Origin of the sequence: Marinomonas ushuaiensis DSM 15871, assembly GCF_000521805.1 — a bacterium.
Classification (GTDB): Bacteria; Pseudomonadota; Gammaproteobacteria; order Pseudomonadales; family Marinomonadaceae; genus Marinomonas; species Marinomonas ushuaiensis.
Genome location: NZ_JAMB01000005.1, coordinates 1 through 205,043, shown reverse-complemented (window position 1 = coordinate 205,043; position 205,043 = coordinate 1). Strand labels below are relative to the sequence as shown.

190 protein-coding genes, 1 tRNA gene, 2 pseudogenes and 1 riboswitch are annotated in these 205,043 nt (G+C 40.7%); of the genes and pseudogenes, 87 read left to right on the top strand and 106 right to left on the bottom strand.

Going from position 1 to position 205,043, the window contains the following annotated elements:
* Positions 1 to 97: 97 nt before the first annotated feature.
* Positions 98 to 1,579 (bottom strand): glutamate--tRNA ligase, encoded by a 1,482-nt coding sequence (gltX, locus tag MUS1_RS07855; RefSeq protein WP_036160891.1) that lies wholly within the window; start codon positions 1,577 to 1,579, stop codon positions 98 to 100.
* 610 nt (positions 1,580 to 2,189) lie between these two features.
* Here gltX and MUS1_RS07850 point away from each other — a divergent pair.
* Positions 2,190 to 3,353 carry a methyl-accepting chemotaxis protein gene (locus MUS1_RS07850; RefSeq protein ID WP_036160888.1) on the top strand — a complete coding sequence of 388 codons (1,164 nt, stop codon included), beginning with the start codon at positions 2,190 to 2,192 and terminating at the stop codon, positions 3,351 to 3,353.
* Positions 3,350 to 4,174: a hypothetical protein gene (locus MUS1_RS07845; protein WP_036160886.1), complete on the top strand. Its 825-nt coding sequence runs from the start codon at positions 3,350 to 3,352 to the stop codon at positions 4,172 to 4,174. Before MUS1_RS07850 ends, MUS1_RS07845 begins: the two co-directional genes overlap by 4 nt.
* Here the strand turns inward: MUS1_RS07845 and xni are convergent.
* The gene (gene xni, locus MUS1_RS07840) at positions 4,171 to 4,974 is read right to left on the bottom strand and encodes a flap endonuclease Xni (protein ID WP_036160885.1); all 804 of its coding nucleotides are present in this window, start codon (positions 4,972 to 4,974) and stop codon (positions 4,171 to 4,173) included. The genes MUS1_RS07845 and xni overlap by 4 nt on opposite strands.
* 118 nt (positions 4,975 to 5,092) lie before the next feature.
* On the opposite strand from xni, the gene MUS1_RS07835 reads away from it, so the two are divergent.
* Together MUS1_RS07835 and MUS1_RS07830 are read left to right on the top strand one after the other, a co-directional pair.
* Positions 5,093 to 6,322 (top strand): hypothetical protein, encoded by a 1,230-nt coding sequence (locus MUS1_RS07835; protein ID WP_036160883.1) that lies wholly within the window; start codon positions 5,093 to 5,095, stop codon positions 6,320 to 6,322.
* Between the two features lie 232 nt (positions 6,323 to 6,554).
* Positions 6,555 to 7,877, top strand: coding sequence for a TolC family outer membrane protein (locus tag MUS1_RS07830; protein ID WP_036160882.1), 1,323 nt, complete (start codon positions 6,555 to 6,557; stop codon positions 7,875 to 7,877).
* A 274-nt stretch (positions 7,878 to 8,151) separates the two neighbouring features.
* Here MUS1_RS07830 and MUS1_RS07825 read toward each other — a convergent pair whose 3' ends face one another.
* From MUS1_RS07825 to MUS1_RS07800, 6 genes are all read right to left on the bottom strand, one after another.
* Complete coding sequence (locus MUS1_RS07825; RefSeq protein ID WP_036160880.1) at positions 8,152 to 9,864, bottom strand: dipeptide ABC transporter ATP-binding protein; 1,713 nt, start codon at positions 9,862 to 9,864, stop codon at positions 8,152 to 8,154.
* Positions 9,864 to 10,769 (bottom strand): ABC transporter permease, encoded by a 906-nt coding sequence (locus MUS1_RS07820; protein WP_036160878.1) that lies wholly within the window; start codon positions 10,767 to 10,769, stop codon positions 9,864 to 9,866. Before MUS1_RS07820 ends, MUS1_RS07825 begins: the two co-directional genes overlap by 1 nt.
* A 14-nt stretch (positions 10,770 to 10,783) precedes the next feature.
* Positions 10,784 to 11,746 (bottom strand): ABC transporter permease, encoded by a 963-nt coding sequence (locus MUS1_RS07815; RefSeq protein WP_036160876.1) that lies wholly within the window; start codon positions 11,744 to 11,746, stop codon positions 10,784 to 10,786.
* A gap of 190 nt (positions 11,747 to 11,936) precedes the next feature.
* Entirely contained in the window at positions 11,937 to 13,532 is a 1,596-nt protein-coding gene (locus MUS1_RS07810; protein WP_036160874.1) for an ABC transporter substrate-binding protein, read from the bottom strand.
* A gap of 155 nt (positions 13,533 to 13,687) precedes the next feature.
* Positions 13,688 to 14,002: a N(4)-acetylcytidine aminohydrolase gene (gene yqfB / locus MUS1_RS07805; protein ID WP_211236442.1), complete on the bottom strand. Its 315-nt coding sequence runs from the start codon at positions 14,000 to 14,002 to the stop codon at positions 13,688 to 13,690.
* Positions 14,003 to 14,035: 33 nt separating this feature from the next.
* On the bottom strand, positions 14,036 to 14,620 hold the full coding sequence (locus MUS1_RS07800; protein ID WP_036160871.1) for a 3'-5' exonuclease: 585 nt from the start codon (positions 14,618 to 14,620) through the stop codon (positions 14,036 to 14,038).
* A 101-nt stretch (positions 14,621 to 14,721) separates the two neighbouring features.
* Between MUS1_RS07800 and MUS1_RS07795 the strand changes: the two genes are divergently transcribed.
* The 6 genes from MUS1_RS07795 (at position 14,722) to MUS1_RS07770 (ending at position 20,369) form a co-directional block, all read left to right on the top strand.
* Positions 14,722 to 15,648 (top strand): pseudouridine synthase, encoded by a 927-nt coding sequence (locus MUS1_RS07795; protein WP_036160868.1) that lies wholly within the window; start codon positions 14,722 to 14,724, stop codon positions 15,646 to 15,648.
* Between the two features lie 121 nt (positions 15,649 to 15,769).
* Positions 15,770 to 16,693 (top strand): LysR family transcriptional regulator, encoded by a 924-nt coding sequence (locus MUS1_RS07790; protein ID WP_036160865.1) that lies wholly within the window; start codon positions 15,770 to 15,772, stop codon positions 16,691 to 16,693.
* A 122-nt stretch (positions 16,694 to 16,815) separates the two neighbouring features.
* Complete coding sequence (uraD, locus tag MUS1_RS07785) at positions 16,816 to 17,349, top strand: 2-oxo-4-hydroxy-4-carboxy-5-ureidoimidazoline decarboxylase (RefSeq protein WP_036160862.1); 534 nt, start codon at positions 16,816 to 16,818, stop codon at positions 17,347 to 17,349.
* 13 nt (positions 17,350 to 17,362) lie between these two features.
* Positions 17,363 to 17,857, top strand: a complete 495-nt coding sequence (locus MUS1_RS07780; protein WP_036160859.1) for a tripartite tricarboxylate transporter TctB family protein — start codon at positions 17,363 to 17,365, stop codon at positions 17,855 to 17,857.
* Between the two features lie 2 nt (positions 17,858 to 17,859).
* Positions 17,860 to 19,377, top strand: coding sequence for a tripartite tricarboxylate transporter permease (locus tag MUS1_RS07775; RefSeq protein ID WP_036160857.1), 1,518 nt, complete (start codon positions 17,860 to 17,862; stop codon positions 19,375 to 19,377).
* A gap of 14 nt (positions 19,378 to 19,391) precedes the next feature.
* Positions 19,392 to 20,369, top strand: a complete 978-nt coding sequence (locus MUS1_RS07770) for a Bug family tripartite tricarboxylate transporter substrate binding protein (protein WP_036160856.1) — start codon at positions 19,392 to 19,394, stop codon at positions 20,367 to 20,369.
* 83 nt (positions 20,370 to 20,452) lie between these two features.
* Here MUS1_RS07770 and MUS1_RS07765 read toward each other — a convergent pair whose 3' ends face one another.
* Positions 20,453 to 21,346 carry a DMT family transporter gene (locus MUS1_RS07765; RefSeq protein WP_036160855.1) on the bottom strand — a complete coding sequence of 298 codons (894 nt, stop codon included), beginning with the start codon at positions 21,344 to 21,346 and terminating at the stop codon, positions 20,453 to 20,455.
* Between the two features lie 144 nt (positions 21,347 to 21,490).
* On the opposite strand from MUS1_RS07765, the gene MUS1_RS07760 reads away from it, so the two are divergent.
* Entirely contained in the window at positions 21,491 to 22,384 is an 894-nt protein-coding gene (locus MUS1_RS07760) for a LysR family transcriptional regulator (RefSeq protein ID WP_036160854.1), read from the top strand.
* 325 nt (positions 22,385 to 22,709) lie between these two features.
* Here the strand turns inward: MUS1_RS07760 and MUS1_RS16380 are convergent, their stop codons facing one another.
* The 11 genes from MUS1_RS16380 to MUS1_RS07710 form a co-directional block, all read right to left on the bottom strand.
* On the bottom strand, positions 22,710 to 22,964 hold the full coding sequence (locus MUS1_RS16380) for a methyltransferase family protein (protein ID WP_084035587.1): 255 nt from the start codon (positions 22,962 to 22,964) through the stop codon (positions 22,710 to 22,712).
* 184 nt (positions 22,965 to 23,148) lie between these two features.
* Positions 23,149 to 23,613, bottom strand: coding sequence for a hypothetical protein (locus MUS1_RS07755; protein WP_036160852.1), 465 nt, complete (start codon positions 23,611 to 23,613; stop codon positions 23,149 to 23,151).
* Positions 23,614 to 23,721: 108 nt separating this feature from the next.
* Positions 23,722 to 24,213, bottom strand: coding sequence for a hypothetical protein (locus MUS1_RS07750; RefSeq protein ID WP_051436172.1), 492 nt, complete (start codon positions 24,211 to 24,213; stop codon positions 23,722 to 23,724).
* Positions 24,214 to 24,791: 578 nt separating this feature from the next.
* A complete protein-coding gene (locus tag MUS1_RS07745) occupies positions 24,792 to 25,322 on the bottom strand; it encodes a DinB family protein (RefSeq protein WP_036160850.1) in 531 nt (176 codons plus the stop codon).
* Positions 25,323 to 25,348: 26 nt separating this feature from the next.
* Complete coding sequence (locus tag MUS1_RS07740) at positions 25,349 to 26,170, bottom strand: SIR2 family protein (protein ID WP_245595776.1); 822 nt, start codon at positions 26,168 to 26,170, stop codon at positions 25,349 to 25,351.
* The gene (locus tag MUS1_RS07735) at positions 26,170 to 26,724 is read right to left on the bottom strand and encodes a non-canonical purine NTP pyrophosphatase (RefSeq protein ID WP_036160847.1); all 555 of its coding nucleotides are present in this window, start codon (positions 26,722 to 26,724) and stop codon (positions 26,170 to 26,172) included. Before MUS1_RS07735 ends, MUS1_RS07740 begins: the two co-directional genes overlap by 1 nt.
* 32 nt (positions 26,725 to 26,756) lie before the next feature.
* Positions 26,757 to 27,437: an ABC transporter ATP-binding protein gene (locus MUS1_RS07730; protein WP_036160844.1), complete on the bottom strand. Its 681-nt coding sequence runs from the start codon at positions 27,435 to 27,437 to the stop codon at positions 26,757 to 26,759.
* Complete coding sequence (locus MUS1_RS07725) at positions 27,434 to 28,636, bottom strand: ABC transporter permease (RefSeq protein ID WP_036160841.1); 1,203 nt, start codon at positions 28,634 to 28,636, stop codon at positions 27,434 to 27,436. The genes MUS1_RS07730 and MUS1_RS07725 overlap by 4 nt, the downstream gene beginning before the upstream one ends.
* Positions 28,636 to 29,718: an efflux RND transporter periplasmic adaptor subunit gene (locus MUS1_RS07720; RefSeq protein WP_084035586.1), complete on the bottom strand. Its 1,083-nt coding sequence runs from the start codon at positions 29,716 to 29,718 to the stop codon at positions 28,636 to 28,638. Before MUS1_RS07720 ends, MUS1_RS07725 begins: the two co-directional genes overlap by 1 nt.
* Before the next feature lie 303 nt (positions 29,719 to 30,021).
* Positions 30,022 to 30,441 carry a tetratricopeptide repeat protein gene (locus MUS1_RS07715; protein WP_211236441.1) on the bottom strand — a complete coding sequence of 140 codons (420 nt, stop codon included), beginning with the start codon at positions 30,439 to 30,441 and terminating at the stop codon, positions 30,022 to 30,024.
* Between the two features lie 174 nt (positions 30,442 to 30,615).
* Positions 30,616 to 31,260 carry a peroxiredoxin-like family protein gene (locus MUS1_RS07710; RefSeq protein ID WP_036160833.1) on the bottom strand — a complete coding sequence of 215 codons (645 nt, stop codon included), beginning with the start codon at positions 31,258 to 31,260 and terminating at the stop codon, positions 30,616 to 30,618.
* Positions 31,261 to 31,432: 172 nt separating this feature from the next.
* Between MUS1_RS07710 and MUS1_RS07705 the strand changes: the two genes are divergently transcribed.
* A complete protein-coding gene (locus MUS1_RS07705; protein WP_036160831.1) occupies positions 31,433 to 32,005 on the top strand; it encodes a TetR/AcrR family transcriptional regulator in 573 nt (190 codons plus the stop codon).
* A 53-nt stretch (positions 32,006 to 32,058) separates the two neighbouring features.
* On the opposite strand, the gene MUS1_RS07700 is transcribed toward MUS1_RS07705, so the two are convergent.
* Positions 32,059 to 32,709 (bottom strand): peroxiredoxin-like family protein, encoded by a 651-nt coding sequence (locus MUS1_RS07700; protein WP_036160829.1) that lies wholly within the window; start codon positions 32,707 to 32,709, stop codon positions 32,059 to 32,061.
* 121 nt (positions 32,710 to 32,830) lie between these two features.
* A complete protein-coding gene (locus MUS1_RS07695; RefSeq protein WP_036160827.1) occupies positions 32,831 to 34,033 on the bottom strand; it encodes an MFS transporter in 1,203 nt (400 codons plus the stop codon).
* Between the two features lie 113 nt (positions 34,034 to 34,146).
* Between MUS1_RS07695 and MUS1_RS07690 the strand changes: the two genes are divergently transcribed.
* Positions 34,147 to 35,025 (top strand): LysR family transcriptional regulator, encoded by an 879-nt coding sequence (locus MUS1_RS07690; RefSeq protein ID WP_036160826.1) that lies wholly within the window; start codon positions 34,147 to 34,149, stop codon positions 35,023 to 35,025.
* A gap of 90 nt (positions 35,026 to 35,115) precedes the next feature.
* Here the strand turns inward: MUS1_RS07690 and MUS1_RS07685 are convergent, their stop codons facing one another.
* Positions 35,116 to 35,787, bottom strand: coding sequence for an energy-coupling factor ABC transporter permease (locus MUS1_RS07685; RefSeq protein WP_036160824.1), 672 nt, complete (start codon positions 35,785 to 35,787; stop codon positions 35,116 to 35,118).
* Positions 35,788 to 35,867: 80 nt separating this feature from the next.
* Positions 35,868 to 36,078, bottom strand: a riboswitch (cobalamin riboswitch).
* 275 nt (positions 36,079 to 36,353) lie between these two features.
* On the opposite strand from MUS1_RS07685, the gene MUS1_RS07680 reads away from it, so the two are divergent.
* Positions 36,354 to 38,078: an OFA family MFS transporter gene (locus tag MUS1_RS07680; RefSeq protein WP_036160822.1), complete on the top strand. Its 1,725-nt coding sequence runs from the start codon at positions 36,354 to 36,356 to the stop codon at positions 38,076 to 38,078.
* Positions 38,079 to 39,025: 947 nt separating this feature from the next.
* Here MUS1_RS07680 and yegD read toward each other — a convergent pair.
* Positions 39,026 to 40,390: a molecular chaperone gene (gene yegD / locus MUS1_RS07675; protein ID WP_036160819.1), complete on the bottom strand. Its 1,365-nt coding sequence runs from the start codon at positions 40,388 to 40,390 to the stop codon at positions 39,026 to 39,028.
* A 352-nt stretch (positions 40,391 to 40,742) separates the two neighbouring features.
* Between yegD and MUS1_RS15910 the strand changes: the two genes are divergently transcribed.
* A complete protein-coding gene (locus MUS1_RS15910; protein ID WP_211236444.1) occupies positions 40,743 to 41,222 on the top strand; it encodes a Crp/Fnr family transcriptional regulator in 480 nt (159 codons plus the stop codon).
* A 49-nt stretch (positions 41,223 to 41,271) separates the two neighbouring features.
* Positions 41,272 to 41,499 (top strand): 3'-5' exonuclease family protein, encoded by a 228-nt coding sequence (locus tag MUS1_RS15670; protein ID WP_051436170.1) that lies wholly within the window; start codon positions 41,272 to 41,274, stop codon positions 41,497 to 41,499.
* Positions 41,500 to 41,574: 75 nt separating this feature from the next.
* Here the strand turns inward: MUS1_RS15670 and MUS1_RS07665 are convergent, their stop codons facing one another.
* From MUS1_RS07665 to MUS1_RS07655, 3 genes are all read right to left on the bottom strand, one after another.
* Entirely contained in the window at positions 41,575 to 41,910 is a 336-nt protein-coding gene (locus tag MUS1_RS07665; RefSeq protein WP_036160816.1) for a zinc ribbon domain-containing protein YjdM, read from the bottom strand.
* Positions 41,911 to 41,956: 46 nt separating this feature from the next.
* On the bottom strand, positions 41,957 to 42,535 hold the full coding sequence (locus tag MUS1_RS07660; protein ID WP_036160814.1) for an NnrU family protein: 579 nt from the start codon (positions 42,533 to 42,535) through the stop codon (positions 41,957 to 41,959).
* A 176-nt stretch (positions 42,536 to 42,711) separates the two neighbouring features.
* A complete protein-coding gene (locus tag MUS1_RS07655; protein WP_036160810.1) occupies positions 42,712 to 43,629 on the bottom strand; it encodes a LysR family transcriptional regulator in 918 nt (305 codons plus the stop codon).
* Between the two features lie 414 nt (positions 43,630 to 44,043).
* Here MUS1_RS07655 and MUS1_RS07650 point away from each other — a divergent pair, with 414 nt between their 5' ends.
* The 4 genes from MUS1_RS07650 to MUS1_RS07635 all read left to right on the top strand — a co-directional run bounded on the left by MUS1_RS07650 (position 44,044) and on the right by MUS1_RS07635 (position 47,820).
* Complete coding sequence (locus MUS1_RS07650) at positions 44,044 to 45,024, top strand: TRAP transporter substrate-binding protein (RefSeq protein ID WP_036160809.1); 981 nt, start codon at positions 44,044 to 44,046, stop codon at positions 45,022 to 45,024.
* Positions 45,025 to 45,104: 80 nt separating this feature from the next.
* The gene (locus MUS1_RS07645; RefSeq protein ID WP_036160807.1) at positions 45,105 to 45,602 is read left to right on the top strand and encodes a TRAP transporter small permease; all 498 of its coding nucleotides are present in this window, start codon (positions 45,105 to 45,107) and stop codon (positions 45,600 to 45,602) included.
* A 38-nt stretch (positions 45,603 to 45,640) separates the two neighbouring features.
* On the top strand, positions 45,641 to 46,915 hold the full coding sequence (locus MUS1_RS07640) for a TRAP transporter large permease (RefSeq protein ID WP_036160805.1): 1,275 nt from the start codon (positions 45,641 to 45,643) through the stop codon (positions 46,913 to 46,915).
* Between the two features lie 68 nt (positions 46,916 to 46,983).
* On the top strand, positions 46,984 to 47,820 hold the full coding sequence (locus tag MUS1_RS07635; protein WP_036160804.1) for an aspartate dehydrogenase: 837 nt from the start codon (positions 46,984 to 46,986) through the stop codon (positions 47,818 to 47,820).
* A 162-nt stretch (positions 47,821 to 47,982) separates the two neighbouring features.
* On the opposite strand, the gene rnk is transcribed toward MUS1_RS07635, so the two are convergent.
* The 4 genes from rnk to MUS1_RS07615 all read right to left on the bottom strand — a co-directional run bounded on the left by rnk (position 47,983) and on the right by MUS1_RS07615 (position 51,146).
* Positions 47,983 to 48,396, bottom strand: a complete 414-nt coding sequence (gene rnk / locus MUS1_RS07630; RefSeq protein ID WP_036160802.1) for a nucleoside diphosphate kinase regulator — start codon at positions 48,394 to 48,396, stop codon at positions 47,983 to 47,985.
* Between the two features lie 294 nt (positions 48,397 to 48,690).
* Positions 48,691 to 49,179 (bottom strand): GNAT family N-acetyltransferase, encoded by a 489-nt coding sequence (locus MUS1_RS07625; RefSeq protein ID WP_036160801.1) that lies wholly within the window; start codon positions 49,177 to 49,179, stop codon positions 48,691 to 48,693.
* Between the two features lie 62 nt (positions 49,180 to 49,241).
* Entirely contained in the window at positions 49,242 to 50,291 is a 1,050-nt protein-coding gene (locus MUS1_RS07620; RefSeq protein ID WP_036160799.1) for a DUF2333 family protein, read from the bottom strand.
* Positions 50,292 to 50,303: 12 nt separating this feature from the next.
* Positions 50,304 to 51,146 (bottom strand): hypothetical protein, encoded by an 843-nt coding sequence (locus MUS1_RS07615; RefSeq protein WP_036160798.1) that lies wholly within the window; start codon positions 51,144 to 51,146, stop codon positions 50,304 to 50,306.
* A 116-nt stretch (positions 51,147 to 51,262) separates the two neighbouring features.
* Between MUS1_RS07615 and dsbD the strand changes: the two genes are divergently transcribed.
* From dsbD to purD, 9 genes are all read left to right on the top strand, one after another.
* The gene (dsbD, locus tag MUS1_RS07610) at positions 51,263 to 53,128 is read left to right on the top strand and encodes a protein-disulfide reductase DsbD (RefSeq protein WP_036160795.1); all 1,866 of its coding nucleotides are present in this window, start codon (positions 51,263 to 51,265) and stop codon (positions 53,126 to 53,128) included.
* Positions 53,129 to 53,371: 243 nt separating this feature from the next.
* Complete coding sequence (gene accB, locus MUS1_RS07605) at positions 53,372 to 53,812, top strand: acetyl-CoA carboxylase biotin carboxyl carrier protein (protein ID WP_036160794.1); 441 nt, start codon at positions 53,372 to 53,374, stop codon at positions 53,810 to 53,812.
* A 21-nt stretch (positions 53,813 to 53,833) separates the two neighbouring features.
* Positions 53,834 to 55,174, top strand: a complete 1,341-nt coding sequence (gene accC / locus MUS1_RS07600) for an acetyl-CoA carboxylase biotin carboxylase subunit (RefSeq protein ID WP_036160790.1) — start codon at positions 53,834 to 53,836, stop codon at positions 55,172 to 55,174.
* 118 nt (positions 55,175 to 55,292) lie between these two features.
* Complete coding sequence (gene prmA / locus MUS1_RS07595; protein ID WP_036160789.1) at positions 55,293 to 56,183, top strand: 50S ribosomal protein L11 methyltransferase; 891 nt, start codon at positions 55,293 to 55,295, stop codon at positions 56,181 to 56,183.
* A gap of 58 nt (positions 56,184 to 56,241) precedes the next feature.
* The gene (locus MUS1_RS07590; protein WP_036160787.1) at positions 56,242 to 57,570 is read left to right on the top strand and encodes a zinc-ribbon and DUF3426 domain-containing protein; all 1,329 of its coding nucleotides are present in this window, start codon (positions 56,242 to 56,244) and stop codon (positions 57,568 to 57,570) included.
* Positions 57,571 to 57,725: 155 nt separating this feature from the next.
* Entirely contained in the window at positions 57,726 to 58,694 is a 969-nt protein-coding gene (dusB, locus tag MUS1_RS07585) for a tRNA dihydrouridine synthase DusB (protein ID WP_245595775.1), read from the top strand.
* A 119-nt stretch (positions 58,695 to 58,813) separates the two neighbouring features.
* Entirely contained in the window at positions 58,814 to 59,092 is a 279-nt protein-coding gene (gene fis / locus MUS1_RS07580) for a DNA-binding transcriptional regulator Fis (RefSeq protein WP_012070668.1), read from the top strand.
* Positions 59,093 to 59,177: 85 nt separating this feature from the next.
* Positions 59,178 to 60,755: a bifunctional phosphoribosylaminoimidazolecarboxamide formyltransferase/IMP cyclohydrolase gene (purH, locus tag MUS1_RS07575; protein ID WP_036160953.1), complete on the top strand. Its 1,578-nt coding sequence runs from the start codon at positions 59,178 to 59,180 to the stop codon at positions 60,753 to 60,755.
* A 29-nt stretch (positions 60,756 to 60,784) separates the two neighbouring features.
* Positions 60,785 to 62,071 carry a phosphoribosylamine--glycine ligase gene (gene purD, locus MUS1_RS07570; protein WP_036160782.1) on the top strand — a complete coding sequence of 429 codons (1,287 nt, stop codon included), beginning with the start codon at positions 60,785 to 60,787 and terminating at the stop codon, positions 62,069 to 62,071.
* 79 nt (positions 62,072 to 62,150) lie between these two features.
* Here the strand turns inward: purD and MUS1_RS07565 are convergent, their stop codons facing one another.
* Positions 62,151 to 62,417, bottom strand: a complete 267-nt coding sequence (locus tag MUS1_RS07565; protein WP_036160779.1) for a hypothetical protein — start codon at positions 62,415 to 62,417, stop codon at positions 62,151 to 62,153.
* A 58-nt stretch (positions 62,418 to 62,475) separates the two neighbouring features.
* Here MUS1_RS07565 and MUS1_RS07560 point away from each other — a divergent pair, with 58 nt between their 5' ends.
* The 4 genes from MUS1_RS07560 to pdxH are packed head-to-tail and all read left to right on the top strand — an operon-like array spanning position 62,476 to position 66,451.
* The gene (locus tag MUS1_RS07560; protein ID WP_036160777.1) at positions 62,476 to 64,773 is read left to right on the top strand and encodes a 7TMR-DISM family protein; all 2,298 of its coding nucleotides are present in this window, start codon (positions 62,476 to 62,478) and stop codon (positions 64,771 to 64,773) included.
* 44 nt (positions 64,774 to 64,817) lie between these two features.
* Positions 64,818 to 65,159 carry a histidine triad nucleotide-binding protein gene (locus tag MUS1_RS07555; RefSeq protein ID WP_036160775.1) on the top strand — a complete coding sequence of 114 codons (342 nt, stop codon included), beginning with the start codon at positions 64,818 to 64,820 and terminating at the stop codon, positions 65,157 to 65,159.
* Positions 65,160 to 65,174: 15 nt separating this feature from the next.
* Positions 65,175 to 65,807: a 2-polyprenyl-3-methyl-6-methoxy-1,4-benzoquinone monooxygenase gene (coq7, locus tag MUS1_RS07550; RefSeq protein WP_036160773.1), complete on the top strand. Its 633-nt coding sequence runs from the start codon at positions 65,175 to 65,177 to the stop codon at positions 65,805 to 65,807.
* Between the two features lie 2 nt (positions 65,808 to 65,809).
* Positions 65,810 to 66,451 (top strand): pyridoxamine 5'-phosphate oxidase, encoded by a 642-nt coding sequence (gene pdxH / locus MUS1_RS07545; protein ID WP_036160772.1) that lies wholly within the window; start codon positions 65,810 to 65,812, stop codon positions 66,449 to 66,451.
* A 36-nt stretch (positions 66,452 to 66,487) separates the two neighbouring features.
* Here pdxH and MUS1_RS07540 read toward each other — a convergent pair whose 3' ends face one another.
* Positions 66,488 to 67,045 carry an alpha-ketoglutarate-dependent dioxygenase AlkB family protein gene (locus MUS1_RS07540; RefSeq protein ID WP_036160770.1) on the bottom strand — a complete coding sequence of 186 codons (558 nt, stop codon included), beginning with the start codon at positions 67,043 to 67,045 and terminating at the stop codon, positions 66,488 to 66,490.
* A gap of 23 nt (positions 67,046 to 67,068) precedes the next feature.
* Here MUS1_RS07540 and MUS1_RS07535 point away from each other — a divergent pair, with 23 nt between their 5' ends.
* The 4 genes from MUS1_RS07535 (at position 67,069) to yfaE (ending at position 71,960) form a co-directional block, all read left to right on the top strand.
* Entirely contained in the window at positions 67,069 to 67,794 is a 726-nt protein-coding gene (locus MUS1_RS07535; RefSeq protein WP_036160768.1) for a heparan-alpha-glucosaminide N-acetyltransferase, read from the top strand.
* A 334-nt stretch (positions 67,795 to 68,128) separates the two neighbouring features.
* Complete coding sequence (gene nrdA / locus MUS1_RS07530) at positions 68,129 to 70,393, top strand: class 1a ribonucleoside-diphosphate reductase subunit alpha (RefSeq protein WP_036160767.1); 2,265 nt, start codon at positions 68,129 to 68,131, stop codon at positions 70,391 to 70,393.
* Positions 70,394 to 70,546: 153 nt separating this feature from the next.
* Complete coding sequence (gene nrdB, locus MUS1_RS07525) at positions 70,547 to 71,680, top strand: class Ia ribonucleoside-diphosphate reductase subunit beta (protein ID WP_036160764.1); 1,134 nt, start codon at positions 70,547 to 70,549, stop codon at positions 71,678 to 71,680.
* Positions 71,664 to 71,960 (top strand): class I ribonucleotide reductase maintenance protein YfaE, encoded by a 297-nt coding sequence (yfaE, locus tag MUS1_RS07520; protein ID WP_036160762.1) that lies wholly within the window; start codon positions 71,664 to 71,666, stop codon positions 71,958 to 71,960. Before nrdB ends, yfaE begins: the two co-directional genes overlap by 17 nt.
* Before the next feature lie 61 nt (positions 71,961 to 72,021).
* Here the strand turns inward: yfaE and MUS1_RS07515 are convergent, their stop codons facing one another.
* On the bottom strand, positions 72,022 to 72,627 hold the full coding sequence (locus MUS1_RS07515) for a CDP-alcohol phosphatidyltransferase family protein (protein WP_036160759.1): 606 nt from the start codon (positions 72,625 to 72,627) through the stop codon (positions 72,022 to 72,024).
* 85 nt (positions 72,628 to 72,712) lie between these two features.
* Between MUS1_RS07515 and MUS1_RS07510 the strand changes: the two genes are divergently transcribed.
* The gene (locus tag MUS1_RS07510; RefSeq protein WP_036160757.1) at positions 72,713 to 73,471 is read left to right on the top strand and encodes an alpha/beta fold hydrolase; all 759 of its coding nucleotides are present in this window, start codon (positions 72,713 to 72,715) and stop codon (positions 73,469 to 73,471) included.
* A gap of 27 nt (positions 73,472 to 73,498) precedes the next feature.
* On the opposite strand, the gene MUS1_RS07505 is transcribed toward MUS1_RS07510, so the two are convergent.
* Entirely contained in the window at positions 73,499 to 74,365 is an 867-nt protein-coding gene (locus MUS1_RS07505; RefSeq protein ID WP_036160756.1) for a prephenate dehydratase, read from the bottom strand.
* A gap of 125 nt (positions 74,366 to 74,490) precedes the next feature.
* On the opposite strand from MUS1_RS07505, the gene yidD reads away from it, so the two are divergent.
* A complete protein-coding gene (yidD, locus tag MUS1_RS07500; RefSeq protein WP_084035585.1) occupies positions 74,491 to 74,739 on the top strand; it encodes a membrane protein insertion efficiency factor YidD in 249 nt (82 codons plus the stop codon).
* Here yidD and MUS1_RS07495 read toward each other — a convergent pair whose 3' ends face one another.
* The 4 genes from MUS1_RS07495 to MUS1_RS07480 form a co-directional block, all read right to left on the bottom strand.
* Positions 74,740 to 75,384, bottom strand: coding sequence for a LuxR C-terminal-related transcriptional regulator (locus MUS1_RS07495; RefSeq protein WP_036160753.1), 645 nt, complete (start codon positions 75,382 to 75,384; stop codon positions 74,740 to 74,742).
* 27 nt (positions 75,385 to 75,411) lie between these two features.
* Positions 75,412 to 77,370 carry an acetate--CoA ligase gene (gene acs, locus MUS1_RS07490; RefSeq protein WP_036160750.1) on the bottom strand — a complete coding sequence of 653 codons (1,959 nt, stop codon included), beginning with the start codon at positions 77,368 to 77,370 and terminating at the stop codon, positions 75,412 to 75,414.
* A 102-nt stretch (positions 77,371 to 77,472) separates the two neighbouring features.
* The gene (locus MUS1_RS07485; protein WP_245595774.1) at positions 77,473 to 78,237 is read right to left on the bottom strand and encodes a class I SAM-dependent methyltransferase; all 765 of its coding nucleotides are present in this window, start codon (positions 78,235 to 78,237) and stop codon (positions 77,473 to 77,475) included.
* Between the two features lie 65 nt (positions 78,238 to 78,302).
* Entirely contained in the window at positions 78,303 to 78,929 is a 627-nt protein-coding gene (locus tag MUS1_RS07480) for an HAD family hydrolase (protein ID WP_036160745.1), read from the bottom strand.
* 278 nt (positions 78,930 to 79,207) lie between these two features.
* Between MUS1_RS07480 and MUS1_RS07475 the strand changes: the two genes are divergently transcribed.
* Entirely contained in the window at positions 79,208 to 80,236 is a 1,029-nt protein-coding gene (locus tag MUS1_RS07475) for a TAXI family TRAP transporter solute-binding subunit (RefSeq protein ID WP_036160742.1), read from the top strand.
* An 83-nt stretch (positions 80,237 to 80,319) separates the two neighbouring features.
* Complete coding sequence (locus tag MUS1_RS07470; protein WP_036160740.1) at positions 80,320 to 82,458, top strand: TRAP transporter permease; 2,139 nt, start codon at positions 80,320 to 80,322, stop codon at positions 82,456 to 82,458.
* A gap of 156 nt (positions 82,459 to 82,614) precedes the next feature.
* Here the strand turns inward: MUS1_RS07470 and MUS1_RS07465 are convergent, their stop codons facing one another.
* Positions 82,615 to 83,982, bottom strand: a complete 1,368-nt coding sequence (locus MUS1_RS07465) for a peptidoglycan DD-metalloendopeptidase family protein (protein ID WP_036160739.1) — start codon at positions 83,980 to 83,982, stop codon at positions 82,615 to 82,617.
* A gap of 426 nt (positions 83,983 to 84,408) precedes the next feature.
* Here MUS1_RS07465 and fdhD point away from each other — a divergent pair, with 426 nt between their 5' ends.
* The 3 genes from fdhD (at position 84,409) to MUS1_RS16320 (ending at position 87,888) form a co-directional block, all read left to right on the top strand.
* The gene (gene fdhD / locus MUS1_RS07460) at positions 84,409 to 85,305 is read left to right on the top strand and encodes a formate dehydrogenase accessory sulfurtransferase FdhD (protein ID WP_051436169.1); all 897 of its coding nucleotides are present in this window, start codon (positions 84,409 to 84,411) and stop codon (positions 85,303 to 85,305) included.
* Positions 85,298 to 87,646: an FdhF/YdeP family oxidoreductase gene (locus MUS1_RS07455; RefSeq protein WP_051436168.1), complete on the top strand. Its 2,349-nt coding sequence runs from the start codon at positions 85,298 to 85,300 to the stop codon at positions 87,644 to 87,646. The genes fdhD and MUS1_RS07455 overlap by 8 nt, the downstream gene beginning before the upstream one ends.
* 113 nt (positions 87,647 to 87,759) lie before the next feature.
* Complete coding sequence (locus tag MUS1_RS16320; RefSeq protein ID WP_281171186.1) at positions 87,760 to 87,888, top strand: hypothetical protein; 129 nt, start codon at positions 87,760 to 87,762, stop codon at positions 87,886 to 87,888.
* A gap of 92 nt (positions 87,889 to 87,980) precedes the next feature.
* On the opposite strand, the gene MUS1_RS07450 is transcribed toward MUS1_RS16320, so the two are convergent.
* Positions 87,981 to 89,300: a methyl-accepting chemotaxis protein gene (locus MUS1_RS07450; RefSeq protein WP_036160736.1), complete on the bottom strand. Its 1,320-nt coding sequence runs from the start codon at positions 89,298 to 89,300 to the stop codon at positions 87,981 to 87,983.
* A 125-nt stretch (positions 89,301 to 89,425) separates the two neighbouring features.
* On the bottom strand, positions 89,426 to 93,721 hold the full coding sequence (locus MUS1_RS07445) for a PAS domain-containing hybrid sensor histidine kinase/response regulator (RefSeq protein ID WP_051436174.1): 4,296 nt from the start codon (positions 93,719 to 93,721) through the stop codon (positions 89,426 to 89,428).
* A gap of 340 nt (positions 93,722 to 94,061) precedes the next feature.
* On the opposite strand from MUS1_RS07445, the gene MUS1_RS07440 reads away from it, so the two are divergent.
* Complete coding sequence (locus tag MUS1_RS07440) at positions 94,062 to 95,081, top strand: 2-hydroxyacid dehydrogenase (protein ID WP_036160734.1); 1,020 nt, start codon at positions 94,062 to 94,064, stop codon at positions 95,079 to 95,081.
* Between the two features lie 162 nt (positions 95,082 to 95,243).
* Positions 95,244 to 96,098 (top strand): inositol monophosphatase family protein, encoded by an 855-nt coding sequence (locus tag MUS1_RS07435; protein ID WP_036160732.1) that lies wholly within the window; start codon positions 95,244 to 95,246, stop codon positions 96,096 to 96,098.
* Between the two features lie 127 nt (positions 96,099 to 96,225).
* On the opposite strand, the gene MUS1_RS16240 is transcribed toward MUS1_RS07435, so the two are convergent.
* The 6 genes from MUS1_RS16240 to MUS1_RS07405 all read right to left on the bottom strand — a co-directional run bounded on the left by MUS1_RS16240 (position 96,226) and on the right by MUS1_RS07405 (position 102,075).
* Positions 96,226 to 96,420 (bottom strand): PhnE/PtxC family ABC transporter permease, encoded by a 195-nt coding sequence (locus MUS1_RS16240; protein WP_245595773.1) that lies wholly within the window; start codon positions 96,418 to 96,420, stop codon positions 96,226 to 96,228.
* 272 nt (positions 96,421 to 96,692) lie between these two features.
* A complete protein-coding gene (locus MUS1_RS07425) occupies positions 96,693 to 97,736 on the bottom strand; it encodes a lipid A deacylase LpxR family protein (protein WP_051436167.1) in 1,044 nt (347 codons plus the stop codon).
* Between the two features lie 200 nt (positions 97,737 to 97,936).
* Positions 97,937 to 99,313, bottom strand: coding sequence for a short-chain fatty acid transporter (locus MUS1_RS07420; protein WP_036160730.1), 1,377 nt, complete (start codon positions 99,311 to 99,313; stop codon positions 97,937 to 97,939).
* Between the two features lie 144 nt (positions 99,314 to 99,457).
* On the bottom strand, positions 99,458 to 100,633 hold the full coding sequence (locus MUS1_RS07415) for an acetyl-CoA C-acetyltransferase (RefSeq protein ID WP_036160727.1): 1,176 nt from the start codon (positions 100,631 to 100,633) through the stop codon (positions 99,458 to 99,460).
* Positions 100,634 to 100,694: 61 nt separating this feature from the next.
* The gene (locus tag MUS1_RS07410) at positions 100,695 to 101,354 is read right to left on the bottom strand and encodes a CoA transferase subunit B (RefSeq protein ID WP_036160726.1); all 660 of its coding nucleotides are present in this window, start codon (positions 101,352 to 101,354) and stop codon (positions 100,695 to 100,697) included.
* A gap of 16 nt (positions 101,355 to 101,370) precedes the next feature.
* Positions 101,371 to 102,075, bottom strand: coding sequence for a CoA transferase subunit A (locus MUS1_RS07405; protein ID WP_036160725.1), 705 nt, complete (start codon positions 102,073 to 102,075; stop codon positions 101,371 to 101,373).
* A gap of 98 nt (positions 102,076 to 102,173) precedes the next feature.
* Between MUS1_RS07405 and MUS1_RS07400 the strand changes: the two genes are divergently transcribed.
* Together MUS1_RS07400 and MUS1_RS07395 are read left to right on the top strand one after the other, a co-directional pair.
* Positions 102,174 to 103,055 (top strand): LysR family transcriptional regulator, encoded by an 882-nt coding sequence (locus MUS1_RS07400; protein WP_036160723.1) that lies wholly within the window; start codon positions 102,174 to 102,176, stop codon positions 103,053 to 103,055.
* A 128-nt stretch (positions 103,056 to 103,183) separates the two neighbouring features.
* The gene (locus MUS1_RS07395) at positions 103,184 to 104,386 is read left to right on the top strand and encodes a bifunctional alpha/beta hydrolase/OsmC family protein (protein ID WP_036160720.1); all 1,203 of its coding nucleotides are present in this window, start codon (positions 103,184 to 103,186) and stop codon (positions 104,384 to 104,386) included.
* Positions 104,387 to 104,697: 311 nt separating this feature from the next.
* On the opposite strand, the gene MUS1_RS07390 is transcribed toward MUS1_RS07395, so the two are convergent.
* On the bottom strand, positions 104,698 to 106,245 hold the full coding sequence (locus tag MUS1_RS07390; RefSeq protein WP_051436166.1) for an AbgT family transporter: 1,548 nt from the start codon (positions 106,243 to 106,245) through the stop codon (positions 104,698 to 104,700).
* Positions 106,242 to 107,408 carry a M20 metallopeptidase family protein gene (locus MUS1_RS07385; RefSeq protein ID WP_036160719.1) on the bottom strand — a complete coding sequence of 389 codons (1,167 nt, stop codon included), beginning with the start codon at positions 107,406 to 107,408 and terminating at the stop codon, positions 106,242 to 106,244. Before MUS1_RS07385 ends, MUS1_RS07390 begins: the two co-directional genes overlap by 4 nt.
* A gap of 483 nt (positions 107,409 to 107,891) precedes the next feature.
* Between MUS1_RS07385 and MUS1_RS07380 the strand changes: the two genes are divergently transcribed.
* On the top strand, positions 107,892 to 108,821 hold the full coding sequence (locus MUS1_RS07380; RefSeq protein WP_036160717.1) for a LysR family transcriptional regulator: 930 nt from the start codon (positions 107,892 to 107,894) through the stop codon (positions 108,819 to 108,821).
* A 21-nt stretch (positions 108,822 to 108,842) separates the two neighbouring features.
* Here the strand turns inward: MUS1_RS07380 and MUS1_RS07375 are convergent, their stop codons facing one another.
* Together MUS1_RS07375 and MUS1_RS07370 are read right to left on the bottom strand one after the other, a co-directional pair.
* On the bottom strand, positions 108,843 to 109,724 hold the full coding sequence (locus MUS1_RS07375) for a DMT family transporter (RefSeq protein ID WP_036160716.1): 882 nt from the start codon (positions 109,722 to 109,724) through the stop codon (positions 108,843 to 108,845).
* Positions 109,725 to 109,897: 173 nt separating this feature from the next.
* Positions 109,898 to 110,827, bottom strand: a complete 930-nt coding sequence (locus tag MUS1_RS07370) for a histone deacetylase family protein (RefSeq protein WP_036160714.1) — start codon at positions 110,825 to 110,827, stop codon at positions 109,898 to 109,900.
* Between the two features lie 124 nt (positions 110,828 to 110,951).
* Between MUS1_RS07370 and MUS1_RS07365 the strand changes: the two genes are divergently transcribed.
* Both MUS1_RS07365 and MUS1_RS15665 read left to right on the top strand, forming a co-directional pair.
* Positions 110,952 to 111,410 carry an EVE domain-containing protein gene (locus tag MUS1_RS07365; RefSeq protein ID WP_036160712.1) on the top strand — a complete coding sequence of 153 codons (459 nt, stop codon included), beginning with the start codon at positions 110,952 to 110,954 and terminating at the stop codon, positions 111,408 to 111,410.
* Positions 111,411 to 111,464: 54 nt separating this feature from the next.
* A complete protein-coding gene (locus tag MUS1_RS15665) occupies positions 111,465 to 112,487 on the top strand; it encodes an OmpA family protein (protein ID WP_051436165.1) in 1,023 nt (340 codons plus the stop codon).
* Here the strand turns inward: MUS1_RS15665 and MUS1_RS07355 are convergent.
* The gene (locus MUS1_RS07355; RefSeq protein WP_245595772.1) at positions 112,484 to 113,194 is read right to left on the bottom strand and encodes a hypothetical protein; all 711 of its coding nucleotides are present in this window, start codon (positions 113,192 to 113,194) and stop codon (positions 112,484 to 112,486) included. The genes MUS1_RS15665 and MUS1_RS07355 overlap by 4 nt on opposite strands.
* A 201-nt stretch (positions 113,195 to 113,395) precedes the next feature.
* Here MUS1_RS07355 and miaB point away from each other — a divergent pair, with 201 nt between their 5' ends.
* Genes miaB through lnt form a run of 5 tightly spaced genes read left to right on the top strand, consistent with a single transcriptional unit; the run spans position 113,396 to position 118,797 of the window.
* Positions 113,396 to 114,751: a tRNA (N6-isopentenyl adenosine(37)-C2)-methylthiotransferase MiaB gene (gene miaB / locus MUS1_RS07350; protein ID WP_036160710.1), complete on the top strand. Its 1,356-nt coding sequence runs from the start codon at positions 113,396 to 113,398 to the stop codon at positions 114,749 to 114,751.
* 47 nt (positions 114,752 to 114,798) lie between these two features.
* A complete protein-coding gene (locus MUS1_RS07345) occupies positions 114,799 to 115,878 on the top strand; it encodes a PhoH family protein (RefSeq protein WP_051436164.1) in 1,080 nt (359 codons plus the stop codon).
* A complete protein-coding gene (gene ybeY / locus MUS1_RS07340) occupies positions 115,878 to 116,342 on the top strand; it encodes an rRNA maturation RNase YbeY (RefSeq protein WP_036160709.1) in 465 nt (154 codons plus the stop codon). Before MUS1_RS07345 ends, ybeY begins: the two co-directional genes overlap by 1 nt.
* 12 nt (positions 116,343 to 116,354) lie before the next feature.
* Positions 116,355 to 117,221: a CorC family transporter gene (locus tag MUS1_RS07335; RefSeq protein WP_036160707.1), complete on the top strand. Its 867-nt coding sequence runs from the start codon at positions 116,355 to 116,357 to the stop codon at positions 117,219 to 117,221.
* 1 nt (position 117,222) lies between these two features.
* Positions 117,223 to 118,797 carry an apolipoprotein N-acyltransferase gene (gene lnt / locus MUS1_RS07330; protein ID WP_051436163.1) on the top strand — a complete coding sequence of 525 codons (1,575 nt, stop codon included), beginning with the start codon at positions 117,223 to 117,225 and terminating at the stop codon, positions 118,795 to 118,797.
* Positions 118,798 to 118,860: 63 nt separating this feature from the next.
* On the opposite strand, the gene MUS1_RS07325 is transcribed toward lnt, so the two are convergent.
* A complete protein-coding gene (locus tag MUS1_RS07325) occupies positions 118,861 to 119,280 on the bottom strand; it encodes a leucyl-tRNA synthetase (protein WP_036160926.1) in 420 nt (139 codons plus the stop codon).
* Positions 119,281 to 119,466: 186 nt separating this feature from the next.
* Between MUS1_RS07325 and leuS the strand changes: the two genes are divergently transcribed.
* From leuS to MUS1_RS07295, 6 genes are all read left to right on the top strand, one after another.
* Entirely contained in the window at positions 119,467 to 121,914 is a 2,448-nt protein-coding gene (leuS, locus tag MUS1_RS07320; RefSeq protein WP_036160923.1) for a leucine--tRNA ligase, read from the top strand.
* Between the two features lie 63 nt (positions 121,915 to 121,977).
* Positions 121,978 to 122,493, top strand: a complete 516-nt coding sequence (locus MUS1_RS07315; protein WP_036160706.1) for an LPS-assembly lipoprotein LptE — start codon at positions 121,978 to 121,980, stop codon at positions 122,491 to 122,493.
* 50 nt (positions 122,494 to 122,543) lie between these two features.
* The gene (holA, locus tag MUS1_RS07310) at positions 122,544 to 123,575 is read left to right on the top strand and encodes a DNA polymerase III subunit delta (RefSeq protein WP_036160703.1); all 1,032 of its coding nucleotides are present in this window, start codon (positions 122,544 to 122,546) and stop codon (positions 123,573 to 123,575) included.
* A gap of 44 nt (positions 123,576 to 123,619) precedes the next feature.
* Positions 123,620 to 124,276: a TIGR02466 family protein gene (locus tag MUS1_RS07305; RefSeq protein ID WP_036160700.1), complete on the top strand. Its 657-nt coding sequence runs from the start codon at positions 123,620 to 123,622 to the stop codon at positions 124,274 to 124,276.
* 129 nt (positions 124,277 to 124,405) lie between these two features.
* Positions 124,406 to 125,014, top strand: coding sequence for a flavin reductase family protein (locus MUS1_RS07300; RefSeq protein WP_036160699.1), 609 nt, complete (start codon positions 124,406 to 124,408; stop codon positions 125,012 to 125,014).
* A gap of 28 nt (positions 125,015 to 125,042) precedes the next feature.
* A complete protein-coding gene (locus tag MUS1_RS07295; protein WP_036160697.1) occupies positions 125,043 to 127,658 on the top strand; it encodes a cyclic nucleotide-binding domain-containing protein in 2,616 nt (871 codons plus the stop codon).
* Between the two features lie 130 nt (positions 127,659 to 127,788).
* On the opposite strand, the gene MUS1_RS07290 is transcribed toward MUS1_RS07295, so the two are convergent.
* A complete protein-coding gene (locus MUS1_RS07290) occupies positions 127,789 to 128,400 on the bottom strand; it encodes a LysE family translocator (RefSeq protein WP_036160696.1) in 612 nt (203 codons plus the stop codon).
* A gap of 403 nt (positions 128,401 to 128,803) precedes the next feature.
* On the opposite strand from MUS1_RS07290, the gene dapA reads away from it, so the two are divergent.
* A complete protein-coding gene (gene dapA, locus MUS1_RS07285) occupies positions 128,804 to 129,676 on the top strand; it encodes a 4-hydroxy-tetrahydrodipicolinate synthase (protein WP_036160693.1) in 873 nt (290 codons plus the stop codon).
* Between the two features lie 80 nt (positions 129,677 to 129,756).
* On the opposite strand, the gene MUS1_RS07280 is transcribed toward dapA, so the two are convergent.
* Complete coding sequence (locus MUS1_RS07280) at positions 129,757 to 130,620, bottom strand: isocitrate lyase/PEP mutase family protein (protein WP_036160691.1); 864 nt, start codon at positions 130,618 to 130,620, stop codon at positions 129,757 to 129,759.
* Positions 130,621 to 131,012: 392 nt separating this feature from the next.
* Here MUS1_RS07280 and MUS1_RS07275 point away from each other — a divergent pair, with 392 nt between their 5' ends.
* Positions 131,013 to 132,308: a cation:proton antiporter gene (locus MUS1_RS07275; protein WP_036160689.1), complete on the top strand. Its 1,296-nt coding sequence runs from the start codon at positions 131,013 to 131,015 to the stop codon at positions 132,306 to 132,308.
* Positions 132,309 to 132,404: 96 nt separating this feature from the next.
* On the opposite strand, the gene MUS1_RS07270 is transcribed toward MUS1_RS07275, so the two are convergent.
* The 8 genes from MUS1_RS07270 to MUS1_RS07235 all read right to left on the bottom strand — a co-directional run bounded on the left by MUS1_RS07270 (position 132,405) and on the right by MUS1_RS07235 (position 140,074).
* Positions 132,405 to 132,998 carry a PqiC family protein gene (locus tag MUS1_RS07270; protein ID WP_245595771.1) on the bottom strand — a complete coding sequence of 198 codons (594 nt, stop codon included), beginning with the start codon at positions 132,996 to 132,998 and terminating at the stop codon, positions 132,405 to 132,407.
* 19 nt (positions 132,999 to 133,017) lie between these two features.
* Positions 133,018 to 134,664 (bottom strand): intermembrane transport protein PqiB, encoded by a 1,647-nt coding sequence (gene pqiB / locus MUS1_RS07265; protein WP_051436162.1) that lies wholly within the window; start codon positions 134,662 to 134,664, stop codon positions 133,018 to 133,020.
* Positions 134,657 to 135,931 (bottom strand): paraquat-inducible protein A, encoded by a 1,275-nt coding sequence (locus tag MUS1_RS07260; protein ID WP_036160685.1) that lies wholly within the window; start codon positions 135,929 to 135,931, stop codon positions 134,657 to 134,659. The genes pqiB and MUS1_RS07260 overlap by 8 nt, the downstream gene beginning before the upstream one ends.
* 44 nt (positions 135,932 to 135,975) lie before the next feature.
* Positions 135,976 to 136,857, bottom strand: coding sequence for an LEA/WHy family protein (locus MUS1_RS07255; protein WP_036160683.1), 882 nt, complete (start codon positions 136,855 to 136,857; stop codon positions 135,976 to 135,978).
* A gap of 3 nt (positions 136,858 to 136,860) precedes the next feature.
* Positions 136,861 to 137,865: a hypothetical protein gene (locus MUS1_RS07250; protein ID WP_036160682.1), complete on the bottom strand. Its 1,005-nt coding sequence runs from the start codon at positions 137,863 to 137,865 to the stop codon at positions 136,861 to 136,863.
* 75 nt (positions 137,866 to 137,940) lie between these two features.
* On the bottom strand, positions 137,941 to 138,066 hold the full coding sequence (locus MUS1_RS16315) for a hypothetical protein (protein WP_281171184.1): 126 nt from the start codon (positions 138,064 to 138,066) through the stop codon (positions 137,941 to 137,943).
* A 153-nt stretch (positions 138,067 to 138,219) separates the two neighbouring features.
* The gene (rluF, locus tag MUS1_RS07240; protein ID WP_036160678.1) at positions 138,220 to 139,257 is read right to left on the bottom strand and encodes a 23S rRNA pseudouridine(2604) synthase RluF; all 1,038 of its coding nucleotides are present in this window, start codon (positions 139,255 to 139,257) and stop codon (positions 138,220 to 138,222) included.
* Positions 139,258 to 139,414: 157 nt separating this feature from the next.
* Complete coding sequence (locus tag MUS1_RS07235) at positions 139,415 to 140,074, bottom strand: NADPH-dependent FMN reductase (protein WP_036160676.1); 660 nt, start codon at positions 140,072 to 140,074, stop codon at positions 139,415 to 139,417.
* 256 nt (positions 140,075 to 140,330) lie between these two features.
* On the opposite strand from MUS1_RS07235, the gene MUS1_RS07230 reads away from it, so the two are divergent.
* A complete protein-coding gene (locus MUS1_RS07230; protein WP_036160674.1) occupies positions 140,331 to 140,702 on the top strand; it encodes a glutathione S-transferase N-terminal domain-containing protein in 372 nt (123 codons plus the stop codon).
* Positions 140,703 to 140,771: 69 nt separating this feature from the next.
* Here the strand turns inward: MUS1_RS07230 and MUS1_RS07225 are convergent, their stop codons facing one another.
* Positions 140,772 to 141,509: a pseudouridine synthase gene (locus MUS1_RS07225; RefSeq protein WP_245595770.1), complete on the bottom strand. Its 738-nt coding sequence runs from the start codon at positions 141,507 to 141,509 to the stop codon at positions 140,772 to 140,774.
* 184 nt (positions 141,510 to 141,693) lie between these two features.
* Here MUS1_RS07225 and MUS1_RS07220 point away from each other — a divergent pair, with 184 nt between their 5' ends.
* The 3 genes from MUS1_RS07220 (at position 141,694) to MUS1_RS15905 (ending at position 144,568) form a co-directional block, all read left to right on the top strand.
* Positions 141,694 to 142,890, top strand: a complete 1,197-nt coding sequence (locus MUS1_RS07220; RefSeq protein WP_036160671.1) for a DEAD/DEAH box helicase — start codon at positions 141,694 to 141,696, stop codon at positions 142,888 to 142,890.
* Between the two features lie 278 nt (positions 142,891 to 143,168).
* A complete protein-coding gene (locus tag MUS1_RS07215) occupies positions 143,169 to 144,119 on the top strand; it encodes a peptidoglycan DD-metalloendopeptidase family protein (protein ID WP_036160668.1) in 951 nt (316 codons plus the stop codon).
* Positions 144,023 to 144,568 carry a bactofilin family protein gene (locus MUS1_RS15905; protein WP_084035583.1) on the top strand — a complete coding sequence of 182 codons (546 nt, stop codon included), beginning with the start codon at positions 144,023 to 144,025 and terminating at the stop codon, positions 144,566 to 144,568. The genes MUS1_RS07215 and MUS1_RS15905 overlap by 97 nt, the downstream gene beginning before the upstream one ends.
* A 57-nt stretch (positions 144,569 to 144,625) precedes the next feature.
* Here the strand turns inward: MUS1_RS15905 and rho are convergent, their stop codons facing one another.
* Both rho and MUS1_RS07200 read right to left on the bottom strand, forming a co-directional pair.
* Complete coding sequence (rho, locus tag MUS1_RS07205) at positions 144,626 to 145,579, bottom strand: transcription termination factor Rho (RefSeq protein WP_051436161.1); 954 nt, start codon at positions 145,577 to 145,579, stop codon at positions 144,626 to 144,628.
* 88 nt (positions 145,580 to 145,667) lie between these two features.
* Entirely contained in the window at positions 145,668 to 147,167 is a 1,500-nt protein-coding gene (locus MUS1_RS07200; protein ID WP_245595769.1) for an FAD-dependent oxidoreductase, read from the bottom strand.
* 247 nt (positions 147,168 to 147,414) lie between these two features.
* Between MUS1_RS07200 and MUS1_RS07195 the strand changes: the two genes are divergently transcribed.
* Both MUS1_RS07195 and MUS1_RS07190 read left to right on the top strand, forming a co-directional pair.
* A complete protein-coding gene (locus tag MUS1_RS07195) occupies positions 147,415 to 148,368 on the top strand; it encodes a TAXI family TRAP transporter solute-binding subunit (protein WP_036160662.1) in 954 nt (317 codons plus the stop codon).
* Positions 148,369 to 148,511: 143 nt separating this feature from the next.
* Positions 148,512 to 150,272, top strand: coding sequence for a TRAP transporter permease (locus MUS1_RS07190; RefSeq protein WP_036160659.1), 1,761 nt, complete (start codon positions 148,512 to 148,514; stop codon positions 150,270 to 150,272).
* Between the two features lie 170 nt (positions 150,273 to 150,442).
* Here the strand turns inward: MUS1_RS07190 and MUS1_RS07185 are convergent, their stop codons facing one another.
* Positions 150,443 to 150,973 (bottom strand): hypothetical protein, encoded by a 531-nt coding sequence (locus MUS1_RS07185; protein WP_036160657.1) that lies wholly within the window; start codon positions 150,971 to 150,973, stop codon positions 150,443 to 150,445.
* A 47-nt stretch (positions 150,974 to 151,020) separates the two neighbouring features.
* Positions 151,021 to 153,165, bottom strand: coding sequence for a transporter substrate-binding domain-containing diguanylate cyclase (locus MUS1_RS07180; RefSeq protein ID WP_036160655.1), 2,145 nt, complete (start codon positions 153,163 to 153,165; stop codon positions 151,021 to 151,023).
* A gap of 244 nt (positions 153,166 to 153,409) precedes the next feature.
* Here MUS1_RS07180 and MUS1_RS07175 point away from each other — a divergent pair, with 244 nt between their 5' ends.
* Complete coding sequence (locus tag MUS1_RS07175) at positions 153,410 to 154,132, top strand: polyamine aminopropyltransferase (protein WP_036160653.1); 723 nt, start codon at positions 153,410 to 153,412, stop codon at positions 154,130 to 154,132.
* A 164-nt stretch (positions 154,133 to 154,296) separates the two neighbouring features.
* Here MUS1_RS07175 and MUS1_RS07170 read toward each other — a convergent pair whose 3' ends face one another.
* The 5 genes from MUS1_RS07170 to MUS1_RS07150 all read right to left on the bottom strand — a co-directional run bounded on the left by MUS1_RS07170 (position 154,297) and on the right by MUS1_RS07150 (position 158,492).
* Positions 154,297 to 154,602: a DUF1330 domain-containing protein gene (locus MUS1_RS07170; protein ID WP_036160652.1), complete on the bottom strand. Its 306-nt coding sequence runs from the start codon at positions 154,600 to 154,602 to the stop codon at positions 154,297 to 154,299.
* 56 nt (positions 154,603 to 154,658) lie between these two features.
* Positions 154,659 to 155,048, bottom strand: coding sequence for a GFA family protein (locus MUS1_RS07165; RefSeq protein ID WP_036160650.1), 390 nt, complete (start codon positions 155,046 to 155,048; stop codon positions 154,659 to 154,661).
* A gap of 121 nt (positions 155,049 to 155,169) precedes the next feature.
* Complete coding sequence (locus MUS1_RS07160; protein ID WP_036160649.1) at positions 155,170 to 155,601, bottom strand: hypothetical protein; 432 nt, start codon at positions 155,599 to 155,601, stop codon at positions 155,170 to 155,172.
* Between the two features lie 358 nt (positions 155,602 to 155,959).
* Positions 155,960 to 156,424 (bottom strand): hypothetical protein, encoded by a 465-nt coding sequence (locus MUS1_RS07155; RefSeq protein ID WP_036160647.1) that lies wholly within the window; start codon positions 156,422 to 156,424, stop codon positions 155,960 to 155,962.
* A 415-nt stretch (positions 156,425 to 156,839) separates the two neighbouring features.
* Positions 156,840 to 158,492 carry an NAD+ synthase gene (locus MUS1_RS07150; protein ID WP_036160644.1) on the bottom strand — a complete coding sequence of 551 codons (1,653 nt, stop codon included), beginning with the start codon at positions 158,490 to 158,492 and terminating at the stop codon, positions 156,840 to 156,842.
* Positions 158,493 to 158,565: 73 nt separating this feature from the next.
* On the opposite strand from MUS1_RS07150, the gene MUS1_RS07145 reads away from it, so the two are divergent.
* Positions 158,566 to 158,829, top strand: coding sequence for a PP0621 family protein (locus MUS1_RS07145; RefSeq protein WP_036160641.1), 264 nt, complete (start codon positions 158,566 to 158,568; stop codon positions 158,827 to 158,829).
* Between the two features lie 16 nt (positions 158,830 to 158,845).
* On the opposite strand, the gene MUS1_RS07140 is transcribed toward MUS1_RS07145, so the two are convergent.
* The 5 genes from MUS1_RS07140 to MUS1_RS07120 form a co-directional block, all read right to left on the bottom strand.
* Positions 158,846 to 159,310: a hypothetical protein gene (locus tag MUS1_RS07140; protein WP_036160638.1), complete on the bottom strand. Its 465-nt coding sequence runs from the start codon at positions 159,308 to 159,310 to the stop codon at positions 158,846 to 158,848.
* A 5-nt stretch (positions 159,311 to 159,315) separates the two neighbouring features.
* Positions 159,316 to 160,245 carry a hypothetical protein gene (locus tag MUS1_RS07135; protein ID WP_036160634.1) on the bottom strand — a complete coding sequence of 310 codons (930 nt, stop codon included), beginning with the start codon at positions 160,243 to 160,245 and terminating at the stop codon, positions 159,316 to 159,318.
* Positions 160,242 to 160,565, bottom strand: a complete 324-nt coding sequence (locus MUS1_RS07130; protein WP_156924873.1) for a hypothetical protein — start codon at positions 160,563 to 160,565, stop codon at positions 160,242 to 160,244. The genes MUS1_RS07135 and MUS1_RS07130 overlap by 4 nt, the downstream gene beginning before the upstream one ends.
* A complete protein-coding gene (locus tag MUS1_RS07125; protein WP_036160628.1) occupies positions 160,562 to 161,086 on the bottom strand; it encodes a GspH/FimT family pseudopilin in 525 nt (174 codons plus the stop codon). The genes MUS1_RS07130 and MUS1_RS07125 overlap by 4 nt, the downstream gene beginning before the upstream one ends.
* Positions 161,087 to 161,176: 90 nt before the next feature.
* Positions 161,177 to 162,043, bottom strand: a complete 867-nt coding sequence (locus MUS1_RS07120) for an alpha/beta fold hydrolase (RefSeq protein WP_036160625.1) — start codon at positions 162,041 to 162,043, stop codon at positions 161,177 to 161,179.
* Between the two features lie 78 nt (positions 162,044 to 162,121).
* Here MUS1_RS07120 and pabB point away from each other — a divergent pair, with 78 nt between their 5' ends.
* Together pabB and MUS1_RS07110 are read left to right on the top strand one after the other, a co-directional pair.
* The gene (gene pabB, locus MUS1_RS07115; RefSeq protein WP_036160623.1) at positions 162,122 to 163,546 is read left to right on the top strand and encodes an aminodeoxychorismate synthase component I; all 1,425 of its coding nucleotides are present in this window, start codon (positions 162,122 to 162,124) and stop codon (positions 163,544 to 163,546) included.
* A gap of 8 nt (positions 163,547 to 163,554) precedes the next feature.
* Complete coding sequence (locus tag MUS1_RS07110) at positions 163,555 to 164,205, top strand: NUDIX hydrolase (RefSeq protein WP_036160621.1); 651 nt, start codon at positions 163,555 to 163,557, stop codon at positions 164,203 to 164,205.
* Between the two features lie 41 nt (positions 164,206 to 164,246).
* On the opposite strand, the gene MUS1_RS07105 is transcribed toward MUS1_RS07110, so the two are convergent.
* Positions 164,247 to 164,546, bottom strand: a complete 300-nt coding sequence (locus MUS1_RS07105; protein WP_051436160.1) for a LysR family transcriptional regulator — start codon at positions 164,544 to 164,546, stop codon at positions 164,247 to 164,249.
* Positions 164,547 to 164,691: 145 nt separating this feature from the next.
* On the opposite strand from MUS1_RS07105, the gene MUS1_RS07100 reads away from it, so the two are divergent.
* The gene (locus MUS1_RS07100; RefSeq protein WP_084035582.1) at positions 164,692 to 166,041 is read left to right on the top strand and encodes an anti-phage deoxyguanosine triphosphatase; all 1,350 of its coding nucleotides are present in this window, start codon (positions 164,692 to 164,694) and stop codon (positions 166,039 to 166,041) included.
* A gap of 68 nt (positions 166,042 to 166,109) precedes the next feature.
* On the opposite strand, the gene MUS1_RS07095 is transcribed toward MUS1_RS07100, so the two are convergent.
* Complete coding sequence (locus tag MUS1_RS07095) at positions 166,110 to 166,730, bottom strand: phosphoadenosine phosphosulfate reductase domain-containing protein (RefSeq protein ID WP_036160905.1); 621 nt, start codon at positions 166,728 to 166,730, stop codon at positions 166,110 to 166,112.
* 421 nt (positions 166,731 to 167,151) lie between these two features.
* Between MUS1_RS07095 and MUS1_RS07090 the strand changes: the two genes are divergently transcribed.
* The 3 genes from MUS1_RS07090 (at position 167,152) to MUS1_RS07080 (ending at position 170,266) form a co-directional block, all read left to right on the top strand.
* The gene (locus MUS1_RS07090) at positions 167,152 to 168,144 is read left to right on the top strand and encodes a tripartite tricarboxylate transporter substrate binding protein (protein WP_036160618.1); all 993 of its coding nucleotides are present in this window, start codon (positions 167,152 to 167,154) and stop codon (positions 168,142 to 168,144) included.
* 87 nt (positions 168,145 to 168,231) lie between these two features.
* The gene (locus MUS1_RS07085; protein WP_036160616.1) at positions 168,232 to 168,747 is read left to right on the top strand and encodes a tripartite tricarboxylate transporter TctB family protein; all 516 of its coding nucleotides are present in this window, start codon (positions 168,232 to 168,234) and stop codon (positions 168,745 to 168,747) included.
* Positions 168,748 to 168,754: 7 nt separating this feature from the next.
* A complete protein-coding gene (locus tag MUS1_RS07080) occupies positions 168,755 to 170,266 on the top strand; it encodes a tripartite tricarboxylate transporter permease (protein WP_036160614.1) in 1,512 nt (503 codons plus the stop codon).
* 816 nt (positions 170,267 to 171,082) lie between these two features.
* Here the strand turns inward: MUS1_RS07080 and MUS1_RS07075 are convergent.
* The 3 genes and pseudogenes from MUS1_RS07075 to MUS1_RS07065 form a co-directional block, all read right to left on the bottom strand.
* A pseudogene (locus MUS1_RS07075) lies at positions 171,083 to 171,226 on the bottom strand (IS5/IS1182 family transposase); the annotation flags it as partial.
* Between the two features lie 65 nt (positions 171,227 to 171,291).
* Positions 171,292 to 172,101 carry a 2,5-didehydrogluconate reductase DkgB gene (gene dkgB / locus MUS1_RS07070; protein ID WP_036160612.1) on the bottom strand — a complete coding sequence of 270 codons (810 nt, stop codon included), beginning with the start codon at positions 172,099 to 172,101 and terminating at the stop codon, positions 171,292 to 171,294.
* Positions 172,102 to 172,114: 13 nt separating this feature from the next.
* Positions 172,115 to 173,302, bottom strand: a complete 1,188-nt coding sequence (locus tag MUS1_RS07065; RefSeq protein WP_036160610.1) for an MFS transporter — start codon at positions 173,300 to 173,302, stop codon at positions 172,115 to 172,117.
* Between the two features lie 168 nt (positions 173,303 to 173,470).
* Here MUS1_RS07065 and MUS1_RS07060 point away from each other — a divergent pair, with 168 nt between their 5' ends.
* Complete coding sequence (locus MUS1_RS07060; RefSeq protein ID WP_036160606.1) at positions 173,471 to 174,361, top strand: LysR substrate-binding domain-containing protein; 891 nt, start codon at positions 173,471 to 173,473, stop codon at positions 174,359 to 174,361.
* A 701-nt stretch (positions 174,362 to 175,062) separates the two neighbouring features.
* On the opposite strand, the gene MUS1_RS07055 is transcribed toward MUS1_RS07060, so the two are convergent.
* The 4 genes from MUS1_RS07055 to MUS1_RS07040 all read right to left on the bottom strand — a co-directional run bounded on the left by MUS1_RS07055 (position 175,063) and on the right by MUS1_RS07040 (position 179,343).
* Positions 175,063 to 175,905, bottom strand: a complete 843-nt coding sequence (locus MUS1_RS07055) for a fumarylacetoacetate hydrolase family protein (protein WP_036160604.1) — start codon at positions 175,903 to 175,905, stop codon at positions 175,063 to 175,065.
* Between the two features lie 40 nt (positions 175,906 to 175,945).
* On the bottom strand, positions 175,946 to 176,680 hold the full coding sequence (locus MUS1_RS07050) for an SDR family oxidoreductase (protein ID WP_211236440.1): 735 nt from the start codon (positions 176,678 to 176,680) through the stop codon (positions 175,946 to 175,948).
* Positions 176,681 to 176,685: 5 nt separating this feature from the next.
* Entirely contained in the window at positions 176,686 to 178,290 is a 1,605-nt protein-coding gene (locus MUS1_RS07045; RefSeq protein WP_036160601.1) for an aldehyde dehydrogenase (NADP(+)), read from the bottom strand.
* 84 nt (positions 178,291 to 178,374) lie between these two features.
* Positions 178,375 to 179,343, bottom strand: a complete 969-nt coding sequence (locus MUS1_RS07040; RefSeq protein WP_036160599.1) for a LysR family transcriptional regulator — start codon at positions 179,341 to 179,343, stop codon at positions 178,375 to 178,377.
* Positions 179,344 to 179,455: 112 nt separating this feature from the next.
* Here MUS1_RS07040 and MUS1_RS07035 point away from each other — a divergent pair, with 112 nt between their 5' ends.
* From MUS1_RS07035 to MUS1_RS07020, 4 genes are read left to right on the top strand one after another with little or no spacing between them, the layout of a single operon-like run.
* Positions 179,456 to 180,637, top strand: coding sequence for a fumarylacetoacetate hydrolase family protein (locus MUS1_RS07035; protein WP_036160596.1), 1,182 nt, complete (start codon positions 179,456 to 179,458; stop codon positions 180,635 to 180,637).
* A 48-nt stretch (positions 180,638 to 180,685) separates the two neighbouring features.
* On the top strand, positions 180,686 to 181,687 hold the full coding sequence (locus MUS1_RS07030) for a sialic acid TRAP transporter substrate-binding protein SiaP (RefSeq protein ID WP_036160593.1): 1,002 nt from the start codon (positions 180,686 to 180,688) through the stop codon (positions 181,685 to 181,687).
* A 21-nt stretch (positions 181,688 to 181,708) separates the two neighbouring features.
* Positions 181,709 to 182,293: a TRAP transporter small permease gene (locus MUS1_RS07025; protein WP_051436158.1), complete on the top strand. Its 585-nt coding sequence runs from the start codon at positions 181,709 to 181,711 to the stop codon at positions 182,291 to 182,293.
* 2 nt (positions 182,294 to 182,295) lie between these two features.
* On the top strand, positions 182,296 to 183,573 hold the full coding sequence (locus MUS1_RS07020) for a TRAP transporter large permease (RefSeq protein ID WP_036160592.1): 1,278 nt from the start codon (positions 182,296 to 182,298) through the stop codon (positions 183,571 to 183,573).
* Positions 183,574 to 184,078: 505 nt separating this feature from the next.
* Here MUS1_RS07020 and tnpC read toward each other — a convergent pair.
* The 8 genes and pseudogenes from tnpC to MUS1_RS16065 form a co-directional block, all read right to left on the bottom strand.
* A pseudogene (gene tnpC, locus MUS1_RS07010) lies at positions 184,079 to 185,631 on the bottom strand (IS66 family transposase).
* A 26-nt stretch (positions 185,632 to 185,657) separates the two neighbouring features.
* A complete protein-coding gene (gene tnpB, locus MUS1_RS07005) occupies positions 185,658 to 186,020 on the bottom strand; it encodes an IS66 family insertion sequence element accessory protein TnpB (RefSeq protein ID WP_036160582.1) in 363 nt (120 codons plus the stop codon).
* A 264-nt stretch (positions 186,021 to 186,284) separates the two neighbouring features.
* On the bottom strand, positions 186,285 to 187,178 hold the full coding sequence (locus MUS1_RS07000) for a copper resistance D family protein (RefSeq protein WP_036160580.1): 894 nt from the start codon (positions 187,176 to 187,178) through the stop codon (positions 186,285 to 186,287).
* A 46-nt stretch (positions 187,179 to 187,224) separates the two neighbouring features.
* On the bottom strand, positions 187,225 to 187,572 hold the full coding sequence (locus MUS1_RS06995; protein ID WP_036160579.1) for a copper resistance CopC family protein: 348 nt from the start codon (positions 187,570 to 187,572) through the stop codon (positions 187,225 to 187,227).
* 130 nt (positions 187,573 to 187,702) lie between these two features.
* Positions 187,703 to 190,822, bottom strand: a complete 3,120-nt coding sequence (locus tag MUS1_RS06990; RefSeq protein WP_036160578.1) for an efflux RND transporter permease subunit — start codon at positions 190,820 to 190,822, stop codon at positions 187,703 to 187,705.
* Between the two features lie 9 nt (positions 190,823 to 190,831).
* Positions 190,832 to 192,400 carry an efflux RND transporter periplasmic adaptor subunit gene (locus MUS1_RS06985; protein WP_036160575.1) on the bottom strand — a complete coding sequence of 523 codons (1,569 nt, stop codon included), beginning with the start codon at positions 192,398 to 192,400 and terminating at the stop codon, positions 190,832 to 190,834.
* The gene (locus MUS1_RS06980; protein ID WP_051436157.1) at positions 192,397 to 193,770 is read right to left on the bottom strand and encodes a TolC family protein; all 1,374 of its coding nucleotides are present in this window, start codon (positions 193,768 to 193,770) and stop codon (positions 192,397 to 192,399) included. Before MUS1_RS06980 ends, MUS1_RS06985 begins: the two co-directional genes overlap by 4 nt.
* A gap of 70 nt (positions 193,771 to 193,840) precedes the next feature.
* Positions 193,841 to 194,149, bottom strand: a complete 309-nt coding sequence (locus MUS1_RS16065) for a hypothetical protein (RefSeq protein ID WP_156924872.1) — start codon at positions 194,147 to 194,149, stop codon at positions 193,841 to 193,843.
* A gap of 437 nt (positions 194,150 to 194,586) precedes the next feature.
* Between MUS1_RS16065 and MUS1_RS06970 the strand changes: the two genes are divergently transcribed.
* The gene (locus tag MUS1_RS06970; RefSeq protein WP_036160572.1) at positions 194,587 to 194,940 is read left to right on the top strand and encodes a helix-turn-helix transcriptional regulator; all 354 of its coding nucleotides are present in this window, start codon (positions 194,587 to 194,589) and stop codon (positions 194,938 to 194,940) included.
* 192 nt (positions 194,941 to 195,132) lie between these two features.
* Positions 195,133 to 195,840 carry a type II toxin-antitoxin system HipA family toxin gene (locus tag MUS1_RS06965; RefSeq protein ID WP_342665490.1) on the top strand — a complete coding sequence of 236 codons (708 nt, stop codon included), beginning with the start codon at positions 195,133 to 195,135 and terminating at the stop codon, positions 195,838 to 195,840.
* 102 nt (positions 195,841 to 195,942) lie between these two features.
* Here the strand turns inward: MUS1_RS06965 and MUS1_RS06960 are convergent, their stop codons facing one another.
* The 4 genes from MUS1_RS06960 to uvrB form a co-directional block, all read right to left on the bottom strand.
* Positions 195,943 to 196,356, bottom strand: coding sequence for a hypothetical protein (locus MUS1_RS06960; RefSeq protein WP_156924871.1), 414 nt, complete (start codon positions 196,354 to 196,356; stop codon positions 195,943 to 195,945).
* Between the two features lie 205 nt (positions 196,357 to 196,561).
* Positions 196,562 to 196,638 (bottom strand) — tRNA-Val (locus tag MUS1_RS06955).
* 82 nt (positions 196,639 to 196,720) lie between these two features.
* Complete coding sequence (locus tag MUS1_RS06950; RefSeq protein ID WP_036160569.1) at positions 196,721 to 196,909, bottom strand: hypothetical protein; 189 nt, start codon at positions 196,907 to 196,909, stop codon at positions 196,721 to 196,723.
* Between the two features lie 23 nt (positions 196,910 to 196,932).
* Positions 196,933 to 198,960 carry an excinuclease ABC subunit UvrB gene (uvrB, locus tag MUS1_RS06945; protein ID WP_036160568.1) on the bottom strand — a complete coding sequence of 676 codons (2,028 nt, stop codon included), beginning with the start codon at positions 198,958 to 198,960 and terminating at the stop codon, positions 196,933 to 196,935.
* Between the two features lie 204 nt (positions 198,961 to 199,164).
* Between uvrB and MUS1_RS06940 the strand changes: the two genes are divergently transcribed.
* Positions 199,165 to 200,886, top strand: coding sequence for a SulP family inorganic anion transporter (locus MUS1_RS06940; protein ID WP_036160566.1), 1,722 nt, complete (start codon positions 199,165 to 199,167; stop codon positions 200,884 to 200,886).
* A 42-nt stretch (positions 200,887 to 200,928) separates the two neighbouring features.
* On the opposite strand, the gene MUS1_RS06935 is transcribed toward MUS1_RS06940, so the two are convergent.
* The 5 genes from MUS1_RS06935 to ihfB form a co-directional block, all read right to left on the bottom strand.
* Positions 200,929 to 201,240: a ComEA family DNA-binding protein gene (locus tag MUS1_RS06935; RefSeq protein WP_036160564.1), complete on the bottom strand. Its 312-nt coding sequence runs from the start codon at positions 201,238 to 201,240 to the stop codon at positions 200,929 to 200,931.
* A gap of 151 nt (positions 201,241 to 201,391) precedes the next feature.
* Positions 201,392 to 202,099, bottom strand: coding sequence for an orotidine-5'-phosphate decarboxylase (gene pyrF, locus MUS1_RS06930; RefSeq protein WP_036160562.1), 708 nt, complete (start codon positions 202,097 to 202,099; stop codon positions 201,392 to 201,394).
* Positions 202,100 to 202,178: 79 nt separating this feature from the next.
* Complete coding sequence (gene lapB / locus MUS1_RS06925; protein ID WP_036160559.1) at positions 202,179 to 203,357, bottom strand: lipopolysaccharide assembly protein LapB; 1,179 nt, start codon at positions 203,355 to 203,357, stop codon at positions 202,179 to 202,181.
* 5 nt (positions 203,358 to 203,362) lie between these two features.
* Positions 203,363 to 203,686 carry a LapA family protein gene (locus tag MUS1_RS06920; protein WP_036160557.1) on the bottom strand — a complete coding sequence of 108 codons (324 nt, stop codon included), beginning with the start codon at positions 203,684 to 203,686 and terminating at the stop codon, positions 203,363 to 203,365.
* A gap of 74 nt (positions 203,687 to 203,760) precedes the next feature.
* Positions 203,761 to 204,066, bottom strand: a complete 306-nt coding sequence (gene ihfB, locus MUS1_RS06915; protein ID WP_036160553.1) for an integration host factor subunit beta — start codon at positions 204,064 to 204,066, stop codon at positions 203,761 to 203,763.
* A gap of 207 nt (positions 204,067 to 204,273) precedes the next feature.
* On the opposite strand from ihfB, the gene ppa reads away from it, so the two are divergent.
* Complete coding sequence (gene ppa, locus MUS1_RS06910) at positions 204,274 to 204,804, top strand: inorganic diphosphatase (RefSeq protein ID WP_036160551.1); 531 nt, start codon at positions 204,274 to 204,276, stop codon at positions 204,802 to 204,804.
* 114 nt (positions 204,805 to 204,918) lie between these two features.
* Here the strand turns inward: ppa and MUS1_RS15895 are convergent.
* On the bottom strand, positions 204,919 to 205,043 hold a 125-nt coding region (locus MUS1_RS15895; RefSeq protein WP_156924870.1), incomplete at its 5' end, for an IS3 family transposase.

Below are 205,043 nucleotides of genomic sequence, written 5' to 3'. Positions count from 1 at the left end.
TCCAACTATTGGGGGTCACTTCACATTGAAGCCGGTTTTTTATTGCTTAATAACTCGCTAAGCTATTTGCTTACATACGATTATTGAAAAGACACACTTACAACGCAGCGAACTCTTTTTCCCAACGCTTAGCTTCTTTCTTAGATGGCCCACCCAATACATTCACCGCTGTACGCATACGTGCACGGGAAATATCAGAGCCTAGAATAGCCATAGAGTCGAATACGGATACCGACGCGGTTGTGCCTGAAATAGCAACGAACAGCGGCGCAAAAAAGTCTTTCGGCTTAATTTCAAGTGTTTGCGCAAGTGTTTTCATTTCATTGAATATCTCGTCTTTTTCCCATTTATTCAATATCTCTAAACGCCACAAGGCAAACTGCATCGCTTTACGAAGCGTTTCTTCTTCCATCTTAACGGAAGCGAAATCTTCTTTCGTAATAGGTAGCATGCCTTTTAAGAAAAAACCGGCAACATCAGCAACATCTGAGAAAGTTTCAACACGAGGAATAACCAATGGAAGTATCTTCATTAAGTATTCAGGATTCAACGCCCATTCAACGTATTTTTGAGCAAAGGTTTCTGGCGTCAAATTCTCGCGAATCCAAGTACCATTTAACCAACTCAATTTCTCGACATCAAAAATAGGTCCGCCAAGGGAAACACGTTGAATATCAAAGTTTTCAACCATGTCGTCTAATGAGAATTTTTCACGCTCATCAGGCATAGACCACCCCATACGACCAAGATAGTTAATCACAGCTTCCGCCATGTAACCCATACGTTGGTAATACAGAATGCTCGTTGGATTTTTACGTTTTGATAATTTTGATTTATCAGGGTTACGCAACAAAGGCATGTGACACAAGGTTGGCATATCCCAACCAAAATATTGATACAACAAGATATGCTTAGGCGCTGAGTTAATCCATTCCTCACCACGAATGACATGGGTGATTTTCATCAAGTGATCATCTACCACATTCGCTAGGTGGTAAGTCGGCATGCCATCAGCCTTCAGCAACACTTGCATGTCAACCTGAGTCCAGTCAATTTCAATTGTGCCACGCAACATATCCTGAACGACACACGTGCCCTCTTCAGGAATTTTCATGCGTATTACATATGGCACACCCTCGTCTAACTTTGCTTGAATTTCTTCTGGCGTTAACTTTAAAGCACGACCATCATACTTCTGCGGCAAGCCCTGCTCTTTTTGTTCAATACGCATTTGATCCAACTCTTCTGTTGTTTCAAACGCATAAAAAGCATGGCCTTTATTAACCAATTCCAAAGCATATTGACCGTAGATATCACCACGCTCACTTTGACGATAAGGGCCATATTCACCACCAACATCTGGACCTTCCGCCCAATCAAGTCCTAACCAACGCAAAGCATCTAGAATCATTTTTTCAGATTCTGGCGTACTACGAGTTTGATCGGTATCTTCAATACGTAAAATGAATTTACCACCCATTTTACGTGCAAACGCCATATTAAATAGCGCGATGTAAGCTGTACCAACGTGTGGATCACCCGTTGGTGATGGCGCAATGCGTGTTCTTACCTCTGACATAAATATCTCATTTATCTGTTGTCTTAAAATACCGACATTATAAGCCTCTCATCGCTTGTGAGTAAGAGGCTCAATAAATATATTCTCTCCTAGAGAAATATTTCTGTGCTCTTTATTTAAGAAGTGAACGCACCAAAAAGGAACGCACACGAAAAGCAGAACCATTTATGACCAAAAAAAGCCTATTTAAGCCCGTATTTGATATACAAAAAAAGGGGGAAATTACAGAAACAGATACAGAAGGGGATATTTTTGATTAAAGAAATTTCTTGGCGTTTTTTTTGCAATAAAAATTACAGCGTTAATATTTTAAACACTGATATTAACCACTTTGTTAGCCAATGCCGGTTAACCTCATTAATGGCAACGTCGCCCACTGCTGTATCGTTCAGTAGTATCTGATTAGGTTTCTTATTAATTAGGAAAGCCTCAGGGAACGCTTGTCTATCTGCCCCCTATTTCTAATACGATGACTTAATTCAGCTTCAATTGACGACTAGTGACGATTAATAAAAAACGGCAAGTATTATGAATTTCATCCTTATCAAAATCTAAGTTACAACAGAAAGAAGTAGATTCAAGTGCCCATTTTTCATTCAAAGGAATTGCTATGTTACTAACTCCAGGGGCTATTTTAATAGCTGCGCTGCCCTACTACGCACGTTTGTTGATTGTTTTATTATTGGGCGTAATCACAGTTTCGGCTATTTTGATTCCACACTTCTTCATAGAAGCGAACATTATTGTCGTCTTAACAACCTGCTTGCTAGTCTATTTTGCAATGTCTTCTAGCGAATTAACACGGTTACGTATTAAAGAACTCACCCAACATCTAACTAATTTTGAACATAGTGATGCCGTTAATTTGTCTTATAACGACACTGAATTTAATACGTTAGCTCATCATATCAACATCCTATTGCGCGCACTTAGCCGAAAAAATCACTTATTACAAAGTTGCTCACAAGAAACCCGTTATACCGCCACAGAACTTCAGAATTCATCTAATGTCGTTGCCAATGGAGCCCAAGAAGAACATCTTGCATTAAACGCTCTCGTTATCAGCAGTCAAGAAATGGCAATCACAATTGAAAATATTCTCGCCAGAATCAATTTGACATCAACAATGGCTAATCAAACTCGACAACAATCAGAACAAGGCCAAGTTGCATTGGAAGAGTTAAAACAACAAATTCATCTAATACAATCTACGGTTGCTCATAATCAGGCACAAATGACACAACTAATAAAGACGACACAAGATATTAGTGAATTTGTCACTACGATAGAACAAATCACCTCACAAATTAATTTACTTTCATTAAACGCTTCAATCGAAGCGGCAAGAGCGGGTGATGCAGGAAGAGGTTTTGCCGTTGTTGCAAACGAGGTCAGGCTATTGGCCGAGAACACAGAAAATGCGGCCCAGGATATTGGTCGTTTAGTCACCTCAATTGCCTCTGAAGTAAACACATCAGAACAAACCAGTTGGAAATTAATTGAGCTTGCCACCAGCGCAGCAACAGGTTCGGATACTGCAGCAGCATCTTTGATATCTATTCATGATGCGGCACAATCAACACAAAAAGAAATAACGCATTCAACCCAACTCATCACTGAATTTGGTGTTGCTAATACAAAAATGAGGGAACGATTACAGAACATCGCTGTGGTAAGTGAACAGCACAGCCAAGCCAGTAAAGACACAAAAGACATGGTCAAATACATGGAATGGCTTTCTTCTCGATTAGAGCAAAAGGAGACAGAAGTATGATGTTAACAAGCCTTTTTTTCCTTACCTGCCTAACTATTATATTAATGGCTATAGGTCGACAAATATGGTCCAAGAAAGCTTCTAAAGAACGTACATTAATGGGCGTTTCAGGAATTACTGTATTTATTGAATTGATTAAATTCACCCAACAACATAGAGGAATGCATTCAGGCTTTCTTAATGGAAAACTAGACTTTGAAGCTAAGCTCCCAATTTTGGAGGAAAATATCAATACCCTTTACTCTAACCTACTGTCCTTTGAAAAAACTCATAACTACCCAACATCACTCAGCGCACATTACCCATTTAAACAATGGCAACGCTTAATCAAAAACAATGAAATAACCAGCGCAGAAAGCTTCCAACTACACTCTGGCCTTATCACTCGTCAGCTTGACGCTGTCTGGGACATGGCCGATGAATTTTCATTAACATCCAATCATCATGAATACATACGAAATTCGGCACAACAGCTAGTCAAAACCTTACCTGAACTGGCTGAGGCATTAGGTCAAATTCGAGCACTTTCTGTACAAGTCTCAGCAAAGCAGGAGATGAGTGCTGACAAGAAATTACAACTTTTATTTACATTAGGAAAAATAGAAGAGCATCATAGAAACCTCACTTTGTCGCTTGCTAGATCAACAGACAGACGGCTTACTATGTTTATTGCAGAAATAAAGCAAAGCACCAAAGACTCAACCTTATGCCAACAAAATCCAGACACAATTTTTCAAGAAGCCACACACGTTATCAACGAAGTCTTCGTATTTATCTTGGCTGGATTTGATGATTTAAAAACAAAAATCAAAAGTCATTAAGGCTTTATTTTAACCGTATTAACCTTCAAATACGAAAGTTGAGAAAGGCGAATACCAATATCAACATCAGTTTTCAGAGCAACCAAAGCTCGCGACTTAATACACTGATCATAACCACCAGCTAAAAGCTTCTGGGTACGCTCGGGGAAAGAAGACAAATTATTATAGATGTCTTCTATGGTTGGAAAGGCATTAATAATGCTTAACGCTGTTTTAGGACCAACCCCCTTAACACCAGGGATTCGGTTCGTGGTATCGCCCACCAAAGCCCAATAATCCGTTAATTGATGAGGTTCAACGCCATATTTACCTGGCACCCAGATTTTATCGTAACCTAACCGGGCAAAATAATCGTATTGAAGAATATGGTCATCACTCAGTAACTGAGTGAAACCTTTATCAGTAGAAACAATGTAAGAAGTTATATTATGTTGAGCAGCCTTAACCGCAAGTGTCGCGATAAGATCGTCCGCTTCCCAACCATCTAATCGTAAACAGGGCAAACGATTAAAACGAAAGATTTTGGCGAATTCAGGTAAAGACTCTAAGAGCTTATCGTCCATCGGAACACGGCCCAATTTATATTCAGGGTAAACTTCGTGTCGCCATGTTTTTCCGTTGGAATCAAACACAACCACAGCATAAGCTGGATCAAACTGATGCGTCAGCTTTGCCAATGCATCAATTGAAATACTTTGCGTCCGCTCAACTCGACGATCTAAGTCTTTTTCTGATTCAAGCGCAGCATAAAGACGTCGAATCAAATTTAAACCGTCAATAATGAGTAATTTTTTGCCCACTTCAAACCCTTATTTTTGCTCGATTAATTTGCTATTGCATAATAATTTTAGGGTACCATGTGTCAATCTCCATCACGACTACTTGTGTGATTGAATATAAATAAAAAGGATTCTACTTATGAAAACAGCACATTCATTCTTTTGCGTTAGTATTATTTTAGGCGCAACTTCTTCATCGATTCTTGCTGCACCGATAAATGCCGTGATTGGATTGAGTAATAGTCAAGTTGTTGAAAGTGGAAAGAAAATGAGTCTTGTGCCTAACACTGGAACTGTACTCCCTCTTCAAGACAGCTTCTTGCCAATTAGTAATTTACAGAATACCGAGAATAAAAACTGGTTTGACGAAATTGGCCAGAAAATTAGAGTCGAGCACAAACAGCGAGATTTGAGTTATACAGGTGTTCTGACAAGCATAGAGAACGGTGAGCGCTCTTTCTTAATATCTGTTAACAAAAGATTAACCTCTTTACCTATGAGTGATTTCTACCTCATTCCCCTCGAAAAAAACGACAGTACAAAAACAACATCTGTTCCTTACCAAGTCAGCTATCAAACCAACCAACTCTCATGGACACCGCAACTGAGTTTAATATTTGACGACAATCAAGTATCGCTTTCACAACAAGCTATATTGCATAACAACTCGAGTGCCGTCATAGAGATCCAAGACAGTTTGCTACATTATTCTCGAACGGCAAGTCCCCAAGTATTCAAAGCAGAGCGCAGCTTAATGGCGATGGATTCGGCAAACCAAGGTGTCGAGTATCAGGACAATGAAATAAGTTATCCACTAAACGGCCCTGTATTATCGATCGCGCCTTACTCAAATACCCTTTATTCATTACCAAGTAGCCGCAGTTCAATCGACAGTAAAGTCCAAACTGGTTCACTTTATACTCACAGCAATAGCACAGGAAAAATCGACATTAGTTTTTATAACCAGCTAGGGTTTACACTAGAACAAGACGGACTTCCAGGGGAATACAAAACATTCTGGAAAAGAAATAACTTACTCATCCCTGGCAACTCTGTTGCATTGAACACGGTACGAGCCAATAATTCAGTAGAGGTCATTACGAACAAAAGCCAAGACATTACTGGCTATATTACGTTAGTTGAGTCGTCATCTAAAAAACTTCCTAGCACTCAAACTTGGGAAGCCACCATTCAAAATCACTCAAATCAAGAACAAAACTATTCGATCGTACAAAACACAAATGGCATTATACAAATATTAGAAAAAAGCGATGTCGCTCAATTGAATGCCAATAGCATAGAAATTTCAGGAAAAATAAAAGCCAATTCAAAAAAGACAATTACTTATAAAATTGAACTGAATAACTAAGTTAAAAAGCGAATACAAAGAACAGAATCAGAAAATAGTCTTATAAATAGAAAAAGCAGAATGATAAAGGAATGACTGTTGCATTAATTTTCCACATTGTAAGACTATGTAAAATATTTCATTATGATATTGTCAACAGTCATAATAGATATAGCAAGAATGGCACTGCCGAAAGCAAAACACTTGAGGTACTATTATAACTATATTTCATACTACGGGCCCACAGAGATCTATGAAAAAGCATATTATACCATCGTTAATAGCGACAGTTGCCCTAAGCAGTGCGACAGTTCATGCGGAAAGCATTTACGAAGTTTACAAGCTTGCCAAGCAAAATGACCCAGGCTTAAGAGCCGCAGCAGCGACTTACAAAGCACAAAAAGAAAGTGTAACCGTCACCAAAGGCAGCTTATACCCTAGCATCACCTTTAGTGGTGAGCTGGGCTATGATGACATAGGCAGCCCTTCTGACGATTATGACAATGTATCCAATACGCTGGCGCTTTCTTTAAACTACCCGATTTATTCTCCAGCATTGGGTTATGCGGTTGATGCAGTAGAGTTGGATTTTGACAGTGCAGGTATTGCCTTTGAAAACTCAGAAGAGAATTTAGTTCTCACTACATTGAATGAATACTTCAATTTATTGATTGCACAATCCACTCTGCAAACGACTGAAGCTTTGGTAAAAAGTACAGAAAGTCAGCTTGATCGTGCTAAAAAGCAATATGAAGTTGGTCTAGCGTCTATTACGGATTTACAAGATGCCCAAGCAGAATATGATTCTGTACGAGTCACACAACTAAGCGCTCAATCAGCGGTATCTGTTGCTCAAAATGCACTTTATCAAAGAACAGGAAAAACATTAAATAGCATTCCTGAATTAGCAAAGGATTACCCAATCCGCCTTGAATCAGGAATGACAGTTGATTCTTTACTCACTAAGGCTCGCCGTGACAACAAAGAATTACGCATATTAAATCTTTCTGTTGCTAGTGCAGAAAACAACATCGACATTCAAAAAGCCAACGGCCGCACACCAACCGTTGCAATTACAGGCGCATTATCTCGTGTTGATAATGACTATACAAATTCAACATTTAATACCGATGGCGTAACGAACTCCGCCTCTGTTGCACTAGGTGTCAGCATTCCGCTTTACAGCGGTGGTTCGATTAATGCGTCCGTACGCCAAGCTTCTGCTCAAGCCGAATCAGTGATTGAACAAAGAGCAAGTTCACTACAAGCTATTGAACTAAACATTCGTAGTCTTTATTTAGATCTACAAACGTCCGTTGCTCAAGTTGCAGCACAGCAGCAACTTATTCGTTCAAGAACCAGCGCGCTTGAAGCAACAAAAGCAGGATACGATGTAGGTACTCGTAACCTTGTAGAACTACTAGATGCGCAATCTAATCTTTACGATGCTCAGAACACTTACGAGCAGTATCGATACAATTTTGTGTTGAAAAAGCTTAGTTTGTTAGAAGCCACAGGCGATCTAACAGAAGATAAAATCAAAGAGTTGGATAAGTGGTTGGTTGCTAAAAAGTAATAAATCATAGACAAGAAGGATAAGTTAAAAATCTGTATCTCTTCAATAAACAAATAAAAACTGAACAGTGAAGATGGAGTACTGATGTCTCTTATAAAACAACTAAGAGAAGTCAGTACTCCAAGCTAAATTAGAACAACATTGCACATACGAACAAAAGGCTTACCGTTAAAATAGCTCTCACCCTAAAATCATTAAACTCCATTGATAGTCTTAAACTCGCGACAAAATAAGTCGTTTAAAGACTCAACCTATCAAGAAAAATATTACTACATTAGCATGCCCAGTCTTTCGGCATCACAGGCGTCAAGGACAGCAGTTTTTTGGTGTATTCCGCCTGTGGGCGCTCAAATAGATCTTCGGTTTTACCCGCCTCCTCGATCACGCCATTACGTAGTACAACCATGTCATCGGCCATTTGTCGAACCACTGAAAGATTGTGGCTAATAAATAAAATAGTCAGTCCAAACTTCGATTGCAGATCTTTCAAAAGATTGAGGATCTCAGCTTGAATAGATACATCCAATGCGGAAGTCGGCTCATCACATATCAAGAATCGTGGTCGAGCCAATAACGCTCGTGCCACGGCAATACGTTGACGCTGACCACCAGAAAATTGATGTGGGTATTTATCGATCGCATCTGGTGCCATACCAACCAAAGCAAGCATAGAAGCTGCAAGCTCTTGGCGTTTCTCTGGGTCTTTTTCTAAACCGTAGAACCAAAGCGGCTCTGTCAAAATCGAGCCAATCTTGTGGCGCGAGTTTAGGCTTGAATAAGGGTCTTGAAACACCATTTGAATAATTCGACGAGAAGCATGTTTACGGCTACGCGACTTTCCTGCCGGTAATATTTCGTTACCAAGCATCATGGTGCCACTATTAGGAGTGATCAGTCCCGTGATGGTTTTAGCGACAGTAGATTTACCTGAACCACTTTCACCAACCAACCCCATAATACTACCAGGCTTGACGTTAAAGCTGATTTTATCGAGAGCAATAAAGTCCTCTGGTTTACGCCACAATGATTTTCGTGTTCCAGAAAAGCGAACGTCTAGCGCTTCAATTGATAAACCGATTGAAAGCTCTTTTTGCTCGTCTTCAGGTAAATCTTTTTCTTCAAGTAACCATTGCTCAGCAAGATCGCCGGTAAAAACGCTAGCACCTTCAATGCCTTCTGTAGCCGGCACACTGAATCGATCAATTTTATGATCCATTGGCGGCACAGCACTCATTAAAGCTCGTGTATAAGCATGCTTAGGACGACCCAATACTTGTGCGGTTTCGCCCGATTCAACGACATGACCATTGCGCATAACAGTCACCCGATCAGCAATTTGTGCAATAACACCAATATCGTGAGTGATCAGGATAAAGCCAATTTTTCGTTTGTCTGCCAATGAGCGGATCAAGTCCAGCACTTGGCTTTGTACAGCAACGTCCAGTGCTGTGGTAGGTTCGTCCGCGATAATGAGTTCAGGATTAGTACAAAGCGCCAGTGCAATCACCACACGTTGACGCATACCACCAGAAAACTGATGTGGCCAAGATTTGATGCGTTCTGCCGCATTTTTAATACCGATTTCTTCGAGCAAGTCGATGGCGCGAGTACGAGCCTCATCCGCTGACATTTTCTCATGGGCCAAAATGGTTTCAACCAACTGTTCTTCAACCGTCATCAAAGGGTTAAGGCTGGTTTGCGGATCTTGGAAAATCATCGAAATACGTTTGCCACGCAACGCATGGGCTTGATTCACATCCAAGGCACGCAAGTCCGTATCGCCCAACATGATGTTGCCTTCAGAGATATAACCCGGTGTTTGCAACAAACCAATAACAGCTGCGCCAACGGTGGATTTACCCGCACCACTTTCACCGACAAGACCGTGAATCTCACCCGCTTGGACATTTATATTAATATTCTCGATGGCCGTCGTATCACCAAATCGAGTGGGAAAACGTACGGTTAAGTTTTCTACTGTGAGCATTAGCGTAACCCCGGATTAAAAACATCACGCATGAAATCACCAAGCGTATTAATAGAGACAACTAATGCCACAAGGAATAAAGTCGGTATCCATAAAATCCACCACTCACCTGACAACATAAACTGCATGCCAATACGAATAAGTGTGCCTAATGATGGACTGTCCGCCGCAAGACCAATGCCCAAGAATGACAAGGTCGCTTCGAGCAAAATCGCGGAAGCAAGGTCAACTGTCATAATGACCAAAAGTGGCCCCAAAATATTCGGCAAGATATGAATAAACATAATACGAATTGGACCTTGCCCCATAATAATAGCGGCCTGCACGTATTCTTTGTTCATCTCTACAAAAGTAGAAGCACGGGCAGTACGGGCAAAATTCACCCAAAGGGATAAAGCAATCGCAAGGGTTAAAACGACAACACGCAAATCTTGCTGTACTTCTGGCGGTAAGATTCCGCGAGCAATGCCATCAATCAATAAAGCCGTTAAGATGGCAGGCAAAGCGAGCTGAATATCGGCAATACGCATAATGATGGCATCGAAACGACCACCATAAAATCCAGCAGCAAGGCCAAGTCCAACGCCAAGCACGGTAGCAATCGCCATGGCAGACAAGCCAATCAGCAAAGACAAACGTGCACCGTATAAAATCGACGAGATCATGTCTCGCCCTTGATCATCGGTACCCAACATAAATTGTGAGATGCCGCCTTCCTGCCAAATCGGCGGAAGTAATCCGTCCATCAAACTAAACGAGCCTAAATCGTAAGGATTAACAGACGCAATCCAAGGCGCAAATGCAGCGCCAATAAAAATCAGAATAGCGATAACCGCCGCAACCATAACCGCAGGGCTACGAGTAAACAGCCAAAGACCTTCTGAGCGCTTAATAAATTCTTTCATATTCATCTCCCTACCTACACTCGAAGACGTGGATCAATGGCCACATACAAAAGATCAACAAGCAAGTTCACCACCACAAAGAAAAAAGCGATGACAACCAAATAAACCCCCATCACAGGGATATCAACAAAACGGATAGATTCAAGAAACAACAAGCCCATTCCCGGCCATTGGAAAACACTTTCGGTAACAATCGAAAACGCGATAACACCGCCGAACTGCAAACCAATAATGGTAATAACAGGCACCATAGTATTCGCTAGCGCATGTCGGAAATAAAGCTGTCTCATGGGCACACCACGAGCGGTAGCGAAGCGAATATAATCAGATCGCATCACATCCATCATTTGTGCTCGCACCAAACGCATGGTCAATGTGAGTTGATAAACACCAAGGGTAACCGCAGGTAAGATAAGCGCACGCCAACCATCAATAGAAAAGAAAGAACTTTCCCAGAAACCAATATTGACGGTTTCCCCTCGACCAAAAGTAGGCAACCACCCTAGCTGTACGCCAAATAAGAAAATAAGCATGATGCCGATAACAAAAGTCGGTATAGAAATACCAATAAGCGTGGTCATTAGTATGGTTTGAGTAATAACGCCCCGTGGTCGTAACGCGGTATAAACACCGGCGGGAATACCAACTACCAGTGAAATGAGCAATGCAACAACACCCAATTCAAGCGTTGCAGGAATACGACTGGCGATCATTTCAGCAACAGGTTGACGAGTACGAAACGAGTAACCAAAGTCGCCTTGTAACATATCGACAGTGAATCTGCCAAATTGGCTAATGAAGGGGTCATTCAGCCCTAGCTCTTCACGCAATCTTTCTTGATCGACAACGGAGGTTTCCACACCCGTCATTTGCGTAATCGGGTCCCCAACAAAGCGGAACAAAGAGAAGGCTAAAAAAGCCACCGCGAGCATCACAAACACAGATTGGATGAGTCGCTTATAAATAAAATAAAACATCAATGTTCAACTTTTAAACCGTTAATTTTTTATGTTAGAAGGTGTTTTAGATGACAGAGCAAACGAAACTAATAGCGTCTAAAAACAATGCCGTCTAAAAAAGTAAAGCTAATACCCTACTGAAGAAGGAAATACGCTCATCTTCAACAAGGTATTAGCTCGTACCTTAACCTTATAAAGGCTTCTTCAATTAATTCACAGTAACCCAACGCAATAAGAAGAAGTTATCAGCACGTTGCGTCATATCAACATTTTCTTTTGTCGCCCAAATTAATGGTTGAGTATAAAGGGGGATATACGCCGCCTCTTTCTGCGAAATAGACACAACTTCATCAATTAAGTTTTGACGATTGGTAGGATTAATTTCTTGCTGAATCAATGGAAGTAACTCATCAACACGTGCATTTGAGTAATTACCGAAGTTCCAAGAACCCAATTTTTTCACATCATCTTGGCTATGTAACAAGAAACGAATTGGGTGTTCCATATCAAAGGTACCTGGTGACCAACCTAACAAGTACATATCGAAATCATCCGCACGTAATTGCGTCCAGTAATCACGAACTGGGCCCGTGCTTAATTTCGCTTTTAGACCAACGGCACTCAACATAGACGCTGCGGCACGACACAAAGCTTCATCGTTGATGTAACGATCATTGGTACATTTTAAGCCAAAGCTAAAGCCATTTGGGTAGCCCGCTTCTGCTAGCAACTCTTTCGAACGTTTTGGATCGTATTCATGGCGAGCGGCGTTTTCCTCAGAATAGCCTGAGATACCAGCTGGTACTAATTGAGATGCGGCTTCAATTTTGCCACGGAACAAGACTCGATCGATCGAAGCCATGTTAATCGCATGAGATGCGGCTAGACGAACTCGAGGATCTTTAAATGGGTTCGCATCTTTTACATCAGAAGAATAAAGCAGTTTTTCGTGCTCATGGCCGAAACCAAACATAATGACACGGGTTTCTTCACCTTCTAAAATTTTAAAGCCTTTACGACTTTCAACTTGTTTAGCATCTTGCAACGGAATTGGCTGAATAAAGTCGATTTCGCCTGAAAGTAAAGCTGCAATCCCTGTCGCAGGGTTACCGATTGGTGTAAAGACCGCTTCTGTCACATTATGTGTCGCTGTATCCCACCAGCCAGAATACGGTTTTAAAACGGTTTTAACGCCTGGATCACGGCTTGATAAAACAAAAGGCCCGGTGCCGTTCACATTCATAGTAGCGAAGTTTTCAGCATCACTTGCTGGCAAAGCAGCATTGTTTTTCTCAGCCCAGCCTTTGTCCAAAATCATGAAGTTAGCGATAGAATCAGGGAAAAGAGGATTAGGTGCCTTTGTCACAAAATCAATCGTGTATTCATCAACAACCTTGACGTCAGCAACTGGCGCGAACCATGAACGAACATCAGCCGCTTCACTAGAAGCCCGTTGATAAGAAAATAATACGTCTTCCGCAGTAAAAGCAGCACCATCTTGGAAGGTAACGTTTTTACGTAAATGAAAGCGCCAGCCATTTTTACCAACTAGCGGTTCCCAAGACGTTGCTAATGATGGCTCGATAGCCATCGCTTCACCACGTCGTACCAAACCTTCATAAACATTATTCAAAAAGGACAATACTGGTGCCGAGTTTACAGCATGTGGGTCCATAGTTTGTGGATCTGTATTGGAAGCCCAGCGGAAGGTTTCTGCTGATGCACCAGTAGCAGATACTCCCGCAACCAATGAAACTAAGACACTGGAGAGTAGAGCTGAATGGCGTAAACTAGGTTTTTTCATAGTATTTTCCTATAAAATAATTTTCAATTAAATTCAGAATAAACATCTTCTTTAATAAAGTCTATATGCAGATTTCATGCCCAAGATATTGAAATGAATAGTAAAAGTTTGAAGAGATAAATTTAATAAATAGTCTAATGGAATCAAAAAAATAACTAACCAATAAACTCGTATGAAATCACATACAACTTTTCGATATTTGGATAAATGTCTTGGATAATATCTTTCAACTCAGAAAGTGTCATGTTCTCTTGCGTGGCGTGAAAATCTGATAACTCACTAAATTTTATGGCGTTAACTGATTGTATTTTAAGCTCACAAAACCAACGTCCTTCTTCATAAGTCGACACTTGTACAACGCTATTGGGGACATAGTCTTTTTCCGATTCATCTCTAATTGTGATGGTTTTCTTTCCTAAAAGAATATCGGCTTCAAAGCGCTGGAAAAAAGTGATCTCAGATTGGCTCAAAGTGTTTCCTTAGATGTATTTAAACTAGTGTATTTAAACCAATGCAGATAATGCTTTTTCAACACAAATGGCAGCATGAGCATCATTAGCAGCATACAGAATCTGGCTTTTTTTAAGAGGGTAAGCCCCCCAATTGGATTTTTGCGCGCCCTTCCCTAAACGAGCCTTAAGCACCATCGCCACCGCAGAACGTGCTCCTATAGTATTTTTATCGCCAATCAGGCGCTTTAAGGTAAAGGATAAATCTTGTGTGTTCACAATGTCGATATTGAGTTTATTACGCAGCTCTTTGTTGTCGTCTTTGATGCCGAAACCGACTTTCATAATGGCCGGATTGATTAAGATTTCTGCGGCTGCAGACACAGCAGCAGGAAAACGAATAGGAAACAGAAACGCTTTTGATTCTGTGGCTATTTGAATTAACGATGGTCCAGGGCTCACTTGGCCTTTATTGAAAATCGGCTTGCTTTCTGTATCGAACCCTAAACAAGTTTCGTTTTCTAGCTCTTTTAATGCCTCAGCCGCATCCTGTTCATTTTCAATAATCTTAATATCTAACAGATCAAGCCCCACATACATGGGTAACTCTCTTATCTGCTCTTTAGTAGGACGCTGCATATTTTATCTCTTCATAAACCACTTAACATGAGCTCGCATAATCAAGGTCATGTTATAGTCACCATAAATCGCACACTATAGTCGAAGGTTTGTATCGCTACATGGCAATTTCAGAAAATCCATCAAAGCTAAGTTTACCTCAGACAGACCCCGGCGTCGCCACAGTGCTGGAATACTTGATTGTTAAATTCCCTTATATTGATGCTAATATTTGGCGACAGCGCATGATCGATAAAAAAATCCATTGGCATGATGGCTCATTCATAAACCCTCAGTCCCTCCTTCGGCCTCAGCAACGCGTCTATTATTATAGAGAGGTTCAAGATGAACCAATTGTCCCTTTTGAAGAAACCATACTGTTTCAGGACAAACATATTCTAGTGGCGTATAAACCCCATTTTCTGCCTGTTACACCCGGCGGAATTTATGTGAATGAATGCCTTCAAAACCGTTTACGTCGCCGCACTGGTATCAAGCACTTACAAGCCTTACACCGACTAGACAGGGTCACTGCGGGATTAGTCATATTTTCTACAAACCTAGACACACTCCATGATTATCATCAGTTATTTAAAACCCAACAAATACATAAAACCTACCAAGCGATTGCCAGTTCCAACAACCGTTTCGTAGAAAATTTAGTGGGTAAAGAATGGGAGATTAAAAATCGTATTGAGAAGTCTGAACCGAGCTTTCTTATGAAGGTGACCGAAGGCGAAGCCAACAGTCATTCAATGATTCGCTGTGTACAACAAACAGATCAGAAGGCGTTATTTGAACTACGACCAATAACCGGAAAAACGCACCAATTACGCCTCCATATGCAGACTCTGGGCTGGTCGATATTAAATGACAAATACTATCTGCCACTAGGAACAGAATTACAGCCAGAGTCAGCAGATAACTATGAAGCACCGCTGCAGCTGCTAGCAAAAGAACTCTCGTTCGTAGATCCAATGACTCAACAGCCTAGACACTTTCGTTGTGACAGCTCTCTTTTATTGCAGCCAAAATACCACACCAATTAAGACGCAATTAAAAACAAGCGCCTTATTTGTTCTATTTAGTAAAATCTCTTTTATTTTTTATTCTCTTTTATAGAATGGACTTAGTACTCTCGATCCCTATTCATTATATGAGACAAAGAAAATGGCTCTGCATTTAGTTCCTCGCTCCTTACAATATGTCGAACAGGTTGCTCACCTTGGATCAATTCAGGCGGCTTCTCGTGAAATAGGAATATCCGCTTCGGCAATTCATCGTCAAATCATAACCATAGAGGAGGATTTAGGAGAATTAATTTTCGATCGCAATGTAAAAGGTATGGTGCTTACGCCAGCGGGTCGATTAATATTGGATTTAGCACGAAACTGGCGATTCGATAGCGCTAAACTTTGGACCCTAATGCAAGCAAATAGAGGGATCGAATACGGTAAAATCCGGATTGCCACAATGGATGGAATGGTAAACGGTTTAGCATTAGAACTAGCAAGTGAGATAAGCCATAGATTTCCACGAGTCCAAACAGAGTTCGAGATTACCAGCCCTGATCGTGCTGTAAAAGGGGTCATAAACGGAGACTTCGACATTGCTATAGTCGCGAACCCTAAGCCCGATGTTGACCTTATTTATCATTGGTCAAAAGAATTTCCGTTAGGCTGTATAGCCGCACCTGATCACCCTATTGCAGCTAAAAAAAGTATAACTCTAGAAGAATTTGTCACTTTCCCTGTAGCATTTCAAGGCGCTTCCCTTCCCATCAGAAAGCTGTTAGAAGCACGCCATGGATGGATCTTTGAAAAAGCCGTTAACTCTATGGTTGTTAGTTCAGTACAACTAATGAAGTTACTTGCTGTGTCAGGGAAGTATGTATCAGTCACATCTGAAATTGACGCTGGGCCCGAGATCAAATCTGGTTTACTAAAATTTATTCCAATCAGTGATACAGACCTTTTTCAACAATCCATTGCCGTCATATCAAACGCACAAATGCCGCTATCCGATGTTGGTACGAAAATCATTCATATTGCTGAACAGTTATTAGAGCGACCAAACAACGGACTAATATCTTAACAATATAAATACATAATTACATATAAATTCTAATAATTAGAATGATAGGTTCGATATTATTCTATAGACGGGAATGAAATAACGCCCTAGTCTCTATTTAAATCAATAGATTCTAGGGCCATATGAATACTCTTTCTAAACTTAATAATGCAGGCGACGATCTAGCCGTTTCGATGATTTCCCCATTAATCGAACGAGCACCACACATCGCAGAAAAAGTGTCTAAGCATCGCCCTTTTGCAGATTCACACGCTCTTTGCGATGCCATTCTTTGTGAATTACTCAAGTTAAATGAAGAAGAATCTCTTACCCTTTTTAGAGCACACCCAGAGCTTGCACCAAACAAATCACTTTCCATGACCAGCGCATCACAACAAGAACAAGGCCGTTTTGATTTGACATCACAGCATAACGAACATCGCACACACCTCGTCACTTTGAACGCCCAATATCAAGAGAAGTTTGGTTTCCCCTTTATTGTCGCTCTTGCGCGCCATACAAACATGGAAAGTGTGATAAAAAACTTTGAAACGCGCCTTGCTGGTAATCGAGCTTCGGAAATGAAGAACGCTATTGAACAGATACATGCCGTTAGTGCCGCACGTATTAAGATATTTTTAAGCATTGATGACACAACAAGCCCCAAGAATAGATAGGTAAACAATCATAATGAGTCTTCAAAACGAAAAAATAGACGCAGTTGAATGCAGTAATACAGTTTCTGATCCCTCTGTATGGTTTGGCGCGACTGGGGGAATTATCCTTTTTATTGTCAGCATTATTTTTATAGTCGGCGGTATAGGTTTAGGACTTGGTTCACCATTTAGGTTAGGAACAGGGGCATTCCCTTTTATCACGGGTATGATTCTAGGGGCGCTATCACTTGCTATTTGTTTCTATGAATTACGTGGTGATGGTTTAGCAAGTACACCAGATTGGATTGGTTTTTGTGCCATCTGTTCCGCATTAGCTGTTTTTGCATTAACAGCCGAGAAATTAGGGTTAGTTCCAGCGGCATTTCTAACAGTATTTGTCGCGAGCTTACCAGACCGAAGCTTATCTCTAGTTGGTAAAATTATTCTTGGAAGCTGTGTCGGTGCCGTTTGTTGGATTCTATTCATTGAGTTGCTTAACTTACCTTTTAAACCTTTCGTGGGGCTTTAACGATGGAAATTTTAGCGAATTTCGCACAAGGGCTATCCATTGTTTTACAGCCAGAAAACTTGATGTATTGCTTCATCGGTGTCTTTCTTGGCACCTTTATTGGCGTACTGCCGGGTATTGGGTCACTTGCCGCTATTGCCATGATCTTACCTTTATCCTTTTATTTAGATCCGACTTCCGCTTTAGTCATGATTGCAGGTGTCTATTATGGTGCTGAATACGGTGGTTCTATTGCTTCGATATTAATGAACATACCCGGCACTCCTGCGGCGTCAATCACATGCATTGACGGCTACCCTCTCGCTAAAAAAGGCCGTGCTGGTGTAGCACTCTTTTCTACTGCCATTGCCTCTTTTGGTGGTGGAATGATCGGCATGCTGGTAATGGCTGTGTTGGCGCCTTCACTCGCTCAGTTGGCGTTGTCTTTTGGCCCTCCTGACTATTTTGCCGTCATTCTACTCGGTTTAGTCGCTGCTTCTGCAGTAAGTAACGGAGGTGCGTTAAAAGGTATCACTATGGTGGTTCTAGGTTTGATGCTCGGCAGTATAGGCATTGACCTGACGACAGGTGATCAAAGATTTACGATGGGCATTCCAGAGCTGCGTGATGGTATTCATATTGTTATTGTCGCCATGGGCCTATTCGGTGTCAGTGAATTAATTGCATCAATACGTGACAACAAAAAAGGCAGTGCAACACAATCCATTGATTACAACGACTTCTACCCTTCTAAATCTGAATGGAAATCGCTTTTTTCACCTATTCTACGTGGCGGTGCTATCGGATCTTTCTTTGGCGCCTTACCAGGAACTGGGCAAACCATTGCAGCAGCGATAGCCTATGCCGTTGAAAAACGTATTTCTCCGCAAAAGAAAAAATTTGGAACAGGAGTTCTTCCCGCTGTTGCGGTACCTGAAGCTGCCAATAATTCAGCGACACAGACAGCGTTTATTCCGACATTAACCCTCGGTGTCCCCGGCAGCCCTCCAATGGCTCTCGTCATTGGTGCGTTAATGATTCACGGTATAACCCCCGGGCCAAGGTTATTAACAGAAGCGCCAGATATGTTTTGGGGACTGATTGCCAGTTTTCTAATCGGTAATATTATGCTGCTTATTCTAAACATCCCTCTTATCGGCATTTGGGTTCGCTTGTTACAAATTCCTTACAAGTACATGTACCCGACCATCATTGTGCTTATTTGCATGGGGGTTTACAGCCTAAACAATAACGTATTCGATATTTGGTTAACCTTAATTATAGGGGCCATTGGGTATGTGATGCGTTTATACAAATTTGAGCCCGCGCCGCTCTTAATTGGTTTCGTCTTAGGACCACTAATGGAAGAACACCTTCGTCGTTCAATGCTTCTTTCTAGAGGGGATGCAATGGTCTTTTTTGAACGTCCTATTAGTGCGACCTTAATCGCAATAACAGTGGGAATTCTTGCCTTCACTGCCTACAAATCAATTTCAAACTATCGTCGCTTTAAAACGTCATCTTCTCAACTTACGAAATAACAGAGGAACAAAAAATGATAAATAATCAGAAAGTATTATTAGGAGCTGGATTAGCAGCACTAGCACTGACATTCGCTCCTGTATCTATCGCTGCGCCAGGGTCATGGAGCAGTGAACCAGTTCGAATCGTTGTGACATTTCCACCAGGTGGAACCAGTGATCTTGTAGCTCGTCTATTGGCAAAACATCTAGATTCTGACTACGGTCAAAAAGCAGTTGTCGATAATCGACCTGGTGCGGCAGGCACAGTAGCGGCCGATTATGTTAGCCGTCAATCGGCAGATGGCACAACACTACTACTCGCAAATAATGCGCCTTTTACTATTTCGCCAACACGGTTCAAAAGTATTCCTTATGAGCCAATAGAAGACTTTACTCACGTTGCTTATATTGGTGCCTCAGCACCAGGATTGTTTGTTCAACCAACGTTAGGCATCAACACTGTGGAAGAATACATTGCATACGCAAAATCGAAAGAGTTAGCCTATGGATCAAGTGGTGTTGGTTCTATATCTCATATTCTTGGTGAAGCAGTTGATGCGAAACTAGGTATTCAGTCTATTCATGTTCCATACAAAGGAAGCTCTCCTGCTATACAAGATTTCCGTGCAGGTGTTCTCGATATGTTCTACGACATGGTTGTCCAGAACAAAGACATGATTGCGGATAAAGAGGCTATTGCCATCGCCATAGCTTCTCCAGAACGTAACCCTCAAACACCAAACGTTCCAACATTCCGTGAGCAAGGTTATGATGTTGTCATTGAAAACTGGGTTGGCCTTTCCGCACCAGCAGGAATGGACGCTAAAACAACCGAAACTATTAACGATACGGTCCTAGCCATTTTCTCAAGCGACGAAGTTAAAGAGAGATTAATAGAACTGGGCATTACCCACAGCGCAATGACCAGTGCGGAATATACTCAATTTGTTGCTGACTCAATCAGTACATGGGCACCGCTTATAAAATCAGCGGGGATCGTAGAAAAGTAACATACGATAAAGACTAAAAGATGTTGTCGTTTTCACAAATCGAAAACGACAACATTTTTTAAAGGCTTACCTAATTTGCAAAGCTACCTGCTTTGCAAAGCGCTCTCGATAACAGGTTTATCTTTCACTTGCTTGATAAACAAGGCCAATACAATTAACACCATCGCCGTCATTTCTAATCTGTCTAAATGATCACCTAATAAAACCGCACCTGTTATTAACGCCACTACCAACTCTAATGACCCTGTTAAAGCATTTCTATCTGCACAGGATTTAGGTGCTCCCAACATAAACAACAACTGAGGAATCACAGCCGCTAACAAGGCAATTCCCAATACAGAAAGGAAACCCATCGAAGACGCTGGCAATATTTGAACAGGGCCAATCCACATAGCGATTGGTAACAGCACCACAACATGCCCAATGGTAATCCACGCCATTCGGCTACGTGTTGGTATTTTTCGTTTCGGTTTAGACAAATACTGCACTTGAGTTGCCACCGCCAAAGGCGCTAAAAAACAAGCCGCAACAGCCAACAAAGAACCTTCTGGTAATGACTCAGGTCGTATCGTTAAAGACACCGCAATAAGCACTAGCGCTGCGGATACCAAAGTATTTTGAGAAGGGGCTCGTTTGAAAATCAGCCAACCAATCAAGACACTGAAAAAGGGATAACTGTAATAAATAAGAATTGCAGTCGCCGCAGGAATCGTATCCAACGCATGAAAATACCCAAAAATAGACACGCCGCTTACTAAGCCTAATACTAAACTTCTAGACGCTTCCGCTCGATTTTCTCGCGGTACACGTAAGCAGAAAACGAAAAACATCGCAGGTAAAATGAATCGGTACAAGCTAACCATTTCAGCACCTAAGCCATCCTTAAATAACTGCTGGGCAAAGTAAGGATTTAGACCATAAAAGCAAGCGGCCATTAAAACCAAATACTGCCCGTCCATTGTAGATTCTTGTTTCATCTCGATTTCATTCCATTCTATTGAGACAAAACGATAACGCACCACTGATTAAAAAAATAATGAATAATAAACCCTATTGATTAATACTGTGCATATATAAGACATCATTAATGAAATCTAAATACCAAGAAGCAAGGTGAGTTTATGAGACTAGACATCAAGCATTGGGAAATGCTCAATGCGATAGACAGAACAGGCACCCTAAGGCAGGCAGCAGATGTGCTAGGCATAACCCAATCAGCATTAAGTCATAGACTCGCCGAAGCGGAGAGACGATTGGGAGGATTATTGTTTGAACGTGAAGGCCGTCGACTTAGACAAACACCGTCAGGGCGTTCGATGACACAAACGGCTAATCAGATTATTCCTGCGCTACAGCGTGCTGAGTTTGATTTTCAGCAAATGGCAACCAACAAAACCACGGTCGTTCGTATTGGTATCGCCGCCTACAGTTGCTATCACTGGTTGCCTTCATTTTTAAAAGTCATGTCAAAAAAAGAACCTCATATTCAACTGGAGTTGGTTGCATCTGCCACACAGAACCCGCTTAAAAACCTTCAACACGGCGACGTAGATGTCATCTTAGCTCCGGGGCATCTGGCCACACCCAGCATCGACTCTATCCCGGTGTTTCAAGACGAACTTGTCTTGGTCACACACCCAAAGCATAAGTTGGCGAATAAACCTTTTATAAAAGCCACAGACTTAGAAAGTGAAGACTATTTAACTTACAGTAAGTCAGCTCAACCTGGGTTCGAATATGAACGTTTTATCCGCCCATCTGGAGTTGTGCCTCACTTAGTTACCGTTGTGGAAGTCACGGATGCGGTAATCGAGCTAATCTCATCAAATTTTGGTGTCAGTATATTATCTCGGTGGGCAGTTCAATCAGCGATTAAAAATAAAACCGTATCGGCCGTAAGTTTAGGAAAAGAAACCCTCAGTCTTGACTGGTCGGCATTAATTCGTGAATCAGAACCCGCCTCCTCTGCCGCCAGAATGGTATCCCGTAGATTAGCAGAATGGTTTAAACAGTAAAAAATGCATCAAATAAAAGACTCGAGCAAAAACAAAGTATTAACACTACGGCTTAACATTTCCAGTATATGCACGCATATAACTTGTCTCTGTCATAACGATGGTCGTTTTTAAGCTGTATTTTTAATACCATAACTCAGGTGTCAATGTCTGCCACCTGAGTTATACGCACTTGACTCCCCATAACCTTCTTCTATTGATTGACCTAAAACCGTTTGCGTAATATTAGATTTTTATAGGGCTAAGAAAACGCTCTAGTCTTGGTTTGATCACCAAAGTCATGAGAAAAAAAATAAAGCGATAAAAATAACGTTTAAAGGGTTAGCTAAATAACGTAACCAATTAAGACTGATAACATGCCAACATACATAGGGTTTCTTGTGTATTTATATATTCCAGAGTTAACAAGAGTTAATATATTATCAGTATTAACAGGGTTCACAGTTGTTTTATGTTTTTTAAATGCTACCACTCCGGATAAAATAAACAGCAACCCTATGAATAAAAAGATTAATAATGCAACCAAGTTGAATGAATAGAATAAGATGAAATCAATACAAGCCTTAGCAGTAAAAAACATGCATGTAGCAAAGATAACAACAAGGATTAATGGTGGTATTTTTTATTCGAGCTTCACGAGACTATTCTTGTAAGCATAACGCCTTGCTCATTTGCGCAGCGGTTGTAGTGGATTTTTGTGCAATAATGAGCGCAGCGAACGCACAAAAAGGAACGTAGACTGCTGCGTCAAATGGAGCAATTTGTTAGGCATTTACTTCGGCCTCAACATGTTCCACCAATATTTCCAATGATATTTGATGCCATTCTGCCAGATAAGAGCCTTTTTCTTGAACCACACGCTCTGCGTCCGAACCAAGAAAGAGAAGCATTGAGAGCAAGTCCTTAACCTGTAGATCCGTTTCTTCCCCGTGAGCCATGCGATTTCGAACGCTCTTAAAATTTAGCAAAGACTCATAGGTCTTTTGCTTTATTACTCCAAGTGCAAATGCCAATTGTATTAATCTAGCCAGACTATCGCCAACTACTTTTTGAACTCCGATCTCGTTTACAAACTTTGCTTTGACAGCTTCATTAAGAATGACTTCAATTTTTGCAGCGGATCTAATTATATTTAGGGCGTGCTTATCCATTAACTCCAAGTGAAGCTCAATACGTTTCTTCAATGAATCATCAAGATCAATTTTTACGAATTCCTCGGGTTTTTCCATTATTGCACCTGATGCCTAACGCCGCCTTAAGCGGTGAGTAATAGTTGGCTAACATGTGAAGCGAAGCGGAACCGAGCCAACTGTTACGAATCCGACTTTAAGGCCTTGTTAAGTATCCTCTTCCTCGTCACTAATCTCTGCGGATATGGAAAGAGTGCTCCCAGAAAGTACGGCGAATTTGTTGACTATAAACTCAGCTTCTTTCAAAACCTTCTCAGCAGTTTTTTTAGCTTTAAACTGGCCTCTATGGACAACATTGTTTCTTTCGTCGTTTATGTCTTTAGAGCGTTTTTTAACTTCTTTAAGGGAGTCTTCGGCAGGAGTATTCTTATAGATAGGAAGTAGTAGGCGGTCAACTTTACCCATTAAACCGTTCGCCCACATCATAAGGTTATCAACAAAATGCTCTGGAAGTTGGCGATTATGCTGAAACTCATGCTTAACCAGTAGATTAGCCGCAAGTTCAACAGTCGTAGCAGCTCGAATGACAACAGTAGAAAACTCGCCACGTTTCATCAAGCCAATTGTCTTGTTCCAGTTCGATTTAATTTTTTCTTCTAACGTACGTTCATCGTACGGTTTACTAGATTTACTACCCATACTTTCCTTGAATACCTAACATCTTTAATAGTGCGCATGCGCGTTTACACATTTATAAAAATTTCTAAACTCCCTTATAACCAACTGAATTTTCAGTGTTTTATAAAGTTATTCATAAAATCAAAAACTGGCTAAACGAGCGTGCGCGTTATCACTTCTCTTTATCAGGAAAGCATCGCCTGTTATCTCAGCACGATAAATTCTTAATTATTGATTTTAGGGCTGTTTTTCATTTTCTGCCAGTACAAACGCGCAAAATCGAGTTACTTAAAACGTGTAAACGAGCACAAAATAGATAAATTGAAAAATAGCCTTTCGATTAATACATTTTGCCTATATTAAAATAACTTAAATTGAGCTGTTAAAAATTACCATTTTTATTTAAAAAAATAGAAATCGTTAGGGCAAAAACAATAACCCCACCCTGACCCTCCCCTTGAAGAAATGGGAGGGAACGGATCGGCAAGACAAAGCCGATGAACGAGGTCAAACGATTATCTAAAAAAGTAACGTCGAGCGAATGGTTTTGGTTTGACGATGTGAAATGAATGACTTGTCGGAATAAATTCCGACCTACATTAATCAAGATCAGGAATGAGTAACACTAAATCTGTTGCACCAATGTCGATGCCTTGTTGGGATAAAAGCGTTGATACTTGACCGCGATGATGAGTTTGATGGTTAAAAAAGTGTTGCAAAAGATGCGCGCAGTTTTTCTGATGCTCGATACCTTTTGTATTTTGATAAATCAATGGTTGAATAAGCACTTCGTCGTTTAGTTCAGAAGCAAACTGCACAATGACATTATCCAATATTTCTCGGTGTTGTTTCAGTATTTCTAGATCGGCGTATAAAACCGTATTTAATGCTGTCGGCTGAGGCAATGCTCTTACATATTCTAATGACACAAAAGGATGAGACGCAAAGCGTTTCAACCAAATGATGTCGCCAACCAATATGTGGTTAAGGGTATTGATGATGGAACCAAAGAAAGCGCCTTGGTCAGTAGTCAGTTCAACCACACTCAGTTTACTCGCCGCATCATAGAGGTTGCGGTTCATGATTTGGTTGTATTCAGCCATCAATGTAAAGTGTGATTTAAGTGACATGGTTATCCTTACATCTGAATAGTTTTTTACCGATTAACACTACTGCCCATAAATTTACTCAGGAAGTCTTCTAAAGCTTTACCGGGGTGTTCGATTTCTGAAGAGATCATTTCGATGCCCCATTGCTCTAAAATCTTTTCTTGTACTGGGTTTGGCTTGGGAGAAAAGACATAGGATTTAGGTTGCGCCTCACCGAGGTGATGGGCTTTCCAGAGCATGGATAATTTGTAAAAAAGAAACCGTATGTTGATATCAGCCAAACTATATCCAATAAACAAAACGGACTTTCCGAGAATATCTGACCTAAGTTTGATGTCTAAAGGCGTTTCGAAGCCAAGACGTTCGAAGTAACTTGTTTCGTCCAAAACAATGGATTTGTTATCATCAAAGTCGCCATGGAATTTAACGATTTGGGTGGTGTTGTCTTTGACTTTTTTTAAATCCGACACCGATGAGATTTTGGTATAAGGCATCTTGTAATGATCAAAGGCGTGCTCTAGCCATCTATCGTAGTTGGTTGTGTATATGATGGGGAATTCCGCTTTTGCGATTTCTTCATGGACTTTAGAGGTTGATACATCGATATCCGAAGTATGCCAGTTTTCATCCATCCAGCTACTTAACCCGTCAATGCTGCCTTTCGTTAACCGATAGTATTCTGCAAGTGCTAAATGGTCGCCAAATGTTTTGTAGATTTCAGGGTCGTAATCTAAATCTTCGGCTATCTTGTCGATCAATGAATCCCATGATGGCAGCCCAAGGTTCATCGATACCCCTGCGCCAACAAATAGAATGACATTACCTTCTTTAAAAGAAGTGAGTAAATGTTCCATCGCTTCTTTTTCCATTACGCATGATTCCTTTTTAAAAATTCTTTAAATTTGTCAAAGGCAATTTTCCGCATTGAAATGTCATTTTTTTTATCTCCCATTTCAGCAAAGGTTTCCGTTTCACCTTCGGGTATAAAAACACAATCCCATTGAAACCCTCTGTCTCCTCTGGGTTCCGGAGCAATACGCCCTTTTATCTCACCTTCAAAAAAGTGCATTTTTTTGGTATCGCAGTAACCAATGGTGGTTTTAGCGACTAAGCTAGGGTTGTTGGCGTGTCCTAGTAAAGATGAGAACTTATCGGCTTCTAATTTATCCCAGAACATTTGTGTCAAACCACCGGGAAAGCCATTTAAGCTCTCAATATAAAGTCCTGTGTGCTCTACAAAAACAGGACGCCCGACTTTTTTGAAGGCTTTTAGCAGTTTGTCTTTTACCAATTCATTAACATTTTCAGTCTGTATTCCATTGATAGAATATTTTGCTGAGATTACCGTAACGCCTGCTTCTGCTAATATTTTTGTGACTTCATTTACTTTGAAGTCATTATTGGAAACAAACCTTATTTGCATGTTAACTCCTCTATAAAGCGGCTTTTTTATTTCTAGTTCGCTATTTTCCCATCTATGATACGCACTATTTCATCGCAGTTAGCGGCTACGCTGTTGTCATGGGTAGATATTAAAAACGTTGTATTATCGTTACGATTAATGTCACGCAATAACGCCATCACTTGTTTTGCTGAATCTTGATCGAGATTCCCTGTTGGTTCATCTGCGAACACCAGTTTTGGGTTGTTTATTAGCGAACGAGCAATGGCGACACGTTGTTTTTGTCCACCTGATAGTTGACTGGCCAAGAAGTGGCTACGATCACTCAAGCCAACTTTATCAAGCAATTCTAAGGCACGCTTACGAATATCACCTGTTAAACGACCTGCTGGCGCAGCCGCTGGAAAAGCGACGTTTTCAAGCGCGGTAAAATCAGGTAATAGATTGTGATACTGGAAAACAAAACCAAGATGACGGTTACGATAGCTTGATAGACTTCCATCAGATAAACCAGTTAATGCATGATCTAGTAATCTTAGTTCACCAGATGTAGGTCGCATCAACAATCCCAGTATATTAAGTAATGTTGATTTTCCAGAGCCAGAAGCGCCCTGTAATGCGATCATTTTCCCTTGTGTTAGGGTTAAATCAATGCCTTTAAGAACACAGGTTTCCTGCTCACCATTACGAAAGGTTTTTATAATGTCCTTAGCAAGCAATAATGTCTGGCTCATTGTTGAATAGCCTCTACAGGGTCCACCGCAGAAGCAGCCCGTGCCGGCAGCAATGCCGCTAGGGCTGCACCTATGATAGTCAATATTATCACCAACATATAACCACCCTCGTTGGGCGCTATCGGTAACATTGAGCTACCGTCTGGTCTAGTAATAGACGCTAACTGAACACATAATTGATAACCCGCCGCTGCGCCTAGAAAAGCACCTAATGCTCCTATAAAAACACCTTGTAAAATAAACACAATGGCGACAAATTGTCGTGATATTCCGGTCGCGCGCATAATGCCAATTTCAGCACGACGACGATAGGTTGATAATAAAAGCGCGCTAGAAATAGAAATGACGATAGCCAATAATGCAAAACCTTGAATGAAGTTACCAGTACGACCTTGGGCATCAGTAGCGTCCTGCAAACTTTTATTAACTTCTTGCCAAGGCGTGGCTTTTAACTGTGTCGCATTTTGCAACATAATCGAGATAGTGGGTGCTTCAGCAGGGTTATCGAGTTTTAACCCAAGAGAAGTTATACCATCGGGCAAGTCAAATAATGGCCTTGCCGCTCTAATAGATAAAAAACCAACTCGTTGGTCTAAGTTGGCTAGGCCGATTCGAAAAATCCCTGTGATAGGTAATAACCGTTCAGCTCCACGTTCTGATCGTAATAATACTGGCGTACCAATAAGCAAGCCTAATTCAGTTGCTAAATCAGCCCCTATAATTAGACCACCTGTTGTCAACTCGGCACTGCCTTCAATGATATAACGACTAATGTTAGTGATAGCATCAACTTTATTAGGTTCAACACCTTGAATTGCTATTGGTTGCGTCGCTTCACCACGAACGAGAAATGCATTTCCTTCAACAATGGGGCTAATCACACTAACGCCAGGGGTGGATTCAGCAATCTCTATTACCTGCTGCCAGTTACGTATTTGTTTACGCTGCAAAGTAGACACAGGTTGGGCAACAAACCGTGAATCATCGACCAATACCCGCGCGACTCGACTTGGAGGATCTAGCTCTACATGTGCGATTTTACTGGTGGTTTCCTGTGTTAAATAAATATTAAGGCCATTAATCAATGCCGTAATAAACACGAACACCACTACACTCAATGCGACACCAAGCACCAACAAGAGTGTTTGCAACCTGTTTGCGGTGATATAGCGCCACGAAACTAATAGGGAAAATGGCATTAGGGCGATACTTTACTAGCATTAACTCGTTTGCTTTCGGCCAAAGCGGTTGATGCAATAGACGCATCAAGCACCACTAATGCTCCAGAATTCAGTCCTGTTTTGAGTACAACTGAACTCCCCGGCCAATCAATAAAAGTGACAATATTAGATTTAACCGCTTCCCCCTCTAAGGTATAAACCAACCAAGTATCGCCTTCCTTTCGCAGCGAACTGCGCGGTACACTTAATACAGAGTCAAAGGCTTGTACCAAAATATTCACGTCAATTGAGCGCCCTGGCACAAACTCAGCGTTAATTTCATCTAACATTAAACGAGTCAGTCTTGAGCCATTTAATGCGTTCACTTTCGGCGATATTTCTACTATGCGCCCTGTCGTTACCTGCTGTTTCCCTGTAGGAGCAAGCAAGGCCTTCATATTAAGCGAAAGCTCTGATGCATAAATCTCATCCACTTCTACTTCTATTTCAATAGGGCCAGTAGAGCCTATTTGAAAAAGAGTATCGCTGACTCCAACCACTTGCCCTTGGTCTATCGAGCGCGACAATACAATGCCATCAAGAGGGCTTTCGATATTGAGATCATTCAATCTAATAATGGCCTGATTACGTATTTCTTGCGATGCTGTGAATCTTGCTTCAGCAGATAAAAGGTTTGTACGGGCTTGATCCAGCGCTAAATTAGCCACAACGCCTTTTTTAGACAATTCAGCAACACGATTAAAATCATGTTGTGCGAAGTTACGTTGTGCTTCAACCACACGTAGATTGGCTTCCGCTTCAGAAAGTGCGGATTGTTGTGATGCAGATCGCATCTTGGCTATGGTTGCTCCACGCTTAACCTTGTCACCTTCATCAACCAGTAAAGCGATGACTTTTCCTGAAGATTCAACTCGAATATCAACCACATCTTTTGTCCTAACACGTCCAACTACGGCTAACACTAACTGAGCTTCACCAGTGGTTACCTGCAAAACCTCCATCTCTAATGGTGCACTATTTCGTTTATACAAATACATAGCAATAACCATGAGTACAAGTAAAAAGCACATTGTTATAAATGGTTTTCGGTATTTACCCATGCGCTTTAGTGACTCCCAATTGGTGTGCGTCTTTATAATTATATTAGCTTAGAAAAAATTAGCGACAGACGATATAAATAATAAGGATTAATAATGACAGAAATCAAACGAACTAAATGATGGCTACATAAGTAAGCGTCATTTAGTTGAAGTTGACCATGAAACTATTGTGGTAGTAGGTACGAAAATAGAGATGACGATAGACTAGAAAAACTGAATAATACAAGAAGGCAGAAAAGAACCTAGATTTCCACCTTCAATTTTTACTGCTCACGACCATTTCAAAGAGAATTAAATTACCTTTTACGACTCTTGAAGTTCTTTCAATAAATCGTGTATCTCAGCTTTAAGTTCTTTATCGATGATTTTATTACTGTGGATTTTGGCTTTTTCCAAAGATTCAATGGCACCTGCTTTATCGCCAAATTCCAGTTTTAAGATTGCTGCTGAAAAACCAATCGACGAAAGGTAGTCTTTATTGTTGGTCGCTTCGGCTTTTTTAAAGGCTGTATCGTATATCGAAATAGCGAGTTCTATATCATCGGTAAAATCGGCCAGTGTTTCCCACTGCACAGGATGATCTTTATCCGTGCCATCGTTGTCGTCACAAATCCCTTTCAATTCTTCATAAAAAGCATCAAAGTTTTCTTGGTCTTTTTTGTGCGCGCAACTCATCAGTTCTTTGGCTAAATAAAGGACTTCTTTATATATTTTTGTATTCATAATTTACTCTGTGTTAAGCCTTTCAGCGTTTAATGCCTCTATGGTAATTTTAATAAGCCATTTATGACAGCTTTTAGCTTACTCAAACCTAAAGTCACAAAAAAACCAGCGTGAAATTAATCCACACTGGTTTTAAAGTATCTAGATTCAAACGCTAGATTAACGCAACAGTAATTAAAGCGTTTTAAGAGCGGCAACCACTTCTGCTGGCTCTTGACGAGCGGTGTAGTCAGCCGTAACAAAAGCGCTGGCAACAGTGCCATCTTGAGCAATGACAAAAGTCGCCGCTAATGGTAGGTCAAACTGACCTTCGCCATTATGCTTTTCTATTTCAATACCAAAAGAGAGATAGATTGGACGTAGCTCATCTGCTAATGAGAAAACAAGGCCAAGGCTTCTCGCGTAGTCTGAATTTACATCAGATAAAACTTCAAATTCTAGAGCATTTTTCTCAGCCGTAGACAATGACACATCTGGTAATTCAGGGGTAATAGCAACTAACGTTGCATTTGCTGCTTTAATGTTAGCAAGCTGATCTTGGTAAGCTTTCAACTCCAGGTTGCAGTAAGGACACCAGCCACCACGATAAAACGTCATTACAACAGGGCCTTTAGCCAATAAATCATCTAGATTGACTGTCTCGCCATTTTGGTTTGGTAATGAAAATGCAGGTAGTTTTTCCGATACTTTCGGCGCTTTATCAACAATGCCTGTTTCCGTTAGGTTTTTAGTCACCTGCTGCATCAGCTCTTGTACTTCCAACGGTGCTTTTTTAACAAACGCGGCTTTGTATTCTGCAATTTGATCTTGTAATGACATAGTGAACCTCATAGCCCATAGAATTAACTTGAACAATTATTCAAACAGATATTGAGTGATCATTCAAGTCTTTTTGAATGATCACTCAATAATTTGCAGTGAGCGTAATTTAGCCGCTATAATTACCTAAAGTGCAAAAAAATTTTCACAATTCAAAGTAGAAAATATCCCTATGGCTAGAATACAGTTTGACAAAGAAAAGGTATTAGAAAGTGCGACCAATGCCTTTTGGCGTTTGGGTTACACCGCCACATCTATGCACACTCTTGTAGAACAAACTGGCTTAAAACCGGGCAGTATTTACTTGGCGTTTGGCAATAAAGAAGGCTTATTCAGAGAATCACTGGATTATTATGCTCATCAGTCCTTAGATAATTTAGAAGCCACGCTTGCCCAGTACAACTCAGTAGAAGAAGCGCTTCCTGATATTTTCATGAGCTTTATTGAAGAGTCTTGTCAGTCTGAATATTGCAGCTGCTTTTTGGTTAAAAGCCAACTAGAGCTTACCGATCAGCAAACTGAATTAAGAGATCACGTTTCTCAACAACTTCGTCGAGTTGAATCCCTCTACTTCGAAAGCTTCCTAAAAAATAATACAGAAAGTGAAGCAAGAGCAAAGGCTACCAGTGTCATGCTGCATATTTTTGGTATACGTGTTTACGGCTATCATTCTAATTCTAAAGAACAGCTTATTGATGCTTTACGCCTTGGTTTACCTTGGCTGTCTTGGAAGGCTGAGCACTAAAAACGAAGATTAAAGAGAACTTACCTCTTTAATCTTTTCTCTATTTTTTAGCTTTAAACCAATTTCTGCAACGCCTCAATGATATCGCTTGGCTCTGAACGAATACGGTAATCCACATCCACAAAACGCCACACCACGTTCCCACCTCGGTCTATTACAAACGTTGCTGGAATTGGTAACACATTACCATTTCCGTTATTAACCGTTTCAAGTTCAAGCCCACGATCCACTCGCATATGTTCTAGTAGAAACTCCGGTACCTCCCATGCAACGCCATATTCCACAGCAACTTTTGCACTTTGGTCTGACAAGACTTGAAAGCCCATTTGACTAATTTCGTCTTTACTAAGTGAGTCATCAGGTACTTGCGGGCTGATAGCAATAAGCTCAGCACCCAAATCATGGATATCACCTAAACGTGCCTGTAAAGCTCTAAGCTGTATGTTGCAATATGGACACCAGCTACCACGATAAAAAGTAACGACTACTGGGCCTTTTTCTAGCAACGCCGTCAAAGACATTGCCTTGCCTTCTTGGTTTGGTAATTCAAAGGTTGGCGCTTTCTCGCCAAGCGCAATGGCATCCGCGCCTTGTTCAACACTTTTAGCTCGCGCAATAACATCATCTACGCCTTTCATGAAATCAGGTTTTGCAGCTCGACCTTCTGCAACTTTAGCGTCAGTTTGTTCTTTTAGTGTTTTCATCTGGCTTCCCAAGTAAATTGTTTTGTATTGTCAGATACAGTACTGCTAAATACAGATTGGAGCCAATAGAGAACGAGGCAAGAATAAGGAGAATCATTAAACCAAACTACTCCAAACACTTCTAACCAAGAGCCTCTGTTCGTTCAATTCGACTTTTGTCTTTAATCAAGCTCAAACCAGCTAATGCGACCAAAGCCAATACCAGCCAAGAGCCGATGATAACGCCAGTCCAGCTGCCTGCTTGCCAAAATGGATCAAGATAAAATCCACCTAGGCTGGCGCCAAGGTAGTAAAACATCAAATACAGAGAGGACGCACTCGCTTTTGCGTATTTCGCATTTCGGCTGACAAAACTACTGGCGGTAGAATGACCCAAAAAGAAACCAAAACTATTAATCAACAATCCAACGATAATAAAAAACAATGAACCGCCAAGAGTTACTAATGAGCCAAACATTAAAATACAAGTTCCCAACACCATAATATTAGGCTGATCCCAACGCTTGGCTAATTTACCCGAAATCGCCGAACCAAGCGTGCCAGATAAATACGTCAAGAAAAGTAAACCTACGTACTTGGCAGAAAGATTATAAGGAGCGGCTTCTAATACGAAGGTAATGTAACTGTATTGATTGATGAAAATAAAGAAACTGAAACCACCAATGAGATAACTGGTCAACAAACGACGATTATATAAGTGGTCTTTCATATTTTTCAGAATATGACCGACGCGTAATGGTTTAGGCTCGAAATGACGGGAAGTAGGCAATAAAAAGAAAAACACCAAAAGACAAATCAAACTGATGCCACCCATTACAGCAAAAGTGGCTGAGCGCCCTAACCATTCACCAACAAAGCCGCCGATCAAACGACCACCGATACCACCTAAACTGTTACCACTGATATACAAACCAACCGCCACCATTAAGGCTTCAGGCGTGTATTCGTCGCCCAAATAAGCAACAGCAATTGCAGGCAACCCAGCTAAGAAGAAACCTTGTAAGGCACGTAATGCCAACAAGGATTCATAACTTTGTACCAAGGAAAGGCAAAAAGTAGTGATGGTAATTCCGACCATGGTCATTACCATAATGCCTTTGCGACCAATCGCATCTGAGATTGGCCCATAAAAAAGCAGCGAAATACCTAAGGTCAACGTGGTAATCGTAAAGCTAGCACTGGCCTGAAGCGGGCTAATCGAAAATTCATTCGCTATCATTGGCAATAACGGCTGAGTCACATAAACATTGGCAAACACCATAAACGAGCCAATTACGAGCGCCAAAGTGCCTCGCCAAAATACTGAACTACCCACTTCAATCAAGGTAAACTCCACAGGGATAAAACCCAAAACAGACTGATATTATTCGCCTACTATACGCCCAGCCGTTTTATCAATAAAATATATCTATCTTATCCAATCCATAAGGATTAATGATGGACATTAAACCACTACGTTATCTCATTGCCATCGCAAAAACCGAAAGCTTCACCCAAGCAGCGAAACAGCTTAACGTGGCTCAACCTGCCGTCAGTATGGCGATAAAAAAGCTAGAGAACGATTTAGGCCTGACACTAATCCATCGCGCAGACAGAAACATAGGCTTAACGGATGAAGGCAAAAAACTGCTTATTCACGCAGAAAAGATCATCCAATCCATGGACGAAGCGCTTCTGGAAATGAGTGAATTAAAAGGCTTAAGCCAAGGTGAAGTTCGAGTCGGTATTCCAAGCATGCTTGGCTCTTATTACTTTCCTCCTATACTGATGGCCTTTCGACACCGTTACCCAACCATCACCTTAAAAGTGATTGAAGGCGGAACATGGCAACTGCAAAAAATGCTCGAAAGTGGTGAATTAGATTTGAGTGTCATCGTCGCTGAAACATTACCGGACAGCTTGCAAACACAAGCTTTGATTAGAGAGGAGATGCGCGTCACCGTAGCAACTGATCATCCTTTCAGCCAATTAGAAAAAGTTTCCCCTGAAGCGTTTTTCGAAGAAGAGCTAGTCATGTTTAAGGAAGGTTACTTTCATCGTCGAATTGTCGATAAATTAGCGAAGAAATGCAAAAAGACACCTAAAATTGGTTTTGAAACCAATCTCATTCCTTTAATAAAATCCATCACTCAACAAGGTTTCGGGGTCTCTACTCTACTCAACATGGTAATCGACGATGACGATGAGCTCATCACTCGCTCATTTGATCCACCTATTTGGCTGGATCTTGGAATCGCTTGGCGTAAAGACAGTTATCTTTCTAAGGCAAACCAAGCCTTCTTAGAATTCGTGAGTGAACATGGAAGGAATCGATAGGAACTTCCTAAATTGAGATAGCAAATAACAAGCATAAAAAACGGCCAAGCAATTAAATCACTTGGCCGTTTTAAAAAGATATTTTTTCGATTAGCTAAACAAACGCGTTTCTAGCAATGAGGAATGCTTAAAGCGATTCAAACTTTTTGCACCAGCAAGAATAGCAAGATCCAAAATAGGCTCAATTAATACAACACTTAAGTAAGCCAAACCAAAGGTAGCAACAGAACTCATAGTTTCTGCGCCAAAACCTTGTCCATAAAATGCCCAAAAAGCGACCCAAGCAATGATCCCGCCCTGAAAGGTTAATGACAATTGCAATGCTTGTTTATAAGTGATGTCCGCGTAGGCTGTATTCTCTGCAATGGTACGGCGGGCCACAGCCGCCATCGCAAACAAAGGCAATAACAAGGTTGTTAGGTTCATGCCATATTGAGGTAAATCAAAAGGAGCAAAAAGAATGCCTTGCGCTAACAACCCCAAACTCAAGCCAATCGCAGCCGCTGCCGGACCAAACATCAAGAATAGCGTTGAGCCAAGAATAAAGTGAACTTCTGATACACCAACGGCATGATGTGGCATGACTTCAAAGAAAATAAACACCAATATGGTCGTCAGTGCACTTCGTCCTATTAAGGACATTAGACCGTCTTTTTTAATCATGTCGATCGAGGCTTTTGCAGAAAACCCAAGAGCAGCAATTGCGGTTACGTAACTTAAAATAATTTTTGCGCCATCGACGACGCCTGGTTCAATATGCATAACATGTTTCCAAAATAGGATTCATACTCACCCGTATGATTCAGATTAACGGATCTTCTACTTATGTTTAATAAAGTAAAAAGTCCTGATAAATAAAGGCCGGTCTCCGGACTCATAAGTGTTGGCATACGTTATCAATCACTTCATTCCTTCCCATTAAAAAACAGTGGAATAAAGCCTAAAAACGCATCACTTACATACCGTTGCGGGGGCAGTATAGGCTTTGTTTGAAAAACACTCCTATTTCCCGTTTAACCAGTAAAAACTGACACCTTTACAAAAGTTGGCCGCTTGTAGAGAGCACAAGAGCCAATATCGGAAGAGTACGTTTTTAATTAATGTTAAGCAACTTACCGAGATAAATCACTTCTCAAAACAGTCTTTCTTTCACATACATATTTTGATCTATATGAACATCACACTCTCTAAATAAATTCATCATTTTAGAAATAAAAAAAGAGAGAACTTTCTATATGGATATTTATAAAAATTTAATATAATAGCGTAGCTACCTAATGTAATGTTTTGTATCTATAAAAATAATGTAATCCCATAAGGATATTTGTATGAATTACCTTCGTTACCTTTTATCTTTCTTAATGAAAGATAAAATAGTCGCATCACCTAATTTTAACCGGTGGCTAGTTCCACCAGCATCCATTGCCATTCATTTATGTATTGGTTCTGTTTATGCTTGGAGTATATTCAACCCTGCACTCACAAAAGAATTTGGTGTTGTAACAAGCGCGGCCAATGATTGGAGTTTAAGCAGTGTTGTATGGATATTTTCCGTTGCGATTGTATTCCTTGGTCTATCCGCTGCTATAGCCGGTAAATGGCTAGAAGAAGTTGGTCCTCGGTGTGTCGGTGTTACAGCTGCGTTTCTATGGGGCGGTGGCTTTATTCTTGGTAGCATTGGTATTTCTACTCACCAATTATGGTTGGTCTATTTAGGCTATGGCGTTTTAGGCGGTTGTGGTTTGGGCTTGGGCTATGTTTCCCCAGTATCTACTTTATTACGCTGGTTCCCTGACAAACGCGGTATGGCAACAGGCATGGCCATCATGGGGTTCGGCGGTGGCGCGATTATAGGCGCACCAGTAAAAACCTTTTTACTTGAAAAATTTGCGATGGCACCAACGTATCTTGGTCCAGAATCTGCGGTTCAGATGATTACTGAAGGTGGTCGACGTTTTGCTGAAATCGCCAATGAAAAAGTAGAAATTGTCGTTGCAACAGCAAAAGAAGCATCAACATTACCAATTCCAGGTGAAGCCGGTGTTTATGTTGTCGGATCTGGTGATACAGGGGCAGCAAGTGTTTTCCTAACACTGGGTATTGTGTATTTCTTCATTATGTTGATTGCCTCTTTCTTATATCGTGTCCCAGCGAAAGACTGGAAACCTGAAGGTTGGATTCCACCGGTAAAAGACAAGAAAAACACTATGATCAGTACGGACAATGTTCATATTGATCAGTCTCTTAAAACGCCTCAATTTTGGTTACTGTGGCTCGTTCTATGTCTTAATGTAACAGCAGGTATCGGTGTTATCGGTATCGCTAAAACGATGATGACAGAGATCTTTGGCTCCACCTTACCGACTATCGCAACGGCCTCTTTCGCTGGAACTTATGTTCTGATGATTTCAGTGTTTAATATGTGTGGTCGATTCTTCTGGGCTTCTGCCTCAGACTTTATTGGCCGTAAAAACACTTACCACTGCTTCTTTGCGATCGGAACTGTTTTATACCTTTCTATTCCTTTTGCTGCCTCTGCAGTAAGTGCAGATCAATCGGTTACTTGGTTAATTATGTTTTACGCTGCAACTATGCTTATTTTCACTATGTATGGCGGTGGATTCTCAACAATACCGGCTTACCTAGCGGATATTTTTGGTACGTTACATGTTGGCGGAATACATGGCCGTTTATTAACAGCATGGGCAACTGCCGGCGTACTAGGGCCGTTCCTTATTACCTACCTACGTAATCTATCGGTTGAAAATGCGATCAATGATTTGGTGAGTAAAATAGACCCAGCGTTATTTGAAGCAAAATTCAACGCATCTATTTCTCAACTTGGTGAGTTGATTGCCAGCAAGACAGTTACGGTTTCAGCTCTAATGGAAATTTCACCAAGCGGTACTGTTGACCCGACCTCAGGACTGTATAACTCCACCATGTATGTAATGGCTGGTTTGCTTGTGATTGGTTTCTTTGCGAATTTAATGATACGTCCTGTTAATAAAAAACATCACGTAGAAAATACGCACCCGAATCAAAATTTTTAATAGAACATGCTCTAAACCCAAAATAAAAAGGTCGTTAACTCGACCTTTTTATTTATTTAAAACAGAGTAAAAGAATGAGTATCGTTCAAATAAATGTCACGTTGGCAATGTTCTAAATCGCTACTTATTTTTTATTCAAGTATTACTATCGCCTTTCTTAATATCTAACCCATCAAAGTAAAAAGGAAATTCCTAGCTGGTTCGAATCTAATAAGTCTTATGATGGATTTATGGAAAGTATTGAGAATGAACTTCAAAACAGTGCCACGCAGGAAAAAACCCTACTAAACCACGGAGAACTATGAATTTAATGTTCTAATCAAGCAAACACCCATTGAAAACCTCTTACAGAATATAAAACTTTCATCGTCCGGTATGCCAAATAACACATTAAAAGATAATAAAAAAGAAACCTCTTCCAATTTTATTTCCAATATCTCTTATAATTACCAATATAAAATAACAGTTAAGACTTCGAATTTATTTTACATTTCCACCTTTGCACTTTCATTCTCCCTCTTATATTTTATTATCATTCCATATTTAATATTTTCTTTTAAAAAGACTAGCTTAAGAAAAAAATACTAAAAGATGGATTTTCAACGTATATCAACCGATTATAAATGCAGATAACAACAGTATTTTTTTCATATGCAATTTTTACAAGATGTGAAGGACAAAATAACGCTATCGGTATTATAAAGGCATAAAACACTACAATCTTTATGTTGAACACACATTAAGGCAGCTCGAAAAAATAGAAGAAGAGAAACAAAGGGGTTGAAAACGATGCTGATAAGCAAAAGTTAGATTTGATTGATATAAAATATCACCAAGGCTGGCTTTACGGAAAGCCTCAAAAAGCGCCGTTAAAGTAAACTCCTATTAAAAAAGAGCGCCTTACTCAATAAAATAAGGCACTTTCAAAAAATTTATACATTCTGTGTTTATCTAAAAATACGTTCAGACCAAACAGTTAAACCTGCTGCCACACTACCAAAATGATCCCCATCTAAAACAGGAACATTACCAATTCGCTTCTGAATCGCGTCTCGAATCACCGGTGATTTTGCCGATCCACCCGTCATGTAAATCAAGTCTGGCTTCTCACCCGCTTGCTCAATGGCTGCGGTCATTAATCGCAGCATTTTCTCTAATGGTGGTTCAATAGATTTTGCCAAGTCATCCCGTTGAATAGAACAGGCTAAACCCGATTCGATGTAATCCATAAGCACGTTATGCTCCATCACATCAGACAAGGCTATCTTCGCTTCTTCAGCATTTCGAACAATATGGTAATTGTGCTTTTCTTCGCGCATTCGCAAGAAACGCTCAATCAATTTAGGTTGCGCCGCATCCAAACGAAGCTGCTCAATTTGATGCTTGGTTTCCATACTGTTAAATGTCGAAATAGCAGAAACATCATTGGTTGTTACTGCGTTCCAATACAATTGGGTTGGCATTGGCAAACCATTTTTAAGTAAGGTGTCCATGCCGAATAGTGGCATTAGATGCTTACCTGCAATGCGAATGTCTAAATCATTTCCGCCAACTCGCTCACCGGTGTGCCCAAGAAAATCAGCACGACGATCCACTTTAACTAAATATTCCGGCCCCATTCGTACCATGGCGCAATCGGTTGTACCGCCACCAATATCAACAACTAAGACGGTTTTGTTTTCAGCCAGCTTGGTTTCAAAATCCAAACCTGCCGCAATCGGCTCATACAGAAATTCAATTTCTTTAAAACCAGCCCGCTTGCCCGCTGCGGTGAGGATTTCTAATGCTTGGCGGTTACTGGCTTCTGAATCGATCCCTTGGAAGTTTACCGGACGACCAATCACAGTGTGTGTAATTTCTTCGCCAAGATGATTTTCAGCTCTTTGCTTGATGTTTTGCATCATGGCGGCAACCACATCTTCAAAGAAATTAATGTGCTCTGATCGCAACCCTGTCGCACCTAAAAATGACTTTGGCGATTTTACAAAGTAGCCATCTTCTGGCCATTGAAAGTATTCATCAAACGCCGCTCGACCAAAGAACAAAGTCTGATCATTATCATCAATGTCTTCTTCTCGGCGAGCACGTTGAGCACGAGTAAGAACATGCTGTCGAGAAGATATATACGCTTGGCGCTCGTCGCCTACTCGCATATTTTTACCAACAAACTCCGTAATGAGATCTCGATCTAACGCGTATAAAGTAGAAGGTAAAAATGTGTGTTGCCCTTCCAAAGGAACAAGACGAATATCGGTGCCTTGAGACAAACCAAGCGCACAGTTAGATGTTCCATAATCGAAACCGCAAATCATTCTATTTATAACCTCTAAAATTAAGCGTATTTAACGAGTAAGTAACACGGTACTTAAGCGCTATACAAAATGCCTTTTATTAACCCACGTTAAAAGCAACTTTCTATAATAACAGGAAAGACGAAATGAAAGGAGAAGAACCACAGTAGGTATTCATTAACTGGGTATAAGTAAACTTTGCAGTCGTGCAATATATAATCATACAAATAATACTAAGGCCTTCAAGTGGCCATCATTCGGTATCTTTTATGATTCAATCACTACTACCTAACATTCTGGAATTCATACACCAAATTGATCCATTCGATAAGCTCCCACCTGAGCTGCAAAAAAAGTCGCCAGCTCTGTAAACATCAGCTACTTAAGCCGTGGAGAAAAAATCGACTTTCACCCTGGCGATACAAGACGTTACCTTTACATCATTCATACTGGTGTAATGGAACAACGCAAACCCAATGGTGTGTTACGTGCCAAACTGGGCCCACAAGATTTATTTGGTTTTACCTTTTTAGATGACCATACCGACGGTGAAGAAAGTTATAGCGCAATTGCTGCGGAATCGACATTGCTGTATCTCATACCGCACGAAGCATTAGAGAAACTGCTAGAAGACCACCCTGAATACGCAGAACATTTCGCTTCCCAAGCACAGATACGAATTCAAAATGCTCTCACGTCGTCTGGTCTAACAACGACAAAGGCAGAAAAATACGTCAAACCAGAAGCAGTAATTATTAACCATATCGTTCCTGAAATACTCAGCGAAGGACAACTTTTTGACGATGCCATGCACGACTTGTTTCGAGCTATGAAAGGAAAAAAACTTTATTGATACCTACATTAAACTGCGTTTTAACTTAGATCCTTTACCACTACTTTGGTTGGACACACTTATTTTAGAAAAGCCTTTACTGAGAAATAAAAACGACACAGGCACAGGTGATTATCAGCTTGCCTCTGTTCGTGAACGCCACAACTTACCGCCTTACTTGGCTCACAACGCCTTGTCTGATTCTATTGCCACAGGCGAGCTTTTCTTAGTACTGGTGAAGATAATTTATGGTAAATCCATTCCTCTATTGAGCAATGTATACAAGCACATTTACTGAGTAACATAAAAAATAAGGATTAAAGCCACTCAGACTTTAATCCTTATTTTAAAAACATTGCATACTTTATTAGGCTTACGCCTTCTTCACATACTTGGCGGTGATCATCATGTCGCTTGCACCGTCTAACTTACAATCCAACTGATGATCTTTCTTATCATGTACTCTCTTGATCACGGCCTTGGTACCAATTTTTAGACCTTGAGAGCTGCCTTTCACTTTCAAATCTTTAATCAGCGTGACTTTGTCCCCTTCTACTAACAAAGCGCCATTCGCATCTTGAACTTTGACAACCTCCTCTTCTGCCACTGCAACAGGATTCCATTCAAAGCCACACTCAGGACAAATCAAAAGCTCCTGATCTTGATAAACGTATTCAGATTGGCAGCTCATACAAGGCGGTAAAGACATAATCACACTCTATCTAACAATATATTTTTTGATTAACGGATCGTATTTAGTGGAAAGGCGCAACGCCAATCACAGCTTCATGAAGGAACAGAACAATGGTAAACCAAGAAGCAACAGAAAAAGTCAGAGCGATAAGATCGAATCGAAGGCTAGCTTTTTCTATTTTTACACCTGCTTTGCGATCACGACGACGGAAAACCGCGTAACTCACAATCGCCCACACCAAGAAACTACCAAATAACAACACATCCGCTAAGTTACCGTTACTCAGCAAATGCGCAAACGCCCAGACTTTAATGGCAAGGTAGATTGGATAACCTGTCACTTTCTTCATCATGGTTTTCGGTACGATGGAAGCAAACAATAAAAACAACGCCACCAGCATCAATAAACTCGTCACGTGCCCCATGTGTACTGGCGGAAACCACAACCAAACGGGTGCTAAACGAGCTTGGCCATAACCCATAACAATAAAACCAAGAGATAATAAAGACAACATTCCAAAACGTACTCGCCAGGTCATCAAACCCGCCTTTGTCACGGCCATTTTTCGCCAATCAGGAATAAACAAACGAACACTGTGAACAGCAAAAAAAATCACTAACCCAACTATCAAAATCAACATACAAGGATGTTCCTTAAATCTTATAAAACAGGTAAAACTGAGGCGCTCAATAGAACAAAAACAGCCAACACAATCAATGAATTGACGCCAATTTTCTTATAAATAACATGGTTAAGCTATTTATCGCCACTCGGATGCTTCCACTCATCATGAAAGACTTGGCTTCACTCTCTTTCCTACAACACCTTTCGATCGATAAAGCGGTATTTCTCTTCCGCACAAGCGTTCAAAATGAAATCCCAAGTCAGCTTTAAATCTTTAAACTGATGCAGGTCCTTACTGGTAGATATCCACAATTCCCTATGCAATAAAAAGTCAGGTAAAACCGGCGACAATACAGGATCACCATAAGCAACAAAGTGCGGTAAAATACCCACGCCTAACCCAGATCGAACCGCTTTTCGCTGGGTATGAATCGTTGTCGACTTATAAATGAACTGCAAATCTGGCGCAATTTCATTCTGATATTTTAATAAATCTGAAAATACTTGGTCTTCTATGTAACCAATAAAGGAATGTTTTTCAAGGTCTGACTTCGTTTTAATACTCTTATTTAGCGCCAAGTATTCAGTGGCTGCAAATAACCCTAAAGTATAATCGCTCAGCTTCTTTTGAATAATGTTTGAACCTTTCTGCGGCCCAACAGTAATACTAATGTCCACTTCACCACTGGTAATCAAAGTGGCTCCAGCCAATGAAATAAGCTCTATATCAATGTCTTTGCCTTTCACCCAGATAGGCAATCGATCAGACAAATAATAGTTACTAAAGCCTTCCGTCACACCGATACGGATTTTCGAACGGATTTCTTTCCCGCTACGATAGTTTTCATTCGCCAAACGTAAAGTCCGCTCACACTTCTCCGCATAAGGAATTAAGTTCTCCCCTGCTTTCGTTAAATGGAACCCTTTGCTGTTCTGATAAAACAGTCGAGTATCAATGGCTTTTTCTAGTTGCTCAATACGATTTGCAATCGTTACATGAGTACAACCGAGCTTAGTTGCCGCCAAAGATAAGCGACCATATCGCCAAAGCGCTAAAAAATACTTTAGATCATTCCAATTAATTTCCAGTAAATCTAAATTTTCATTCACGAATCATTCCCCACACAAAAACGAAAAACACGATATCATGACAGATTACTTGTCGCTTAATACACTCGCATAAAGCACAGATTTGGTGCGGCAATGTTTTAACAAACGAGCCAAGCTGTAAATTTTATTTCATAAAACGAGCGTTAGCCTTTTATTAATAGCAAAAGCTAATCTATCTATAATGAGGCAAAGTCTTTTAAAAGGCACAAAATAGGTGCATACATTCTAATTATTCAAAAATCTCCTAGCTAAAGGCTTTCCACAAGCCAGCTCCATTGTAATTTTTTTTACATCCCATGTAACCAAAATGCTATTGTTTTTACCCCCTCGCAAGCCTAATTTTTAACTTCGACATAGAACCTCTGAGCATTCATCAGAATCTATACACAATCATATTTTTTGAAATAGGTAATCATGATGAAAAAACCATTACTCACTACATTGGCATTATTATTAGGATCATCCGCTTTCGCGGCGGATTACAATTTCACGTTTGCTCACGTCCTAATCGACAACACGCCTAACGGACAAGCCGCCTTAGCATTTGAAAAAGAGGTTGAAGAAAAGTCCGCTGGCCGTATCAATATTAATGTCCTACCCGCAGCGCAATTAGGCGGCGACGTAGAAATCATCGAACAGCTACAAATGAACATAGTACAAATTGCCATTCCACCAACCGCAACACTGGGTAACTTTGAGCCAAGAGTACAAATTCTAGACTTGCCTTTCCTATTACCTTCACAAGAATTGATGATGAAAGTTTTAGATGGTCCAGCGGGTCGTAAAATTCTAGACACGTTAGAAGGCCATGAAATGCATGCCGTAAACTTCTGGGGTGCAGGCTTCCGTCATATGACAAACAACGTTCGCCCGATTGAAAAGCCAGAAGATCTTAAAGGCATCAAAATGAGAACGATGCAGTCGCCGATCCTTTTGAGTACTTACCGCAACTTTGATGCAAACCCAACAGCCATGGCTTATACCGAGGTTTATAATGGTCTACAGCAAAGCGTTATCGAGGGGCAAGAAAACCCTATCGCGAACATCACCAGTAAGAAGTTTTATGAAGTACAAAAGTACATGACGCTGACGTCAAACGCTTACCACGGTTACGCCGCTATTGTGAACAAACAAGCTTGGGATTCTTTGCCAGAAGACCTACAAGCCGTTATGACAACAGCCTTCAATAACGCCCGTGACCTGTCTCGTAAATTAACCAATGAACTGGAAGCTTCCGCTCTTGAGAACATCAAGAAACACACGAAAGTAACTGAATTGACAGATGAGCAAATGGCTGCCTTCGTTAAAGCCAGCCAACCCGTTCACGAAGAGTTCCGCGAAACCATCACATCAGATTTACTTGATGTTGTGTACGCTGAAATAGAGTCGAACTAATGACCAGCGCTGCCTTGACAACCTAAAGCAAGGCAGCGTATTCAGCCCCCAAAGGCTAATAAATACGCACCGAGAAAAATATGTTCGAAAAAATTAATACCTATTTAGACATCATCGAAGGCTTTTTAATCGCCAGTATTCTTGCCACTGCATCGATACTCACGATTACCCAAGTTTTTTTCAGATATGTCCTGAATGACTCCATCTTTTGGGCAGAAGAAGCCATTCTCTATTTGATTATTTCTATGAGCTTTCTTTGTACAAGTCTTGGTATTCGTAAAGGTTCTCACATTACGGTAGACGTCTTAAAGTCGTGCATTCCAAAGGGTTTAAAACCAACGTTCAATCTAGTCGCAGCCATTTTAGGGATTATTTTCGCCGCTTCACTTCTCTACTTTGGTGGCAGCTTGTTTTTAAACACCTTGGCACGTGGGCAACTTTCTCCTGCTTTACGAATTCCAATTGCAGCGATTTACGCCTTTATTCCAATTACTGCTTTGCTTCAGATATTTCGTTACTCAGGAATCATCTACTCAGTATTTAAAAAAGTGCCTGAACAAAACCAGCCACAGAATTGATTTAAACATTTATCACGCACACCAAAGCCGAGGCTTTTATGATTACATTATTACTTCCGCTGTTTTTAATTCTGCTGTTACTTGGCTTACCAATTTATGGCTCATTGGCTTTTTCCGTCATAGGTTCCATGGAATTAGCGGGGGCTATGAACCCGACAATCGTTCCTATGCGAATGTTCTCAGGCATCAACAATTTCTCATTAATGGCCATTCCATTTTTCATCTTAGCCGCTGAATTAATGCGAGTTGGCGGCTTATCTACTCGGCTCATTAAACTAGCTCAAGTGTTAATCGGTTGGGCACCAGGTGGTCTGGCTTCTGCCGCTGTTTTATCTTGTCTGTTCTTTGGCTCTATATCCGGCTCAAGCCCAGCAACCGTGGTTGCCATTGGCAGCATCATGTTTCCAGCATTGGTAGAAGCAGGTTACAGCAAACGCTTTGCCATCGGACTACTGACCACCGCTGGCACCTTAGGGCCAATTGTTCCACCAAGTATCGCTTTAATCATTTATGGTTCCGTTACCGCAACCAGTATTGGTCAGCTTTTCGCCGCTGGCATATTACCCGCCCTTTTGCTTGGCGGGATGTTAATCATCTACTGCATGATTTATTCAAAAAAGAAGCAATACGCCAGAACGCCTTTTCCTACGTTGAAAGAAATCTCAGCGGCTTTTAAAGGCTCGGCTTGGGGCTTGGGACTTCCAGTCATTCTGCTTGGCGGGATTTACAGCGGAATATTCACCGCAACAGAATCCGCGGCAGTCGCTTGCCTTTATGGATTGTTTGTCGGCATGGTGATTTACAAGCAAGTCAGCGCGAAAGACTTATGGGAAATACTGCAAAGCACAGGTTTAATCTCAGGCTCTTTGTTGCTGATCACAGCGGGTGCTTCTGCTTTCTCATGGTTGCTTACCATTACAGGAACACCATCAACATTAGCCAATGCGGTTTTGTCTTTAAGTGATTCTTCCTTTGCGATTACCGCATTACTAAACCTTATTATGTTAGTCGCTGGGTTTTTCCTTGATAGCGCCTCCGCGATTATCGTTTTAGCACCATTAATGACGCCAATCGCTGCACAAGTGGGTATCGACCCAGTGCATTTCGGGATTATTAATTTAGTAAACTACTCTGTCGGTATGATCACGCCACCGGTTGGGCTGAACTTATTTGTTGCCGTTAGTATTTCTAAAATGGGACTTTTTGAAATATTCAAAGGCTGTATTCCTTTCCTACTCATCTTGCTCGTCGGCCTAATGATCATCACTTATATACCTTGGCTTAGCTTGGCAATCCCTAGCTACCTTTTTTAGCCGTCACCTAATTTTTAAGAGCACCTTATTCCATAGAAGGTGCTCTTTACATCAACTCAAGGATTAAAATGAAATCACAAACTCGATTAAAAGTTGGCATTATTGGTTTAGGCGCAATTGGTGGCCATGTAGCTAATTGCATCGAAAAAGGCGAAGCAGGCAACGCGGAACTCGTTGCTTTAGTCTGCCGAAATAAAGAAAAATACCTAACCATTAACAAGGATCAATCCAGTCATTTCAAATCGTTAATCACAGACGATATCGAAGCACTTTTTAATGCAAAGCCAGATATCGTTATTGAAGCCGCTGGCCAAGAATCTCTAAACCAATACGGCATTACCATACTGGAAAAAGGCATCGACCTTTTAGTATCAAGCATTGGCCTGTTCACCAACGATGACATACTCGACGCCTTCACCCAAACAGCAGAGCAATCTGGCGCACAAATGCTATTGTCCGCAGGCGCATTACCCGCTTTGGATTGGATGTCTGCATCCTCGTTATCTAAAGTAAAGAAAGTGTTCATTACACAAGAGAAGCCCGTTATTTCTTGGAAAGGCACACACGCTGAAAAGCTAATCGATTTAGATGCCATTACTGAACCAACCTGTTTTTTTGAAGGAACGGCTCGTGAAGCCGCCAACATTTTCCCGAAAAGCAGCAACATCAGCGCCATGTTGGCCCTTGCTACCGTTGGTCTAGACAAGACAAAAGTTAGATTAGTCGCAGACCCTATTAGCCTGATCATGAACACACTTATTGAGTTTGATAGTGAAGTGGGTCAGCTGCAACTGAACTGCCAAGGCATACCGTCTCCAGAAAACCCAAGTACCAGTACAGGTGTCCCCTTGTCCATCGTGAAATCCATACGAAATTTATCATCTCCGATTCATTATGGAATCTAACCATTTTTTAAAATTCCGTATCAGCATAGGAAGATGAAAAATAGACAACCGACATAAAAAAAGGACGGCTCTAACTAGAGCCGTCCTTTAATTTATTTATAAGGTTCAAGTGCTTACTTAACTTTGAAATGTTTGCACCATACTTATTATCTGAATTTAGGTTTAAAGCTGATACTCACCTGATCTCTCAGGTTGGAAAGTAATTTGAATAATTTTAATTTTCAAGTTTCCACCACCCGGTTTTGGCCACTCGATCTCGTTCCCAATAGCAAGACCAAGCAATGCACTGCCCACTGGCGCTAAAATTGAAATGGTTTTACCGCTGGAATCCATGTCTTTTGGATACACCAAGGTCAACTCAAATTCTTTATTTGTCGACTCAACGAAAAACCTCACCGTTGAATTCATAGTAACAATGTTATCTGGAACCTCTCTCGGCGCCACAACTGTCGCGCGTGCAAGCTCTTCTTCTAGCTCATTAACACCTGCAACACCGCCTTTGGGTAACGAATCGATGAGATCTTCCAGTCTTTGTGAATCTAAGGAAGAGATCGTTATTTCTGGTCTTGTTTTCATTCTTTCCTCATTAACTATTCATATAGTTTTTCTATGATATCAGGTATACCTGCCATCTTTGTATTATTCAAAAGCCCCTACTTTGACTCTTTAGTCTTAATGGTAACTGAGGCATTTGATTTCCCATAACCAGCATCATCGCACAATCATGGTGCAAAAAACATTAATATTAAAGAGCGGCATTAAACGCCAACAACTAAGGAATGGCAACTTCAATAAAGTGAGAGATATGGATAGAAATTAGTTAGAAAAACTTAAAGGAGAGTCGACTTAAAAAGAAAAAGAAAAATTAAACTAAAACTCTCGCCCAAGAAGGCAGACATCTTCTTTAATGTATTCGTCTTGTGCGATATTCGGTAACAACCCCCATTCATCAAACCCTTGGCGTTTAAAGAAACCTTGGCTATTGAGGTTACTGCTGTAGATGTAAGCGATAAGATGTGTAAAGCCAATCTGATTTCGGTGGTTTTCTAGATATTGAAAAATTCGTGTTCCGATACCACAGCCTTGCCATTCAGGCAAAACATAAAGGCTTATTTCTGAGGCACAGTCAAAGGCGGGTAAACCATAAAAAGGCTCAATTGAACACCAAGCGATAACCTTATGATTTTCTTCAAAGACAAGCATGGGGTGTTTGTCTGTGGCACTTTCCAACCAATCCATGACATCAATAAGACTGATATTATCATTTCGCTGGATGCTGCTTGCGAAAGGGTCACATAGTTGAAAAATAGAAAGTATATGGGGAGCATCGTCTAACCCTGCCGTCCGAATATTCCCCATATCAATACCTTTACTCAAATACTAATAACTTTATTCCAGCGCTTCTTAACACTATTTAGTGATTAACCTTGTTCAAGCAATCTGCGTAGATCGATGATGGCGGTGTTAGCACGAGAAACGTAAGACGCCATGACGAGAGAATGGTTTGCCAATACACCAAAACCACTACCATTTAAAATCATTGGGGACCAAATATTGGCTTGTGTTGCTTCTAATTCACGAATGATTTGACGTAAACTAACAAGGGCGTTTTTATCTTGTAGGGTAAAGAAGAAGTCGACCTCTACTGCACGAAGCATATGAACTAAAGCCCAGCTGGTGCCGCGCGCCTCATAAAATACATCGTCCACTTTTGACCAAGGCGTTTTCACGTATTGATAGGTACCTGTGTCGCTTGTTTGACGAGCATTCTTCTCGCCTGCTAAATCAGTATTTTCACGCACATTCGCCACACTGGCAGAAAGACGCTGAGACAGACTGCCTAAACGTGTACTGACATCTGATAGCCAATCTGAAAGGTTGTCAGCACGAGCGTAAAATTGAGCGTCATTTTTTGATGTGTCCGCTAAACGATCCAGATACTCCATGAGTTCTTTATTGCCACGACGATATTCACTTTCACTGGATGGCAACGCCCAACTCTTGGTATCAAAATTAAACTGCGGCTCAGCAATTTTAAGATTCACGTCTTCGGTGGACTGAGATTGTGAACGGCTGAACTCTTTTCGAAAGGCTCTGGCTAGGTCTCTAGATTGAACCAAAACACCGAATTCCCATGCTGGCATGTTATCCATAAAGATACCCGGTGGCATAAGGTCATTAGTAATAAAACCACCTGGTTTGTCTAGTAAAGTTCCAATAATAGTGTGTAGCGTACTTGCGGTTGTATAACCAACAACTAACTTTTTACTGTTATCAAGATAGCCACGTTCTGCGGCTTTTTCTTTTGCGGTTGCAACAACATCAAATTGATCTGGTTCACTGCTCCAATACATCCCTAAGAAACTAAGAAGCACAGCAATAACCAATACAGCGTACATAGCGACTTTACCCAGCCCTGAAAAATTAATACTTTGTTTCAAATGCTGTAATTTAACGGTTAACCACGACATTGTTGACCTACCTTAATCTTGTTGTAACTCGACCATGTTGCTTGCACGATGAAATGTCATCGCGCGCACACGGAATTCTGGAATACGACTATTAATAATCTGATAAATCAGACGAGCTTCTTTATCGTTCGGCCAGTATATCTCTATTGACTGCCCAGTTTCCGAAACTGCATCTATAATAGGCTGGATTTCTGCAATTATCTCATCTTCCGTTAAACTAAAAAGCGTTTTTGGCAATAAATATTGCCCTTCTTTTAATACCTCTGGCTCAAGCGTTTTCTTCTCTTGATTTACAGTACGCTGACGCTGTGTTTTTAGGTCCGTTATTCGAGACGTCATTTCGACAATAAAAGGATCTTCAGGATTAACCGAACGAGCATTCGCTAAATATCGTTCTGCTTTTTGATAGCCTTGACCTTTGGCGGCAATCCACGCCCAATCAGTATAAAGATCCACTATACTGGCGATGCCTTGCGTAGCTCTAAAGTTACCTGGGTCACGCCCTAATACAGCTTGAAAATACAGATTAGCATTGTCTTCCACTGGTGTGAGCAAATGTTCCGCTGCTAAGGCGCGCTCACCTTGCTCAAGTAAATGAAGAGTGACTCGTTCATAAGATGTTATCGGTTTTTTTATTGATGTAACTGTATTATGACTTTCGAGCTTGTCTGTTGTATTACCACCATTACTTGCTAAAGAACTTTGAGGTTCAGTCGTGTCACTGCTGGTTAAGTGATTTTCATCTGTTATAGCAGCCTCTGATACAGGCGAATTTTCACCTGATGGTGCGACATTTTGCTGGCACCCAGTGGTTAAAAGCACAACAAAAAGAAAAGAAACGAGATTTTTATTCAATTTATCCCCTTGTGATTGGCAACTTAAAAATGGATTGGTAGTCTACATCCAACAATGAACGTGATGAAATATACGTTCTCTATTAGAACGACACCTCCACCTAATTGAAGATATCTATGCGCTTATTTACCTTACTACTTTTATTACTGGTTCACAGCACAACCCAAGCATTTACCTTTGGGCCAACGTCTAAAATTTCAGAACCTGACTTCCTTCCTGTAGAACAGGCCTTTCAGCTTGCTCTTTCTGACCCTGAAGACGGTAAATTCATCGCTGAATGGCAAATACATGATGGTTACTATTTATACCAAGAACAATTTACTTTGTCTGGTAAAGACGCGGACAAATTGCATTTCGCGCCATTTCCTCAAGGAAAAACAAAACAAGATCCTTATTTTGGCTTAGTAACTACCTATCGAAACCAAGTCACTTTGCCTATTTATTACGATATCAATCTTCCTGCTGGAACAAAGATAAATGCGATTTTAGGTTACCAAGGCTGCGCCGATGCAGGCTTATGCTATGCGCCGCAAAAAGTATCAATTGATTTTACGGTTCCTTTATTGTCTCAAGAGGCATTAGCTTCTCAGGCATTGGCAACCCAACCAGCGGCGAGTTCTACGATAAATAGTGATACTGCAAACCAAACGCCTGCAAACCGTGTTTCTGTTAATAACATTCCCCTGTCTGAAGCTCAGTCCGTTAGTAAGCTGATTGATACAAGTAGTTTTTGGACGACTGTCAGTGTGTTATTTGGCTTAGGTTTATTATTATCTTTTACGCCTTGCGTCTTACCTATGGTACCTATCGTCAGCGCAATTGTTGTTGGTACTCGCCGTTCCAAATTAGGTGCTTTTTATTACAGTCTGATTTATGTATTAGCGATGGCACTAACGTATGCTGCGATTGGCGGTTTAGTCGGTATTTTTGGCACTCAATTAAATCTACAAGCTCAATTACAAAACCCCATTCTATTGGCGGTCAGTGCGTTTTTATTTGTACTGTTGGCTCTTTCTATGTTTGGCGTTTATGAACTCAAGCTACCTTCCTCTTGGCAACAAAAGCTACAGTCATCGACTAGCAACACAGGATCCACATGGCAATCAACAGGTAGTGTTTTTTTAGCCGGTGTTTTAGCAACTTTAATTGTTTCCCCTTGTGTTTCAGCTCCATTAGCAGGGACGTTACTTTATATCAGTAGCCAAGGTGATGCTTGGTATGGCGCAATCATGCTATTCATCATGGCGCTTGGAATGGGTGTACCTTTGCTATTAGTCGGATTATTCGGCCCTAAAGTATTACCCAAAAACGGCGAATGGCTACAAGATATTAAAGTGTTTATGGGGTTTGGTTTACTGGCGGTTTCTATTTGGTTAGTGACTCGTTGGCTACCTTTAGAGAGTCATTTGTATTTATGGGGCGCTTTGGCAATCGCCATCAGTAGCTACTTTATTCACCGAAATAACAGCGGTATATCACACCCTGTTCGCTGGTTTTTCGCGTTAAGCTTTTTAATTGTCGGTTGTATTCAGTTGCTAGGTGGTGCCATGGGAAATACCACTCTGACCGAACCATTGAAAAAATTCGCGTCAGCGTCATCGGTTAGTACGACTCAAGAAACACCAATATTCAATGCAAGCATCACAAGTTTAGAGGAATTGGACACCATTATTGCTAATCAAGACAACCGCCCTATTCTGTTGGATTTATACGCAGATTGGTGTATTAGCTGTAAAGTCGTAGAAGAAATGCTTGTGTCAGCAGAAATCCGACCTTTACTTAACAGCGTTCAATTAATCAGAGTTGATGTGACAGAAAACTCAGCTGCAAACCAAGCTCTTATGAAAAAATTTAATTTGTTCGGACCACCTTCGTTAGTTTTCCTAGACACTAAAGGCATCGAACTCAAAGAACTCTCTTTAATAGGAGAGCCAACTAAAGCAGAAATAATTGGACGCTTAAACTATATTGTCAGTCATTAGTACTGACATAAATAAAAGTTTACAAGAGAGCAAAAAATAACCTATACGAACATTTATAGGTTTTTTTACTGCATAACTGGACAATATCCCGCTTTTTATCGATAATTTCGGCCTACAAGCTTTTACATTTCTATTTTTTAAAAATAGCTCTGTTTACACAATGATGTATAAAGCGACCAAGTTTATAATAGTCAGTGATCAATGAAGTCACTGAATCATTAATATTGACAGAAGAGAGTAACCATGGACATTCGTAAAATTAAAAAACTGATTGAGCTTTTAGAAGAATCTAACGTCTACGAGATCGAAATCAAAGAAGGCGAAGAAGCCGTTCGAATCAGTCGTGGTGGTGCCCCTGTTATGGCACAAATGGCAGCTCCTGTAATGGCAGCTCCTGCTGCAGCGCCTGTCGCTTCTGCTGCGGCTCCTGAAGCACCTGTAGCAGTTTTAGGGCATACGGTTAACTCTCCAATGGTTGGTACTTACTACAAGTCATCTGCTCCAGGCGCTAAAGCCTTCATCGAAGTTGGGCAAAAAGTAAATGCTGGCGATACTATTTGTATCGTAGAAGCAATGAAAATGATGAACCAAATTGAAGCCGATAAATCTGGCACAATTGGCGCTATTCTTGTTGAAGACGGCGAGCCAGTTGAATTTGATCAACCACTTGTTACTATCATTTAATTCAAAGCAATAGGTTTCATCATGCTAGATAAAGTATTGATTGCTAACCGAGGCGAAATCGCGCTACGTATTTTACGTGCGTGTAAAGAACTCGGTATTAAAACTGTTGCGGTTCACTCTAAAATTGACCGTGACTTATTACACGTTCGCCTTGCAGATGAGTCTATCTGTATTGGCCCAAATCCTTCAGCACAAAGTTATCTAAATATTCCAGCTATAATTAGTGCTGCAGAATTAACAGATACTTCAGCAATACACCCAGGTTACGGTTTCCTTGCTGAAAACGCTGATTTTGCAGAACAAGTTGAAAATTCTGGTTTTGCTTTCATTGGCCCAAAAGCGGAAACAATTCGCCTTATGGGTGACAAAGTTTCTGCGATCAAAGCAATGAAAGAAGCTGGCGTACCAACCGTGCCTGGTTCTAATGGTCCTGTACCTTCTGATTCTGCTGAATGTATCCGTATTGCTCATGAAATCGGCTTTCCGGTTATCATCAAAGCAGCGGCGGGTGGTGGTGGTCGTGGTATGCGCGTTGTTCACAACGAAGGCAGTCTACTAAAATCCATCAGCATTACTCAATCTGAAGCGGGCTCTTACTTTGGTGACAGCACGGTTTATATGGAGAAATTCCTACAAAACCCTCGCCACGTAGAAGTTCAAATATTGGCTGATGGTCAAGGTAATGCGGTTCATTTATACGACCGTGATTGTTCTCTACAACGCCGTCACCAGAAAGTATTGGAAGAAGCACCAGCACCAATGCTAGACGAAACGTCACGCCAAGCTTGTTTGAAAGCCTGTGTAGATGCTTGTATCAAGATCAACTATCGCGGTGCGGGTACCTTTGAATTCTTATACGAAGACGGCGGTTTCTATTTCATCGAAATGAACACTCGCGTTCAAGTAGAACACCCAGTGACAGAGATGGTAACAGGCGTTGATATCGTTAAAGAACAGCTTCGAATTGCTAGTGGCTTACCATTGTCAATGAAACAAGAAGACATCGTTCTAAACGGTCACGCTGTTGAGTCACGTATTAATGCCGAAGATTCTAAAACCTTCATGCCTTCTCCAGGTAAAGTGGATTATTTCCATGCGCCAGGTGGTATGGGTGTTCGCGTTGACTCTCATTTGTATAGCGGCTACACAGTTCCACCAACGTATGACTCCATGATCGCTAAAATCATCTGTCATGCACCGGACAGAACGGCTGCATTAAAACGCCTTTCAGGCGCTCTAGATGAAACTTTCATCGATGGTATCAAAACCAACATTGAGCTACAGAAAGACTTAGTAAATGATGCAAACTTCATTATTGGTGGCGTTAACATCCATTACTTGGAGAAAAAACTCGGTCTATAAGAACCGCGGTTTGGTCCCTAGTGATTGCATAAATCACTAGGGACTATCATTTTCCTCTCGCCTCTCGTACCAAGCTTCGTTATTCTATTCCTGTTTATTTATTGTTGGACTCCACTTTATGCCTTGGCTTCAAATTTGTATCCATACTACACCTGATCACGTCCCCGCTTTCGAAGACACTTTATTGGAATGTGGCGCCATGGTCGTCACCTTTGAAGACGTTCATGATGACCCAGTATATGAACCAGATTTAAACACCACTCCTTTGTGGAAAAATACCAAGGTCACTGGGTTATTTGAAGCTGACACAGACATTGAAACCATTCGCCCCGTGATTGAGCACAAAGCAGAATCCATAGGCGAGTCTGATGTAGATTTAAAAATAGAAATACTCGAAGACAAAGACTGGGAAAGAGAATGGATGGACAGCTACCACCCTATCCAGTTCGGCGAACGTCTTTGGGTTTGTCCAAGTTGGAGAGAAGTGCCTGACCCTAAAGCGGTTACTTTAATGCTTGATCCTGGCCTAGCATTTGGTACAGGCACACACCCTACAACGGCGCTTTGTTTGCAATGGTTAGACAGTATTGATTGCCAAGACAAAACCATCATAGATTATGGTTGTGGCTCGGGTATTTTAGGTATCGCAGGCTTATTACTTGGTGCAAACAACATGGTTGGTATTGATATCGACCCTCAAGCCGTTCAGGCAACAGAAGCTAATGCCGAACGCAATAAAATAGACCCGAGTCGTATTGAGGTTAAATTGCCGCCTTATGAATCTGACCTGCAAGCCGACATTGTTGTCGCGAATATTCTTGCTGGCCCACTAGCCCACTTAGCGCCGACTATTTCCGCATTGGTTAAACCAAATGGTCAGCTAGCACTGTCTGGTATTCTTGCAAACCAAGCCCAAGAAGTCATTCAAGCCTATGAAGAATGGTTCACTATAGACTCAATTACAGAAAAAGAAGAATGGGTTCGTATTGTCGGTACGAAAAACGCATAATATTTAGATATCTTTTTATTAACAATTTGTAATGATTTAAACAGGAAGACTCTGTCGCATGGCCAATAGCTTAATAACACGTTGCCCAAAATGTTCCACCGCATTTCGTGTTAGCGATGAAGTATTAAGCATGGCCAAAGGCAAGGTAAGGTGTGGTCAGTGCTTCCACATATTTGATGCGAGCAAACAGCCAACTCAAACCACTCAGCAAGAAAAGGTTTCTTCAGAGAAGAAATACATTTCACAAGATACACCAAAGCAAAATACACAAAAGCAAACAACGCCAGAACAAGCAGAAAAACCTAAAGAAAATCATAGTGATTCTGAAAACGCCTCTTTTACACCAGAAGACAATATTATTCACCCTGACTCATTGCAGAATTTATTTGATGATGAGGATTTAAACCCGCCAACTGAATTCGATATAAGCCAAAACGAGTCATTCAAAGAAGCAAGCAACGAGATTAATCAAAGCAGTCCAAATTCTTATCAAGAACGCGTTAAGTCCTATCAAGAACAGGCAAAGTCAGTTCATACAGAGACAAACTCGAACCCTGATAAACAAAACGACTTGGCACCTTGGGAAGTAGAGTTGGCGGAAGTTGAAGCGGCCCTAAACGCAACCCCCAAATCCAGAATACTGTCTAAACCAGTTGAAAAAATTATTGATGATGTGGTGGTTGAAGAAGAAACACAAAATCATCTGCCAAGGGCACCTCAAGCTCCAGAAAAAGACCCAGATTATATGGTCGCCTTGCAGTCATTGGCACAGACAGCATCTGAACAAACACGACCATCTGACATAAAAAGTCAGCACAGCTTTCTGGAACAGTTATCCGCTCAAGAAAGCCTAGCACCGTTGTTAGAAGAAAATGAGTCCTCTTCAGCGAAAAAAAACTCACACCCTTGGCTATGGTTTTTAGCTATATTACTGGGTCTTGCTTTACTAACAGCCCAAGTTACCATTCATTTTTTCGACGAAGGTAGTCGTTCAGCAAAATTCCGCTCTATTTATAGAACTATTTGCTCTTATTATAATTGCGTCTTACCAAAGTTTGAGGATGTAAGCACCATCACCATTCAGCACGTCCGAATCCAAAGCCACCCATCCATAGAAAATACATTATTGGTAAACGCCATCATTACAAACATCAGCAGTTTTTCTCAATCTATGCCAAAAATTGCGTTAGAATTTTTTGATTTAAACGGTTCACCAGTTGCCGCACGACTTTTTTCACCGACAGACTACCTACATAAAGACTTCCTAGATATTACTTATATGCCATCAAATACACCGATTCACTTGGTCATTCCCATCCAAGACCCAGGCACACGTGCAGTGACACACCAACTAAAAGCCTTCCCTTCGGATACTCGCTCTTACTAGTTTGGGCGTTTTTTACGGTTGAACTAAAAAAAGAACAAAAAATAGTCAATTTTCAGTCTGTCAAGACTTCAAAAATACCAATTGCCTAGGTATTATTCACGCCCGCTCGACGCTGTCGACGATCTTTAACATTCAGTCCAGTATTCAGGAATATCATGGCATTTGCTATTGGCCCATATTGCGTTGACAAACCTGTTATTCTTGCCCCAATGGCGGGCGTAACAGATTTGCCTTTTCGCCGCCTTTGCCATGATCAGGGAGCAGGCTTAGTCGTATCAGAAATGGTCACTTCTGATGTTCGTCTGTGGAACTCGACCAAGAGCCGTCATCGTTTAATTCACGATACTGAGGTTTCACCAAGGTCAGTTCAAATTGCTGGTGGCGACCCACAAATGATGGCTGAAGCAGCACAACAAAATGTTGAGTTAGGCGCACAAATCATTGATATCAACATGGGCTGCCCTGCGAAAAAAGTATGCAATAAGGCCGCTGGCTCTGCATTACTTAAAGACGAAGCTCTTGTCCGAGAAATACTGGAATCTGTTGTAAATAGTGTTTCTGTTCCTGTCACTCTAAAAATCCGTACAGGATGGAGTCAAGATCAAAAAAATGGTCTTACCATTGCTAAAATGGCAGAAGACATTGGTATTCAAGCATTAGCTATTCATGGAAGAACACGCGAATGTAAGTTTCAAGGAACTGCTGAATACGACACAATTGCAGAGATAAAGCGTCATTTGAGCATTCCCATTTTTGCCAATGGTGATATCAAAGACCCTGAGTCTGCAAAATTCGTGAAAGACTACACAAACGCCGACGGCATTATGATCGGACGCGCAGCCCAAGGTAGGCCGTGGATTTTTCGTGAAATAAATCACTATTTAGAAACAAATGAATTGTTAGCACCTCCGTCTATATTTGAGGTGAAACAACTTGTTATCAACCATGTAAACGCCCTGCATCAATTTTATGGTGACTATTTGGGTGTGCGTATTGCTCGCAAGCACGTTGGTTGGTATTTGCAGACGTTAGCGGATAAAACACAATTTCGCAGCTTGTTTAACCGTATTGATAATACGCAAGAGCAACTTGATAAATTAGAAGAGTTCTTTGTTTACCAATAGGTAAACAAACCTTGTACTTAATGCATTGAATAACAATAAGACGTCTTAGACGGTATTTCTTTTTATTATTCGATTCACATTAATAAATGGTTAGCTTTAAAAAAATAGAAGGTCATTCTGTGGTAGAACAAACTCATACTCATACGTTTCAAGCCGCTTCTTCGGAGCAGTCACAAACTTTACGTGACAATGTTGAAAAAGCACTACAAAACTATTTCGCTCATCTTGATGGGCAGCCAATAACAGACTTATACCAGTTAGTTTTAGCAGAGGTTGAGGCACCTTTGCTAGAGTCTGTCATGAGCTACACGAAGGACAATCAAACAAAAGCATCCACTATCCTTGGTTTAAACCGAGGCACACTTCGCAAGAAGTTAAAGCAATACGGCATGCTATAAAGTACAAGAAAAAAGGGCGGATTCGCCCTTTTTTTGTTTAACCTTCCCCTTGTTTATTTAGTGTTAAATTATTGTGAGAACCATGATGGCAAATCAAAAAACAGTTACTCCAATCAAGCGAGCGTTAATCAGCGTTTCTGACAAAACAGGCATTGTCGAATTCGCCCGCGAACTAACCGTTCAAGGCGTTGAAATCCTTTCAACTGGCGGCACTTACGCTTTGTTGTTAAAGAATAACGTCACTGCGACCGAAGTATCCGATTACACAGGTTTCCCCGAAATGATGGATGGTCGTGTCAAAACCCTTCATCCGAAAGTGCATGGCGGGATTCTTGGTCGTCGTGACATCGACGGCGCCATCATGAAAGAACATGGCATCGATGAAATCGATATGGTTGTGGTCAACCTTTACCCATTCGAAGCGACTATTGAGCGCCCAGATTGCGACCTACCAATGGCTATCGAAAACATTGATATCGGTGGACCGACTATGGTTCGCTCAGCTGCTAAGAACCACAAAGACGTTGCTATCGTTGTTTCTCCATCAAGCTACAACAGCCTACTGGCTTCATTAAAAGCGGATGGCGGTTTAACTTACGACCAACGCTTTGACCTTGCCGTACAAGCATTCGAACATACATCACATTACGATGGTGCGATTGCAAACTTCTTAGGTAAAAAAGTGGCTGGAGGTAGCGAAGACTTCGCTCGCACCTTTAATCTACAATTCAACAAACAAGAAGAAATGCGCTACGGTGAGAACCCTCATCAAAAAGCCGCTTTCTATGTTGAAGCCAATCCAAAAGAAGCATCCATTAGCACAGCCAAACAGTTACAAGGTAAAGCTCTTTCTTATAACAACATCGCCGATACAGACGCCGCACTTGAATGTGTAAAAAGCTTCGACAAGCCTGCTTGTGTGATCGTTAAGCATGCAAACCCTTGTGGTGTCGCAACAGCAACAACACAGTTTGAAGCGTATGATCTCGCTTTCCAAACAGACCCAACATCTGCCTTTGGTGGCATCATTGCTTTCAACCAAGAATTAGACGCAAAAACAGCACAAGCGATTGTTGACCGTCAATTTGTTGAAGTCATCATTGCACCTAGTGTCAGCAAAGAAGCAATTGCAATTGTTGCAGCAAAACAAAACGTACGCTTACTTGAATGTGGCCAATGGTCACAAGACAAACCAGCCGCTTTGGATTACAAGCGTGTTAATGGTGGGTTATTAGTTCAAGACCGCGACGATGGATGCATTACACTAGACGACCTAAAAGTCGTATCTAAACGCCAGCCAACTGAAGCAGAATTAAAAGATCTATTGTTTGCTTGGAAAGTGGCTAAATTTGTTAAATCTAACGCAATTGTTTATGCAAAAGCAGAACAAACTATCGGTGTAGGCGCAGGTCAAATGAGCCGCGTTTACAGCGCAAAAATTGCAGGTATTAAAGCCGCTGATGAAAATCTAGAAGTTGTCGGTTCTGTTATGGCATCGGATGCATTCTTCCCATTCCGAGATGGTATTGATGCAGCAGCTCAAGCTGGCATTACAGCTGTAATTCAACCAGGTGGTTCTATGCGTGACGAAGAAGTTATTGCAGCAGCTGACGAGGCTGGCATGGCAATGGTTTTGACTGGTATGCGTCATTTCCGTCACTAAGAATCGTTATTAAAAAGGATGAACAGATTATGAAAGTTCTTATTATTGGTAATGGCGGTCGCGAACATGCTCTTGCTTGGAAAACCGCAGAATCAAACGATGTAGAAAAAGTTTTTGTTGCTCCAGGAAATGCTGGTTCAGCAATGGAAAACAAAGTTGAGAACGTTAATATCGGTGTGACTGATATCTCAGCTCTTGTTACTTTTGCAAAAAACGAAAACATTGATCTAACCATAGTTGGTCCAGAGGCTCCGCTGGTAATTGGCGTTGTTGATGCGTTTGAGAAAGAAGGTTTAGCTATCTTCGGCCCAACCGCCGCCGCCGCTCAACTAGAAGGCTCTAAAGCCTTTACTAAAGACTTCTTAGCACGTCATAACATTCCTACTGCAAGTTATGGCAACTTCACTGAAATTGCCCCTGCGGTGGCTTATATCAAACAACAAGGCGCACCTATCGTTGTGAAAGCAGACGGTTTAGCGGCAGGTAAAGGCGTTATTTTGGCGCAAACCGAAGCCGAAGCCATTGCAGCGGTTGAAGACATGCTGCAAGGCAACTCTTTTGGTGATGCCGGTAGCCGTGTTGTTATCGAAGAGTTTTTAACGGGTGAAGAGGCCAGCTTTATTTGTATGGTGGATGGTGAAACAGTGTTACCAATGGCCACCAGCCAAGACCATAAAGCACGCGACAACGGTGATCTTGGTCCAAATACTGGTGGTATGGGTGCTTACTCCCCTGCTCCAGTAGTAACACCAGAAATTCATGATCGCATTATGAATGAAGTCATCATGCCAACCGTGAAAGGCATGAATGCGGAAGGTAATCGCTACCGTGGTTTCTTGTACGCTGGTGTGATGATTGATGCAGATGGCACACCAAAAACGTTGGAATATAACTGCCGTTTTGGCGATCCTGAAACACAACCTATCATGATGCGTTTACGCTCTGATTTGGCACAAATGTGTTTAGCAGCGATCAATGGCAAGCTCGATACAGTGAAAGCAGACTGGGATCCAAGAGCAAGCCTAGGCGTTGTATTGGCCGCCGGCGGTTATCCTGCGGATTACCCTAAAGGTGATGTTATTTCCGGTTTAGAAAGCGTACTTCCTGCACATCAAAAAGTCTTCCAAGCAGGCACGGCATTGAAAGATGACCAAGTGGTTACTAATGGAGGCCGTGTACTGTGTGCTGTTTCTCTTGGTAATACCGTGGCTGACGCGCAAGCTGGCGCTTACGATGTCGTTAAAAAATTATCTTGGGATAAAGTCTATTTTCGTACCGACATTGGCCACCGTGCCATTGCTCGTGAACAGAAATAGAACCTTCTTAACAAGTTAAAATGAAAAAAGGCCTCTGATGAGGCCTTTCTTTTATCCGCTACTTTCTTTAAAAAAAACGCTATTTATCTTTAGCATTACTTTTTAATTGTGCTTCTTTCGAATTCAGCCAAGCTCGAAGCAAACGACCAAGCTCAAGTACAATCAAACCAAAGATGACGCCAGCGACCCAATCAAAAGCCAACACAAAGCCCAGTGCCGCGATCATTCCATAACCATATATGAGATTTGTTCGGTTTTTTGGCTTTGATTGTCGAGCAAACCAAGTAACGGCTAGCAGCAACAAACTAAACCAAACGTAATATTCCACCAAAATTGGATATAGCATTTGATCCCCTATCTAGTTAATAATGATAGCCCTTACTAAATAGGCTTAGGCTAGCATTGTGTTTTATCGACTCATCTTACTATTTTTACTCAGTATCTCCAACGTCGTGTGGGGCGTTAATACGATAGCTATTATCGATGATACAAACAGCTCATTCAACATTGGAAAAAGTGGTTTTTACTTCATTGATGAAAAACAAGATCTTTCTTTCAACACAATAATGTCTGATGAATACGCAAAGCGCTTTCGCCCTATTAATCGTGAGTACCTACAATTTGGTCGAGTCAAAGGTAATGTTTGGATTCGTACCGACATCGCTATACGCTCAACAATGAACATACCTGTTTTATTAGAAATAGATTCGCCTAGACTTCAATACCTAGACATTTATTTACCAAATATTTATGGAAGCCAAGTTCAAGCAGAGCTTGGCGGTGCCCGCCCATACAGCAATAGACAAATTCAAACACCAAATTATGTTTTCTCAATTCCAGCCAACACACCACCTATTTTTACTGTTTACATGAAGCTATCATCTCACCTTCCTATCAATGCAAACATCGAACTAAAAACTTTATCGAAAATGAGCATAGATGCCCAAAAAAAATTCATGCTAACCGGTGTTTTAATCGGAATTTTATTAACCATTTTTGTAACTAATATTTTCTTCTATTTTAAAACATCTCACGCGATGTATTTAGTCTATGCAGTACTATTGGCTGGAATTGCCATGTTACATATCACTCTTCATGATCAAGCATCACAATTTTTTCCAAATACAACAGGCATGCAAGAGCGCATCCATAATGCGTCTGCATTGCTTTGTCTTTGCGCCATTACGTTTTTCTCCAGACTTTATTTAGATACTAAAAACCATCTTCCTAGAATGGACAAAATACTAATTTCAGCAGGAATAATAAGCGCCTTATCTGCTATTGCATTTACACTACTCCCTGAAATTCTCGATGTAAATTTACTATCAATTATCGCCTTTAGTATCTTAGCTTTATTAACGGTGCACTCCGTTATCGCTTTTATTAAAAACGTCCCTTTTTCAAGCTACTTTTTAGTCGCTAGGCTAATGTTGCTTACTGGCTACATTTCATGGTTAATGGCGGCTTATGGTATATTTCCTAGCCAATTATGGATCGAATGGGGATTAACACTCACGGTTATTACAGAAGCTCTAATCCACTTTATTGGAATGTTTACACAAACAATTCCTTTATTACAAAAACGCTCCCATAACACCAGTTACACTAAAGCGGATATTTTTGACTTATTGTCGGATCTTTCAAGTCGACTACGCCGACAAATAAATATTATTGGCGGTGGACTGGCTCACCTTGAACAAGCGGCGACATCACCAGATACAAGAAGCCTGCTAACCAGTAGTCAAACTGCAAACAACAACTTAAAAAGCTTAGTCGAAAGAATTGACTGTCTTAATGATATAAAAAACAACGAACCTTTCGAGCAATCGCCTCCTATCACTTTGAATCAGTTAATAGAAAACGCTCATAATAATTTTCAGCGCTTAGATCAAGACAATACTATTATTGAGCTTAATACATTTAAAACGGATCATATTGAAGTACTTCAACACGCAAAAGCATTGCAACACCTTATTGAAGTTTTGACTCAGGAATTCAAACATTTTACCGATCAGGAACTCACATTTAACATCACTTACCATGAATTAAATCGAGAAAGCGCATCGACCTTAGAGCTTAATTGCTACCCGCTTCCGGCACGAGTCCATGAAAACATAACCAATGTAGATTTTGGTATGAGCTACATAAGTCTCTTAACGCAACACTTAAAAGGCAACATCCAACTATCAGAACATGACCAAATCCGCAGCGTGACGATTAACATTCCTATTGATACCCAAATTCGACATATAACCAACAAAGTCGCTCAACAAAGCCATTTTGATCTCATCTTCTTTGGCCAAGAAGATAGCGACCTTCAAAAAGCACTCACGATCTTACAAAGCCATTCAAACAAAATAGAGCATTTTTCAACACTAGAAAGTGTTTTGGAACATTTAGAGAATCCAGAGAAAAGAGAATCAGGCTCTATCATTCTAGTCTTTGATAATGGCGGTCATATTCCTCATATTACTCAACAGAGAATCTTGCCATTGATGCGCGCAGAAGATCAGTGCCTGCTAATAAGTAACAATGTTAAAATGTCTCTTGATTACGCAAAAAAACTCGGCTTTGATGAAATATTGCCTTGCTCTGACCTGGGTAGCCAACTAGCGCAACGACTTTCACGCCTGATTCAGAAAGGAGACAGGTTAAAGAACACACCCTTGTCACGCATCAAGCCTTTGCGTAAAACACCTTGAAGTCCAATAACCAAGCTTGAATAATATAAAGAAAAGGAGATGATATGGATTGTTTATTTTGTAAGATAGTAAGTGGTGACATTCCGGCAACAGTTTTGTATGAAGATGATGACGTCATTGCTTTTGAAGACATCATGCCACAAGCGCCAACTCATTTCCTTGTCATCCCAAAGCGTCATATTAGTACATTAAATGACCTTACTGATGAAGATGCTTCCGTTGTTGGCAAACTTCAAATAACAGCTGCAAAAATTGCCAAACAAAAAGGCATTAGCGAGGCAGGTTATCGTGTTGCAATGAACTGCAACGAAATGGGCGGACAAACCGTTTACCATATCCACATGCACGTACTGGGTGGCCGAGCAATGACATGGCCTCCAGGCTAACAAGAGGAAACCAATGTGATCTCTTTTCTAGATAAAGCCGTATTACAATTTGATCGTGCTCTGCAAACACTGGTTCCACATGCAGCAAGAGCGTCACGTGTTTCTCCTGCTCACCAAATTGATGAAGCAGAACTAAACAGCGATGAACGTAAACATGCGTCTGGATTAATGCGTATTAACCATACTGGTGAAGTCTGTGCTCAAGCACTTTATGCTGGGCAAGCAACGACAGCCAAGCTAGATACTGTACGCAAAGAAATGGAGCACGCAGCAGACGAAGAAATTGACCACCTCGTTTGGTGCGAGCAACGACTTTATGATTTGCACAGTAAACCCAGCTTACTGAATCCGTTATTCTATGGTGCTTCTTTTATGATTGGCGCTGGCGCTGGACTAATCAGTGATAAATTAAGCTTAGGCTTTGTAGCAGCAACCGAAGATCAAGTTTGTATTCACCTTAAAAAGCACCTGCAAGATTTGCCACTTCAAGATAAAAAAAGCAAAGCTGTTTTGACGCAAATGCACATAGATGAAGCCAAACACAAAGAAGCAGCATTAGAAGCTGGTGGCTACGAATTCCCACAACCTATTATGTCCATCATGACTCAAGTATCCAAAGTGATGACAACCACTACTTACCGGATTTAATTATGAACAGAGATCTACACTCTATTCGTCGAGACTATCAATTCGAAGATCTTTTGGAAGATAAGGCTGGCAACAACCCACTGGCTCTTTTTGACACTTGGTTAGCAAAAGCTATTGAAGCCTGCCCTGACGATCCGACAGCAATGACGTTAAGCACGGTTGACAACGAGGGCTGGCCCCATTCTCGTGTTGTCCTTTTAAAACAACGTAGTGAATCTGGTTTTTCTTTTTTCACCAACTATGACAGCGAAAAAGCCCAGCAGCTGGCTCAAAACAACAAAGCCAGCATGACCTTCTTCTGGCCAGCCTTATCTCGCCAGATCCGCATTGAAGGTACAATTGAAAAAGTGGCCCGTGATGTATCTGAAACTTATTTCGCAAGTCGCCCACGAGGCAGTCAACTTGCAGCACGAACGTCACAACAGAGCGCCGTCATTGCCAGTCGCGATGCATTACAAAAAGCTTTTGACGTTGAGGAACAGGCTTTCAAGGATCAAGAAGTGCCTTGCCCAGAAAATTGGGGCGGTTATATTTTAAAACCAACCTTCATTGAGTTTTGGCAAGGCCGTCCAAGCCGCTTACACGATAGAATTTGTTTTACACCAATAGACGGCAGTTGGGTTAGAACTCGTAAAGCACCTTAATTAAAAGCTGAACTTTAATGAAAGGCTATCAAAGAATCAAAGTAAGAGTCGAAAAGTTAAACTAATTCGCTCTTCTTTGATTCGTTTTCTGACCGGCAATGAATGCTGCCATAACACTTGAGTCGATGGACTCATTATCAGCCAGCTAGCATCTTGTAATTCAATACTATGTTTCATTTTATGATTCGCTTTTAAGCGAAACAAAAAGCTCCTCGTCACACCAAGACTCAACATAGCAACAACAGGGGCTGGCCCTAATGTTTTTTCATTGTCGGAGTGCCACCCCATATACTCTTCACCGTCTTTATACCAATTTAACAACACCGAGTTAAAAGGTTGTTGCGCTAAGCATTCCGCTTCCTTTTTAATCGGCAATAAGCATTCAGGCCAACCGACGCCATGGTGGTCTTTTCCTGAATAGCGGTAACAAATTCCTTCATTGGCGACAAATGCAACTTGCCTAGGCACTTCAACATCTCGCCCAAACATAGGCAAGCGCTCTCTTTGCCAAAGCAAGCTCGACTTAAGCTCCGGCATGAGACTCGGTAAGCTTGAGCTGGAAAATGAGTATCGGTATGATGGCTTAGCTTCCACTCAACTATTCACCTTGGATTTCAATGCAACCTTCCTCGATTGATGCGTCAATAAAACGCAGTAATTTTTTAGACGCTTACCGTGGTTTAGCTGTTCTATTGATGATGATATTCCATTTTTGTTGGGATTTACGCAGTTTTGGCTTTATGGAATACTCTATACACGATCCGTTTTGGGTATATTTTCGAAGCCTGATCCTAACCCTATTTTTAACAGCAATTGGTTGGTCGAGTTATTTAACGATAAAAAAAGGCAGTCATCAGTCCTTCTGGAAGCGAGACATTAAGTTATTTCTTTGCGCGTCTGCAATTTCATTAGCAACTTACCTTGCCGTTCCTGACCAATGGATTTATTTTGGCATACTTCACTTTATTTTTATTGCATCACTAGTCACTCGACCGTTTGCAAAATGGCCTATCGCCTCTGCTGTTATTGGCTCTGTTATTCTCCTTATTTACCATACTACGCACTATTTAACGTTTCCAAACGCATTTGCTAACATAACTGACTTTCTAGGCCTTCCACAGAGAACTCTCGATATCGTCTTTCCTTTTCCATGGATCGGCGTGATTTTAATCGGTCCATTATTGGGCTATTTAAATTGCCATAAATACCCAACACCTAAGTCTTTATTCGTCAATATTTTGGCATTCATGGGGCGTTTCGCTTTACCGATTTACCTTGTTCATCAAGTATTTTTATTTGCCTTGGTTGCTGGATTCAAAATGGTGCTTACATTTATTTTTTGATCATTTTTTGTGCGTGCCAGCTTTTCTTTGACTCCGACAAAAAATACATAAAAAAATAGCTAAAAACTCTTTTATGATCTTGCCAATCGTCAACTTTATACTTTTTGTGGCAGGGCAAGTCAGTGAGCACTTAGCCTTTATTTGATTCTCATTTTTGATCGCTTTTCAAGCCTTGATTTTAAGTTAAATGAGCACTATTGTTCACCACAGATTTCAAACAACACACTACATGTAGTGTGTCATAAGTAAAAACACACTACATAGAGTAAGTCACCTCTTTTTACGCTGTAACTTATTCTCTTTTTCTATAATGCACTAAATGGGAAGTTAAGGCATGAGCACTCTTACAGTTACTAAGCGTAACGGGAAGACCGAAAACATCAATCTAGAAAAGATTCATAAAGTCATCACGTGGGCTGCTGAAGGTTTAGATAATGTCTCTGTTTCTCAAGTAGAATTGAAAGCACAAATCCAATTCTTTGAAGGTATTCGTACTACAGATATTCATGAAACCTTGATTAAATCTGCAGCCGATTTGATTTCAGAAAACACACCAGATTATCAGTATCTAGCTGCTCGCTTAGCCATCTTTAATTTGCGCAAAAAAGCCTTCGGTGATTTTGAACCACCACACATTTATGATCATGTAAAAAACCTTGTTCAACAAAAACGTTACGATGCTCACCTACTTGAAGATTACACTCAAGAAGACTTCAATCAGTTAAATGATGTTATTGATCACTCTCGTGACATGAACTTTTCTTATGCTGCCGTTAAGCAACTAGAAGGAAAATACTTAGTTCAAAACCGTGTAACAGGCGAAATCTACGAGAGTCCGCAGTTTATTTACATCCTTGTTGCGGCTTGCCTATTCGCAAAATACGACAAAGCAGAACGCTTGAATTTAATTCGTCGTTTTTATAACGCGGTATCTCAATTCAAAATTTCGCTGCCAACACCTATCATGTCAGGTATTCGTACTCCGACTCGCCAATTCAGCAGCTGTGTATTGATTGAATGTGGTGATTCTCTGGATTCTATCAACGCAACCTCCAGCGCTATCGTGAAATACGTGAGCCAACGTGCTGGCATTGGCGTGAACGCAGGTGCTATTCGCGCTCTTGGCAGTACTATTCGTGGCGGCGAAGCGTTCCACACAGGCTGTATTCCATTCTACAAACACTTTCAAACAGCGGTTAAAAGCTGTTCTCAAGGTGGTGTTCGTGGTGGTGCAGCAACTGTCTTCTACCCGATTTGGCATTTGGAAGTTGAAAGTTTATTAGTGCTTAAAAACAACCGTGGTGTTGAAGAAAACCGCGTCCGCCATTTAGATTACGGTGTGCAGTTTAATCGTTTGATGTACCAACGCTTGATCAAAGGTGGCAACATTACACTGTTCAGCCCATCTGACGTTCCCGGTCTTTATGATGCTTTCTTTGCGGATCAAGAAGAATTTGATCGCTTATACACTATGTATGAACAAGACGACTCAATTCGTAAGCAAACCATTAAAGCCACTGAATTATTTACCTTGTTCGCTTCTGAACGTGCCAGCACAGGTCGTATCTACCTTCAAAACGTCGATCACTGTAATACGCACAGTCCATTTGACCCTAAAGTGGCGCCAGTTAAACAAAGTAACTTGTGTTTAGAAATTGCGCTGCCAACTAAGCCTCTGAACAGCATCAATGATTCTGAAGGTGAAATTGCCCTTTGTACCTTGTCTGCCTTCAACTTGGGTGCTCTAGAAAACTTAGATGAACTAGAAGAGTTAGCCGAATTGATTGTTCGTGCGCTAGACAGTTTATTGGATTATCAAAACTATCCAATCCCTGCGGCCCAACGTGCAACGGAACTGCGTCGTACTTTAGGTGTTGGTGTTATTAACTACGCGTATTACCTAGCGAAAAATGGCGTTAAATATTCAGATGGCAGTGCCAACGAATTGACTCACAAAACATTCGAAGCTATTCAATATTTCTTGTTAAAAGCATCGAATAAGCTGTCTAAGGAATTCGGCCCTTGTTTAGCATTTAATGAAACGACTTACTCGAAAGGCATTTTGCCAATCGACAGTTACAAAAAAGAAATCGATAATATTTGTCCTTCGACACTTTATTATGACTGGGAAGGCTTACGTTCTGAGATTGTTAAACACGGCTTACGTAACTCTACGCTAACCGCACTTATGCCATCAGAGACCTCTTCTCAGATCAGTAACGCAACAAACGGTATCGAACCACCTCGTGGCTTTGTATCTGTTAAAGCCAGTAAAGACGGCATTTTGAAACAAGTTGTGCCTGAGTTTGAACGTTTAAAAGACAGCTATGAATTATTGTGGACGATTCCATCAAACGATGGTTATTTACAACTAGTTGGCATCATGCAGAAGTTCGTTGACCAAGCGATTTCAGCAAATACCAACTATGACCCACAGAAATTCGAGTCTCAAAAAGTACCAATGAAAGTCATCTTAAAAGATCTATTAACGGCTTATAAACTGGGCGTCAAAACGCTTTATTACCATAACACTCGTGATGGTGCAGACGACAAGCAAGAAGATATGGATGATTGCGCAGGCGGTGCTTGTAAGATCTAACCTAAGATTTAATAAGTCTCGTAATAGGTTACGAGACTTATTGTTAGCTTAGAAACATGATTATCCACCTTTATTCAACTTTTAGACTGCATTAAATCACTAAGGCAAATCCAATTTCATTACTCGCCTTATGCATTATAGGATACCCAAGCAATGAGTTACTCGACGTTTAACCGTAAGAAATTTGACAGTATGAAAGAGCCAATGTTTTTTGGTGAGAATGTCAACGTAGCTCGTTACGACCAACAAAAACACCCTATTTTTGAAAAACTAATCGAAAAACAACTGTCTTTCTTTTGGCGTCCTGAAGAAGTGGATCTTTCAAACGACCGTAAAGATTTTCAAAAATTAGAAGAACATGAAAAGCACATTTTCTTAAGCAATCTAAAATATCAAACCTTGTTAGACAGTGTACAAGGTCGCTCCCCAAATGTTGCTTTACTACCAATCGTTTCTTTGCCTGAGCTAGAAACTTGGATTGAGACTTGGTCATTCAGTGAAACCATCCACAGTCGCTCTTATACGCACATCATTCGTAATATCGTCAACGATCCAACATTGATCTTTGATGATATTGTGACAAATGAAGAAATCACAAAACGAGCAGACAGTGTTTCGAAATACTACGACAACTTGATTGAAATGGTGAATCTGTATAACACCATGGGATTTGGTACATTTAATATACCAGGCAAAGGTGATATTGAAATCACCATGCCTAAACTGAAAAAAGCCCTCTACCTGACCGTTGCTTCCGTTAACGTATTAGAAGCTGTGCGTTTTTATGTCAGTTTTGCTTGTAGCTTTGGCTTTGCTGAACGTACCTTGATGGAAGGTAATGCTAAAATCATCAAGCTTATTGCTCGAGATGAAGCTCTGCATTTAACTGGTACGCAACATATGATGAACCTAATGGCATCTGGTAAAGATGACCCAGAAATGGCCATCATTGCAGAAGAATGCAAAGACGACGTACGTGATATATTTATAGAAGCCGCTGAGCAAGAAAAAGAATGGGCAACCTACTTATTCAAAGACGGTTCTATGATTGGTCTTAACGCTCAAATATTAGGTCAATATGTTGAATACATCACAAACGTTCGCATGCAAGCTGTTGGCTTAGATACTTACTTTGAAACGAAGCACAACCCTATCCCTTGGATTAATGCTTGGTTAGTCAGTGATAACGTTCAAGTAGCACCACAAGAAGCGGAAATAAGCTCCTACCTTGTTGGACAAACAGACAACAGTTTAGATGACTCAGATTTCGATGACTTCGACCTCTAAGCCAGAATCCCTAGAGAAAAAAGAACAAGTTCATCGCGTACTGATAGGAAAGAAACAAATTCTAGTAACAGAAGAGGAACCTTTATTGGTTCAACTTGAACGAGCTGGAATACATGTGGAATATCAATGTCGCGAAGGCTACTGCTCTTCTTGCTCAATTAAGCTCTTATGGGGTAACGTCTGTTACCCATTTGAGCCACTTGCTTGGGTGCAAAGTGGTTATTTACTGGCGTGTTGCGCCATCGTGAAAAGCGATATAGAAATCGCTTTTTTCGACTAATCCTCTTTTCCTAACCACCTACTTCTATATCAAAGCAAACCTCTTGAAAATAAAGTCTAAACTAGCCTAACGTACGATAGCCGGCGTAAATACGGGTGATGGTTGTAATCCAACAGATGGTTCCGAATACATAAGCCAGTACAACAAAGTGTGATGGTACTAGGCAAATCAATACCAAGAAACCAATGGTCTCTGCACCTTCTGCTAAACCGCCAATAAAATGTAACGACTTTCCACCGTAGTCTAAATTTTTAATCTGGCGCTTTTCCGCCATAATAGCAAAGGCTAAAAAGCTACTACCTGTTCCCATAAATGAGAAAATAACAAAGCTAGCCGCTAACGCATTGTCGATTGGATTCGCTAAAGCAAAACCAAAAATCACCGCAGAGTAAAAAATAAAATCTAAGGTGATATCAAGATAACCACCCAGATCGGTTGCCCCTTGAATTCTTGCCACGGCGCCATCTAAACCATCCATTAAACGGTTGATGATAATAAAAACCAATGCCAATCCATAATATTCCTGACTCAACGCTGGCACAGCTAACATACCTACAATAAAACCAAAGAAGGTAATATGATTGGCTTTGACACCCATCGTATCTAGTTTTAATGCTAGATTTCGCAATGGTGTTTTAAGGTGTTTAATAAAAAACGGATCTAACATAGATAACAAACTCTCATTGATCAAGAATGACGAAACTTTTGTAGACTTGCTACAATGACTCAAAACTTATTGATATAAGGTTAATATGATACACGTTAAACAGTATAGTTCCTCTGGCCCTAATCTTATTATTATTCACGGCTTATTCGGTAATGCAGATAACTGGCACTCTATCTCTCAAAATTTAGCCGAACACTACTCCGTGTACTGCGTCGATTTACCAAATCATGGAAAATCAGACAGCATTCCAGACGTGACTTACCCAAAAATGGCTCAAGCCGTATTAGAGTGGATACATACAAATGACATCGGTGATTTTTATTTATTAGGCCATTCAATGGGAGGAAAAGTGGCAATGCAAATGGCGTCTCTTGCACCGACCCAAATTAAAAAACTCATTGTCGTTGATATTGCGCCAGTTGATTACCAACCAAGTCATACACAAATACTCGAAGGCTTAAAAACGATCACCAACACATCTATTTCATCAAGAAAAGAAGCCGATCTTTTGCTGGCAGCTTATGAATCAAATGTATCCATCAGACAGTTTCTACTTAAAAATCTGGTAAGAAACGAAAACAGCTATAATTTGGCTTTATCAGTAGAAAACATAGCGAACAGTTATGAGGTTATTTTGAAAAGACCTGAGATCAACAAACCAGTTGATTTACCGACACTTTTCATCAAAGGTGAAAACTCAGATTATATTGTGGCAGACTACCAAAAAGCCATACAGACAGCCTTTCCACAAGCCACTTTTAAGGTAATTTCAGGCGCAGGCCATTGGTTACATGCTGAAAAGCCCATTCCTTTCACAAGCCTTGTGAAGCGTTTTCTACAATAATACATATAGCCTTATGTTTTAGATTGTCTACTTGAGTCGATAATCATCCGCAAGGTAAGTACCAAGTATGCGCACTTCCTCTGAAAAAAAGCGTAACTCTTCAAGCGCCGCCTGCATGACTGGTGATTGAAAGTGCGCTTCTACATCGACATAGAATTGAGTCGCCGTAAAATTACCATTGACCATGTAGCTTTCTAATTTGAGCATGTTGATGCCTTGAGTCGCAAAACCACCCATGGCTTTATAAAGCGCAGCAGGGATATTTCGAACACGGAACATAAAAGACGTGATATACATTTGATTGTCTTCAAACGCCGGCATTTTTTGTTGCTTAGAAAACACTAAAAATCGCGTGGTGTTGCCTTCCGTATCATTGAAAAATGTTTTTAGGACATTAAGACTATAAAGCTCCGCGGCAAGTTCTGAAGAAATAACGGCCAAGCCCGGCTCATCAAATTCTGCAATGTGTTTTGCAGCTCCAGCGGTATCGTACATAGCTTGGCTTTTTGCGCCCAACGCCTTTATATTACTATCACATTGAGCCAATGCCTGTGGATGACTTCCAATTCGAGTAATTTGATCTAGTGCCATATCGTGACGCGCGATAAGACAATGATTAACCGGCTCAAAATGCTCTTTCACCACGTAAAGCTGAGTACGTTTTAGCTCTCGGTAAATTTCTTCCACTCGGCCAGCCGTTGAGTTTTCAACCGGAATCATGGCGTAATAGGCATCACCTCGCTCCACCATTTGTAAGGCATCAAAAAAGGTCGCGCAATTTATGCTAGTCCAGTCTGGAAAGGTATGCTTGCAGGCAAGATGTGAATAAGCGCCTGGTTCTCCTTGATAAGCAACGACCTGCGTTCCATCAAGTGTTAAATACTGCTCTGGCATATTAAAATCGGTTCCATGATATATTTTGTTTATAAAAAAACTTACATTAGCAAATAGACGTTATGATATACATAAAATAGACGAGTCTTTGGACAAATAACAACCGATTAAATGCAGTGTTTTTTATGATGAAATCGTTATTTATATTAATGGTAAAAGGCTACCAGTTCCTAATTAGCCCATTATTAGGTCAGAATTGTCGTTTTTACCCAAGTTGCTCCCATTATATGATCCAAGCCATTGAGCAAAAAGGCATAATCAAGGGGGTGTATTTAGGCATTAAACGATTATTGAAATGCCACCCATGGCATGAAGGCGGTTTAGATCCTGTTCCACCATGTGATTGCAAAACAAACAACAAAAAACAACCTTAATCAGGTTACTATCTGTAATTTCAAATCACTGGCGACTAATACCGCTTGAGTTCTATTGTTAATACCTAATTTTCGGAATATAGCTGTGATGTGGGCTTTTACTGTCGCTTCAGAAATAGAAAGTTCATAGGCAATCTGCTTATTCAGCAATCCTTCATGAAGATAACAAAGTACTTTATATTGCTGAGGCGTTAGCTCTGCGACCTTATTCTGCATAGATAAATCAGGTTTAGGTTGGTTCGCCACTTCTTTTTTAAGATCTTCTGGAAGCCAGATATCACCCGCCAAGATAGAGTGAATAGCCTGCACATACATTGTTGGCTCGCTGGTTTTAGGAATAAAACCCAATGCACCAGCGTCAATAACCTTTGCCACCATAGCGCTGTCTTCACTCCCAGAAATAACCGCAACGGGCACATCAGGAAAGTCTTTTCGGATTCTAATTAATCCATATAATTCACCACTACCTGGCATATTTAAGTCCAGTAATAGCAAATCAAGATCATTTATATTCTGTAAACATTGCAAAGTCGAGTCCAAATCATGGGACTCGACGATAACAATATCTTTAATTTCTGCCTGTAATGCGCCGTTTAGCGCACTACGGAACAGAGGATGATCATCTGCGATAACAAGTGAAATCACTGTCTATCCTTTTAAATGTATAAAGCTTCACACATTTAAACGGTTTTCGATCAATTCATCAACCACACTTGGATCAGCTAAGGTACTTGTGTCACCTAATTGATCGTGTTCATTGGCTGCAATTTTTCTCAATATGCGGCGCATGATCTTGCCTGAACGCGTTTTTGGAAGCCCTTTACTTGACCACTGAATTAAATCAGGGGTAGCTATTGGACCAATTTCTTGGCGTACAAACTGCTTCAACGACTTAGTAAGCTCTTCATCTGGTGTCACTCCAGCTATCGCACTGACATAAACATAAATGCCCTGCCCTTTAATATCATGAGGATAACCAACAATCGCCGCTTCTGCGACAGAAGGGTGAGCCACTAATGCACTTTCAATTTCTGCGGTGCCAAGACGGTGACCAGAAACGTTAAGCACATCATCCATTCGACCTGTAATCCAATAATGACCATCAGCGTCTCTTGACGCACCGTCACCCGTGAAATACATACCATCGAAGGTACTGAAATAGGTTTGTTCAAAACGCTCATGATCGCCATACACGGTACGAGCTTGACCAGGCCAAGAATCCGTAATAACCAATCCGCCATCAACTTGTTCACCCTGAGCATCAAGTAAAACGCCTTGAGCGTCGACCAATGCAGGCTGCACACCAAATAAAGGACCAGTACAAGAACCGGGCTTCACATCACCCTGGACAATACGTGGTGTCATCATCATGCCACCGGTTTCGGTTTGCCACCAAGTATCAACTACAGGGCAAGAGGATTTACCGATTTCAGTGTAATACCAAGACCATGCTTCTGGATTAATTGGCTCACCAACACTACCCAAAACACGTAACGAATCACGCTTGCTAGAACGAGTTGCTTCATCACCTTTGGACATCAATGCACGAATCGCTGTTGGTGCTGTGTATAAAATTGTCACACCGAACTTATCAACAACACGTCCAATTCGTCCTGAATCAGGGTAAGTCGGCACGCCTTCAAATAAAATACTCGTCGTTGCATTGGCCAAAGGCCCGTAAACCATATAGCTGTGACCAGTAATCCAACCTACATCGGCAGCACACCAGTAAATATCATCAGGTTTAAGGTCAAATACTAACTCATGGGTCATAGCAGCATAAACCAAATACCCCCCCGTTGTATGAACAACGCCTTTTGGTTTACCTGTAGAACCCGAGGTGTATAGGATAAATAAGGGATCTTCTGCGTTCATCGGTTCCGCAGGACAATCTGTATGCTCATTTTCAACAGCAGCAGCCCAATCTAAATCACGGCCATCAAACCAAGGGATGTCTTTTTGTGTATAGCGATACACCAAAACGGTTTCAACAGATGGACAAGCGTTGTTTTCTAACGCCATATCAACATTGTGTTTAAGAGGAATAGTGTTACCTGCACGGCGACCTTCATCTGAGGTAATAACCAATTTAACTTCACAATCATTTAAACGGTCGGCAATAGCGTGAGCAGAAAAACCACCAAATATAACGGAATGAATTGCACCGATTCGCGCACAAGCCAACATACTGTAAACGGCTTGCGGGATCATTGGCATGTAGATAGCAACTCGGTCTCCTTTTTTAACGCCTTGACGCTTCAAAAGATTTGCTAAACGGCCAACTTCATCGTGTAGAGTTTGATATGTAATAGCGATTTTTTCACTGCTTTCAACATCACCTTCACAGTAGTAAGCTACTTTATTGGCATGTTCAGCTAAATGTCGATCGATACAGTTATAAGCCACATTTAGCTCACCGTCTTCGAACCATTTAATATTAACATTGCCTCGCTCAAATGAAGTGTTGTTTACCTTTGTATAAGGCTTAAACCAGTCTAAACGCTTCCCTTCATTACCCCAAAATTCGTCTGGATTTTCAATTGATTCCTGATAGCGTCTTTCAAATTCCACTTGACTCACATTGGCGTTTTTTGCCGCCTCATTTGAGGTTGCGCTATATAATGACTTCATAACCCGCTCCATTGTTAAATTTGTTATTCGGATGCAGGAACTACTATAACCCGCTAAGCAGTCCAATCTATTCCACTTTAGTCTTATGGGAAAAACCAACTATTAGGACATTCGCCCTGCTTTTACAAAAAAGGGCAAACGTATTTCTTGTTTCTTTTTTGGCTCAGACCAAGCCGCTAATAAGGCAGGCAACGCTTTTGTTAAAAATTCATCGCCCTTATCTTGAATACGCAATTGAGAAGCAGACCAGCTTCGAATGAAATCAAGCGCTTGAGTAACAGACCAGAAACAGGACAATTCAAACTCAGGCACTTTCATTAGCTCAAAAGGCAATTCTATATCACGATACTGATTACGAAGTAACTGACTTTGGATAGGCCAATAAGCATCAAGCTCTGGCAAGATAATTTCACTAATGACCTTATCTTCTGCTTCACCAATCTCTAACCAGTTATACCCCCAACAAACAAAAATACCACCAGGTTTCAAGACTCGTCGCACTTCTTTCCAAAAAGTGTCTAAATCAAACCAATGAAGTGCATGAGCAACGCAAATCATATCAAAGTGATTATCAGGGTAATGAGTCTTTTCCGCAGGAAAAACTTGATAATGAACTTTACGGTGCGGTGTGGCTGCGGTTACTTGTGACACACTAATATCAGACGCTTCCACGTGATTAAAATATGTCGCAAGATCAACAGAAGCCTGTCCAGTTCCGCACGCACAATCCCAAACTGTACTCGATGGCGAAACTTGCTGAGACAACCAGTAATAAAGTTCAGCTGGATACATAGGTCTCGTACGAGAATAAATTGTCGAAGAGTGTCCATCAAAAGTACGCATTGAAACCTCTGAATTAAATGACATAAATACCTTAAATGGTTAAAAATCAGCATTGCTAAAAACTAAATTCAATGATCGATAGCTCTGCACTAGAACATCTCAGACAGCACGCCATATCGATTCAAAACGTCACGTGCCTCATCAACACCTTTTACTCTATAAGCTCGCATACCTAGAGAAATAGCCGTATCAATATTTACCTGATTATCATCAATAAACAAGATGCTTTCAGGGGATACTTGCAACTGTTCGATAACATGCTGATAAATTCCTTTTTCTGGCTTGACCAAACCAACCAAATGCGAGGCATAATAGCTATGAAACTTACCTGCTAGGCCCATTTCACCCATCAATCTGGGCCAATGGGCCGCATTGGTATTCGATAAGATAGCTCGGTGATATTCAGGCTTTACCGAATCAACCAACTTTAGCGCACCTTTAAACAAACCTCTTGGCCATGCTGTAAAGGTTTCTTTAAATACCTCTTTATCAGTATCACTACCAACTTCTTTTAATAAGCCAATCGCAAAATCATCAAAAGAGATTTTTCCAGAGTCAAATGCGGCAACCGTTGGAGACTGCAACCACTTAAGCCAAACTTCAGATTCTTCCCCTTGAGTATTCAGCATGGCATGCATTTCCGCCACATCGCCCAAATCAACTAAAACATTCCCTAAATCGAATAATACAACGCAAATAGAACGATTCTGTTTCATAATTTATTCACCTTAAGCCATCGGCAACATTTAGCTCATTTAAAAAACTGTATTACACAAAATAATATCTTAATTGTCGTTTTTGCTCATCTTTATCGTAAGCAGTTTTTCGCCTATGCCAATCGGCGAACTATAAGCAAGAAATAGCTTATATATGTAAAAAAAAAGGAAAAACCGTCAATGTAAAAATAAAAACCTTTAAATTCATATAGTTATATAATTGGCATGATAATCGCTAGAGAGTATATGACCAACACCCTAATTAGGAGAAAAATAATATGAAATTGGGATATTTAACAAAAACTATTCTATCTACAGCAACAGCCGCAGCTATAACCCTATCTGCAACAACAGTATCGGCTGCTGATGACCGTAATTATATCTTGGCGACAGCTTCAACTGGCGGTACTTATTACCCTGTTGGCGTTGCTATCGCGACCTTAAGTAAAGTAAAACTTGCACCTAAATTTGGCTTCTCAGTATCTGCTATCAGTTCTGCAGGCTCTGGTGAAAACATCAAACTACTACGTGAAAACCAAGCACAGTTTGCCATTCTTCAAGGCCTTTACGGTGCTTGGGCGTGGAATGGTGAAGGCCCAATGGCTAGCTCAGGTAAGCAAACTGAACTACGCTCCGTTTCCATGTTGTGGCAAAACGTAGAACACTTTGTCATTAAATCTGACCTTGTTAAAACAGGCACTATGGCAGATTTAAAAAACCTTGAAGGCACGAATAATAAATTTTCTATCGGGCCAAAAAATTCAGGAACTGAAGGTTCAGGCCGCCAACAACTTAATGGTTTAAACATCGACCCTGATAAATTCAGCCTAGCTTATATGGGTTATGGTGCCAGTGCTGACGCTATGCAAAATGGCAATATTGAAGGCATGAACACACCTGCAGGTGTACCAGTAAGTGCAGTCACTCGACTATATGCTTCAATGGGTAACAAGGTTCAAGTCTTAGATTTCACTGACGAACAAGTAAAACAGGCAAATGGTAACTACCAGTTGTGGACACGTTATACCATCCCAGCAAACACTTACCCTGGCCAAACAAAAGAAATCAATACTGTTGCTCAGCCTAACTTCTTAGCATCACGCGCTGATATGTCTGATGAAGATGTTTATGAGCTAACTAAGTCATTATATGAAAATCTGTCTTATTTAAGTGCGATTCATAAAGCGACGTCGGTTATGTCTATTGAAAAAGCCATTGCGGGACTTCCAGTTCCATTGCATCCAGGCGCTGAACGTTATTACCGTGAAAGAGGTATTAACATTCCGGCACATTTGATCGCAAAGTAACACTTCTACTCCAACGATAGCGCCGTACTAATGTATGGCGCTTTGTTGCGCAATTCGTTCGTACATATAAAGGTAGCTTGTCTATGACTGCTTCATCACAACCAACCGACTCTCAATCAACAGACTCTCAAGAGATCAACCTTGAAGATTTCGAAACAAAACATCGTTCGGGAACATGGTTAAATCGCTTAGTATTTTCTTTATCGGTTTTTTTGGCTATTGCTCATATTTACATCAATACCATAGCAACCTTGCCAGAGCTGTGGGTTTCAGCATTTCATTTCGCAGGTTTTGGTGCTTTATGTGCACTTCTCGTTCCAGCTCACCCTAAATGGCGTGACAGCAAAGTTGCGATGTTTTTTGACGGTGCTCTTGTGCTCACCCTTATCGGCATGGTGCTTTATATTATCTTTTTTGAAGATGCGCTTTATGCCAGAGGCGTGACATTCAATAATGCAGACTGGGTAGTCTCCAGTGTGGCCGTTCTATTGTCTTTAGAGCTTATACGCCGAACAAGCGGCTGGTTCATTCCATTATTAATCCTCGTTGCTCTTTCTTATGTTGTCGTGTGGGGAAAATGGCTTGGTGGTATTTTTAACTTTCCAGGCTTAAGTCTTGAAACCTTGCTGTATCGCAGTTTTTTCAGTACCGATGGCATGTTTGGCTCGATATCTCGCATATCATGGAGCTTTGTCTTCATGTTTATTTTATTTGGTGCTTTCTTAGTTAAATCTGGTGCTGGTGATTTTATTATTAATCTGTCTCGCTCTCTTGCTAGCAAGATGATTGGCGGACCAGGATTTGTTGCAGTATTGGGCTCAGGTTTAATGGGGTCTGTGTCAGGGTCTTCTGTTGCCAATACGGTTTCTACTGGTGTAATTACTATTCCTTTGATGCGTAAAGCGGGCTTCCCTGCTCGTTTCTCAGCAGGTATTGAAGCCGCCGCATCCACTGGTGGGCAATTAATGCCTCCCGTGATGGGCGCTGGTGCTTTTATCATGGCGTCTTATACGCAAGTATCCTACGTAACAATTATTAGTGTTGCGGCGATTCCTGCGCTTTTATATTTCCTTTCTGTCGGTTTTTTCGTTCGCGTTGAAGCGAAACGAAGCAAGGTTATTGCAACAGAAAATGATGACGCTGTCGTAGTATCAAACGTTCTTAAGGAAGGCTGGCACCATGTCATTCCTCTTGGGATTTTGGTTACCTTATTAATTCAGGGGTTCACACCAACTTACGCTGCTGGATTAGGTATTATTTCCGTTATTGCTGCTTCTTTTCTGTCTAAAAAGCACAGAATGGGACCTGCTGCCATCGTTGATGCTATGGCTCAAGGTGCGAAAAACATGTCTACCACAGCGGTTCTATTGGTCGGTATTGGCTTAGTTGTCAATGTGATCAGTACGACTGGCGTCGGAAACACCTTCTCCCTTCTTATCTCAGACTGGGCTGGGGGAAGTCTATTCTTTACTATCGTATTGGTGGCGATCGCTTCTTTGGTTTTAGGCATGGGATTACCTGTTACGGCGTCTTACATTGTCCTTGGAACCTTGTCCGCTCCAGCATTATTTAATCTGATTGCAGAAAGTCAATTATTAGAAATGATGGCATCTGGCAGCCTACCTGAAGCGGCCAGCGCAGTTTTCATGTTGGTTGACCCTTCTGCACTTGCAACATTGGCTCAAGGCATGCCAATGGAACAAGCTGAAGCATTGCTAGCACAAGTACCCAATGACTTTAAAGGCATGTTGATGGATCAAGCGTTAGGCGCACAAAGCGTCGCTATGATCTTGGTAACAGCTCACATGATCATCTTCTGGTTGTCCCAAGACAGTAACGTAACACCACCTGTCTGTTTAACCGCTTTTGCTGCCGCTGCGATTGCAAAAACACCGCCAATGTTAACAGGTATGACGGCTTGGAAATTAGCAAAAGGCCTTTATATTGTCCCTCTATTAATGGCTTATACACCGCTAATTGGTGGAGATCCTGAAACATTATTACGTCTGACTTTCTTTGCTATATTTGGCATGTATGCTCTAGTTGCTGCGATGGAAGGGTACTTGGAAGATAAACTGTCTATTATGCCAAGAGTAGTTATGCTTGTTGCATCAATTATGATGCTATGGCCAAACTTAGATCTTTGGATTCAATGTATTGGTTTAGTTCTATTTATTGGCTTGTTCGTCATCGGTAACAAATCTTATAAAAAGAGCATGTAAGACGAAGGTAAACGTCTCAGTTTACTTAAAGTACAAAAAAGGCGCTTCTTTACTCAAAAAGAAACGCCTTTTTTATTATTGTTGTACCTCTACCATGATTCCTTAAGGTAAATCAGATAACTAAAACTCTCTCAATAAGAGCTCTATCATCTAATCTTAGGTACTTTCATTGTCATTTGAAAGCGGCCTTGTCGCCATCAACTCAACCCAATTAATAACATTTTCATCAAACTCAGCTTTATCTTCTTTTGCAATTGATTGAGTCGTTGGAATGTTGGTTGTCATTGGATTAACAGGGCGTCCTCTGATATGTAACTCATAGTGTAAATGCGCACCTGTCGAACGACCTGTATTACCAGACAATGCAATAACCTGACCACGCTTAACTTTCTGGCCTTTTTTTACCAATGCCTTACTTAAATGTAGAAAGCGCGCTCCATAAGGCCCAGTGTAATCTATCACAATGTAGCGACCTGCATATTTATGCGACTCTACACGTGTTACAACACCATCACCTGTCGCTAGCACCTCTGTTCCTATAGGCGTCGCTAAATCCACACCATTATGAGGTGCTAAACGACCAGTAATGGGATGTAATCGATTGGCATTAAAAGAGGAACTGATTCTATAGTGTTTACTTGTCGGCCAACGTCGTAATGCTGGCGTCAGACTATTACCATCTTGATCGTAGAAACGCCCATCAGAATGCAGAAAAGCTCGATACGTCTCCCCTTGCACCGTCATTTGTAATGCCTCTAATTGCGTTCCACCAATTTCAACACCATCAATGCTGCCATTTTTCACAACCACATCAAACGCATCATTGGCTCGAAGATCTTTGCGAAAATTCACTCGCCCTTTTAGGACATCATTGATAAGTAAAATATTCGCATCTGATAAACCGGCTTTTTTGGCTGAAACATAAAAATTACCAACCACCTTACTGTGAATTGCACTTTGCGTATAAGTAATGGGTTTAATGTCTTCTTCATAGCTAAAGCCGCCATTGTCATGTAAGACATAAGATACGTTTTTGCTGATATCAACACGGCGAGTTAATTTAACTAATTCACCATTTTCGTTAAGTTTAAACGTGTATTTATCTCCAGGTAACAAAGGGTCAAGCACCAAATACTCTTGATCTGACTCTAACACTGAATACATGGATTCTCGTGATAATCCAAAGCGAGCAAAGATACGCTCTAAGCTATCGCCAGATTTAACGATATAATCAATAGAAGGAAGTGAGGTAGAAATTTTCTCCACACTATGCAGAGGATTAGTCATTACTAAAGAAACGTAATCATTGCCTTCATCTGTATTCAAGCTAACCTTTTGTTTAGCCTCCTTTTGTTTAATCTCAACACCATTATCACTGGGTAAAACATAGTCTTTAACATTTTTTGTTGGAGACACTAACAACTGATATACAAACAAAAAAATAAAAAAAACAGCAACGATTAAAGATAACCAAGCTCGAGGCCCTGTCGGCACAAAACGCGAGAAGAATTGTATAAACCGCATAAATTAAAAACTCTTAAGCAAAAAATGATTCATAGAGAGGGAAATACGAACGCTGTCGTATCGTTAGCCCTGATCTCTGACAAACACAGAACCACACTTTGTAACATGTGTCTTTTCTTTACCAGTGTGGGTGTGTAAATATCCGTACTTCACACCTTTTCCACGCATTGTTTTACAAAATTTATACGAAAAATGATGCCAAATTAATTTTGGCGGTAGAATACGGTATTTCAACTTGTAAGGAAACAGAGTCATTTAGAGATAATCACAAATAAAATCATACGATTTTATTTCGTAAACACTTAAATCAAACTAAACGTCTTTAATCCCTCTACATTATAAAGAAATCAAAGCAAAACTATTGGACGCTCATGCCTACTCTAAGTAAAATAACGCATGTCTTGTAAATGGATTGTATTCAAGCTCATGTCAAACTCTCTTATTTCTTCTGGCTATCAAAACAAAACTTTTTATCGCAGCGCTTCTCTTCAAATCAGCTCGTTTACTGATAGTAATACCCAGAAAGAAACACCGAAAGAATCAGAACCATCAACACCTCTAGTGGAAGAAACGCCATTGGCTATCAGTATTAATGGTATTGCTTATGCTGTAATGATGGTGACGCCAATTGACTTGGAATCCTTTGTTATCGGTTTTGCTTTAAGCGAAGGTATTATTGAGAACCTTAATGAAATCCGAGACATCGATATTCAACCCACTAGTACACCGCCAAACATCGACAGTATTAGTATTAATTTGGAGCTCAGCCCTCGCCGGTCGGCTCTATTTAAACAAAAAAAACAAGCTCACCTTGGGGCAACAGGTTGTGGCTTATGTGGTGTAGAATCTTTAAGTCAGGCGATTCCAACTCTTTCTAAGCTCACAACAAGCACGCCTATGAATGAAGATGTATTAGTCACATTACGTCATCGACTTTCTGAGCATCAGGTATTGGGAAATAAAACCGGCGCTATTCATGCAGCCCTACTCGTGTCGCCACAGAATGAAGTCATCTGCTGCATGGAAGATATTGGTCGACATAATACGCTCGACAAAATTATAGGTTACGCACTCAAACAAGATATTAAATTACATAATCACACGGTCTTAATGTCTAGTCGATGCAGTACAGAATTAGTTCAAAAAGCCGTTCGCGTCGGCTTATCTCACCTTGTACATTTAGCATCACCGAGTACATTGGCAGTAAAATTAGCACGCTATTATGGTCTCACATTAATTCACTTACCTAAAAAAGATGCCCCTAGAATATTCGCACCTTTTACCACATCAGAATTAAAACCAAAGGACACTATTCATGAGTAAAACAACAATAAAGAATAAAGCAAACCCTTTTTATACTCCGTATAAAGGAGCCGCTGGTGGGTGGGGAGCGCTGAAGAGCACAACAGAACATTTATTCAAAAGTGAAAATGCTGTCCGCAACATTAATACATTATTAAAAACTAATCAGCCTCATGGATTCGATTGCCCTGGCTGTGCTTGGGGTGAGAAACACGACCCTTCAAAAATACGCTTTTGTGAAAACGGTGCTAAAGCCGTCAACTGGGAAGCAACATCCAAAAAAGTCGATGCGGCTTTTATGAAAGAACACAGTGTCTCTTGGCTATCATCGCAAAGCGATTATTTCCTCGAATACCAAGGTCGCTTAACAGAACCTCTTCGTTATAACCCAGAGACAGATCACTATGAAGCCATCTCTTGGGACGATGCCTACACACAAATTGCTGACTCACTTAAGAGCCAAGACAACCCTGATAATGTCGCTTTTTATACTTCTGGTCGCGCCAGTAATGAAGCCGCCTTTCTTTATCAGCTATTTGTTCGCGCTTATGGCACAAACAACTTTCCAGATTGCTCTAACATGTGCCATGAAGCCAGTGGTTATGGCTTAACTAGCAGTATTGGCATAGGCAAAGGCACAGTCGAAATAGAAGACTTTGAACGAGCAGACGCCGTCTTCGTGTTTGGTCAAAATCCAGGAACAAACCACCCTCGCATGTTGGAAACACTAAGAGAAGTTGTACAACGTGGTGGACAATTATTAAGCTTTAATACCTTACGAGAAAGAGGGTTAGAGCGTTTTCAAAACCCTCAAAACCCAATCGAAATGATCACCAACGGCTCTCAACCAACTAACACTGGTTACTTTTGCCCGAAAATTGGTGGCGACATGGCGGTTGTTCGTGGCGTTGTCAAAGTACTAATCGAAATGGAAGAAAAAGCCCAGAAAGAAGGCAAAGCCATTTTTGACCACGAGTTTATTGCACAACATACACAGGGTTTAGACGCTTATTTGGAACAAGTAAAAGCGACATCCTGGTCACACATTATTGAACAATCAGGCCTAACCAAAGAAGACATTATTCACACCGCCAATGTCTATGCCAAAGCGGAAAGCGTCATCATCACATGGGCAATGGGTATTACTCAGCATCATCACTCTGTGCCAACTATTCATGAAATAGTCAACCTTCTGGCATTACGTGGCAATTTAGGCAAACCTGGTGCAGGCGCTTGTCCGGTTCGTGGTCACAGTAACGTGCAAGGCGATCGAACCATGGGTATTAATGAACACCCTTCTCAAGCCTTCTTAGATGCCATAGAAAAACGTTTCAATTTCACACCACCACAAAAACATGGCTTAGCAGTAGTTGATACGATACGAGCTATGCGCGATGGTAAGGTTGGTGTATTTATTGCGCTAGGTGGTAACTTTGCCTCAGCAACCCCAGACACTAAAGCGACAGAGAAAGCGCTTAAACGATGCCAGCTAACAGTTCAGATCAGCACAAAACTGAACCGTTCTCACCTCATAATGGGTAAAGAGGCAATCATACTGCCTTGCCTTGGTCGTACCGATGTTGATCACCAAGCCACAGGCCAACAAAAAGTCACAGTAGAAGACTCCTTTAGTATGATTCATGCTTCAGGTGGGGTGTTAGAACCATTAAGCCCTGAGCAAAAATCTGAGCCTGCTATTATTGCGGGCATCGCTGCCGCCACTTTGGGTAAATTCCCAATTGACTGGACGGAAGCAGTCAGTGATTACGATATTATTCGAGACTACATCGCTGATGTTGTTCCAGGTTTCCAAGATTTCAATCAACGTATTTTACAAGATGGTGGTTTTTATCTAGGCAACAGTGCTAGAGAACGAAATTGGAAAACGCCAGCGAATAAAGCCATTATTCATAGTCATGCATTACCAGAGTCAATTTTACCAAAACGTGCACAAGACTTGTCATCAGATAAAACATTGGTACTTCAGACCCTACGATCACATGACCAATATAACACCACGATATACGGTATGAACGACAGATACCGAGGCATCAAAGGCGAACGAAAAGTGGTTTTCATTAACCCTGCAGATATACAACGCCTCGGTTTTGAAGAAGGACAAAGCATTACCTTACGATCTATCTGGGATGATGGCGTAGAGCGTAAAGTCAGCGGATTTAAATTGGTTCCTTATAGTATTCCAGCAGGTAACATCGCAGCTTATTATCCTGAAACGAATCCATTAGTACCATTAGATAGCTTAGGTGAATTCAGCAATACACCTACGTCAAAAAGTATTGCGATTGAATTAGAAGCTTACGAGGAAGAAAATAACAGCAACATATCACTCTCTGTAGTTTGATGTAGAAGTATCACTGTTAAAAAACAAAATGCTCAATTCACAAGAAATATGGACGAATTGAGTATTTTGTGCTTTTATGAATAATAAGAGTTATTTAAACAACAGGAATTTCTATGGAAGATTTTTTATTAATCGATTACCTTCTTCTAACAGCTTTAGCTATCACAGTTGGAAGTTTTTTAATCATCAGTAGTAAACGAGTTATTGAGATTTTCTCTGAGTCAAAACCAGAAAATCAATAGATCAAAGCTTTGATCTGCTTTACTCCTGAATTTAGGCTCAAATCAACTAGCAGACACATTTGGATAAAATAGTGACCGCTAGTTTTTAATGTCTAGCCTGTAAATTTGTTAGAGAATTGACCGACAGCATCAACAACCCGCTGTGCCCCATCTTGAATTTCTACAATCATCTCACCCGCTTTATTTGATAAATTCAAACCTTGCTCGGCTTGTTCTTTACCTTTATTAATCAAAGCGACCGCCTCTTCTGCAAGCGTTTGATTTTGCAGGACAACCCCAACAATTTCTTCGGTTGCAGCGCTTGTACGCGACGCTAATTGTCTTACTTCGTCTGCGACAACCGCAAAACCACGACCTTGCTCACCGGCACGAGCGGCTTCAATTGCCGCATTCAAAGCCAATAAGTTTGTCTGATCTGCAATACCTTGGATACTTTGAATAATAGAACCAACTAATTGTGACTGCTTATCGAGCTTAGAAATTCCCTCTGCAGCTTGCGCCATTTGATCTGACAACTGATGCATAACAGACACTGTCTCCTTAACCACTTCACTGCCTTTCTTAGCGCTATTATCTGTTTGCTTTGATGTTTTAAAAGCGATATCTGCTGCTTCTGATACCGCCGCCTCTCGGCTCACTTGCTCTGTAATAATCGTGGCAAACTTAACCACCTTATAAAGTCGACCGTGTATATCAGAAATAGGATTATAAGAAGCTTCAAGCCACACAATATCACCAACACTATTGATTCGTTTAAATCGCTCTGCAACAAATTGACCTTGATTCAAACGCTCCCAAAATAGTCTATATTCTGATGAATTTGACTCTTCTTGCTCACAAAATATTCGATGGTGCTGGCCTTTAATTTGATCTAGTCGATATCCCATACCTTTCAAAAAAAGCTCATTCGCAGTTAGAATATTACCTGACATATCAAACTCAATGACTGCAGTAGATCGTTGTAATGCAGCAATGATATTCTGATCTTCTCGAGAGCTCGTGATGGTTCGAGTTAAGTCATTACAGTGAAGAGAAAATTCTTTAATTTGGTTAGTGGTGCCCGACAATATTGGCTGAAAAACAGCTCGTAACCAAACCTCTTCACCATTATCTTTTTCAACTTCTATAGCACCAGCCCAATGCTTTACCTCTTTCAGCGCATTTAGCATACATTTATAATGCGTCGAATTACGAGAATAGGAAGGGGGAAGCTCTGTGATGCTTTTACCAATTATATTTTCTTTCGGTATTCCTAGATCATCAATAAATTTTGCATTTACCGATTTCACTATGCCGTCAGGATCCAATTTCATCACCAACATTTCTTGTTCTAAGCTTTCTTTAACTTGATTCAGTGAATATAAATCTTCCTTTAAAACACCACACTCTTTTTTAAAGCTATTATTGAACATATTGATCTCCTGAAATTCTTAGGCCGACATACATTTCATAAAAAATAATATACTCAAGCTGTTTTTTAATTGTAAATTTTTTCTATAAAAATAGTAATTTATTTTAGATTAAACAACAAATAAAATTAGTTTAGTTTATCAAGCTCTGTGAATATTTTTGTTAGCTCATTGTGTAAAATAGTATCTAATTCGATCACACTAATCTTAGAAAAACAGAGTTCAACTTCCTGGCTATCTTTAGAATTTTTAAGCAATTGCTCTATAGAATCTAATCGATTTGATAAACACAACAATCCCATCGTTAGAGACGCACCTTTTAAAGTATGAACACTCTCACGAGTTTTAATCTTATCCCGTGAATTTACCGCTTGCTCAATTGTGTTCAACAATTCTTTTGACTCAGCTAAAAAACCATCAACAACACTTTTGAATAATTCAACACTGCCACCAAAACGATTAAGAATTGATTGAATATCTTCATGATTTTCAAATTTAGCGACATCCAAATTTTGCATTATTGTTTCTGTTTCACTGTTGCCATCAAGGTCTTTATTATCACTCGAAACTGCAATTGGATTAACGTATTTTAAAATACAAGAAATTATTTGATCGATGTCCAAAGGCTTGCCTATATGGTCATTCATACCAGCCTGAAAACATAATTGTCGATCTCCTTCTGCAACATTAGCCGTCATGGCAACGATTGGTAACAAGTCAAATCGAGTATCTTTTCGAATCAGCCTTGTTGCCTCTAAGCCATCTACATCTGGCATTTGCATGTCCATTAAAACCAAATCAAAAGTATTTCTTTCACTATCAATAACGGCAGTCACACCCTCTAAACCACCACTAGCAACTGTCACAATGGCACCTTCTGAAACTAATAACTCTGTTGCCACTTGTTGGTTAAAAGCATTGTCTTCAACTAACAATAATTTTATTCCTGTTAAACTGGCTTTATCTTTCCACGTTCCTTTATTTTTATCTAATAAGTTTTGATCATTTGATAACGCTTTATAAACCGTTTCAGACAATCGGCTTAATGTTAATGGTTTCAATAAATAGTTTGATATAAAGTCTAAAGCATCATTTATTTTTTCATTCGATGCATTCGCCAATAAAATAATCTTAGGCGCAGCCACTGACGAGTCAAAATCAGCCTCCATTCGTTCTAGGCTATCACGGCCATTAAAACCTGTTGTTTTTATATCCAACAAAATAACATCAAACGAACACCCTTGTTTATTTTCCTCATTTACAATATTAACAACTTCTTGAAAGCCTTCCGCCTTTTGATAAAACCAACCAAGGTTCTGTGCCATACGGCCTAATATAATCTGAGAAGCCGAGTTACTTTCTACTATTAATACTCTAATTGGTTTTCTTAGTAACCTTTCTGGTGATTTTTCTATTATTGGTGTTGTGGCAATAGGTAAATCGACAGTAAAGAAAAAACGACTACCTTCATCAAGAGTGCTTTCTATGGATAATTCTCCTCCCATCAAGGCGACAAAGCGGCGACAAATTACCAACCCTAAACCTGAACCACCAAAACGTCGAGCCGTTGAAGACTCCGCCTGAGAAAACACCTCAAAAATAGATTCCAATTGATCTTTTGAAATACCAATCCCAGTATCAGTTACCGAAACACTAAGACGAGAAATATCTGAAGAAGGAGAAGGAAGTGACTTAATTTCTAAAACCACACTTCCTTCTAAGGTGAACTTCACTGCATTACTTACTAAATTAATCAATATTTGAAGTAAACGCAGCTTATCACCAACAAGATAAGCAGGAATGTCTTTATCTATGTCAAAAATCAACTCTACATCATTATTTAAAGAGCTTCCTGACAACACTGTAGAAAGTTCATATAAAAGAGACTCGACTTCAAAAGGAACACGCTCTAATTCTAATTTACCGGCATCCACTTTCGAAAAGTCTAAAATATCATTAATTAGGCCTAGCAAAGATTTCGCCGATATTTGCGCTTTAGAAATATAGTCATCTTGTTGATACGTGAGCTCTGTTCTTTTAGCCAAATACAACATACCTAGCATTGCATTCATTGGCGTACGAATTTCATGACTCATATTAGCCAAAAAGCTAGATTTAGACGCACTTGCAGCATCGGCCTGATCTTTGGCTTCACGTAGCCAGGCTTCCAACTCTCGTTCAGAAGTAATATCTTGGTTTACACCTATAACTCTGACCGCTTTTCCGTATTCATTTTGCTCGATATAAGCATCTGCTTTTATGTAGCGAATACTTTCATCTGGCAAAACAATCCGAAAAACATCCCTGTAGGATTCTAGACTTGAAACGCTTTTTCCTAAAAGTTCGATTACTTCATCTCTATCTTCTAGATGCAATCGATCACGCCAATGATCAAAGGACATACCTTGACCATTTAGAGAAAGTGGATACTGATAAATATCAAACATAATATCGTTCCACTCTAAAACATCAGTATCAAGGTACCAGCACCACACCCCTAATTTTGCTGCTTTTGTGGCAATTAACAATTGATCTCGTACCGATTCTAGCGCTTTCTGGTTATTTTTTTGATCTGTGATATCCATGGCCATGCCTAAAAAGCCGACAACTTCTCCGTCATTGCTTTTCATAGGTGTAACCACTAACGATACTGGGCGCGTTTTCCCGAATTTATCTCGATATGTCCACTCTTTACTCTCATAATCATCACTACTTACCGTACCAATAAGCACATCCATATCGCGAGCGATATAAGAGCCTGTTTCTTCCAAAATTAATTCTCTACGAGAATTAATTTCCTCAACAACATGAAAAGCGGCTGGCGTTAATTGGCCAATTACTTCTTCAGCAGAATAGCCAAGCATTCGCTCTGCGCCACTATTAAAAAGCTTAATAACACCGTTTGTATCAGTCGCTATAATAGAAATTTCTGAGGACGCCTCAAGCACATCATTCAAAAGAAGGTTAAGCTCTTGGAGCTCCAATGTTCTGGTCTTAACTTGGCTTTCCAAATTAGTATTAAGGTCGCGAATTTTAGCTTCCGACTTTTTACGCTCAGAAATATCACGTACACTTTTTGATATTCCAATCACAGTATGAATATTGTCAAAAATTGGAGACAAAGTGAGTGCAACAGGTACATCGAACCCAGATTTGGTTTTGCGTCGGGTCTCAATTAAAAGCGATTCTTTTTTATCACGAACAGAAGCTAATGCAGATTGATATTCCTCGATGAGGTCTGCAGGTACCAATAAATCCGATGCTGTTTTGCCGATCGCCTCTTCTCTTGTATAGCCGAAAATATGTTCTGCACCTTTATTCCAACTAACAATAATACCTTCTAAATTTTTACTAATTATGCCATCTGCTGAACTCTCAACCACGGCCGTAATTCGAGATTGATACGTGATCACCTCTTGCTTTCTGGCCATATTCACACGAACCATAGCAACAAGCACAGTACCTAAAAAGGTGATAAGAATTCCCGTTAACAGAACAATAAAAGGATTAGATAGTTGTAAGTCTTCAATAAATGCAGCCGTTATACTGAATCGACTTTCCCAGTGCCTACCATATAAGAATGTAGATTGAATATGCTCGTAATGGCGATCATTTAAATCACCACTATCATAGAAACGGACTTTATCATCCAGGTTGGTAATATCAAAAAGTTCATAATGAACCTTGGCTGCATCCAGGTCCAATTCACTCAACATGTCTTCCATCAATAGCGCAGCATAACTCCAACCAAAGCCAGCCTTTTCCCGTTCAAGCAATGAGCTTGGTGTTTTACCGCCTCGATAAATAGGCATCAAAATTAAAACCGACTGCTGCGCCTGACCGGAAGCTTGTACCAAAGTAATAGGCCCAGTAATTTGAACTTCACCAGTGCGCAAAGCTGCGCGTGCGGCTTCACGACGGTTTTTTTCTGATGCTATATCCAAACCGATCGCCTGAGCATTAGTCTCAAATGGTTCAATAAATTGAATAAGATATCGCTCTGAAAAGTTGGAAGAAAGCTCTTTGATTTGAAAGTCAGGCCAACCGCTTTGTCGAATGGTTTGCAGTAAAGGTTCAACTTGATCGATCGGCACCCGGCGAATAAAGCCGAAACCTCTTGCCCCTGGAAACTCAACTTCTAGATCACGGGTTAAACTGTATTGACGAAATACCTCTCTAGAAACATCACTTTCCCCAGCAGTTAAAACAACGCCTCTTGCTCCTCTTAAACCGTATTGGTAAGTTTGAACCCGAGCAACAACCTCTTTAAATATTTTTTGTGAAGCTTGGTTAACCACTTGAACAATGCGCTCTTCATTATTGAGTTTAATTTGATAAGAAAAGAGACACGTCACCAGCACGCCTAAAAACAGAGTTAATATCACCCATCGGGTGTAGATATTCTTAGACTGTACTTTATTCAATTTTGCCTCCAGCAAACTTTCTCTTCAATTTTACCTTGAAGACAAGGGAGTATGTTTTCACCCTATTATATTAATTATAAGTGTAGACGAATGAACAACTTATAACGTCATATTGAATGATAAATAATAAAAAGCTAACAATAATTTCAATTTTTTACTCAAGACATTACTATGGAAACCGTCACTTCCCATAGCCTATACACAAGACCAACAAAACACGTTTAAACCTGAAATTACGTTTTCTTGCCTCACATCAAATCCTATTATGGAATTTAAGCAAAAAAATATTTTTTGGGTTATAACTAGGGATCACTTCTAACCAAACGACAGGAACTCGTTTATGAAAGTTGCCGTTTTTTCTTGTAAGCCTTATGACAAAAGAACTCTCTCCGCCCATGCTAAAAAAAATTCAATAGAAGGTAATGCCATAGATAGTGCCGCTCTATCAATGTCCTACTTTGAGAGCCGATTAAGTATGGAAACCATTAGCCTGGTAAAAGGTTTTGATGCCGTTTCTTGCTTTGTTAATGACGATGTTAATGCAGAAGTAATTCATTGTTTGAAGCAACAAGGCGTCAATACCATTGCTCTACGCTGTGCAGGGTTTAATAACGTAGATTTAGTAGCCGCAAAAAAAGAAGGCATAAAAGTCTTTCACGTACCAGATTACAGCCCAACTTCTGTAGCTGAACATGCTGTCGCGCTTATTATGACTCTTAACAGAAAAACGCACAGAGCCTACCATAGAGTCAAAGAAGGCAACTTTGCCTTAGAAGGACTGCTTGGTTTTAATCTGGAAGGAAGAACAGTTGGCTGCATTGGCACAGGACGAATTGGTTCTGCATTTTGTCGAATCATGAAAGGTTTTGGCTGTAAGGTACTTTGTTACGACCTATACCCATCACAAGAATTGATTGATCAAGGTTGTGAATACCTTTCATTGGATGAACTCTACCAACAAAGCGACATTATTAGCTTACATTGCCCATTGAATGAATCCACTCATCATTTAATCGATAAAAACAGTCTGGCAAAAATGAAAGACGGCGTGATGATCATCAACACCAGTCGTGGCGCATTGGTTCACGCTCAAGAAGCCATTGATGCTCTGTACAGCAAAAAAATTGGTTACTTAGGATTGGATGTTTATGAGCAAGAAAATGAAATTTTCTTTGAAGATATGTCTTCTCATATTATCCAAGACAGTGTTTTTCAGCTTATGCTCACCTTCCCAAATGTTGTCGTAACGGGTCACCAAGGTTACTTCACAGATGAAGCGTTAAATCACATTGCTGAGACAACCATAGACAATCTACTTCACCACCAAAATGAAAAAAGCTACACACGACAACTCGCATAGTTTTTACTTTGTAACGTAAACCAAGGCAACAACGATAAAGACACCTAGTACTTCATTAGGTGTCTTTTTTAATTTTCCTCACTTAAAACAACATCAACAAATTGTCATCTTCATCGCGTATAATTTAATCAAGTTTGAAACAATAGAAGGAATGACAGCATAATGAATCTCGACAAAGTCTCTCAAGATCGACTCATTGACATCGTTCGCCGTGCAGGACAAGACATTGTCATGCCAAACTTTCGACAACTTAACAGCGAAGACGTAGAAACAAAAAGCAGTTTAAGCGACCTTGTCACCATTGCCGATAAAGCTTGTGAAGTATTTATAACGAAAGAAATTCAACTCCACTTTCCCGATTGGGCCATTGTTGGAGAAGAAGCCACCGCCGATGATGCCTCCACCACAGACAAAATAGACAACACAGATACATGCGTCATCATCGACCCAATCGACGGTACATGGAACTACGCCCACGGCTTATCCGATTTTGGCATTATTCTCGCTGTCGTTGTGAAAGGCGAAACTCGTTTTGGCCTACTTTATGATCCAGTAAACGATGATTGGATTTATGCAAACAAAGGTGACGGTGCTTTTTTCCAGCGTACGTCCTTAGAAGAAAGAGGCCAACAAAAAATTCCTACGCAAGCACCGCTTGCCTTACACATTAAGCCAGAAGCGAATATGGAAAGACTGGCTGGTATCATGTCGATACACGCTTACATGGGCGAAAAACAACAGGACTTTGCTATCAAAGCAACCCACTTTTCTCGCATCAACAACCTGCCGTCTTGTCCGGCATATCGTCAACTTTCTTTGGGAAATTTTCACTTCAGTCTCACCTACAAAATGCTCCCATGGGACCACGCTGCTGGCGTTCTTATTTATACAGAAACCGGTGGTGTTTGCAGATTACTAGACGGCACAGAATACCGACCAGCTATGTTGGACGGAGAAATGCTCGCCGCGCAGTCAGAAGCACAATGGCAAGCTATCGCAGAACATTTTAGGAAGTAGTTTTGTTCATAATGATGCAGTAATAAGAAACATGCATAGTAAAGAAGTGGAAGTGAAAGGCCTAACTGTTATGTTACATCAGATTAACAACATTAAATTCACAGCTCGGACTTTCACTTAGGCATTATCAAATAAATAAACTTCTAACTTTGGCAGACACGAATTCAGATAACACCACTGTTGCTAATATCACTACAATAATCAAGGTCACTTGTGACCAAGCAAATACGTTCAATGAAGACGATAAAAACAAACCAATTCCGCCTGCACCGACAAGCCCCAAGATAGTCGATTCCCTGATATTTATATCCCATCTAAACATAGTAATACCAAGAAATGCCGGTAATATTTGCGAAATAATCGCGTAATCGATCATTTGAAAACGAGAAGTGCCAGTAGATTCAATTGCTTAAACACTCGTTTCATTAATCTCCTCGATACTTTCATAAAGAAGTTTAGCGACAAAGCCAATCGATCTTGTAATGGTCAAGTAATTCTGTAGGACTTCTATATCCCTTTATAACCACAAAAAAAATGCATTTTCTAATGCTGACAATGCATTACAGTTACCAAAAAAACATTGCCGTTGAACAACTACATCGCCCATGCAAATGTGAGTGTTCCATAGCTATTAAACTCGTCTAAATTACGATCAGCATTTTTATTTTCATTAAATGAAAAAGGTGTATTAATTGCGAACGCAAGAGAACCCTCACCCCAAGAATAAGTAACACCTAATGCGAATATATTGGTGTTGTGATCATAATCAACCGATCGACTATCTCTGAATGTATTACCATCTGTATAGATTTGGTTAAAGTTGTATTTCAACGCTAAGCCCGAGTAGAAAAACCACCCCCCATTTACCGCAATCGGGTTGGATGTTCTTGAGTCGGCAAATAGTACCGTAGCATAAGAGTCTCTAAGATTTTCACCATAACGAATAATAGCTGCCGTGCTAACACCGCTTTTGATTGTGCCAAGACTACCGTTTACGCCTAACAATATATCGGCATTGCCCCTGTCAGAAACCCACTGCCGCCATGTTCGACCACGAGATAACTCAAATACCAATTCATTATTTAATTGAGTGCCCCAACCCTGCGGGTCTTGCGCAGAAATAACCGAATGAATGGCTTTTTGGCTCTCTTCGCCTAATGCAAGCGGACCGACAATACCTAACGTTGTGCTTGCTCTGTCGGCATAATCTGCTCCAACCGTAATATAGGTATTGGTAAAGCTGATGACTGCGGAATAAGGTAAATCTGATTCAGAAGGAACTGTTTGAGAAATATCATAAGGCGTTGTTAATGTTTGACCAAAACTATATACATTGACGGCTTGATCAATAGAGCGATTAGGCATACTCCACATTAATGGTTTAACCCAAACATCTGATTTTTGCTGTGATGCCACATGGTCATAAACATCGTATGTGGAAACATAAATACCATTAGTGTAACCATTATCTTTATTAACAAAAAAATCGTTATCCAATGTGGCTGACATCCAACTTACATTAGCATGAGATTCCACACCATATAGTAAAAGTAAACTTAAAAAATATTTCTTAAATCCTATTTTAAGTTCTTTATGATAGCCTTCTTTACCTCCTACCTTCTCGCCAATTTCAACCATGATATACCTACCTAATTCCACTAAAACAACAAAACGGCGGAGATTATAAGGTTTATAACTCGAGACATAGCCCAAGAAATATTGAATAACAATGGACTTATCAAGGACCAAAAATTCTTTTTTGGATAAAAAAACACCACCCAGAATAATCTGAGTAGTGTTTTTATAAACTCATTCTAATTTGAATTAGGAATTGAGGTTTAGAAGATTAAGAAACCTAATGAAATGATCACGCCAGAGCCGATCAACGCCATCAAGCAGTAACCCATTACATCTTTCGCACCAAGACCTGCAATCGCTAATGCTGGCAATGCCCAGAATGGCTGGATCATATTTGTCCAAGCATCGCCCCATGCAATCGCCATCGCTGTTTTCGCTGCATCAACGCCAAGCGCTGCACCGGCTGGCATCATGATAGGTGCTTGCACAGCCCATTGACCGCCACCAGAAGGCACGAAGAAGTTCACAATACCTGCACTTAAGAAGGTAAACAGTGGAAAGGTTGTTTCATTAGAGATAGACACGAAGCCTTGTGAAATAACACCAGCAAGAGACGTACCAGAATCACCAGTTGCCGTCATCATGCCCATAATACCTGCGTAGAATGGGAACTGAAGCAAGATACCAGAACAGTTACGAGCACCTTGTGAAATAGAAGTCAGTAAGCTTTTTGGCGTACCGTGAAGCAAGATAGCCGAGAACAAAAAGGTAAAGTTAACAATGTTCAAGTTTAATGCAAAGCCATTCGTTACAAAGTAATAAATGATATAAGCAAAACCCATTGCACCTAGTAATAAAGACAACGTACGGCTGTTTTCAAGACGCTCTGCAGGACTCATGTCTGCACGATCTTTAATAGCTTCAACCTTAGTTTCTTCCAAAATCTCCGCATCAATTGTGATCGTGTCTTGTGGTGCTGGATGCATCAAACGATTCAATAATGGAATAGTGACAAACATGACAGCTAGAATCGTCAAGTTCATTGGAGAGAAAATAGTTTCTGACGTTGGAATAGCTGCTGTTACCGCACCATTTGTCACAGTCGAAATATTCGCGCCGCCAGCAATCGATAATGGAATTGAGCCAGACAAGCCCGCATGCCAAAATAAGAAACCACTATAAGCAGAAGCAATCAGCAAGCGGTAATCTACACCTTTCACTCGTGCTGCGATTTCACGGGCAAAAATAGCCCCAACAACCAAACCAAATCCCCAGTTTACCCAACATGCCATAGCGCTGATTGCGGTTACTAGAATAATTGCTTGTCCAGGTGTTTTAGCTACCCCTGCCAACATAGCTAATTTGCTTTTAAAGGCTGGCGCACTTGCCATAGCGTGACCTGTTACCACAACCATAGCCATTTGCATCGAGAAGCTTAATAGATTCCAAAATCCACCGGCCCAAGCGTTAACCACTTGCATCGGCCCTTGACCTGTACTCGGCATCACGAATAAAAACACCGCGAAGGTAAGAATAATGGCAAAGATAAAAGGATCAGGAAGATAGCGCTGTAATAGCAGCACAAAGAACTGACTTACTTTTTGCAGACCCGTTTGTTTTTGTTCAATTGTATTCATGAGACATTCCTATTTTTATATTTCTTATTAGAAAAATAGAAAGAGAGATATTCAGAATCGGCACTTGTGGCACCAACTGAATTCCCTCTTCTATAATATGCGATTTTTAATTAACGCACTTAACGTACACTTTTTAACTATTTCTTAACGTGAAACGAGCATTGCAACGCCCATACCACCGCCAATACACAAGGTAGCAAGCCCTTTTTTAAGGTCTTGTCTTTGCATTTCATGAAGCAATGTCACCAAAATTCGACAACCTGATGCTCCGATTGGATGGCCTAACGCAACAGCGCCACCGTTAACGTTGACTTTATTGACGTCTAAACCAAGCTCTTTATTCACACATAAAGCTTGTACGGCAAAAGCTTCGTTGGCTTCAACAAGGTCTAAATCGGCAACTTGCCAATTGGCTTTTTTAAGTACTTTGTTTGTTGCTGCAATTGGTCCAGTTCCCATGACTTCAGGATCAACACCTGCAGAACTTGCCGCTTCGATAACCGCTAAAATAGGCAAGCCTAAACGATTTGCTTCTTCATCCGTGGTGACAACAACCATGGCGGCGCCATCGTTTAATGTGGATGAGTTACCAGCCGTCACACTACCCTCTTTAGTAAAAGCGGGTCGTAATTTAGCAAGTGATTCAGAGCTGGTATTAGGGCGAATTTGTTCATCGGCAGACACAATGACAGGATCACCTTTACGCTGAGGAATCGAGATTGAGAAAATTTCTTCAATAAAACGCCCTTCTGATTGAGCTTGGGCTGCTTTGTGTTGCGATTGCTCTGCAAACACATCTTGAGCAAGACGATCAATACCCCAACGGGAAGCAATATTTTCTGCTGTTTGTCCCATGTGATAGTTATTAAAGGCATCCCATAAACCGTCGCTGACCATGGTGTCCACCATAGTCCAATCACCCATTTTTTTACCAGAACGGCTATTTGGTAAAACATGTGCTGCTTGGCTCATGCTTTCCTGTCCGCCGGCAACCACCATATTTGCATCGCCATTTAGAACGGCTTGTGCAGCCAGTTGAACAGCTTTTAAACCAGAGCCACAAACCTTATTAATTGTCATAGCGGAAACATGATTGGCCAATCCAGAGTGAATAGCGGTTTGACGTGCAGGATTTTGCCCACAGCCAGCGGCTAAGACTTGGCCTAAAATGACGTCGTCAATGTGACCTTTTAAAATAGGTTGTTTGGCCAACATACCAGACAATAGTTGAGTGCCTAATTGCACAGCACTTAACGAGGATAAGGCGCCATTAAAAGCACCTATTGGGGTTCTTGCAGCAGCGACGATAACAGCTTTCATTTGATCGGCTCCTTAATGTGATTCGGTTTATTCTTTTAATTTTGAATAATAAGGCTTTATCTTAAGCAAAGACCATCTCTGGAACATGGTCTGGAACAATGAGCTTACCTTGCGTCTTTTCTATGATTTCTTCGATAGACACACCAGGCGCTCTTTCTTTCAGCACAAATGTACCATTTTCAATTTCTAACCAAGCTAAGTCTGTCAGCACTTTTTTGATACAGCCTTTGCCTGTCAGTGGCAAAGAACAATCCGCTAGTAATTTAGATTCACCAGATTTAGAAGCGTGAGTCATGGTGACAATAATGTTGTCTGCACCGGCAACTAAATCCATCGCGCCGCCCATGCCTTTCACCAATTTATTAGGAATCATCCAAGAGGCGATATTACCATTCACATCGACTTCAAATGCGCCCAGCACGGTTAAATCAACGTGACCACCACGGATCATGGCAAAAGATTCCGCCGATGAAAAAATAGAAGCGCCTTTTACCGTAGTAACCGTTTGTTTACCCGCGTTGATCATGTCTGCGTCTATGGTTTCTTCGGTAGGAAACTCGCCCATACCAAGCAAACCATTTTCGGACTGCAACATAACGTCCATATTATCTGGTACGTAATTCGCGACTAAAGTAGGAATACCGATACCCAAGTTGACGTAAAAACCGTCTTGTAATTCTTGAGCGACACGTTGCGCCATTTGTTCTCTTGTCAGTGCCATTTTAAAAACCTCTTTATTATTCTGTTGGCTTAATGGTTCTTTGTTCGATGCGTTTTTCAAACGTGCCCAATATCACTCGGTCAACATAAATGCCTGGTGTTTGGATATGAGTTGGTTCGAGTTCACCCACTTCAACAATTTCTTCTACTTCCACAACAGTAATTTTTCCTGCCGTAGCAGCAAGTGGATTGAAGTTTTGTGCGGTATGACGGTAAACAACATTGCCGTAGCGGTCTGCTTTCCAGCCTTTAACTATGGCAAAATCGCCTGTAATGGCTTCTTCGAGTAAGTATTCTCGTTCATGAAACACTTTGATCTCTTTGCCTTCGGCAACCGGTGTTCCAACGCCTGTAGCAGTATAAAAGGCAGGGATGCCAGCACCACCAGAGCGCATTTTTTCAGCTAAGGTACCTTGAGGGGTCAGTTCTACTTCTAGTTCACCATCGAGCAATTGTTTTTCGAATAAGGCGTTTTCACCTACATAAGACGAGATCATTTTTCGGATTTGCTTATCTTCTAGCAAAATCCCTAAGCCAAAGCCATCAACGCCGCAGTTGTTAGAAACCACAGTGAGCCCTTTGGTGCCTTTGCGCTTAATTTCGCCAATCAGGTTCTCTGGAATACCACATAAGCCGAATCCACCAGCAAGAACGGTCATACCGTCTTCTAGTCCAGCCATGGCTTCCTCATACGAGGCGACCACTTTGTCAAAACCTGCCATTACCCTTCTCCTAATTATTATTGTGATGGTGGTTCAGTTTGACTCAAGGAGATAAATTAATTAAATTTGTTTTTTATATTTATTGATAAGTTTTTCAAATGAATGTTAAGCAAGTTAAGGCCTTCCTTGCCGTCGCCCAATCTATGAGCTTCGCCAATGCCGCCAATCAACTCCATCTATCCCAACCAGCATTGAGCTTGTCGATAAAGAGTTTAGAAGAAAATTTAGGTGGAAAATTACTGACACGAACCACTCGAAGCATTGCCCTTACCCCAGAAGGCGAAGCATTGGTGTCGATTGCTAGGCGGCTGCTTGCTCAGTGGGAAAATGCAGAAGATGAGATGAAGCAACGTTTTGCTTTGCAACTTGGCAAAATCACCATTGCTTCTATGCCTTCTTTTGCCGCGTCGCTGCTGCCAAAAGCCATTCGTAATTATCATGCATCCTACCCTCATATTCAGGTGGCGATTGATGATGTGCTATCTGATGTGGTGGTTGAAATGGTGCGTAATAATCAAGTAGAGCTAGGGATTTCATTTGAGCCTGTCGGCTTGCTAGAGCTGGCATTTTACCCATTATACGACGATCGATTTATTGCGATTCTACCGAAAGGTCACCCTTTAGAAATACACGAAAACATTACATGGGAAGCATTGTTAGAATACAATTTCATCACCCTACAACGCCCCTCCAGTGTTCGCACCATGATAGAAAAGACACTTAATGACGCTAACATAGAGTTAAATGTCGCCTTTGACGCACATCAGCTTGCGACGGTTGGGCGAATGGTCAGCGAAGGCATGGGCGTGGCAGTTGTTCCTGCCCTTTGCCGTCAACAAACCACAGAACAAGGGGCGATTTGTCGCCCTGTCGTGGAGCCAGAAATACATCGTCGTGTCGGTGTGATTTGCCAACCTAGATCAAACTTATCCATCGCCGCTGCCGCCATGCTGGATGTACTCATCGAAACCTATGCCTAATATAATCGGCTGAAAATTCTAGTTTCTTATTTAGTTTTCCTGCCTGCACCGCCAATTTTCAGCCATACTGAAATAATTAAGAGCATGAATTTACTTTCATAAAAATTACGTTGTTGGAGGAATGCGCTATGCGCCAAAAAATAGAATTTACCAGTGGTAACCACACGCTCAGTGGATTATTAGAAACACCGGAATCAGATATTAAATTTTACGCCCTATTCGCTCACTGCTTTACGTGCGGTAAAGACGTGGCTGCTGCTTCTCGGATTAGTCGAGCATTAATGGAGAAAGGCATTGCCGTTTTACGTTTTGATTTTACAGGTCTAGGCAACAGTGATGGAGATTTTGCTAATACAAATTTCTCCTCAAACATTCAAGATTTAATCGCGGCCGCTGATTTTTTACGTGACGAATATGAAGCGCCAAAATTGTTGATTGGCCATAGTTTAGGCGGTGCAGCAGTATTGGGTGTTGCTCAAAAAGTACCTGAGTCTGTTGCTGTTGTGACGATAGGCTCACCGTCTGATGCAGCTCATGTCGCACATAACTTTTCAGCTCACATTGACGATATCAAAGAGAAAGGTGAAGCAGAAGTAAGTCTTGCCGGTCGTCGCTTTAAAATACAAAAGCAGTTTTTAGACGATATTAACAATTATGGTAACAGCCATATTAGCAAACTTAAGAAAGCGCTATTAGTTATGCATTCACCAATAGACAGCATAGTTAAAATTACAGAAGCAGAAAAAATTTACCAAGCCGCAATGCACCCTAAAAGCTTCGTTAGTTTAGATGATGCCGATCATTTACTCAGTGACAAAAGCGATGCTGAATACGCTGCCAACGTAATTGCAGCATGGGCAAGCCGATATGCACCAAGCGATGAAAGCAGCTATCAAAGCACAGTAGCGAAAGGTCATGTTTTAGTCGAAGAAAAAGATCATAAGTTTGCTCAGCACGTTAGTACGTCAAGTCACTATTGGTTAGCTGACGAACCTGTAAACGTAGGTGGTAAAAACTCTGGACCCGATCCTTACGATCACGTACTTGCTGGTTTAGGTGCCTGTACCGCCATGACGTTAAGAATGTACGCTGAACGCAAAAATTTGCCAGTTGAACACATTAAGGTAGAACTGACCCATACACGCAATTACAAAGACGATTGCGATAATTGTGAACAACAAAACGGTATGGAAGCGATTGTTCGTAACATTAGCTTCACTGGTGATTTAGATAAACAACAAAAAGCACGTTTCTTAGAAATCGCCGATAAATGCCCTGTCCACAAAACACTGCACAGTAATGTTGTTGTGATAAGCAAGCTAATCGAATAATTTCTTAGATTTCATCGTAATAAGTTGAGAAGCAAAGATGCAAAATTGGGGAATAAATTTTTAAAAAGCGAAGAAAGAGCACAACATTCTAACCCTGTTAGTCCCAAGAAAAGCAGGAAAAACGAAAGTGGATGCCACGTACAAACTGGTTGGCAACACACTAGAACTCGTCATCGACGGCGAAAGCGTCACGATCGAGTTGTAATATTTCGCAAGAGATTAAATTTAGCCAAGAGTAAAAATAAGAAAAGCCACTTCACTAATAAATGTGAAGTGGCTTTTTTGTTTTTTTAAACGTATTAACTAAGGTATTAACTCGCTAGGTGCATGTATACACCAGGCCCAACAGGAAGACCTAACCATGTCCATAGCAGTAGGAATAACGTCCAGAAGACGATAAAACCAACAGATAATGGCAGCATGGTTGCCATCAATGTTCCTATGCGTAATTTAGGTTGATACAGCTGCATATAAACCAAAGCAACACTAAAATATGGACTCATAGGTGAAATAATATTCGTTGCACTATCACCGATTCGGAACATAGCTAACGTAAAAGCTGGATCTATTCCGATATTCATTAACATAGGAATAAATATTGGAGCAAACAATGCAAACTGAGCAGAGCCGGACGTCATGAAAACGTTCATCACAGCGGTCACAATAATGAAGGCAACAATTAACGAATAACCAGTGAAGCCTGTGCTTTGTAGAATTTCAGCACCTTCAAAGGCGATTAAGTTTCCGATTCCTGTCCATTTGAAATACGCAATAAACTGAGAGATAGAGAAGAATAAAACCAACGTACTAGCAAGCCCTTTTACAGAAGTTGCCATTAAATCAGGAATATCTTCTATTTTACTGATAGCCCCAGTTTTCTTCCCGTAAATTATTCCGATGCTAATAAAGTAAAAGAACAGAAAGGGAACAAAAGATTTCATGAAAGGAGATGGAATCAACCCACCATTTTCGTTACGAAATGGAGAGGCGTCTGGGTATACGATAGCAAACACTAAGCCTGCGAATAGTAACGTAAAAAGACCAACCGCTTTTAAGCCTGATTTTTCTGCATCGGTAATGGCCACATCCATTTTAGGTGCAGTGATAATCATACTAGACAGAGGGTGCAAACGATTTAATCGTGGCTCAACGATTTTATCAATAACGAATGTACCAACAACCGCCAAAACAAACACAGATGATGCGACAAAATAGTAATTATCAAGCGGAGAAACGTAGGCTTCTGGATCAATAATCCTAGCAGCATCTGTTGCAATACCGGCAAAGATGGCATCGCCAGCCGTAACAAACAAACTAGCATCATAACCCGCTCCTGCTGCTGCATAGGCAGCTGCGGCACCGGCGATAGGGTTACGTCCCATACTATGGAAAATCATAGCAACCAATGGAATCAAGATAAGGTAATTGGCATCAGACGCGATAGAACCACAAATACCCGCAACAAATACAGAAAACGTTAGTAGATGTTTGGGCGCTTTTGCCACGGTTTGACGCATTAAAGTAGAAAGCAAACCTACTTTATCCGCTAAACCAATACCCAGCATTACCACCACGATTGTGCCTAATGGTGGGAAATTGACAAAGTTCTTCACCATACTGGTGAATATATAAACAACTCCCTCGCCAGATAATAGACTACGGATAGGACTTTGATCGCCCGTTTTAGGGTTTATAGTTTGAAATCCATAATAATTTAGCACCATTGACGCGACGATCACAAAGCCAGCTAAATAAACAAATAACAAGAAAGGATGAGGCAGTTTATTACCTACACGTTCGATGGTTGCTAGAATTCTATTGTCTTTAATCGTTTCATTTTTAGGGGAGATTTCACTCATAACGTGTTTTCCTTAGATAAATATTGTTCCGCTATAGATAGGTAAACTTTTGCTGCAATTTTAATATTCTTATCGTTAAAGTCGTAATGAGCGTTATGGAGATACGCTGATTCTTCGCCATTACCAATAAAGAAATAACACCCAGGTCGCTCAGCAAGATAAAATGAAAAATCTTCTGCTCCCATCGTAGGCATATAGTCAATTTTCTCTATAGCGTCAGACACTTCATACTTTTTACACGCATCGATAACCTTATTCGTGGAAGCCTCATCATTAATAAGCGCCATGACTTCAACGTCTACATTTAAGTCACTGGTACAGCCGAATTGATTACAAGCAGAATCAAGTGCTAAACGCACACCATCAAGTAAAGCGTGTTTTGTAGGTTCGCCGTCGTATCGAATACTAAGTTTTACTTCGGTAGTATCCGCAATGACATTACTAGCATCGCCTCCGTGTATGGAAGCGACTGTAATAACACCTGAACTCAATGGCGATAATTTACGAGACACCACTGACTGCAATAACGTTACAAATGTTGATGCGGCAACAACTGGATCATTCGCCAGATGAGGCATAGCAGCGTGACCGCCTTTACCTGTTATTTTAATGCTGACAGCTGTATTACCACCCATTGCAGGGCCCGCTTTGGCAAAAACGTAGCCTTGTTTAAAACCGGGGCGATTGTGGTAGCCAAAAATAGCATCAACATAAGGAGACTCTAGAACACCGTCTTCAATCATCGCTTTTGCGCCAGCACCACCTTCTTCCGCAGGTTGGAAAATAAGTTTGATTTTGCCTTTATATCTATCTTTATTTTTCATCAAGGCTTCGGCTGCACAAAGTAAAGACGCAGTATGCCCATCATGCCCACACGCATGCATCAATCCATGATTGGTTGATTTATGGTCAAAGGTATTCTCTTCTTTGATAGGCAGTGCATCCATATCCGCCCTAAAAGCAATAGTATCTCCAGGCAAGCCCGTATCTAATAGCCCGACAACACCTGTTCCGCCAACACCCGTTGTCACTGCATAACCCAATTTGGTTAAGATCTCAGTAACAATAGAAGCGGTACGAAACTCTTCAAATTGAAGTTCGGGGAACTTATGAATGTCTTTTCGTAACAATATATATTCACTGTCATGTACTACAGAAAACACTGAACGACTCCTTTTATGATTATTATTTGAAACTTATTATTTTAGATCGATAGATTATTCGTCCGGCAGGTCTCAAATATTTCGCAATGTTAGCAACAATGAAAGACTTACTTTTCATCACTCGCACAAGACTTAAAATACTTAAACTAACCTAAATTTACGGATATCTAACTTTAATTCACCTTCATAGAAAAGCATTCGTTATCGGAGACAATATATTGATTGCGATATGCCAATACTCGATGGTTAAAAATGAATTACTTTATCTGGGAAACCTATCTACATCCCCCCTAACGCTTTAGAATTCATTATTTACGAATAAAGCCAATGTAAATTTTTTCCAGACTAAATAAAAAACAACATTAGTACCATTTTAAAAAATGCACATAAGCGTTGCCAAAAAGGCATGGGTCAGTAAAGAAAACACAATTAATAATATTTAATGAAAAACACTAAGCGGCTACGAAGAGAGGAAAATAGAATATGAAATCTGGATTGCGCCTACAGGATACTACTCTTAGATATTTTTTAGAGGTTGTTAAATATGGGTCTATCAGTAAAGCATCTGAACACCTCAATGTGGCATCTAGCGCAATAAGTAGACAAATAAATAACTTAGAAGACATAGTAGGAACCACTCTTTTTGAACGTCGACCAAGAGGAATGGTGTTAAGTGTTGCAGGGGAAATGTTAGCGACTTACGCACGTAAAAATGCATTAGAATCGAATCGTGTTATATCCAATATTGCCGCTTTAGATGGCTTAAATAGAGGTCATATTAAAATTTCTTGTTATGAAGGGTTTGCTATGGATTTTTTACCACGATGCATTTCAAAATTCCGTAAAGAACACGATGGAATAAATTTTAACGTTAACGTTAGCACGCCCGATGATATCACTAGACGTGTAATACACGATAACGCCGATATAGGCATTACGTTAAGTTATTCCCCTGCTAAAAACATTAATGTTGCTTACCAGCAACCTTCACCTATTTTCGCTTTCATGCATCCGACCCACCCTTTGGCCTCAAAAGAAGCAATCTCCTTAACGCAATTACTGCCTTACGCAATTGCCCTACCAGAAGAAAATACGACAATAAGGCAACTTTTTGATATTAGCTGTAGTCGTTTAAATCTTTTATTTGAACCTGCCCTTGTGTCTAACAACATAGCGACATTATGTCATTTCAGTATGTCTGAAGGTGGCATACATCTGGCTGGAGAAGTGACTATGCGTCACATACTTACAACAAAAAAATTAGTAGCCGTCCCTATTCGAGATAAAGGGATGGGGATCCGAAACATTGAAATACAAACGCTATCAGGTAAAACGCTTTCTGTAGTCGTAAAATTATTTTTGGAATATCTAATTGAAGAAATGCAGTCTGAAAAATTAAACTATGAATTATAGAGAAAGAACGAAATTAGATTATTATTTGCGTTTAAAAATCATTCTAACTTGCGACCAGCGACTTACTATCATTGCAACGAAGATTAAGAAACAGCCAAACACTTGCCCTATTCCCATTATTTCATTAAACCAAACCACGGCAAAAATAGCAGCCCATACAGGCTCTAAATTCATGATCACTGCACCATGGCTCACTGGCGCTAAACTCATGGCGTACATTTGTAATAAATAACGCAAGCTCGTTGATATCAAGGCACTGGCTAGTATCCAACCAAAGATATCCAAACTAATAAGCTGAGGAACACCTTCCACAGCCAAAGACACCGTCAACAGCAAAACACCTGCTGTTGTTAACTGAACACTGGTTAGCACTAAGGCGTGCATACTGACTAAAAAGCGTGACAATAAGTTAAGCTGTAACGCGACACAGAGTGCTGTACCTAAAAAATACAAATGGGCAATTTCAAAATCCAACCCATTACCTAAAGCCAAAAAGCCTAAACCAAGAACAGCAAAAGGCAACGCAACCCAAATGCTCATCGGAGGTCGATCACCAAACATGAGTCGACCAATAAATGGGACAAACACCACGCCTAAACAAGTAATAAAGGCGCCCACCCCAAGATTAGAACTTTGATGAAGCCCCATCACCCAAAGTAACATGGCAAAGGCCATAACCACACCAATTGAAATGACAGGTTTGATATCACGCCACTTAACGCCACGAAAATACTTTCTCCCAATCAACAGCAAGGCAACACCACCGATAGAAAATCGCATTGCAATAAAGAATAAAGGAGGCATACCAGCTAAGGATTCTTTTGAAAAAATCCAACCTAGCCCCGCTAAAATAGTCACCAAAACTAAAATGAGTTCGGCTTTAAAAGCAAATTCCTGCTTCAAAGTATTTCCTTAATAATGAGTAATCTAATGAGATTTGATAAATGCATCTTTTATGGTTCGATTTTGAGTGTACCTTTTATTTGTTTAAAATATTGGGTACTCCTGAATTTAGGCTAAAGAAAACACCTGACTCTTTTTAAATTTAGATTTAGATTTAGATTTAACGAATAGTGCTACTTTATAAACCTCGCCTTCCAGATTTGATTTGCTGCTTGATGAAGCAAACTGTGTCGCCAAGCCACCTTCTCTTCCTGTCTATCGTAACCACCGCCAATAACACAAGCGATAGGTAAATTGAGCGTAGCGCAAGTTTCTATGATGTATTTATCTCGTTTAAAAATGCCTTCATCGGTAAGGTTCACATAACCAAGCCGATCCTCTTTGTGAACATCAACACCAGCATCGTAAAAAATAAAGTCTGGTTGGTGCTCTTTCAAAATATCAGGCAAGGTGCGTTGTAGAATATCAAGGTAAGTTTTGTCTTCTGCGCCTTTGGGGATCGCAATATTAATGCCTGCTGTTTGCTTTATTGATGGATAGTTCTCTTCACAATGCCAAGACACAGGGATAATGTCTGCCCTGCCCTCACAAAAAGCAATCGTGCCATCACCTTGATGTACATCACAGTCTAATATTAAGATTTTTTTCGCCTTCTCTGTGTTGATCAAATGAAAAGCGGCAACAGCAAGATCATTAAAAATGCAAAAACCTGCACCATGACTTGGTTGTGCATGGTGTGTGCCACCAGCAAGATGACAAGCTAAACCATACTTTAGAGCAAGCTCACTGGTTAGTATGGTCCCAGATACCGCTCGCAACGTTCTCTCTACTAACCATTCAGACCAAGGCAAACCTATATCTCTTTCTTCTTGAGTCGTCAATTCGCCACGAATAAAGCGCTGCACATAACCTTTATCATGCACTGCCATGAGAGTAGTAAGAGACAATGGCTCAGGTTGATAGGTATTTTCATCCGTTAAAATTCCCTGCTCTTTTAATGTTTCGAAAAGCAAATGAAATTTACCCATGGGGAAACGGTGCCCATCTGGAAAAGGGATGCTGTAGTTAGAATGGAATACCAATGGTAATAAAGTTGAGTTCATACAACAGACACTTAAACCTTGAGAAAAATTTTAAAAAATATCATGCTACCAAGAGTTACTGACTTTTTGCTACTAACACTTTCACATCGTAAAAATAAACACGCCATTATAAAAAGAGAATGTAATGCCTAATTATTGGTTAATGAAATCAGAACCCGACGCGTTTTCAATTGACGATTTGAAGGAAAAAAGGCAATCCCCCTGGGATGGCGTAAGAAACTATCAGGCCCGAAATTTGATGAAAACAATGGAAGAAGGTGACCTAGTATTTTTTTATCACTCTAGTTGCTCACCCGCTGGCATAGTCGGCACTGCAAAAGTCTGCAAAAAGGCGTATGCTGATTACACTAGCTGGGATAAAAACAGTGCTTACTTTGACTCCAAATCGACACCTGAAAACCCACGCTGGTTTATGGTAGACATTGAATTTATCGAAAAATGGTCAGAGATACTCACATTAGCCGAACTAAAAAACATGCCAGAATTAGAAAACATGCTACTTACCAAAAAAGGCTCTCGACTTTCTGTTATGCCTGTTACAAAAAGTGAATGGAAATTCATTACATTAATATTGAAAAAATAGTCCTAAAAAATGTAAGATTGATTATATTCATACAATAACTAAGGAGTTGGTTAAATGAAAATAAGACTAGCAAGGATAGCTATCATTACTTTTAGTTTATGTAGCAATATTGCTGCAAGCCAATCGCTTTACCCTGAAATTTTAGCGCAGTCTTTAAAAGACACAGACTCAGACGGCGTAATAAATGCACGGGACATCTGTGAAAATACGCCACTAGGAAGCGAAGTTGACTACCATGGCTGTCAGCTAACCACTCTCAATTTCTACAACTTTAATTTTGACGTTCGATTTGATTCTGGACAATCCAATCTGAAACCTGAGTTTCATTCTAAACTAGAGAATCTTGCTTCATTTCTAAAAAACACGCCAGAAACCACCCTATTAATCGAAGGTCACACGGACAATATCGGGGCAGAAAATTACAATCTAAGTTTATCTAAAAAGCGCGCAGAATCTATCGCTAACACACTAATTTCTGTCTTTAACATTTCACCTGATCGCATTAAATCTTTCGGCTTTGGTGAACAGTACCCTTTAGCGTCCAACGAAACTGAAGCTGGTCGACAAGCCAATCGCCGAGTTACAGGAGAAATAGTAAAGCCACTTGACCCTTTAATCCAAGGTATATACAAGAACAAAGACCGTCCTTATATTAACAATAATAAAATCATCATTCCTTTTGATAGCAACCAATATACCGCATCAAAACATAACACTTTGGTCATACAAGAACTAGGTGAGTTTCTCCAAAAAGAATCAGGGACGTTACTTGTTATCGAAGGTCATACTGATATAACAGGAAGCGAAACTCTAAACATAAAACTATCCATAGAACGTGCGCAAATCATTGCCAACATACTTCATACTCAACACTCCGTTCCATACAAAAGGTTAAAAGTTCTAGGCTACGGTTCAAACTTTCCCATTACTTCGAATACGACTGCAGAAGGAAGAAAACAAAATCGCCGAGTAAGTATTGAAGTTGTAACAAGGTTCCAGCTCCAAAAACCAATCACAATATCAAAATGGACCATTTGGAATCTAGATGAAGTAGACGGGAAAACTGAAGAATACTAGTTATATTCCCTTTCTCTTCGCTTTAATGACACGGCATAGTCAAAATAGTATTGCACAATCACACCAAGATAATCGTAATCATCACTGCTTCTCGCTATCACACCAACACTCCCCATTTGATCGTATTTCTTAGGCTGAAAATAGGTTTCTAAACGCCAGCCAACTTCTTGATCATTATATTTTTCTTGATATAGGGAAATACGTTGATCATTATCAAGATAGTAACTTACGCCGACTCGTGAGCTGGTGATATTACTTAAGGTCGATTCATTAGAAATATAATTGGTCGTCAATGTAAAAGAATCCAAAAACATCTCGCCCATTAGCTGAGCAGTCACTTCACGGTCAGAATCTAAACTCTCGTCCATTGGCTCTATTTCACTTATACCAAGGCCAAAACCAAGACGACCAAATTCATTACGAACAAACCAGTTTGAAGAAAATTCCGACTGCGCGAAGCTGCTGATTGCAGAGCCTGTCACCAAATAATTACTGTTTAATAGTATTTGAGTAGAAAGGTATTGGTTGATGGGAATGTTGATTTTAAAATCAAGATTCATTAAAGATTTTTCATTCAGAAGACCATAACCCAACCCAACGGCAAAGTTAGGATTCTCCTCAACAGCATAAAGACTACCACTTACAGTCATTAAGGCTGTCGTCATGACAGCAGAGAAAGAAATATAAACACAGGGAAAAACGGTCAAAACGCACTCACACTAAATGAATTATATGGCTATTGTGACTACTCTTTATCAAAAGCTCCAGTAAGAAAATTATTACTATTCCCTTACTTTTTCAATTTAAAGTACAGGGAATTCGTAACACCTCTGGGATTCGAGAGCAAAGCCCAATATAATAGCTCCAAAGTCGATTAGACGAACTCTTTTTTTAGGTTTATAAGTTACATGGCAAAAAAACTCTTTATCCAAACTCATGGCTGCCAAATGAACGAATACGATTCTTCTCGTATGGCAGATTTACTTGGCGACAGTCATGAAATGGAATTAACAGACAACGCGGAAGAAGCAGACGTATTGCTGCTAAACACCTGCTCAATTCGTGAAAAAGCACAAGACAAGGTGTATCACCAGCTTGGACGTTGGAGAAAGCTCAAAGAAAAAAATCCTGACTTAGTGATTGGTGTCGGCGGTTGCGTAGCAAGTCAAGAAGGTGATGCGATACGTAAACGAGCCAAACACGTAGATATGATTTTCGGGCCGCAGACTTTGCATAAATTACCAGAAATGGTCAATGCAGCCGCTAAACACATTCCGATTACAGATGTGACGTTTCCAGAAATTGAAAAGTTCGACCACCTTCCCGCTCCTCGTGTTGAAGGGGCTGAAGCATTTGTGTCTATTATGGAAGGTTGCAGTAAATACTGTACTTTTTGTGTTGTGCCTTATACTCGTGGCGAAGAAGTTAGTCGCCCATTCGACAGTATTCTTGTTGAAGTTGCACAACTTGCAGAACAAGGCGTACGTGAAATCCATTTATTAGGACAAAACGTAAATGCGTATCGTGGAGAAAGTCCAGAAGGCGATGAAACAGACCTTGCGGACATTATTCATGCTGTAGCGCAAATGGATGGCATTGAACGTATTCGCTTCACCACATCACACCCTGTTGAATTTACTGACAGCCTGATCGAAGCATTCCGTACTGAACCTAAATTGGTAAGCCACCTTCATTTACCTGTTCAAAGTGGCGCAGACAATATCCTAAGTGCAATGAAGCGAGGCCACGACCGCCAATATTACATTGATAAAATCAATCGTATTAAAGCGGCTCGACCAGGAATCAGTCTGTCTTCCGATTTTATTATTGGTTTCCCAGGTGAAACGGATGAAGACTTCATGGATACCATGAACTTGATCCAAGAGATTGGCTTTGATCACTCATTCAGTTTTGTTTATAGCCAACGCCCTGGTACTCCAGCGTCTGATTTAGAAGACGACACGCCTGATGACGTTAAGAAACAACGCTTGGCTATTTTACAGCGCCGTATCAGCCAGCAAGCTTATGACATTAGCTTAGCTATGGTAGGCGAAGTGAAACGTATCTTGATCAGCGGCTATTCGCCTCGTGATCCTGGTCAACTTCAAGGCCGAACAGAAAATAATCGAATCGTAAATTTCCGCGCATTCGACCCTCAATTGATTGGCAAATTTGCAGACGTTGTCATCACAGACTCTTACACAAACTCTCTACTAGGTGAGTTGATTAGCTCTGAACTCGACACTGACTTTACACTTCAGTAAGCGTTGCACTTAACTCAGCTTTATATGTAAACAGACAAAGGTAACTCTTGGAAATCACACAGACAACTCAACAAATTCGTTTAGTCCCTGCCGAAGCTGAAGCTTTGGTTGGTCTATGCGGTCAATTAGATGAGAACATCAAGCTAATCGAAAAAAGGCTGGATGTTATCATTCGATATCGTGCCGATTTATTCGACATATCCGGTGATGATGCAGAACACGTTGCAGCCACAAAAATACTGCTGGTAAACCTTTACCGTGAATCTTTGGCAAAGACTCAAATTACTCCAGAAATGATTCACCTATACCTTCAAGAATCTGCGATTGAGTCTTTAGCGAGTAGTAAAAAAGCCAAACACGATCAGCTTACTATAAAAACTCGCAAAGCCTTCATCAAGCCAAAGGGTGACAACCAACAAGGTTATGTGAAGCAAATCCGTAAACACGATATTAACTTTGGTATTGGTCCTGCGGGTACTGGTAAAACGTATTTGGCGGTTGCTTGCGCAGTTGAAGCATTAGAAGCGGATCGAGTAGAACGCATTATGTTAGTTCGTCCTGCGGTTGAAGCAGGTGAAAAACTGGGCTTTTTACCGGGTGATTTGTCTCAAAAAATCGACCCTTATCTACGCCCTCTTTATGATGCCTTGTATGAAATGCTTGGTTTTGAGTTAGTCGATAAGCTGATTGAGAAAAACGTCATTGAAATCGCACCACTTGCCTTCATGCGTGGTCGAACATTAAACAATGCATTTATCATTCTTGATGAAAGTCAAAACACGACGAGAGAGCAAATGAAGATGTTCTTAACGCGTATTGGTTTTGGCTCAACAGCGGTCATTACGGGTGACACAACTCAAGTAGACTTACCTCGCGGCACGTCTTCTGGCTTAGCTCATGCAATGCATGTATTGAAAGGCGTCAGCGGCATTAGTATGACGATGTTCAGCTCTTCCGATGTCGTTCGTCATCCCATCGTCCAACGCATTGTTGAAGCTTACGATCGTTTCGATATTGAAGAAGAAACAGAAAAAAAAGCCCGCTCTGAAGCTCGCCGCGCTGCACAAGCCGAGCAAAACTCACCAATAGTAAAAACGACGCTAGAGAATACGGCAGGAGAACAATAATGCCGCATTTGGAGCTGGACCTACAAATTGCAACAGAAGCCGTTAATCATTTACCTAGTGAAGCGGATTTCAGGCTTTGGGTTGAGAAAGCCTTACCTACTGTTGGAGAAGAGTTTGAAGTCACCATTCGTATCGTTGATGAAGAAGAAAGCCACGCGCTCAATCACGAGTACAGAGGCAAAGACAAATCAACTAATGTTCTTTCTTTTCCTTTTGAGGCACCACCGGGCTTAGACCTGCCATTATTGGGCGATCTAGTCATCTGCACTCAAGTTGTAGAGAAAGAAGCAAAAGAGCAAAAAAAAGAATTACTTCATCATTGGGCACATATGACGATTCATGGCATCTTGCATTTACGCGGATATGACCATATAAATGACGATGAAGCAGATGAAATGGAAGCGATTGAAACAAAATTGCTTGCTTCCTTAGCTATTTCCGATCCCTATTTGATAAAAGAGTGAGTTAACACCCTAATGAGCGATGACCGATCGAGTGTATCCAACGATCAACAAAAATCTTGGTTTGAGCGTTTAACACACGCCTTTAATGATGAACCACAAAACCGTGGTGATATTGTTAAATTCCTAGAAGCTGCCGTAAAATCCGACATTATAGATCGTGATGCCTTTACGATTGTAGAAGGTGCGTTAGAAGTATCTGAAGTACAAGCTCGTGATATCATGATTCCACCATCCCAAATGGTGATCATCAAATCTGAGGATGACCCTAAAACCTCACTCCGAAAAGTTATTGACTCTTCTCATTCACGCTTCCCTGTTGTTGGCGAAGATTCAGACGAAATTCTTGGCGTTTTATTAGCAAAAGACCTTCTTCCGCTTTTATTCAAAGACGGCGACATCACAATAGACGATATTTTAGCGCGTCTGCGCCCTGCTAACTTTATTCCCGAAAGTAAACGCTTAAACGTGTTGCTTAATGATTTTAGAACTAAGCGTTATCACATGGCGCTCGTCTTAGACGAATACGGCAGTGTTTCTGGCTTAGTAACCATTGAAGATGTACTTGAACAAATCGTTGGTGAAATTGAAGACGAGACGGACAAGCTAGACAATGAGGGCATTCAAATCACTCAAGAACCTGGCGTTTATCTTGTGCCTGCACTATGCACAATTGAAGACTTTAATGAGTTCTTTAAAGTCGAACTAAACGAAGAAGAGTTCGACACTATTGGCGGCATTCTCGTCCAACAATTTGGCCATGTACCGTTACGTGATGAAGAGTTGCTCTTTAGTGACTTTCATTTCCGTATTATTAAATCGGATGGACGACGCGTCAAAACAATTCAGGTATCGAAATCACCACAAGAATCAACAGATTAATATGTCATCATCTCACCCCGACCTAACCAACACGACAACGGGGTGGGAGCCTCGCTTTTTCTCACTGCTCGCGACACTTCCACCTAAGTTACTTGTTCTTATTGGTATAATGTCAGGTGCATTGGGCGTTACAAGCTTTTCACCTTTTCATTTCTGGCCAGGTTATTTCATTAGCCTAATCGTTTTCAGCCTGCTTGTTATTACAAGCCCGAGCGCAAAAACCGCTTGCTGGAGAGGCTCTTCCGTTGCGCTAGGTTTTTTTGGAACTGGCGTTTCTTGGGTCTATGTCAGTATTGCAGAATATGGCCAAGTCGGTGTTTTTATTGCTGGCATCATCACCCTTGCTTTTGTTTCAGTGCTTTGTCTATTTTGGGCATTTTCAGCATGGCTATCATGGCGCTTGATGCACCGTTTCTCTCAGCTACCGACCAGCCTATGGATAACACTTGTACTGATATTGGGGGAATTTGCTAGAGGCACATTATTTACTGGCTTTCCTTGGTTACTACCAGGCTACGCCATTGAAAATACCTGGTTGTTCGAATTGCTCCCTATCGGCGGCATTTGGCTATCAAGTGTTTGTGTAATACTCACATCCAGCACCATTGCTAGCCTACTATTAAAAAGAACCAATCAAGTTATTCCTGTTTTAACTGTCTTTACTATTTGGATTGGATCGGCTTTCTTAAGTTACTTTCCTGCTTCATGGGTAGAACAAACAGGCACATTAAAAACCACTTTGGTTCAAGGCAATGTAGAGCAAGATGAAAAATGGCTTGCTCAAACAGCTAGCACATCTCTTGCTGATTACCAGCAAGCAACCATGAGGCATTTAGACAGCGACCTTGTTGTTTGGCCAGAAACAGCAATTACGTATGCTTATTCTCAGATAAGACCCCATCTCACCTCTTTCAGAGAGGAATTGACTGAAAGCAACACAACCTTAATTACAGGCGTCCCTGATGTCAGTGATGATGGAAAAGACTACTACAATGCAATTTGGGCAACTGGTAATGGTTTTGGTCTTTACTACAAGCAAAGGCTGGTTCCATTCGGTGAATACATCCCTCTTGCTGAGTATATCGGCCCTATTCTCGATGTGTTTGGCATGCCTATTTCCAACTTCAAATCTGGTGACGACAACCAACCTGTTCTCCAAGTCGGTGAATGGGGAATTGCACCTTTTATCTGCTATGAGATTGTCTACGCGGAACAGGTTAGACGCATAGTGCGAGACAGCGATTTTTTAGTCACCATCAGTAACGACGGTTGGTTTGGTACGTCTTTTGGTCCTTGGCAGCACTTACAAATCGCCCAATTTAGAGCAAAAGAAGCAGGTCGTTATTTGATTCGAGCAACCAATACAGGAATTACCGCATTTATTAATGAGAAAGGAAAGATTGTTGCTCAAGCGCCACAATTTGAAAAAACAACCTTAACAGCTGAAGCCAAAGCCTTCACAGGCATCACGCCTTATGTCCAGTGGGGTTATTGGCCGACGATTACCTTACTTATGTTCTGCGTGGCGTTTTCGTTTTTAAGTGGCTTGCTCATCAGAAATAAAAATATGTCATAAATAATAAATTGCGACAAAAAACGAGCGACTCAATTAGAGTCGCTTGTTTTATGGTCTAGATTATTATTGCTGATGGGTCGACATCAAACCATAGTGACATATTTCACAAGGCGCTAATGCCTGCTGAGTTTCCAATACATTGTCATGACCACAAGACATGCAATGGTAAGTTCCCGCTTCAACCAAGCTACCAACCACATGACATTGCTCTAAAGGCACTGGATTATTATTGGCGTGATTAATTAGCCATAACAAAGCGGTATCTTCTTTTTCATCTAACTCTTCAATAAGCTCATGCCCTTCATCAAGCACAAGGTGCCAATTGGCATTGACCCAGGCTTCGGTATAACCCATTTTGTCGTGCCAGTACGCTGTCATTAGAGAGACATCTTCAACCAACCAATCCTTAGCCCCGACTAATGTCTTACGCGCTTCTTCGACTAAATCAGAACTCTTTGCGCTTTTTGGTGAATCTTTTTTCATAGATTTCATAACTCCTTCTCCATGCACCTTCTAATTAAGGCTTCATCTCTATAAAATAGCGTATATTTTCAAACTCTGTTGGCCATTTCAGCATTATCTTGCGCTATGTCGTTATAATGCTTCAGCTTTATCAAAAGAGAATACAGCTCTGCCAACCTCACGTCGATCATGGGATACGATTACATCATGCAAGAACAATATAATCCGCAGCAAATTGAACAAACTGCACAATCTTTTTGGGACGAAAACAAAGTCTTCAAAGCCGTCGCTGACTCTAGTAAAGAGAAGTTCTACTGCCTTTCTATGTTCCCTTACCCAAGTGGCCGACTGCACATGGGTCATGTACGTAACTACACCATTGGCGACGTAATTTCTCGTTACCAGCGCATGCAAGGCAAAAACGTTATGCAACCTATGGGTTGGGACGCTTTCGGTCTTCCTGCAGAAAATGCGGCCATTAAAAACAAAAGTGCACCCGCTAAGTGGACAATGGAAAACGTCGCTTACATGAAAGGCCAATTAAAAGAGCTTGGCTTTGGTTATGACTGGGATCGCGAACTAGCGACCTGCACACCTGAATATTACAAATGGGAACAATGGTTCTTCACCCAGTTAATTGAAAAAGGCATGGCGTACAAAAAAACCGCAGCCGTAAACTGGGATCCAATTGACCAAACCGTACTGGCAAACGAGCAAGTTATTGATGGGCGCGGCTGGCGCTCCGGTGCTTTAGTAGAGCGTAAAGAAATTTCTCAATGGTTTATTCGCATTACAGATTACGCCGAAGAACTACTAAACGATCTTGATCAACTAGATGGCTGGCCTGAAAAAGTAAAAGCCATGCAGCGCAACTGGATTGGTCGTTCTGAAGGCTTAGAGTTTAGCTTCGCAGTGGAAGGTAAAGAAGATCGCTTGTCGGTTTATACCACTCGTCCAGATACGATAATGGGCGTAACCTATGTTGCGGTTGCAACTCAGCATCCATTATCTCTTGAAGCCGCAAAAAACAACGCAGAACTTAAAGCCTTTATCGAAGAAAGCAAGCTTATGTCGACAACAGAAGCCGACATGGCAACCGTTGAGAAAAAAGGCATTGATACTGGCTTCAAAGCTGTTCACCCAATTACTGGTGACATCGTCCCTGTTTTCGCAGCGAACTTCGTATTAATGGAATACGGATCTGGTGCTGTGATGTCGGTTCCAGCGCACGATCAGCGAGACTTTGAGTTTGCTAAAAAATACAATTTACCTATCAAACAAGTAGTCAAACCAGCTAGCGAAGAAACCTTTGATATTGAAACAGCGGCTTATACAGAAAAAGGTATCTTATGTAATTCTGGTGAATTTGATGGTTTGGCTTTTAAAGAAGCGTTTGATGCAATCGCAACTTGGATGACTGAGCACAAGCTTGGTGAAGTCAAAGTAAACTACCGTCTTCGTGATTGGGGTGTGAGTCGTCAGCGTTATTGGGGAACACCAATCCCAACGATTAACCTAAAAGACGGCTCTGTTGTGCCTGTTCCAGAAGATCAATTACCTGTTGTATTACCAACAGACGTTGTGATGGATGGTGTTAACTCTCCAATCAAAAATAACCCTGACTTCTCTAGCATTATGTTTAATGGTGAAGAAGCTGAACGCGAAACTGATACGTTCGATACTTTCATGGAATCTTCTTGGTACTTTGCTCGTTACTGCTGTCCAGATTCAAAAGACGCGATGCTAACGGAAGAGGCTAATTACTGGCTTCCTGTTGACCAATATGTGGGCGGTGTCGAACACGCTATCTTGCATTTATTGTATTCACGCTTCTTCCACAAGCTTCTTCGTGATGCTGGCCTTGTAAAATCTGACGAACCATTCAAGCGCTTGTTAACGCAAGGCATGGTTAACAAAGACGGCACTAAAATGTCGAAATCGAAAGGCAACACTGTTGATCCTCAAGAAATGATTGAGAAATACGGTGCCGATACGGTGCGCCTATTTATTATGTTCAGTGCGCCACCTGAACAATCTTTGGAATGGAACGATACCGGTGTTGATGGCGCGTCTCGTTTCTTACGTCGTTTGTGGGCACTTTCTTATCGCCATACCAATGCAGGTAAAGTGGGTGAATTAGATATTTCTGCATTGAATGGCGCCCAAAAATCATTGCGTCGTAAAACACACGAAACGATTCAAAAAGTAACTGACGATATTGAACGCCGCCAAACATTCAATACAGCCATCGCAGCGGTTATGGAATTGTGCAACGAAGTCAGTAAGTTTGAAGATCAATCTGAGCTTGGCCTTGCGGTTGAACGTGAAGCGCTAGAAGCGGCAACCTTGTTATTGTCACCTATTGTTCCGCATATTTCGCATCAGCTTTGGATAGACCTTGGCCACACAGATAACGTAGTCGATACACCATGGCCAACATTAGATGAAGATGCCTTGATCAAAGATGAGCTAACCATCGTTGTTCAAGTACTTGGTAAGAAGCGCGCTGAATTAACGGTTTCTGCCAGTGCAGACAGTAAAACAATAGAAGCCGAAGCACTGGCTCACCCAAGTGTGACCAAGTTCCTTGAAGGCAAAACGGTACGTAAAGTGATCGTGGTTCCTGGTCGCTTGGTTAATATTGTTGCTAATTAAGTTAGGCTCTTAAGGGATGACTCTGTCGTCCCTTATTTTCTTTACAAAATAGAGACTAGGTATATGGTAATCAGATTCAAACAGGCTTCTCGCCTACTTTTACTTGCATTGTTAACCATGAGCCTTGTCGCTTGCGGCTTTCATTTACGTGGCCTAGTTGAGCTTCCAACACAGCTTAAAATACTCACAATCAATTCTCAAAGCGGATCAGATAATTTCGATCGTGCATTGCGCATTGCATTAAACAAAGCAGGTGCAACGGTTGTAGAAAAAGTAAATGCGACTGAGAATACATTAGAGCTAAAAATCAACCCAATAACTTTATCTGATACCGAGCTAGCCACTAACTCGTCAAATGATACATCACAAGTACACAGAGTATTAAAAGGCCATTATTTTGTTCGTCAAAATGATGGAAAATCCGTGTATGGCCCTAGATCGATCAGCACAAGTAAAACCTTGACCAATCAAGACGGCGAAGAAAGTGCAAAACTGTCTTATAACACAGCTCAAACAGAAGAAATGTACGAGGTATTAGCCACTCAGCTTGTTAGTGACCTAAGTTATGCCCCGCTTTAACCAGCATGACATTTAAGCGCATCATTTAGGCTTTTTTTTAGGTAAAAGACATGAAAGTTCGAGTTGATCAACTAGAACAACAACTCAAAAAAAACCTCGCCCCCTTGTATATTATTTCGGGGGACGAGGTTTTATTGTGCCAAGAAGCCGCTGATAGCATACGTAAAGCCGCTCAATCCCATCAAATTGAGGAACGTCTACGTTATGTCGCTGATGCTCAGTTTGATTGGCAAGACGTTATTAATGAAAACCAAAGTTTGTCTCTCTTTTCAAATCGCCGCCTGTTTGATATTCAGATAGATAAAATGGGTGAAAAGCACAGTAAAGCTTTAGCCCAACTTGGTCAGTCTCTTAGCGAAGACAACACGATTTTACTGACAATTCCTAAGATTGACGCACGCACACAAAAAGCAAAATGGTTCACACAGTTAGAGTCACAAGGTGTTTTTGTTCAAATTTGGCCTATCGACGCCAGCCGTTTACCAACATGGATACAACAAAAAGCACAAACGCTTGAGCTTTCTTTGACTCGCGATGCTGCCAGCATAATCGCTGAGCGTAGTGAAGGTAACTTACTCGCTCTTTCCCAAGAGCTCGAAAAACTGGCTCTTTCCCATGGCCCTGGCGCTAAAATCACCGAAGAAAATGTCATTGCCGCCGTATCGGATAGTAGCCGCTACTCCATTTACGACCTCAGTGACCGGATTTTAATGGGCAAAGCAAAAGACGCCATGCATTGCTTAAATCAACTGCTTGGTGAAGGCGTCGAGCCCAACATTATTCTTTGGTTGTTTAACAGAGAAATTCAAACTTTAGCCAACCTTTTACAAGCCATGCAGTCCTCCAGCTTACGTCAAGCTTGCCAAGCAGAAAGAATTTGGGACAAACGCGTTACCTTTTATGAAAGCGCTATGTCACGTCACAACAAGATTACCCTACCTTATATGCAAAACTATCTAGCCCTTATGGACAAAACTGTCAAAGGCTTAGAAGGGCCCGATATCAACACCGGATTTCGCAATCTTGTCATGATGTTTTGTGGCTACAAACCCGTTGTGACAGAGCTGGATTTACCTGTTTAATATTAAAACAACCCCAATATAATTTTCAGATAGGCTTAGAGGATATGATCGATACTCCCATCATCGAAGAAATTAACGTTTGGACAACTCCACTTTACGTTACTCAAATGCCAGATCATGATTTCTTAAAAGACGCCTTGTTAGCTGCTGTTTATCAACAGAAAGCAGCACAAACCATAGCAATTGAAAGCCGAGTCGCGCCTAAAGCAAAGCACGCATTGCATGAAAGTACTTTAGACTTTTTAGAACTAGCTGACGCCAATATCATGGAAGCGAAGCGGACTTTTGAAGAGCTTATTCTTGAAATTGCAGCGTCTGTTAATAAGGCATTTTGGCCTGAAGACATGGAAGCTGACGCGCATATTATAGAATCTTGGTATCACGTGACGCAAAATGGTGGTTACCACGACGTACACTCTCACCCTAATTGTTCATGGTGTGGGATTTATTACCTTGAACCCGGTGATGCAAAAGACGAAGGCAAAGGCGGCCTCAATCGATTTTATGATCCTAGAGCCAATGCAGAACATTATGCAGATCCTGGTACAGCCTATTTAGGTAGCCAAGGCGTCTGGGACTTTACCCCAACCGAAGGGCAAATTGTGATTTTTCCTTCTTATCTAAAGCACTCAGCTTTGCCATACTTTGGCCAAAAAGATCGAGTGGTTATTGCGTTTAACAGCATCATTGAAGCTTATTAATTTGTTTCTTTAAAGTTGGCTTTAAGATTAATTTCATAAACTTACACTCAAGCATTCACAATGGACGAGTATTTGTAGTAATTTAACTAGACAGGTTTCTAACTATTTTTATTACTATGAGGTAAGTTTATGCGGTTTCAGTTTGATCAATTAAGTGGCAATCAGCGCTACCACCTAATCACTCAAACCATTACTCCTCGCCCAATCGCGTGGATCATGACGAAAAATGAAAACAACAGCTTTAACCTTGCTCCTTTCTCCTATTTCTCTGCTATCTCTTCCGATCCTGCATTACTAGTGGTTTCCATTGGAAACAAAATGGATGGCCTTGCTAAAGATACCAAACAGAACTTAATACGTGAAAAGGAATGTGTTTTGCATATTCCAAGTGGCGACCTAGCCAACGCAGTAAATGAGAGTGCAGCTAATTTAGATTATGGTGAATCTGAATTATCCCGAGCTGGAATATCACTTACCAATTTCACCCAAACACTGCCTCGTATTGCAGAAGCCAAAGTCGCTATTCACTGCCGATTATTTGACATACATACATTTGGCAACGCCCCATTTAATGCAATTTACTTAGAAATATTGGATTTATACGTTGATGACGATCTGGTCTCTGAAGAAAATAATCGCACGCACATCGACAATAAAAAGTTAAACCCTCTGGCGCGACTCGGCGGTAACGATTACGCGCTGCTAGGTGAAACAGTAACGATTAAACGCCCTAACTAGAGCGACAAAAAATTTCGAGGTATCAAAGATGGACGTTAAATCACAAGTACTGGCTTTTCCTTTTATGGCCAACATCGACGCAGAATTAGCGTCTTCACTAACAGATCTCGCGAGTATCAAAACACTAAAAGCAGGCGATGTATTAGCAAAACAATTTGAGATCGGTCAACATATTTACTTTCTTCTGGAAGGTGAAGTGGCGATATCAGTTCCTCTTCAAGAGTCAGGGAAATCTTATAACGTTGGTTCAATCAACCATGTTATGTCACCTATTGGTTGGTCTGCTTTTCGACATCCATCACGTTATGCAACCACATTTACAGCAACTAAATCTTCTAAGCTGTTAGTTTGGCCAATTCTTGAATTACAAAAAATTCTGGATACGAATTTCGTCTTCGCAAATCAATTTTTGCAGTTTGTCTACCAAGAATCTCTGCCTGTTTTAACGAATATTCAAAACCAAACTCGTCCTTTCTTTTCCAATGAATCTTTGGCTTTTGAAGAAACTCGTCCACTGATTAATTCGGAAAAACAAGTTCATGCACTAAAAGATGCAATCAACTTGCTTAATTACGCACCATTTTGTGAGTCATTCACTCAAGCTGAAGTTCACGCACTGGCAAAAAAGTCATCTATATTATTAGCACATCAAGGCGATATTTTATCTCAGCAAGACCAACCAGCAGATGGTTTGTATTTACTGATCAAGGGTAAGGTTGTCGTAAGTTACCAAACAGATTCGGGCGATATTATTACCACTCGCTCCATTTCTCGTGCTGGTACGGTATTGTCTTGGACAACAGAAAATGTTTCGCTAAAAAATCGTACCTCAATTATTTCCTCAAGGGACAGTAGTGTCTTATTTATTAAACGAGATGACCTTCTCGACATTTTCAAAGATAACCCCAAATTTTCTGTAAAATATCTATATCGACTTATTTGGTTAGTCGGCACTCATTTACTGGCCGCTCGAATGCGCTATCTTTCACAAATTGCAAATGATGAAACCTTAGCTGTTTGTAATGTGATTGAACAAAATGCTGCTCTTTTACCAGTGAGCTCGCCTTTATACAAAGTCAGCGAGTTGCTAAAAAGCGCAATCACAACAGATGAAGCCTTTGGCGTACTCTACAAATGTTTGCACTTTGGCAGCGTACTAGAAAGAACCATCTCGGGCATGTGTTTAGATATATTGAAAGACTTACAACGCGAAAATGCCTTTTATCGTCATCTACAAAATGTTTACGACAGCATAAACCGTTTACCTAAAGAAACATCCGCCTTAGACGCAAGACGCCTAGGAACAGAACTTTTTAAACAAGCCTTCCAACAAGTTCCTTATGTTATTAAAGGGTTGGAGAATTTACCTAAAAAAGCCGGTTCTTTGTTTATTTACAACCATTTATTAGGCTCGCCAACTAACCGCTTACCTAATGGTTTCCGTTTCTCTATGGATGCTCAATTCATTGGTTCTATGATTATTGACAATGAATACGGCATTTCCGGACAGCGTGTTGTGCGCCGTAGTAAAGAAAGCGAGTTCTGGCGTGACGACTTCTATGAGCGTTTTGGCAATCTTTTTATCAACAGTTGGGAAAATCTCACCAGAGACACACCAGAATACGACCACTTCATTGAACAATCTCAAGAAACGTTGAAACAAAACTTACCCTTAATAATTTCTCCAGAAGGTAAGAGTTTTGGTACTCATCAGTCTCCAGGTACTTTTTTACCCCATGCGTTTGAAGTGGCAGGCTCTATGGGCAGCGATGAACCATGGATCGTTCCTATTGTTGTAGCGAATTTTGATAAGCGTGCAGATCACAATATTTATACTGTAATCATAAAACCTGCGTTCAAACTGTCTAGCAAAGTCGATTACAAAGATAAGGAAGCCTTAACTAACTTCCTAATCGCCTATCAAGAAGAATATAAGGGTTACGTCAATGAAGCGGTTGAACTGTCGAGAGAGATTCGCCAGTACCCTATTTTCAGTGGCAAGAATGGCTATCGTTCTAATGTTATGAGCCTCAACCAAATTGATGTGGAGTTTGAATCAGACGTCCGCGAACTTGAATTCCATCTATCTCATCAAGAATATAAAGAACAACCTGTTGCATTTTATGGTTCATCAACCATGCGCTTATGGAGTGATTTCTCTCGTCATTTCCGTGACAAAGATGCCATTAACTTGGGGTTTGGTGGCGCGACGCTAGAAGCCTGTGTTTACTATTTTGAGCGTATAATTTTACCTCATAAACCGCGTTCTTTGGTTATCTACGCTGGAGATAATGACATAGGCAACCATTATGATTGCAATAAAGTCGTTGAACTTTATATCGAGCTTTTACAAAAAATAGACCGTCATCTTCCTGGAATTCCAGTGACGCTACTTAGCATCAAATGTAGCCCGGCTCGTTTAAAAATGCGCCAAACAATAGAGAAAACCAATTTACAATTAGAGCGTTTGGCAAAGACTCGACCAAACACGAAATACATTGATTTGTTCTCCACATTATTAGATCAACAAGGTGAGATTAAAGAAAATTTGTTTGAAGGGGATAGACTCCATTTAAACAATAAAGCCTATGAGTTATGGACAAAAGATTTATTGAAAATAGAAGGTTTCATTTTTAATAAATAATACAAGCCGTAGATTAAAAAATACGACTTAGTTCATACAAAAATCCCCGCTACTTGAGCGGGGATTTTTCGTTTAGATTTACGTATGCCCCTTAAACTCACGAAATTAAATGCAGGAGAATCAAAAATATTTAGCCTATAACGACTTTTAAGCCAATTAAGGTCAATAAACAGCCCATCACTCGATCAACCCAAACCATATTTCGACGTAACCAAGGTAAAACTGGACCACTCGTCAATAACAAAGCAACAAGAATGTACCAACCACTATCAATCACAACAACGGTTGTCCAAAATTGTACTTTCATCATTGCTGTCATTTCAGCGTCTACAAGCTGACTAAAGAGAGCCAAAAAGAAAAGTGCAATTTTAGGGTTCATTAAAGCAATCAATAAACCATCTCGGATTGACTCCCAATAAGAAGATTTAACGGCTTCTACTTCATCTATTTTTCCTTTACCAGCATAACGTAATGCTTTTATACCAAGCCATGCTAAATACAGACCACCTAACACGGTCAAAATAGAAAAGGCTTGTTGGTGTTGTTCAATAAGAACGGCCATTCCTTGTAACGTGATAAATACCCAAAAACCAATACCAGCACCATGAGACAATGAAGCCAATACGCCATGAAGTGCAGATTGAGAAACAGAAACACGAAGAATGACCGCCAGACTCGGGCCAGGTGAAATGGCTCCCATCACGCAAACAACAACTAAAGACAGCCAAGTTGTTAAATCCATATTTTATCTCATTTTATTATTTTGAGGTGATGTACTCATCATTCGGATTTAGACTTGAATAAGCGTACTTATAATGCAGTGACATATTATCGAATACCACTCAAAAAATCGAATGACGTCATTAAACTTGAATTTAAATTTAGGCTTAAACAAAAACGCGCCAACATATTGACCTTTATCAAAAAAAGGATCAGCATAAGGAGACTAACTATTAAGAAATACCCATTAAATTATGAACACAATTATCTTATCTAAACACAACGGCGATAAACGTAAGGCAAAAAAGCTTTGCGGTGCTGGCATGTGGAATTAAGGTTAAAACAACTCCCGGCAGCATTCTCGCTGACGGTTTATCTTTCCCTTCAGTAGCAGAATACATACCGGCCCAAAATGAGGCTACAATATGTTCCACGGCGCAATCACAGCATTAATTACTCCTTTTCGTAATGGTCAATTAGACGAAGACGCTCTACGCAATATTGTGCGTTGGCAGATTGATCAAGGCATCAATGGCCTAGTTCCTGTTGGTACAACAGGAGAATCTCCAACGTTAAGCGAACATGAACACAAGCGCGTTATTGAGATCACCGTTCAAGAAACGAATAAAGCCGTTCCTGTGCTTGCTGGTGCTGGTTCAAATAACCCAGTGGAAGCCGTTAATTATTCTGAGTTTGCCTATCAAGCTGGCGCGGATGCGACTTTGCATGTAGCGGGTTATTACAATCGACCTAACCAAGCTGGTTTATACGAGCACTTCAAATACGTTCACGACAACAGCAAACTACCGATTATTCTTTACAACATTCCGCCTCGTGCTGTTGTTGGATTGAGTGTCGATACCTTAGTTAATCTTGCTGAGTTGCCTCGTATTATCGGCGTAAAAGACGCCACAGGCGATCTAACGCGCCCTATTCGTGAACGTGCACTGATCAAGACACCATTTAACTTTTTAAGTGGCGATGACATCACTACTGTTGCCTATAATGTTGGCGGTGGCCAAGGCTGTATTTCTGTCACATCAAATGTTGCGCCGAAGCTTGTTGTTGAGCTTCAACGACTATGTCGTGAAGGTAAATACAACGAGGCATCTCAGCTGCAAGATAAGCTTTTTGAACTGCACAATGCATTGTTTATCGAGCCAAACCCAGCCGGACCTAAATACGCAGTCTCATTACTTGGTCTTTGTACTGACGAATGTCGCCTTCCAATGGTGCCATTACAAGACAGTACAAAAGCAACGATTCGTCGTATCATGGAAGAGCTAGAACTTATCTAAAATAGCGTTTAAGAAGCACAAAAAACCTGCATAGAAACACTATGCAGGTTTTTTGTGTTTATCACTTTCAGGAAGCTTGCTTACTCTTGCACATCCATATACTTGTTAGCCCACACTCGGTTTTCTTCAAGTGTTGAATAACGAGTCGACAATTCAGAAGCATTCAATGTACCTTCTGCAATGCCACGCTGTTCTCGTAAGCAGTCGTAAGTTGCTTTGATAGCCGCAAAATAAGCAGCATGACCATTAACAACGATACGGACACCATTTGCAGCAAGGCGTTCACGATCTCGTAATTCAGGATTGTCATAGGCAACTAACATGATTGGAATCGAAATGTGCTGAGAAATTTCTTCTAGGTGTGCAAAGTCACGAATACCAACCATACAGATACCGTCAACACCAACCGCTTGGTAAGCCTTCACTCGCTGGATCGTTTCTTCTGTACTTAATTGACCAGCATGGGTGCGAGCAATAATACTCATGATTGGATCAATACGGGCTTCTAATGCCGCTTTAAGCTTCCCAACCGCTTCTTCAACAGGAATCAGATCCGTCGATTTATGACCGTATTTTGCTGGCAATAAAGTATCTTCAATCGTCAATGCAGCAACACCAGCTCGCTCTAGCTCAACAATGGTGCGCATGACATTTAAGGCATTACCATAGCCATGGTCGGCATCAGCAATTATAGGCAATCGAGCAACGCGACCAATACGTGTCGCTTGTTCTGTAAATTCACTTAATGTAATTAAGGCAAAATCAGGCGCCGCTAATACTTGAAGAGAAGCAACAGAACCCCCCAAGATGCCCACTTCAAAACCAAGGTCAGATGCAATACGAGCTGACATTGGGTCAAATGTAGAGGCGGTGTAGTAGCACTTACCACTTGCAAGTAATGTACGAAAATCATTACGCAAATCGTGCTGGGAAGGTGTTGCCATAAGATATACCTCAAAAGCTGTTATAAAATAAATATGGCGACATTATACAAGGCTTATTACCTAGCTTCATCAACCTTTGACTAATCGGTCATATTTTCTAAACCAGGTGATTACTTTCCGTAAAAGTAAGCTTTTTATGCTTAAAATAAATGGTTTTTTATTGTTTATATGAGGCTTTACTTAAATCATACCCAAACAAATATCTATTAGGTTTACCTCAGTATTTTTATGATTAAAAGTTAATTATATTGTAAGACAAATTGATTGTTTTTTAGACAGAACAAGCCGTGACACCCACATATTCTAGGTATAAAATACCTTGCTAACGCACATCCCATCTACTGTGTATTATCTTCTTATCTGATTATGACTTTTAAAATAAAGGCCCACGAATGAATGCTTGGTATCTCATCTGCTTCTTATCTGCTTTAGCGGTTTTTATCGCTTTTACAAACCAATACATCTTAAAAATGCAAACAACGATTGCCATAACAACAGGCTCCGTTGTCATTTCTTTACTTTTAATTCTTGCGGTTAAAATGCTGGGTGATGGAACGGCTCTGTTTATTACTCAAATCGTTGCAGATATTGATTTTAATCAGTTGCTATTAAAGGGCATGCTCGGCTTTCTGTTGTTCGCCGGCGCATTAGAAATAGACCTTGCGGCACTTAAGAGACAACGCTGGGAAATTACAATATTAGTGCTTTTTTCTACTCTTGTTTCAACGTTTCTCGTTGGTTACTTGAGCTACTATTTATTTGCCCTTCTAAGCTTCCCTGTTCCCTTTATTTATTGTCTACTTTTTGGCGCTCTTATCAGCCCAACTGACCCAATTGCAGTATTAGCTATTATTAAGCAAATGAGTGCACCTCAAGGCATTTCTATTCAAGTAGAAGGCGAATCTCTTTTCAACGACGGCGTTGGTCTTGTTATTTTCACCACTATATTTTCAGTTGCTTTTTATGGCACAGAAGCCAGTGTTCAGGATATCGCAGAGTTATTTTTTACAGACGCAGTTGGCGGTATTATCTTTGGACTTGTGATCGCGCTAGTCGGTCATTTTGCCATACTTCATTGCAAAGATGTGAACACTCGTTTGTTGGTCACACTGACGATCCCGTCAGCGGGTTTTGCTCTGGCCAATATTTGGGAAATTTCAGGTGCTCTGGCCATGGTTACCAGCGGTATTTTACTTGGAAACATTACCCGTGCATCGGCATCAAAGAAATATGGTCCAGCTGGCACACGCTATGTAAAAGATTTTTGGCATGCAACAGACAGTTTCTTAAATGCATTACTGTTTCTTATTATCGGCATGCTGATTGTCACGATGCCACTATCATGGGAAATCATTGGACTCGGCTTACTTATGGTTCCAGTGGTCTTACTGGCTCGATTTATTAGTGTTGGTAGTCCTTACATTATTTTTAAACGTTATCGAAAATACGATAAGCACTCCGTAAAAATCTTAACCTGGGGGGGGTTACGTGGTGGCCTTGCATTGGCGATGGCAGCGGCTATTCCTTCAGACCAAATACAGATTAATGGCATGGATTTACACGATATAATGGTCATTATTACTTACGTCGTGGTGATTTTTTCTATCATAGTTCAAGGATTAACCATCTCACCCTTGATTCAAAAAAGTATTCAAGCGGCATCAGCTGAGAAAAATAGCGGCCTATGATAGGTTAAACTTGGAGACATTAAATCTGAGTTAGAATAAAAAGGTCTGTGTAATGCGGACCTGATATTACTGACGCCTTATAAAATAAGGCGTTTTTTATCTATTCAACACTTCAGCAATGTCTTTTGTCATAGGGTCAATCACTCGATTAAACCAACTCCCTGAAAGCGTCCTCACCATGGCTGCATAACCATCTGATTGCAGCTCATCCGTGACATAAAAAGTGTCCGAGGCGGATAGCTCACCTGTTTCAGAAATCACCTGCCAACGGCCAGAAATATGCACCACGCCATTTAAATCAGCATAAAAACCATCCACTTCAATGTTTAGCAACCCAATAGCACTTGCAGGTAATCGCTGACCACCGAACCAAGTAATACTCGGGAAAGTTCTCTCTAAACGCTGCTGAGTCAAACGCGTTAGCTGAGAAGACAAAGACTCAGCCCATAAATTACTTTGTGACCTATGAACTTCCCCTTGTTGCGTTACCAATACAATTTCATTACCAGCAAGATAATTTGCCACAACAATGGGTAACAACTGTATCGACACTCTTTTTGTCTCTTGAGTTGACACAGTTTGTAATGAGTCATCCATTAACAAGTATTCATTCGCTGGGGCGACATTTGTCGCGCACGCTGTCGTCACCGAAGCAATAACAAAGATCAATAACAACCGAAATTTCATCATACAATTTTATCTCTTTATTCTATTTAGCCGCTTTCGGCTGTATATCTAACCGGGGCGCACTGTCGAAAATCAAAGTGTTTGGATTTTCTCTCAATTGACGAAGCAAAGGCTGCAGTTCATTCAATGCACGTCCTAATGACACCATATTCTCTCTTAATGGACGGCCGATCTGTCCATTTGCCTGATAGGTTTCTAGCGTCAAGTTCAACTCATTAATGGTTGCCGATAAATCAGCCGGCAATTGCTGAGTTTCTGATTTATCTAAAAGCTGTTTCACGCTTTTACTCACAGCTTGTAATTGTCGTAATGTTTCATTGGCCTCTTCCATTGTTCGACCAAGTTGTTCAAACGTATTACTCAAAGGCAACTGAGACACGTTATCTAGAATTTCTACTACTTTAGATTGAATATCATCAAATCCGCCTGCTGCCGTTGGGAACAGGCTATAATTTTCAAGTTTAGAAAGTGTGACCGGCGACGGGTTATCTATAAAATCAATATTGATGATTTTAGCAGCATTTACGTAATTGCCTATTTTCAAACTTGCTCGCAAGCCTTTATCAATTCTGTCTCCTAATAATTGATGCCAGCGCTCTAAAGAAATGGCATCCGATGTACCTAACCCATTCAATCGCTGAGGTTCAATTCGAGCACGAACAGGAATGTAAGGCGCGTCTAATGAAGATAAGGCTTCTGCTGATATACCATTAAATGGCACATCTAATACCGTTCCTATTCTCACACCTCGATACTCAACAGCGGCTCCTGCAATTAAGCCACTTACATTAGTATCAAACAAAAATACATAGTTAATAAAGTCTTTGTAGACATTATTGTCTGCGCTTTCTTTAGATGGATATAGACGAAATGTCGACATATCATCAATAACTTGTCCAGTCGATTGTCCAGCTGGAGAATCAAATGTGATACCACCAGAAAATAAGGTTTCCAATGAGTCTAGACGAACCTCAAAACCACTTGCAGAGCTTTTAAAAGCTAACCCTGATGTGATCCAAAATTGTGTATTACTGCTCACCAAGGCATCGTAAGGGGAACGTACAACGACCTGATAGGTAATCTCTCTTTTCTTAGCATCAAAGCCTACTTTTTCAATGTAACCAACTTCATAACCTCGAAAATGTACCAAAGCACCAATCTCAAGTTTGGAGCCTTCTTTACTGGATAAAATCAAACGTACACCGTCGTTTTCTGTAGAAAGAGGTGGCTGATTCAGAATAGCAAAATCCGTCTTTAACTCCCCTTTTTCACCCGGTTTCATATTAATATACACACCAGATAGAAGCGTTCCTAAACCACTCACACCCGCTCTTCCAACCCGTGGTTTAACGACCCAAAACTGGGTATCATCACGCAACATTTGTTGAGTGCCGTTATTCATTCGAACCTGAATAATAGCGTTTTCATAGTCGTCGCTCAGTTGTATGTCAATGACTCGCCCAACATCTACATTTCGAGATTTTAGCTTCGTTTTTCCTGCTTCTAAACCATCTGCATTTGATGCAATTAAGGTAATAACAGGCCCTTGGCTCGACCAGTTTTGATACAACATCCAACTCGCTACCAAAATAGCAATGAGAGGTACAAGCCAGATAGAATTAAATCGAACTTTACGCATACTCTCGATTTGTTTGTTCGAATTACTCAACCTTCTCTCCTTCTAAAGATGCGGCTTTAGGACCGTCATCTTTATCCCACAATAATCTTGGATCAAACGACATAGCAGCCAACATGGTAAATACAATAACCGCCGTAAATGACAAAACCGCTGGGCCGGGGAAAATTGACACAAGATTCCCCATTTGCACTAAGCTGGTTAGAATCGCCACAACAAAAACATCAATCATAGACCAACGACCAACCAACTCCGTCATTTTATATAGTTTTATCTTTTGCTTTGTCAGCCGTTGGCTAGGATAACAACACTGCCAACATAGCCAAGCCAACGCCAGCATTTTTGCAATTGGAATCACCACACTCGCAAACAAAATAATCAAGGCAACTGGATACGATTCCAAAGTCCAAAGCAGCAAAACGCCTCCCATAATCGTTGAAGGCTCTGTACTACCCAAAAACGTTGTTTGCATAATGGGAAAAACATTCGCTGGTATATACATCACCAAAGAAGCAATCAACAAAGCGCTCGTCGTCATCAAACTGTTTGGTCGACGACTATGAACAGAATGCCCACATCGGTCGCAATGATGCGCGTCACGCGATAACGTTGCACCACAAAAATGACAGCCAATCAGGTTTTGTTTTTTCGCTGTTCCTTGTTCTACTTCATGCTCAGTCGCTTGACCTGCAACCTTGTTCCACAACCAGCGTTTATCGATCAAGGTAACTGTTTTTAAAAGCAACAAAACGTAACCACAGAAAGCCCAAAATGACAGTTCTAGAGAAATATCAGCCAAGCTATTTACTTTCACCAAGGCAACTAAAATCCCCACTAAAAACACATCAACCATTAACCAAGGCTGTAAAACAATAATCCAGCGAACACAGTAACGCTGAGCGGATTTTAATACGTATTTATTCTGGAAAGACCAAACGAGAAATAACGCAGAAGACAAATACACGATAGGAAAAACAAACAAAGCCAAACTAATAATGGCCCCAAGCACCAAATGCCCGAGGCCAAGTAAAACACTTAATGTTTGAAACAAGCTAACAGTGCGATCAATACCGTTACTTGAAAAACCAAGAAAGGAAAAACTCATAGCCAATGCGAGCATCAACAAAGAGGATAGACCAACGCCTAAAATTCTCGCCGACACGTGTTTATGAACACTGATCAGAATGTGCCCGCAATGCTGACATCGGAAACGATCGCCGCCTTTTAACGGTGGAATGCTATTTACATGATCACATTCTTCACATGTCGTCACATTTTCGTGAAACAGCGAATGACTCATACCAAAACCAAAACACGATAAGTAAACAGCACGAATAACTCTCTTTATCTAGTGATCATCTGCTGAGTTTCGAGACTCAACGGTGTGGATTTCCAACCTTTGATACCAGTATCTACTTCTGCCCCTACACTTACGTCAACAGCAACAGGGTCTGAACTTGAAAAAATACGATACAAACTCATTCCCATGTCACTCATACCTATAGATAAAGGTATTGAGACACTTTGCGTCTTGCCTTGAGGCAGTTTAATCGCTTTGATCTCACCTGCTCCCAATGACTTACCTTCGGCTTTTAATTGATAGTTCACGTTATTCAAATCAATATCAAAAACATTTGGATTTTTAATGTCTAAATCGACACTCAGCTTAGCACCGCTCAAACTATTCGTATCCACATTAAAGTTTTTAATGGTAATTTCTGGCTGTTTCGGAATGGGTAAAACACCTGAAAAACTGACTGGCATATTAAGATTACCTAGCACAGGTACATCAATCGCAACCTTACCGTCAACGCCATAACTCATTTCTGTTTTATCATCAAAGTCACTGACACTTTTCATGATCTGATCAAAGGTTAGCGTAACAGGCAACTGAATATTATTGCTCCCTTTGGCAGGCAAAGACAAACTGGCATCAGGCTGTGCAACCGAAGCAATACGTTGATCGTTAATCAGTAAATCCAGATCGAAACCTGCCGTTTTAAGCGCAAAAACATTCGGGTTTGTGACTTCTACATCCACCAGTAGAGTCACAGATTGAGTTGATAATTCATCAATAGAAACACCACGGATAGAAGCCTTAGGTTTACTAACATCCAATGATTTCTGAAATATAGAGCAACCAGATAAAACCACAATCAACAAAACACAAGTGATGCGGAGCGATAATTTACCGTAGAATGAGTGCTCTTTATTTTGAAAAAACATATTTTATCCTTTCTCTTTAATTGCAGGAACATAAGCCTGAAGAGACTTAGGCAATCGCATTACAAATAAAGCTCTCACTCGCTGCCAGTAAATTGATAGCAACAACAAAGACGCCCCCATAACAACACCCGTTAGTGGAAAGCTATAACCTATGCCACCATAACTATCGATTAAACTAGTTAATGCATAAATCACATACATTAACGAAGACACCATAAAGGCACGACGATCAATCAAAATAGACAACACTGCCATAAGCAAATACAGAAGAACCACCAGCACCATATTACTCAAGCTTTCGTTGCCATCCAACACACCAAGGTTCCAAAAAATCGGATGGATAATCAAAGGCGCAGATAAAAGATGCAGCCAAAACGCCACATCGGATTTTCGCGTTGTTCGGCTGGTATCGGCAGAGTCCCAATACATAGCGCAAGTAAAAGCAATACAACCACATAAGAATAACGTAGTCATTAACATGCCAGTGCTTTCTGGCACAATACTCATCACAATTGCAGCTAATAATGCCAAAGCGGCACCTGTCCCAACGGCAATCGTGACAGGTACTTGAAAACGACGCCAATGAAAATACGCAGCTAATGTAGACAAAGCTGCTGAAATAATCGGAGCAACGTTTGGCATACCACCAAACAAAGCCTGAGAAAAAGCAAACACGCCACCCACAAAAGCCAATAACAACACAATCGCAGGCAATGCCATTTTGCGTTTTAAGACAAAGATCTCCGCCAATCCCCAAGACAAACCTGCAAACACAAGGTAACCCAGGATTTCACTAACGGAACTTATTACCCAAAGAGAAGAAAATAGTAATAAGGCACAAGCAATGACGATAAAAATATCGTTGAAACCACCTACCAACCGAAAATTCTCTTCATCAACGGCAGGCGAACCATTTGACGACGACATCATGTTTCGAAACTCTTGAACGGAGTCGGCAGAAAAAATCTTTTTCTCAATTCCCAGGTTTAAATCTTCATCTGTGTACATAACAACCCTTAATCCCTAAACATGATGCTTTCTATTCAATACAAAAAAAGAACACGAGAGCATTTTTTTTCAAAATTATTTATGCCCTGCTGCAGCGCCTGCATGACCATGGGGACCGTCAGGTAAAAATACACAGGCTGTCACACTAAAAGCCAAAACAACTAAAAATACAGCTCGAGCAAAAAAATTGACCCTTTTCATAACAAACCTCTTGTTGATGATAAAAAGTAATAATAAGAGCTCTAAGAAGAACGAAACAAATCGCTGCATTAAAGTATCTTTGAATATCCTTAGTATCAGCCAAAATCCACACAAAGCTTACATTTCAAGAATCTCGCGACCAACAAAGTATAACTAAGGGCGAGACGATCGTTGCGGCCCCTTCCCTTTTGGAGGTCGCTTACCATTCGTTGCTGGTTTGCCGTTGCCTGTGGATTTTCCCTTACCTGAAGGTTTACCGCCGCCACTTGGCTTACCATTAGGGAACTTACTGTTTCCGGATAACTTATTTGCATCACCAAAAGGCCGTTTATCCTTTTTCCCTTTTGAAGAACCAGACGGTTTACGATCATCACTTTTCGGATGTTTCGTATTGCCTTTCGGTGCAGTATTAGGTCGGTTATTTTTTCTGGGCGCATTTCGTGATTTTTTGGCTGGAACTGTGCTTTCTGAAGATGAATCCTCTACTGCTTTCAGCAACACAGTTAACTCTTTTTCGGTAAGATCTCGCCACTCACCTACAGGCACACCTTTAAGATTCACATTCATAATACGAGTGCGTTCGAGTTTCATGACTTCGTAGCCGAAATGTTCACACATACGACGAATCTGACGATTCAAGCCTTGTACCAAAGTAATGTTAAATACGTTGGCTGCCACTTTTTTCACTGGGCATTTCTTGGTCATGGTTCCAAGAATAGGAACACCGCCAGCTAAACCTTGGATAAAGTCGTCCGTGATCGGTTTATTCACCGTCACCAAGTATTCTTTTTCGTGGTTGTTACCCGCTCGCAGCACTTTATTCACAAGGTCGCCATTATTGGTCAAAAATATCAAACCTTGAGAATCTTTATCCAAGCGTCCAATAGGGAAAATTCGCACACCGTGACTGACAAAGTCGACAATGTTATTTCGTTCAGAACTCTCCGTCGTACTGACAATACCAACGGGCTTATTCAATACAATGAAAACGAAATCATCGGCGTCTTGCGGCTCAATCAATTGACCATTCACACGAACAGTATCGCCAGTGACAACTTGATCGCCAACTTTAGCGCGTTTCCCATTGATGAAGACATTACCCTGTTCGATAAAACGGTCGGCGTCTCTTCGAGAGCAGATACCACTTTCGCTGATATATTTATTTAAACGAGTAGATGAAGCGTTAAACATAAAGGGCCGTCTGATCTTAATTATTAAGAGTTTAGAGCCTATTTATCAAAAAACGGCTCAAACTAGATGGTTCGTAAAAACGAGATGCCCACATTATATAGCAAACAGTGCAGAGGAAACCATTCACAGTAAATAGCACGCGCTAGCTACCTTCCATTCAAGGCGCGTTTCGCTGCGAAGGATCTTTATTAAAAGTCGCGATCATTTCCTTAGGATCAAGCTCTTCACGATACTGGTTCGCTGCTTGAGCCCACCATACTAATTGATTAAAAGTCCGACCAAAGTAACCAAACCACTCTTCCTGTTTTTGACCTTCTTGCAGACTACCGTCTTCACCAAAAATATTTTGAGCTTTAGGAACATGGATCATAGAAGATACGGGCAAACAGCCTAATTCAGACAAAAAAGTTCGCATACCAATGGCTGCTCGTATACCACCCCATTGCCCTGCGGAGTAAGTTACGATGGCACTCGGTTTATATGAAAATAGAGAGCTACCAAAGTGGTTCAATAGATTCGACAACGCTGGACTCATTGAATGATTGTACTCAGGACTCACCATAATATAGCCATCGGCAAGCGCTATCTTTTGGGCGAGTTCATCCAGCTTTGGTGGCACTTTAGCTTGAGAATAAGCAAAATGAGGCTTGAAAACAGGCTCTAATGGGTAATCTAACGCATCAACTAACTCGATTTCATGTCCTGAATGCTGAGAAAGAAAACTATCCAAACACGCTCTTGCTACACGCTCACCCAAACGAGCAGGTTTTGGTGGCGTACTGTTTCTTACGGTACCGAGAAAAAGTAGAAACTTCATAGACAAACCCTAACAAATAATAGGAATGTAAAAAGTATCGCACAAAGGTACGATACCCTAAAATGATCTAAATCAACGCTCCATGAGTGTAGATTGAGGTTAAATTATGTTCAAAAAAAGATCAGAAAAGCCACAACCACTTATCATTTACAATCATTCATCTTTTATACTTAAACCATTTTCACTTTACCGTTAGTATAGACATCATTCGACATTCTTCTTAATTCAATAGAAAACTCTCAAGTGAGCCTTTTAAATGAAATTACTTATTAATCTTATCCGTAACCTAGTGGGCTGCATCATTGTACTTATTGATTTAGTGACACGCGGATCAAAATTAAAACGCACGTCTGAACAGCAGAAACAGGTTAACGAAGAAGTAAAAGACTTAACGCTTTATCAATTTTTTGCTTGTCCTTTTTGCATTAAAACTCGCAGAGCCATCTACAAATTAAACCTTCCCATCGAAAAGCGTAGTGCCTCAGAAGGTTCTATTCACCGTGATGAATTACTAAAGGGTGGCGGTCGTGTGAAAGTCCCGTGTTTGCGAATTGAAAAAGAAGGGAAAGTTGAATGGATGTATGAATCGTCCGATATTATTCGTTACCTTGAAACTCGTTTTCCCTAATGCCTAATACCTAATAGACAAGCAACCAGTTCCCTTAGTTGCTTGTTTATTTTTTTAGACATCAACGTTTTATTTTCCAAAAGACAATATTTCTTCTTTTGTTAAATATCGCCATTGTCCCACATCAACATCAAGACAAACCGCTCCGATTTGCTCCCGATGAAGCGACACGACACGATTTCCAACCCTTGCAAACATGCGTTTCACTTGATGAAACCGACCTTCTGTAATGGTTAACAAGACTTCTTTTGGACTGATAATCTCCAATTTTGCAGGTAAGGTTAATGTCTCCTCGCCTTGTAATTGCAGACCCTTTGCAAACTTCTCAGTTATTTCATTCGCCTTATCTGTTGTCAGCGCTCTAGATAACCCAACTCGATACACCTTACAACATGCTTTTTGGGGTGAGGTGATATTAAACGACCAACGCCCATCATCCGTGATTAAAACCAAACCAGTTGTGTCTGCATCCAAGCGCCCTGCTATGTGCAATTCAGAGACTTTCTCAACCTCTAAATAATGAAAAAGTGATGGATAGACTTCGTCGATATTTGAACACACTGTCTCGGCAGGCTTATTTAAGAGAATATAACGAAAATCACGCGTCTTAAGCGTTGCACCATTAAGTGAAATCACATTATTTTCATGAACTTGCATCGCTTCATTCTGCGCAACCTCGCCATTAACAAGCACTTCTCCAGCATGAATACACTGAATCGCTTCTTCTTTTATAAGTTCGGTACTTTTACAGAGGAATTTATCAAGACGCATGGTTGGCAACATTAAAACGGTGAGAATGTCGGACATTATCCTTTCTCGACAAGAATTATCAACGGCTCATTAATATTTACAAAGTTAAAACAACGACCGATGGCTTTTGCGCTATACTGCGGCACATTCGTCTTATTAATCACTGTACGTTACTTACATTAAGAATTTTAAGACTCTCTTTATAAAGCCATCCTGACGACAACCTGTCCGAGCCTCTTTTATGTTATTTTCAAAACTTGGGTTATGTAGCCCAATTGCACAAGCTATCAAAGAGTTGGGTTACACAACGCCAACCCCAATTCAAAAACAAGCCATTCCTGTCATTATGTCAGGCAAAGATCTTATTGCCACGGCGCAAACGGGAACAGGTAAAACAGCCGCTTTCGTGCTACCGATCTTAGAAAGGTTCAGTAAAGTACAAACTTTACGTGGCAAACGTGTCCGCGCTCTAATTTTGACACCAACACGAGAATTATCGGTTCAAGTTGAGGCAAACGTTGCTTTATACAGCAAACATATGAACCTCACCTCTATGGCGATTTATGGTGGTGTTGATACTGAAACTCAAAAACAACGTTTAATCGAAGGCGTTGATATTCTAGTAGCGACACCGGGTCGATTACTGGACCTGATTCACCAACGTGCGCTGCATTTCGATAAACTTGAAGTCTTAGTTTTAGATGAAGCAGACAGAATGGTCGACATGGGCTTTGTTGGTGATATCAATAAGATTATCGATCGCTTACCAGAAGCTCGTCAAAATCTACTCTTCTCAGCGACCATGACAGACGACGTTCGCGCCCTCTCCTATGGTTTCTCTGACGACAAAGCAAGTGATCAAGCAGTTGAGATTTCTATCTCACCGAAAACCAAAGCGGCTCCAAATATCAATCAGTGGTTAATCACTGTTGATAAAGACACTAAATCTGCCTTACTGAGCCATTTGATTAAAGAACAAAAATGGGATCAAGCGCTTATTTTTATCGAGAAAAAACATGGTGCGGCCAAACTCGTCGACCAGTTAGCAAAACGCGGCATTGAAGCAGATTCGATTCATGGTGATAGAAGCCAAGCTATGCGTGAAAAAATTCTTGGCGACTTCAAATCAGGCAAACTAAAGTATCTCGTTGCAACAGGCGTCGCTGCCCGTGGTATCGACATCGGTGACTTAAGCCGTGTCGTCAATTACGACTTACCTTTCAAACCAGAAGAATACATTCACCGCATTGGCCGAACCGGTCGTGCTGGCGCTACAGGCGAAGCCATTTCTTTTGTTGCCATGGGTGACTTTAAAAATCTATGCGCCATTGAAAGCCGTTTGAAACACATCATCAAACGCAAAGAAATAGACGGTTTTCCAGTACGAAAAGTCGTACCCGTATCAATCTTGAATTATGTTCGTAAAGCGAACCGTTAAATATTAAAAATAGTCATTTGATATTAAAAAAACAGATCCCTAACCTTATTCAGCTTTAATGCTATGAGGTTTAGGCGATCTTTTTACTCATCCTCCTCAAAAAACCGACTACACAGAACACTGTAATCTCAAGAACACCACCAATTTACTGTAAGCATCCCACCTATTAGCTAAATCAATTGTAAAAAAATCAGAAAAAACCGTACAAAAGTACACAAAATAGATAACATGCAGTCTATTCAAACGGCAAAATATGATGTTGGTAAAAAAGTAGTTCAATGAAAGATAACATAACTATATCCATTTCCTCGATTCACGGTACCAAGCACTTTAGTTTTGGTAAGAAAAGCCGTCATACATTCAAGTTCTTCAGCTATATGGTTTTTATCGGAGTGTTACTAACAGCTGGAATAATTTACTACCTTGTTAATGATGCAGAATTTTCTAAAATAAAGCTCCGCGAACTGGAAAATAAATCATCTTCGTTGACTAGAGAAATCACCTCATTAACAGAATTAAAAACCAATTTAGAACGTGATTTATCAGAACGAGAAGAAAAAATGCTTTTAGTTTCTGATCGATTAGATGATTTAGAAAAATTACTAGACATGGATAATCAGCCCAATAGTGAACTTGAGTCACGCTTAGATACAGCAGCAATTAATTCGTCTATTCGAGTCGCTATGTTGACCCAAATCCCCAGTGGTCCGCCAGTCAAAAACGCAAGAACCTCTTCTGGTTATGGCGAACGTATACACCCTGTAACAGGTATTAAGAAATTTCATCGCGGCCAAGATTTTGCCGTCAATACTGGCACACCCGTTTACGCACCAGCTGATGGAGCGGTTGAAGTGATACGCCCAAGCAACCAAGGCTCTGGCAATTTTCTCAGACTTCTTCATTCACACGGTTTTTCCAGCTCTTATTCACATTTAAGCAAATTCGCTGTTAGCAAAGGTGATTTCGTTAAAAAAGGTGACTTAATCGCTTATTCAGGAAATACTGGGTTATCCTCTGGGCCACACCTTCATTATGAAATAAGATTTGTAGGAAGAGCATTAAACCCAAAACCTTTTTTGGGTTGGAATGTTGATAATTTTGATGGAATTTTTAAGAACATAAGAGGCATACGATGGGAATCTTTAGTCGAAACCACGGAGTTAAGAGTCAGTCATCAGCTACAACTCTCATCGCAGAAGGCTGCACAATTAACGGCCACATTAGAGTAGAGAATCGACTGCAAATTGACGGTCATGTTGAAGGCCAAATAGAAGCTTCTAATCAAATTAAGATTAGTGAATCAGGTTACGTCGTTGGTGAAATAACGACTGACCGACTAATCATTAACGGTGAATTTGAAGGGACATGTCGTGCTGCACACATTGAAATTCTCAGCCATGGTAGCGTAAGCGGAACAATATACAGCGATAATTTGAGTATTGAAACCGGAGGCAAATTTACAGGCATTACAAATCCGTCTGAAAAGATGTTATCGAAATATCAATCTCCAGATTTAGAGGGATCGGACATAGATCGCTTAGATGCAGATCCTTTAGAGACAGGTCGCTTGGATCCAAGCCATTCAAGTCAAAACATTTCGGATTTAGAAGATCCGGACTCAGAATCTTTAGATGAAGAAAAGCATCAACCAACCTTCATAAATAACGCATCTCGTTAAATTAAAACCTACTTACTAAAAGGCCAGATGACTTAAATTTAAGTGATCTGGCTTTTTTTATGTTACTGAAAAAGACGTCAATAACTCCGTATTAGTTGGGTATTCTTCTAATAACTCAACCAACTTCTGGGCACCATCTACAGGCTTAAGATGAGTCAATGATCGACGCAACGCCCTAACCTTTTCAAGGTTTTTCCCATCTATAAGAAGTTCCTCTCGGCGAGTACTGCTTTTCGCAATATCAATTGCGGGAAAGATTCGATGGCTTGCTGCTTCACGTGACAGCACAATTTCCATATTACCTGTGCCTTTAAACTCTTCAAAAATCACCTGATCCATTCGGCTCCCAGTCTCAACCAGAATTGTTGCCAAAATTGTCAATGAGCCACCGTTTTCAATATTTCTGGCGGCACCAAAAAGCTTTCGTGGTATTTCTAGCGCTCGCGTATCAATTCCGCCTGTCATAGTTCGACCACTGCCTTTGGTTTCAGCATTGTGAACGCGTGAGAGCCGCGTCAGCGAGTCAATCACTATCATTACGTCATTACCTTCACCTGCTTCCTTACGTGCTTTGTCAAGTAAGCGGTCAGCCACACGAACGTGTTCAGCGTAACTTGCATCTGACGAAGACGCGTGAACTTCTGCCGGTACACTACGTTTGAAATCGGTGACTTCTTCTGGTCGTTCATCAATCAACAAGGCATACAACTTTATCTCTGGGTAAGCTTTGCCGACGGACTGACAAATGTGCTTTAGCATCGTCGTTTTACCCGACCCCGGTGGTGCGACAATCAAACCGCGTTGCCCCATACCAATTGGCGTAATCAAGTCCATCGCTCGCACAGTTCGTTCTGCAGAGCCAGACTCTAAGCAAATACAAGGAGCAGGATGAATCGCGACGCCATTTAAAAAACGTTTTTGTGGGTCATTAGGATATTGATCTTCAATCGTTTCAACAGGATTGATGTCACTGGTTCTTTTACCTTTCAAACTTAATATTTTTCTTGTCATGATATTAATTTATAGCCTTAAAATGTGAAATTACGATCCGTTCACAACCATTGAATTAGATTGAATTAGATTGAATTAGATTGAATGTTCATGATGTTCTTTTTAAAGAACGACCTCTTGGTTCGTCACCTTCATGTAACACAACATCAGAATGTAAAAACTCAGCAGCCTCAGCAGAGCCCTCTACTTTCACTGCACTGCGCTCTAACATCTCAGCTTCAAATTCGGTTAAAACGCTGCACCTTAAACCTACTTCACGCCACTGAGACAAAGACCAACAACCTTTGGTTATATTTCTCGCCAAAGCTAACGCATCCAATAAAGCTTGGTTTGCACCTTGACCTTTAAATGGGCTCATTGGATGAGCCGCATCTCCGATCAAGGTTACATTACCGCCTTTATTATGAGGACCTTTCTCCAGTAACTCCGACGTCAATAACTCTCGATCATAAACCGGATATCCAGACACATACATTGCATTTGTTGCTGACAAAATCTGAGGAATAGGATCATGCCATTGCGTTCTTCGACACGCTTCTTCCTTAAGCGCTTGAGCGCCTTGCGCACTCAATACTTTGGCATCTTGTTCTGACATTGGAAAACTAAGTTGCCACATTACAGAATCAGACGAATACGGCATAATATAGATTCGTTCATTGCCATTCGCTGTCTGAAAGACGGTTGCGGAATCCAACAAATCACTTTCTATACCTTCAAGTTCACTCAAAGGGCAAATCCCCAAAATAACAATACAACCAAGGTAACGTAAAGGCGTAGTTTCTTCGCCAATCAACTGTTGGCGCACTACGCTGCGAATACCATCGGCTCCGACAATAAGATCCGCTTTCGCGTTTTTTAATTCTCCATCAATTGAAAATCTCAACGCAACACCATCTTTACCGTCAGAGAAGCCAAGCAATTGATGATTCCATTTTACTTTGTCATACCCGCCTAATTGTTCTAACAAAGCCAAACGTAATGACTGCCGAGCAATATGCACGTTGGTACGCTTTGGCACCGCTTGTTTTACCTCTGATGGTTGAGAAGTATTAGAAGCTGAATTGTCATCCGACTGCATCCACTTTCGCATGCCCCATTCGCCTACAACTTTCCCTTCTGGGGTATGAACCAAATGTCTTGTGGAGACCACGCCTTCTTTTAATGCGGTAATTCCCAAACCTTCGATGGCTTTCGTCGCTTGCTGCAGAGTCAAACCATAACCTTGAGAACGAGCATCAAAACCGCTATCACGCTCATAAAGTGTAAAAGGAATGCCACGATGTAAACAGGCTACCGCTAAAGCAACACCGCCAATTCCACCACCGATAATGGCAACATGAGGATAGTTTTCCACATTTAAAGAAGGAGAAGATTCAGTAGAAAACAACCCAGTGCCAGCGCAATATGAACAAGACTCAAGATGGCCTTTAGGGCGCACAGGCTCTATACCTTCTGCGCCTGACTTTTCAAATTCAGCCAACTGCTTTAAATACAACAGGCGGATTTTTTTACGGAGTCGCCGGCTTCTTTTGCCTTGGCCCTGACATTCAGGACAAGATCCCCAATTACCGGTTTCTTTTTTATTCAACTTGGTCTTAACTCTCATTAATAAGGAAGGTTAACGACAACAACCATAATGAACTGCAGTCGTAAACAGCTTAACTATACAACATAGATCAAAGGCGGCTGTAATGGTTTTTGTTCGATAAAACCTAACGCTGGAAATAGCAGCTGGAGTTTCACTGACGAGTTTTCCTGACCCTGAATGTACATAACTGTCATTATCTTGGTAGAATTTGGAAATAACAAAATAAATAACAAAGAGACTAGCTTAAATGAAACTTTATAAAGCGTTAATCAGTACTGCAATTGGTTTAGCTGTTACACAATTTGGCTTCGCTCAAACTCAAATCACCTATAAGTCAGCCAAAACAAGTTCCTCTTATTACCAAATGGCAGTAGAGCTTTCTCAAGCCGTAAAAAGAGATACAAACAGTGACCTAATTGTGACGGTTGAAGAAAGCCAAGGGTCTGTTCAAAACGTCATGGAGTCTGCTTTTAGAGGCGCTAATTATATTTTCACTACGCCGCCTGCGTTAGTTAGCTTAGCGCAAAATAGTGAAGCGATGTTTAAAAACAAAAATAATCCAAAATTTGATGAAATCCGAGCACTCTTCCCTATCCCATCTTTGACTATGCATGTTGTTGTGTCAGAAAAAAGTGGTATCAATAGTTTTGCAGAATTAGAAGGCAAAAAAATATTACTTGGTAAGGGTACGTTTGGTGCAACAGAAGGCGCAAAATATCTAAAAATGTTTGGCTTAGAAGGCAAAGTTGACCTCGCCCAAGTTGAATTATCTAATGCCGTACCAGCCTTAAAAAATGATCAAATCGACGGCTTCTTTACCTCTAGTTCATTCCCTGCACCCAATGTCATTGAAGCCGCAGCAGGAACGAAAATAAAAGTATTATCTTTGAGCGATGAGCAAATCACTCAATCAAAACGTACCAAGCTGATCATTCCTGCGGGCACTTATGCAGGACAAGATACAGATATATCAACGACGTCTCTTCCTGTTGTCGCTTACACCAGTACAGCAATGGACGAAGATACGGCCTATACGCTTACAAAAGCATTTTGGAATCAGAAGAAATTAATGTCTGATGTTTCTCCTTGGTGGGGCGGTGTATCGACCGATATGTTGAGTAATATCAAAGGTAAAATCCACCCGGGTGCAGTGAAGTATTATCGTGAAATGGGCGTCACATTAAGCCCTGAACATCAATAAGCGTCGCGCTAATTAGCTACAAATAACTGAACAAGTAACTGAATACAAAGTAGAACTCACTTGATGAAATATGGGTTCTACTTTTAAAACATTAACTCTATGTTTCTATTCATTAAATTACATTTCTTAAACAGGCCATATCTATGCCTAGTAAATATTTTTGGGCCGGTTTTGGCTTCATTAGCATCATCTTCCATTTAACACTGATTTTTTCAGGTCTAGTACCGAATCTAGTCAGTCGCCCATTGCACATGGCACTTGCCTTACCTTGGGCTTTTATCTTCTTAAGTAATACCCCTTTACAGCGTTATACAGGCTATATTTTCACCTTACTCGGTTTACTCGCAACCTTTTGGGTCGCATACAATGCTGATACGCTATCAGATCAATACGGTTACATAAGTGAACACTATCAATTATGGATCGCTGCGACATTACTCCTGTGTGTTTTAGAAATGGCAAGGCGCTGTATCGGATGGCCATTGCCCATGGTTGCAGCGATTGCGCTGTGCTATGGCTTATTTGGACAATATATACCGGGAGAATTTGGTCATCCAGGGACACCAACAGGTAGCTTTCTAGGTACTTTAACCATTGCCGAAGGTGGCATTTGGGGGAAATTAACTGGCGTTTCCGTTAGCATCGTCGCGATTTTTGTTATTTTTGGCGCCGTCCTTAATGCAGGAGAAGCAGGGCAAGGTTTTATGAACTTAGCGCTCACCTCAGCAGGCCGACTAAAAGGTGGGGCTGCAAAAGTATCTGTTATTTCCTCTGCTTTATTTGGTTCTATTTCTGGCTCCGCCTCCGCTAATGTCGCCTCTACGGGCGCGATTACTCTGCCAGCCATGACCAAGCTTGGTTATCCAAAATCACTAGCAGGAGCGACCGAAGCGGTCGCGTCTTCCGGTGGGCAAATAATGCCACCATTAATGGGCGCTGGTGCCTTTGTCATGGTAGAACTAACTGGCATTCCTTACCAAAGTATCATGCTGGCCGCGATCCTACCTGCCATTTTGTACTTCTGGGCAGTTTGGGTTGGAATAGACGCCTTCGCTCTACGTTACGACTTAAAAGCCGTCAGTAAAGACCAGCAACCAAGCCGTCGAAACTTATTGATTACTTGCAGCTTTTTTATGGTTCCGTTTTCGATCCTACTTTGGGGAATGTTCGGACCCGCTTATACACCGCAATTCGCCGCCAGCATTGCTATTTTTGGCGCGGCTATTTTGCTCTTATTTAACTCAAAAGGTCTGTCCGATAAACAGCAAATTTTAAGCCGTATTGAAGATGTTGGCACTAATGCAGGCAAGCAAATCGCTATGATAGCCTCTATCATCTTATGCGCATCCATCGTCGTTGGTGTGCTTTCTATTACGGGCTTAGGCGTAAAGATTACCTCGCTTATTATCTCAGGGTCATCTGGAATGCTTTGGCCTGCGATTTTATTAACCGCCATTGCCTGCTTAATTCTTGGAATGGAAGTACCGACTACCGCCGCTTATGTGATTTGTATTTCTGTCGCAGGGCCAGCCTTATCGCAATTAGGTTTATCACCTCTACAGGCTCACTTATTTGTGTTTTGGTTCGCTCTGTTATCAACCATCACACCACCTGTTTGTGGCAGCGTATTCATCGCCGCAGGAATGGTAAAAGAAAACTGGCTCAAAGTAGCGGGTACCGCCATGATGCTAGGCGTAGGCTTGTATTTAATTCCCTTAGCGATGATCGCCAACCCTTCTCTTATTCAACTGGGAGAAAGTCCATTTTTAGCCATCTTAAGCGCATTAAAAATAGCACTCGCACTCTACTTTATTTCAATGGCGCTCATCGCTCCGTTTAAGACAATAAAACGTGCCTTATATTTATCAATAGGCATGGTATTAATATTCGGTTTTTCGATTTAACAGACTATTAACTAGCTCTTAATAAAGTAAGAAAGCCATCAATTCATTGACGAATTGATGGCTTTCTTGTGTTCACCGACTATTACAAAATTTTTTAGTTGTTTAAACCTAATGAAAAGAACCTTAATCGCGGTTCATTTTATATTACCCCATAGTATTAATATGATGTCTTATTCTGCGTATTCATCCACTATTTCCGCTTCAGGAACACTATGAAATGTCACTGTAAACCAGTCTTCATTGTCACCGGCAACAGGAAAATGCCATGTATTCATAGGGACAACATCCCAATTTTTTTCAATTGATGATTCATTACTATCTGGGCTGACAATCTGACAACCATTAAAGGTCATATCAATTCCACCCGGTGTCGCTGAAAAAATAGTCCCCTCTCCCCTGAAAGAAACCAATCTTTGAATACTATTACGATGAATTTCGGGGCGAGGCATTTTGCAGCCAGCTCGCAAAATAAATACTCGACATAAGTTCACCATGCCTTGTTGTTCTTCCGCTATTTTGTCAGAAAAATGGCTGATGGGGATATTGTAAGAAGAATATGGAAGAGAATAATCTGGCCCTTCAAAAATAGCCAATGCCTCTTTAAACCCCATATCAATAACCTCTCTAGATTTAGAATCACTAAATACTAAAGAATGAAGTTGCTCAACTAACGCTTCATCGGAACGACTAACTTTTGGCACACTCAAGACCCTCTATTAAAATACAAATTTCATAATTGGAGACAACATCAAATGATGACAAGTCTATTTCGTCCATTTTCTTTTGCTTTATAAAGTGCATTATCAGCTCTTTTAATCACAGATTCCATGGTATCTCCCTCTTTTGATAAGGTTAACCCAAAGCTCGCCGTTTTATTGCCGACTTTTTCAAAATTATAATGCGCAATTTTTAACCGAAGATCTTCTACCTTCTTCTGCGTGTCTTCAAGACTAGACCCAAGAAAAATAATAATAAACTCCTCACCTCCATATCGGCCAACATAATCCGTCGCTCTCAAATTTTCTTTTAAAACCTTGGTAATTTCAACAAGAACACTATCCCCTTGTTGGTGACCGAATTTATCATTGACTTCTTTGAAGTGATCAATATCAAGAATGGAAAGGCAAAATCTATTTTTTTCATTATAATTTTTATCAATTTCATTTTTTATAATTTCTTCTAGCTTTCGTCTATTAAATAATTTGGTAAGATTATCTGTGATCGCAAGCTGATTTAATTCTTTATTTTTTTCTTCAATCGACTTTTTTGCTTCCTTCAACAATTCATTTGCCTTTATTATTTTTCTATTCCAATACGTCATAAAAACAATAAATATTCCAGAGAAAAAAACCACCTTCCATATAAAATTATAATTTATATTTTCTTCATATTTTATAGGAACCCATTTCGTTAAAATTTTTCTATGTCGCTCACTTGTAATACTATCAACAGCTTTTTGTAAAATATTGAGTAGTTCTTTATCATCATTACGAACGGCAATGGACAACTGTAATTTTTCAGAGATTTTCCCTGCTATTTTCAATTCACCAAAATATTTGTTTTGAAACTCATAACCTATACTTGCCAAAGTATCAACATAAGCAAAAATATTTCCATTTTTTACTTTATCCAGTCCATCGTAAATATCATCTACTTCAACTATATTTAAAGATGGATATTTTTCACGTAATATCTTTACAAAAGCGTCACCTCTGATTATTCCAATCTTTTCATTTTCTAAGTCTAATATATGATTAATAAACGGAACATTAACCTTCGTAGCAAGAACTAAAGGGACATCTAAATAGTGGCTTGTAAAATTTAAATATTTTTTTCGTTCGGGTGTCTCCATACCTAAAGCTAGCATGTCACATCGTTTCTGCTGTATGTACTCAATAGATTGATTCCAGCTGTTCGTTTTTACTAGCTGAAAATCAGCTGAAAACATTTGTTCAAAAAGACGATAGTAATCTGAACTCATTCCAACATGCTCCCCCTTTTCGTTAAGTCCTTCAAAAGGCAAACCACTTGGATTTATACAATATCTTATACTTTTTGTATTGATATAAGCCATTTCAGTATTAGAGAGATTTATATGTCCACCAGGATATTCTTTAATAGAACCTACCCACTTATCACTTAACATTTTTATTTCTTTATCAGATATAGAACTAATCACTTTTTGTATAATAGATTTCAGTAATGTTTTTTCTTTCTGAATTCCGAAACGTAAGTCTTCTCTATCAGTGTTTGGTAAAGAAAGCTCACTAACCAGTGTTATATTATTATAAAGATTCTTTTTTATTAGATAATTTATATTAGTCAGATTCTGAATCAAAGCATCAATCTTCCCAAACACTAAATCTTTTGTTAAATCATCATAATTATCGTAAAAAGCCAGATTAATACCTTTTACATTCTCAAGTTCTTTAATATAAAAAACGTCTTTCAAAACGCCTACTTTTTTACCTGATAAGCTTTTCAATCCATTATATTCACCAAAATTATCTTTCACAAAAATCATGATGGGAATATTGTAATAAGCGTCACTAAATATTGTAAAAGGCTCTCTATATTTTTTATATGAAATACTTGTTATGATATCTATTTCTTTATTTTTAAAAGCATTATAAATACTTGTCCATTTATCAATACGCTTTTCAAATCTAAGTCCTGTTTTTTTAGAAATAACATCCAATAAATCGTGTTCAAAGCCAACAACTTCATCCCCAACATAATAGGAAAAAGGGGTAAAATCAGGCATCATGCCAACGGTAACAACAGGCGTATTTTTGATAAATGTTTTTTCTTGCTCCGTCAAAGCGAAAGGTTTTGCAATGGAGATTGATGAAAAGAGTAGAAAAAGCAGTGAAAGTATAAATTTCATCTTCATTTGTATCTCAGTAAAGAAGCGTTCGTATAAGTAGCATTTACAACTAATGACTCATAGCGCTTATTTTTTCAAGTAAAGTTAATGCCTTATTACAGCCATTATAAATAGGTAAAAGTGCAAAGACAGTCCATTTTCACTGTAAAGAGGAATTATTCCAGAATCAGCGTCTCACCTAAATTCTCAGGCGAGATATTACAATACATGTATAATCACAGCTCATATACCCTTTTAGGACAAACCAAACATGTCTCTACTGTTCGAAGAAATTGATAGCCAAGACTCGCCTTTAGGTGAGATTTCACTACGCAGACGACGTATTCCTGCATTTGGCGATAGAGACATTTATGAAGTAAAGCTAGGCGAAGAGTTTCTTATGTCGAGCATGTTTGTTGATGCAGAGGAAGCTTTATCAACGTTAGGTTTGGCGCAAGTCCAAGGCGACAACTTAAGCGTGGTCGTTGGCGGGTTAGGCTTAGGCTACACCGCTGTTGAAGCGTTAAAAGATGAACGTATTGCAGAACAACTTGTAGTCGATGCGTTAGAGACTGTGATCGGTTGGCATCAAGATGAACGTGTACCATTAGGAAAAATACTTAACGCAGATAAACGAAATCGTTATGTGCTTGGTAGTTTCTTCGATTTAGCGACCGACCCTAGCACAGGGTTTGATCCAGACCATGCTGGAAAAAAGTTTGATGCTATTTTGTTAGACATCGATCATTCTCCCACTGAATTTCTAAACCCTTCTAACGCTGGTTTCTATACCACAGAAAATCTATCTCTAATGGCAGAACAACTTAAACCAAACGGTGTATTTGCCATGTGGTCGCAAAACCCACCTGAAGACAATTTTATCGCCTTATTGAATACCGTATTTGCAAGTGTTGATTCGCACCTAGTGTCCTTCTGTAACCCGTTCCAAGGCGGAGAATCAACGAACTCAGTGTATGTTTGCGTGAAGAAATAAACCTCGTCAACAACATCAGAAAAAGATAAGTGCCCGACCATCAATACAACGATAGACGGCGCTTTCAGTAAACCTTACACAGCTAAAACGATACCACGTAAATACATGATTTCTTGATAAGTCGTTATTGTAGGCACCTGACTTCTGCCATCGATTATTAAAAGCTACTGACTAACTTCATGCAAAGAAATGACCGTCGAACTTTTAACCGATTTATCAAAATACTTTGCCTTCACTGCCAAATAATCCGCATTTGAAAAGAAGTCTTTCATATGTTGTTTACTAGGAAAATTAATCGTAAACAGGCGATTAATATTCGCGTCAGATTTAGACTTCAAAACTTCTGACACTTTAAAATCAAAAGTAAACACCCCACCAAATGTCGCCAAAATCGGCATCATGGCTTCTCGGTATTCTTGATAAATATCGTGATCGATGACCTCAAGACCCATTATTCTTTCGTATGACATTGTGGTTATCCTTTGAGCATTTGTTGAAATGGATTTTTCTGACTATGTGAGAGGTATTACTCGAATTCAAGATGCTCTGGCAAGTTACTGTTCAACGAATACCAACTCGCTTTTTGAGAAACCCAAATATGATTTATTTCTTTAGATTTAGGGTCATCATCCAGTGAACCTAAACGTAAAACGATATGCTTAGTACCCTCTTTCTTTGCATAGATTTGCGTCGCACAAATAGGGCAAAAATATCTACTCTTACCAGGGGATGATTCATAACAACCTAAAGCCGCATAACCTACTAATTTAAAATCAGAATCATTAACACCTGCAACACTTGAGAAAGCAGAGCCATGAGCTTTACGACAAGTTTTACAGTGACAATGGACTATATCTCCAATTTTACCCGATATTTCATATTTAACATTACCGCACAGACAACTACCAGTTATCATTGAAACCTCAATATTTGAATTACTCATGCTTTTGTTGTGGGACGGTAAAACCTAGCGTGGAACGAGTAAAATGTCACCGTCCCAGTCAGTACCTAAGGTGCGAACACCATTTTTTGTTAAGCTATTCATTAAATGATTTCATTTCAGATTCAGTAATAGGCTCTTCACTCACCATTTCAGCAGTATGCTTCATAAGCTTCCAAATCTGTTTAGTGAAGCCATTATTTCCTCTTACAAATTGAATTTCTATAAGCTCTTTATCTATTTGCTCAAGATAAGGTGTATGACCATCAAGTTTTCCTAAAATATCTGGGCCATATTCCTCATGTGAAAAATAAATTAAATAATACCCGTATGTAGGAACTTTTCCCTCTTTGTAGAAAGATGCATCATAGCCGAGCTGCCTTATTTCTAACTTATGAATCCCATCACCCATATTAGTTCTACCAGGAAACTCTATTGATAGATTTTCGTTTTCAACAGGTAAGAACTCATACGAGCCGGCGTAAGAAACAACCGATATTAGCAATGTAAGTAAAAATATTAATTTCATAATAATTCAAAGCCTAACGCCGCGCTCTGCGGCAATTTTTTATGGCGGATTTTTTTAATGTTTTTTTTGCAGAAAAAGATGACAGCGAAAATTTGTCCGATGCAGCAGCTTGTTAGCTTTTGTTTATTGGTGGCTTTGCATTTAAATGCCATGAATAAATATCAGGTTCACATTGCAGGCGGATCACGGTCGCGCCTCCCTCATACCTCCCTACGAGTCAAATGATAAGCCCCCAAGCTAATTGTGTAAGACAAAGCAAAGCCGATGAGTAAGGTCAAACGGCTATCTAAAAAAGTAACGTCGAGCGGTGGTGTTTGTCGTGCTCGATTAGCCAATTAACATAGCTGAAGAATCAGTTTTAAGGCTGATAAGGTAGTGAAGATTGATGCAGAATAATACGAACCTTGCCGTCTTCACATAGCTTAAAGACGAAGCTTTTGTTCACAAAAATATGGCTGTCGTCGCTGCCGATAAAGTGGACGTTACATTGAACAATCGCCAAGTCGTTATGCAAGATAAAGTCTTCTTTGCTGTACCAAACCTTTACCCAAGGTTTGAGTTTAAAGCCTTTATCATTAGGAAATTCACTGTTTCTGCCTACGAAGTAAGAAAGAGCACCTTCTTTCGTCGGTCGAAATGTTTGTTGCCCAAATGTTTGCGTAGGTTTAAACAGTACATGACCATTATCGTAGTCGTAATTATCAGATAACACCTGAAGTGAAAATGCTTGAGCATCGCCTCCTTCAGCATAAATTCGTCCTACTTTCACAACATTATCACACCAAGTTTGTAGTGCAGTGTGTACCATTTTTTTAGTAAACATAAGTATATATTTCTCCTTTGAAGACCCAGTTTAATTGTCTTTAAATACGGTAAACGAGTTTGATAAAATAACAGTTGTTATAGAATAACACTTCGTTACATATATCGACCACAACTCGATATCGCTTATCCATGCATTCTTCCTGTTTGCACAATCGCCTCGTGCAGAATTGAGTTGCATTGAATCACATTAATTTAGCTTGGTGATTGTGAAAGTTGGTTTGATTGCCCAATTACGCCTCGTTCCTCGTTATATAAGGTCTACAAAGCATAATATAGGAGGTTAGGTTAATTGAATGAGGCAAAGCAAGATCGATGAACGAGGTTAAAACGGTGTTTTCAAGATACGATCAAGCGAAGGAACGAGGAAACACACCTCGCCTTCCCCTTGATAAAAGGGGAAAGCGTTAGAATAGTTACTCGCCTATGTGCCAGCCGTTGGTGATTGGGTAACGACGGTCGCGCCCAAAACCTCGTGCGGTGATGCGAACACCGGTTGGTGCTTGGCGGCGTTTGTATTCGTTTAAATCAACAAGGCGAAGGACGCGGTAGACGGTTTCTCTGTCAAACTTTTTCGTGGCTAGGATGGCTTCTGCGCTTTGGTCTTCTTCGATGTACATACGCAGAATTTCATCGAGGATGTCATAGCTTGGTAACGAATCTTCATCTTTCTGATCTGGCGCTAATTCGGCCGATGGTGGGCGAGTAATAACGCGTTCGGGGATGACGTAGCCAAGGGTGTTGCGGTATCGACACAATCTGAAGACAAGCATTTTAAATACATCTTTTAATACGGAGTAACCGCCAACCATGTCGCCATACAGGGTTGCATAACCAACGGCCATTTCACTTTTGTTACCTGTGGTTAAGACCATGTAGCCTTTTTTATTGGAAATCGCCATTAAAGTCACGCCACGGGTTCGCGCTTGCAGATTCTCTTCCGTGGTGTCTTTAGCATAGCCTTCAAACTCTGGCGCAAGCACATCGGTAAAAGCAGTTACCATGGATTCAATGGGTAAAACGCTGTATTTCACACCAAGCAGGTTCGCTTCTTCTTCTGCGTCGTGCAAGCTAATTGAAGAGGTGTATGTATATGGCATCATCACCGCTTGAACGCGATCCGCGCCAATGGCATCGACGGCCACAGCAAGTGATAAGGCAGAGTCAATACCGCCACTCAAACCAAGTACGATCCCTTTGAAACGGTTCTTTTCGATGTAGCCACGTAAACCAAATACCATAGCTTGGTAGACACTGGCTTCTTCACTTAATGCTGGCGCGATTTGTCCAGAAACGGGTTCCACTTTGTTTGGCTGATTTGCGTTAAATTGAACATCATTGATGATCATGTCGACGCAATACAAACCGGTTTCGAACCAAGGCGCTTGCATGACTTTTTCGCCTTTACTGTTCACAACAAACGAGCCGCCTTCGTAGACTAATTCGTCCTGAGCACCCATATAGTTTACATAGACAATCGGCAGACTGACTTCCGTTGCTCGTTGGTGCAACAAGGCTTCCCGTTCACCCATTTTCTCAATGTGATATGGCGAGGCGTTTAAATTCAAGATCAATTCCGCGCCTGCTTCTTTGGCTTGCGCAATCGGTTCTGGGTGCCAGATGTCTTCACAAATACTTAGGCCAACTTTTACGCCTTTGATATTAACAATAACGGCGTCTCGGCCCTCGCTAAAGTAGCGTTTGTCATCGAACACAAGGAAGTTAGGTAATTTTTGTTTGGCGTACTCACCCAATATTTTACCTTGGTAAATCACGCTGGCGCAGTTAAATAATTCACCATCAATACGACGTGGATAGCCAACAACAACATAAATATCACGTACTTCTTCCAAGATTCTCGCCAAGGCGGATTCGATACGTGGATCTAGGCTAGGACGTAACAATAAATCTTCTGGTGGATAGCCTGTTAATGTCAATTCAGGAAAAACCACCACATCAGCCTTTTCTTCATCGTGGGCTTTATTCGCCGCATCAATAACCGATTGGGTGTTTTTCGTAATGTCTCCGACCAGCATGTCTAGCTGGGCCATTGCAATTCGTAATGTCATACAGTTGCTATCTCATGAACTCTGTTAGAATATGATGCATATTGTCTGGAATTACCCAACTTAGGTAAAGTATATGATCGTCCGTTTGATCGTTTTTATTGCGATTTTTTTCACTGCTTGGTGGTTATACCGTAAATTTATCACGTTTAAAGGTGAGCAATCCCCTGCCAAGTCAGAAAAAGCCAAATCTTCGAAAAAAGAAGAATCCCAAGAAAGCATGGTTCGATGTGAAGAATGCCAAACTTTCACACCTCGTTCCCATGCTATTCATGATCAAGAAGCTCGTCCGTTTTGCAGTGCAGAACATTTAAAACAATTCAATAAAAACGCTCTTTAGAAAAGCGAGGTCAGTATTATGAATTTATAATACTGACCCAGCCGTTCGATATTAACTTTCCTTCTCGCCACCACCAGCAAAGATAATCTTGTTGATTTTGTGTGGCACAAAGTCGATATGAAACAGATAAATCTGCGCTTTCACCTACTGTTAATTCAAAACGAGACCATTGGTAACTTACATCTTGATTATCAAAACGCCACGCGTTTTCATGTCCATTACTTTGATCTGTGAACAAATCACAAAAACCAACGCATTCGCTGTCGTGTGCTGCTGAAAAATCAGGCGCTGTGATAAATTCAGATTTAAATGCCGTCCAAATCTGTTGTGCGTCTTCCACATCACTTAATTGCCCGCGCCATTGATACGCAGCCAATACATCTTCTTGGTAACGAACAGACAAGGCGGACACGGCGAGCAATAACGCAATGATTGGCAAAGATACCCAACCACGCTGAGAAGTTGATAACAGGAAAGTCATCTTATTTAACTCCCTTTCAAGACAATAATTTGATTGCCAACACCCTGACAAGGCGAGGCATAATGCCAAGTATCACCGCGCATGGAAATATAATTTTGATCAAGTTGAACACCACTCGACGATTTACAATTACTCAATCTGTATTGATATTCCACCCACAAACCACGCACACTTTTTAGCGAATAATCACCATAACGCGTATCCAATGTGTCGACTAAACCATCGTTGTTTTCATCTAATAACGGAAAAACAGCCAAGCGTTCAACACCATTCCATAACTCTAATGAATTACCACTTTCTTCTGGGGTCCGCCAAAATGCAGCCAAACCATCTTTTCCCGGCGACAAATACCAATAAAAGCCGTCTTGGCTTTCTATAACGCCAGATTGGCTTTCTAATGAGCCTGACAGTTCAAGAGTAAAATCATCATCTAATTGTATTGTGCTCTTAGTGCTTGTGACGGACAAAACTTGCCCTGAATAACTCGCAGCACAATTAGAAAACGTCATACTATCGCCAACCTTCCAATGGCAATCCAAAGGCGTATCAAATGGATTTTTCGATACCGTTATCGATGTACGGCAAGAACCATAATCCACACCTCGAAGCCAATCAGAATTATCCATCACGGTACGCGAAGAAAGTCGATCAGGTTTAAATAACCCAGAATTTATGGTTAAGAATACATCCGCATCGTCATTGCAATTCGCAGGCACTAAACGCGTCCATTGGGCTTTAAAATGTGCGTCGATAGCAGCTTTCACTTTGTGTTGATCTTGGTAAGTCTTCGCCAATAAATGACGCTCTTGTAGACGAGAAAGCGCTGTCACTAAAAAGGGCAGAAATAACGACACCAAGACAATCACAACCAATAATTCGACCAAAAGACTGCCGCATAAATGAGCTTTAAATGAATGTGTTTTAAAGCGCTTCATTCGTCACTCTCCTCTGTAGAAACCGTGTGCAAAGAAGCTCGAAACCAATCTTGTAGCTGGCGACTACTGCAAGATTGGCAACTCGGATAATCGAGTTCTAATTCCGTCTTATCTTCTTTCACCCATAACACATCACCAACAAGTTGCGTCATAGCGATTTGCTTTTGCTGATTCTCAAAACGTTTGCGGTGCTCTTCCGCAAGTTGAACCGACTGCCACTGTGCTTCGCTTTGACGTTGCGCAAGATGCAGAACAACAGAAAACAACGCCAAACATAAGATGACCTCAATCGTCATCCACCCCTGCTGCCGTGACTTCATAAACATGCCCCCTCTTCTTTTTCTTGCGGGTCGGTTATATAAAAACGACCACTCTGATTCAAAATCAAACTTGCTTGCCAAGCATTTAAGCAGAACTCAAAGGTGCCGTTTTGATAACCAGACAAACCATCACTTTGAAATTCAATCTGTTGTTTATTAATAGGAAAGCCTTGCCAATAAACGTTTAAATTTTCATCAAAGGAAACACCCTGATACGTTTTATCACTGCTGGCGTAATTACCACTAGAGAGATTATTTTGGTACAAAACAAAACCTGACGACCAATCACCGTCACATTCAATACCGCCACATAAGTAACTTGTTTGACCACTCACTACCGCTAATTGACGAGCCTGAGTAAGCGCATCAGACAATTTCTTCATGCCGTTTTGAATGGTGCTTTTGTCTTGGGAGCTTTGGCTAAGCACTAAAAACTGCGCCGAACCCGCATAAGCAAAAAGACTGAGAATGGCTAGAACACAGAGCAGTTCTAGTAATGAAAAACCACCTTGACGGTTCATTGAAAACCTCCTTGTTTTGATTTTTAGAAGAAGCGAGCATCCTTACTCGCGTCTTATCATTCTAATGTTTAGGTCGTTCTGGTATCAAAACTAACCTACTGAAAACCATTTGTTAATATGATTCGCGATTTGTCTTGGTTTTTGAAAAGGCAAAGAATGGTCGCAGGCGCTCATGGTTTTGTGTTCCCACGCTTCGTTACGCTGATTCAATAATTCATAATGCTGTTTTAATGCCTCATGACTTAACTCACCAGAAAACAAAAACACCTGATCGGAAGCCGCTATCATCTCGTCTCGTAAACTTGGTTGGTTTGCCATAATTTCAACATGATCTGTTACTGCGTCCAGCGCATAGGCAAAACCAAAAGGGCGATGAGCAAGGCGAGACTGCGTTGTTGCTTCGGCTACAGGATGCTTACGACGATTAGGTGAAACACCATCCATAAAAGACGCGACGCCCAATTCCACATCGCCGGTTTCACGGATCAATTTCGACGCATGGCGATACTTCAAACGAACGTCCATTAAAGTTGATACGTTTTCTCGATCAAAAGACGCCGGCTCTAACAGGGCCATTTTTACTTTTGATTTACCTTGTTGGCTACGTCGGTAGTTCAAATTCAACGCCACCAAACCACCAAGTGAATAGGCAACCAGATCAAAGTCGTCCCATTCAACGTGCGCTAATAACGCGTCTACTTCGTCAGTAAGCTCATCAATTGTTACTGGATCTTCTTCTCCATGATGATGAAAAGAATCGCCCATGCCTTTTAAATCAGGCACTAGCATCCAACGCCACTGGGTAAAATACGGCAGCATCGGAGAATAAGTAATTTCCCCTGCGACGCCCGCACCATGTAACAGCAGACAAACGCGGTCTGTTTCTGCATTGGGATTTTCATAAAGACGATACGCAATGCGTGCTTTTGGTAAAGAAAGAAAAAAAACGTCAGACACTTACAATTACCCTGTGAGGAACTTTGTTAAAAGAATACAATGAGATAGATAATTGAATATTACTAGGTATTAAAATAAATGTCAGAAATCAAACGGGTAAATCTTCCTTATCAGGCATCGTTACTGTCTTTCTTTTCTGCCGTACGAGATTTACCTTTTCCAGCTTTGCTGGATAGTAACCATGAACATTTCCCTGATACAAACCACGATATATTAGTTGCAACTCCGCTGGCGCGTATTCATCCGTCTAAAAATAGCTCGCTAATTACATGGCAAAAAACACCACTTTATGAGTTGCAAAACACACAGAATCCGATGGATTTATTAAACGAACTCATGACTTTAATTTGCCAAGAACCTTGGGCAATTTCTGCACCAAGAGATTTGCCATTTACGGGTGGTTTATTAGGCTACTACGGTTACGAAAGCGGCCATTTTGTCGAACAATTACCAGATACAGTAAAACACGACATTAAATTAGACAGCATGAATATGGGGCTTTACGCTTGGGCGGTGGTGACGTCCCATACTCAAAAATCCACCGAATTGATTATCACACCTTGGTGCAGTGATGAAGAAACCGCTGATATTCTCAGCCGATTAGATTCTGTGTCTGATAATGTCACGTCTAGTATTGAAACCAATCAAAACACGCCATTCACTTTACAAACGCCTTTCGTTTCCAACATGTCAGAAGACGACTACGCGCAGAAATTCGCCAAGGTACAAGACTACATTCAGTCAGGCGATTGCTATCAGGTGAACTTGGCACAGCGCTTTTCCAGTACTTACCAAGGTGACACTCTTACCGCATACAAGGCCTTGCGCGATGTCTGCCCAACGCCATTTTCCGCGTATATGGAAATCTCTCCTGAGCAAAGCATACTAAGCCATTCTCCAGAGCGTTTTTTATTGTGTGATAACGGACGTATAGAGTCCAAACCTATAAAAGGCACCATCGCTCGTGGGACAACACCCGAAGAAGATAAAGCCAATGCAGATTGGCTAATCGCGTCCGAGAAGAATCGGTCCGAGAACTTAATGATTGTCGATTTGTTGCGTAATGACCTTGGCCGTACTTGCTTAACTGGCAGCATCAAAGTGCCTAAATTATTTGCCTTAGAAAGCTACGCCAACGTGCATCATTTAGTATCTACTGTAGAAGGCAGAATTGACCAAGCGGATCAAGCCATTCGCGTATTTCATCAAAGTTTCCCCGGTGGTTCTATTACCGGCGCACCGAAAATTCGTGCGATGGAAATCATTGATGAATTAGAACCTCATGAACGTTCTGTTTATTGTGGTTCTATTGCTTATTTCAGTACCAATGGCCAAATGGATTCCAGCATCACCATTCGAACACTTGTCGCTGACCATGGGAATTTGCATTGTTGGGCTGGTGGTGGATTAGTTGCCGATTCGAAATGCCTAGAAGAATATCAAGAAACCTTTACCAAAGTAGGTAAATTAACTCATACTCTAGAACATGTCTTTTTGAAATAGGCCGTATCATGTCTGACATAGAGCAGTTTTTAAATGCTCCACCGATTGACCTGAGCCTGGATGAAATCCGCGCTGCCTTAGACAAGGAACCTTACGCGCAACAAATTCATAACCCTGATGAGGAAATGTTCCCTAATGGTTATGGGTTGGATTACCGCTCAGCAGCAGTACTTATTCCAATCTGGCGTAAGCCGGAGGATGGAGAATTGTATGTGCTCTTAACACAACGCGCTCTGCACATGCGCAACCACCCAGGACAAATCGCTTTTCCTGGCGGCAAGCATGACCCTGACGATGCCAGTATTCAATACACAGCGCTACGAGAAACACTAGAAGAAGTTGGGCTCGCGCCAGATTGCTTTGATTTATTAGGTGAATTGGGCGATTACTGTACGTTATCAGGTTACTGCATCAAACCTGTCATTGCTGAAATGACGCGAAGAAGTGAATTAAGTTTATGTGAAGAAGAAGTAAAGTCCGTTCATTGGGTGCCTTTGCGTCATTTACTCACTCCGCAAAACTATCGTTTCAAAAGGAAAAAGCTCGACGCTATTTCCCGTGGCTATTTTGAAGTGGAGTACCAAGAAATCCGCATTTGGGGCGTCACGGCTGGCATCCTATATGGTTTTTATCAAACCTTAGCCAAACATATCCGCTAATATTAGCAAAGACAGAGATAATTTAAGAGCAGCGTATTAATTTAAGAAGCGCTTAATTCTTTCTCTGTATTTTTTGTCATCAAATGCACTTGCCACGACATCGAGAAACTGTCGTAACATTTTTCTAATGCTTTGATATGATTAAGCAAAAGCTCTCCAGCCTTGGTAATTTCCGTCGTGCGACCATGTCTAATTAATAACCGCTCGCCCAAATCACTCTCTAACTTTTGAATATGTTGGCTCACTGCTGGCTGAGTTAACCCTAATTGTTTGGCTGTACGAGTAAAACTTCCTGTTTCTACCAGAGCTTTAAATGTCATGAGATGTTGTGTATTAAACATAAAGATTCCTTATAATAAATTCTATTATGCCCAAAGCTTTTACTACGAACATTGACCTATATCGTGTTTTCATGAAAGATGACTAAGTCTCAAAGGATCAGAATCCCCTTAGCCGAAAAATCATGAACACCAGTGGATGACAAGAATGGCAAATGCGCAAATCAACGACCTACTACCTTGGCAAGCAAGACAGTCCGGACATAAAGCCTCCCGTGACAACGACTATCGAACGCCATACCAGCGGGATCGAGCACGTATTATCCACAGCGCTGCTTTTCGCCGCTTGCAATCCAAAACGCAAATTCTCGCCATTCGTCAAAACGATTACAGCCGCACACGCCTAACTCATTCTCTTGAAGTAGCCCAAATTGGCAGTGGCATAGTACATCAGTTAAAACACAGTTCGCCCGCAGAGGCAGATTTTCAGAAATGGCTCGCTGACGATGCCTTAATTGAAACTATTTGTTTAAGCCATGACATCGGCCATCCGCCTTTTGGTCACGGCGGAGAAGTCGCTCTAAATTACATAATGCAGTCCAATGGCGGTTTTGAAGGTAATGCTCAGTCATTACGTATCTTAGGTAAACGTGGTTCTTATTCGCCAACTTTCGGTATGGACGTAACTCGTCGCGCCTTGCTTGGTATCCTGAAATATCCTGTTTTACACAAAGACGTTGTTGGTACTTATCCAGAAAAACCAACCAATTTTCGTCAATTCAAAGCGTCTGATTGGGCACCACCAAAATGTGTTTATGAAGATGAGGCCGATCTACTAAACTGGATCATCGAGCCTTTTAGTCAAGCTGATAAAACAGCGTTACAAGAAGTCAAAGAAGCCGAGTCTGGTGGTCACGCTAAAGCCAAACACGCCAGTTTCGATACCAGCATCATGGACTTAGCCGACGACATTGCTTATGGCGTTCATGATTTGGAAGACGCCATCGTACTCGGCATGGTCACCAAAGATATGTGGCTTGAGCACCTCGAACCGAAATTATCTGCCCTCGCCTCACCTTATTTGGCGAAAAACCTGAATAACATTCGAACACAGCTTTTCAGCCGTCAGAGCCATCTACGAAAAGAAGCCATCGGCGACTTAGTCAGTTGGTTTATCACATCTTGCCAAGTAGTTGAGAACACACGTTTTGAACACCCGTTACTGCGCTTTCAAGTTGGCTTACCGGAAGGTCAGCGCCAAGCACTTTCCTTATTAAAACAATTCGAAATGCAGCACATTATCCAACGACCAGAAGTGCAAATGCTGGTCTATAAAGGCCAACAAATGTTATTAGAAATGTTTGAAGCCTATACTGCGGATCCGAATCGACTATTGCCAAGAGAAATAGCAACAGAGTGGCGTAAGAGCCAAGAACGAGGTGAAAACGGACTCAGAATCATCTGTGATTACATGGCATCCATGACAGACGATTACGCCAGCCGCATGTATAACAGATTGTTTGTTCCGAGTTTAGGTTCTGTATTTGAACCAATGTAGAAATCGAGAGACATAATCAGCACAACATTTTTGCTGTGCTGATTATTTTGAAAGGCTTATGCGGCCTCTTATAACTGAGTATGAAGACCGCATTCACGGTTTGATAAACCTTTCGTTGGGTCAAAATAACTTTGAACATTCGGCAAATCATGTTCGTTCAGATAATTTTGCATATCAGCTTCTTTCCAATGTAAGAAAGGCGCAACTTTTATAACACCATCAGCACCTTGGCTAATCACTTCCATATTCTTTCTAAACTCTGTTTGTTCTGCCCTAACGCCTGTAATCCAAACATCGGGAGCAACTTCTTTCATCGCTCTGGTAAACGGCTCCAGTTTAAAGTTTTCTGTAAACTCAACATGACGATCTTCTCCCACATCTGGCACACCACCAAACGCATTATCCCAACGAGCGGCAGTAATTTTCGGAGTGTAAACTTGAACATCCAACTCCAATGATCTGATTAGCTTCTCAGCAACGACATAAGTATCTCGAGTGTTATAACCAGAATCCGCCCAAACAACAGTAATGTCTTTCTTCGCGGCAACCGCTGTGTGTAAAACAACCGCTTCGAATGGCCCAAAGTGTGTTGATACAATAGGATTACTACCCTGCTTAACAGCCCACTCAATAATTTCAAGAGGTGTTGCATCAGCCAACTCTTTATTCACTTTTGATATATCAATCATACAAAAACCCATAAAAACAATCTAAAAAATCATTTAGCTAGAATGCCATTAATCGCATGAATTATCTACGGAATTGATAGAAATCTTCTCGAATAGAATAAATAAAAACACGGTAAGTCCGATGAAAAAAGCTATTTGGCTTACGATAAAAGCAACGTTAATGTCTCATGGCAAGGCTGAAAGGTTAAAAATGAACAGTTTCATTTACGAGGCTTATTCGCATGCACCTTAAATTCAAGTATCATTTAGCCATGAGGAAATATAACAACATCAAATAGATAGTATCTTTCTCTATTTTTCTTCATCCATTAAGATGATGAAGCTAAAAAGTGTGATCCATTTTTAATGCCACAACTAACAATAAAAAAATGCTCTACTATGTCTAGAGCTACCCCATCAAAAGGGTAAACCGGAGAAAATAATGAAAAAAATAACATTTGCTTTGCTCGCAACCCTCTCTCTTACTAGCACGGCAAGTTTTGCCGACTACCCTAACAAAGACATCCAAGGTGTCATCATGTGGGGAGCTGGTGGCTCAACCGATAATGTTATGCGCTCTATTGCTCCTCATGTTGAAAAAGAACTTGGCACAGACCTAATTCTGACGAATAAAAGTGGTGGCGTTGGCGCAATTTCAATGAAGTACGTTGATAAGAAAAAAGCCGATGGTTACACCTTGCTAATGGGCGCTGAAAACCCACAAATGCATAGGGTATTGGGACTTTCTAATATTGATTATAGTGATATGATTCCTATCTCTCTTTTAGCTCGTGGCACGCCAATGATTATGGCAAGAAGCGACGCACCTTATGACACCATGCAAGAATTTATCGATTACGCCAAAGCGAACCCAAACAAAGTCAAACTTGGTTCAACAGGCAAAGGCGGCCTAACATCCATCGTATTAGCCATGTTAGCTTCTCAAGTCGAACTGGATTACATCAGTATTCCTTATAAAGGCGATGGTCCAGCACTAACCGCTTTACAAGGTGGAGCGATTGATGTGATGCCTGCAGTACTGGGCGCAGCCATTGAGCATATAAAAGCAGGCCGCATGAAAGCGCTAAGTATGGTTGATGTAGAAAGAAACCCTTTATTGCCTAACGTCGCACCGATTACAGACACGTTACCAGGCATGAAAGCTTACCTTCCTTGGGGACCATTTTTTGGCGTATTTGTGAAAAAAGACACACCTGATGACGCCGTTAAAACACTGCAAGCTGCCTTTAAAAAAGCGGCGGTGAACCCAGACTTTGTAAGTCTTATGGAAAAAAGTGGTTACACCATAATGAATACCTCAGGCGCGGAAGCAAGTTCATTTCTTGAGACTTACCGCTCTACTTCCTCTTGGTTAGTCTATGACGCTGGTTTCAGTAAGTTTTCACCAGAGAAATTTTCTATCAGCAAACCATAGCTGTCTAGATCTCCATTGACCGCATAGAGTGATAAAACAAGTTAGACTGGTTTTATCACTCTATTTTTCGTTTTATCTAGGGTAACAATGTCCAGTCAATTCTCTTCACAAAAAACACGCAAACCGGGTGAACGTACTTTTGGTTTATTATTGGTTCTAGGCAGCGTGTATTTGTTTTTTCAAGCGTATAGCATTGCAGGATTCAGCGAATTAAGTTCCGCTGGTGCCTTTCCTATGGCGACTTCTGCGGCAATGGTTCTGGCCTCGTGTATTATCTTTGTTAATACTCTGAAACTTCCTGCAGCCAAAGGCGAACGCTTTGCTCATAATTGTTTGCCTCCTATGGTAGCCATTATTATGGCTCTCATTTTGGTGTATGCAGTAATACTCGAAAGCCTTGGCTTTATTCTTTCGAGCTTTTTATTTTTGTTTATTACCATTCAGTTTTTATACCGTCGTAGTGTACTAACCACATTGTCTATCACCTTACTTTCTTTGATGGTGGTCTACGTCATTTTTCGCCTCGCTTTTCAAGTGGTATTGCCAGAAGGCATTGTCCCTGAGCGTGAAATCATAGCTTCAATTAAAGCCTTGTGGAGATAATCATTTTATGGATTCTTTGAGTTTTTTCGCCATGTCATGGCTATCTCCAGAGTTGCTAGGATTAACCGCATTAGGGACTTTTTTAGGCATCTATGTTGGTGCTATTCCGGGATTGTCAGTCACGATGGCCGTTTCCATCTTGATCTCTTTCACCTTTTCATGGGATGTAAACAATGCGCTTTGTCTTATGATTGGTGTTTATATGGGTGGCGTGTATGGTGGTTCTCGAACCGCCATTTTATTAAATATACCAGGAGCGCCTTCGGCTATTGCAACGGCATTAGACGGTTTCCCATTAGCGAGAAAAGGCCTAGCGGGAGAAGCGATTGGCTTATCCACCGTTATGTCTGTTATCGGCGGTTTTGTCGGCATTATTGTACTGGCTTTGGCAGCGCCTTCTATTAGTGAGTTTGCCATCACCTTCCAACCACGTGATTACATGATGCTTGGCATATTAGGCATTTTATTAGTCGGTTCGCTATCTGGTAACAGCCTCGCTAAAGGCATTTTCGCAGGAGCTTTGGGGTTACTCATCGGTACTGTTGGATTGGACCCAATGACAGTCGAAGAGCGTTTTACCTTTGGTGTGATAGAGCTTTGGGACGGCATTAATCCTATTGCTGTGATGATCGGCATGTTTGGTATTTCAGAAGCCTTACACCAGCTTCACCATATGGATAAGGCCGTTATAAAACAGAAAATTTCTCGTATCATTCCAAAATGGGTTGATATCAAAAAGTACCTACCTCTTAGCCTACAAACTTCTTTTATTGGCGTCATTATTGGTGCTTTACCAGGCACAGGTGGAGACATAGCCGCATTGATGGCCTACGATCACGCCAAGCGAGTGACGAAAAATCCAGACGTACCTTTTGGTGAAGGCGCGAAGGAAGGCTTAATCGCACCAGAATCTGCTAACAACGCCGCCGTAGGTGGTGCGTATATTCCGATGCTTACATTAGGTATTCCGGGAGATGCAGTAACTGCCGTCTTTATTGGTGCGTTATTCATTCACGGCCTAAACCCTGGCCCTCTGCTTATGATAGAGCAGCCACACATGTTCTGGTTTACCGTTGGCAACCTCGCCTTGGCGAATATTTTCGTATTGATTTTCGGTTTAACGGGGATTCGAATGTTCTCAAAAATTGTCGAATGCCCTAAAGGCATCTTGATACCGCTGATTTTTCTACTTTCGATTGTTGGCGCTTATGCGATTAACAACGCGATTACGGATATTTGGTGGATGCTAGCATTTGGGGTATTCGGTTACTTTATGCGACTTTACGGGTTTCCAGTTGGCCCCGTTATTTTAGGTGTGATTTTAAGCTCTCTGACAGATGAAAACTGGCGTCGCGCCATTCTCACAGAACGAGGCAGCGTAACCGACTTGTTCATTCATTTATTCAGTAGCCCATTATCGACTGTATTATTTATGTCGATTGCGCTTATTCTTTTTACCCAAACACCTGTTTGGAGCAAATGGATGAAGCCAAAATTGGCTCGTCGGTTTTCAAACTAAAATATGAATATTAAGATCACTAGGCATTCACTAAATGATCCAACATGATTAAAAGCACACTCTTACATTAGCCAATGCGGCTTGATTCTGCTCGCTTGTGATTTCTATCGAAATGTTATTCGATGGAAATTACTGGCGCTGCCCACCAACAATCATTTCAAACACTAGCTTACTGTAATGGTCAAGTAATTCTGTAGGACTAAGCAGATTCGAACTGCTGACATCTACCATGTCAAGGTTACTCTGAATATTCCCCTACATGGCATTCAACAACTTTATATAACGTATTCAATGCCTTAGTAAACATACATCCTTTGAATCAAAGCAACATAAGGCAATAAAGCTCTATATCATGGGATTTTGGCCCATTTTGGTCCCCTCTTACCTCATGACCTCTACCCTTCTAATCAAAGCATCCCAAATTAGCTCATACCTTAAAGACCAAAACATCCATAAATGCATGCTTTCAATTACTTTGAATCAAAGCATGTTTTTGGACATTTGTGTTGCTTTGATTCGCAGTAAAGTAGAATTTCCGTGGGATTAAAGCCTTATCAGCACCATAAAAGGTCTACAAAAAATAACCTATTAAGTGTTATTTTGTAGACCAAGTCACAAAATGATTTGTTCGAGACCACCCCACTTTTACGCTCAACCGCCCCTTAAAGCGCCTTCCATTTACCCACTTTTCAAAACGCCTATGATGCGTTTATGGACTCCATTCAAATTACATTTTGATTTGATTAATCATGTTATTCAAATCATAGGGGGGGGTTATGTGGATATGGCAGCAAGAAAATTGGCCTCACTGGACTTCCCAGCATTTGAATAGAAGGGTTCAATAACCGCTTCAAGCTGCCACGGCATCAAGTTATCCATTCGAGCCAAGAAAATCTCTTTGCGTGTTTTACGACATTTGTTGTTGAATTCGCTGTCGGCAAAAGTGAGTTGATGTGACATGGGAATACTCGAAGGTTAAGAATGAATTGTCTAATGGGAAGGACTTGTTCGCATCTTTCCTAACACTATAGATCCCATTTCGGAGAAAAATCAGGGTTAGCTTGTCTATCATTACAGTCCAATTCGGCAATATAATTCATGTCGGCATCGCTTAGTTTAACGCTTACTTGTTCAAAGTTAGACCTAAGATTCTTACGTTTAGTAGACGACGGTATCGTGATAATATCACGTTGAGCTAACCACTGAATAACCAGCTGTGCAGTACTGATCTGATTTTTTTCAGCAATAGATTTTAGCGTCTCATTTGCTAATACTTTGCCATAGGCAAACGGCATGTATCCTGTCACTTGAATACCATTGGCTTGGCAATAGTCCACCAATTTGTCATTTTGCAAATATGGATGCACCTCGATTTGATTAGTGAATAGTTCGCCTTCACCAAGAATATCTAACGCTTGTTGAGTTAGGGCTATGGTGAAGTTAGAAATACCAATTTCGCGTGCTAGCCCCATCTTTTTCGTTTTTTTCAATTCATTTAGATACAGCGTCATATCTACCTCATCTTGCGGTGACGGCCAATGAATCAAAAGTAAATCAACATAATCGATTTTCAACTTAGAAAGACTCTCTTTCACACTTTCAACGAATTTGTCCTCACTAAAGGCTTCGAACCACACTTTTGTCGTGATAAACAATTCGTCTCTTGGGATACCACTATCTGCAATGGCTTGTCCCACTTCGGCTTCATTACCGTAGATTTGTGCTGTATCAATATGGCGATAGCCTTCTTCTAACGCCATTTTCACAGAGTCATAAGCGACTTTATCTTGTCGTCGAAAAGTGCCCATTCCCAGCGTAAAATTGATATTTTTCATAGCACCCTTCCTATTACACGTTATTTAATTGGACTGCAAAACGGTCTTTTTTATCTAAGTAACCGCTAAAGCGTGTCAAAACCAACGCCACCAACACAATGACACCACCAACCCAAGCCGTATCGATTAAACGATATTGATCAACAATGTGTCCGCCAATCAGCGCTCCTAAAGCAATCCCTACATTAAACGCAGCGATATTTAAACCCGAAGCAACGTCTACTGCGTGAGGCGTTTCTCGCTCAGCAATTTGCACTACATACACTTGCAAACCAGGCACATTGCCAAAAGCAAAGGCTCCCCAAACTAATACCGTTAATAACGCTAACCATGGATAAGGCGCAGTGAAGTAAAAAAGAACCAGTACAACAGCCAAAGCCAAGAAAATATAAGACAAGGCACTAACCGGACCAATGCGGTCGGCCATTTTTCCGCCCCAGATATTGCCAATCGCTACCGATACGCCATACACCAACATGATCAAACCAATGGCGGAAGATGGGAAACCACTCACAGATTCAAGAATGGATGCGAGAAATGTAAACGCCACAAACGTTCCACCGTAACCTACTGCTGTCATGGCATACACCAAAAGTAAACGTGGCTTAACCAATACAGACATTTGTTTTACCAAACTGGCACTCGGGGATTGTTTTAGATTATTTGGCACCAAGATAGCACTGCCAATCATGGAGACTAAGCCCAATGCTGAGACAACTAAAAAAGTCGCACGCCAGCCGAAATGCTGCCCAATCCAAGTTCCTAATGGAACACCGGTAACAAGGGCGACTGTCAAACCTGTAAACATCAAGGCAATCGCGCTGGCTTCTTTTTCTTTCGGCACCAAACGAGTCGCTATCGTCGAACCGATCGAGAAAAATACTCCGTGAGCCAATCCGGTTAAAATACGCGCCACAATCAGTGAGTTGTACCCCGGCGCTGCCCAAGCCAGCATGTTGCCAAGAATGAACAAACTCATTAGACCAATGAGCAACCATTTACGATTAAGCGCTCCCGTTAAAGCGGTTAACACTGGCGCGCCAATCGCAACACCTAACGCATACAAACTGACAAGCAAGCCTGCACTGGGCAAGTTGACAGACAAATCATTTGCTATCGTCGGTATCAAGCCGACAATAACAAATTCTGTGGTTCCTATTGCAAAGGCACTGAGTGTTAGCGCCCAAAGAGCAAGTGGCATAATCATGAACTCCTATGTGAAGAAACATCCCTTAAAGAAAGCAGTTCTTAAAAGAAACATTTCAAGTTTTGTTGGAGTGAAGTATGAAGCTTGCTAATATTTACAAAAACAGCATAAATGACAAATTACTTTATCGATAAATGCAAAAATAATGTAATGGAATAATCAATGAATAGCATCCGCTCTAAAACGGAAGACTTAGAAATATTACTTGCGGTTGCCGATCATGGGGGCTTCTCAGCGGCGGCCAATGCATTGGACATTCAAGTCGCAAAAGTATCTCGTGCTGTGGCACGCTTAGAACAAGAACACGCTTGCAGTCTATTTACACGTACGACACGAAAAGTCAGCCTAACGTATGAAGGCGAACGTTTTATCATGGCGATTCGCAGTGCTATGGAACAGATTGCTGGTGCGGAGTTTGCGCTAACGGAGCAAAAAACACGCCCTAGCGGTCGATTACGCTTAGATGCCGCCAGCCCTTTTGTACTGCATCAATTAGTACCCTTGGTTAAACCTTTTAAAGCAGCGTATCCAGACATCGAGCTTGAGTTGGTATCAAGCGACAGTATTATTGATTTGATTGAAAAACGAACCGACCTAGCGATTCGAATTGGTGCATTAACAGACTCAGGTTTACACGCAAGCCTGCTCGGCCGAAGCCAGCTTCACATGGTCGCCTCACCAAATTATTTACAAGCACATGGCACACCGAACTCCGTAGAAGAATTAGCTCAACACGACATCATTGGCTTTTCGGACATTACCAGCCTAAATACCCTACCAACGACTCCCCCCATCCAATTGACAATGAACCTTAAAGCCAGTAGTGGTGAAACCGTTCGTCAATTATGTTTAGCGGGCAATGGTATCGCTTTGCTTTCTAACTTTATGGTGAGTAAAGACATCAAAGAGGGAAATTTAGTTAGCTTATTATCTGGGTCAATAAATACCCCTAACCCTAGAGAGCAGGTCAATGCGGTGTACTACAAACATACAGCTTTAGCATCTCGCATCGAAGCATTTTTAACATTTATTAAATCTCGCCTTGATTTATAGCGCTTTATACTACCCCTTAAGCATTTTTCAAAGAAGCGCATTAACATAATCTCATGTGAAGTGTCTTCGATGGCTGGATCACTAATACTTTACCAATGTTGTATATAATAGCGGATAAGCTGTTCTGCCATCCGCCTGCTTTAAGGTAAAACAGCCTCAACCCAAGACATCAAACCACTAGAACTTGAACTGATGATAACTGATTTTATTTAGACCATTACAGGTTGATTGCGGCTATTTTTTCGAAATAATAGACAAGCAAAATAAAAACTTTAAAAAAGCATCTTAGAAAAAATAAACAACCTATTAGAATGTGATATATCAAAGCCAGTATTAGAGCAAAAGTCGAACATGCCTTTAGAAGACGTCAAGTATCAGCTTAGTTTTAGAAAAGTATTTATCGTGGATTGACTAAAAATAACAATAAGTTAGCGATGTTATTCGTACATTGCTAATGTAGTCAGAGTGGATCAAATGATACGAGTGATGAGGGATTAATCCGTTAAAAACTCACTAAATGAAGCTTATTTAGCTTCATTTAGTGATAAGAAATTTATAAAACGATCTAGCCAATTACTGTTAGTGCGTTTTGCAAAAAATTAAAGATGAATAGTTCAACTTATTCGCAGGTTCCCTAGTTAATCAGTTATTAAACATATAAAGTACAGAAAATCCTGTCATAGAAGTTAGTATCACTGAGCTTAGGCTTTTACAACAGTTTGACGTTGAACTCCGAGTTTATCAATTCCCAGTTTCATTTCTTCACCACCTTTCAAATAAATAGGTGGATTAAAACCTAAACCAACTCCAGGAGGAGTACCAGTTGAAATGATGTCACCCGGTTGCAGACTCATAAAGCGGCTACAGTAGGCAATTAAATGAGGTACTTTGAAGACCATGGTGGACGTTGAACCATTTTGATAACGCTTACCATCCACTTCTAACCAAATACCAAGATCATTAAAGTCACCTACTTCATCAGGCGTAACTAACCAAGGGCCTGTTGGGCCAAAAGTATCGCAACCTTTACCTTTGTCCCATGTTCCTGTGCCTTCTAATTGAAAAGCTCGCTCTGAGACATCATTAATGACACAGAATCCGGCAACATGCTTCATTGCATCCGCTTCAGAGATATCACTGCCACCTTCACCAATGACAACACCTAACTCCACTTCCCAATCAGTTTTTTCTGAGCCTTTAGGAATTTTGACATCATCATTCGGACCGACAATTGCCGATGTCCATTTACTAAAAATCACTGGTTCTTCTGGGACTGGCATGCCTGATTCAGCAGCATGATCAGCATAATTCAAACCAATACAAATAAACTTACCAACATGATTTACACAAGGTCCAATTCGAGGGTTTCCCTCTACTTTTGGAAGAGAGTTAATATCTATTTTTTTTAATTCAGATATTCCTTTATTACTTAGAGTGTTTCCTGAAATATCATCAATGTACCCGCTTAAATCACGAATCTGATTTTGATCATCCAGCAACCCAGGTTTCTCAAAACCCTTAACGCCATATCGTAATAATTTCATTACTATTCCTATTACTTAAATATTGTATAAATAATTATATTTAGATGCTCATTCCGCCATCAATAACCTGTACTGTTCCAGATGTGTAACTTGAGGCATCTGAACCAAGGTATAGAGCTAACTTTGCTATCTCTTCAGAAGTTCCGATACGTCCCATTGGCTGACGATCAATAAATTGCTGATAAACAATTTTTTCAGAAACACCCTGCTGCTCTGCTTGCTCAGTGATACGCTGTCGTAACGAGGGAGAGTCGACAGTACCTGGACATATCGCATTACACCGAATACCTTGGCCAATAAAATCCGATGCAATAGATTTTGTAAGACCTATAACTGCAGCTTTACTTGCTGTATAAGCAAAACGATTAGGAACACCTTTAACACTAGAAGCTACCGATGCCATATTTATAATGGCACCTCCTCCTTGCTCTATCATGCCAGGTAAAAATGCTCGGACTATTCGATACATCGAAGTTACATTAAGGTCAAAAGATTTATTCCATGCATTCTCATCACACTCTAGGATATTTCCAGCATGTACATAGCCAGCACAATTAAAAAGAACATCGATATTTCCGATTTTCTCAACCAAAGCAGAAATTTCTGATTCAGAAGTTACATCAAGATAAAGCGCAGTAAGTCCCGGCAACCCTTCTAGATTTTTGATATTAATATCGGTTCCATAAACATCAGCACCTGCATCTAAAAATGCTTTCGCACTAGACAACCCAATTCCTTGACCTGCTGCAGTAATTAGTACTTTTTTACCTTTCATAAAAATCATCTCGCTACTTTTAAATTGTTTTGAATTAAGCTTGTTGTTTTCACACCATTGACCAAACGTAATATCCCTAAAGGGTTATTATTTTTAAGAGCATCTGGTAAAAGTGAATCTGGGTAATTTTGAAAACAAATAGGACGTAAGAATCGATCAATAGCTAATGACCCTACTGATGTTCCTCTAGAGTCTGAAGTGGCAGGAAAGGGCCCACCATGAACCATTGCATCACAAACTTCTACACCTGTTGGATAACCATTAATAAGCACTCTACCAGCTAGATTTTCAAGTATCGAAAGTAATTCTACAGAGTCATTCAACTCTTCTTCTTCACCTATTAATGTAGCTGTTAACTGTCCATGCATAGCATTAAGACAAGCTGTTAATTGCGCCATATCATTCACTTCAATAACAATAGAAGCAGGACCAAAGATTTCCTCTTGAAGCAATTCATTTCCACTCAACAGTAAATCAGCAGGTGCTTGATATAAGTAAGCCGTGGCTTTGTTATCAGCACTTTCCGAGCTAGCTAACATATTAATCTGTGGATGATTTTCTAATTTTTCACATCCTTTTTTATAATTAGCTAAAGCGCCACTATTCAACATAGTTTTACTTTGTTTAAGTGATATTTCATCGGTGACTTTACTAATAAAATCACTAAACTGTGGTGAACTAACACCAATAATAAGACCAGGATTAGTACAAAATTGACCAACACCTAAAGTGATTGAATCAGACAGTTCCGTGGCTATTTTATGACGTCTTGTGGCTAGAGCTTGAGGTAATAAAATAACGGGATTAATGCTGCTCATTTCTGCAAATACAGGAATTGGATTAGGTCTACTTGCTGCCATATCAGATATTGCTTTACCCCCAGATAAGGAACCAGTAAAACCTACAGCTTTGATATCAGAATGTTTTACTAATCTTTCACCAACGCCAGCACCAAATATCATACTAAAAACACCATCAGGCATAGATGTTTGCTCAGCAGCTCTCAATATCGCGATTGCCACTTTCTCAGCTGTTTCCATATGCCCACTATGTGCTTTAAATATTACAGGACATCCTGCTGCTAGTGCTGAGGCGGTATCTCCACCTGCGGTAGAAAATGCTAAAGGGAAATTACTTGCTCCAAAAACAGCCACAGGACCAACACCCATGCGGCATTGGCGAATATCAACTTTGGGGACTGGAGATCTATCAGGAATGGCAGTATCAATTCTGACATCATAAAAATCACCACGTATTAATAAATCAGCAAACAACCTCATCTGATTACTAGTACGTCCACATTCCCCTTTTATACGGGCTTCATCTAAAGCTGTTTCTTGTCGAACTAAATCAAAAAAATCATTTGAGAGGCCATCTAACTCATCAGCAATTTTATTCAAAAATTCTGCACGACGACTAGCTGAAAGCTTATTGAATATCGGGAATGCAGATGCAGCGAGTTGACACGCAGAATCGATTTCATCGTTAGTTGCTTGATAAAATGAAGAAGGTAACTCAAGATTTGTAAAAGCATTTCTACTTTTTAAAATGACATTACCATTGGCACTACGGGTATTACCGACAAAATTGTAACCACTATAATCAGACATATTTTTCCATATCGTTTTATTATTTACGATAATTTATGTCCAATATTGATAACTTACCAATGGTCTTTATTGATTAGTTGATAACTAAATGGAATCGATAAGTGGATTTCCAGCATCTAAAGTTTGTTTTGCATTGTATTGAAGAATGTTGGCGAACTCTAAAGCTGGCCCTAATAACTCCTCGTTTTTCCTTTTTAAAATGCCGTAAAATTGAGGCGCTAAGTCTAAAGGTGTTTGAAGTATCGTAAACATTCCACTTTCGATGTGAGGTTTAACCATTACAGTTGGTAGCATTCCGATCATTGGACCGCGTTGTAACAATTCAAGAAAAGTGTTTACTGATATTGTCACAATAATGTTTTGCGGTAATACAACTCCAGCATTAGAAAATGACTCTTCCATACGATTTCTGATAGGTGTTCCTTTTGGGTACAGTAACCAAGGCCAATCAAATAACTTATCAAGAGAAACCACTTCTTCCTGACAAAGAGGGTGACTAGAGTTAACAACCACACAAAAATTTTCAGGAGCTAAAGGGATAAAATCAAAGTTCTGCTGTTGATCTTGTTCTGCAAGTCGGCCTATTGCTAGATCTAAAGTGTTTTCTTTAAGCATCGTCATTAGATTTCCGCTTGTTTGTTCTACCAATTCTACATTTAATAAAGGGAAGCGCTGCTTTATTTCAATAATGGCTTCTGGAATTACTACAGAAGTTGCCGCAAAAATAGCTCCCACTTTTAGGTAGCCATATCCCCCCTTATGTAAACTATTAATATGCTCAACAAAATTTTTGGATTCATTTAATGTTGTGTGTGCATACCTAACAACATGTTCACCTAAATTTGTTGGAACCATGCTTCGTGTCTGTCTTTCAAAGACCTCAAAACCAAGCAAGGTTTCTATTTCTTTTAGCATTTTACTCACTGCAGGCTGGCTCAAATTCATTTGCTGAGCAGTTAAATGCATATTTTTCGTTCGCCCAAGTGAGTCTAACAAAAAAAGATGTCTAAATTTTACCCAATTACAAAAAGCAGAAAATGAAAAATCAGACATAAATCCTCTAATACTGATAACGTGTGGTTATTGAATATCGACAATATATCATTGGATATTATTGATACGCCACCCTAATGTACATATCTAAAAAAAAAAGGAAGTATGATTTATGTCGATCAAGCCTACAAAACAGGATACCTTACCTCTTGATGCCAGTCAGGCTTTACTGATCGGCCGAGCTTGGGTACCTGGTACGCCTTCTGGACCATCTATTATTGTTATTCGTGAAGAAGATGTCTTTGATATATCCGCACACTTTCCAACGCTAAGTAGCTTTTTAGAGCTAGATAATTCTGCAGAGGCCTTCTTAACAACACCCGGGAAGTATTTATGCAGCGTAAATACGTTGTTAGAGAATTCTCATGAAAAAGCAGATATAAATACACCGCATCTTCTTGCACCAGCTGACCTTCAAGTAATTAAAGCCGCAGGCGTTACATTTGCATCAAGTATGATAGAGCGAGTAATTGAGGAACAAGCTGGAGGAGAGTCAGCAAAAGCAAAGGCAATAAGAAATACCGTTGAACAAGTTATCGGTAATAATTTAAGTGCTGTTGTTCCTGGTTCAAAAAAAGCAATGCAATTAAAAGAGCTACTGATCGAAAAAGGGATGTGGTCTCAATACTTAGAAGTAGGCATTGGTCCAGACGCTGAAATTTTTACGAAAGCACCAGTACTATCAGCAATAGGTACCGGAGCTTTTATAGGTATACACCCAAAATCTGAATGGAATAATCCTGAGCCCGAAATTGTTCTAGCCGTTAATAGTAAGGGAAAAATTCAAGGTGCAACATTAGGAAACGATGTAAACTTACGCGACTTCGAAGGGCGAAGCGCATTATTACTAAGTAAGGCAAAAGACAATAATGCATCATGTGCAATAGGCCCTTTCATTCGTCTTTTTGATGATAACTTTACTTTAGAAGACATCAACACCTGTGAAGTGACTCTTCAAGTAAAAGGGACTGATGGATACACCCTGCAAGGGTTATCTTCAATGAATAAAATTAGCCGTAGCCCTGTCGATCTAGTTAAACAAACAATTAATGAAAATCATCAATACCCTGATGGTTTCCTTTTATTTTTAGGAACTCTATTTTCACCGACACAAGACCGTGATGACATCGGTGGTGGTTTTACTCATAAATTGAGTGATGCTGTAATGATTAGCACACCTAAGATTGGGATGCTCTACAATTCTGTAACTCACAGCTCTAACGCAACTCCTTGGGTATTTGGAATAAATTCATTAATACAAAACTTAGTGAAAAGAAACCTTATTAAAAAATAATTAAAAACACTAAAATTCCTATTAAAAACATAATAAAAAGGTAATGATATGAATAATAAAACAATAAGAAGTAAAGTCACATTTTTAAAGAAAACGACTCTAGCTGCTGGCGCTATTTTAATCTCTGGAGTAATAAGCAGTAATATACATGCCGCTAATTTAAAGTGGGCTCATGTATATGAAGTAGGCACCCCTTATAATGAAGCAATTTTATGGGCAGCTGAAGAAATAAAAAAACAAACTGACGGTCGTGTAACAATAAATGCATATCCGTCTTCATCATTGGGTAAAGAAGTTGAGCTTAATGAAGCATTAGATTTCGGAACAGTTGACATAATCTATAGTGCTGAAAGTTTACCTGCACAATCATATCCTCCTCTTAAAATCTCAGCATTTCCATTTGTTATACGAGACTATGATCACTGGAAATCTTACCGTGATAGTGACCTTTTTAAAGAAATAGCAAATGGTTATAGTCAAACAACAGGAAATGAAGCAACAACTCTAACTTATTATGGAGTTCGTCATGTCACCTCTAATATTCCAATTAATTCTCCAAAAGATATGGAAGAATTAAAAATTAGGGTTCCAAATTCACCTCTTTACTTAATGTTCCCAAAAGCAGTAAAAGCAAATCCGACTCCACTCGCATTTGCAGAAGTATATCTTGCTTTACAACAGGGTCTTGTAGATGCCCAAGAAAACCCATTACCAACAATTAAGTTTAAGAAATTTTACGAAGTACAGAAATATATAACCTTAACAGGGCATATGACAAACTCACTCGTCACCATAATTTCTAACTATACAAAAAACAAAATGAGTGAAGAAGATTATTCCAAACTTGTCGCTATTACAAAACAAGCTGCAATTAAGGCTTCTGATGAAATAAACACCTCAGAATTAAACTTAATACAATGGTTTAAAGATGAAGGTGTTATAGTAAATACTGTTGATCGAGAGCCTTTTCAAAATGCTTTAAAACCATATTTAATCCCTGAAAAAAATGGTTTCACTCAAGAACAATTAGATCGCTTAAAAGCACTTTAATCATAGAGTAAGAGGGGATAAATGGTGAAAAATCATCATAAAAAAGATGCTATGGATAATATTCATACATCACCCCTCAATTTGGTTGATGAAAACCAAATTGAGGATGATTTTAAATTCAATATGATAGATATACCAGCAATGATCATTTTTTGGGCATTAGTTGTCATTGTATTTCTTCAATTTTTCACTCGTTACTTTCTTAACAATTCCTTAGATTGGACAGAAGAAGCATCTCGTTATCTTTTGCTTCTATTAGGATTCGTTGGTGCAGTAACCGTAGCAAGAAAAGGGGGTCATATTTTCCTAGAGTTTTTCTATCGTTTTATAAAAAACTCATACATTAAAACATTAGTAATAATATCACAGTTGTTTTGCATTGCTTTCTATGGATATTGTGCTTATCTTTCATCTCAGGTTGCTATAAAAATAACTCAATCATTAATATCTCTACCAATACCCAAAAGCTTAATCTACTGGATTATATTTATTTGTTTCTTCTTAATGACCTTACACTCTGTAATATTAGCATATAAACAAATCATTCAACCTTCAGATGAATTAGCTAAAAAACTTAACGCTCAGGCACTATCTAACCAAGGATAACCATGATTATTTTATTGATGTTTCTCATATTATTTTTCTTATTGGTAATTGGCGTGCCGGTTGCAGTTTCTTTAGGGTTAGCTTCACTATTCTTTATTGTCGTAGAAGGTATACCAAACATAGTACTTTTACATAATATGGTTAATGGAATAAATAGCTTTCCTTTGATAGCTATCCCATTCTTCATTTTAGCTGGCCACCTAATGAATACAGGAGGCATTACTAATCGTATCTTTGATTTTGCACGCTCTCTCGTAGGATGGCTTCCTGGTGGGCTTGGACATGTAAATATAGGCGCTAGTGTTGTTTTTGCAGGTATGTCTGGTGCCGCAGTGGCCGATGCTGGAGGTCTAGGTAATGTAGAAATTAAAGCGATGAAAGATGCTGGGTACGATACGGATTTTTCTGTAGGTATTACAGCTGCATCATCTACTATTGGACCGATTATTCCTCCCTCATTACCTTTAGTAATTTACGGAGTAATGGCTGATACATCAATTGGACAACTTTTTGTTGCAGGTTTAATTCCAGGACTATTAATGGCTTTCTCATTAATGGTAATGGTATCTTGGTATGCTAAAATACGTAATTATCCAAAAGATGATCATTTTAATATTAAAGTGTTATGGAATACCTTTAAACGTGCAAGTATTCCATTATTGACTCCGGTAATTATTGTTGGCGGTATATCTACAGGTGTGTTTACACCAACAGAAGCTGCAATAGCAGCCGTGGCTTATAGTTTATTCCTAGGATTGTTTGTATATAAAACATTATCCTTTCAAAAAATACTCAAGGTCTCACAAGAAACTATAGAAACAACGGCTTCAATATTGATGATTGTTGCGGCCTCAACAATATTTGCATGGATTCTGACAGCGAACCAATTCGCCACCTTCTTTGCTGATCAGCTGCTATCTTTTACTGATAATAGGATATTAATCTTATTGATTATTACACTTCTTATTTTAGTAATTGGTTGTTTTATGGAAACAATCGCTGCAATTACAATATTGGTTCCTGTTCTCTTACCTATCGCCATTCAAATTGGTATTGATCCTGTACATTTCGGTATCATTTTAATTTTAAATCTTATGCTGGGGTTGTTAACGCCACCAGTTGGGATGGTTCTATACGTACTGGCTAAAGTATCCGATATACCGTTTGAAAGGTGTGTTATTTCTACCGCTCCTTTCTTAATACCTTTGGTTGTCGTACTTTTACTACTTACTTTTATTCCATCTATTACTATGTGGTTACCTACACTAATTTATAGATAAAAATTTAATATGGGTTTAAATAATTTCTGTGAAAATAGCGATTATTTAAACTCAAATTAGACTCTTTTATAAATTCATTTAGTATTTTTAATCGTTCTCTAAACCAAACATGTTAACCCTCTCAAAAATCTATAAAGTCATTAGATTTTTCTTCCTTTAAAAACGGGTTTATTTTTTCTGCTTCTTCTCAGCAACATATCTCACTTATATCTACAGTGTCACGGACATACAAAAAGCCATTGGTGGTTTATGAAAAATCGTCACGTACGATCTAAAAAAGAACCCTGTAGCAAACAGTTATATGTCTGTAACCGTCTGGCGAACCACACCCAGTAAAGCCTCATTAATTAAATGAACGCTTGCATTTGGTCGTTTTCTGTACTAATTTTGATATTAGACAGAGGACACATGGATGTGTCTAAGCCTTCAGGATGGAGGCTCTGTCGCTTTTCAGGATGATACTGTGCTGCAAGGAGGCAGCGGAAAATACTCTTTTCAGTTATCTCTACTTAATATTCCACGGAAGTAATTTTTCTAATTCGCTTTCTTTATTCTCATCGTTTAATTTTGGTAATTCTTCAAACAGTGCCACCAGATAATCGTATGGAATCAGTCCATTCGCTTTGGCGGTTTCGATGATGCTGTAAAGTATGGCGCTGGATCTCGCGCCATTGCCTGTGTTTGAGAACAACCAGTTCTTACGTCCTATGACGAAGGGTTTGATGGCGCGTTCGGCTCGGTTGTTGTCGATGTTAATTCGGCCATCTTTAAGATAAACGGTGAGCTTTTCCATTGATGGAGGTTGTATTGAATCGCTTTTCCAAGCAAGGATTTTGGTGGCACCTGTTGGGCTGATTTCTCTAACCATGCTTTATAGGCCGCCAGTATTTCAGGGGCTTTTTCTGTTCTGATTCGGAAGGCGTCTTCTACAGTCCCTTCTTGTGTTGACAGTGATTCGATAGCGTAGAGTTTTTTGATGTAGCTAATCGCCATTTGCGCCTTTCCCGCTTTACCTTTCGGCATGGCCTTTTCGGCTTCCACGAACTTTCGACGTGCGTGTGCCCAACAACCTGCAAGGGTTGCGTTGGTTGATTCGTACGCTTGATAACCGTCCACATTGAGGTAGCCATCGAAGCCTTGTAAAAAGTCGATCGCGCATTGTGCTTTTCTCGTTTGCTGGAAGTCGTATAAAACAATGTTTGGTATGGGGTTTTGCTTGTCAGGTCTGTCTTTACCACTGCAATACACCCACATATAACAGTTTGATCGTGCTTCTTTTATCACATTCAACGTGGTTTCATCCGCTTGTAAAACAAGTTGTTCGAGTAATATTTGATGCAGTCGATCATAAAGTGGTTGTAACGCGACCGAACATTTCGCCATCCAATCCGACATGGTTTTCCGACTCAGTTCGATGCCGTATTGCTTGAACAGCGTCTCTTGTCGGTATAAAGGTAAGCTGTATTGGAACTTGCCTGTGATCACCTGACTTAATAAGCTCGGTGTCGCGATACTTTTGGGGATAATGTTTGGCGGCACAGGCATTTGTTTGATTGCGTTATGAGTGCCCGTTTTTTCACACGTTCGACACGCGTATTTAGGGCGAACCGTTTCGATGACTTTAAGCTGTGCTGGGATAAAATTCAATTTCTCAGACGAGTCTTCACCAATACAATGAAGTGCGCCATGACAACAAGAGCAGACTTTTTCAGATTCAGGTAAATCCAGCACGACACGTTCACGAGGTAGATCTTTTGGTAACGGCTTACGTATCGGTTTCACTCGAGTATACGAGATCGTTTCTGTTTCAAGTTCAGTCGTGTCTTCTTCTAAGTCTGTGAGGTTTTCATCAAACAGTTCACCTTGACCGGGTGAGACCTCAGAGCTTTTCCCAAACTGCTTTTGTTGGGCCAAACGCCATTGTTCAAGAATCGATTCGTATTTAGACTGCCATTGAGCAAGCTGGGAGTCTTTTTCACCCAATAGAGCCTCTTGCTCAAGTAATAATTTCTTAAGCAATTCAACATCATTTGGTAGGTCATTTTTCGGTGTTTTCATAGGTTGGATTATACCAACCAAATACCCTAATCGTCATGATATCGATAGGTTAAATGTGGATGTGCATCGTGAGATTGCAGTGGAAGTCCATCTAGCAGCCAATTAAGTTGACGAGAAGATACTTGAATCGACAGATTTTCATCGTCAATCCCCGGCCATTGAAAAGTGCCTTTTTCCAAGCGTTTGTAATGCAACCAAAAACCATTATGAGACCATTGGAGAATTTTGACTTTATCTCGTGCTCGACCACAAAAAACAAATAATTGTTCGCTACAGGGTTCTTTTTCCAGATCGTAGGCGACAATATTGCATAAACCATCAATGGCTTTACGCATGTCGGTTGGCCCACAAATGAGGGCCACATTAAGTTGAGTGGAAGCCGTAAACATAAGTCTTTTGTTCCTGAGGGAGAAAGCAAAAGACTTTATGTTTTTTGGGGATAATTAATACGTGTGGTTTACCGGACGCTTACGATTCACTCACCTATTCCTGCCCTAGGTGGAGAAGTACCGGCGAAGATACTTAATACCCACGCTGGACGCGAGCTAGTAAGGCATACCTTACGAAAAGTAGATCTAGGGGAGTTCGTTTAACTGTAATGGACTGGACTTCCCAGCATTTGCTAAACAACGTAACGCTAAATAGAACTTCCATCAATGTATTGGAGGTCCAACGAAGGTTGTGAACACAGCAGTGACGGCCAATATCGACGACGCAACGATCTTTTCAGTTAGAATAGATTTTTGAATAACTCTCGTATTGCCTCGATGTAAAATTAGCGGTACGAGATGCAGCTTATGGTAAGCCGCCATCGCAAGAATAACGGCAACCAAACCAAGCTTCACTATCAACCAAAAGCCATAGTCTGATGACAGTAAACCTTTCCATCCTGTCAATTCATAGCTCATCCATGTTCCACAGACAATCAAAATCAAAACAGCAACCGCTGCAAGTTCGCCAAAACGTTCTAAGATTCGACTAGACTCTTGGTGCGTGGCTTTTCGCGTAATCAACCACAAAGGGAATAGCAGCCCTAACCACCAAGCGGCAATCAAGATATGAGTAAAGAATATAATCTGGTAATACCAAGCTTGCTCTGTCGCATGACCCGTGAGTGAAAACGAATAAATCAAACTGGCTATGCCCAAGGAAGCGACAATTAATGAAAGGCGTGAAAATGGCCATAGACTGAAGACACGATATGATCCAAGGGTAAGTGACGCTATGATCACCAAGCAATAGCCAATCACATTAGCGATCAAGGTATTGCCCGCAGGCGAATCCCAATAGATAGAGATCATCATAGGGTCAAACATGAGCCATAGACCCTCTTCCATCGTCCCACCGACTAGGATAAAGAAATACGCTATTGTCGCGGCCACGCCAATCAATGCACCTCCTAGCACATACCCTTTTATACGACTCAATAAAGCCGACTGCTGACGCAACAAACAAAATGAAAACAACCCACCCACAACACTTGATATACCAAAATACAACAACCAACGTGTCAGTAATTGCGCAATTTCCCAGCTCGTTAACGTCATGCAGTCTCCATTTCCTAAAATTAAAAGCCTAAAAGATAAAGTCTAATTAGTGCTGCATAAAACCATAAGAACCTTTCATCATATGTCCATCTTCACCCATGGCTTTCCATTGAACGGAGTAGGTATCTGGAGTTAGCTTCGGCAGCATGACTTTAAAATGCTCTGCTGCAGTTGCTTTACGATCATATTTAATCGCCACAGGTTTATTATTCGACCCAATCACTTTCAGACTCACCACTTTCATCGGCTGTTGAAAATGCATTTCTACGCGCTCAGCTTGAGTCATGAGCATGGAACCATCTTCTGGGTATGTCATTGTCATCATTCCGTGTGCATATACGTTTACAGCAGTTGTCATTGCTAATACAGAAAGCGCTAGTTTAATTTTGTTCATACTATGATCCTTTGAAGTTTAATGGCTTTGAGCTTAATATTTATTTGCACTGGCACAAAGAGGAGCCCTCTTGTACCAGCATTTTGTGCGACTCTGAAAAATCGCGTTTTACATCGATTGAAACAAACTCTCATTTCAATGAAGATTTTTTCCACATAAAGTACACCGCAGGCAAAACTAATAACGTCAGTACGACCGCGCTCACCATGCCGCCAACCATAGGTGCAGCGATTCGACTCATCACCTCCGACCCCGTTCCAGTACCATATAAAATTGGCAGCAAGCCGATAATGATGGATACCGCTGTCATCATCACCGGACGAACTCGCATACCAGCGCCGTGAAGCACCGCATGGTAAAGCGTGTCCGTACTAGGTATGACGCCTTTTTCAGCGCATTTACTTTGTGTCTCAGTCCAAGCTTGATTCAAATACATCAGCATAATGACGCCGATTTCCACGGCCACCCCAGCCAATGCAATGAAGCCAACCCCCACTGCAACCGAGAAATTGAAACCAGACAAATACATCAGCCAGATACTACCCACCATGGCAAATGGTAAAGTACCCATAATGATCGCCACCTCGTAGACATTACGGAAATTGATATACAAGAGGACAATAATGATGGCCAATGTTAGCGGCACTACATAGGTCAGCTTTTCTTTTGCCCGTTGCATATACTCATATTGACCAGACCAATTTAACGAATAACCTGCTGGTAATTGCACTTGCTCAGCGACGATTTTTTGTGCGTTTTCCACATAACGACCAATATCAACACCTTCAATGTCTACAAAGGTCCAACCGTTTAAACGCGCGTTTTCACTTTTTAATCCTGGCGGACCTTCTTCCACATACACATCGGCAATATCACCCAAAGCAATTCGCAAACCATTCGGAGTCACGATTGGCAAAATGGCTAATTGCTCTGGTGAATCACGATATTCCTGTGGATAACGAACATTAATGGGATAGCGCTCAAGCCCCTCAATAGTATTAGTGACATTCATGCCACCCACCGCTGAAGAGATAAGCTCTTGAACATCTTGAATGTTCAGCCCATAACGGGATGCCTTCGCGCGATTAATGTCTATATTGACGTAACGACCACCGGCCACACGCTCAGAATAAACCGATGCCGTGCCTTCAACGGGTTTCAAGATTTTCTCTAACTGCAAACCAATATCTTGAATCACTTTCAGATCAGGACCTGCCACCTTTATACCCACAGGGGTTTTGATGCCCGTTGCCAGCATGTCGATTCGAGTTTTGATCGGCATTACCCAAGCGTTAGTAATGCCAGGGATCTTGACCAGCTGATCCAGCTCTTGCTTGATTTTGTCGCTGGTCATGCCGTCTCGCCATTCAGAATGAGGCTTGAGTTGAATAAAGGTTTCGATCATCGTCAAAGGTGCTGGGTCTGTCGCGGTTTCCGCGCGGCCAACCTTCCCAAAGACAGTTTTCACTTCTGGCAAGGTCGCAATCAATTTATTCGTTTGCTGCAATACCTGACGTGCTTGTCCGATGGAGATCCCCGGATAGGCAGTTGGCATGTACATCAAATCACCTTCGTCCAGGTTAGGAATAAACTCACTGCCCAACTTATTTAACGGCCACATACCAATGGCAAATATAGCAATTGCCACCAAAATGGTGGTTTTCGGAAAACTCAACACGGCTTTTAACGCCGGCATATATACCGCGATCAAAGCCCGATTAACGGGGTTTTTATGCTCAGGTAAGACCTTACCTCGCACAAAGTACCCCATCAAAACAGGTACCAGAGTGATTGCTAATGCCGCCGATGCGGCCATGGCATAGGTTTTGGTATAGGCCAATGGGCCAAACATCCGTCCTTCTTGGGATTCCAAGGTAAACACAGGCACGAAACTGACGGTGATAATCAATAGACTAAAGAATAACGCGGGGCCGACTTCGGTAGCCGCGGCGGTCACAACCTGCCAACGGTTTTCCTTGGTCATTTCGACTTTTTCCATATGCTTATGGAGGTTTTCTATCATCACGATTGCGCCATCAATCATGGCGCCAATGGCAATCGCAATACCGCCAAGCGACATGATATTGGCATTAATACCCTGCAAATGCATGACGATGAAGGCGGTCAAAATACCGACAGGCAGACTGATGATGGCCACCAAAGAGGAACGCACATGAAAAAGAAACACCATACAAACCAACGCAACCACAAGGAACTCTTCCAGCAGTTTGGTCCATAAATTCTCCACGGCACGATCAATCAAACCAGAACGATCATAAACCGTCACCACCTCAACACCTTTTGGCAAGCTGGATTTCAAGGTTTCCAATTTCGCTTTTACGCCTTCGATGGTTTTCTGTGCGTTTTCACCAAAACGCATCACCACCACGCCACCGACGGTTTCGCCTTCGCCATTTAGATCCGCTAACCCTCGACGCATTTGTGGGCCAATACCAACGTCTGCCACATCTTTGATCGTCAGCGGTGTGCCACTTTCACTGACGCCAAGCGGAATCATTTCAATATCTTCGACGCTCTGTATATAACCAGACGCTCGAACCATGTATTCAGCTTCAGCCATTTCAATGACCGACGCGCCGACTTCCTGATTGCCACGTTTAATGGCATTTTGAATGTGACTCAATGGCATGTTTAACGCGCGCAATTTATCGGGATTCACACTTACCTGATATTGCTTCACCATGCCGCCAATAGGCGCCACTTCCGATACACCAGGCACGGTTTGTAATTCATACTTCAAGAACCAGTCTTGCAGTGAACGCAATTGACTCAAGTCGTTTTGACCGGTTTTATCGACCAAAGCGTATAAATACACCCAGCCAACACCCGTTGCGTCTGGCCCCAATTGCGCCCTTGCATTACTTGGCAAGGATGGCGCCACCTGACTTAAATACTCCAACACTCGGCTTCGCGCCCAGTACATATCGGTATCTTCATCAAAAATCACGTAGACATACGAATCCCCAAAGAATGAATAACCACGCACTGTTTGAGCACCCGGCACAGACAACATCGCTGTGGTCATCGGGTACGTTACTTGGTCTTCTACCACTTGCGGTGCTTGTCCTGGATAGCTGGTTTTAATAATAACTTGCACATCAGACAAGTCAGGAATGGCATCAACGGGCGTATTCTTTAACGAATACAAACCAGCGCCCACTAAAATAAAAGTAGCCAACAACACCATGAATCGGTTGTTTATGGACCAACGAATGATCGCTTCAATCATGATATTCTCCTACTTCGTGTCAGTGTCAAAATAGTCAGTAACCATGAACTTCACGCTGCTTTCACGGGTAATCTCAAGCTGAATATTTTTACCAATCGGCAGTTCATCCAGCTCTAACCAATCCGCTAAGGCAAAGTCCATAGTCATTTTTGGCCATTTCCAATCAGTAATGGCATCGTGGTTCACATTCACCATGCGCGTTGTCGCATCAATACGATTAATGCGTGCGGCTACCCAAACATTGTTGGCAGGTTCTGCTGCTGACATTTCATTACCAGACATTGCCGTGTTATTCATTTCAGTGCTATTCATTTCAGTGCTGCTGGCAGGCATTGTCGTCTGCTCATTGTCTATATTCATGCGTTTGAAATCCGAGCTTTTACTAGATTCAGAATCCAATAAAAACTGCGCCGATGTCACAACTTCATCGCCCAGCACCAAGCCATCTAAAATTTCCACGTAGTCATCACCGAACGCGCCGGTTTGGACGGCAATCGATTTATAACGCCCTTCACCCAATGCCAATACCACACGGTTTTGCTCGCCGCCACGAATTAAAGCTTCTTTTGGAATCAATCGTTTTTTACCTGGCTCCGTGGTTTCAATACGAACATGGGCAAACATATCTGGCTTCAGAAGTTGCTCAGGGTTGTCTAAACGAATGCGAACACGCAAGGTGCGGTTTTTGGCATTTAGAGTCGGATAAATAAAATCCACGTTACTGGCGAACGTTTTCCCCGGCAAAAAGTCCATGACAGCCTCAACCTGTTGCCCCACCGCGACAAGATGCGCTTGGCGCTCAAACACTTCGGCATCCAACCACACCTCACTAAGATCTGCGATCGACATCAAGGTTGTGCCAGGCTTAATGTAGAAACCATCCTGAATTCCAAGGTTGTCAATCACACCACTTTGTGGCGCAAAAAAACGCACTTTTTGAGACACCTTGCGCTTTGTCTTTAACTCTTGGATAAAACTGCTCGACACTTGCAGAGCTTTTAGTCTTTCTTCACCCGCGTTGATCATGCGCTGGTCTTTGCGCGCTAACGCAAAGACAAATTCTTCCTGCGCATTCACCAAGGTTGGTGAATACAGATCGAACAATGGCTGGCCTTTTTCAACCGAATCTCCATTGGATTTAATAAAACTCTTTTCAACCCAGCCTTCGACACGAGGATGAATATGTACAATCTTGTCTTCGTTGTAAGTCAAATAGCCCACAGTACGAATATCTGGTTTCAGCACGCCTTCAAATACTTTTCCTGTTCGCACGCCAAGATTATTAACGACTTCAGGCGAGATACTCACAGTACCAGCGCCCTGATTATTGGAACCTTGGTCATCACCATAAAAAGGAATCAAATCCATTCCCATAGGAGATTGACCCGGCTTGTCACGACGGTAATTTGGGTCCATTGGCGCCACCCAGTATAAAGGTGCTTTTTCATCTTTCGTGACTGATGCACCAGCATTCATTTCCCCGTTCATGGCATTAAATGCTTGAAGACCAAAGTGATAACCCGTAGCCGAAAGAACGCCACCTAGTACAAATACACCTATATATCCGATTACTTTCATTTGAGTTTCACCTCTTCACCTTGTGCCATCACATAATTCAATTCTGCCAAGCGCTTAAAACGCTCAATGCGAATATTCAACAATTCAATATGCGCATTCAGTGTCGCGATACGCGCCTGAACCACATCCGAAAAAACACCATCATTACTGGTATAAGCATTCAACATGGCTTGTGCGCTTTCTCTGTAACTAGGAAGTAACTTTGTTTGATAAAGACGGATTCGTTGATCTAAAAGAGTAATATCAGATGTCAGAACACGGTATTTCGCCATGAATTCATTCAACACCAGATGTTTTTCAGAAAGAAAAGACTCAACTTGTAAGGACGCGGCTTTCACTTGAGCATCCTGTCGACTAGACGAAAAGATTGGTACGCTGACACTCACCGCAATCGACGCCAGATCGGCTCGATCTTTACCGCTTAGATCATCACCGCGATACCCGTAACCCAAGGTAACACCCCATTCTGGTTTGTACTTTTGCTCGGCAATTGCTTTATCTATCTGTGCGGTATTAGATTGAACATCGACAATGCGAACCAACGGATGTTGACTCAGACGAGCCGCCAAGGAATTTGGTGGAAGAATATTAGACTGGGCTAGAAAAATGGGTTCACCCGTTGTTTTCAGAGTGATATTTTGATCCGATGCATTCGGATCAGTCATTGTTGGAAGGATATATTGAGACAGTTTTTTCAGCGCATTTTCTTTCGATTGGCGAAGCTGCGTCAGGCGATGGTCTAACTTAATCAACTCCAGTTCAGAGCGTACTAAATCTTGCTGTTTGGCTCGCCCGTACGCCGAGCTATAACTGCTTTCCACTACCTCATGAAGTTGTTCGAACAAGGTTCTATTTTGCTTAACGAGTTTGATACTTTCTTCGTAGCTGTAGGCCGTTAGCCAAAGGTTTGACACTTCCATCGCCAGCATTGCGCGACGATTATCTCGCATCAAGGGCATTTGATCGCCTTGCGCTGCGTATTTTTCCCCTGTTAAACGTAAAGTATCGCCAGCTGGAAACATCTGCGATACCGACACGTTAAATTGCGTCATCGCTTCTTGGTTAAAATCAAAACTGTCGGTTGGCATATTCAATAAACCAACATTGATCTTTGGATCCGGTAACGCAGTCATGCCTTGGCTTAAGGCGCGAATAGCATTCTCTTTCTGCTGACTGGAAATCAACCAGTCATCTTGGGAGACGGCTTTTTCCACCGCTTGTTGCAGGCTTAACACTTCTGCGCTCGCAACAAAGGGCAGTAACGACAATAGGAAAACGGAGGCAATACGATTCGTTTTACCGATTAAAAATTGACGGCAATAGACACTCTGTAATAAATGACAGAATGCCAAAAAATTGTTTTTGGCCATTGGCTCGAGTACTCATTTTTAAATTCATAAAATCTCAACGCACATTAAAGCGATGAGTGAAACTGCGAATTTAAGAAATGACTATAGGGGGGAAATAAGGCGTATTTGGGTGGGTAGAAACGTAGAATTCAGACGACAGAGTCGTGTGAACAGAAGAAATATTGTCGGAATCAGAATGATAACTGACCAGTAAGCCTGAAAAGCTACCGCAATGATTGTCCATACAATTTTGGTGATTATGCTCTGATGTCAAACTAGAACATTCGTCCATCGAAGCGGACATACAAGAGATCCCCTTATCAGGAGACATATCATGATCCGATAAATCAGGCATGGTATGCGCTTCCATAGACATCATATTCGAGGAAGGTGACATCATACTGTTCGTTGCCATTGCCAACGAAAATAACGATAGCAAAAACAGCAACAAACACACGAAACTGTGTTTTCTCGCTGATATGCTGATGTTATTTAAAAAAAATGATGGCATTTATAAAATTCTCTGCAACTAATCAACAAACTATATGTAAGTAAAAAGCTTAAAGCAACTCAAACTTAAATTTTGATAATCATCTGTACTTCCCAAACTTTACTAGACAACAATTAACATGAAAACCTACCTAAATCGAGGTTTTCATAAACTTCAAGCATATCGTCACCATTGGCTTCATCATCCCATTTACCCATAGACTAAAAAATGCTTCCTTATATTTCTGCATTTTTAAATGTCAAAAAAGAAACTTTTAAGTTGCCTAGTATAAAAATAGCAGCTGATATGCCTCTATTAAATCTAAAAAGAAACTTATTAGTTTCCTTATGATAAATCTACTACAGCAAATCAAAAATCGCCGTTTAGCACTGAAACTCAAGCAGAATGACATGCCAATGCGTATTGGCATTTCTAGGCAGCAGTATCAACGGCTTGAAGCAAAAGGCAATCCAAGACTCGAGTCTCTTGAACTGATTGCCAAGGGTCTCAATAGCGACGTCATGCTGATTCCAAAAGAAAAGCTAAATGCTGTTTTAGCTGTTCTTGAAAGTGATGGTAACAACACCCCTTTACCGCACAAACAGCCCGATCACTCTAACGAACAAAAGCAACTATCGGATAATCCATGGAAAGGGTTACTAGAAGACAAAGATGGAAACGAAGATGTCAACGGAAATTAATGTTCTTAAGTTGACGTTACATGGCCATCTAGTGGGGTACTTGGCAGGGGCAAAAAATGGACGTAATGCTCTTCAATTTGCTGAAAGCTATCAATCTAATATAGCACGCCCTACTTTTAGCTTAACCACCCATCCAAATTTACCTCGTGCCAATAAAATTAGCTATCTGAGCCATGGGCGACAAACCAACGCCTGCATCCTATTTTGTCTAATCTATTGCCTGAAGATTCATTGCGAGAACTGATCGCTCAAGGGCTCAAAACCCATGTTGATAATGAGTTCCATATTTTGTCTTATCTGAGTATGGATTTACCGGGTGCATTAATCGCTAAACCGATGGAGCCTGAAGATGTGCCTGTCCATTTATTCTCATCTCACGGCCAAGTAAAAGCAGTTAAATTTGACAAACTTAGCCAAGAAAACAAGTTCTCTTTGGCTGGTGTTCAGATGAAGTTTTCCATGAAGGAAAAAGACGGTCGATATAACTTATCGAAAGATAACGTACTTGGCGATTGGATTGTGAAAACACCTTCCACTAAACACAAAGAAGCCCCCGCCAACGAGTTCACAGCCATGACCCTCGCTTCTCTCATTGGCGTAGAGATTCCTGAAATAAAATTGGTCGAGATAGACCAATTAGACAACCTTCCACAAATCAACCTTCCTGATGAAAAATACAATTCAGGCAACTACGAACAAATAGCAAAAATCCTGTATCAGTTTTCTGGCGATAGTCTAAGTGATGTCCAGCAACTTGCTCGTCGTTTACTCGCCAACATCCTATTAGCAAACGGCGACGCACACTTAAAAAACTGGAGCTTACTCTATTCAGATCAAGTAATCCCCAGACTCTCTCCTGCTTACGATATAGTCACCACCAGTGTTTATATTGAAAACTAAATTGATTTCTGGAGTCCCTAAAGAGCAAATTTTCCGACGCCACTATTGAACTAAGATTTTACTAAGAAAAGTCTAAAGTAGATAAGTTAGATTCTTACTGTCTTATTTTTCGAAGACATCAAGTACGCTTTTTATATGCTTAGGGTAGTCAGTAATAATCAAAGATTCTTGTTTTTCATCTATCACAAAGAATGATGTAATTTTCAAAATTCTAGATCTATTTTCTCCTACCCCTATTTCTACTAGATATTTTTCTAAGTCAAATAATACTGGTTTTGAACAGATCTGCTTTGGATCACAAGACACTTTAAGCATATTTAGCTTAATAGACGCCTTATATGGATAAAGAATAGAGCTAGACTTAACGATATCTATAAGCTTCAAATCAAAAACCAGATACTCCATGCTTTCAGGGGACGGGTGATATTCTTCTTGCTCCGCTTTTAGGATAAGGCCTTCTGTATAAGCAATTAATTCATCTGGGGTAGATGAAAAAACTGCGTAACTACAGAACACAAAAAAACAAAAAATTAGCTTACGCAGAAAAAAACTCTCCTATATAGATACAAAACGCGCCAATAAATAATCAACTATTAGAGGTAATAAAGAAAGGCTTAATTAAAAGGGGGATTTTCTTACCGAAATGTTTCACTTTATAGTTTGCAGATACAAAAAAGCCCCGACGAAGTAAGCAAATACTAACCGTCGAGGCTTTATAATCTGGTAGGGCTAGGCAGATTCGAACTGCCGACCTCATCCATGTCAAGGATGCGCTCTAACCAACTGAGCTATAGTCCTAAAAAGTGTTGGCTATTATACGCAGAGGGTTGGTTTTGACAAGCCCTCGTTCGTACTTTTTGAAGCCTTTGTTTCAAATAGGTTACTCGTTGGTTGGGATAAGTAATTCATGTCCTATTACTTCGTCAACCAAGTCATAAGGCACTTTGTATTTTTTGCCTTTGAATTTCACGAGTGCGTAGTCATAGCACATTTCGATCACGGTACAATTAACAATGACACCGTTGTCGATGACTCGAACTATATTGTAATTTCTTAAGGTAATTGCCATTTTCTTATTATTTCCAATCCGGTTTAAGATTCACCGACATCTTTTAATTTTCTCTGTAGCTGACGTATTTGGTCTCGATAACCGGCTGCCAGTTCAAATTTCAACTCTTCAGATGCAAGGGTCATTTCTTTTTGTAGTTTAACCATGGCTTTACGCACTTGAGCCACGTCTTCCATACTTTCCACTTGGTAGTCTTTCGCGGTTTCGGCCACTTTCTTAGTTTTACTGCCGCGCTTACCTGCTCCAGGGTTATAAGCCCCTTCCATGATGTCTTCAACTGATTTAGTAATACCAACTGGTGTAATGCCATGTTCTTTATTATGTGCGACTTGTTTTTCTCGTCGACGATCTGTTTCGCTAATCGCGCGCTCCATCGACCCAGTAATTCGATCTGCATAAAGAATCGCTTTACCATTCACGTTTCGAGCAGCACGACCGATTGTTTGAATCAAGGATTTTTCTGAACGTAAAAAACCTTCTTTATCTGCATCTAAAATAGCAACAAGGCTGACTTCTGGGATATCCAAACCTTCTCGTAATAAGTTGATACCGACCAGTACATCAAACTCTCCAAGACGAAGATCTCGGATGATTTCAACCCGTTCAACCGTATCAATGTCTGAATGCAAATAACGAACTCGCACACCGTGCTCATTCAGATAATCACTTAAATCTTCGGCCATCCGTTTGGTTAAGGTTGTTACTAAAACTCTTTCGCCAATTGGCACTCTGAGATTAATTTCAGATAACAAATCATCTACTTGAGTCGCGACTGGACGAACTTCTAAAATAGGGTCGATAAGTCCTGTCGGTCTCACAATCTGCTCTACAACCCAGTCTTGATGCTCTGCTTCATACTTGCCTGGTGTTGCGGACACAAAAATGGTTTGTGGCTTGATTTGCTCCCACTCTTCAAATCGCATGGGTCTGTTATCCAGCGCTGAAGGCAAACGAAAGCCGTATTCGACCAGGTTCTCTTTACGAGATCGGTCTCCTTTGTACATTGCACCGATCTGCGAGACGGTTACATGCGATTCATCGATGACTAAAAGCGCGTTAGCTGGCAAGTAATCAAATAACGTCGGTGGTGGCGAGCCCTCTTCTCGACCGGATAAATAGCGTGAATAGTTCTCTATTCCCGAGCAATACCCTAGCTCTTGCATCATTTCTAAATCGTATCGAGTACGTTGCTCAAGACGTTGTAACTCAACCAGTTTATTCAGAGATTTCAGTTGTTCTAATCGCTCATCTAGCTCAACTTTAATACGAGCAATGGCACCATCGACAGTTTCTTTTGGTGTCACATAGTGTGTTTTAGGGTAAATCGTCACTCGCGGTACTTTTCGAATCGTTTTGTTAGTAAGAGGATCAATCATCGATAAGTTTTCAACTTCATCATCGAAGAGCTCAATACGCACAGCAATGTCTTCTGAATCGGCAGGAAATACTTCAATCACATCACCACGTACCCGAAAATTGCCACGCTCTAGTACAAGGTCATTTCGGGTATATTGCAACTCCGCCAAACGACGCAATACGGCACGCTGATCAATTCGATCACCTCGATCTAGGTGCAACATCATTTTTAGATAGGACTCAGGGTCACCCAAGCCATAAATGGCAGAAACCGTCGCTACGATAATAACGTCTTCCCGCTCTAATAAGGCCTTGGTCGCAGACAGTCGCATACGCTCTATATGTTCGTTAACGGAGGCGTCTTTTTCGATAAAAGTATCAGAAGCCGCAACATAAGCTTCAGGCTGATAATAATCATAGTAGGAAACAAAATATTCTACGGCGTTGTTTGGAAAAAACTCTTTGAATTCACCATAAAGCTGAGCGGCCAAGGTTTTGTTGTGCGCCATCACAATAGTAGGACGCTTAACCTGAGAGATAACATTGGCAATGGTGTAGGTTTTACCGGAGCCCGTTACGCCAAGCAAAGTTTGATGGGCTAAACCCGCTTCGACACCACGAACAAGTTTCTCGATGGCCTTCGGCTGATCGCCTGCAGGTGAGTAAGGTGAAACGACTTGAAACTCTTGCGACACGAATTTTTTCCTAAGCTTTAAAATCGACTTAACAGGATAACAAATCTTACAACATGCGTCTGACTTTTAAATAAGATTCGTAAAGAATAAAAATTCAACTTTACCTAGTGTGTACGCCTATATACCATAACAATCTAAGTTTATAACAAATATAAAACATGATTGGCGTCGATTCGCTCATCTTCAACATAGTGCAAACATACAATGAGATTGAATAAGCTCCTTCCAGCCCTTGATTGGCTTAAAACCTACAGCAAAATGGACTTTCAACAAGATACTGTTTCAAGTATTGTTTTTACCATCATGGTGATACCACAAAGTTTAGCCTACGCTATGTTGGCAGGTTTACCTGCAATTACAGGTTTATATGCGAGTATTTTACCTTCGGTTTTGTATTCTTTGTTTGGAACAAGTCGTACATTGGCAGTCGGACCTGTGGCATTAACCTCTGTGATGACCGCTTCTGTGGTAATGCCTTTTGCAGTTTCAGGTACTGAGCAGTATGCCACCGTCGCGATTTTGCTTGCTTTCTTATCTGGTGTATTTCTACTTGTACTGAGCTTGTTACGCTTAGGCTTTTTAACAAACTTATTAAGTCATCCAGTTATTTCTGGCTTTATTAGCGCATCAGCACTCCTTATCGTTATTGGCCAATTAAAGTACTTATTAGGCATCCAATCTGAGGGCGACACCCTTATCCCTTTAATCACCAGCCTGTATGAGCATTTAAGCGATATAAATTTACCAACATTTATTCTGAGTTTTACTTCAATTGTTTCACTTCTTTTAGTGCGCCGACATTTTTCAGGCTTTCTAAAATACGTAGGTTGTTCTGCAAAAACAGTACAACTATTCGGAAAGTCAGGACCCGTTCTGATTGTTGTGCTTGCTACTGTAGCTGTTGCCGTTTTCTCTCTAGACAAACTTGGTGTCAGCATTATTGGTGCGGTTCCTAATACAATCCCCAGTATCAATACAGAGTTAATCGACCTAGACATCATATGGAAGTTACTACCTGGTGCATTTCTAATTAGCATCGTCGGCTTTGTTGGCTCAGTGTCTGTTGCCCAATCTTTTGCCGCAAAGCGTCGTCAAGACATCGATCCGAATCAAGAGTTGGTTGGACTTGGTTTAGCTAATATAGGCTCTGCATTGTCTGGTGCTTTTCCTGTCACTGGTGGCTTCTCACGTACTGTTCTAAACGCAGACTGTGGTGCCAAAAACCCAATGACAGGGATTATTTCTGCCTTTTTAATTCTGTTGATTTTACTCTTTTTAACGCCTTTATTTTTCTATCTACCCAACGCTATTTTGGCGGCAATCATTTCCATATCTATGATGCAGCTCGTCAGTGTAGGAGACCTTTGTCACTTATGGCGCTTCTCTAAAAAAGAGGCCTTTCTTCTGTTAGTGACTTTTTCTGTCGTATTAGTAGAAGGCATGCAAACAGGCTTAATCACTGGTGTCGTACTGTCTTTATTGTTTTTCCTCTGGCACACAAGTCATCCACATATTGCGATTGTTGGACGAGTACCAGGTACAGAACATTTTCGAAATGTTCAACGCTTTACCGTAGAAACACACCCAAGCATTCTGACTGTCCGTATTGATGAAAACCTATTTTTTGCGAATGCTCGCTCTCTTGAAGAAAGACTACAAAGTTTGGTTTCACAAAATTCAGCGATTAAACATCTCGTACTGATGTGTACTGCTGTTAATATGATTGATGCGAGCGCGCTGCAAAGCTTGGAAAAAATCCTTGATCGCTTGAACGATGCGGGCGTGAAGCTTCATTTGTCCGAAGTGAAAGGACCTGTAATGGATAGACTAAAAGATTCCGATTTAATACAGCACTTAAGTGGCAAAATTTTTCTGACTCAACATCAAGCCATAGAAGAGTTAGAGGAGAAACAAGCCAAGATTTAAACTGGCTTGTTTCTAACACGGCAAACTGGCTAGATAATTAAGCTAGTTTGTCGTTTCTTCCTCATTAACAACTTGGATAAGGTCTTTATTTCGAGCTAAAAGCCCTGCTCCAATGCCTTTTACGCTTGATAACTGTTCAATAGAATCAAAACGACCATTGGCATCTCGATAAGCAATAATAGCCTCTGCTTTTTTAAGGCCAACACCTGACATAACAGCAGCAAACTGAGATGCTGTGGCAGTATTTATATCAAGAGGCGTGGCTGCAAACAAAGAAATGGGCATAAGAGCCAAAGAAAACACAAGAAGTGAACGAGAAACGCACACACGAAACATTCGATTTAAAGTCATCATAATAATAAAATCCTTTTAAAATTTTCTTCAAAGAAACCTGGCATCATGCCAATAAAAAACCACTTAGCGTTTCAACATTAAAAATAGAAACAGTAAGTGGTTTTAGAGTAAAAGTTTTTTAAAAAGACTTCAACTGTCATTGCTTATCAATTCACGCAATGACACCTAAATCGGAATTTACTTGAGTCAATACAGCAATAGGATCAGCTGACTGAGTAATAGGACGCCCCATGACAAGATAATGACTACCTGCCGCCATTGCTTCAGCTGGCGTCATAATACGCTTCTGATCGCCCTGAGCAGAGCCTGTTGGACGAATACCAGGCGTCACCAAGACAAAGTCTTTTCCAAGGTTAGAAGACAGCATATTCGATTCTTGTGCAGAACAAACCACACCGTCCATACCTGAGGATTTCGCCAAAGCCGCAAGACGTTTTACGTGCTGCTCTGGCGTTGCGTCAATACCTATTTCAATAAGATCTGATTGGTCCATACTGGTTAGCACAGTCACAGCAATCAAGAGTGTATTGTGATCTGGTAATTGTTGTAGCGCATTAGCTGAGGCTTCCATCATACGACGACCACCTGTTGCGTGCACATTCACCATCCACACTCCCGCTTTTGCGGCAACACTTACAGCGTTAGCGACGGTATTTGGGATATCATGAAATTTCAGATCAAGAAAAATATCAAAACCTAATTTATGAAGCTCATCTAAAATAGCGGGACCAGCAGTCGTAAATAATTCTTTACCCACTTTGACTCGACACTGGCTGGGATCAAGTCGTTTTGCCATTTCAATGGATTGCGTCATGGTTGGGAAATCTAAGGCAACGACTACAGGTGATTGGCAACTCATTCAGTGTCCTCTTTTTTTCAATGTTTACGGTTCGTTTTTGTATGCTTTATTGATATGCAATTTATCGACGGTATATAGGTTATTCGCCTTCTAAGCCATGAATTGGCTTCACCATGCCCCAACTTTTACAACTTGGGCACTGCCAATGTAATTGATGGCCAGGAAAACCGCATTGTCGGCATTGGTACTTATGTTTAGCTTGAATAAGTTGATCTATCAATTCAAAAAGTACCACCAAATGCTGCTGGTTATAACCATCCGAATCCGCCAACTGTAAATTAATCAACTCTTTGAAACCCTTAATTGTTGGGTGCAATCTCAGCTGCTCAATTAAGAACATTTCGGCGTAATCTTTGTCTGCTTCAAGATAATGTTGAACCAGCGCCATAATCAAAGCTGTCGATGGTTTTTGCTGATTCTGCTCCTGGAGGAATTTGATGTAACCACCGCTTCCCCAAATTTTCTGATAGCACTCTTTTAACTTTGGAATGATGATAGAGATAAATTCAGGATCTTGTTCAGCCGCATGCTTTAACTCTTTAATCGCGTCTCGATAACGGCGTTGACTACCTAATACATCGGCGGCACCAATACTGGCTCTAACACAACTAGGGTCAACCCCCAAAGCTGATTTATAATGTTCAAAAGCAGGATTTAATTGCTCTTTCTTCTGAAACTCTTGTGCCACTTCACAATGAAAGTGTGCCAGTCGTTTGATGTCTTTTTTGGCAGATGTTTCTTTTACTAACTCAGTACCAATTTGAATGGCTTTATCCCAACTTTGTTCGAACTCATAAAGGTCGACCAGCAAACCGAGAATTTTTGGCTGGAACTCAGTTTTATGTGATGTAGATGCCATATTTAGTAATAAACGCCCGGCTCTGTCCAACAAACCTGCAGACATAAAATCGCTGGCGAGCTCTAATTGCACCATACGCATTTCACGTTGTGATATCTCAGGACGGGCAAGCAAACTCTGATGTATATTGATGGCTTTTTGTATCTCACCTTTTTTTCGGAATAAATTCCCTAAAGTAAGATGGATATCAAAGGTATCAGAATTAATTTCAAGAGAGTCAACAAAGGCATCGATTGCTTCTGAATGTTGATCATTAAGGAGATGATTTAAACCACGAAAGTAGTCATTAGGAATATTTTTCTTAGGCTGTTTGGCTTTTTTCGTCGAGTTTTTTCGCCCCATTACCCAGCCCACAAAGAGAGCGGCAAATAGAACTAAAAACAGCCCAATTTCTGTCAACTCAATTACTCCTTACCTACAGAAAGCTCTTTGGTAATAGAGGCTTTACGCAAGGCATCCACTTCATCTTGGGCTTTTTCATATTTTCGGTTTAGCACTCTGATTTGGCGCTCGCTGCGCAAGTAAGTCACAGAGCTGACTAAAAGAGCCACACAAACACCGAGAGTAAAAGATAAAATGAGATAGAGCGCGACGCTCAGTTCTGGACCTTGCCAAAAAACCAGATCAAGACCGATAAGTTGCGGATTACGGATGGCGAAAAGCACACCAACAGCAAGAAAGAAAATAATAAGAACAATGTATATAACTCTTTTCAGCCATTTAAGCATAAAACAACCTACCAAAAATATAATGGCGTTATTATGCCGTGATAGCTCAAAGATTTCGAGGCATAAGACGTAAATTAGTTAAGTTCATTAATCTCATCATCAGGTAAATTAACCAATTCTCTTAGTTCCTTACCTGGTTTGAAATGAGGTACATATTTTGCTGTCAACTCTACCGATTCACCTGTTTTAGGGTTTCGTCCTATTCTAGGTGCACGATAATGCAGGGAAAAACTACCAAAGCCTCTTATCTCTATGCGCTCACCATTCGCCAAAGAATCGGACATATGCTCAAGCATAGCCTTAATAGATTTCTCTACATCCTTTACTGGTAAATGAGATTGCTGATCGATTAGCAGCTCTATCAGCTCAGATTTTGTCATTACTGTCCTCGCGACTATATTTTGATCACTATGTAAGACTAGCTAAATTCAGAAAGAAAGCAATAAGTTAACGCACTTTAGAGTGACTTTTACTCATTTTATTCGCTCGAAATAGCGAATATCACAAATCCATGCGTTCCAAAACTAGCATAGAAGCAACCTAGCTTTTATAATATCGCCCATATTCAACACATTGGAAGAAGTATAATGAGCTATAATAAAATTCCTGCGGGCAAAGACGTCCCAAATGATATCAACGTAATAATCGAAATCCCTGCACAAGCGAATCCAGTAAAATACGAAGTCGACCACGATATGGACGCTCTTGTTGTTGATCGCTTCATGACAGCACCAATGTTTTACCCAGCTAACTACGGCTATGTAAATAATACATTGGCAGACGATGGTGATCCAGTTGACGTATTAGTTATCACACCTTACCCAGTGGTTCCTGGCTCTGTCATTCGTTGTCGTCCAGTTGGCGTATTAAACATGTCTGATGAAGCGGGTATGGACGCTAAATTGGTTGCTGTTCCTCACGAAAAATTAAGTAAAGAATACGGCCACATTCAAGATGTGAACGACATTCCACAATTGCTACGTGATCAAATCGAACATTTCTTCGAAAACTACAAAACCCTTGAGAAAGGCAAATGGGTAAAAGTAGACGGTTGGGCGAATGCTGATGAAGCACGTAAAGCCATCGTTGAAGGTGTCGAAGCTTATAACGCACAATAAAAATTCAAGCTAACCAAACACGTTAGCCTATATAGTTATTTTATTGCGTAATAGTTTATAGACATAAAAAAACCGATCATCAGATGAAGTGACCCCATAAAGTTGGACTCATTTCTAAGCGGCTACCAAGGCCTGATTTCGATATTCAATCGGACTCAGGCCTTTTAGTTTCTGCTTAATTCGTTTGTGGTTGTAATAGTCGATGTATTCTTTAATCTTCCCAATAAGATCATCGGCAT

Excerpts from the sequence above, each read along its gene's own strand:
- gltX (WP_036160891.1), bottom strand. The coding sequence starts at position 1,579 with ATGTCAGAGGTAAGAACACGCATTGCGCCATCACCAACGGGTGATCCA.
- MUS1_RS07850 (WP_036160888.1), top strand. The coding sequence starts at position 2,190 with ATGTTACTAACTCCAGGGGCTATTTTAATAGCTGCGCTGCCCTACTAC.
- MUS1_RS07845 (WP_036160886.1), top strand. The coding sequence starts at position 3,350 with ATGATGTTAACAAGCCTTTTTTTCCTTACCTGCCTAACTATTATATTA.
- MUS1_RS07835 (WP_036160883.1), top strand. The coding sequence starts at position 5,093 with ATGAAAACAGCACATTCATTCTTTTGCGTTAGTATTATTTTAGGCGCA.
- MUS1_RS07830 (WP_036160882.1), top strand. The coding sequence starts at position 6,555 with ATGAAAAAGCATATTATACCATCGTTAATAGCGACAGTTGCCCTAAGC.
- MUS1_RS07825 (WP_036160880.1), bottom strand. The coding sequence starts at position 9,864 with ATGCTCACAGTAGAAAACTTAACCGTACGTTTTCCCACTCGATTTGGT.
- MUS1_RS07820 (WP_036160878.1), bottom strand. The coding sequence starts at position 10,769 with ATGAAAGAATTTATTAAGCGCTCAGAAGGTCTTTGGCTGTTTACTCGT.
- MUS1_RS07815 (WP_036160876.1), bottom strand. The coding sequence starts at position 11,746 with ATGTTTTATTTTATTTATAAGCGACTCATCCAATCTGTGTTTGTGATG.
- MUS1_RS07810 (WP_036160874.1), bottom strand. The coding sequence starts at position 13,532 with ATGAAAAAACCTAGTTTACGCCATTCAGCTCTACTCTCCAGTGTCTTA.
- MUS1_RS07800 (WP_036160871.1), bottom strand. The coding sequence starts at position 14,620 with ATGCAGCGTCCTACTAAAGAGCAGATAAGAGAGTTACCCATGTATGTG.
- MUS1_RS07795 (WP_036160868.1), top strand. The coding sequence starts at position 14,722 with ATGGCAATTTCAGAAAATCCATCAAAGCTAAGTTTACCTCAGACAGAC.
- MUS1_RS07790 (WP_036160865.1), top strand. The coding sequence starts at position 15,770 with ATGGCTCTGCATTTAGTTCCTCGCTCCTTACAATATGTCGAACAGGTT.
- uraD (WP_036160862.1), top strand. The coding sequence starts at position 16,816 with ATGAATACTCTTTCTAAACTTAATAATGCAGGCGACGATCTAGCCGTT.
- MUS1_RS07780 (WP_036160859.1), top strand. The coding sequence starts at position 17,363 with ATGAGTCTTCAAAACGAAAAAATAGACGCAGTTGAATGCAGTAATACA.
- MUS1_RS07775 (WP_036160857.1), top strand. The coding sequence starts at position 17,860 with ATGGAAATTTTAGCGAATTTCGCACAAGGGCTATCCATTGTTTTACAG.
- MUS1_RS07770 (WP_036160856.1), top strand. The coding sequence starts at position 19,392 with ATGATAAATAATCAGAAAGTATTATTAGGAGCTGGATTAGCAGCACTA.
- MUS1_RS07765 (WP_036160855.1), bottom strand. The coding sequence starts at position 21,346 with ATGAAACAAGAATCTACAATGGACGGGCAGTATTTGGTTTTAATGGCC.
- MUS1_RS07760 (WP_036160854.1), top strand. The coding sequence starts at position 21,491 with ATGAGACTAGACATCAAGCATTGGGAAATGCTCAATGCGATAGACAGA.
- MUS1_RS16380 (WP_084035587.1), bottom strand. The coding sequence starts at position 22,964 with ATGTTTTTTACTGCTAAGGCTTGTATTGATTTCATCTTATTCTATTCA.
- MUS1_RS07755 (WP_036160852.1), bottom strand. The coding sequence starts at position 23,613 with ATGGAAAAACCCGAGGAATTCGTAAAAATTGATCTTGATGATTCATTG.
- MUS1_RS07750 (WP_051436172.1), bottom strand. The coding sequence starts at position 24,213 with ATGGGTAGTAAATCTAGTAAACCGTACGATGAACGTACGTTAGAAGAA.
- MUS1_RS07745 (WP_036160850.1), bottom strand. The coding sequence starts at position 25,322 with ATGTCACTTAAATCACACTTTACATTGATGGCTGAATACAACCAAATC.
- MUS1_RS07740 (WP_245595776.1), bottom strand. The coding sequence starts at position 26,170 with ATGGAAAAAGAAGCGATGGAACATTTACTCACTTCTTTTAAAGAAGGT.
- MUS1_RS07735 (WP_036160847.1), bottom strand. The coding sequence starts at position 26,724 with ATGCAAATAAGGTTTGTTTCCAATAATGACTTCAAAGTAAATGAAGTC.
- MUS1_RS07730 (WP_036160844.1), bottom strand. The coding sequence starts at position 27,437 with ATGAGCCAGACATTATTGCTTGCTAAGGACATTATAAAAACCTTTCGT.
- MUS1_RS07725 (WP_036160841.1), bottom strand. The coding sequence starts at position 28,636 with ATGCCATTTTCCCTATTAGTTTCGTGGCGCTATATCACCGCAAACAGG.
- MUS1_RS07720 (WP_084035586.1), bottom strand. The coding sequence starts at position 29,718 with ATGGGTAAATACCGAAAACCATTTATAACAATGTGCTTTTTACTTGTA.
- MUS1_RS07715 (WP_211236441.1), bottom strand. The coding sequence starts at position 30,441 with ATGAATACAAAAATATATAAAGAAGTCCTTTATTTAGCCAAAGAACTG.
- MUS1_RS07710 (WP_036160833.1), bottom strand. The coding sequence starts at position 31,260 with ATGTCATTACAAGATCAAATTGCAGAATACAAAGCCGCGTTTGTTAAA.
- MUS1_RS07705 (WP_036160831.1), top strand. The coding sequence starts at position 31,433 with ATGGCTAGAATACAGTTTGACAAAGAAAAGGTATTAGAAAGTGCGACC.
- MUS1_RS07700 (WP_036160829.1), bottom strand. The coding sequence starts at position 32,709 with ATGAAAACACTAAAAGAACAAACTGACGCTAAAGTTGCAGAAGGTCGA.
- MUS1_RS07690 (WP_036160826.1), top strand. The coding sequence starts at position 34,147 with ATGGACATTAAACCACTACGTTATCTCATTGCCATCGCAAAAACCGAA.
- MUS1_RS07685 (WP_036160824.1), bottom strand. The coding sequence starts at position 35,787 with ATGCATATTGAACCAGGCGTCGTCGATGGCGCAAAAATTATTTTAAGT.
- MUS1_RS07680 (WP_036160822.1), top strand. The coding sequence starts at position 36,354 with ATGAATTACCTTCGTTACCTTTTATCTTTCTTAATGAAAGATAAAATA.
- yegD (WP_036160819.1), bottom strand. The coding sequence starts at position 40,390 with ATGATTTGCGGTTTCGATTATGGAACATCTAACTGTGCGCTTGGTTTG.
- MUS1_RS07665 (WP_036160816.1), bottom strand. The coding sequence starts at position 41,910 with ATGTCTTTACCGCCTTGTATGAGCTGCCAATCTGAATACGTTTATCAA.
- MUS1_RS07660 (WP_036160814.1), bottom strand. The coding sequence starts at position 42,535 with ATGTTGATTTTGATAGTTGGGTTAGTGATTTTTTTTGCTGTTCACAGT.
- MUS1_RS07650 (WP_036160809.1), top strand. The coding sequence starts at position 44,044 with ATGATGAAAAAACCATTACTCACTACATTGGCATTATTATTAGGATCA.
- MUS1_RS07645 (WP_036160807.1), top strand. The coding sequence starts at position 45,105 with ATGTTCGAAAAAATTAATACCTATTTAGACATCATCGAAGGCTTTTTA.
- MUS1_RS07640 (WP_036160805.1), top strand. The coding sequence starts at position 45,641 with ATGATTACATTATTACTTCCGCTGTTTTTAATTCTGCTGTTACTTGGC.
- MUS1_RS07635 (WP_036160804.1), top strand. The coding sequence starts at position 46,984 with ATGAAATCACAAACTCGATTAAAAGTTGGCATTATTGGTTTAGGCGCA.
- rnk (WP_036160802.1), bottom strand. The coding sequence starts at position 48,396 with ATGAAAACAAGACCAGAAATAACGATCTCTTCCTTAGATTCACAAAGA.
- MUS1_RS07625 (WP_036160801.1), bottom strand. The coding sequence starts at position 49,179 with ATGGGGAATATTCGGACGGCAGGGTTAGACGATGCTCCCCATATACTT.
- MUS1_RS07620 (WP_036160799.1), bottom strand. The coding sequence starts at position 50,291 with ATGTCGTGGTTAACCGTTAAATTACAGCATTTGAAACAAAGTATTAAT.
- dsbD (WP_036160795.1), top strand. The coding sequence starts at position 51,263 with ATGCGCTTATTTACCTTACTACTTTTATTACTGGTTCACAGCACAACC.
- accB (WP_036160794.1), top strand. The coding sequence starts at position 53,372 with ATGGACATTCGTAAAATTAAAAAACTGATTGAGCTTTTAGAAGAATCT.
- accC (WP_036160790.1), top strand. The coding sequence starts at position 53,834 with ATGCTAGATAAAGTATTGATTGCTAACCGAGGCGAAATCGCGCTACGT.
- prmA (WP_036160789.1), top strand. The coding sequence starts at position 55,293 with ATGCCTTGGCTTCAAATTTGTATCCATACTACACCTGATCACGTCCCC.
- MUS1_RS07590 (WP_036160787.1), top strand. The coding sequence starts at position 56,242 with ATGGCCAATAGCTTAATAACACGTTGCCCAAAATGTTCCACCGCATTT.
- dusB (WP_245595775.1), top strand. The coding sequence starts at position 57,726 with ATGGCATTTGCTATTGGCCCATATTGCGTTGACAAACCTGTTATTCTT.
- purH (WP_036160953.1), top strand. The coding sequence starts at position 59,178 with ATGGCAAATCAAAAAACAGTTACTCCAATCAAGCGAGCGTTAATCAGC.
- purD (WP_036160782.1), top strand. The coding sequence starts at position 60,785 with ATGAAAGTTCTTATTATTGGTAATGGCGGTCGCGAACATGCTCTTGCT.
- MUS1_RS07565 (WP_036160779.1), bottom strand. The coding sequence starts at position 62,417 with ATGCTATATCCAATTTTGGTGGAATATTACGTTTGGTTTAGTTTGTTG.
- MUS1_RS07555 (WP_036160775.1), top strand. The coding sequence starts at position 64,818 with ATGGATTGTTTATTTTGTAAGATAGTAAGTGGTGACATTCCGGCAACA.
- pdxH (WP_036160772.1), top strand. The coding sequence starts at position 65,810 with ATGAACAGAGATCTACACTCTATTCGTCGAGACTATCAATTCGAAGAT.
- MUS1_RS07535 (WP_036160768.1), top strand. The coding sequence starts at position 67,069 with ATGCAACCTTCCTCGATTGATGCGTCAATAAAACGCAGTAATTTTTTA.
- nrdA (WP_036160767.1), top strand. The coding sequence starts at position 68,129 with ATGAGCACTCTTACAGTTACTAAGCGTAACGGGAAGACCGAAAACATC.
- nrdB (WP_036160764.1), top strand. The coding sequence starts at position 70,547 with ATGAGTTACTCGACGTTTAACCGTAAGAAATTTGACAGTATGAAAGAG.
- yfaE (WP_036160762.1), top strand. The coding sequence starts at position 71,664 with ATGACTTCGACCTCTAAGCCAGAATCCCTAGAGAAAAAAGAACAAGTT.
- MUS1_RS07515 (WP_036160759.1), bottom strand. The coding sequence starts at position 72,627 with ATGTTAGATCCGTTTTTTATTAAACACCTTAAAACACCATTGCGAAAT.
- MUS1_RS07510 (WP_036160757.1), top strand. The coding sequence starts at position 72,713 with ATGATACACGTTAAACAGTATAGTTCCTCTGGCCCTAATCTTATTATT.
- MUS1_RS07505 (WP_036160756.1), bottom strand. The coding sequence starts at position 74,365 with ATGCCAGAGCAGTATTTAACACTTGATGGAACGCAGGTCGTTGCTTAT.
- yidD (WP_084035585.1), top strand. The coding sequence starts at position 74,491 with ATGATGAAATCGTTATTTATATTAATGGTAAAAGGCTACCAGTTCCTA.
- acs (WP_036160750.1), bottom strand. The coding sequence starts at position 77,370 with ATGAAGTCATTATATAGCGCAACCTCAAATGAGGCGGCAAAAAACGCC.
- MUS1_RS07485 (WP_245595774.1), bottom strand. The coding sequence starts at position 78,237 with ATGTCATTTAATTCAGAGGTTTCAATGCGTACTTTTGATGGACACTCT.
- MUS1_RS07480 (WP_036160745.1), bottom strand. The coding sequence starts at position 78,929 with ATGAAACAGAATCGTTCTATTTGCGTTGTATTATTCGATTTAGGGAAT.
- MUS1_RS07475 (WP_036160742.1), top strand. The coding sequence starts at position 79,208 with ATGAAATTGGGATATTTAACAAAAACTATTCTATCTACAGCAACAGCC.
- MUS1_RS07470 (WP_036160740.1), top strand. The coding sequence starts at position 80,320 with ATGACTGCTTCATCACAACCAACCGACTCTCAATCAACAGACTCTCAA.
- MUS1_RS07465 (WP_036160739.1), bottom strand. The coding sequence starts at position 83,982 with ATGCGGTTTATACAATTCTTCTCGCGTTTTGTGCCGACAGGGCCTCGA.
- fdhD (WP_051436169.1), top strand. The coding sequence starts at position 84,409 with ATGTCAAACTCTCTTATTTCTTCTGGCTATCAAAACAAAACTTTTTAT.
- MUS1_RS07455 (WP_051436168.1), top strand. The coding sequence starts at position 85,298 with ATGAGTAAAACAACAATAAAGAATAAAGCAAACCCTTTTTATACTCCG.
- MUS1_RS16320 (WP_281171186.1), top strand. The coding sequence starts at position 87,760 with ATGGAAGATTTTTTATTAATCGATTACCTTCTTCTAACAGCTTTAGCT.
- MUS1_RS07450 (WP_036160736.1), bottom strand. The coding sequence starts at position 89,300 with ATGTTCAATAATAGCTTTAAAAAAGAGTGTGGTGTTTTAAAGGAAGAT.
- MUS1_RS07440 (WP_036160734.1), top strand. The coding sequence starts at position 94,062 with ATGAAAGTTGCCGTTTTTTCTTGTAAGCCTTATGACAAAAGAACTCTC.
- MUS1_RS07435 (WP_036160732.1), top strand. The coding sequence starts at position 95,244 with ATGAATCTCGACAAAGTCTCTCAAGATCGACTCATTGACATCGTTCGC.
- MUS1_RS16240 (WP_245595773.1), bottom strand. The coding sequence starts at position 96,420 with ATGTTTAGATGGGATATAAATATCAGGGAATCGACTATCTTGGGGCTT.
- MUS1_RS07425 (WP_051436167.1), bottom strand. The coding sequence starts at position 97,736 with ATGGTTGAAATTGGCGAGAAGGTAGGAGGTAAAGAAGGCTATCATAAA.
- MUS1_RS07420 (WP_036160730.1), bottom strand. The coding sequence starts at position 99,313 with ATGAATACAATTGAACAAAAACAAACGGGTCTGCAAAAAGTAAGTCAG.
- MUS1_RS07415 (WP_036160727.1), bottom strand. The coding sequence starts at position 100,633 with ATGAAAGCTGTTATCGTCGCTGCTGCAAGAACCCCAATAGGTGCTTTT.
- MUS1_RS07410 (WP_036160726.1), bottom strand. The coding sequence starts at position 101,354 with ATGGCACTGACAAGAGAACAAATGGCGCAACGTGTCGCTCAAGAATTA.
- MUS1_RS07405 (WP_036160725.1), bottom strand. The coding sequence starts at position 102,075 with ATGGCAGGTTTTGACAAAGTGGTCGCCTCGTATGAGGAAGCCATGGCT.
- MUS1_RS07400 (WP_036160723.1), top strand. The coding sequence starts at position 102,174 with ATGAATGTTAAGCAAGTTAAGGCCTTCCTTGCCGTCGCCCAATCTATG.
- MUS1_RS07395 (WP_036160720.1), top strand. The coding sequence starts at position 103,184 with ATGCGCCAAAAAATAGAATTTACCAGTGGTAACCACACGCTCAGTGGA.
- MUS1_RS07390 (WP_051436166.1), bottom strand. The coding sequence starts at position 106,245 with ATGAGTGAAATCTCCCCTAAAAATGAAACGATTAAAGACAATAGAATT.
- MUS1_RS07380 (WP_036160717.1), top strand. The coding sequence starts at position 107,892 with ATGAAATCTGGATTGCGCCTACAGGATACTACTCTTAGATATTTTTTA.
- MUS1_RS07370 (WP_036160714.1), bottom strand. The coding sequence starts at position 110,827 with ATGAACTCAACTTTATTACCATTGGTATTCCATTCTAACTACAGCATC.
- MUS1_RS07365 (WP_036160712.1), top strand. The coding sequence starts at position 110,952 with ATGCCTAATTATTGGTTAATGAAATCAGAACCCGACGCGTTTTCAATT.
- MUS1_RS15665 (WP_051436165.1), top strand. The coding sequence starts at position 111,465 with ATGAAAATAAGACTAGCAAGGATAGCTATCATTACTTTTAGTTTATGT.
- miaB (WP_036160710.1), top strand. The coding sequence starts at position 113,396 with ATGGCAAAAAAACTCTTTATCCAAACTCATGGCTGCCAAATGAACGAA.
- ybeY (WP_036160709.1), top strand. The coding sequence starts at position 115,878 with ATGCCGCATTTGGAGCTGGACCTACAAATTGCAACAGAAGCCGTTAAT.
- MUS1_RS07335 (WP_036160707.1), top strand. The coding sequence starts at position 116,355 with ATGAGCGATGACCGATCGAGTGTATCCAACGATCAACAAAAATCTTGG.
- lnt (WP_051436163.1), top strand. The coding sequence starts at position 117,223 with ATGTCATCATCTCACCCCGACCTAACCAACACGACAACGGGGTGGGAG.
- MUS1_RS07325 (WP_036160926.1), bottom strand. The coding sequence starts at position 119,280 with ATGAAAAAAGATTCACCAAAAAGCGCAAAGAGTTCTGATTTAGTCGAA.
- leuS (WP_036160923.1), top strand. The coding sequence starts at position 119,467 with ATGCAAGAACAATATAATCCGCAGCAAATTGAACAAACTGCACAATCT.
- MUS1_RS07315 (WP_036160706.1), top strand. The coding sequence starts at position 121,978 with ATGGTAATCAGATTCAAACAGGCTTCTCGCCTACTTTTACTTGCATTG.
- holA (WP_036160703.1), top strand. The coding sequence starts at position 122,544 with ATGAAAGTTCGAGTTGATCAACTAGAACAACAACTCAAAAAAAACCTC.
- MUS1_RS07305 (WP_036160700.1), top strand. The coding sequence starts at position 123,620 with ATGATCGATACTCCCATCATCGAAGAAATTAACGTTTGGACAACTCCA.
- MUS1_RS07300 (WP_036160699.1), top strand. The coding sequence starts at position 124,406 with ATGCGGTTTCAGTTTGATCAATTAAGTGGCAATCAGCGCTACCACCTA.
- MUS1_RS07295 (WP_036160697.1), top strand. The coding sequence starts at position 125,043 with ATGGACGTTAAATCACAAGTACTGGCTTTTCCTTTTATGGCCAACATC.
- MUS1_RS07290 (WP_036160696.1), bottom strand. The coding sequence starts at position 128,400 with ATGGATTTAACAACTTGGCTGTCTTTAGTTGTTGTTTGCGTGATGGGA.
- dapA (WP_036160693.1), top strand. The coding sequence starts at position 128,804 with ATGTTCCACGGCGCAATCACAGCATTAATTACTCCTTTTCGTAATGGT.
- MUS1_RS07280 (WP_036160691.1), bottom strand. The coding sequence starts at position 130,620 with ATGGCAACACCTTCCCAGCACGATTTGCGTAATGATTTTCGTACATTA.
- MUS1_RS07275 (WP_036160689.1), top strand. The coding sequence starts at position 131,013 with ATGAATGCTTGGTATCTCATCTGCTTCTTATCTGCTTTAGCGGTTTTT.
- MUS1_RS07270 (WP_245595771.1), bottom strand. The coding sequence starts at position 132,998 with ATGATGAAATTTCGGTTGTTATTGATCTTTGTTATTGCTTCGGTGACG.
- MUS1_RS07260 (WP_036160685.1), bottom strand. The coding sequence starts at position 135,931 with ATGAGTCATTCGCTGTTTCACGAAAATGTGACGACATGTGAAGAATGT.
- MUS1_RS07255 (WP_036160683.1), bottom strand. The coding sequence starts at position 136,857 with ATGTTTTTTCAAAATAAAGAGCACTCATTCTACGGTAAATTATCGCTC.
- MUS1_RS07250 (WP_036160682.1), bottom strand. The coding sequence starts at position 137,865 with ATGTACACAGATGAAGATTTAAACCTGGGAATTGAGAAAAAGATTTTT.
- MUS1_RS16315 (WP_281171184.1), bottom strand. The coding sequence starts at position 138,066 with ATGAAAAGGGTCAATTTTTTTGCTCGAGCTGTATTTTTAGTTGTTTTG.
- rluF (WP_036160678.1), bottom strand. The coding sequence starts at position 139,257 with ATGTTTAACGCTTCATCTACTCGTTTAAATAAATATATCAGCGAAAGT.
- MUS1_RS07235 (WP_036160676.1), bottom strand. The coding sequence starts at position 140,074 with ATGAAGTTTCTACTTTTTCTCGGTACCGTAAGAAACAGTACGCCACCA.
- MUS1_RS07230 (WP_036160674.1), top strand. The coding sequence starts at position 140,331 with ATGAAATTACTTATTAATCTTATCCGTAACCTAGTGGGCTGCATCATT.
- MUS1_RS07225 (WP_245595770.1), bottom strand. The coding sequence starts at position 141,509 with ATGTCCGACATTCTCACCGTTTTAATGTTGCCAACCATGCGTCTTGAT.
- MUS1_RS07220 (WP_036160671.1), top strand. The coding sequence starts at position 141,694 with ATGTTATTTTCAAAACTTGGGTTATGTAGCCCAATTGCACAAGCTATC.
- MUS1_RS07215 (WP_036160668.1), top strand. The coding sequence starts at position 143,169 with ATGAAAGATAACATAACTATATCCATTTCCTCGATTCACGGTACCAAG.
- MUS1_RS15905 (WP_084035583.1), top strand. The coding sequence starts at position 144,023 with ATGGGAATCTTTAGTCGAAACCACGGAGTTAAGAGTCAGTCATCAGCT.
- rho (WP_051436161.1), bottom strand. The coding sequence starts at position 145,579 with ATGACAAGAAAAATATTAAGTTTGAAAGGTAAAAGAACCAGTGACATC.
- MUS1_RS07195 (WP_036160662.1), top strand. The coding sequence starts at position 147,415 with ATGAAACTTTATAAAGCGTTAATCAGTACTGCAATTGGTTTAGCTGTT.
- MUS1_RS07190 (WP_036160659.1), top strand. The coding sequence starts at position 148,512 with ATGCCTAGTAAATATTTTTGGGCCGGTTTTGGCTTCATTAGCATCATC.
- MUS1_RS07180 (WP_036160655.1), bottom strand. The coding sequence starts at position 153,165 with ATGAAGATGAAATTTATACTTTCACTGCTTTTTCTACTCTTTTCATCA.
- MUS1_RS07175 (WP_036160653.1), top strand. The coding sequence starts at position 153,410 with ATGTCTCTACTGTTCGAAGAAATTGATAGCCAAGACTCGCCTTTAGGT.
- MUS1_RS07170 (WP_036160652.1), bottom strand. The coding sequence starts at position 154,602 with ATGTCATACGAAAGAATAATGGGTCTTGAGGTCATCGATCACGATATT.
- MUS1_RS07165 (WP_036160650.1), bottom strand. The coding sequence starts at position 155,048 with ATGATAACTGGTAGTTGTCTGTGCGGTAATGTTAAATATGAAATATCG.
- MUS1_RS07160 (WP_036160649.1), bottom strand. The coding sequence starts at position 155,601 with ATGAAATTAATATTTTTACTTACATTGCTAATATCGGTTGTTTCTTAC.
- MUS1_RS07155 (WP_036160647.1), bottom strand. The coding sequence starts at position 156,424 with ATGTTTACTAAAAAAATGGTACACACTGCACTACAAACTTGGTGTGAT.
- MUS1_RS07150 (WP_036160644.1), bottom strand. The coding sequence starts at position 158,492 with ATGACATTACGAATTGCAATGGCCCAGCTAGACATGCTGGTCGGAGAC.
- MUS1_RS07145 (WP_036160641.1), top strand. The coding sequence starts at position 158,566 with ATGATCGTCCGTTTGATCGTTTTTATTGCGATTTTTTTCACTGCTTGG.
- MUS1_RS07140 (WP_036160638.1), bottom strand. The coding sequence starts at position 159,310 with ATGACTTTCCTGTTATCAACTTCTCAGCGTGGTTGGGTATCTTTGCCA.
- MUS1_RS07135 (WP_036160634.1), bottom strand. The coding sequence starts at position 160,245 with ATGAAGCGCTTTAAAACACATTCATTTAAAGCTCATTTATGCGGCAGT.
- MUS1_RS07130 (WP_156924873.1), bottom strand. The coding sequence starts at position 160,565 with ATGAAGTCACGGCAGCAGGGGTGGATGACGATTGAGGTCATCTTATGT.
- MUS1_RS07125 (WP_036160628.1), bottom strand. The coding sequence starts at position 161,086 with ATGAACCGTCAAGGTGGTTTTTCATTACTAGAACTGCTCTGTGTTCTA.
- pabB (WP_036160623.1), top strand. The coding sequence starts at position 162,122 with ATGTCAGAAATCAAACGGGTAAATCTTCCTTATCAGGCATCGTTACTG.
- MUS1_RS07110 (WP_036160621.1), top strand. The coding sequence starts at position 163,555 with ATGTCTGACATAGAGCAGTTTTTAAATGCTCCACCGATTGACCTGAGC.
- MUS1_RS07105 (WP_051436160.1), bottom strand. The coding sequence starts at position 164,546 with ATGTTTAATACACAACATCTCATGACATTTAAAGCTCTGGTAGAAACA.
- MUS1_RS07100 (WP_084035582.1), top strand. The coding sequence starts at position 164,692 with ATGGCAAATGCGCAAATCAACGACCTACTACCTTGGCAAGCAAGACAG.
- MUS1_RS07095 (WP_036160905.1), bottom strand. The coding sequence starts at position 166,730 with ATGATTGATATATCAAAAGTGAATAAAGAGTTGGCTGATGCAACACCT.
- MUS1_RS07090 (WP_036160618.1), top strand. The coding sequence starts at position 167,152 with ATGAAAAAAATAACATTTGCTTTGCTCGCAACCCTCTCTCTTACTAGC.
- MUS1_RS07085 (WP_036160616.1), top strand. The coding sequence starts at position 168,232 with ATGTCCAGTCAATTCTCTTCACAAAAAACACGCAAACCGGGTGAACGT.
- MUS1_RS07080 (WP_036160614.1), top strand. The coding sequence starts at position 168,755 with ATGGATTCTTTGAGTTTTTTCGCCATGTCATGGCTATCTCCAGAGTTG.
- dkgB (WP_036160612.1), bottom strand. The coding sequence starts at position 172,101 with ATGAAAAATATCAATTTTACGCTGGGAATGGGCACTTTTCGACGACAA.
- MUS1_RS07065 (WP_036160610.1), bottom strand. The coding sequence starts at position 173,302 with ATGCCACTTGCTCTTTGGGCGCTAACACTCAGTGCCTTTGCAATAGGA.
- MUS1_RS07060 (WP_036160606.1), top strand. The coding sequence starts at position 173,471 with ATGAATAGCATCCGCTCTAAAACGGAAGACTTAGAAATATTACTTGCG.
- MUS1_RS07055 (WP_036160604.1), bottom strand. The coding sequence starts at position 175,905 with ATGAAATTATTACGATATGGCGTTAAGGGTTTTGAGAAACCTGGGTTG.
- MUS1_RS07050 (WP_211236440.1), bottom strand. The coding sequence starts at position 176,680 with ATGAAAGGTAAAAAAGTACTAATTACTGCAGCAGGTCAAGGAATTGGG.
- MUS1_RS07045 (WP_036160601.1), bottom strand. The coding sequence starts at position 178,290 with ATGTCTGATTATAGTGGTTACAATTTTGTCGGTAATACCCGTAGTGCC.
- MUS1_RS07040 (WP_036160599.1), bottom strand. The coding sequence starts at position 179,343 with ATGTCTGATTTTTCATTTTCTGCTTTTTGTAATTGGGTAAAATTTAGA.
- MUS1_RS07035 (WP_036160596.1), top strand. The coding sequence starts at position 179,456 with ATGTCGATCAAGCCTACAAAACAGGATACCTTACCTCTTGATGCCAGT.
- MUS1_RS07030 (WP_036160593.1), top strand. The coding sequence starts at position 180,686 with ATGAATAATAAAACAATAAGAAGTAAAGTCACATTTTTAAAGAAAACG.
- MUS1_RS07025 (WP_051436158.1), top strand. The coding sequence starts at position 181,709 with ATGGTGAAAAATCATCATAAAAAAGATGCTATGGATAATATTCATACA.
- MUS1_RS07020 (WP_036160592.1), top strand. The coding sequence starts at position 182,296 with ATGATTATTTTATTGATGTTTCTCATATTATTTTTCTTATTGGTAATT.
- tnpB (WP_036160582.1), bottom strand. The coding sequence starts at position 186,020 with ATGTTTACGGCTTCCACTCAACTTAATGTGGCCCTCATTTGTGGGCCA.
- MUS1_RS07000 (WP_036160580.1), bottom strand. The coding sequence starts at position 187,178 with ATGACGTTAACGAGCTGGGAAATTGCGCAATTACTGACACGTTGGTTG.
- MUS1_RS06995 (WP_036160579.1), bottom strand. The coding sequence starts at position 187,572 with ATGAACAAAATTAAACTAGCGCTTTCTGTATTAGCAATGACAACTGCT.
- MUS1_RS06990 (WP_036160578.1), bottom strand. The coding sequence starts at position 190,822 with ATGATTGAAGCGATCATTCGTTGGTCCATAAACAACCGATTCATGGTG.
- MUS1_RS06985 (WP_036160575.1), bottom strand. The coding sequence starts at position 192,400 with ATGAAAGTAATCGGATATATAGGTGTATTTGTACTAGGTGGCGTTCTT.
- MUS1_RS06980 (WP_051436157.1), bottom strand. The coding sequence starts at position 193,770 with ATGGCCAAAAACAATTTTTTGGCATTCTGTCATTTATTACAGAGTGTC.
- MUS1_RS16065 (WP_156924872.1), bottom strand. The coding sequence starts at position 194,149 with ATGATGTCACCTTCCTCGAATATGATGTCTATGGAAGCGCATACCATG.
- MUS1_RS06970 (WP_036160572.1), top strand. The coding sequence starts at position 194,587 with ATGATAAATCTACTACAGCAAATCAAAAATCGCCGTTTAGCACTGAAA.
- MUS1_RS06950 (WP_036160569.1), bottom strand. The coding sequence starts at position 196,909 with ATGGCAATTACCTTAAGAAATTACAATATAGTTCGAGTCATCGACAAC.
- MUS1_RS06940 (WP_036160566.1), top strand. The coding sequence starts at position 199,165 with ATGAGATTGAATAAGCTCCTTCCAGCCCTTGATTGGCTTAAAACCTAC.
- MUS1_RS06935 (WP_036160564.1), bottom strand. The coding sequence starts at position 201,240 with ATGATGACTTTAAATCGAATGTTTCGTGTGTGCGTTTCTCGTTCACTT.
- pyrF (WP_036160562.1), bottom strand. The coding sequence starts at position 202,099 with ATGAGTTGCCAATCACCTGTAGTCGTTGCCTTAGATTTCCCAACCATG.
- MUS1_RS06920 (WP_036160557.1), bottom strand. The coding sequence starts at position 203,686 with ATGCTTAAATGGCTGAAAAGAGTTATATACATTGTTCTTATTATTTTC.
- ihfB (WP_036160553.1), bottom strand. The coding sequence starts at position 204,066 with ATGACAAAATCTGAGCTGATAGAGCTGCTAATCGATCAGCAATCTCAT.
- ppa (WP_036160551.1), top strand. The coding sequence starts at position 204,274 with ATGAGCTATAATAAAATTCCTGCGGGCAAAGACGTCCCAAATGATATC.